The 224,032-nt window shown below is 63.5% G+C and carries 201 protein-coding genes, 1 other RNA gene and 4 pseudogenes (2 of these 206 running past the window's edge); 115 read left to right on the top strand and 91 right to left on the bottom strand.

Going from position 1 to position 224,032, the window contains the following annotated elements; genetic code table 11:
- Positions 1 to 1,539, bottom strand: partial view of a phospholipase D family protein gene (locus M1D87_RS25665; protein ID WP_123085528.1) — the 5' portion only. The gene continues 18 nt to the left of window position 1, outside the view; the window shows 1,539 of its 1,557 coding nt (coding positions 1-1,539); it begins with the start codon at positions 1,537 to 1,539; the stop codon falls past the left edge of the window.
- Positions 1,540 to 1,599: 60 nt separating this feature from the next.
- Positions 1,600 to 3,030: an aminotransferase-like domain-containing protein gene (locus M1D87_RS25660; RefSeq protein WP_024087913.1), complete on the bottom strand. Its 1,431-nt coding sequence runs from the start codon at positions 3,028 to 3,030 to the stop codon at positions 1,600 to 1,602.
- Positions 3,031 to 3,208: 178 nt separating this feature from the next.
- Here M1D87_RS25660 and M1D87_RS25655 point away from each other — a divergent pair, with 178 nt between their 5' ends.
- The gene (locus M1D87_RS25655) at positions 3,209 to 3,439 is read left to right on the top strand and encodes a DUF1127 domain-containing protein (RefSeq protein ID WP_039612328.1); all 231 of its coding nucleotides are present in this window, start codon (positions 3,209 to 3,211) and stop codon (positions 3,437 to 3,439) included.
- Between the two features lie 150 nt (positions 3,440 to 3,589).
- Here M1D87_RS25655 and M1D87_RS25650 read toward each other — a convergent pair whose 3' ends face one another.
- On the bottom strand, positions 3,590 to 4,882 hold the full coding sequence (locus tag M1D87_RS25650) for an NAD(P)/FAD-dependent oxidoreductase (protein ID WP_085588791.1): 1,293 nt from the start codon (positions 4,880 to 4,882) through the stop codon (positions 3,590 to 3,592).
- Positions 4,883 to 5,081: 199 nt separating this feature from the next.
- On the opposite strand from M1D87_RS25650, the gene M1D87_RS25645 reads away from it, so the two are divergent.
- Complete coding sequence (locus tag M1D87_RS25645; protein WP_013974780.1) at positions 5,082 to 5,435, top strand: YkgJ family cysteine cluster protein; 354 nt, start codon at positions 5,082 to 5,084, stop codon at positions 5,433 to 5,435.
- 2 nt (positions 5,436 to 5,437) lie between these two features.
- On the opposite strand, the gene dadR is transcribed toward M1D87_RS25645, so the two are convergent.
- Positions 5,438 to 5,926 carry a transcriptional regulator DadR gene (gene dadR, locus M1D87_RS25640; RefSeq protein WP_003258963.1) on the bottom strand — a complete coding sequence of 163 codons (489 nt, stop codon included), beginning with the start codon at positions 5,924 to 5,926 and terminating at the stop codon, positions 5,438 to 5,440.
- A gap of 156 nt (positions 5,927 to 6,082) precedes the next feature.
- Between dadR and dadA the strand changes: the two genes are divergently transcribed.
- The 5 genes from dadA (at position 6,083) to M1D87_RS25615 (ending at position 11,963) form a co-directional block, all read left to right on the top strand.
- Positions 6,083 to 7,387 carry a D-amino acid dehydrogenase gene (gene dadA / locus M1D87_RS25635; RefSeq protein ID WP_039612325.1) on the top strand — a complete coding sequence of 435 codons (1,305 nt, stop codon included), beginning with the start codon at positions 6,083 to 6,085 and terminating at the stop codon, positions 7,385 to 7,387.
- 148 nt (positions 7,388 to 7,535) lie between these two features.
- Positions 7,536 to 8,609 carry an alanine racemase gene (alr, locus tag M1D87_RS25630; protein WP_123085530.1) on the top strand — a complete coding sequence of 358 codons (1,074 nt, stop codon included), beginning with the start codon at positions 7,536 to 7,538 and terminating at the stop codon, positions 8,607 to 8,609.
- Between the two features lie 108 nt (positions 8,610 to 8,717).
- A complete protein-coding gene (locus M1D87_RS25625) occupies positions 8,718 to 9,266 on the top strand; it encodes a cupin domain-containing protein (protein ID WP_013974777.1) in 549 nt (182 codons plus the stop codon).
- A 154-nt stretch (positions 9,267 to 9,420) separates the two neighbouring features.
- A complete protein-coding gene (locus tag M1D87_RS25620) occupies positions 9,421 to 9,825 on the top strand; it encodes a c-type cytochrome (RefSeq protein ID WP_038408395.1) in 405 nt (134 codons plus the stop codon).
- Between the two features lie 275 nt (positions 9,826 to 10,100).
- Positions 10,101 to 11,963 carry an acetyl-CoA hydrolase/transferase C-terminal domain-containing protein gene (locus M1D87_RS25615; RefSeq protein WP_123085531.1) on the top strand — a complete coding sequence of 621 codons (1,863 nt, stop codon included), beginning with the start codon at positions 10,101 to 10,103 and terminating at the stop codon, positions 11,961 to 11,963.
- 110 nt (positions 11,964 to 12,073) lie between these two features.
- On the opposite strand, the gene M1D87_RS25610 is transcribed toward M1D87_RS25615, so the two are convergent.
- The gene (locus M1D87_RS25610; protein ID WP_003253535.1) at positions 12,074 to 12,646 is read right to left on the bottom strand and encodes a xanthine phosphoribosyltransferase; all 573 of its coding nucleotides are present in this window, start codon (positions 12,644 to 12,646) and stop codon (positions 12,074 to 12,076) included.
- A gap of 64 nt (positions 12,647 to 12,710) precedes the next feature.
- A complete protein-coding gene (gene rep, locus M1D87_RS25605; protein ID WP_015272320.1) occupies positions 12,711 to 14,720 on the bottom strand; it encodes a DNA helicase Rep in 2,010 nt (669 codons plus the stop codon).
- Positions 14,721 to 14,973: 253 nt separating this feature from the next.
- On the opposite strand from rep, the gene M1D87_RS25600 reads away from it, so the two are divergent.
- Positions 14,974 to 16,641 (top strand): putative bifunctional diguanylate cyclase/phosphodiesterase, encoded by a 1,668-nt coding sequence (locus tag M1D87_RS25600; RefSeq protein ID WP_039612321.1) that lies wholly within the window; start codon positions 14,974 to 14,976, stop codon positions 16,639 to 16,641.
- Positions 16,642 to 16,741: 100 nt separating this feature from the next.
- On the opposite strand, the gene M1D87_RS25595 is transcribed toward M1D87_RS25600, so the two are convergent.
- Positions 16,742 to 18,130: a NorM family multidrug efflux MATE transporter gene (locus M1D87_RS25595; RefSeq protein ID WP_421091513.1), complete on the bottom strand. Its 1,389-nt coding sequence runs from the start codon at positions 18,128 to 18,130 to the stop codon at positions 16,742 to 16,744.
- Between the two features lie 156 nt (positions 18,131 to 18,286).
- On the opposite strand from M1D87_RS25595, the gene M1D87_RS25590 reads away from it, so the two are divergent.
- Positions 18,287 to 19,213, top strand: a complete 927-nt coding sequence (locus tag M1D87_RS25590; protein WP_015272317.1) for a LysR substrate-binding domain-containing protein — start codon at positions 18,287 to 18,289, stop codon at positions 19,211 to 19,213.
- A gap of 154 nt (positions 19,214 to 19,367) precedes the next feature.
- On the opposite strand, the gene hglS is transcribed toward M1D87_RS25590, so the two are convergent.
- Both hglS and M1D87_RS25580 read right to left on the bottom strand, forming a co-directional pair.
- Positions 19,368 to 20,762, bottom strand: a complete 1,395-nt coding sequence (gene hglS, locus M1D87_RS25585; RefSeq protein ID WP_421091512.1) for a 2-oxoadipate dioxygenase/decarboxylase HglS — start codon at positions 20,760 to 20,762, stop codon at positions 19,368 to 19,370.
- A 203-nt stretch (positions 20,763 to 20,965) separates the two neighbouring features.
- A complete protein-coding gene (locus M1D87_RS25580) occupies positions 20,966 to 21,856 on the bottom strand; it encodes a LysR family transcriptional regulator (protein WP_013974770.1) in 891 nt (296 codons plus the stop codon).
- A 136-nt stretch (positions 21,857 to 21,992) separates the two neighbouring features.
- Between M1D87_RS25580 and amaB the strand changes: the two genes are divergently transcribed.
- Together amaB and amaA are read left to right on the top strand one after the other, a co-directional pair.
- Positions 21,993 to 23,483 carry an L-piperidine-6-carboxylate dehydrogenase gene (gene amaB / locus M1D87_RS25575; protein ID WP_421091511.1) on the top strand — a complete coding sequence of 497 codons (1,491 nt, stop codon included), beginning with the start codon at positions 21,993 to 21,995 and terminating at the stop codon, positions 23,481 to 23,483.
- 167 nt (positions 23,484 to 23,650) lie between these two features.
- Complete coding sequence (amaA, locus tag M1D87_RS25570) at positions 23,651 to 24,937, top strand: L-pipecolate oxidase (protein ID WP_013974769.1); 1,287 nt, start codon at positions 23,651 to 23,653, stop codon at positions 24,935 to 24,937.
- Between the two features lie 108 nt (positions 24,938 to 25,045).
- Here the strand turns inward: amaA and M1D87_RS25565 are convergent, their stop codons facing one another.
- Positions 25,046 to 26,473 (bottom strand): mechanosensitive ion channel family protein, encoded by a 1,428-nt coding sequence (locus M1D87_RS25565; RefSeq protein ID WP_123085534.1) that lies wholly within the window; start codon positions 26,471 to 26,473, stop codon positions 25,046 to 25,048.
- A gap of 320 nt (positions 26,474 to 26,793) precedes the next feature.
- Here M1D87_RS25565 and ycaC (M1D87_RS25560) point away from each other — a divergent pair, with 320 nt between their 5' ends.
- The 4 genes from ycaC (M1D87_RS25560) (at position 26,794) to M1D87_RS25545 (ending at position 31,181) form a co-directional block, all read left to right on the top strand.
- Positions 26,794 to 27,423: an isochorismate family cysteine hydrolase YcaC gene (gene ycaC / locus M1D87_RS25560; RefSeq protein ID WP_085691498.1), complete on the top strand. Its 630-nt coding sequence runs from the start codon at positions 26,794 to 26,796 to the stop codon at positions 27,421 to 27,423.
- Between the two features lie 114 nt (positions 27,424 to 27,537).
- On the top strand, positions 27,538 to 28,104 hold the full coding sequence (locus M1D87_RS25555) for an antibiotic biosynthesis monooxygenase (protein ID WP_123085535.1): 567 nt from the start codon (positions 27,538 to 27,540) through the stop codon (positions 28,102 to 28,104).
- A gap of 39 nt (positions 28,105 to 28,143) precedes the next feature.
- Positions 28,144 to 28,962 (top strand): alpha/beta fold hydrolase, encoded by an 819-nt coding sequence (locus tag M1D87_RS25550; protein ID WP_015272311.1) that lies wholly within the window; start codon positions 28,144 to 28,146, stop codon positions 28,960 to 28,962.
- A gap of 377 nt (positions 28,963 to 29,339) precedes the next feature.
- Positions 29,340 to 31,181 carry an amidohydrolase gene (locus M1D87_RS25545; protein WP_015272310.1) on the top strand — a complete coding sequence of 614 codons (1,842 nt, stop codon included), beginning with the start codon at positions 29,340 to 29,342 and terminating at the stop codon, positions 31,179 to 31,181.
- Between the two features lie 166 nt (positions 31,182 to 31,347).
- Here M1D87_RS25545 and M1D87_RS25540 read toward each other — a convergent pair whose 3' ends face one another.
- The 3 genes from M1D87_RS25540 to M1D87_RS25530 all read right to left on the bottom strand — a co-directional run bounded on the left by M1D87_RS25540 (position 31,348) and on the right by M1D87_RS25530 (position 35,325).
- Positions 31,348 to 32,946: an MFS transporter gene (locus M1D87_RS25540; RefSeq protein ID WP_123085536.1), complete on the bottom strand. Its 1,599-nt coding sequence runs from the start codon at positions 32,944 to 32,946 to the stop codon at positions 31,348 to 31,350.
- A 1-nt stretch (position 32,947) separates the two neighbouring features.
- Positions 32,948 to 34,210 (bottom strand): OprD family porin, encoded by a 1,263-nt coding sequence (locus M1D87_RS25535; protein WP_123085537.1) that lies wholly within the window; start codon positions 34,208 to 34,210, stop codon positions 32,948 to 32,950.
- Positions 34,211 to 34,413: 203 nt separating this feature from the next.
- Complete coding sequence (locus M1D87_RS25530) at positions 34,414 to 35,325, bottom strand: LysR substrate-binding domain-containing protein (RefSeq protein WP_123085538.1); 912 nt, start codon at positions 35,323 to 35,325, stop codon at positions 34,414 to 34,416.
- A 280-nt stretch (positions 35,326 to 35,605) separates the two neighbouring features.
- Between M1D87_RS25530 and ycaC (M1D87_RS25525) the strand changes: the two genes are divergently transcribed.
- Positions 35,606 to 36,235, top strand: a complete 630-nt coding sequence (gene ycaC, locus M1D87_RS25525) for an isochorismate family cysteine hydrolase YcaC (protein ID WP_013974760.1) — start codon at positions 35,606 to 35,608, stop codon at positions 36,233 to 36,235.
- A gap of 177 nt (positions 36,236 to 36,412) precedes the next feature.
- Here ycaC (M1D87_RS25525) and M1D87_RS25520 read toward each other — a convergent pair whose 3' ends face one another.
- Positions 36,413 to 36,697: a hypothetical protein gene (locus M1D87_RS25520; protein ID WP_123085539.1), complete on the bottom strand. Its 285-nt coding sequence runs from the start codon at positions 36,695 to 36,697 to the stop codon at positions 36,413 to 36,415.
- Positions 36,698 to 37,262: 565 nt separating this feature from the next.
- Between M1D87_RS25520 and M1D87_RS25515 the strand changes: the two genes are divergently transcribed.
- Positions 37,263 to 37,523, top strand: coding sequence for a HigA family addiction module antitoxin (locus M1D87_RS25515; RefSeq protein ID WP_123085540.1), 261 nt, complete (start codon positions 37,263 to 37,265; stop codon positions 37,521 to 37,523).
- Positions 37,524 to 37,680: 157 nt separating this feature from the next.
- Here the strand turns inward: M1D87_RS25515 and M1D87_RS25510 are convergent, their stop codons facing one another.
- Complete coding sequence (locus M1D87_RS25510; protein WP_025341083.1) at positions 37,681 to 39,468, bottom strand: monovalent cation:proton antiporter-2 (CPA2) family protein; 1,788 nt, start codon at positions 39,466 to 39,468, stop codon at positions 37,681 to 37,683.
- 242 nt (positions 39,469 to 39,710) lie between these two features.
- Positions 39,711 to 40,685, bottom strand: coding sequence for a GlxA family transcriptional regulator (locus tag M1D87_RS25505; RefSeq protein ID WP_123085545.1), 975 nt, complete (start codon positions 40,683 to 40,685; stop codon positions 39,711 to 39,713).
- A gap of 180 nt (positions 40,686 to 40,865) precedes the next feature.
- Here M1D87_RS25505 and M1D87_RS25500 point away from each other — a divergent pair, with 180 nt between their 5' ends.
- The gene (locus M1D87_RS25500; RefSeq protein WP_013974756.1) at positions 40,866 to 41,228 is read left to right on the top strand and encodes a helix-turn-helix domain-containing protein; all 363 of its coding nucleotides are present in this window, start codon (positions 40,866 to 40,868) and stop codon (positions 41,226 to 41,228) included.
- A gap of 73 nt (positions 41,229 to 41,301) precedes the next feature.
- On the top strand, positions 41,302 to 41,928 hold the full coding sequence (gene ycaC, locus M1D87_RS25495; RefSeq protein ID WP_004375560.1) for an isochorismate family cysteine hydrolase YcaC: 627 nt from the start codon (positions 41,302 to 41,304) through the stop codon (positions 41,926 to 41,928).
- A gap of 117 nt (positions 41,929 to 42,045) precedes the next feature.
- Here the strand turns inward: ycaC (M1D87_RS25495) and M1D87_RS25490 are convergent, their stop codons facing one another.
- A complete protein-coding gene (locus M1D87_RS25490) occupies positions 42,046 to 47,094 on the bottom strand; it encodes a trifunctional serine/threonine-protein kinase/ATP-binding protein/sensor histidine kinase (RefSeq protein ID WP_409280374.1) in 5,049 nt (1,682 codons plus the stop codon).
- A gap of 238 nt (positions 47,095 to 47,332) precedes the next feature.
- Here M1D87_RS25490 and M1D87_RS25485 point away from each other — a divergent pair, with 238 nt between their 5' ends.
- The gene (locus M1D87_RS25485) at positions 47,333 to 48,325 is read left to right on the top strand and encodes a response regulator (protein ID WP_039612306.1); all 993 of its coding nucleotides are present in this window, start codon (positions 47,333 to 47,335) and stop codon (positions 48,323 to 48,325) included.
- Positions 48,322 to 48,690, top strand: coding sequence for a response regulator transcription factor (locus M1D87_RS25480; protein ID WP_023662911.1), 369 nt, complete (start codon positions 48,322 to 48,324; stop codon positions 48,688 to 48,690). Before M1D87_RS25485 ends, M1D87_RS25480 begins: the two co-directional genes overlap by 4 nt.
- 126 nt (positions 48,691 to 48,816) lie before the next feature.
- Here the strand turns inward: M1D87_RS25480 and M1D87_RS25475 are convergent, their stop codons facing one another.
- From M1D87_RS25475 to M1D87_RS25465, 3 genes are all read right to left on the bottom strand, one after another.
- The gene (locus M1D87_RS25475; protein WP_409280258.1) at positions 48,817 to 50,307 is read right to left on the bottom strand and encodes a YifB family Mg chelatase-like AAA ATPase; all 1,491 of its coding nucleotides are present in this window, start codon (positions 50,305 to 50,307) and stop codon (positions 48,817 to 48,819) included.
- Positions 50,308 to 50,469: 162 nt separating this feature from the next.
- Positions 50,470 to 50,823: a gamma-glutamylcyclotransferase family protein gene (locus M1D87_RS25470; protein ID WP_023662910.1), complete on the bottom strand. Its 354-nt coding sequence runs from the start codon at positions 50,821 to 50,823 to the stop codon at positions 50,470 to 50,472.
- A complete protein-coding gene (locus M1D87_RS25465) occupies positions 50,824 to 51,090 on the bottom strand; it encodes an accessory factor UbiK family protein (RefSeq protein WP_015272255.1) in 267 nt (88 codons plus the stop codon).
- Positions 51,091 to 51,492: 402 nt separating this feature from the next.
- On the opposite strand from M1D87_RS25465, the gene glnK reads away from it, so the two are divergent.
- The 3 genes from glnK to sutA all read left to right on the top strand — a co-directional run bounded on the left by glnK (position 51,493) and on the right by sutA (position 53,969).
- Entirely contained in the window at positions 51,493 to 51,831 is a 339-nt protein-coding gene (gene glnK, locus M1D87_RS25460) for a P-II family nitrogen regulator (protein WP_002555808.1), read from the top strand.
- 46 nt (positions 51,832 to 51,877) lie between these two features.
- Positions 51,878 to 53,209 (top strand): ammonium transporter, encoded by a 1,332-nt coding sequence (locus tag M1D87_RS25455; protein WP_015272254.1) that lies wholly within the window; start codon positions 51,878 to 51,880, stop codon positions 53,207 to 53,209.
- Positions 53,210 to 53,639: 430 nt separating this feature from the next.
- A complete protein-coding gene (sutA, locus tag M1D87_RS25450; protein WP_013974748.1) occupies positions 53,640 to 53,969 on the top strand; it encodes a transcriptional regulator SutA in 330 nt (109 codons plus the stop codon).
- Between the two features lie 231 nt (positions 53,970 to 54,200).
- Here sutA and M1D87_RS25445 read toward each other — a convergent pair whose 3' ends face one another.
- Genes M1D87_RS25445 through lptM form a run of 6 tightly spaced genes read right to left on the bottom strand, consistent with a single transcriptional unit; the run spans position 54,201 to position 58,823 of the window.
- On the bottom strand, positions 54,201 to 54,896 hold the full coding sequence (locus M1D87_RS25445) for an HAD family hydrolase (RefSeq protein WP_013974747.1): 696 nt from the start codon (positions 54,894 to 54,896) through the stop codon (positions 54,201 to 54,203).
- A complete protein-coding gene (gene xerC / locus M1D87_RS25440; RefSeq protein ID WP_123083981.1) occupies positions 54,893 to 55,792 on the bottom strand; it encodes a tyrosine recombinase XerC in 900 nt (299 codons plus the stop codon). Before xerC ends, M1D87_RS25445 begins: the two co-directional genes overlap by 4 nt.
- Positions 55,792 to 56,502, bottom strand: a complete 711-nt coding sequence (locus M1D87_RS25435; protein ID WP_015272252.1) for a DUF484 family protein — start codon at positions 56,500 to 56,502, stop codon at positions 55,792 to 55,794. The genes xerC and M1D87_RS25435 overlap by 1 nt, the downstream gene beginning before the upstream one ends.
- 13 nt (positions 56,503 to 56,515) lie before the next feature.
- Positions 56,516 to 57,346, bottom strand: a complete 831-nt coding sequence (gene dapF, locus M1D87_RS25430; protein ID WP_013974744.1) for a diaminopimelate epimerase — start codon at positions 57,344 to 57,346, stop codon at positions 56,516 to 56,518.
- Positions 57,347 to 57,350: 4 nt separating this feature from the next.
- On the bottom strand, positions 57,351 to 58,598 hold the full coding sequence (gene lysA, locus M1D87_RS25425) for a diaminopimelate decarboxylase (protein ID WP_013974743.1): 1,248 nt from the start codon (positions 58,596 to 58,598) through the stop codon (positions 57,351 to 57,353).
- A 9-nt stretch (positions 58,599 to 58,607) separates the two neighbouring features.
- Positions 58,608 to 58,823 (bottom strand): LPS translocon maturation chaperone LptM, encoded by a 216-nt coding sequence (gene lptM / locus M1D87_RS25420; protein ID WP_004375542.1) that lies wholly within the window; start codon positions 58,821 to 58,823, stop codon positions 58,608 to 58,610.
- 410 nt (positions 58,824 to 59,233) lie between these two features.
- Here lptM and cyaY point away from each other — a divergent pair, with 410 nt between their 5' ends.
- The 3 genes from cyaY to rnk all read left to right on the top strand — a co-directional run bounded on the left by cyaY (position 59,234) and on the right by rnk (position 60,349).
- Positions 59,234 to 59,566: an iron donor protein CyaY gene (cyaY, locus tag M1D87_RS25415; RefSeq protein WP_004575827.1), complete on the top strand. Its 333-nt coding sequence runs from the start codon at positions 59,234 to 59,236 to the stop codon at positions 59,564 to 59,566.
- Between the two features lies 1 nt (position 59,567).
- The gene (locus M1D87_RS25410; protein ID WP_013974742.1) at positions 59,568 to 59,792 is read left to right on the top strand and encodes a DUF1289 domain-containing protein; all 225 of its coding nucleotides are present in this window, start codon (positions 59,568 to 59,570) and stop codon (positions 59,790 to 59,792) included.
- Between the two features lie 146 nt (positions 59,793 to 59,938).
- A complete protein-coding gene (gene rnk, locus M1D87_RS25405; protein WP_123083980.1) occupies positions 59,939 to 60,349 on the top strand; it encodes a nucleoside diphosphate kinase regulator in 411 nt (136 codons plus the stop codon).
- Positions 60,350 to 60,466: 117 nt separating this feature from the next.
- Here the strand turns inward: rnk and M1D87_RS25400 are convergent, their stop codons facing one another.
- Positions 60,467 to 63,322, bottom strand: coding sequence for a class I adenylate cyclase (locus tag M1D87_RS25400; protein ID WP_421091510.1), 2,856 nt, complete (start codon positions 63,320 to 63,322; stop codon positions 60,467 to 60,469).
- A gap of 172 nt (positions 63,323 to 63,494) precedes the next feature.
- Here M1D87_RS25400 and M1D87_RS25395 point away from each other — a divergent pair, with 172 nt between their 5' ends.
- Complete coding sequence (locus M1D87_RS25395; protein ID WP_013974739.1) at positions 63,495 to 63,947, top strand: YaiI/YqxD family protein; 453 nt, start codon at positions 63,495 to 63,497, stop codon at positions 63,945 to 63,947.
- 179 nt (positions 63,948 to 64,126) lie between these two features.
- On the opposite strand, the gene elbB is transcribed toward M1D87_RS25395, so the two are convergent.
- Entirely contained in the window at positions 64,127 to 64,786 is a 660-nt protein-coding gene (gene elbB / locus M1D87_RS25390) for an isoprenoid biosynthesis glyoxalase ElbB (protein WP_004375530.1), read from the bottom strand.
- 112 nt (positions 64,787 to 64,898) lie between these two features.
- Between elbB and M1D87_RS25385 the strand changes: the two are divergent.
- Positions 64,899 to 65,477 (top strand): annotated as a pseudogene (locus M1D87_RS25385) (sterol desaturase family protein); the annotation flags it as partial.
- 549 nt (positions 65,478 to 66,026) lie between these two features.
- Here the strand turns inward: M1D87_RS25385 and M1D87_RS25380 are convergent.
- On the bottom strand, positions 66,027 to 66,671 hold the full coding sequence (locus M1D87_RS25380; protein WP_015272245.1) for a DedA family protein: 645 nt from the start codon (positions 66,669 to 66,671) through the stop codon (positions 66,027 to 66,029).
- Positions 66,672 to 66,884: 213 nt separating this feature from the next.
- On the opposite strand from M1D87_RS25380, the gene ppk1 reads away from it, so the two are divergent.
- Positions 66,885 to 69,125, top strand: coding sequence for a polyphosphate kinase 1 (ppk1, locus tag M1D87_RS25375; RefSeq protein WP_013974735.1), 2,241 nt, complete (start codon positions 66,885 to 66,887; stop codon positions 69,123 to 69,125).
- Here ppk1 and ppx read toward each other — a convergent pair.
- Positions 69,112 to 70,614, bottom strand: coding sequence for an exopolyphosphatase (gene ppx, locus M1D87_RS25370; RefSeq protein WP_004375529.1), 1,503 nt, complete (start codon positions 70,612 to 70,614; stop codon positions 69,112 to 69,114). The genes ppk1 and ppx overlap by 14 nt on opposite strands.
- Before the next feature lie 256 nt (positions 70,615 to 70,870).
- On the opposite strand from ppx, the gene trxA reads away from it, so the two are divergent.
- From trxA to M1D87_RS25345, 5 genes are all read left to right on the top strand, one after another.
- Complete coding sequence (gene trxA / locus M1D87_RS25365; RefSeq protein WP_012274768.1) at positions 70,871 to 71,197, top strand: thioredoxin TrxA; 327 nt, start codon at positions 70,871 to 70,873, stop codon at positions 71,195 to 71,197.
- 373 nt (positions 71,198 to 71,570) lie between these two features.
- Positions 71,571 to 72,830, top strand: coding sequence for a transcription termination factor Rho (gene rho / locus M1D87_RS25360; protein ID WP_003253661.1), 1,260 nt, complete (start codon positions 71,571 to 71,573; stop codon positions 72,828 to 72,830).
- Between the two features lie 201 nt (positions 72,831 to 73,031).
- On the top strand, positions 73,032 to 74,498 hold the full coding sequence (gene ubiD, locus M1D87_RS25355) for a 4-hydroxy-3-polyprenylbenzoate decarboxylase (protein WP_061304736.1): 1,467 nt from the start codon (positions 73,032 to 73,034) through the stop codon (positions 74,496 to 74,498).
- Positions 74,498 to 75,466, top strand: a complete 969-nt coding sequence (locus tag M1D87_RS25350; RefSeq protein WP_013974732.1) for a CDP-6-deoxy-delta-3,4-glucoseen reductase — start codon at positions 74,498 to 74,500, stop codon at positions 75,464 to 75,466. The genes ubiD and M1D87_RS25350 overlap by 1 nt, the downstream gene beginning before the upstream one ends.
- 246 nt (positions 75,467 to 75,712) lie before the next feature.
- Positions 75,713 to 76,363 carry a gamma-glutamylcyclotransferase gene (locus tag M1D87_RS25345; RefSeq protein WP_044047173.1) on the top strand — a complete coding sequence of 217 codons (651 nt, stop codon included), beginning with the start codon at positions 75,713 to 75,715 and terminating at the stop codon, positions 76,361 to 76,363.
- 114 nt (positions 76,364 to 76,477) lie between these two features.
- Here the strand turns inward: M1D87_RS25345 and M1D87_RS25340 are convergent, their stop codons facing one another.
- Positions 76,478 to 77,455, bottom strand: coding sequence for an NADPH:quinone oxidoreductase family protein (locus M1D87_RS25340; RefSeq protein ID WP_123083977.1), 978 nt, complete (start codon positions 77,453 to 77,455; stop codon positions 76,478 to 76,480).
- A 169-nt stretch (positions 77,456 to 77,624) separates the two neighbouring features.
- On the opposite strand from M1D87_RS25340, the gene M1D87_RS25335 reads away from it, so the two are divergent.
- Together M1D87_RS25335 and M1D87_RS25330 are read left to right on the top strand one after the other, a co-directional pair.
- Positions 77,625 to 78,029, top strand: coding sequence for a flagellar basal body-associated protein FliL (locus M1D87_RS25335; protein WP_003259380.1), 405 nt, complete (start codon positions 77,625 to 77,627; stop codon positions 78,027 to 78,029).
- 163 nt (positions 78,030 to 78,192) lie between these two features.
- Complete coding sequence (locus M1D87_RS25330; protein WP_232881272.1) at positions 78,193 to 78,627, top strand: type II toxin-antitoxin system PemK/MazF family toxin; 435 nt, start codon at positions 78,193 to 78,195, stop codon at positions 78,625 to 78,627.
- Between the two features lie 159 nt (positions 78,628 to 78,786).
- On the opposite strand, the gene M1D87_RS25325 is transcribed toward M1D87_RS25330, so the two are convergent.
- The 4 genes from M1D87_RS25325 to M1D87_RS25310 all read right to left on the bottom strand — a co-directional run bounded on the left by M1D87_RS25325 (position 78,787) and on the right by M1D87_RS25310 (position 84,274).
- The gene (locus M1D87_RS25325) at positions 78,787 to 79,899 is read right to left on the bottom strand and encodes an ABC transporter permease (RefSeq protein WP_003259379.1); all 1,113 of its coding nucleotides are present in this window, start codon (positions 79,897 to 79,899) and stop codon (positions 78,787 to 78,789) included.
- A gap of 1 nt (position 79,900) precedes the next feature.
- Entirely contained in the window at positions 79,901 to 82,621 is a 2,721-nt protein-coding gene (gene rbbA / locus M1D87_RS25320) for a ribosome-associated ATPase/putative transporter RbbA (RefSeq protein WP_123083975.1), read from the bottom strand.
- Positions 82,618 to 83,577 (bottom strand): HlyD family secretion protein, encoded by a 960-nt coding sequence (locus tag M1D87_RS25315; protein WP_013974726.1) that lies wholly within the window; start codon positions 83,575 to 83,577, stop codon positions 82,618 to 82,620. The genes rbbA and M1D87_RS25315 overlap by 4 nt, the downstream gene beginning before the upstream one ends.
- A gap of 247 nt (positions 83,578 to 83,824) precedes the next feature.
- Positions 83,825 to 84,274 carry an EVE domain-containing protein gene (locus M1D87_RS25310; protein ID WP_039612292.1) on the bottom strand — a complete coding sequence of 150 codons (450 nt, stop codon included), beginning with the start codon at positions 84,272 to 84,274 and terminating at the stop codon, positions 83,825 to 83,827.
- A gap of 178 nt (positions 84,275 to 84,452) precedes the next feature.
- On the opposite strand from M1D87_RS25310, the gene M1D87_RS25305 reads away from it, so the two are divergent.
- Positions 84,453 to 84,605 (top strand): hypothetical protein, encoded by a 153-nt coding sequence (locus M1D87_RS25305; RefSeq protein WP_170033651.1) that lies wholly within the window; start codon positions 84,453 to 84,455, stop codon positions 84,603 to 84,605.
- A gap of 18 nt (positions 84,606 to 84,623) precedes the next feature.
- Here the strand turns inward: M1D87_RS25305 and M1D87_RS25300 are convergent, their stop codons facing one another.
- The 4 genes from M1D87_RS25300 to M1D87_RS25285 all read right to left on the bottom strand — a co-directional run bounded on the left by M1D87_RS25300 (position 84,624) and on the right by M1D87_RS25285 (position 86,008).
- Positions 84,624 to 85,232 (bottom strand): 5-formyltetrahydrofolate cyclo-ligase, encoded by a 609-nt coding sequence (locus M1D87_RS25300; protein WP_003259369.1) that lies wholly within the window; start codon positions 85,230 to 85,232, stop codon positions 84,624 to 84,626.
- A gap of 79 nt (positions 85,233 to 85,311) precedes the next feature.
- Positions 85,312 to 85,491: non-coding RNA, 6S RNA (gene ssrS, locus M1D87_RS25295), on the bottom strand.
- A 17-nt stretch (positions 85,492 to 85,508) separates the two neighbouring features.
- Complete coding sequence (locus tag M1D87_RS25290; protein ID WP_003259368.1) at positions 85,509 to 85,829, bottom strand: cell division protein ZapA; 321 nt, start codon at positions 85,827 to 85,829, stop codon at positions 85,509 to 85,511.
- Entirely contained in the window at positions 85,826 to 86,008 is a 183-nt protein-coding gene (locus M1D87_RS25285; protein ID WP_029886233.1) for a TIGR02449 family protein, read from the bottom strand. Before M1D87_RS25285 ends, M1D87_RS25290 begins: the two co-directional genes overlap by 4 nt.
- Before the next feature lie 181 nt (positions 86,009 to 86,189).
- Here M1D87_RS25285 and M1D87_RS25280 point away from each other — a divergent pair, with 181 nt between their 5' ends.
- From M1D87_RS25280 to gcvP, 10 genes are all read left to right on the top strand, one after another.
- Entirely contained in the window at positions 86,190 to 86,744 is a 555-nt protein-coding gene (locus tag M1D87_RS25280; RefSeq protein ID WP_003259367.1) for a YecA/YgfB family protein, read from the top strand.
- Between the two features lie 21 nt (positions 86,745 to 86,765).
- Positions 86,766 to 88,100 carry a Xaa-Pro aminopeptidase gene (pepP, locus tag M1D87_RS25275; RefSeq protein WP_025341052.1) on the top strand — a complete coding sequence of 445 codons (1,335 nt, stop codon included), beginning with the start codon at positions 86,766 to 86,768 and terminating at the stop codon, positions 88,098 to 88,100.
- Positions 88,097 to 89,296 (top strand): 2-octaprenyl-6-methoxyphenyl hydroxylase, encoded by a 1,200-nt coding sequence (gene ubiH, locus M1D87_RS25270; protein ID WP_123083973.1) that lies wholly within the window; start codon positions 88,097 to 88,099, stop codon positions 89,294 to 89,296. The genes pepP and ubiH overlap by 4 nt, the downstream gene beginning before the upstream one ends.
- Positions 89,293 to 89,778 (top strand): DUF4442 domain-containing protein, encoded by a 486-nt coding sequence (locus M1D87_RS25265; protein ID WP_013974720.1) that lies wholly within the window; start codon positions 89,293 to 89,295, stop codon positions 89,776 to 89,778. The genes ubiH and M1D87_RS25265 overlap by 4 nt, the downstream gene beginning before the upstream one ends.
- Before the next feature lie 9 nt (positions 89,779 to 89,787).
- A complete protein-coding gene (locus M1D87_RS25260) occupies positions 89,788 to 91,005 on the top strand; it encodes a 2-octaprenyl-3-methyl-6-methoxy-1,4-benzoquinol hydroxylase (RefSeq protein ID WP_183596529.1) in 1,218 nt (405 codons plus the stop codon).
- 219 nt (positions 91,006 to 91,224) lie between these two features.
- The gene (locus M1D87_RS25255; RefSeq protein WP_013974718.1) at positions 91,225 to 92,226 is read left to right on the top strand and encodes an extracellular solute-binding protein; all 1,002 of its coding nucleotides are present in this window, start codon (positions 91,225 to 91,227) and stop codon (positions 92,224 to 92,226) included.
- Between the two features lie 143 nt (positions 92,227 to 92,369).
- The gene (locus M1D87_RS25250) at positions 92,370 to 93,992 is read left to right on the top strand and encodes an ABC transporter permease (protein ID WP_123083971.1); all 1,623 of its coding nucleotides are present in this window, start codon (positions 92,370 to 92,372) and stop codon (positions 93,990 to 93,992) included.
- 125 nt (positions 93,993 to 94,117) lie between these two features.
- The gene (gene gcvT, locus M1D87_RS25245) at positions 94,118 to 95,200 is read left to right on the top strand and encodes a glycine cleavage system aminomethyltransferase GcvT (RefSeq protein ID WP_123083970.1); all 1,083 of its coding nucleotides are present in this window, start codon (positions 94,118 to 94,120) and stop codon (positions 95,198 to 95,200) included.
- Between the two features lie 51 nt (positions 95,201 to 95,251).
- Positions 95,252 to 95,635 (top strand): glycine cleavage system protein GcvH, encoded by a 384-nt coding sequence (gcvH, locus tag M1D87_RS25240; RefSeq protein WP_039612287.1) that lies wholly within the window; start codon positions 95,252 to 95,254, stop codon positions 95,633 to 95,635.
- Positions 95,636 to 95,829: 194 nt separating this feature from the next.
- On the top strand, positions 95,830 to 98,703 hold the full coding sequence (gene gcvP / locus M1D87_RS25235) for an aminomethyl-transferring glycine dehydrogenase (RefSeq protein WP_102083254.1): 2,874 nt from the start codon (positions 95,830 to 95,832) through the stop codon (positions 98,701 to 98,703).
- Positions 98,704 to 98,822: 119 nt separating this feature from the next.
- On the opposite strand, the gene M1D87_RS25230 is transcribed toward gcvP, so the two are convergent.
- From M1D87_RS25230 to M1D87_RS25220, 3 genes are all read right to left on the bottom strand, one after another.
- Positions 98,823 to 99,137, bottom strand: coding sequence for a DUF2388 domain-containing protein (locus tag M1D87_RS25230; RefSeq protein ID WP_123083969.1), 315 nt, complete (start codon positions 99,135 to 99,137; stop codon positions 98,823 to 98,825).
- An 89-nt stretch (positions 99,138 to 99,226) separates the two neighbouring features.
- Complete coding sequence (locus tag M1D87_RS25225) at positions 99,227 to 100,912, bottom strand: GspE/PulE family protein (protein WP_123083968.1); 1,686 nt, start codon at positions 100,910 to 100,912, stop codon at positions 99,227 to 99,229.
- Positions 100,913 to 101,126: 214 nt separating this feature from the next.
- Positions 101,127 to 101,432, bottom strand: coding sequence for a hypothetical protein (locus M1D87_RS25220; protein WP_421091509.1), 306 nt, complete (start codon positions 101,430 to 101,432; stop codon positions 101,127 to 101,129).
- Positions 101,433 to 101,558: 126 nt separating this feature from the next.
- On the opposite strand from M1D87_RS25220, the gene M1D87_RS25215 reads away from it, so the two are divergent.
- Complete coding sequence (locus M1D87_RS25215; protein ID WP_123083967.1) at positions 101,559 to 102,029, top strand: Lrp/AsnC family transcriptional regulator; 471 nt, start codon at positions 101,559 to 101,561, stop codon at positions 102,027 to 102,029.
- A gap of 85 nt (positions 102,030 to 102,114) precedes the next feature.
- On the opposite strand, the gene M1D87_RS25210 is transcribed toward M1D87_RS25215, so the two are convergent.
- Positions 102,115 to 103,482 (bottom strand): CYTH domain-containing protein, encoded by a 1,368-nt coding sequence (locus tag M1D87_RS25210; RefSeq protein WP_003259352.1) that lies wholly within the window; start codon positions 103,480 to 103,482, stop codon positions 102,115 to 102,117.
- Positions 103,483 to 103,700: 218 nt separating this feature from the next.
- On the opposite strand from M1D87_RS25210, the gene argE reads away from it, so the two are divergent.
- Both argE and argA read left to right on the top strand, forming a co-directional pair.
- Complete coding sequence (argE, locus tag M1D87_RS25205) at positions 103,701 to 104,843, top strand: acetylornithine deacetylase (RefSeq protein WP_013974711.1); 1,143 nt, start codon at positions 103,701 to 103,703, stop codon at positions 104,841 to 104,843.
- A gap of 124 nt (positions 104,844 to 104,967) precedes the next feature.
- Positions 104,968 to 106,267 (top strand): annotated as a pseudogene (argA, locus tag M1D87_RS25200) (amino-acid N-acetyltransferase).
- Positions 106,268 to 106,417: 150 nt separating this feature from the next.
- Here argA and M1D87_RS25195 read toward each other — a convergent pair.
- A complete protein-coding gene (locus tag M1D87_RS25195; protein ID WP_003259348.1) occupies positions 106,418 to 107,794 on the bottom strand; it encodes a glutamine synthetase family protein in 1,377 nt (458 codons plus the stop codon).
- A gap of 272 nt (positions 107,795 to 108,066) precedes the next feature.
- On the bottom strand, positions 108,067 to 108,327 hold the full coding sequence (locus M1D87_RS25190) for a hypothetical protein (RefSeq protein WP_123083966.1): 261 nt from the start codon (positions 108,325 to 108,327) through the stop codon (positions 108,067 to 108,069).
- Between the two features lie 41 nt (positions 108,328 to 108,368).
- On the opposite strand from M1D87_RS25190, the gene M1D87_RS25185 reads away from it, so the two are divergent.
- The 7 genes from M1D87_RS25185 to M1D87_RS25155 all read left to right on the top strand — a co-directional run bounded on the left by M1D87_RS25185 (position 108,369) and on the right by M1D87_RS25155 (position 116,677).
- Complete coding sequence (locus tag M1D87_RS25185) at positions 108,369 to 109,727, top strand: glutamine synthetase family protein (RefSeq protein WP_013974708.1); 1,359 nt, start codon at positions 108,369 to 108,371, stop codon at positions 109,725 to 109,727.
- A 46-nt stretch (positions 109,728 to 109,773) separates the two neighbouring features.
- On the top strand, positions 109,774 to 111,135 hold the full coding sequence (locus tag M1D87_RS25180) for an aspartate aminotransferase family protein (RefSeq protein ID WP_061550275.1): 1,362 nt from the start codon (positions 109,774 to 109,776) through the stop codon (positions 111,133 to 111,135).
- 170 nt (positions 111,136 to 111,305) lie between these two features.
- On the top strand, positions 111,306 to 112,403 hold the full coding sequence (locus M1D87_RS25175; protein WP_123083965.1) for a polyamine ABC transporter substrate-binding protein: 1,098 nt from the start codon (positions 111,306 to 111,308) through the stop codon (positions 112,401 to 112,403).
- 158 nt (positions 112,404 to 112,561) lie between these two features.
- Positions 112,562 to 113,656, top strand: coding sequence for a polyamine ABC transporter substrate-binding protein (locus M1D87_RS25170; protein WP_015272218.1), 1,095 nt, complete (start codon positions 112,562 to 112,564; stop codon positions 113,654 to 113,656).
- A 71-nt stretch (positions 113,657 to 113,727) separates the two neighbouring features.
- Entirely contained in the window at positions 113,728 to 114,870 is a 1,143-nt protein-coding gene (potA, locus tag M1D87_RS25165; protein ID WP_013974704.1) for a polyamine ABC transporter ATP-binding protein, read from the top strand.
- The gene (locus M1D87_RS25160) at positions 114,867 to 115,787 is read left to right on the top strand and encodes an ABC transporter permease subunit (protein ID WP_015272217.1); all 921 of its coding nucleotides are present in this window, start codon (positions 114,867 to 114,869) and stop codon (positions 115,785 to 115,787) included. Before potA ends, M1D87_RS25160 begins: the two co-directional genes overlap by 4 nt.
- The gene (locus M1D87_RS25155; RefSeq protein ID WP_003258560.1) at positions 115,784 to 116,677 is read left to right on the top strand and encodes an ABC transporter permease subunit; all 894 of its coding nucleotides are present in this window, start codon (positions 115,784 to 115,786) and stop codon (positions 116,675 to 116,677) included. Before M1D87_RS25160 ends, M1D87_RS25155 begins: the two co-directional genes overlap by 4 nt.
- Positions 116,678 to 116,784: 107 nt before the next feature.
- On the opposite strand, the gene M1D87_RS25150 is transcribed toward M1D87_RS25155, so the two are convergent.
- Complete coding sequence (locus M1D87_RS25150) at positions 116,785 to 117,240, bottom strand: REP-associated tyrosine transposase (protein ID WP_123083964.1); 456 nt, start codon at positions 117,238 to 117,240, stop codon at positions 116,785 to 116,787.
- Positions 117,241 to 117,767: 527 nt separating this feature from the next.
- On the opposite strand from M1D87_RS25150, the gene M1D87_RS25145 reads away from it, so the two are divergent.
- Positions 117,768 to 118,040, top strand: a complete 273-nt coding sequence (locus tag M1D87_RS25145; protein ID WP_123083963.1) for a DUF3077 domain-containing protein — start codon at positions 117,768 to 117,770, stop codon at positions 118,038 to 118,040.
- A gap of 188 nt (positions 118,041 to 118,228) precedes the next feature.
- Here M1D87_RS25145 and M1D87_RS25140 read toward each other — a convergent pair whose 3' ends face one another.
- Positions 118,229 to 118,993, bottom strand: a complete 765-nt coding sequence (locus tag M1D87_RS25140) for an RHS repeat-associated core domain-containing protein (protein WP_123083962.1) — start codon at positions 118,991 to 118,993, stop codon at positions 118,229 to 118,231.
- Positions 118,994 to 119,207: 214 nt separating this feature from the next.
- On the opposite strand from M1D87_RS25140, the gene M1D87_RS25135 reads away from it, so the two are divergent.
- The 13 genes and pseudogenes from M1D87_RS25135 to M1D87_RS25075 all read left to right on the top strand — a co-directional run bounded on the left by M1D87_RS25135 (position 119,208) and on the right by M1D87_RS25075 (position 132,725).
- Positions 119,208 to 120,296 carry an efflux RND transporter periplasmic adaptor subunit gene (locus M1D87_RS25135; RefSeq protein ID WP_123083961.1) on the top strand — a complete coding sequence of 363 codons (1,089 nt, stop codon included), beginning with the start codon at positions 119,208 to 119,210 and terminating at the stop codon, positions 120,294 to 120,296.
- The gene (locus M1D87_RS25130) at positions 120,293 to 121,360 is read left to right on the top strand and encodes an efflux RND transporter periplasmic adaptor subunit (RefSeq protein WP_013974699.1); all 1,068 of its coding nucleotides are present in this window, start codon (positions 120,293 to 120,295) and stop codon (positions 121,358 to 121,360) included. Before M1D87_RS25135 ends, M1D87_RS25130 begins: the two co-directional genes overlap by 4 nt.
- Positions 121,357 to 124,410: an efflux RND transporter permease subunit gene (locus M1D87_RS25125; RefSeq protein WP_013974698.1), complete on the top strand. Its 3,054-nt coding sequence runs from the start codon at positions 121,357 to 121,359 to the stop codon at positions 124,408 to 124,410. Before M1D87_RS25130 ends, M1D87_RS25125 begins: the two co-directional genes overlap by 4 nt.
- Positions 124,411 to 124,658: 248 nt before the next feature.
- Positions 124,659 to 124,841, top strand: a complete 183-nt coding sequence (oscA, locus tag M1D87_RS25120) for a sulfur starvation response protein OscA (protein WP_003258557.1) — start codon at positions 124,659 to 124,661, stop codon at positions 124,839 to 124,841.
- A gap of 48 nt (positions 124,842 to 124,889) precedes the next feature.
- Positions 124,890 to 125,897, top strand: a complete 1,008-nt coding sequence (locus M1D87_RS25115) for a sulfate ABC transporter substrate-binding protein (protein ID WP_123083960.1) — start codon at positions 124,890 to 124,892, stop codon at positions 125,895 to 125,897.
- Positions 125,898 to 126,081: 184 nt separating this feature from the next.
- Positions 126,082 to 126,900 (top strand): sulfate ABC transporter permease subunit CysT, encoded by an 819-nt coding sequence (cysT, locus tag M1D87_RS25110; protein WP_123085861.1) that lies wholly within the window; start codon positions 126,082 to 126,084, stop codon positions 126,898 to 126,900.
- An 11-nt stretch (positions 126,901 to 126,911) separates the two neighbouring features.
- The gene (cysW, locus tag M1D87_RS25105; RefSeq protein WP_015272212.1) at positions 126,912 to 127,784 is read left to right on the top strand and encodes a sulfate ABC transporter permease subunit CysW; all 873 of its coding nucleotides are present in this window, start codon (positions 126,912 to 126,914) and stop codon (positions 127,782 to 127,784) included.
- Between the two features lie 3 nt (positions 127,785 to 127,787).
- Positions 127,788 to 128,777, top strand: coding sequence for a sulfate/molybdate ABC transporter ATP-binding protein (locus M1D87_RS25100; protein WP_013974693.1), 990 nt, complete (start codon positions 127,788 to 127,790; stop codon positions 128,775 to 128,777).
- Positions 128,778 to 129,164: 387 nt separating this feature from the next.
- Entirely contained in the window at positions 129,165 to 129,944 is a 780-nt protein-coding gene (locus tag M1D87_RS25095) for an RHS repeat-associated core domain-containing protein (RefSeq protein ID WP_123085862.1), read from the top strand.
- Between the two features lie 111 nt (positions 129,945 to 130,055).
- A pseudogene (locus M1D87_RS25090) lies at positions 130,056 to 130,130 on the top strand (MotA/TolQ/ExbB proton channel family protein); the annotation flags it as partial.
- Between the two features lie 156 nt (positions 130,131 to 130,286).
- Positions 130,287 to 130,868: an alpha/beta hydrolase gene (locus M1D87_RS25085; protein WP_123085863.1), complete on the top strand. Its 582-nt coding sequence runs from the start codon at positions 130,287 to 130,289 to the stop codon at positions 130,866 to 130,868.
- Between the two features lie 64 nt (positions 130,869 to 130,932).
- Positions 130,933 to 131,763, top strand: coding sequence for a sigma 54-interacting transcriptional regulator (locus M1D87_RS25080; RefSeq protein WP_123085864.1), 831 nt, complete (start codon positions 130,933 to 130,935; stop codon positions 131,761 to 131,763).
- A gap of 176 nt (positions 131,764 to 131,939) precedes the next feature.
- Entirely contained in the window at positions 131,940 to 132,725 is a 786-nt protein-coding gene (locus M1D87_RS25075; protein ID WP_013974690.1) for a MetQ/NlpA family ABC transporter substrate-binding protein, read from the top strand.
- Between the two features lie 85 nt (positions 132,726 to 132,810).
- On the opposite strand, the gene M1D87_RS25070 is transcribed toward M1D87_RS25075, so the two are convergent.
- Together M1D87_RS25070 and M1D87_RS25065 are read right to left on the bottom strand one after the other, a co-directional pair.
- Entirely contained in the window at positions 132,811 to 133,629 is an 819-nt protein-coding gene (locus M1D87_RS25070) for an alpha/beta fold hydrolase (RefSeq protein ID WP_123085865.1), read from the bottom strand.
- Between the two features lie 85 nt (positions 133,630 to 133,714).
- Entirely contained in the window at positions 133,715 to 136,120 is a 2,406-nt protein-coding gene (locus tag M1D87_RS25065; protein ID WP_232881270.1) for a penicillin acylase family protein, read from the bottom strand.
- Positions 136,121 to 136,206: 86 nt separating this feature from the next.
- On the opposite strand from M1D87_RS25065, the gene M1D87_RS25060 reads away from it, so the two are divergent.
- Positions 136,207 to 136,758 (top strand): sugar O-acetyltransferase, encoded by a 552-nt coding sequence (locus tag M1D87_RS25060; RefSeq protein WP_039614997.1) that lies wholly within the window; start codon positions 136,207 to 136,209, stop codon positions 136,756 to 136,758.
- Positions 136,759 to 136,797: 39 nt separating this feature from the next.
- Here M1D87_RS25060 and M1D87_RS25055 read toward each other — a convergent pair whose 3' ends face one another.
- The 3 genes from M1D87_RS25055 to M1D87_RS25045 form a co-directional block, all read right to left on the bottom strand.
- Positions 136,798 to 137,073 (bottom strand): bacteriocin immunity protein, encoded by a 276-nt coding sequence (locus M1D87_RS25055; protein ID WP_039614998.1) that lies wholly within the window; start codon positions 137,071 to 137,073, stop codon positions 136,798 to 136,800.
- Positions 137,070 to 139,262 carry an S-type pyocin domain-containing protein gene (locus tag M1D87_RS25050; RefSeq protein WP_123085878.1) on the bottom strand — a complete coding sequence of 731 codons (2,193 nt, stop codon included), beginning with the start codon at positions 139,260 to 139,262 and terminating at the stop codon, positions 137,070 to 137,072. The genes M1D87_RS25055 and M1D87_RS25050 overlap by 4 nt, the downstream gene beginning before the upstream one ends.
- Before the next feature lie 85 nt (positions 139,263 to 139,347).
- The gene (locus M1D87_RS25045) at positions 139,348 to 139,911 is read right to left on the bottom strand and encodes a DUF6436 domain-containing protein (RefSeq protein ID WP_123085879.1); all 564 of its coding nucleotides are present in this window, start codon (positions 139,909 to 139,911) and stop codon (positions 139,348 to 139,350) included.
- A gap of 212 nt (positions 139,912 to 140,123) precedes the next feature.
- Between M1D87_RS25045 and bipL the strand changes: the two genes are divergently transcribed.
- A complete protein-coding gene (bipL, locus tag M1D87_RS25040) occupies positions 140,124 to 141,050 on the top strand; it encodes a phospholipase BipL (protein ID WP_039615001.1) in 927 nt (308 codons plus the stop codon).
- Here the strand turns inward: bipL and M1D87_RS25035 are convergent, their stop codons facing one another.
- On the bottom strand, positions 141,051 to 141,803 hold the full coding sequence (locus M1D87_RS25035; protein WP_003258544.1) for a DUF2059 domain-containing protein: 753 nt from the start codon (positions 141,801 to 141,803) through the stop codon (positions 141,051 to 141,053). It lies immediately after the preceding gene.
- 113 nt (positions 141,804 to 141,916) lie between these two features.
- On the opposite strand from M1D87_RS25035, the gene M1D87_RS25030 reads away from it, so the two are divergent.
- Positions 141,917 to 142,549 (top strand): 2OG-Fe(II) oxygenase, encoded by a 633-nt coding sequence (locus tag M1D87_RS25030; RefSeq protein WP_123084585.1) that lies wholly within the window; start codon positions 141,917 to 141,919, stop codon positions 142,547 to 142,549.
- Positions 142,536 to 143,039: a 2-thiouracil desulfurase family protein gene (locus M1D87_RS25025; protein WP_013974680.1), complete on the top strand. Its 504-nt coding sequence runs from the start codon at positions 142,536 to 142,538 to the stop codon at positions 143,037 to 143,039. The genes M1D87_RS25030 and M1D87_RS25025 overlap by 14 nt, the downstream gene beginning before the upstream one ends.
- A 122-nt stretch (positions 143,040 to 143,161) precedes the next feature.
- Here M1D87_RS25025 and M1D87_RS25020 read toward each other — a convergent pair whose 3' ends face one another.
- On the bottom strand, positions 143,162 to 143,650 hold the full coding sequence (locus M1D87_RS25020; RefSeq protein ID WP_123084583.1) for a substrate-binding periplasmic protein: 489 nt from the start codon (positions 143,648 to 143,650) through the stop codon (positions 143,162 to 143,164).
- A 224-nt stretch (positions 143,651 to 143,874) separates the two neighbouring features.
- On the opposite strand from M1D87_RS25020, the gene M1D87_RS25015 reads away from it, so the two are divergent.
- Positions 143,875 to 144,351 (top strand): DUF4399 domain-containing protein, encoded by a 477-nt coding sequence (locus M1D87_RS25015; RefSeq protein WP_123084582.1) that lies wholly within the window; start codon positions 143,875 to 143,877, stop codon positions 144,349 to 144,351.
- 105 nt (positions 144,352 to 144,456) lie between these two features.
- Here the strand turns inward: M1D87_RS25015 and serA are convergent, their stop codons facing one another.
- On the bottom strand, positions 144,457 to 145,686 hold the full coding sequence (gene serA / locus M1D87_RS25010; protein WP_003258542.1) for a phosphoglycerate dehydrogenase: 1,230 nt from the start codon (positions 145,684 to 145,686) through the stop codon (positions 144,457 to 144,459).
- A 170-nt stretch (positions 145,687 to 145,856) separates the two neighbouring features.
- On the opposite strand from serA, the gene M1D87_RS25005 reads away from it, so the two are divergent.
- The 4 genes from M1D87_RS25005 to M1D87_RS24990 all read left to right on the top strand — a co-directional run bounded on the left by M1D87_RS25005 (position 145,857) and on the right by M1D87_RS24990 (position 150,041).
- The gene (locus M1D87_RS25005) at positions 145,857 to 147,254 is read left to right on the top strand and encodes an FAD-binding oxidoreductase (protein WP_123084581.1); all 1,398 of its coding nucleotides are present in this window, start codon (positions 145,857 to 145,859) and stop codon (positions 147,252 to 147,254) included.
- Between the two features lie 25 nt (positions 147,255 to 147,279).
- Positions 147,280 to 147,945 (top strand): fumarylacetoacetate hydrolase family protein, encoded by a 666-nt coding sequence (locus tag M1D87_RS25000; protein ID WP_024087876.1) that lies wholly within the window; start codon positions 147,280 to 147,282, stop codon positions 147,943 to 147,945.
- 182 nt (positions 147,946 to 148,127) lie between these two features.
- Positions 148,128 to 149,048, top strand: a complete 921-nt coding sequence (locus M1D87_RS24995; protein ID WP_123084580.1) for an SdiA-regulated domain-containing protein — start codon at positions 148,128 to 148,130, stop codon at positions 149,046 to 149,048.
- 90 nt (positions 149,049 to 149,138) lie between these two features.
- The gene (locus M1D87_RS24990; RefSeq protein WP_123084579.1) at positions 149,139 to 150,041 is read left to right on the top strand and encodes an SdiA-regulated domain-containing protein; all 903 of its coding nucleotides are present in this window, start codon (positions 149,139 to 149,141) and stop codon (positions 150,039 to 150,041) included.
- A 116-nt stretch (positions 150,042 to 150,157) separates the two neighbouring features.
- On the opposite strand, the gene rpiA is transcribed toward M1D87_RS24990, so the two are convergent.
- Positions 150,158 to 150,832: a ribose-5-phosphate isomerase RpiA gene (gene rpiA / locus M1D87_RS24985; protein ID WP_013974672.1), complete on the bottom strand. Its 675-nt coding sequence runs from the start codon at positions 150,830 to 150,832 to the stop codon at positions 150,158 to 150,160.
- Positions 150,833 to 150,966: 134 nt separating this feature from the next.
- Here rpiA and ilvA point away from each other — a divergent pair, with 134 nt between their 5' ends.
- Together ilvA and M1D87_RS24975 are read left to right on the top strand one after the other, a co-directional pair.
- Positions 150,967 to 152,481 carry a threonine ammonia-lyase, biosynthetic gene (ilvA, locus tag M1D87_RS24980; RefSeq protein ID WP_013974671.1) on the top strand — a complete coding sequence of 505 codons (1,515 nt, stop codon included), beginning with the start codon at positions 150,967 to 150,969 and terminating at the stop codon, positions 152,479 to 152,481.
- Positions 152,482 to 152,567: 86 nt separating this feature from the next.
- Positions 152,568 to 152,993, top strand: a complete 426-nt coding sequence (locus tag M1D87_RS24975; protein ID WP_015272187.1) for a DUF2269 domain-containing protein — start codon at positions 152,568 to 152,570, stop codon at positions 152,991 to 152,993.
- 129 nt (positions 152,994 to 153,122) lie between these two features.
- On the opposite strand, the gene M1D87_RS24970 is transcribed toward M1D87_RS24975, so the two are convergent.
- Positions 153,123 to 153,779, bottom strand: a complete 657-nt coding sequence (locus M1D87_RS24970; protein ID WP_123084578.1) for a histidinol-phosphatase — start codon at positions 153,777 to 153,779, stop codon at positions 153,123 to 153,125.
- 141 nt (positions 153,780 to 153,920) lie between these two features.
- On the opposite strand from M1D87_RS24970, the gene M1D87_RS24965 reads away from it, so the two are divergent.
- Positions 153,921 to 154,400: an RNA pyrophosphohydrolase gene (locus tag M1D87_RS24965; protein WP_003249017.1), complete on the top strand. Its 480-nt coding sequence runs from the start codon at positions 153,921 to 153,923 to the stop codon at positions 154,398 to 154,400.
- Between the two features lie 22 nt (positions 154,401 to 154,422).
- The gene (ptsP, locus tag M1D87_RS24960) at positions 154,423 to 156,702 is read left to right on the top strand and encodes a phosphoenolpyruvate--protein phosphotransferase (protein WP_023660917.1); all 2,280 of its coding nucleotides are present in this window, start codon (positions 154,423 to 154,425) and stop codon (positions 156,700 to 156,702) included.
- A gap of 134 nt (positions 156,703 to 156,836) precedes the next feature.
- Here ptsP and M1D87_RS24955 read toward each other — a convergent pair whose 3' ends face one another.
- Positions 156,837 to 157,583, bottom strand: coding sequence for an NRDE family protein (locus M1D87_RS24955; protein ID WP_123084577.1), 747 nt, complete (start codon positions 157,581 to 157,583; stop codon positions 156,837 to 156,839).
- A 128-nt stretch (positions 157,584 to 157,711) separates the two neighbouring features.
- On the opposite strand from M1D87_RS24955, the gene M1D87_RS24950 reads away from it, so the two are divergent.
- Genes M1D87_RS24950 through M1D87_RS24940 form a run of 3 tightly spaced genes read left to right on the top strand, consistent with a single transcriptional unit; the run spans position 157,712 to position 160,340 of the window.
- Positions 157,712 to 158,494 carry a sulfite exporter TauE/SafE family protein gene (locus tag M1D87_RS24950; RefSeq protein WP_024087873.1) on the top strand — a complete coding sequence of 261 codons (783 nt, stop codon included), beginning with the start codon at positions 157,712 to 157,714 and terminating at the stop codon, positions 158,492 to 158,494.
- Between the two features lie 16 nt (positions 158,495 to 158,510).
- The gene (gene lgt, locus M1D87_RS24945) at positions 158,511 to 159,317 is read left to right on the top strand and encodes a prolipoprotein diacylglyceryl transferase (RefSeq protein WP_013974665.1); all 807 of its coding nucleotides are present in this window, start codon (positions 158,511 to 158,513) and stop codon (positions 159,315 to 159,317) included.
- 51 nt (positions 159,318 to 159,368) lie between these two features.
- On the top strand, positions 159,369 to 160,340 hold the full coding sequence (locus tag M1D87_RS24940) for a thymidylate synthase (RefSeq protein WP_061550295.1): 972 nt from the start codon (positions 159,369 to 159,371) through the stop codon (positions 160,338 to 160,340).
- A gap of 122 nt (positions 160,341 to 160,462) precedes the next feature.
- Here the strand turns inward: M1D87_RS24940 and cadR are convergent, their stop codons facing one another.
- Complete coding sequence (gene cadR / locus M1D87_RS24935) at positions 160,463 to 160,906, bottom strand: cadmium resistance transcriptional regulator CadR (RefSeq protein WP_015272183.1); 444 nt, start codon at positions 160,904 to 160,906, stop codon at positions 160,463 to 160,465.
- An 84-nt stretch (positions 160,907 to 160,990) separates the two neighbouring features.
- Between cadR and M1D87_RS24930 the strand changes: the two genes are divergently transcribed.
- From M1D87_RS24930 to M1D87_RS24905, 6 genes and pseudogenes are all read left to right on the top strand, one after another.
- Positions 160,991 to 163,204, top strand: a complete 2,214-nt coding sequence (locus M1D87_RS24930; protein WP_123084576.1) for a heavy metal translocating P-type ATPase — start codon at positions 160,991 to 160,993, stop codon at positions 163,202 to 163,204.
- 9 nt (positions 163,205 to 163,213) lie between these two features.
- On the top strand, positions 163,214 to 164,077 hold the full coding sequence (locus M1D87_RS24925) for a LysR family transcriptional regulator (RefSeq protein ID WP_232880809.1): 864 nt from the start codon (positions 163,214 to 163,216) through the stop codon (positions 164,075 to 164,077).
- A gap of 225 nt (positions 164,078 to 164,302) precedes the next feature.
- Positions 164,303 to 165,361: a putative 2-aminoethylphosphonate ABC transporter ATP-binding protein gene (locus tag M1D87_RS24920; protein WP_025340998.1), complete on the top strand. Its 1,059-nt coding sequence runs from the start codon at positions 164,303 to 164,305 to the stop codon at positions 165,359 to 165,361.
- A gap of 1 nt (position 165,362) precedes the next feature.
- Positions 165,363 to 167,088 (top strand): annotated as a pseudogene (locus M1D87_RS24915) (putative 2-aminoethylphosphonate ABC transporter permease subunit).
- Between the two features lie 18 nt (positions 167,089 to 167,106).
- Positions 167,107 to 168,132 (top strand): putative 2-aminoethylphosphonate ABC transporter substrate-binding protein, encoded by a 1,026-nt coding sequence (locus M1D87_RS24910; RefSeq protein ID WP_015272178.1) that lies wholly within the window; start codon positions 167,107 to 167,109, stop codon positions 168,130 to 168,132.
- Between the two features lie 114 nt (positions 168,133 to 168,246).
- Positions 168,247 to 168,795, top strand: a complete 549-nt coding sequence (locus M1D87_RS24905; RefSeq protein WP_123084574.1) for a phosphonate degradation HD-domain oxygenase — start codon at positions 168,247 to 168,249, stop codon at positions 168,793 to 168,795.
- Positions 168,796 to 168,903: 108 nt separating this feature from the next.
- Here the strand turns inward: M1D87_RS24905 and M1D87_RS24900 are convergent, their stop codons facing one another.
- Both M1D87_RS24900 and M1D87_RS24895 read right to left on the bottom strand, forming a co-directional pair.
- Entirely contained in the window at positions 168,904 to 170,268 is a 1,365-nt protein-coding gene (locus M1D87_RS24900) for a GTPase/DUF3482 domain-containing protein (RefSeq protein ID WP_061550299.1), read from the bottom strand.
- Positions 170,261 to 171,652: a DUF2868 domain-containing protein gene (locus M1D87_RS24895; protein ID WP_024087865.1), complete on the bottom strand. Its 1,392-nt coding sequence runs from the start codon at positions 171,650 to 171,652 to the stop codon at positions 170,261 to 170,263. Before M1D87_RS24895 ends, M1D87_RS24900 begins: the two co-directional genes overlap by 8 nt.
- A gap of 54 nt (positions 171,653 to 171,706) precedes the next feature.
- Between M1D87_RS24895 and M1D87_RS24890 the strand changes: the two genes are divergently transcribed.
- Positions 171,707 to 172,222 (top strand): dihydrofolate reductase, encoded by a 516-nt coding sequence (locus M1D87_RS24890; RefSeq protein ID WP_039612552.1) that lies wholly within the window; start codon positions 171,707 to 171,709, stop codon positions 172,220 to 172,222.
- A gap of 141 nt (positions 172,223 to 172,363) precedes the next feature.
- Here M1D87_RS24890 and M1D87_RS24885 read toward each other — a convergent pair whose 3' ends face one another.
- The gene (locus M1D87_RS24885; protein ID WP_123084573.1) at positions 172,364 to 173,755 is read right to left on the bottom strand and encodes an L-cystine transporter; all 1,392 of its coding nucleotides are present in this window, start codon (positions 173,753 to 173,755) and stop codon (positions 172,364 to 172,366) included.
- A 244-nt stretch (positions 173,756 to 173,999) separates the two neighbouring features.
- On the opposite strand from M1D87_RS24885, the gene M1D87_RS24880 reads away from it, so the two are divergent.
- Entirely contained in the window at positions 174,000 to 175,055 is a 1,056-nt protein-coding gene (locus M1D87_RS24880) for an HAD family hydrolase (RefSeq protein WP_123084572.1), read from the top strand.
- Between the two features lie 175 nt (positions 175,056 to 175,230).
- Here M1D87_RS24880 and ilvD read toward each other — a convergent pair whose 3' ends face one another.
- The 3 genes from ilvD to M1D87_RS24865 all read right to left on the bottom strand — a co-directional run bounded on the left by ilvD (position 175,231) and on the right by M1D87_RS24865 (position 179,282).
- The gene (gene ilvD / locus M1D87_RS24875; RefSeq protein ID WP_015272169.1) at positions 175,231 to 177,072 is read right to left on the bottom strand and encodes a dihydroxy-acid dehydratase; all 1,842 of its coding nucleotides are present in this window, start codon (positions 177,070 to 177,072) and stop codon (positions 175,231 to 175,233) included.
- 271 nt (positions 177,073 to 177,343) lie between these two features.
- Entirely contained in the window at positions 177,344 to 178,540 is a 1,197-nt protein-coding gene (locus tag M1D87_RS24870) for a class I SAM-dependent rRNA methyltransferase (RefSeq protein ID WP_013974648.1), read from the bottom strand.
- A gap of 202 nt (positions 178,541 to 178,742) precedes the next feature.
- Positions 178,743 to 179,282 (bottom strand): type 1 glutamine amidotransferase domain-containing protein, encoded by a 540-nt coding sequence (locus M1D87_RS24865; protein WP_003258523.1) that lies wholly within the window; start codon positions 179,280 to 179,282, stop codon positions 178,743 to 178,745.
- 191 nt (positions 179,283 to 179,473) lie between these two features.
- On the opposite strand from M1D87_RS24865, the gene M1D87_RS24860 reads away from it, so the two are divergent.
- Together M1D87_RS24860 and mutM are read left to right on the top strand one after the other, a co-directional pair.
- Positions 179,474 to 180,292: an HDOD domain-containing protein gene (locus M1D87_RS24860; protein WP_177328634.1), complete on the top strand. Its 819-nt coding sequence runs from the start codon at positions 179,474 to 179,476 to the stop codon at positions 180,290 to 180,292.
- Positions 180,293 to 180,295: 3 nt separating this feature from the next.
- Positions 180,296 to 181,108 carry a bifunctional DNA-formamidopyrimidine glycosylase/DNA-(apurinic or apyrimidinic site) lyase gene (mutM, locus tag M1D87_RS24855; RefSeq protein WP_010955661.1) on the top strand — a complete coding sequence of 271 codons (813 nt, stop codon included), beginning with the start codon at positions 180,296 to 180,298 and terminating at the stop codon, positions 181,106 to 181,108.
- A 168-nt stretch (positions 181,109 to 181,276) separates the two neighbouring features.
- Here the strand turns inward: mutM and M1D87_RS24850 are convergent, their stop codons facing one another.
- The 5 genes from M1D87_RS24850 to M1D87_RS24830 form a co-directional block, all read right to left on the bottom strand.
- Entirely contained in the window at positions 181,277 to 181,528 is a 252-nt protein-coding gene (locus M1D87_RS24850; protein ID WP_013974644.1) for a YfhL family 4Fe-4S dicluster ferredoxin, read from the bottom strand.
- 108 nt (positions 181,529 to 181,636) lie between these two features.
- On the bottom strand, positions 181,637 to 182,116 hold the full coding sequence (gene coaD, locus M1D87_RS24845) for a pantetheine-phosphate adenylyltransferase (RefSeq protein ID WP_112249717.1): 480 nt from the start codon (positions 182,114 to 182,116) through the stop codon (positions 181,637 to 181,639).
- A 112-nt stretch (positions 182,117 to 182,228) separates the two neighbouring features.
- Entirely contained in the window at positions 182,229 to 183,827 is a 1,599-nt protein-coding gene (locus M1D87_RS24840; RefSeq protein WP_061550304.1) for a GMC family oxidoreductase, read from the bottom strand.
- Between the two features lie 20 nt (positions 183,828 to 183,847).
- A complete protein-coding gene (locus tag M1D87_RS24835; protein WP_025340983.1) occupies positions 183,848 to 184,333 on the bottom strand; it encodes a hypothetical protein in 486 nt (161 codons plus the stop codon).
- 10 nt (positions 184,334 to 184,343) lie between these two features.
- Positions 184,344 to 185,774 carry a coniferyl aldehyde dehydrogenase gene (locus M1D87_RS24830; protein WP_123085548.1) on the bottom strand — a complete coding sequence of 477 codons (1,431 nt, stop codon included), beginning with the start codon at positions 185,772 to 185,774 and terminating at the stop codon, positions 184,344 to 184,346.
- A gap of 151 nt (positions 185,775 to 185,925) precedes the next feature.
- Here M1D87_RS24830 and M1D87_RS24825 point away from each other — a divergent pair, with 151 nt between their 5' ends.
- Together M1D87_RS24825 and M1D87_RS24820 are read left to right on the top strand one after the other, a co-directional pair.
- On the top strand, positions 185,926 to 186,591 hold the full coding sequence (locus M1D87_RS24825; protein WP_025340981.1) for a TetR/AcrR family transcriptional regulator: 666 nt from the start codon (positions 185,926 to 185,928) through the stop codon (positions 186,589 to 186,591).
- 47 nt (positions 186,592 to 186,638) lie between these two features.
- Positions 186,639 to 187,493, top strand: coding sequence for a sulfurtransferase (locus M1D87_RS24820; protein ID WP_013974638.1), 855 nt, complete (start codon positions 186,639 to 186,641; stop codon positions 187,491 to 187,493).
- 140 nt (positions 187,494 to 187,633) lie between these two features.
- Here M1D87_RS24820 and M1D87_RS24815 read toward each other — a convergent pair whose 3' ends face one another.
- From M1D87_RS24815 to M1D87_RS24790, 6 genes are all read right to left on the bottom strand, one after another.
- Positions 187,634 to 188,626, bottom strand: a complete 993-nt coding sequence (locus M1D87_RS24815; RefSeq protein ID WP_123085549.1) for a hydrolase — start codon at positions 188,624 to 188,626, stop codon at positions 187,634 to 187,636.
- Positions 188,627 to 188,685: 59 nt separating this feature from the next.
- On the bottom strand, positions 188,686 to 190,086 hold the full coding sequence (locus tag M1D87_RS24810; RefSeq protein WP_123085550.1) for a M16 family metallopeptidase: 1,401 nt from the start codon (positions 190,084 to 190,086) through the stop codon (positions 188,686 to 188,688).
- Positions 190,083 to 191,429 carry a M16 family metallopeptidase gene (locus tag M1D87_RS24805; RefSeq protein ID WP_123085551.1) on the bottom strand — a complete coding sequence of 449 codons (1,347 nt, stop codon included), beginning with the start codon at positions 191,427 to 191,429 and terminating at the stop codon, positions 190,083 to 190,085. The genes M1D87_RS24810 and M1D87_RS24805 overlap by 4 nt, the downstream gene beginning before the upstream one ends.
- A 71-nt stretch (positions 191,430 to 191,500) precedes the next feature.
- Positions 191,501 to 192,103, bottom strand: a complete 603-nt coding sequence (rsmD, locus tag M1D87_RS24800) for a 16S rRNA (guanine(966)-N(2))-methyltransferase RsmD (protein WP_123085552.1) — start codon at positions 192,101 to 192,103, stop codon at positions 191,501 to 191,503.
- Positions 192,103 to 193,593 (bottom strand): M16 family metallopeptidase, encoded by a 1,491-nt coding sequence (locus M1D87_RS24795; protein ID WP_123085553.1) that lies wholly within the window; start codon positions 193,591 to 193,593, stop codon positions 192,103 to 192,105. Before M1D87_RS24795 ends, rsmD begins: the two co-directional genes overlap by 1 nt.
- Positions 193,586 to 194,941: a M16 family metallopeptidase gene (locus M1D87_RS24790; protein WP_039612540.1), complete on the bottom strand. Its 1,356-nt coding sequence runs from the start codon at positions 194,939 to 194,941 to the stop codon at positions 193,586 to 193,588. Before M1D87_RS24790 ends, M1D87_RS24795 begins: the two co-directional genes overlap by 8 nt.
- A 230-nt stretch (positions 194,942 to 195,171) precedes the next feature.
- Here M1D87_RS24790 and ftsY point away from each other — a divergent pair, with 230 nt between their 5' ends.
- From ftsY to rpoH, 4 genes are all read left to right on the top strand, one after another.
- Complete coding sequence (gene ftsY, locus M1D87_RS24785) at positions 195,172 to 196,698, top strand: signal recognition particle-docking protein FtsY (RefSeq protein ID WP_123085554.1); 1,527 nt, start codon at positions 195,172 to 195,174, stop codon at positions 196,696 to 196,698.
- Between the two features lie 2 nt (positions 196,699 to 196,700).
- Positions 196,701 to 197,372, top strand: a complete 672-nt coding sequence (gene ftsE / locus M1D87_RS24780) for a cell division ATP-binding protein FtsE (RefSeq protein ID WP_013974630.1) — start codon at positions 196,701 to 196,703, stop codon at positions 197,370 to 197,372.
- Positions 197,369 to 198,391: a permease-like cell division protein FtsX gene (ftsX, locus tag M1D87_RS24775; protein ID WP_013974629.1), complete on the top strand. Its 1,023-nt coding sequence runs from the start codon at positions 197,369 to 197,371 to the stop codon at positions 198,389 to 198,391. Before ftsE ends, ftsX begins: the two co-directional genes overlap by 4 nt.
- A gap of 111 nt (positions 198,392 to 198,502) precedes the next feature.
- Positions 198,503 to 199,357, top strand: a complete 855-nt coding sequence (gene rpoH / locus M1D87_RS24770; protein ID WP_003249083.1) for an RNA polymerase sigma factor RpoH — start codon at positions 198,503 to 198,505, stop codon at positions 199,355 to 199,357.
- A 182-nt stretch (positions 199,358 to 199,539) separates the two neighbouring features.
- Here the strand turns inward: rpoH and mtgA are convergent, their stop codons facing one another.
- Positions 199,540 to 200,250, bottom strand: a complete 711-nt coding sequence (mtgA, locus tag M1D87_RS24765; RefSeq protein WP_039612537.1) for a monofunctional biosynthetic peptidoglycan transglycosylase — start codon at positions 200,248 to 200,250, stop codon at positions 199,540 to 199,542.
- 64 nt (positions 200,251 to 200,314) lie between these two features.
- Between mtgA and M1D87_RS24760 the strand changes: the two genes are divergently transcribed.
- From M1D87_RS24760 to trmB, 4 genes are all read left to right on the top strand, one after another.
- On the top strand, positions 200,315 to 200,686 hold the full coding sequence (locus M1D87_RS24760) for a DUF423 domain-containing protein (protein ID WP_013974627.1): 372 nt from the start codon (positions 200,315 to 200,317) through the stop codon (positions 200,684 to 200,686).
- A gap of 103 nt (positions 200,687 to 200,789) precedes the next feature.
- Positions 200,790 to 200,990, top strand: a complete 201-nt coding sequence (gene thiS, locus M1D87_RS24755; RefSeq protein ID WP_003257817.1) for a sulfur carrier protein ThiS — start codon at positions 200,790 to 200,792, stop codon at positions 200,988 to 200,990.
- A 53-nt stretch (positions 200,991 to 201,043) separates the two neighbouring features.
- Complete coding sequence (locus M1D87_RS24750; RefSeq protein WP_013974625.1) at positions 201,044 to 201,838, top strand: thiazole synthase; 795 nt, start codon at positions 201,044 to 201,046, stop codon at positions 201,836 to 201,838.
- Between the two features lie 9 nt (positions 201,839 to 201,847).
- Positions 201,848 to 202,570 (top strand): tRNA (guanosine(46)-N7)-methyltransferase TrmB, encoded by a 723-nt coding sequence (gene trmB, locus M1D87_RS24745; RefSeq protein WP_013974624.1) that lies wholly within the window; start codon positions 201,848 to 201,850, stop codon positions 202,568 to 202,570.
- Between the two features lie 797 nt (positions 202,571 to 203,367).
- On the opposite strand, the gene M1D87_RS24740 is transcribed toward trmB, so the two are convergent.
- The 9 genes from M1D87_RS24740 to M1D87_RS24700 all read right to left on the bottom strand — a co-directional run bounded on the left by M1D87_RS24740 (position 203,368) and on the right by M1D87_RS24700 (position 209,937).
- Positions 203,368 to 203,694 (bottom strand): DUF3392 domain-containing protein, encoded by a 327-nt coding sequence (locus M1D87_RS24740; protein ID WP_003257821.1) that lies wholly within the window; start codon positions 203,692 to 203,694, stop codon positions 203,368 to 203,370.
- A 9-nt stretch (positions 203,695 to 203,703) separates the two neighbouring features.
- Positions 203,704 to 204,879, bottom strand: a complete 1,176-nt coding sequence (hemW, locus tag M1D87_RS24735; RefSeq protein WP_039612535.1) for a radical SAM family heme chaperone HemW — start codon at positions 204,877 to 204,879, stop codon at positions 203,704 to 203,706.
- Positions 204,876 to 205,472: an RdgB/HAM1 family non-canonical purine NTP pyrophosphatase gene (gene rdgB / locus M1D87_RS24730; RefSeq protein WP_003257822.1), complete on the bottom strand. Its 597-nt coding sequence runs from the start codon at positions 205,470 to 205,472 to the stop codon at positions 204,876 to 204,878. The genes hemW and rdgB overlap by 4 nt, the downstream gene beginning before the upstream one ends.
- Positions 205,469 to 205,903 carry a DUF4426 domain-containing protein gene (locus M1D87_RS24725; RefSeq protein ID WP_003257823.1) on the bottom strand — a complete coding sequence of 145 codons (435 nt, stop codon included), beginning with the start codon at positions 205,901 to 205,903 and terminating at the stop codon, positions 205,469 to 205,471. Before M1D87_RS24725 ends, rdgB begins: the two co-directional genes overlap by 4 nt.
- 22 nt (positions 205,904 to 205,925) lie before the next feature.
- Positions 205,926 to 206,546: a methionine biosynthesis protein MetW gene (gene metW, locus M1D87_RS24720; RefSeq protein WP_039612534.1), complete on the bottom strand. Its 621-nt coding sequence runs from the start codon at positions 206,544 to 206,546 to the stop codon at positions 205,926 to 205,928.
- Positions 206,547 to 206,553: 7 nt separating this feature from the next.
- Positions 206,554 to 207,693: a homoserine O-succinyltransferase MetX gene (gene metX, locus M1D87_RS24715; RefSeq protein ID WP_013974620.1), complete on the bottom strand. Its 1,140-nt coding sequence runs from the start codon at positions 207,691 to 207,693 to the stop codon at positions 206,554 to 206,556.
- A 99-nt stretch (positions 207,694 to 207,792) separates the two neighbouring features.
- A complete protein-coding gene (locus tag M1D87_RS24710) occupies positions 207,793 to 208,383 on the bottom strand; it encodes a YggT family protein (protein ID WP_123085555.1) in 591 nt (196 codons plus the stop codon).
- Positions 208,384 to 208,393: 10 nt separating this feature from the next.
- Complete coding sequence (gene proC / locus M1D87_RS24705) at positions 208,394 to 209,212, bottom strand: pyrroline-5-carboxylate reductase (protein ID WP_039612533.1); 819 nt, start codon at positions 209,210 to 209,212, stop codon at positions 208,394 to 208,396.
- A 38-nt stretch (positions 209,213 to 209,250) separates the two neighbouring features.
- Entirely contained in the window at positions 209,251 to 209,937 is a 687-nt protein-coding gene (locus M1D87_RS24700) for a YggS family pyridoxal phosphate-dependent enzyme (protein WP_061550317.1), read from the bottom strand.
- 65 nt (positions 209,938 to 210,002) lie between these two features.
- On the opposite strand from M1D87_RS24700, the gene M1D87_RS24695 reads away from it, so the two are divergent.
- Entirely contained in the window at positions 210,003 to 211,001 is a 999-nt protein-coding gene (locus M1D87_RS24695) for a type IV pilus twitching motility protein PilT (protein WP_182328849.1), read from the top strand.
- A 127-nt stretch (positions 211,002 to 211,128) separates the two neighbouring features.
- Here M1D87_RS24695 and M1D87_RS24690 read toward each other — a convergent pair whose 3' ends face one another.
- Positions 211,129 to 211,764: a C40 family peptidase gene (locus M1D87_RS24690; RefSeq protein ID WP_123085557.1), complete on the bottom strand. Its 636-nt coding sequence runs from the start codon at positions 211,762 to 211,764 to the stop codon at positions 211,129 to 211,131.
- A gap of 166 nt (positions 211,765 to 211,930) precedes the next feature.
- Between M1D87_RS24690 and M1D87_RS24685 the strand changes: the two genes are divergently transcribed.
- Positions 211,931 to 212,350 carry an NINE protein gene (locus M1D87_RS24685; RefSeq protein WP_013974614.1) on the top strand — a complete coding sequence of 140 codons (420 nt, stop codon included), beginning with the start codon at positions 211,931 to 211,933 and terminating at the stop codon, positions 212,348 to 212,350.
- Positions 212,351 to 212,386: 36 nt separating this feature from the next.
- Here M1D87_RS24685 and M1D87_RS24680 read toward each other — a convergent pair whose 3' ends face one another.
- The 3 genes from M1D87_RS24680 to M1D87_RS24670 all read right to left on the bottom strand — a co-directional run bounded on the left by M1D87_RS24680 (position 212,387) and on the right by M1D87_RS24670 (position 217,261).
- Positions 212,387 to 213,085, bottom strand: a complete 699-nt coding sequence (locus M1D87_RS24680) for an SPOR domain-containing protein (RefSeq protein WP_003257831.1) — start codon at positions 213,083 to 213,085, stop codon at positions 212,387 to 212,389.
- 1 nt (position 213,086) lies between these two features.
- On the bottom strand, positions 213,087 to 214,823 hold the full coding sequence (argS, locus tag M1D87_RS24675) for an arginine--tRNA ligase (RefSeq protein ID WP_123085558.1): 1,737 nt from the start codon (positions 214,821 to 214,823) through the stop codon (positions 213,087 to 213,089).
- 218 nt (positions 214,824 to 215,041) lie between these two features.
- Entirely contained in the window at positions 215,042 to 217,261 is a 2,220-nt protein-coding gene (locus tag M1D87_RS24670; RefSeq protein ID WP_039612529.1) for a primosomal protein N', read from the bottom strand.
- 167 nt (positions 217,262 to 217,428) lie between these two features.
- Between M1D87_RS24670 and rpmE the strand changes: the two genes are divergently transcribed.
- The 3 genes from rpmE (at position 217,429) to M1D87_RS24655 (ending at position 219,914) form a co-directional block, all read left to right on the top strand.
- Positions 217,429 to 217,644: a 50S ribosomal protein L31 gene (gene rpmE, locus M1D87_RS24665; protein WP_003257833.1), complete on the top strand. Its 216-nt coding sequence runs from the start codon at positions 217,429 to 217,431 to the stop codon at positions 217,642 to 217,644.
- Between the two features lie 2 nt (positions 217,645 to 217,646).
- The gene (locus M1D87_RS24660; protein ID WP_123085559.1) at positions 217,647 to 218,468 is read left to right on the top strand and encodes a thermonuclease family protein; all 822 of its coding nucleotides are present in this window, start codon (positions 217,647 to 217,649) and stop codon (positions 218,466 to 218,468) included.
- A gap of 177 nt (positions 218,469 to 218,645) precedes the next feature.
- Positions 218,646 to 219,914, top strand: coding sequence for a malic enzyme-like NAD(P)-binding protein (locus tag M1D87_RS24655; protein WP_024087853.1), 1,269 nt, complete (start codon positions 218,646 to 218,648; stop codon positions 219,912 to 219,914).
- A 190-nt stretch (positions 219,915 to 220,104) separates the two neighbouring features.
- On the opposite strand, the gene M1D87_RS24650 is transcribed toward M1D87_RS24655, so the two are convergent.
- A complete protein-coding gene (locus tag M1D87_RS24650; RefSeq protein ID WP_371264014.1) occupies positions 220,105 to 222,555 on the bottom strand; it encodes a penicillin-binding protein 1A in 2,451 nt (816 codons plus the stop codon).
- A gap of 207 nt (positions 222,556 to 222,762) precedes the next feature.
- On the opposite strand from M1D87_RS24650, the gene pilM reads away from it, so the two are divergent.
- Positions 222,763 to 223,644 (top strand): type IV pilus biogenesis protein PilM, encoded by an 882-nt coding sequence (pilM, locus tag M1D87_RS24645; RefSeq protein WP_123085560.1) that lies wholly within the window; start codon positions 222,763 to 222,765, stop codon positions 223,642 to 223,644.
- Positions 223,641 to 224,032, top strand: the 5' portion of a protein-coding gene (locus M1D87_RS24640; RefSeq protein WP_123085561.1) for a PilN domain-containing protein. Its footprint extends 145 nt past the window's final position; 392 of the gene's 537 nt are visible here — the first part of the coding sequence; its start codon is at positions 223,641 to 223,643; the stop codon falls past the right edge of the window. Before pilM ends, M1D87_RS24640 begins: the two co-directional genes overlap by 4 nt.

Here is a 224,032-nt window from a genome sequence, read left to right as displayed (position 1 = left end):
GCCAACCGCCTTGCTGATCCAGGCATTGAACCGCCGCCAAATCCCGCCCGGCTCGGACGTGAGCATGCGTCGCCTGCCATTTTCTTCGGTCACCCACACCATCTGGTTACCCACCAGCGTCGGCTGGTAGCTCAAGGCCGGGGCCATGCCCTGTACCGCCAGTGCGCGGGTGTACTCGGCCAGCTCCGGGCTGTCCACCAGCACCCCGACCTCGGTATTCCACAACACCGAACGTGGGTCGAAGTTGAACGAGCCGATGAAGGTCTTGCGCCGGTCGAACACGATCGCCTTGCTGTGCAGGCTCGAGTCCGAACTGCCATGGAAGCTCAAGCTGTGCCGGGCGCTGGGGTCACCGGGTTGGCGGCGCAGCTCATACAGTTGTACGCCATGCTCCAGCAGTGCCCGCCGGTATGGTGCATAGCCGCCATGCACTGCCGGCACGTCGGTGGCCTCCAGCGAGTTGGTCAGCAGCTTGACCGAGATACCCGCGTCGGCGCTGTGGGTGAGGTACAGCAGGCCGGACTCGCCGGGCACGAAGTACGCCGATACCAGGATCAGCTCGCGTTGCACCTTGCTCAAGTCAGGAGCCAGTTGCTGGGTCAGCAGTAGTTGCGGGTCCGGTTCGTCATCGGCCAGCACCTTGCTCGGCGCATCCCACAGCGCCTGGGCATGGGCCCAGATTAGCTCGTTGCGCCAAACATCCAGGCGTGGCTGCGACTGGTAGGCCATCAAACGGTCATACAGGGCTTTGCGCTGGGTCCTGGCTTCGGCCAGTGACACTTCCAGGCGGTGGCGGCTGGCGCGCAGGTCGCTGACATCCGGGTCGCGCCAGAGAAAGTCGGTAATCGGCCGGCTCAGGGCGCTGTTCCAGTATTGGTCGAAACTGTGGCCGAGCTGTTCGGCCACCGGGCCGACACTCAGCAAGTCGATGTCGGTGAAGTTGAGGTTGGGTTCGGCATCGAAATACTCATCGCCCAGGTTGCGCCCGCCGACGATGGCCATGCTGTTGTCCACCAGGAACAGTTTGTTGTGCATGCGCCGATGCTGGCGCGACAGGTTGAACAGGCGGCCCACCGCGCGCGTCACGCCGGTGCTGCGGCCCAGGTGTAGCGGGTTGAACACCCGTATCTGGATGTTCGGGTGGGCATCGAGGGTGCCCATGATGACGTCCAGGCCATCGCTGGTGGTGTCGTCGAGCAGGATGCGCACACGCACGCCACGGTCGGCGGCGCGCAGCAGTTCATGAACCAGTGCACGAGTGCTGAGGCCATCGTGGACGATGTAGTACTGCAGGTCGATGCTCGCCTGGGCGTTGCGGATCAGTTCGGCACGGGCGCGGAACGCCTCGTTGCTGTTGGGCAGCAGGCGAAAGCCCGAGCGGCCGTCGTACGGCGCGGCCTGGCGCAGTACCGAGCGGCCGAAGGCCGAGTCGTTGGCGGGTAACGCCTGGCTGGTTTCGCGGGGCGTGCCGACGCTGGCACAGCCGGCAAGACCAAGCAGTAGCACCAGCAGCAGAGGCAGGGCTCGCTGGAGTCTCAAGGGTGGATCGTCCTGTGCAGCAAAGGCTTAAATGGTTGGACCGTGGCGGGCGGCGCAAAGTTACGCGCCGGCGCTTTCTTCTTCCAGTAGACGAAGGGCGGTTTCACCAACCCTGCGCACGGCAGCTTCGATCTGCGGCGTGGGCCGTGCGGCGAAGTTCATGCGCAGGCAGTGGCGGAACTTGCCCGAGGCCGAGAAAATACTGCCCACGGCAACCTGCACGTCCTGCTCCAGTAAAGCCCGGTTCAGGCGCAGCGTATCGAAATGTTCGGGTAATTCCACCCACAGCATGAAGCCACCTTGCGGTCGACTGACCCGGGTGCCCGCCGGGAAGTAGCGGGTCACCCAGTCGCTCATCAGATCGCGGCCACGCTGGTACTGGCTGCGCATGCGCCGTACGTGGGGCTGGTAGTGCCCACCGGCGATGAAGTCGGCAATGGCCAACTGCGGCTGGCTGGCCGTGCTTCCGGTGCTGATGTATTTCATGTGCAGCACCCGCTCCAGGTAACGACCGGGCGCTACCCAACCAACCCGCAGGCCGGGGGCGAGGGTCTTTGAGAAAGAGCTGCAGAGCAACACGCGGCCGTCGTCGTCAAACGACTTGACGGTGCGTGGGCGCGGGTAGGTGTAGGCCAGGTCGCCGTATACATCATCTTCCAGGATGGCCACATCGTAGCGCTGGGCCAGGCTCAGCAGTGCCTTCTTGCGAGCCTCGGGCATGATGTAGCCGAGAGGGTTGTTGCAGCTGGGGGTGATCTGGATGAGCTTGATCGGCCACTGCTCCAATGCCAGCTCCAGCGCCTCCAGGCTGATGCCGGTAACCGGGTCTGTGGGGATTTCCAGGGCTTTCATGCCCAGGCCCTTGAGGGTTTGCATGGCGCCGTGGAAGCTGGGGGAGTCGACCGCGACGATATCGCCCGGCTCGCATACCGCTCGAATGCTGCAGGACAGCGCCTCATGGCAGCCAGTGGTAATCACCAGGTCGGCCGGGCCAAGGCGGCAGCCGGAGTCGAGCATCAGCCGTGCCACCTGTTCGCGCAGGGCCATGTTGCCGTGGATGTTGTCGTAGTACAGCCCGGGCATGTCCTGCCGCCGGCTCAGTTGGGCAAGGCTGCGCAGCAGTGGCTTGAGGGTGGGGCTGTCGATGTCGGGCATGCCGCGACCGAGTTGAATCACGCCCTGGCGTGGGGTACTGCGCACCAGCTCGAGCACCTGCTCCCATTGCGAGATGTCCACCGGGCGCTGGGCCGGGCGGCTGACGGCGGGCAGGGCCGGCAGGTGGCGGTGGTCGTTGACGAAGTAGCCGGACTTGGGCCGGGGCGAGACCATGCCGCTGTCTTCCAGCATGCGGTAGGCCTGCTGCACGGTGCTCAGGCTGACCCCGTGCTCCACACTCAGGGCGCGCACTGACGGCAGGCGCTGGCCGGGGCGGTAGAGGCCCTGTTCGATACGGGCACCGAGCAGTTCGGCGAGGTTCAGGTAAAGGGTCACGGCATACTCCTGCGCTGCAATAGCGTGGCGACCGGTACAGTTGCGCTGAAAATACAGCATTCAGTCGGCCTGCGGCCAATTCTGTATGGGAATAATAAGGCTGTATTGGATCTGTATTGCCGGTGCTGTCGACGCGCATGCTTTCTCCACAGTATCAACTGAACGAGAGGATGCGGTGATGGGTGGCATGAGCGATGTGCGCTTGCAACTGTTGGCCAAGGAACTGGAAGCCGGGCAGCAAGCCAAGGTGTTCAACGCGCCGGAAGGGTTGGGGCGTTGGGGGCTGATGCTGCATCGCTGGCACACCCGCAGGGCGCTGCTGCAGTTGACCGATGACGAGTTGCGCGATATCGGGCTGAGCTGGGAGCAGGCCCGGACCGAAGGGCGTAAGCCCTTCTGGAAAGACTGAAGTTCATACCGGTTTTTGAAGAATGTACAGTCCCTGTGGGAGCGGGCGTGTCGAGGCGTCGAACCGCCGCGAAACAGGCGACGCGGTGGCTGGCACCGGCTTCGCCGGTGTTCGCGGGCATGCCCGCTCCCACAGGGCAGGTGCGGTGGCTCAGATCAGCTCTTTCAGGCGATGCCACAGCATCCCCAACGCCAGCAGCGGCGAGCGCAGGTGCTGGCCGCCAGGGAAGGTGATGTGTGGCACCTTGGCAAACAGGTCGAAACGCCCGCTTTCCTGGCCGCTGATGGCCTCGCCGAGCAGGCGTGCAGCCAGGTGGGTGGCGTTGAGCCCATGGCCCGAGTAGGCCTGGGCGTAATACACGTTCGGCTGGCTTGCCAGGCGGCCAACCTGCGGCAGGCGGTTGGCGCCGATGCCGATCATGCCGCCCCACTGGTAGTCGATGCGCACGTCGGCCAGTTGCGGGAATACCTTGAGCATCTTCGGCCGCATGTAGGCGGCGATGTCCTTCGGGTCGCGGCCCGAATAGTGGCAGGCACCGCCGAACAACAGGCGCTGGTCGGCGGACAGGCGGTAGTAGTCCAGTGCCACACGCTGGTCACATACCGCCATGTTCTGCGGTAGCAGCGAACGGGCACGTTCTTCGCCCAGTGGCTCGGTGGCGATGATGTAGCTGCCGGCTGGCAGCACCTTGCCGCCCAACTCGCGGTTGAGGTCGTTATGGTAGGCGTTGCAGCACAGCACCAGGGTTTTGGCGCGTACCCGGCCTTGTGCGGTGTGCACCTGTACTTCCGGGCCGTAATCGATGCGTGTGACCTCGGACTGCTCGAACAGCTTCACGCCCAGGCGGCTGGCCACGGCAGCTTCACCCAGGGCCAGGTTGAGCGGGTGCAGGTGCCCGGAACCCATGTCGACCAGCCCGCCGACATAACAGTCGGCACCGACCACGCTGTGGATATCGTCCTTGCCGACCAGGCGCAGTTCATGTGCGTAACCAAGGCTGCGCAGTTCTTCAGCATCCTCGGCAAAGCCCAGCAGCTCGGCGGGTTTGTTGGCCAGGTCGCAGTAACCCCAGGTCAGGTCGCAGGCGATGGCATGCCTTTCGACGCGCTCTCGGACGATCTGCACCGCTTCCAGGCCCATCAGTTTCAGGCTGCGCACGCCTTCCTCGCCGATGACCGGGAGGAATTGCTCCAGGCCGTGGCCAACGCCACGGATCAGCTGGCCACCATTGCGCCCGCTGGCGCCCCAACCGAGCTTGCGCGCCTCCAGCAGGATGACCGAAAAGCCGCGCTCGGCCAGTTCGATGGCGGTGTTCAGGCCCGAGTAGCCGCCGCCAACGATACACACGTCGGCGCTGTGCTCGCCTTGCAGGAAGGAGTGGTCGGGGTGTGGCGCGCTGCTGGCGGCGTAGTAGGAGGCGGCGTGCTGCGCGCTGTGGATCATTGGGCAGGTCCTGAGGCTGGTGGGCTGAGGGGGAGGAGGATAAGCCGGGGCTTCGGGGAGGGGCAACCGGCCTCATCGCCGGCAAGCCAGCTCCCACAGGGTCGGCGTGGCACTTGAGACCGACGGTGTACCTGTGGGAGCCGGCTTGCCGGCGATTGGCCCTATAATCCAACCTCAGCTCTCAAACTTGTACCTTGCCATGTCCTGCAACCGCCACAAGATCCACTTCCTGCGCGAACTCATCCCTTCCTTCGAGTGTGAGCCCGGCTGCCACGACTGCTGCGGCCCGGTCACCACTTCGGCGGAAGAAATGGCCCGCCTGCCGCGCAAGTCCCAGGCCGAGCAGGACGCCGCCCTGGAGCGCCTGGACTGTGTGCACCTGGGCCCCAACGGCTGCACGGTGTATGAAGAGCGCCCGATGATCTGCCGTCTGTTCGGCACCACCCCGCGCCTGGCCTGCCCGCGTGGCCGTGGCCCTGAACAGATGATCGAGCCCGCTGCCGAGCAGCTGGTCCACCAGTTCATTGCCACCACCCGCCAAGTGCTGGTCTGACTTCAGTCCGGGATCGGCAGGCAAAGGCTCTCCTTCACCTCTTCCATCACGATGTAGCTCTTCGATTCGCGCACGTGCGGCAGCTTCAGCAGGATGTCGCCGAGCAGCTTGCGGTAAGAGGCCATCTCGGAAATACGCGCCTTCACCAGGTAGTCGAAGTCGCCTGAAACCAGGTGGCATTCCAGCACGTGGGGCAGTTTCAGCACCGCGCGGCGGAACTCCTCGAAGGTGTCGCCCGATTTGTAGTCCAGGCTGATTTCCACGAACACCAGCAGGCTGCCCTTGAGATGCTGCGGGTTAAGGCGGGCGTTGTAGCCCATGATGATGCCCTCGCGCTCCAGGCGGCGGACCCGCTCGGTGCAAGGGGTGGTGGAAAGCCCAACTTTCTCGCCCAGTTCGGTGAAGGAAATACGCCCGTCATTCTGCAGGATACGCAGGATGTTACGGTCGATCTTGTCCAGTTCACGCTTGCTCTGGTGCTGGGTTCTCATAGGGGATGCCCCTCCGTGAAAGGCGATTTTGCCGAGAATTCTCGCCAATAATAGGCTTTTATATAGTGAATTGCACTGCCTTCAAATTCCTATACTGCGCGCATTCATGCCATTTCAATAAAAGTCTGCGGCGCGCCGCGTGCGAGGGATAAAACGATGCGAGTTCTGGTACTTGGTAGCGGTGTGATCGGAACCGCCAGTGCCTACTATCTGGCCCGGCAAGGTTTCGAAGTGACGGTGGTCGATCGCCAGCCGGCGGTGGCCATGGAAACCAGCTTTGCCAACGCCGGCCAGATCTCGCCCGGCTATGCCTCGCCCTGGGCCGCCCCAGGCGTGCCGCTGAAGGCCATCAAATGGCTGCTGGAGCGCCACGCGCCCCTGGCCATCAAGCTCACCGGCGACGTCGACCAGTACCTGTGGATGGCACAGATGCTGCGCAACTGCACCGCCAGCCGTTACGCGGTGAACAAGGAGCGCATGGTGCGCCTGTCCGAGTACAGCCGTGACTGCCTCGACGAACTGCGCGCCGAAACCGGCATCGCCTACGAAAACCGCAGCCTGGGTACCACCCAGCTGTTCCGTACCCAGGCCCAGGTGGATGCCGCGGCCAAGGACATTGCCGTGCTGGAGCAGTCCGGCGTGCCTTACGAGCTGCTTGACCGCGACGGCATTGCCCGCGTCGAACCGGCCCTGGCTGGCGTCAAGGGCATCCTGGCCGGCGCCCTGCGCCTGCCAAACGACCAGACTGGCGACTGCCAGCTGTTCACCACCAAGCTTGCCGAAATGGCCGTGAAGCTGGGCGTGGAGTTCCGCTTCGGCCAGGACATCCAGCGCCTGGACTTCGCGGGTGACCGCATCAATGGCGTGTGGATCGACGGCAAGCTGGAAACCGCCGACCGCTACGTGCTGGCGCTGGGCAGCTATTCGCCGCAGATGCTCAAGCCGCTGGGCATCAAGGCCCCGGTGTACCCGCTGAAGGGCTACTCGCTGACCGTGCCGATCACCAACGCCGACATGGCCCCGACCTCGACCATTCTCGACGAGACCTACAAGGTTGCCATTACCCGTTTCGACAACCGTATTCGCGTCGGCGGCATGGCTGAGATCGCCGGTTTTGACCTGTCGTTGAACCCGCGTCGGCGCGAAACGCTGGAGATGATCGTCAACGACCTTTATCCTCGCGGCGGTGATCTGAGCCAGGCCAGCTTCTGGACCGGCCTGCGCCCGGCGACCCCGGACGGCACGCCGATCGTTGGTGCCACGGCGTTCCGCAACCTGTTCCTGAACACCGGTCACGGTACTTTGGGCTGGACCATGGCGTGCGGCTCCGGTCGCCTGCTGGCCGACCTGATTGCGCGCAAGAAGCCGCAGATCAGTGCCGAAGGCCTGGACATTTCCCGTTATGGCAACAGCCCGGAAGTGGCCAAGCACGGGCAGACTGCGCCGGCTCACCAGCAGTAAGTTCGCCTGTACCGGCCTCTTCGCGGCTGAAGCCGCTCCCACAGGGATCGCATGTGCTTGGGCATTGTGCGGTCCCCTGTGGGAGCGGCTTTAGCCGCGAAGAACCCAACACCGTTTTCAACCTGTGAACCACCATAAGGCAGCCGCCATGCGTCCCGCCCGCGCCCTGATCGACCTCCAGGCCCTGCGCCACAACTACCGTCTGGCCCGTGAACTGACCGGTGCCAAAGCCCTCGCCGTGATCAAGGCCGACGCCTACGGCCACGGCGCCGTGCGCTGTGCCCTGGCCCTGGAGGCCGAAGCCGACGGCTTTGCCGTGGCCTGCATCGAAGAAGCGCTGGAGCTGCGCGCCGCCGGTATCAAGGTCCCGGTGCTACTGCTGGAAGGTTTCTTCGAAGCCAGCGAACTGGCCCTGATCGCCGAGCACGACCTGTGGTGTGTGGTGCACTCGCTGTGGCAACTGGAAGCGATCGAAAAGACCCAGCTGCACAAGCCGCTCACCGTCTGGCTCAAGCTCGACAGCGGCATGCACCGCGTCGGCCTGCACCCCAAGGACTACCACGAGGCCTACCAGCGCCTGCTGGCTAGCGGCAAGGTCGCGCGCATCGTGCTGATGAGCCACTTCGCTCGCGCCGACGAACTGGATGCCGACGCTACCGCCCAGCAGATCGCCGTGTTCGAGGCCGCACGCCAGGGCCTGGCCGCCGAGTGCAGCCTGCGCAACTCTCCCGGTGTACTGGGCTGGCCGCACGCCCCCAGCGACTGGGTGCGCCCGGGCCTGATGCTGTACGGTGCCACACCGTTCGAAGTGGCCCAGGCCGAGGCCGAGCGCCTGCAACCGGTGATGACCCTGCAATCGCGGGTGATCAGCGTGCGCGAACTGCCTGCCGGCGAGCCGGTGGGCTATGGCGCCAAGTTCGTCAGCCCACGGCCAACCCGCGTTGGTGTGGTTGCCATGGGCTATGCCGATGGCTACCCGCGCCAGACGCCCAACGGTACCCCAGTGCTGGTCGCCGGCAAGCGCACCCAACTGATCGGCCGAGTATCGATGGACATGCTCAGCATCGACCTGACCGATGTGCCGGAAGCCACCGTCGGCAGCCCCGTCGAACTGTGGGGCAAGCATGTGCTGGCCAGTGAAGTGGCTGCGCACGCGGGTACCATTCCGTACCAGATTTTCTGCAACCTGAAGCGGGTACCTCGGGACTACATCGGCGAATGACACGCTGAAGCGGACAGGTTGAGGGGTGTGTGTTGTAAATACTGAACGGCATTGCCATGATATCGTTCACATCCACCCCCCTTTCCACTGTTTCAGGAGGCTCCAGCTTTGGACGTCGGCGAACGACTGCAAGCCATCCGCAAGCTCAAGGGCCTGTCCCAGCGTGAACTCGCCAAGCGTGCCGGCGTGACCAACAGCACCATCTCGATGATCGAGAAGAACAGCGTGAGCCCGTCGATCAGCTCGCTGCGCAAGGTGCTGAGCGGCATTCCCATGTCGATGGTCGAGTTCTTCTCGGTCGAACTGGAACCTGAAAGCCCCACGCAGATCGTCTACAAGGCTCATGAGCTGATCGATATCTCCGACGGTGCGGTGACCATGAAGCTGGTCGGCAAGTCGCACCCCAACCGTGCCATCGCCTTTCTCACCGAGGTGTATCCACCGGGTGCCGACACCGGCGCCGAAATGCTTACCCATGACGGTGAAGAAACCGGCATCCTGCTCGAAGGCCGCCTGGAGCTGGTGGTCGGCAACGAGATCTTCATCCTTGAAGAGGGCGACAGCTACTACTTCGAAAGCACCCGCCCGCACCGCTTTCGCAACCCGTTCGACCGGCCGGCGCGGCTGATCAGTGCGGCGACGCCTTCAAACTTTTGATCCAGCGCAGTGCATTGATTCGGCAATACCCCTTTCCTGTGTGGGGTCGTTTCACGGCTTCTGGGTTCCCGCTATACTTTTCAACGCTCGCCGATCCGTGGCCGCGAGCGTGATTAGCCACCATGAGGGTGTTCGCGTGAACCAAATCAAGAAGATGCTGGCCGTACCAGCAGCCGTATTCGCCCTCTGGGCAATGAGCGCAACCGCTGCGACCAATGATGACATCGCCAAACGCCTGGAGCCGGTTGGCCAGGTGTGCGTCCAGGGCCAGGAGTGCAAAGGCATGGAAGTGGCCGCCGCCGCAGGTGGCGGTGGTGCCAAGACGCCGGACGAGATCATCGCCAAGCATTGCAATGCCTGCCATGGCTCCGGCCTGCTTGGCGCACCGAAGATTGGCGATACCGCGGCGTGGAAGGAACGCGCCGACCACCAGGGCGGCCTGGACGGCATCCTGGCCAAGGCCATTACCGGCATCAACGCCATGCCACCGAAAGGCACCTGCGCAGACTGCTCGGATGACGACCTGAAAGGGGCGATCAAGAAAATGTCCGGGCTGTGAGAAACAGCTGAATTGCATGAAGCCCGCCGTTGATGGCGGGCTTTGTTTTTGTGGCGCCTTTACCGGCCCTTTCGCGGCTAAAGCCGCTCCCACAGGTACAGTGCAGGCTTCAAGGATTGTGGGCCCCCTATGGGAACTCACAGGTGCAGCACAGGACTCAAGGGCAGTGAGGTCTCTGTAGGAGCGGCTTTAGCCGCGAAAGGGCCGGCACAGGCAACCAACCCACCAAAGCCCATGTCCAACCCCTGAACCCATGGATGTCTCAGGAGGCCCCGATGCACCTCTGCTCCATCGATCAGGCCGTCGAGCAAGTCCTGTCGCGCCTGCCAGCCCACATCCACATGGGCCTGCCGCTGGGCCTGGGCAAGCCCAATGCCTTCGTCAACGCGCTTTACGCCCGCATCCGCGAGCTGCCCGAACGGCAGCTGACCATCTACACGGCCCTGTCCCTCGGACGTCCGTCACTGGGTGACGGTTTGCAACGGCGCTTTCTCGAACCCTTTGTCGAACGCGTTTTCGCCGACTACGAAGAACTCGCCTACCTCACCGACCTGCGCAACGACACGTTGCCATCCAACATTCGCGTCGAACAGTTCTTCATGCAGCCGGGCAGCCTGCTGCACAGCGCGTCGGCCCAGCAGAGCTACATCAGCAGCAACTACAGCCACGCCGCACGTGACATCAACGCCAAGGGCCTGAACCTGATTGCGCAGTTGGTGGCCGCCACGCCCGAGAGGCCGGTGCACCTGAGCCTGGCCTGCAACCCCGACATCACCCTCGACCTGCTGCCGATGATCGCCAAGCGCCGCGCCGCCGGCGAGACCATCCTCATGCTCGGCCAGGTGCATGCCGAGCTGCCTTACATGCCGGGTGACGCCGAGCTACCCATCGATGCGTTCGACCTGCTGATCGATACAGCCGAGCAACGCCGCCTGTTCTCCACGCCGAACATGCCGGTCAACACCCAGGACCACTGCATCGGCCTGCACGCCAGCAGCCTGGTTCGCGACGGCGGCACGCTACAGATCGGCATTGGTGCCATGGGCGATGCGGTAGCTGCCGCACTGCTGGCGCGCCAGGGTGACAACGCCTGTTATCGTGCCGTGCTCGACGCGCTGGGTGCTGGCTCGTGGCAAGCGCTGATCGAACGGGAAGGGGGCCTGGATACCTTCGCCCAAGGCCTGTACGGCTGCAGCGAGATGTTCGTCAACGGCTTGCTGGCGCTGGCCGAAGCGGGCCTGTTGCGGCGCCCGGCGGACGAGCAGGGGGCGGCAGTGCTGCATGGCGGTTTCTTCCTCGGCCCCCAGGCGTTCTACCAGCGCTTGCGCGACATGCCGCTGGAACAGCGCGCACGGTTTGCCATGACGCGTATCAGCTTCATCAACGAGCTGTACGGGCAGGAGGAACTCAAGCGCCGCCAACGCCGTGATGCGCGCTTCATCAACACCGTGTTCGGCATGACCCTGCTCGGCGCCGGGGTGGCCGACCAGCTGGAGGATGGCCGTGTACTCAGTGGCGTGGGCGGGCAGTACAACTTCGTTGCCCTAGGCCATGCGCTGGAGGGCGGGCGTTCGATCCTGCTGCTGCGCAGCTGGCGTGAGGCGGGCGGGGAGGTGACCTCGAACCTGTTCTGGAACTATGGCCATTGCACCATCCCCCGGCACCTGCGCGATATCGTGGTGACCGAGTACGGCATTGCCGACCTGCGTGGGCAGACCGACAGCGAGGTGATTGCGCGGTTGCTGGCGGTATGTGATTCGCGGTTCCAGCAGGGGCTGATCGAGCAGGCAAAGGATGCCGGCAAGCTGGCCAAGGATTTTCAACTGGAGGCGTGCTTTACCGATAATACGCCGCAGCGGCTGGAGGCGATCAGGGCGCGGCACTCGCGGTTGTTCCCGGAGTATCCGCTGGGCACGGACTTTACGGCTGAAGAGCGGGATTTGCTGCGGGCGCTGAACTGGTTGAAGAGCAAGTTCAAGCTGAGCGAGGTGCTGGAGCTGGGCAAGGCAGCGCTGGATGCGCCGGGCCCCGAGGGGTATGCGAGGCATCTTGCGCGGATGCAGCTGGATCAGCCGCAGGGGCTGAAGGAAGAGCTTTACCAGCGGTTGCTGCTGGCGGGCTTACAGGCTGCAAAATAAACGCTCGGACATACTGTCCCCTGTGGGAGCGGGTTTACCCGCGAATGCGATGGCGCATCCCAAATCGCATTCGCGGGTAAACCCGCTCCCACAGAGATCGCGTAGCGGCCTTATTCGATGAAGGACACCACACCACCTTCCAGCGACTTCACCCGGGCCAGCGACTCGACGCGATAGCCCTGGCTGTCCAGCTCGGCACGGCCGCCCTGGAACGACTTCTCGATCACGATACCCAGGCCGGCCACGGTGGCGCCGGCCTGCTTGATGATCGAGATCAGGGCCTGCGACGCCTTGCCGTTGGCCAGGAAGTCGTCGATCACCAGCACGCGGTCGCTGCTGTTGAGGTGACGCGGCGAGATGGCCACGGTGTTCTCGGTCTGCTTGGTGAAGGAATACACCGAGGCGGTCAGCAGGTTCTCGGTCAGGGTCAGCGACTGGTGCTTGCGGGCGAAGATCACCGGCACGCCCAGCTTCAGGCCAGTCATCACCGCCGGGGCAATGCCCGAGGCTTCGATGGTGACGATCTTGGTCACGCCCGCGTCGGCGAACAGGCGGGCGAACTCGTCACCGATCAGCTGCATCAGCGCCGGATCGATCTGGTGGTTGAGAAACGCGTCGACTTTGAGAACCTGATCGGAAAGCACGATGCCTTCTTCGCGAATCTTCTGATGCAGTGCTTCCACTTTGTTTTCCTCGATGTAGCAAAGGTGGCCGCAAATAGCGGCAAAGTTAAAGAGTAATGGTTGATCAGCGTTTGAGCATTGCCCGGATATCGGCCAAGGCGTTGTTGCCCCGTGCAGCCTTTACCTCGACCGGCGCATCGTCCAGGCCTTCCCAGGCCAGGTCGTCCGGTGGCAGTTCGTCGAGGAACCGGCTGGGCGTGCAGTCGATGATTTCACCGTACTGCTTGCGCTTGGCGGCGAAGGTGAAGGCCAAGGTCTGGCGCGCGCGGGTGATGCCCACGTAGGCCAGGCGGCGTTCCTCTTCGATGGTGTCGGCCTCGATGCTGGAGCGGTGCGGGAGGATTTCCTCTTCCATGCCCATGATGAACACGTAGGGGAATTCCAGGCCCTTGGAGGCATGCAGGGTCATCATCTGCACACCTTCGGCGTTCTCTTCCTCTTCCTGCTGGCGCTCGAGCATGTCGCGCAGCACCAGCTTGCCGATGGCGTCCTCGATGGTCATGTCACCCTCTTCGTCCTTCTCGAGGGTGTTCTTCAGCGCTTCGACCAGGAACCAGACGTTGCTGATGCGGAACTCGGCAGCCTTGTCGCTGGCGGTCTGCTGACGGATCCAGTTCTCGTAGTCGATATCGCGGATCATCTCGTGCAGCGCGGCAATCGGGTCTTCCAGGGCAACCTTGTGGCGCACCCCGTCCAGCCAGTGCTTGAAGCGCTGCAAACGCTCGGTATAGCGGGCGTCCAGATGCTCGCCCAGACCAAGCTCCTCGCTGGCGGCGTACATCGAAATACCGCGCTCGGTGGCGTAGTTGCCGAGCTTTTCCAGGGTGGTGGAGCCGATTTCGCGGCGCGGTACGTTGATCACCCGCAGGTAGGCGTTGTCATCGTCCGGGTTCACCAGCAGGCGCAGGTAGGCCATCAGGTCCTTGACCTCCTGGCGGCCGAAGAAGCTGTTGCCGCCCGACAGGCGATACGGCACCTGGTGGTGCTGCAGCTTCAGTTCGATCAGCTTGGCCTGGTAGTTGCCGCGGTAGAGGATGGCAAAGTCGCTGTACGGGCGGTTGGTGCGCAGGTGCAGGGTGAGGATTTCCATGGCCACGCGTTCGGCCTCGGCTTCCTCGTTCTTGCAGCGGATGACGCGGATCTCGTCGCCCACGCCCATCTCGCTCCACAGCTGCTTCTCGAACGCGTGCGGGTTGTTGGCAATCAGCACGTTGGCGCAGCGCAGGATGCGGCTGGTGGAGCGGTAGTTCTGCTCCAGCATCACTACTTTCAGGGAGGGGTAGTCCTCCTTGAGCAGCATCAGGTTTTCCGGCCGGGCGCCACGCCAGGCGTAGATCGACTGGTCGTCGTCGCCCACCACGGTGAACTGGTTGCGCATGCCGATCAGCATCTTCACCAGCAGGTACTGGCTGGCGTTGGTGTCCTGGTATTCGTCCACCAGCAGGTAGCGCACGCGGTTCTGCCAGCGCTCCAGCACATCGGGGTGTTCCTGGAACAGCTTGACCGGCAGCAGGATCAGGTCGTCGAAGTCCACCGCGTTGAACGCCTTGAGCGTGCGCTGGTAGTGGGTGTAGACGATGGCGGCAGTCTGCTCGCGCGGGTTGCGCGCCTTCTCCAGGGCCTCGGCGGGCAGGATCAGGTCGTTCTTCCAGGCACCGATCATGTTCTTGATCTCGTCGATGCCGTCGTCGCCGGAGTATTCCTTCTGCATGATGTCCGACAGCAACGCCTTGATGTCGGACTCGTCGAAGATCGAGAAACCCGGCTTGTAGCCCAGGCGCTCGTGCTCCCTGCGGATGATGTTCAGGCCCAGGTTGTGGAATGTGCACACAGTCAGGCCGCGGCCTTCCCCCGGGCGCAGCAGGGTGGCGACCCGTTCCTTCATCTCGCGGGCGGCCTTGTTGGTGAAGGTCATCGCCACGATGTACTGGGCACGGATGCCGCAGTTCTGGATGAGGTGGGCAATCTTGCGCGTGATCACGCTGGTCTTGCCCGAGCCTGCACCGGCGAGCACCAAAAGAGGGCCGCCGACATAGTCACGGGCTTCCTGCTGCCGGGGATTGAGTCGGGACATGCTAGAAACCGGGGGTCGCCAGAAAATAGCCGCGCATTCTAACAGGCATGGGGCGTTTGTGGCGCGACCGTCTGACGTCTGAGTCAAATATGTAAACGGGATTTGCCGGCTGGCGCAGTTTCGCGCAGGATGCACGACAAAATACGTCGGGATGCTACACCCGTAAAAACATGTATTAAATTGAAAATCATTTTCATTAATGCAGTAGCATACCTGGCAGTTTCCGTTGCACCGTGAAGCCTAAGGAGCCCGCTTGTCCACGCCTGTCGAACCATTGCGTTTGCTGCTGTTGGCCGATGAGCCGGAATGGGGCGCGCTGCTACGTGAGTGCATGCCTGCCCAGGGTGGCAGCGCCGTGCTGCTGACGGCGCCGAACTGGGACTCGGTCGACAGCCTGTTCAACCAGGACCGCCAGGCTGTCGTGCTGGCAACCCCGGCCCTGCAGCCCGCGCCTGGACGCTGCGAGCTGCCGACCATCCTGCTGCTCGACCACGAGCCTCAGTTAGCGCCCAGCGCCGTCAGTGACTGGCTGGTGCGTGACCAGCTCAATGCCGACACCTTGCGTCGCTCGCTGCGCCATGTGCGCGAGCGCGGCGTGCTGGTGGCCACCTTGCAGCGCCTGGCCGAGCAGGACCCGCTGACCGGCATCGCCAACCGCCAGGGCTTCCAGGCCTTGCTGACCGCGCGCCTGGCCGAGAACGACGGCCGTGGCCTTGCCCTCGGCCACCTGGACCTGGACAACTTCCGCCACGTCAACGACGCCCTTGGCCACCAGAGCGGCGACCGCCTGATCCTGCAGGTGGTGGCGCGGCTGAAACAGCAACTGGAGGCGGGCGACCAACTGGCGCGCCTGGGCAGCGACGAGTTTGCCCTGCTGATCGACACCCGACGCGACCCCAACCGTGCCGAGTGGATTGCCGAGCGGATTGTCGAGGCGTTGGCCGAACCCTACTGGATTGACGGCGAAAGCCTGCTGCTGGGCTGCAGCCTGGGCCTGGCCCATGCCCGCGCCCAGGGTGGTGCCGACCCGCTGATGTGGCACGCGCACATCGCCATGCGCCAGGCCAAGGGCAGCCAGGGCTGCACCTTCCATGTGTTCAACGAACGTATCAACCGCAACGCCCGCAGCCTTGCGGATCTGGAAAGCGAATTGCGCCGCGCCCTGCGCCGGGATGAGCTGGAGCTGCATTACCAGCCGCGGTTGAACCTGGCCGACGGGCATATCGTCGGCCTCGAGGCGCTGGTGCGCTGGCGGCATGCCGAGCGTGGCCTGTTGCCGCCCAGCGAGTTCGTGCCGCTGGCCGAGCAGAGCGGCCTGATCGTGCCGCTGGGCTACTGGGTGATTTCCCGAGCCCTGCGCGATATGCAGGCACTGTGCGAGCGCGGCCTGGAGCCGCTGCATATGGCGGTCAACCTGAGCTTCCGCCAGTTCCAGGACAGCCAGTTGCTGGCGACCTTGAGCCGCCTGATTCTCGAACATGGTGTGGATGCCCGCTGGCTCGAATTCGAGCTCACCGAAACGGCGGTGATGCGCCGCAACGAGCTGGTACGCCAGACCATGGACGCCCTGGGGCGCCTGGGCGTGCGCTTCTCGCTCGATGATTTTGGTACCGGGTTCTCTTCGTTCGTGCACCTAAACAGCCTGCCGATCACCTTGCTCAAGGTGGACCGGAGCTTTGTCGCGGAGATGGAAATGCGCGAGGAGAACCGCAAGCTTGTGCACGCCATGATCAACCTGGCGCACAACCTCAACCTCGAGGTGGTGGCCGAAGGTGTGGAGAGTGAAGAGCAGATGGCGTTGCTGCGCGGGTTTGGCTGTGACCAGGTGCAGGGCTTCCTGGTCAGCAAGCCGCTGCCGGTGGGGGAGTTGATGGAGTTCTTGCTGCAGGCGACCGGCTGCCAGTTGGGCACAGCCCTTTAGGGCCCTTTCGCGGGTGAACCCGCTCCCACAGGCTTTGCACAGGATTCAGACCCTGCGCAGTCCCTGTGGGAGCGGGTTTACCCGCGAAGAGGCCCGCAAGTCAGGCCGAAGCCGTCGCCGCTCCACCAATCCCGGCCTTGCCTAAAAGCCGCTTCATCCGCCACTCAAAGCCAAAGGTCAGTGCCACCGCCGCACACGCCAGCCCCAACGCCAGCCCCCACCACACCCCGACCGCGCCACCGCCCAGGGTAAAGGTGAACAGCCAGGCGCTCGGCGCCCCCACCAGCCAGTAGCACACCAGGCCGATCAGGAAGGTAGTCTTGGCATCCTTCAGCCCACGGATCGAGCCCATCGCGATCGTCTGCATGCCATCGAACAGCTCGAACCACGCAGCCACCATCAGCAACTGCACCGCCAGCTGGAAGATCGCCGCAAATGCCGGGTCGTCACGGTCGATGAACAGCCCCACCAGCGCATCGGGCAGCAGCCAGAACAACGCGGCGAAGGCAAACATGATCATCGCCCCGAAGCCGATGCCCACCCGCCCGGCGCTGCGCGCCGCCAGCAGGTTGCCGGCGCCGTAGTACAGCCCCACGCGCATGGTCACCGCATACGACAACCCGGTCGGCACCATGAACGCCGTGGAGACGATCTGCAGGGCGATCTGGTGCGCCGCCAGCTCGGTACTGCCCAGCACGCCCATGCACAGCGCGGCAAAGGCGAACAGGCCGACTTCCACCATGTAGGTGCCGCCAATCGGCAGGCCCAGCCGCCACAGCTCGCGCAGGGCCGGCAGCGAAGGGCGCGACAGGCCCTTGCGCAGTGGGTAGGCAGCATAGGCCCGGTGCCAGCGGATATACAGTGCCAAGGCAATGGCCATGCCCATCGACACCACCGCGGTGACCAGGCCGATGCCCATCAGGCCCAGCTTGGGCAGGCCGAACATGCCTTCGATCAGCGCCACGTTGAACAGGTAGTTGAGCACCGTGCCGACCAGGCTGATGACCATCACCGGCGTAGACCGGCCCAGCGCGCTGGTGAAGCCGCGCAACGCCATGAAGGTCAGGTAGCCGGGCAGCGCCAGTGGCAGCAGGGTGAGGAATTCGGCGGCCGATGCAACGTTCTCGGGCTTTTGCCCGAACAGCAGCAGTACCGGCTCAAGGTTCCACAGCACCAGCGCAGCGAACAGCGCCAGGCCCCAGGCCAGCCACAGGCCACCTTGCGCCAGGCGGGTGGCGCCCTCGATGTCGTTGGCGCCCTTGCGAATGGCCACCAGGGTGCCGACCGCAGCGATCACGCCAAGGCAGAAGATCGACACGAACGAGTAGCTCGCCGCGCCCAGGCCGCCACCAGCCAGGGCTTGCGGGCTGATGCGGGCCATCATCAGGGTATCGGTCAGCACCATCAGCATGTGCGCCAACTGCGAGGCGATCAGCGGCCCGGCCAGGCGCAGCAAAGCCTTGAGTTCTGTGGTGGGCGCGACATGCATGGGGGCAGTCCTTTTCCTGGGGTGATCAACGAAGGGCGATTCTGAGGCTTTGGTCAACTTTGCACAAAAGGATAAAAGCGATCATTGGCATGAGTCTGACTCATGTATATATGCTTCCCGGTGATTCATTTCACAGCCCCGTATGGCAGGTGCCTCATGTCCCGTCAGCTCCCCCCGCTGTATGCCCTGCGCGCATTCGAAGCCGCCGCGCGGCTAAGCTCCTTCACCCGTGCCGGCGAAGAGCTGTCGATTACCCAGAGCGCGGTCAGCCGGCATATCCGCACGCTGGAGGAGCACTTTGCCTGCCGCCTGTTCGTGCGCAGCGGCCGCAGCCTGCAACTGACCGAAGCGGCGCGGGTGCTGCTGCCCGGTGTGCGTGAAGGCTTTGCCGCGCTGGAACGGGCTTGCGATACCTTGCGCGGTGAGGATGACATCCTGCGCATGAAGGCTCCCTCGACCCTGACCATGCGCTGGTTGCTGGCGCGCCTTAGCCGCTTTCGCCACTTGCAGCCTGGCAACGAAGTGCAGCTGACCAGCGCCTGGATGGATGTCGACCATGTGGACTTCAACCAGGAGCCGTTCGATTGCGCGGTGTTGCTCAGCGACGGGGTGTTCCCGCCGGAATGGGAAGTGCGCAGGTTGTTCCCGGAGCTGCTGATCCCCGTGGGTGCGCCAGACCTGCTCGACGAGGAACCCTGGGACGAGCGTCGGCTGGCCTGCATAGAGCTGCTGCACCCCACGGTGGACAAGCGCGACTGGCGGGAATGGTTGGAGCGCATGGGGTTGAGTGACAAGGTTTCGCTCAAGGGCGGGCAGGTGTTCGACACCCTGGAGCTGGGCATGATTGCCGCTGCGCGTGGCTATGGCATTTCCATGGGTGATTTGCTGATGGTGGCCGAAGATGTGGCGCAGGGGCGCTTGAGCTTGCCTTGGCCGACGGCGGTGCCCAGCGGGATGGATTATTACCTCGTGTGGCCGCGCACTCGGCCGGGGGGCGAGCGGTTGCGGCGTTTGAGCGCGTTTCTGGAAGAGGAGGTGGCGGCGATGGATTTGCCGGATGTGCAGATCCTGCCGCCCCTCTGATCGCCTGTACCGGCCTCTTCGCGGGTAAACCCGCTCCCACCGGCACAGTACTGGCCTCAAGGCCTGCGCCGAAGCTTCCACAGGACCGCGCTGGCCTCAAGGACTGCACCGAGCCTGTGGGAGCGGGTTTACCCGCGAAGAGGCCGCAATGCCTTTACATCGAGCCCAGGTTCAACGCCTGTGCACACGCCTGCAGCGACCGACGCTCGCTCTGCGCATACAGCGCCAGCTCATCCTGCACCTGCAGCCCCAGCGCCGCTTCGAACGCATCGCGGTTGGCGTTGCTGCCGTACTCGGCCTGCGCATCGTCACCCAGGTTGGACTGGAAGATCCCCGCCGCGCTCACCGGCAGGAAGTCCTCGTACACCAGCGCCTCGAAGTGCACATGGCCTGCCTCGATCAACCCTTCCAGCGTGGTTGGGCGGTCGTCCTGGTCACGCGCAGCCAGGCCTTTTTCGGTGGCGAAGTAGCGGAAGTAGGCCAGCCCTTGTTCACGCATCTGCGCCAGGTCGTCCGGGAACTCGGCAAAGGTGTCCTTCAACAACGCCATGTAGCGTTCGGCATTGGCCTCGGCCGGGGCGCCACCCAGGGCGGCGCGGGTGGCGTCGAGCAGCTTGTCGTACAGCTGGCGGCCTTTCGGCGTCAGCGCCGCGCCGCGTTGCTCGATTTCGCCGAAGCGCGCGGTGTGGCTGCCTTCGCTGCCCTGCTGGTCGCTGAACGCAACCTTTTCCTGCAGGGCCTTGAAGCTGGTCTGGCGCAGCAGGATCGGGTGGCGGCGGGTGGGCGGGCCTTCGACCACGGCCTTTGGCGGGATGCCCTTGGCCGGCATGCCGAGCTGGATTGCATCGATGTCCAGGGTGCGCGGGGTCAGATGGTTGATGTGCGGGCCCTTGAAGGCCACCACATCGGCGATCAGGCGGTGCTGGTCGTGCAACTGCTGGTACTGCTCGGCAGTGACGGTGGCGTCATGGTGCCAGCGGAAGGTGTGCAGCGCTTCCTGCACGAACGCCTCGGCATCGGCGGCATTCAGGCCATCATCGCGCTCGCATTGGTCGATCAGCTCTAGGGCGCGGGCGGTGAAGATCTGGCGCTTGGCCAGGATGCTCTCTGCCAGCTTGCGCAGCTGCGGGTTGTCGATCAGTTCCAGGCGCAGCAGCGAGGTGAACACGCGGAACGGGCTGACATGCAGCGACTGCTCGTGCACCGCGCGGAAAGCGGTGGAATGCACCGGCACACCAGCGGAACTGAGGTCGTAGTAGCCGACCGGCTGCATGCCCATGACCGCGAACAACCGGGCGATGGTGGCCAGTTCTGCGGCGGTGCCCACACGGATGGCGCCGTGGCGCTCCTGATCCAGGCGCTCGATTTCGCCGGTCCAGCGCAGGGCTTCGGCAACCTCGGGTTGCTGGGCCATTACCTGCTGGTTGATTTCGCTCACCAGCTCCAGCAGCGTGCCGTACAGGGGCACTTCTTGTTTGTACATGAGCGACATGGCGGCAGAGAACTGCGCGCGGATGCTGTCGGGGCTGACGAAATCGTGGGCGGGCATCGCTAGCTTCCTGGTTGGGTTCGGACGCTTACATGAAAGCTGGGAATGCACTTTGCTCACAAGCGAAAAAAAGTGAGTGTGTCATTCCTTTTTTGATCGACCTCAAGGGCCCTTTCGCGGGCACGCCCACTCCCACAGGGTACCTCACAGGGTTCAGGCCTTGCGTGATACCTGTGGGAGCGGGTTTACCCGCGAAGAGGCCCTCAGGTCGATAGCTGCTCACGAATCCATTCCACCAATGCCCTTACCTTGGGCACCTCCGCCGCATGCTCGGCATACGCCAGGTAATGCGCCCCGGCACTGCGCATTGCATGGTTCCACGGCACCACCAAACTCCCCTCGGCCAGCTCCTTCGCCGCCAGGTAGCGCGGCACCAACGCCACCCCGCACCCGGCCTGCGCCGCGCTCAAGGCCATGTAGAAGGTATCGAAGCGCGGCCCGTGGTAGGCACTGACGCTCTGCAAACCCAACTCCAGGAACCACTCGTGCCAGGCCTCTGGCCGCGAGGTGCTCTGCAGCAACACCAGTTCGGCCAGCTCTCCGGCATCGTTCAGTTCACGCCCGGCCAGCAACTCCGGCGCACATACCGGCACCACCTCTTCACCGAACAGCTCCATGCAGGTGGCCCCCGGCCAAGTGCCCTGGCCATAGAAGAACACCACGTCCGCCGAACCTTGCAGCAGGGCGAAAGGCTCCATCTCGTTGCGGATGTCCAGGTGGATGTTGTTGTGGCGCTTGCCAAAACCCTTGAGGTGCGGGATCAACCAGCGCACGCCAAAACTCGGCTGAGTGGCTACCTTCAATATCTCGGTCTGCTCGCCGTAGGTGAGCACATAGCGGCTGGACATATCCACCTGGGTGAGGATCTTGTTGACCTCGGCCAGGTACAGGCTGCCCGCCGGCGTCAGTTGCAGGCGGCGACGGATACGCAGGAACAGGTGGTGGCGCAGCATGTCTTCAAGCTGCGCCACCTGCTTGCTGACCGCGCTCTGGGTCAGGTGCAGCTCTTCGGCGGCACGGGTAAAGCTCAAATGGCGGGCTGCAGCTTCGAAGCACTGCAGGGCGGTCATGGAGGGCACCAGGCGTTTGGACATAGCGGTCTCTGCGGCTCAAATCATTACCTGACGGAATGATATGCGGAATAAAGGTCGTTTGTTGCACCGGTGTGATCGGATTAATACTGATCCACATCATTTTTCCACCCCATCACCCGATGTAGGAGATGCACAAATGGTTGCTGGACTGCTCGAGCGCCTTGGCGTTGCTGCCGAGGCTTACACCCAGGGCGACTACCCTGTTCACACGCCGATCGACGGCAGCCAGATCGCCTCGGTGAAACTGCTCGGCAAGGCCGAGACCATCGCCCGCATCGATCAGGCCCGGAGCGCCTTCGAAGCCTGGCGCAGCGTGCCGGCCCCGCGCCGTGGCGAGCTGGTGCGCCTGTTCGGCGAAGTGCTGCGTGAGCACAAGGCCGACCTCGGCGAGCTGGTTTCGATCGAAGCCGGCAAAATCACCCAGGAAGGCCTGGGCGAAGTGCAGGAAATGATCGACATCTGCGACTTCGCCGTTGGCCTGTCGCGCCAGCTGTACGGCCTGACCATCGCTTCCGAGCGCCCTGGCCACCACATGCGTGAAACCTGGCACCCGCTGGGCGTGGTCGGCGTGATCAGCGCCTTCAACTTCCCGGTCGCAGTCTGGGCCTGGAACACTGCCCTGGCCCTGGTCGCCGGTAACTCGGTGGTATGGAAACCGTCCGAGAAGACCCCGCTGACCGCCCTGGCCTGCCAGGCGCTGTTCGAAAAAGCCCTGAAAGCCTTCGGTGATGCCCCGGCCGGCCTGGCACAACTGGTAATCGGCGGCCGTGAAGCCGGCGAAGCCATGGTCGACGACCCGCGCGTACCGCTGGTCAGCGCCACCGGCAGCACCCGCATGGGGCGCGAAGTCGGCCCACGTGTGGCTGCCCGCTTCGGCCGCAGCATCCTCGAACTGGGCGGCAACAACGCCATGATCCTGGCCCCGAGCGCCGACCTCGACCTGGCCGTGCGTGGCATCCTGTTCTCCGCAGTCGGCACCGCCGGCCAGCGTTGCACCACCCTGCGCCGCCTGATCGTGCACCGTTCGATCAAGGACGAAGTGGTTGCCCGCGTCAAAGCCGCCTACGGCAAGGTGCGCATCGGCGACCCACGCAAGGACAACCTGGTGGGCCCGCTGATCGACAAGCAGTCGTTCGACGCCATGCAAGGCGCGCTGGCCAAGGCCCGCGACGAAGGTGGCCAGGTATTTGGTGGCGAGCGTCAGCTGGCCGACCAGTACCCGAACGCCTACTACGTATCGCCTGCCATCGCCGAAATGCCGGCGCAGAGCGACGTGGTGCGCCACGAAACCTTCGCCCCGATCCTGTACGTGCTGGCCTACGACGACTTCGAAGAGGCCCTGCGCCTGAACAACGAAGTGCCACAAGGCCTGTCGTCGTGCATCTTCACCACCGACATCCGTGAGGCCGAACGCTTCCAGAGCGCCTCGGGCAGCGACTGCGGCATCGCCAACGTCAACATCGGCACCAGCGGCGCCGAGATCGGCGGTGCGTTCGGTGGCGAGAAGGAGACTGGCGGTGGCCGTGAGTCCGGTTCGGATGCCTGGAAAGGTTACATGCGTCGCCAGACCAACACCGTGAACTACTCGCGCGAACTGCCGTTGGCGCAGGGTATCGTGTTCGACTGATCGGCTGATGCTGCATGGCCGGGGGCCTGGCCCCCGGTTCGCGGGTAAACCCGCTCCCACAGGTACAACACAGTTCTTGAAACCTGTGATGCACCTGTGGGAGCGGGTTTACCCGCGAATGGGCCGCACAACGGCCCCAAACAAGAACAAATTGCTGGAGCCGGGCCATGTCCGAACTGCGTCAAGAATGCTTGTGGGAATTCGTCAGCAAACCGACCGTCGCCGCCCAGGCTCTGGCCGGTGAGCACAAGGCCGATGTCTGCGTGATCGGTGGCGGCATTACCGGCCTGTCGGCGGCCATCCACCTGCTCGAACAGGGCAAGTCGGTGATCCTGCTGGAGGCCTGGAAGATCGGTCACGGTGGCTCCGGGCGCAACGTCGGCCTGGTCAACGCCGGCACCTGGATCCGCCCCGACGATGTCGAGGCCACCCTCGGCCTGCAGCAGGGCAGCCGCCTGAACAAGGTGCTCGGCGAGGCCCCGGCTGAAGTGTTCGCCATGATCGAACGCCTTGGCATCGACTGCCAGGCCCAGCACAAAGGCACGCTGCACATGGCGCACAACGCCACCGGTATCGCCGACCTGGAGGCCCGCCACGAACAATGGCGCCGCCGTGGTGCCGACGTGGAGCTGCTGACCGGCGCCCAGTGCCAGGAATACTGCGGTACCGACAAGATTTCCGCCGCGCTGCTCGACCGCCGCGCCGGCACCATCAACCCCATGGGCTACACCCAGGGCCTGGCCGCAGCGGTGGCACGCCTGGGTGGCAAGCTGTTCCAGCAGTCTTCGGTCGAAGGCCTGGAGCGTGACGGCGATGCCTGGCGGGTGAAGACCGCACGTGGTTCGGTGCGCGCCGACAAAGTGGTGATTTCCACCGGCGCCTACACCGAAGGCGACTGGAGCAACCTGCAGAAGCAGTTCTTCCGTGGCTACTACTACCAGGTGGCATCCAAGCCGTTGCAGGGTGCTGCAGCCGACAAGGTGCTGCCACATGGCCAAGGCTCGTGGGACACCCGCACCGTGCTCAGCAGCATCCGTCGCGACGACCAGGGCCGCCTGCTGCTAGGCAGCCTGGGCCGGGTCGACAACAAGCCGGCGTGGTTCGTGCGCAGCTGGGCCGACCGCATCCAGAGCCACTATTACCCGGAGCTGGGCAAGGTCGAGTGGGAAATGCACTGGACCGGCTGCATCGACTTCACCCCGGACCACCTGATGCGCCTGTTCGAACCGGCGCCGGGGCTGGTGGCCGTGACCGGCTACAACGGGCGCGGCAATACCACCGGGACCGTGATCGGCCGGGCGTTTGCCGAGTTCCTGCTGAAGGGGGAGGCGGGCAGCCTGCCGATTCCGTTTTCGCCGATGAAGGGCGTGAGTGCGCCCTCGCTGAGGACTGCGTTCTATGAGTCCGGGTTCTCGCTGTACCACGCGGGGCAATGTTTGAGAGTTGTGTTGTAAATACTGGCCTCTTCGCGGGTAAACCCGCTCCCACAGGTACTGCGCAGCGTTCAGATTTTGCGCAGTCTCTGTGGGAGCGGGTTTACCCGCGAAGAGGCCGGCACAGGCTTACTTGTGCAACCAGCTGAGAAAACCGCCCTTCTTGATCGAAACTGGCTTCTGCAGCAACAACGACTCCCGGCTCTGCCGCCGAAACCGCTGCAACTTGCTCAACGCCGTCTGCACATCGCCGCGTTGCACCAGGCAGCTCTTCACCTGCTCCTTGTCGATCCGGTACAGCACGCAACCGGTCAATGTGCGGAATTCGGCAAACGACTGCTCATCGTCGATGATCCCCTCGATCCCGAGCACCTCGCCCGGCCCCATGCGCCCGGCCTCCACCAGCTTGTCGCCATCGCGGATCGACGCCGAAACCACCCCGCTGCCAATCACCAGCAAGTGATCGGAATGCTCGCCCACGCCCAGGATTACCTGGTCGGCCAGGTATTCCACCGCCGTCATACGCTGGCTCAACGCATCGCGCTCTTCCGCGCTCAGCGAGCGGAACACCCGCACCTCGTCCAGCACCTCGCGCTGGCGGCTGCGTGGTGGCATGGCCAGGTCGGTGTTCCACATAACCCCGCTGGCCTCCAGGTGCCGGTGGGCCAGGTCGAACAGTTGGTTGCGCGCGTCGCCCTTGGCGCCCGCGTCGGCCACGAAGCCGCTGGCTTCGTACTCCACTGATTCCAGCGTCGAGGCTTTCACCGTCACCTTTGGTCTTGGTGTAGCCAGGATGGCACTGACGCCTTGCAAGGCTTTTTCCAGAGCATCGAACACCCGTTTGGGCCGCACCTTGGCCGGTACCACCACGCTGACCGACACCCCGTGCACATCGGCCGGGCGGCTGTGGTTGAGCAGCCGGGCCTTGGCCGCCACCGAGTTGGGGATCACCGCCAGGCTGCCGGTGCTGGTGAGCAGGCGGGTGGCACGCCAGTCGATTTCCAGCACCTTGCCTTCGGTGCTATCGATGGAGATCGAGTCGCCAATCTGATACGGCCGCGTGGTGTTCAGGATGATGCCACTGAACACGTCGGCCAATGTGCTCTGCAGCGCCAGGCCGATGACGATGGCCATTACCCCCGATGTAGCCAGCAGGCCCTTCACCGGCAACTGCAACACATAACCTGCGGCGGCGACCACCGCAGCCAGGAAGATCAGCGCCCCCAGCACATCCTGCAGCAAACGCCCGCCATGGCTGCCACGGGCACCCAGCAACAGGCCGAACACCACCGTCACCGTGCGTGCGCCGAACAGCCACCAGCCGATCGCCAGTACCGTGGCGATCAGGTTGCGCGAGACATCATCGGGCCAGGGTGGTGGTTGCATCGGGCTCATGCCGGCAGCCACCAGTACCGAGCTGAACAGCAGGAACAGCACCAGCCGCGCGCCGATGCGCCAGGCGCGTTGCTGGAGAGGAATCAATTGCCAGAGCACGAGGTCGAGCAGGACCAGGGCGGTGCCGAGCAACAACGGGTATGACTGGATGAACGCCAGCATGGTGGTCTCGGGTGAGGGGAGGGTTGTGGGTAGTAATAGAGCAGGTTGGCCGGGCAGGCAATGGGGCCTGTGCCGGCCTCTTCGCGGCTAAAGCCGCTCCCACAGGGATTGCGCTGGATCTGAATCGTGCGCAGTACCTGTAGGAGCGGCTTTAGCCGCGAAAGGGCCGGTCGAGCCCATACAAAACCATCGTTCATAAAACAGAACGCTAGAGCCAAAAATCGCTATCTACCGCCCAAAAGGTCATGGTTTTAATCTTCTCCCATCAACGCGAAACACCCAACTTACTGAAAAGATCAAAACCCTTAGGAGCAACGACCATGACCAACTTCAAATACAACCGCCTGAACAAAGACGACGCTGCTGTCCTGCTGGTCGACCACCAGGCTGGCCTGCTGTCCCTGGTCCGCGACATCGAGCCGGACGCGTTCAAGAACAACGTATTGGCCCTGGCCGACCTGGCCAAGTTCTTCAACCTGCCGACCATCCTCACCACCAGCTTCGAACAAGGCCCCAACGGCCCGCTGGTACCAGAGCTGAAAGCCCTGTTCCCGGACGCCCCCTACATCGCCCGCCCAGGCCAGATCAACGCCTGGGACAACGAGGACTTCGTCAAGGCGGTGAAGGCCACCGGCAAGAAGCAGCTGATCATCGCCGGCGTGGTAACCGAAGTGTGCGTAGCCTTCCCGGCGCTGTCGGCCCTGGAAGAAGAGTTCGAAGTGTTCGTGGTCACTGATGCCTCCGGCACCTTCAACGCGATGACCCGCGACGCCGCCCACGACCGTATGAGCCAGGCCGGCGCACAACTGATGACCTGGTTCGGCGTGGCCTGTGAGCTGCACCGCGACTGGCGCAACGACATCGAAGGGCTGGCCGCGCTGTGCTCCAACCACATCCCGGACTACCGCAACCTGATCACCAGCTACAACGCTTTCAACGCCAACAAGTAAGCCTGATGCGCGGGCACCGCAAACCGGTGCCCGCCAAGGCAGCACACCTGTCCAATCCTGCGCCCGTCCGCCGTTGCACAGTGGATGCGGGCAAGCTCATCCCAAGGAACGCCGATGAACACCGCACCCCAAGACAACCGCAACGTGGTGACCCTGGTCATCCAGCACAAGGTTCGCGCCGCGTCGCTGGCGGCCTACGAAGCATGGCTCAAGCGCACGGTCAGCACCGCGCGCCGCCAGCCGGGACACCTGGACGTCAACGTCATCCGCCCTGACGACGGCGGGCTGCATTTCACCACCGTGGTGCGCTTCGCCGATGCCAGCCTGCTGCAGGCCTGGGTCAACTCGGCCGAGCGCCAGACACTGGTAAGCGAAGTACTGCCGCTGCTCGAGGGGGGGGACCACACCCAGGTGCACGACGACCCGGAATTCTGGTTCACCCCGCCGAGCACCAACGCAGCGCAACCGCCGCGCTGGAAGCAGGCGCTGCTGACCTATCTGGTGATCTGCCCGATGACCATGATCATTCCACAACTGCTGGCGCCGCTGTTCGCACGCTTCCCGCAGCTGGGGGGCGCGATCACCGGCAACCTGATCGTCAACCTGTTCGTCATCCTGCCCGTGGTGTTCTACATCATGCCTTGGGTAACCCGCCGCTGCGCCAACTGGCTGCGTGGCTGAGCCAGGCCTTTACCTCGACATTTTCAAGGAGATACCGACATGAGCACGTTCGTTACCCGCGATGGCACTTCGATCTACTTCAAGGACTGGGGCAGCGGCAAACCTGTGCTGTTCAGCCACGGCTGGCCACTGGATGCCGACATGTGGGATTCGCAGATGGAATTCCTGGCCAGCCGCGGCTACCGCGCCATCGCCTTCGACCGCCGTGGTTTCGGCCGTTCGAGCCAGCCATGGAACGGCTACGACTACGACACCTTCGCCGATGACATCGCCCAGCTGATCGAACACCTCGACCTGCGCGACGTGACCTTGGTGGGCTTCTCGATGGGTGGCGGCGACGTCAGCCGCTACATCGCCCGCCACGGCAGCGAGCGTGTGGCCGGGCTGGTGCTGCTTGGCGCGGTGACGCCGGTGTTCGGCAAGCGTGACGACAACCCTGAAGGTGTCGACCTATCGGTGTTCGAGGGTATCTGCGCCGGCCTGCGTGCCGACCGGGCGCAGTTCATCGCCGATTTCGCCACGCCGTTCTATGGCATCAACCATGGGCAGCAGGTGTCCCAGGGTGTGCAGACCCAGACCTTGAACATTGCGCTGATGGCATCGATCAAAGGCACCCTGGATTGCGTGACCGCGTTCTCCGAAACCGACTTCCGCCCGGATATGGCCAAGATCGATGTGCCGACCCTGGTGATCCACGGTGACGACGACCAGATCGTGCCGTTCGAGAGCACCGGCAAGCGGGCGGCGGAGCTGATTCGCGGGGCTGAGCTGAAGGTGTATGCGGGGGCGCCGCACGGGTTTGCGGTGACTCATGCACAGCAACTCAATCAAGACTTGCTGGCGTTCCTTCAGAAGTAACTGGGCTGGGGCATTCGCGGGTAAACCCGCTCCCACAAGGGACACCACAGTCTTCAAGGCCGGTGGTGTCCCTGTGGGAGCGGGCGTGCCCGCGAAGAGGCCAGCCCAGGCAGCGCAAATGCTGAACAAGGCTAACCTTCAACAACCCACCGCACATCCATCCAAGCCTTGCCCCTACACCAACCGGCATGCTCCGCAGTTGCGCCTGCCCGCTGCCGCACCAGACGGAGAACCCAATGTCCCAGGACCGCAACGACAAGACCCGTCGCCAGTTCCTCGCCACCAGTACCGTGCTCGGTGCCGCTGGCGCGCTCTGGTCCGCATTGCCTTTCACCGGTTCCGCCGGTTCCGCTCACGCATCCACCCAAGGAGGTTCCATGACCGCCGATCTGATTCTGTTCAACGGCAAACTGCACACCGTTGATCGTGAAAAGCCCACCGCGACCGCCGTCGCCATCAAGGATGGCCGTTTCATCGCCGTGGGCAACGACGCCGAAGCCATGGCCCACAAGGGCGCCACCACGCAGATCATCGACCTCAAGCAGCGCACGGTCATCCCTGGCCTGAACGACTCGCACCTGCACCTGATCCGTGGTGGCCTGAACTACAACCTGGAGCTGCGCTGGGAAGGCGTGCCTTCGGTGGCCGATGCCCTGCGCATGCTCAAGGACCAGGCCGCGCGCACGCCGACCCCGCAGTGGGTGCGCGTGGTCGGCGGCTGGAACGAGTTCCAGTTCGCCGAAAAACGCATGCCCACCCTGGAGGAAATCAACCAGGCCGCACCTGACACCCCGGTATTCCTGCTGCACCTGTATGACCGCGCACTGCTCAACCGCGCCGCGCTCAAGGCAGTCGGCTACACCAAGGACACGCCCAACCCGCCGGGCGGCGAGATCCAGCGTGACAAGTTCGGCAACCCGACCGGCATGCTCATCGCCCGCCCCAACGCGATGATCCTCTACGCCACCCTGGCCAAGGGGCCGAAGCTGCCGCTGGAATACCAGGTCAACTCCACCCGCCAGTTCATGCGCGAGCTCAACCGCCTGGGCCTGACCAGTGCCATTGATGCCGGTGGTGGCTACCAGAACTACCCGGACGACTATCAGGTGATCCAGGAGCTGGCCGACAACAACCAGCTGACCGTGCGCATTGCCTACAACCTGTTCACCCAGAAGCCCAAGGAAGAGCTGGACGACTTCCGCAAGTGGACCTCCAGCGTGAAGCTGCACAGCGGTACCGACTTCCTGCGCCACAATGGCGCCGGCGAGATGCTGGTGTTTTCCGCCGCCGACTTCGAGGACTTCCTCGAACCGCGCCCGGACCTGCCGCAAACCATGGAACAAGAGCTGGAGCCGGTGGTGCGCCACCTGGTCGAGCAGCGCTGGCCGTTCCGCCTGCATGCCACCTACAACGAATCGATCACGCGCATGCTCGACGTGTTCGAGAAGGTCAACCGGGACATCCCGTTCAATGGGCTGCCGTGGTTCTTCGACCACGCCGAAACCATCACCCCGCAGAACATCGAGCGTGTGCGTGCGCTGGGCGGCGGTATCGCGATCCAGGACCGCATGGCCTTCCAGGGTGAGTATTTCGTCGACCGCTACGGTGCCAAGGCTGCCGAGCAGACCCCGCCGATCAAGCGCATGCTCGACATGGGCGTGCCGGTGGGCGCCGGTACCGACGCCACCCGCGTGTCCAGCTACAACCCGTGGACCTCGCTGTACTGGCTGGTCAGCGGCAAGACCGTCGGTGGCATGGAGCTGTACCCGGAAGGCCTCAGCCGTGACACTGCGCTGCAGCTGTTCACCCAGGGCAGCGCCTGGTTCTCCAGCGAGCAGGGCAAGAAAGGCCAGATCAAGGTGGGCCAGCTGGCTGACCTGGCGGCGCTGTCGCTGGACTTCTTCAGTGTCGATGAAGAGGCGATCAAAGGCATCGAGTCGGTGCTGACCGTGGTCGATGGCAAGGTGGTGTATGGCGCGGCGGAGTTCGACAAGCTCGGCCCGCCCCAGGTGCCGGTGCTGCCGGAGTGGTCGCCGGTGACCAAGGTGCCGGGCCACTGGCGCGTGGGCACGCCGTCGCTGGCAGCGGTGGCGCACCAGTGTGTCGGGCCTTGCGGGGTGCATGCGCACAGCCATGAGAAGGCACGGCATTCGAGTGTGCCGGTGAATGACTTCCAGGGCTTCTGGGGGGCGCTGGGTTGTTCGTGCTTTGCTTTCTAAGCTGAGCTGATGTGAAAAGAGGGGCCAGTTATTGGCCCCTTTTTTGTTCCTTCTGTGCTGGCCTCTTCGCGGGCTCGCCCGCTCCCACAGGTACATCGCAGCCCTCAGGCTCTGTGCGATCCCTGTGGGAGCGGGCGAGCCCGCGAAGAGGCCGGAAAAACCAACATCAATGGTGAGCCTTGTGCTCAGCTCCAGCCAACAGATGCCGAATCTTCACTTCCACCCCATCGGTCTGCAGCATCCGCACCCTGGCCTCGATCTTCAGCTCACCCCGGGTTACCCGGTGGTGATGCCTCAAATGCTCCAGCCACGATTCCTCGAAGAAGAACTCCAGCCACAACGCCGGGTCCGCACTGTCGCGCATCAACCCCCATGACAACGCGCCATTGCGCTTGCGCATCGCCTCCAGCTCCCGCGCTGCCTGCTGGAAGGCCTCGGCCTTGGCCGGGTCGATGTGGTATTCCACGGTGACCATCACCGGCCCGCTTTCCTTGTCCATGTCGTCGCTCAGCAGCGGCACCGGCCAATGCAGTGACGGCGTCAGCTCCTCGGCTGCGGTTTCCGGCAGCGTCACCTTGCAGGTCAGCAGCGTGCCCAGTGCCAGGCCTCCTGCGGCCAGCAGCAGGCTCAAGGTGATGGTTGCATGGCTGGCCAGCGTGCCCCACAGCAACCCGCCACTGGCCATGGCACCAAAGAAGATCAGGATGTACACCGACAGCGCCCGCGCCCGTACCCAGGCCGGCACCGAGGTCTGCGCCGCCACCTGCAGGTTGGACAGCACGGCAATCCACGCCGCGCCGCTGAGCAGCATTGCCGGCAGCAGCACATAGAAGTTGCGCACCAGCGCCAGGGCCAGCAGGAACAGGGCATACAGCAGGCTGGCGAGCAGCACCAGGCGGTCGCGGCTGATGCGTTCGCGCAGGCGGGGCAGCAAGGTGGCGCCGGCCACTGCGCCGATGCCGATGGCCGCCAGCAGCAGGCCGAAATCGGCGGCGCTGCCATGCATCTCGCCACGCACGATCAACGGCAGCAGCGAGGTGCCGGCGCTGGCGCAGAAAAAGAATGCCAAGGCGCGCAATATCACCGCCTGCAAGGGCTTGGCACTGCGCGCGAAACGCAGCCCGGTGCGCATGGCGCCGACGAAGCGCTCGGCCGGCAGCAGCGGCTCCTTCACCTCGCGCTTCCACAGGAACAGCACCAGGATCACCCCGGCGAACGAGATGGCATTCAAGGCGAAGGTCAACCACGGGCCGACCATGCTCACCACCACGCCCGCCAAAGCCGGGCCGATGGCGCGCGACACGTTGATACCGACACTGGAAAGCGCCACCGCGTTGGCCAGGTCGTCCTTGCCTACCAGCTCCGGTGTCAGCGCGCTCCAGGCCGGCATCATCAGTGCCGTGCCGATGCCCAACGCCAGGGTAAGCACCAGCAGCAGGGTGACGTTCATCAGCCCGAGCAGGGTCAGGGCCGCCAGCACCACGGCCACCGAAGACATCCACAGTTGCACCAGCAACAGGTAGCGGCGCTTGTCGACGATATCAGCCGCCGCGCCGGCCGGCAGGGCGAGGAAGAACATTGGTAGCGAGCCGGCTACCTGGATCAGGGCCACGTGCAACGGGCTGGCCGACAGCGTGGTCATCAGCCAGCCGGCGCCCACCTCATGCATCCAGGTGCCGATGTTGGAAGCGATGGTGGCGATCCACAGCATGCGGAAGGTGGCGTTGCGCAATGGGCTCCAGGCGCCTGAAGGGGACGTGCTCATGTCAGAAGCTGCCTTTGAGTGGGTATTCGATGATCAGGTAGATCCGGTCGATGTCATCGCCAGCCTGGGCCTGGTTGGCGCGGTGGCTGACGTGGGAAAACGACAGGCTCAGGTCCTTGGCGGCGCCCGACTGCACCACGTATTTCAGGTCGATGTCGCGCTCCCAGTGCTTGCCGCCGTCGCCGTACTGGCCCACATAGGCGCCGCCTGCCGGGGCATGGCTGCCGTCGATCCCACGGCCGCTGACGTAGCGGCCCATCAGGCTCAGGCCGGGGGCGCCGAGGGTTGCGAAGTCGAGGTCGTAGCGCAGTTGCCACGAGCGCTCGCCGGGGCCGTTGAAGTCGGCGTACTTGATCGAGTTGGCCAGGTAGATGGAGTCGCCGCCGACGAAATCGAACGGGGTGTCGCCCTCGACCTTCTGGTAGGCCAGGCTCAGCGCCTGGGCGCCAAAGCTATACCTGGTCAGCAGGCTGTAGGCGAGGGTGTCGATTGCCCCGGCACTGGCATTGCCGGTGTCGCGGGTCTTGTACAGGTTGCCGTCCAGGCGCCAGTTACCCTCGGCCAGGTTCAGGTCGAGGTAGCCCTGGCGCCAGGTGTCCTCCAACTGGCCAGCATATAGCGCGCCGCCGAATGGCCCGTCGGGTGCGAACGCAGCGCCGGCCAGGCTGATGGCACGGTTGTCGGTGGTAGCGCCGTAGCCGCTGAAGTCATCATGGCTGGAGCTGTTGTCCTGGTTGTTGAAGGCGGTGAAGTGCCCGGCCTGCAGGCGCCAGTCGGGCAGGTCGGTGTTGTCCAGGAACCAGCCGGTGGCGTACTCCGGGTGCAGGCGTTTGTCGCTGGTGTCGAACACCGGGGTTTCCACGGTCATTTCGCCGTAGCGCAGTTGGGTGTTGCCCAGGCGCAGCTTGAGTGCGGCGCCGGCGCTGGAGTAGTCGGACTCGGCGCGGCCATCGCTGTCGCGCGGCAGCAGGCCGGTGCCGGCATGGCCGCGGCCGCCGTCCAGCTTGAGGCCGAGAAAACCATGGGCATCGATGCCAACGCCGAGTGTGCCCTCGGTGAAGCCGGAGCGGATTTCGCCAATGAAGCCCTGGGCCCATTCCTGGCGGTAGTTCTGGCCACTGCCGGAGGGCGAGCGGAAGTCGCTGTGCAGGAAGTAGTTGCGGCTGAGCAGCGACCAGCCGGGCTCTTCGGCCTGGCTGAGCGCCGGGCACAGGGCGAGGGTGGCGAGCAGGGCGCGGCCTGGTCCGTGGGTGGCGCGGATCATGGGGGCTCCGGGAGGGATGATCCGAGACTGTGGAGGAAGGATAGGCCAGGGGTCTTGTATGTGTGTGCTCTGGCTGTTCTTGCCTGTGCCGGCCTCTTCGCGGGTGAACCCGCTCCTACAGATACTGCACAAACCTTGGGGCTAGTGGTGACCCTGTGGGAGCGGGTTTACCCGCGAAGAGGCCGGCACAGGCGGCAACCGGCTCAAGCCATGTCGCTGATGGCGAATTCTTCGGCCAGATGATCGATCAGCGCCCGCACCGACGGCAGCAAGCCCCGCCGCGACGGGAAGATCGCATGCACGATGCCGCAACGCGGGTGCCAGTCCGGCAACAACTCCACCAGCCGACCCGCCGCCAGGTCTTCGCGCACCGCCACCCGCGGCAGGTGCGCAATACCCACCCCGGCCACCACGAAATGGCGCAGGGCGAACAGGTCGTCCGTCACCATGCGCGGTGTGTGCGGGATTACGATGCTGCGGCTGCTGTCTTCGCCCTGGAACAGCTCCCACTGGTACTCACGCTGGGCGCTGCCCCAATGCAGGCTCGGCAGCGTGCCGAGCAGCTGCGGGTCGAAGCGCTCGGGCAACTGCTCCAGGTACTGCGGCTGGCCGACCAGGCACTGGGTGCTGTTGCTCAGTACCTTCATCACCATGTCGGTGTTCTCCAGCGGCGGAAAGCGCACCCGCAGGGCGATGTCGAAGCCCTCGTGCAGCAGGTCGACGCGGCGGTTGGTGCTCTCGATGAACAGCTCCACCTGCGGGTACTTGAGCATGTAGCGGGTCAGCATCGGCCCGACCCAGGAATTGAGCAGGGTGGTCGGGCAACTGATACGCACCAGGCCGCGCGGTTCGCTGCGGTTGCGCTCGATGATCTCCGCCGCGCCCTCGGCCTCCACGCGCATGGCCAGGCAGCGGTTGTAGTAGGCCTGGCCGATCTCGGTGAGCGAACAATGGCGGCTGGTGCGGTGCAGCAGACGCACGCCCAGGCGGTCTTCGAGATCGGCGATGCGTCGGCTTAGCTTCGACTTGGGCATGTCCAGCGCCCGGCCAGCCGGGGCGAAGCCGCCGTGCTCGACTACCTGGGTGAAGTAGTAGAGGGAGTTGAGGTCTTCCAATGATCGGTCTCCAGGTACTTGGTTGCCTGTGCCGGCCCTTTCGCGGGTAAACCCGCTCCTACAGGTAATGCATAGGGCTCAAGCCCGGCGCCATCCCTGTGGGAGCGGGTTTACCCGCGAAGAGGCCGGCACAGCCCCTACAAATCCATCGTTCATAAAACGGAACGCTAAAGCCAAATTCTGCTATCTACCGCCACAAAGGTGATGATTTTAATCTGTGCCCATCAACGCGAAACACCCCCGAATGCTGAAAAATTCATAACCCTTAGGAGCACAGACCATGAGCAAATTCACCTACAACCGCCTGAACAAAGACGACGCCGCTGTCCTGCTGGTCGACCACCAGGCTGGCCTGCTGTCCCTGGTCCGTGACATCGAGCCGGACAAGTTCAAGAACAACGTGCTGGCCTTGGCCGACCTGGCCAAGTTCTTCAACCTGCCGACCATCCTCACCACCAGCTTCGAGCAAGGCCCCAACGGCCCGCTGGTACCAGAGCTGAAAGCCCTGTTCCCGGACGCCCCGTACATCGCCCGCCCAGGCCAGATCAACGCCTGGGACAACGAAGACTTCGTCAAGGCGGTGAAGGCCACTGGCAAGAAACAGCTGATCATTGCCGGCGTGGTGACTGAGGTCTGTGTAGCGTTCCCGGCGCTGTCGGCCCTGGAAGAGGAGTTCGAAGTGTTCGTGGTGACCGATGCTTCCGGCACCTTCAACGAAATGACCCGCGATGCTGCCCATGACCGCATGAGCCGCGCCGGCGCGCAAATGATGACCTGGTTCGGCGTGGCCTGTGAGCTGCACCGCGACTGGCGCAACGACATCGAAGGGCTGGCGGCGCTGTGCTCCAACCACATTCCGGATTATCGCAACCTGATTACCAGCTACAACGCGTTGACTGCGGGTAAGTAACAGCCCGTTAGTTGAATGCAAAAAGGCCGGCTCCCTCTGTAGGGAGCTGGCCTTTTTTGTTTGCTGCGCTGGCCCTTTCGCGGGTAAACCCGCTCCCACAGGTACTGCACAGTTTCAGCGCCTGTGGTGATCCTTGTGGGAGCGGGTTCACCCGCGAAGAGGCCAGCAAGGACAACATCAATTCATGGGCTGCGACTCAATCCCATCCAGCAATGCCTCAACCAATCCTTCCGCCATTTCGAGCGCATTCAGGTTGCTCCAGAACAGGCTCTTGCCGGTTTCATCCAGGTGTTCCAGGGCTTTGTAGCCACAATCGTAGGCACCACGCAGGTACTGGGCGACATGAACTAGGGCGTCGTGGGCAGAGACGCCTGGGTTTACTGTGAACAAAGGTGGATGGCCTGCATCGCAGCGGCTGAAAGCGCGCTCTTTGGTGTCGGGAAGAGGTGGATTGGGGACAATTTTTTTTCATAGCCAAACTCCGATAGAGGTTGGCCGGCACCATCCGTTTCCACGCGAAGGGTGGCGGCTGCACGCGGGGTGGAAAGCCAGGCTATCGGAACCCCGGCAGGCCATTCGGCCTCCCGCGCGCAGCTGCCATGACAACAGCTATTCCGATTTACCTGCCGGGTTTCCACACCCGATCGCTGAACCGACAGCGACCCGGCAAGCCTAGAGAGCAGGCTTTCCCCGGACAATCAGACGGGCTTCGACACGGTGCGTAGGATAATTCGTCAGATGGTATGGCTGAGTAGGAAATGGCTCGCAACGAAGTAGGATGCTGCTGATATTTTTGTGCACTGGGTCCGCTGCGCGGCCCTTCGCGGGCACGCCCGCTCCCACAGGAATAGCGCAAGCCTGGCAAGCGGTGCAGTACCTGTGGGAGCGGGCGTGCCCGCGAAGGGCTGCATAGCAGCCCCGGTTGTGGGAAGGATCAGGAACGCTCTGACAATGCGGTCAGACGTTGCGACCTGATGTCTAGGGCTGAAAGGGAGGAGCATTGGGAAGCCAATCTAGGAGATTTCAAATGCCCCTCTATAACCCGCCGCATCCGGGAGAGTCGCTGCTCTGCGATGTGCTGCCAGCGATTGAAATGACAGTTTCGGGATTAGCCCAGCACCTTGATTATCCACAGGTGCAATTGGCCGCTGTACTTGATGGTAGTGCCGCCATTTCACCCGATCTAGCTTATAGACTTGAGCGCGCCGGCCTCGGCCCAGCCCGGCAGTACCTCCGCGAGCAGGCTGCTTATGATCTTTGGCAGGTCACTCACGGTGATCATCCTTAGTTAGCGCTGTTTTGCCTGTTTACTCGCTTGACGGGGCATTGAGTCACGGCCACCAAGAGTATGTCGTGAGGCCTCTGGCGCCTATGAGATCGAGCGCCGCGCGGGCGGCGCTCGATCTCATAGGCGCTGCATCTCTACAGTAATGCGCTCGAGATCCTCAATCCGCATCCGAATCAAACAACCGCTCCAACTCCGCCCGGGCCTCCTTGGCCGTCTGCATCACCTTGGCCCGGTCATCACGCACTTGCCCCTGTGCCACCAGCACCTCTTCGTCATGCTGGGTAAACCGCGCAATCCGGTCCGCCGCCTGCGCCTCGCTCAACCCCAACCCCACCAATGCCCGGCGGGTCATCTCCAGGCTGGAGTAGAACGTCTCGCGAATCGGCTCGGCGCCGACATCCGCCAACTTGTGCACATGCTGGCGGTTACGCGCGCGGGCCAGCACTTTCAGGTGCGGGTACAGGCGTTTCACCCGTTCCGCCGTGTGAATGGCAGCTTCCGGGTCATCGATGGTGATGATGAAGTATTCCGCCTCGCCCACCTTGGCGGCATGCAGCACCTCGGGGCGCAGTGGGTCGCCGTAGAACACGGGTACCTGTTCGAACATACGGGTCATCTCGATGGTGTCCACCGAGGTTTCCAGGGCAATGAACGGAATCTTCTGTGCCCGCAGGATGCGCGCGACGATCTGGCCCATGCGACCCATGCCGACGATCACCACCCGTGGCGTGTCAGCCTGAATCTGCTTGTAATGCTCCGGCACCTCACGCGCCGGTTGCGGGCGCTTGAGCGCGTGGGCGCAGCCAATCATCAGCAGCGGGGTAATGGCCATCGACAGGGTGATGGTCATCAACAGCAGGTCGTAAGTCTGGGTGTCGAACAAGCCTTGGTCCTTGCCCAGCTTGAACACCACGAAGGCAAATTCGCCACCGGCAGCCAGCACCATGCCCAGGCGCAGGGCGCTGGCGCTGTTCAGACCACCGGCCAGGCGCCCGACGCCGATCAGCAGTACCAGCTTCACGGCCACCAGCAGCAGGGTCAGGCCCAGCACCACCAAAGGCATTTCCAGCAGCAGGCGCAGGTTGGCGCCCATGCCGACGCTGATGAAGAACAGCCCCAGCAGCAGGCCCTTGAACGGTTCGATCTGCGATTCCAGCTCGTGGCGGTATTCCGAGTCGGCCAGCAGCAGGCCGGCGAGGAAGGCACCCAGGGCCATGGAAATGCCGGCTTCTTCCATCAGCCAGGCAGTGCCGATCACAACCAGCAGCGCGGTGGCGGTGGACACTTCCGGCAGGCCGGTGCGGGCCACGGTGCGGAACACCGGGCGCAGCAGGTAGCGGCCACCGACGATGACCACGGCGATGCTGGCGAACACCTTCAGGCCATGCTCCAGGCTGTCGCCGTGGCTGGTGTCCGGGCCACTGGCGGCCAGCAGCGGAACCAATGCGATCAGTGGGATGGCGGCGATGTCCTGGAACAGCAGGATGGCGAACGCCAGGCGGCCGTGCGGGGCGTTGAGCTGCTTGCTTTCGGCCAGGCTCTGCAGGCCAAGGGCAGTGGACGACAGCGCCAGGCCCAGACCGAGCACGATGGCCGCCGGTAGCGTCTGGCTGAAGCCGAACAGGGCGATGGCGCCGATCAGCGCACCGGTCAGCAGCACCTGGGCGGTGCCGACGCCGAATACGGACTTGCGCATCAGCCACAGGCGCTTGGGCGACAGCTCGAGGCCGATGATGAACAGCAGCAGGACCACGCCCAGCTCGGAAATGTGCGCCACGCTTTCGGTATCGCGGATCAGGCCCAGCGCCTGCGGGCCGATGATCACGCCGGCGAGCAGGTAACCGAGCACGGCCCCCAGGTGCAGGCGCTTGGCCAGGGGGACGGCGAGGACAGCGGCGAGCAGGAAGATCACCGCGGTTTGCAGAAGGCTGCCTTCGTGTGGCATTGGCTCGTACTCCATGAGCTGCCGGGGCAGCGTTAGATCAGTTTGGCGGACAATTCTGGGGAATGTGGGGGTGCCAGACAATCTGCTGTGAGGAAGACACATTGTCCTGAATCAGGTGACAGTCGTGCTGGCCTCTTCGCGGGTGAACCCGCTCCCACAGGTACAGCGGTGTCTTCAAGCCTGCGCAACACCTGTGGGAGCGGGTTCACCCGCGAAGAGGCCGGCACAGGAAATCTGCATACTCAACTGCCACCAAACTGCGCCCGATACTGCGCCGGCGTCATGCCAATCCGCTCGCAGAAAACCTTGCGCAAATGCCGGTCACTGCCAAAACCGCACTGCGTCGCCACCACTTTCAATGGCAGGTCGCTGCTTTCCAGCAGCTTGCGCGCGCGGTCGATGCGTGCGTTCTGCAAGTATTGCAGTGGCGTGATGCCCACCTCGCGCTGAAAGGTGCGGGCGAAGTTGCGCCCGCTCATGGCTACCAGGTCGGCCATCTTCTGCACAGTGAAGCCTTGCTCGATATGGTCGACGATATACGCCTGCACCCGTGCAATCGGCGAATCATCACGCGGTACAGCCGCCAGCAGTGGCCCGTAGGGTGTCTGCCCGCCCTGGCGATGGCGGGCGACCAGCAGCACCTTGGCCACTTCCAGGGCCAGCGCCTTGCCGTGGTCCTCGGCCACCACTGACAGTGCCAGGTCGATGCCTGCGGTGATGCCGCCCGAGGTAATCAGGCAACGGTCGATCACGTAGATCTGCTCGGTCTCGACCTTCGCCTCGGGGAACGCTTGTGCCAGGCGCTCCACGTAGTTCCAGTGGGTGGTGCAGCGATAGCCGTCCAGCAGCCCGGCCCGGCCCAGCAGGAATACCCCGGTGCATATTGCACCAAAGCGTTTGGCCCGGCGCACGGCCTGGGGCAGCCAGCGCTCGATGCCTGGCAGGGCGATGTCATAGGCGCCCGGGCCGCCTGGCACCAGCAACAGGTCGACGGCTTCCGGCAAATCCTCCAGACGCAGGTCGGCTACCACTTTCAACCCGCAGGAGCCGCGCACCGCTGCCTGCCCTTCGGCCAGGGTCAGCAGCCGGTACTTCCGCTCGGCAGGAAGGAAGCGGTTAGCAATGGCAAACGCGTCCATGGGCCCGGTCACGTCCAGCAACAGCACATCATTGAACAACACCATGGCCACGGTGCGGTGGGCGGTTTTTTCCTGCATCGCTCTTTTGCCTTGAATGCCGGCCGCCACCAGCGGCCCGAAGCTGAATACGAAACGCATCTTAAGGTATCGGCAAAACCGTCAGGGCCAGCAGCGCGCAATTAACAACAATTCAGGTTTGGCTCAGGACTTTGTCATGTGCCGGAGGCGAGACTTTCTGTATTGAACAGGAGAGCCGCCATGCACCCCGGGACGCCCCAAGCGCCGCTGCAAACCCCCGGCGCACTGACGCCGGCGCGCTTGCGCCGGGCCAAGGAACTGATGTTGCACAGCCCGTTGTCGATCATCGAAATCGCCGGGTTATGCAACCTCACCCGCAGCCACTTCTCGCGCGCGTTCAAGGTCAACACCGGCCTCTCGCCCCAGGCGTGGCGCCTGCTGGCACGCATGGAAAAGGCCAAGCGCCTGCTCGCCACCGAGGCGCCGATCACCCACGTGAGCCTGGAATGCGGCTTCTGCGACCAGGCCCATTTCACCCGCGCCTTCAGCCGCCTGGTCGGCCAGCCGCCCAAGGCCTGGCGCCAGGCGCAGGCCCATCCTTAAGCCGAACCTATCCGCCGGTATAGCCCCTTGTGGACAGTGCCGGCCCGTTTTCCCAACCCAAGGAGTCACCCCGATGAGCCAACCCGATTACAAGCGCCTGAACAAAGACGACGCCGTGGTGCTGCTGGTCGACCACCAGACCGGCCTGATTTCGCTGGTGCAGGACTTCTCGCCCAACGAGTTCAAGAACAACGTGCTGGCCCTGGGCGACCTGGCCAAGTTCTTCGGCCTGCCGACCATCCTCACCACCAGCTTCGAGCAAGGCCCGAACGGCCCGCTGGTGCCCGAGCTGAAAGAGATGTTCCCGGATGCGCCGTACATTGCCCGCCCTGGCCAGATCAACGCCTGGGACAACGAAGACTTCGTTAAGGCGATCAAGGCCACTGGCCGCAAGCAGCTGATCATCGCTGGCGTGGTGACCGATGTGTGCGTGGCGTTCCCGACCTTGTCGGCACTGGCGGAAGGTTTTGAAGTGTTCGTGGTGACCGATGCTTCAGGAACCTTCAACGAAACCGTGCAGCAGGCGGCCTGGGTGCGCATGACCCAGGCGGGTGCACAGATGATGAACTGGTTCTCGGTGGCCTGTGAGCTGCACCGTGACTGGCGCAATGACATCGAAGGGCTGGGTAACCTGCTGTCGCAGCGCATTCCCAACTACCGCAACCTGATGAACAGCTATGCGGCCCTGAGCGCCCGTTGATGTAAACCTGTACCGGCCCTTTCGCGGGTGAACCCGCTCCCACAAGAACCGTGCAGTTCTCAGGCTGTACACTATCCCTGTGGGAGCGGGTTCACCCGCGAAAGGGCCGGTACAGGCTCAAGAAGGATTCACAGGCAGCGTAAAGCGAATCCGACACCCCCCCAGCTCTGACACCAGCGCCTGCAACTGCCCACCATGGGCCTGCACCACCGAGTTGCAGATCGCCAAGCCCATCCCCATGCCGCCGATCTTGGTGGTATGAAACGCATCGAACACTCGCTCGCGCTCATCCGCTGCAATTCCCGGCCCGTTGTCGTCTACGCAGATTTCCACCTCATTCCCGACCACCGCCGACGCAATCCGCAGCACCCCGTCGCTGCGATACCCCGCCAGCGCCTCCAGGCCATTGGTAATCAGGTTGAACACCAACTGCTGCAACTGCACCGGGTCGGCCATCACGCTCACCCCCGCCTGCAAGCGCATCTGCACGTCCACCGGGCCCTTGGCGGCATCGGCCGATGTAAGGCGCACCACTTCGCGGATCAACTCGTCCAGCTTCACCACCTTGAGTTGCATCGGCGACTGTTTGGCCAGCGAGCGTAGCGCACGCACGATGTTGGCGGCCCGTTCGCTGTCGTTGCGTATATCTTCCAGGCCGGCAATCGCCTCTTCCAGGTCGGGGTTGGTGCGTTTCAACCAGCGCAGGCTGGCAGCGGCGTTGGAGGCTATGCCCAGCAGCGGCTGGCTGATCTCATGGGCGATGGACGCGGACAGCTCGTTCATCACCTGCAAGTGCGACGTGCGCGCCAATTCCGCGCGGGAGCGGCGCAACTCGGTCTCCATCTGGGCGCGGGTCTGGTTGTCTTCGGCCAGGCGTGTGTAGAACTTGGCGGTTTGCAGCGACACCGCCGCCTGTGAGGCGAGTATTTCCAGCATGGCCAGGCGCTGGCCACCGAACAGGTTCGGTACCAGGCGGTTTTCCAGGTACACCAGGCCGATCAGCACGCCCTGGATCACCAGCGGCAGGCACAGTACCGAACGGGCCTTGCGCGCGTGCAACTGCTGGCGGAAGGCCTCGGGGCAATCGCTCTGGGCATCGTTGAGCACCAGGGGCTTCTTGGTGCGCATGGTGGCGTTGATGATCGACAGCGGTGCCTGGGTCATGAACTTCTGGCAGTCGTCCATGCTCACGTGCAGCCCGGCGTCGTCGATGTAGGCGAGGGCAGCCATCTGGAATTCGGCACCGCTGACGATCAGCAGCGCACCGTGGTCGGCGCCGGAATGCTGGGTCAGGTGGCCCATCAGGGTTTCGATAAGGCCTTCGAGCAGCACTTCCTCGGACAGCGCCCGTGCTGCCTCGATGCCGGCTTCCAGGTCGAGCTTGGCCTGGTGGGTTGCGCGTTGGCTTTCCTGGATAGGCTGGGTGCGCAGGAACGGGTGCAACGCCTCCAGCTGGTGCACCTTGCCGGTCGCGCCCCAGATATGGAAACAGTCGCGGGCGATGCGCAGGTGCAGGTTGGCACCAGAGATCAGGCCGCTGGGGATACATACTTCGGCCAACTGCTCGTGGGCCAGCGCCTGCTCGTGGATGAAACCGGCTGCGGTGGCGGCGATCTGTGCCTGGTCGAAGCAGCGGATGGCGGCCAGGCCGTCGCCTTCGAGCTTGGCGATCACGCCTTCGATCAGCAACAGCTTGTTGCGGAAGGTGGCCGGGTTGAAGCCGGCCCAGCGGCCGAAGCGCTCCCGCAGGGCCTGCAGCTCGCGCAGCTTATCGGCAAGGCTGCCAATGGCCTCGGGGCTGCCCAGGGCCAGGCCGCGGAACAGGTGATAGTCGGCCAGGTTGATGTGCGTCGGTACCGCCCAGGTGTTGTCGCCGGCCAGTGCCAGGTTGCGCATGGCCTGCGGGATATTGCCCAGGTAGAAGTCGCACATGCCGGCCATCAGGTACTGGAAGAACCGCGTGGTAGGCGATTTCGAGGCTGTGGCCGAGGCCGGGCAGGGCGTGCCGCTCAATTTGGCGACGAACGCTTGCTGGGCCTGCAGGATCTGCTCGATGTCGCGGTAACCGTAGCGACGCACGGTGGCCAGGCCTTGCGCCAGTTCCTCCACCACGTCCGGCAGGTAGCGGCCCATGAACAGCGAATCGGAAACCAGGTGGTTGCAGGCATAGCAGCTCATCGCCAGGTCGCCGCTCAGGCGCCCCGAGTCGACCGCATCCAGTGCGGTACGGCGGGCGAACTCCATCGGCGAGGTCCAGGCGCTGACTTGGTCCAGGGCCAGCAGCGCGCTGGTCAAGTCAGCGTCGAAACCGTGCCGCTCTATCAGCTTGAGCGCAGCCAGGCAGCAAGCGTGGCCATCATGGTAGGCGCCGAAGCGCTCGGCAATCATCACCCCGTACCAGGCCATGCCGTAGGTGCTGCCCGGGGCGACTCCGTGCAGCAGTGACAGCTCCATGAGCTTGGCCAGGTGCAGGAAGCAGATGTCGTCCTTCACGAAAAACGATGACGACAGGGTGGCCAGCAGGCTGATGGCAACTGTCACTTCCTCCGAATCGGTGCGCTGCAGCGATTCCAGGCAGTGTCGGCCTTTCTGTTCGACCAAGGTCTGTACATGGGCATGACTGGCTTCGACCTGTTGCCAGTCGCCACCTCGCACCGGGCTCATACCCAGCAAGTCCAGGCCGGAAATGGCGCTGTCGATGGCCGCCTGATAGTCGCCGCGCAAGGTGTACAGCAGCGCCTGCAGGCGGCATACCCGCGCCTGGTCCAACGCCGAGCGCGCGCGCAGGCGGCATTCAGTGATGCGGGCCTCGGCCGCGACCATTCGCGACAGTTGCATGTCGCACTCGGTGGCCATGCAGGCGATGGCAAAGCCATGCGTGGCGCGGCTTTCCAGCGTTGCACCGCGTTGCAGCAACTGCTCGGCCGTGTGCAGGTAGCCAGCCGATTGTTCGAACGCGCCGCCATCGCGTGCGCGTGCTGCTGCCTCGCGTAAAAGCTGCAGAAAAGCTTCGCAGTCATCCGCTGCAAACCCGCATGGGCTGGCGCGTTGCAGCTGGTTGGCAAGCTCGAACAGTACCTCGTGCAGGCGCCCCGGCCAGGCCTGGCGCATGGCCTGGGCAATACGTGCATGCAGTTGGGCACGTGCGCGCGCTGGCGTGAGAGCGTACGCAGCTTCCATCACCCGTTCATGGGCGAAGCCCAGGCCGTTCTGGCCCGGTTGCAGGAAACCCGCGCCAATCAAGGCTTTCAACGGCTCGCCGGGCGCGTGAGAGAGTACCTGGTGAAGCAGGCGTTCATCACAGCGGCTGCCAGCCGCACTGACCACCCGCAGCAGGTCGCGCTGCGGCTCGGGCAGGCGCGCCAGGCGGTGGATCATCAGGTCGGCAACATTGTCGGAATAGCGGTGGCGGGCCACGGCCTGCAGGCACCATGACCAGCGCATGGCCTGGGTATCGAAGGTGAACAGCTGGTCCTCGACCATGGCCCGGAGGATCTGATTGATGAAGAACGGATTGCCCGCAGTCTTGTCGTGTACCAGTTCGGCCACCTGCAATGCGTCCTCGGGGCCGACGTGGTAGCGCTCGCCGATCAACTCGGTCACCGCGCTCACCGCCAGGGGCCGCAGGTTCAGCGTGGTGCTGCGCACCGCTGCGGGCAGGGCAAGGGGTGTACTGCTGGCTGGCGCATCACTGCGCCGGGCGAAGATCAGCAACAGGTTGCCGGGCGCGTGAGCCAGAAGTTGCGCCAGCAGTTGCTGGCTGGAGTCGTCGACCCAATGCATGTCATCGAAGAACAGCACCAGCGACTGGTCGGGGCGGCTGAATACCTGCAGGAATTCGACGATCGCCCGCAGCTCCTTCTGCAGCGCCAGACGTGTGGGCTTGGCCGGCAACTCGGGCAAGGGGCCGAGGATCAGTTGCAGGTCTGGTGCCAGCTTGCCGAGCAGCCGGCCGTGGCCTTTGATACGGCGTAGAATCTCGTAGCGCAAGGCGTCGAGGTCCCGGCTGTTCTTGGCTAGCAACTGGGTGGTCAGCGCGCCGAGAATTTCGACCCAGGGCGCGTAGGGCACGGCCTGGGCAACGCCGTTGCACTTGCCGATGGCCCAGTAACCCTGGGCGTTGGCCCTGAGCGCTGCCTCGACCAGGCTCGACTTGCCCATGCCCGTAGCCCCATTGATGAACAGGGCTTGTGGCTTGCTGTCACGGCGCTGTACCTTGAGCAGCAGGGCGATGGCCTTCTGTTCGGCACTGCGGCCATACAGGCGTGCGCGGTCGGGCGTCATCGGGTCGGCACAGCCTGGTTCGAAGGCATCCATGGACTTGCTGGCGGCCCACTGTCGCTGGCAATAGGCCAAGTCCACCGCCAGGGCGCGAGCACTCTGGTAGCGGGCGTCCGGCTCTTTGGCCAAGGCCTTGGCCAGGATCCGGCTGAGAGGTTGCGGCACATTGCTGTCCACTTCGCAGGCCGCTCGTGGCTGCACGCCGGCATGCAGCTGGCGCCAGTGCTGGGTGTCGCGCCCGGCCAGAGGCAATTCGCCCAGCAGTAGCTGGTAAAGGATCGCGCCCAGGGCATAGATGTCGGTGCGTCGGTCGCTGCTGCTGCCGTGCGGGCAGACCTGTTCAGGCGCCAGGTAAGCCCAGTTGCCGAGCGGGGTGCCTTGTTCGCTGATCAGTTCCGCCGGGTCGGCGCGAAAGCAGCCCAGTCGCACTCGCTGGTCCGCGCGCAGGCACACATGTTCGGGCTGCAGCGCGCCGTGCAGCACATTGCGTTCGTGTGCCTGGGCCAAGGCAGTGGCTGCATTCACCGCAATCTCGAGAAACGGCGCCAGGGCGGCAGGGCCCTCTGCGATAAGGTCGGCGATGGAGCGGCCGGCCGGGTACACCAGCAGGGGGCCTTCGGCCGAGCGCACGAACGCCGAGGGGATCACCGCCCATTGCGGGTCGAGTTGCAGGCGGTAGTCGCGTTCCAGGCGCTGGCAGGCGGCGGGGACCTCGCGCGGGGCGCGCACGGCGATCCATGCCTGGTCGGTGGCTGGATCGCGAAGGCGGAAGTAACTGAGTTCACCTTCCTGGCCCAGCGCGTTGATGTCGCACCGGTTCAGCCAACCCTCGTCGACGGACTGGTCGTAATCGATGGGCCTGTGGGCAAGGCGTTCATCGAGCATATGGCACCCCTGCTAGCGACATCCTGACGCACGAGTATACGCAGCGGACCCAGCAGGGATGCGGGCTGCAGGCTGCTTGGCAGGAAAGGGTACGCTGTTGTCCGTTATCGTCCCCTGGGGGCTGGCGGGCTTTTGTATAGTCCTCAGGCCAACCTATCCCTCGGGATAATTGTCTGAAGGCGTACCCTGGCCTAGGCTGCCCTGGGCTGGGAAACGCCCGTGCCCGCGCGAGGAAGCCATGATCCGAATAGGTAATGCCCAGGTGTCGCTGGAGCGGCGCGAAGCCTTTGTTGACGGTAAGCCTGTCCTGTTGGGGGGGCGGGCATTCGAAGTGCTGGCGACGCTGATCAAGGCCAAGGGGCGGGTGGTCGACAAGGACGAGCTGTTCAGCCAGGTGTGGGCCGGCACGGTAGTCGAGGACAACAACCTGCAGGTGCAGGTGTCCTTGCTGCGCAAGGCCTTTGGCGACCGTGGCCTGATCCAGACCGTGCCACGCCGGGGCTACCGCCTGGCCGCCGAGATCAGCCTCGAGTTGCCTGGCAAGGCGGCGGGCAAATCGCCGCTGTGCGCCGCGGCCGAACCTGTCGAGTTGTTCGATGAGCACTTGAACGTGCCGGTGCTGGTGGTGGATGACGACCCGTCGGTGCGCACGGCGTTGGGCCGCCTGCTGCGCTCGCAGGACATTCCGCATCATTTGTTCGCCAGTGCCGAGGCGTTGTTCGAGGCCCGCCTGGAAACCCCCTATGCCTGCCTGTTGCTGGACATGCACCTGCCCGATACCAGCGGCCTGGAAGTCCAAGATGCGCTGCGCCGACTTGCGCTGCCCTGGCCGATCGTGTTCATGACCGGCTTCGGCACCATCCCGATGACCGTCCAGGCCATGCGTGCCGGGGCCGTGGAGTTCCTGACCAAACCGTTCGACGAAGACCAGCTGCTGACACTGCTGCAGGCGGTGCGCACGCGTGCCGTGGCCGAAGGGCGCAAGTGGCACCATGCGCGGCAGGTCGAGGAAAAGTACCAGCGCCTGACCCAGCGCGAGCGCCAGGTGTTCTCGCTGGTGGTCGGTGGCCTGTCGCACAAGCAGATCGCCAGGCAGATCGGCACCAGCGAGGTGACGACCAAGGTGCACAAGAAGAACATCATGAACAAGATGCAGTCCCGCTCGCTGCTTGAACTGGTGGCCATGCACAACGTTATCGGGGCGCAGCCTGAGGGCCTGGGCGGCGCATGAGCAGCACGGTGTGCATCGTTGACGACGATGCTTCGGTGCGCAAAAGCCTGGCCAACCTGCTACGTTCGGCAGGTTTCGAGACCTTGTCTTTTGCTGCCGGGGACCTGTTCCTGGCCTCGGCACTGGCGCGGCAAGCGGGATGTGTGCTGCTCGACCTGAGGATGCCCGGAATGAGCGGGCTGGCAGTGCAGCGCGAGCTGGCCAGGCTGGGGTGGCGGTTGCCGGTGATCTGCATGTCGGCGCACTGGGATGAAGGGGCGGTGCGGGCGGCGATGGCGCTTGGGGCGCTGGTCTGCCTGGGCAAGCCATTTTCTGAAGAGGTGCTGCTGAAGGTGGTTGAAGATGCTTTGCTGGGCAGCCAGTGAGGTATTCCTGCCCCGGCCCCTTCGCGGGCTTGCCCGCTCCTACAGGGACTGCGCATGGTTTGAGGCCGATGCGGTCGGGGTGGGAGCTGGCTTGCCTGCGATGGGCTGCAAAGCAGCCCCGGCAATCTAACTGCTCCCCGGCCGGTACTGCAGGGCCTCGGCCAGATGCGCCCGGCCAATTGCCTGGTTACCTTCCAGATCCGCCAGCGTCCGCGCCACCTTCAGTAACCGGTGAGCCGCACGTAACGACAGGGTCAGCCGCTCACAGGCCCCCTCCAACCAGGCCTGGTCCGCCGCCGCCAACCCACAATGGCAGCGCAACCCCTCAAGGTCGAGAAATGCATTCGCACACCCTTGCCGCCGCTGTTGCAGTTCACGTGCCTCGGCTACCTTGGCCGCCACATCGGCACTGGTCTCGCCGCAGGGCTGGTTGTTCAGCGTAGTGCTCTCCCGGGCCACGGTCAGGTGCAGGTCGATACGGTCCAGCAATGGCCCGGACAGCTTGTTGCGATACCGCGCGATCTGCTCGGTGCTACAGCGGCAGCGGCCAGTGGGGTCGCCCAGGTAGCCGCAAGGGCAGGGGTTCATTGCCGCCACCAGCTGGAAACGTGCGGGGAAGCGCACCTTGTCGCGGGCCCGGGCAATCACGATCTCGCCCGACTCCAGCGGTTCGCGCAACACTTCCAGCACGCGACGCTCGAACTCAGGTAGTTCATCCAGAAACAGCACGCCATGGTGGGCGAGGGTGATTTCGCCCGGTTGCGGCCGGCTGCTGCCGCCGACCAGTGCCGGGCCGGAGGCGGAGTGATGCGGATGGCGGAAGGGCCGCTGCGGCCAGCTGCTCAGTGGCGCATGGCCGCTGACCGACTGTATCGCCGCCACTTCCAGTGCTTCGTGCTCGTCCAGTGGTGGCAGCAGCCCCGGCAAGCGGCTGGCAAGCAAGGTTTTGCCGGTACCGGGAGGCCCGGTGAACAAAAGGTTGTGCGCCCCGGCCGCCGCTAGCAGCAGCGCACGCTTGGCCGCCAGTTGGCCCTGCACTTCGCTCAGGTCCGGGTACGGACGTTGCTGCAGGATCAGGCCGTTGGCGGCATACGGTGGCAATGGCACCTGGCCGTTCAGGTGGGCGACCAGTTCCAGCAGGTGCCCCACTGCATACACCACCAGCCCGCCTGCCAGGCTGGCTTCCTCGGCATTCTCCCGCGGCACCACCAGTGCCCGGCCTGCTTCGCGTGCCGCCAGTGCTGCGGGCAACACGCCCTGCACCGGGCGCAACTTGCCAGACAGCGCCAGTTCGCCCAGGCATTCGATCTCGGCAAGGGAGGCCGTTGGTACCTGGCCATCGGCGGCGAGGATACCCAGGGCAATTGCCAGGTCATAGCGCCCGCCATCCTTGGGCAGGTCGGCGGGGGCGAGGTTCTGGGTGATGCGCCGCTGCGGGTAGTTCAAACCGGAGTTGACGATGGCGCTGCGTACCCGGTCCTTGCTCTCTTTGACCGTGGTTTCCGGCAGACCGACCAGCGTGAGATGGGGCAAGCCGTTGGCCAGGTGGGTTTCGACGCTGACCGCCGGTGCCTGCACGCCCACCTGGGCGCGGCTGTGGACGAGGGCTAGGGACATGGACGCTCCGTTGTCGCTGAAGAGGGCCGCTTCCTGCGGCTTTGCAAGAATAGCGAGCACGGCCCGGGCCGGCGAAAGAAGTGTGCGTCCTGGTTTTTCAGGCAGGGTTTTCCCCTGCATTGTCACCCCGTCAGGTTCGTGCCTGCTGTGCGCCGGAAGGGCTCAGGCGCGTACATAAACCCAGGCGGTCAGGCCCGATGCGAGCGTTACGGCCACGCGCTTGTAGTCAGCGACTTCATAGCGATCCGCCGCTGCCAGCTCTTCTTCGCTGATCTGGAAGACCATGCCGGCCACGCTGTCGTCTGCCTGGCTGCTGGGAGCGACGATAGGGTGATGGGACTTGCCGCTGGCTGCCAGCACGGCGGGGTCGGTGATCTCGACCCAGTCCTGGCGGTAGCCCAGCATGCGGTCGGCTTGGCCGCTCAGTTCGCGGCCGAAGTTGGCGAGCTGCACGGCTTTGTCCTGCAAGGTGCCGTAGGAAAACAACAGTACCGGGTATGCGCTGGAGGGTTGCATTCACTCATCCTGTGGGGTCGGGTTCAGCCGGGCTTCCAGCTCGGCCACTTGTTTTTCCAAAGCCTCCAGGCGTGCGCGGGTGCGCGCCAGTACGACCATCTGGCTGTCGAATTCTTCGCGGCTGACCAGGTCCAGCTTGCTGAAGGCACCTTGCATCAGCACCTTGAACTGACTTTCCAGTTCGGCGCGGGGCTGGGCGGTATCGCTGCTGAACAGGCGCGATGCCTGGTCGCTCAGGGCATCGAGAAGGGCTTTGGGCGCGAGCATGGGGCTGTCCACTGATACTGGGAAATGGCCGGCAGTGTAACACGCATGCATGAGCATCCGGCCTCGTCGCTGGCTCCTACAGAAAGCAGCGCTCATCTGAAACTGCACATTTTTCGAGCGATGCAGCAGGTCGAGGTGCACCGAAATTGTGCATGTTTCCCCTGCTGGCGACTGGCCAATCCTGACTGATTCACATAACTCCCTGTTTTCCCGAGCTTTGACGGAACTGGCAAGGTTTCTGCAAAGACCAGTGCGAGCCATGCACTGATGCAGTTCCTTGTGACCAGGCAGTGCGCACGCGGAGCCGGATGCCGACGACGCGTTACAAAGCCAACCGCTGCGCTTAGACTTGAGACGGGTTTGTTTTCCTGGGGCAAGTCCACCAAATCGGGAGAGAGTTTCATGAAGCTAGTCACAGCCATCATCAAGCCGTTCAAGCTGGACGACGTGCGCGAGTCGCTGTCGGAAATCGGCGTGCAGGGCATCACCGTCACCGAAGTCAAAGGTTTCGGTCGGCAGAAGGGCCACACCGAGCTGTATCGCGGTGCTGAATATGTGGTCGATTTCCTGCCCAAGGTGAAGATCGATGTCGCCATCGATGACAAGGACCTTGATCGGGTAATCGAAGCCATCACCAAGGCAGCCAACACCGGCAAGATCGGTGACGGCAAGATTTTCGTGGTGAATCTGGAGCAGGCGATCCGTATCCGTACCGGCGAAACCGATACCGACGCGATCTAAGCAGCAACAAAGCCTCACCAAACCCAACGCCCCAGGAGAAAACAACATGACTCTGCGTAAGATCGCAGGGCTAGGAGCCCTATTGTCCCTCGTAATGCCCGGGCTTGCCCTGGCAGAGGAAGCTGCCCCAGCGCTGAACTCCGGCGACACCGCCTGGATGCTCACCGCAACGGCGCTGGTGCTGTTCATGACCATTCCGGGCCTTGCCCTGTTCTATGGCGGCATGGTGCGATCCAAGAACGTGCTGTCGGTGATGATGCAGTGCTTTGCAATCACTGGCCTGATGAGCATTCTCTGGGTCGTCTACGGCTACAGCATGGCCTTCGATACCACTGGTATGGAAAAGGGCGTGCTCAACTTCAATTCCTTCGTCGGCGGCTTCTCCAAGGCGTTCCTCAGCGGCGTCACGCCCTCGAACCTGACCTCGGCTGCCGCGCTGTTCCCTGAAGCGGTATTCATCACCTTCCAGATGACCTTCGCCATCATCACCCCGGCGCTGATCGTCGGTGCCTTCGCCGAGCGCATGAAGTTCTCCGCGATGCTGGTGTTCATGGGCATCTGGTTCACCCTGGTCTACGCGCCGATCGCGCACATGGTCTGGAGCGGTGACGGTGCACTGATGTGGGACTGGGGCGTGCTGGACTTCGCTGGCGGCACCGTGGTGCACATCAATGCCGGTATCGCTGGCCTGGTCTGCTGCCTGGTGCTGGGCAAGCGCAAGGGCTACCCGACCACCCCGATGGCTCCGCACAACCTGGGCTATACCCTGATGGGCGCGGCCATGCTGTGGGTCGGCTGGTTCGGCTTCAACGCAGGCTCTGCCGCGGCTGCCAACGGCACCGCCGGCATGGCCATGCTGGTGACCCAGATCGCCACCGCCGCCGCGGCCCTGGGCTGGATGTTCGCCGAGTGGATCGGTCACGGTAAACCGAGCGCCCTGGGCATCGCTTCGGGTGTGGTCGCCGGCCTGGTCGCCATCACCCCGGCTGCCGGTACCGTAGGCCCCATGGGTGCCCTGGTGATCGGCCTGGTCTCGGGTGTGGTCTGCTACTTCTGCGCCACCAGCCTCAAGCGCAAGCTGGGCTATGACGACTCGCTGGACGCCTTCGGCGTGCACGGCATCGGCGGTATCGTCGGCGCCATCCTCACCGGTGTGTTCGCAGCTCCGGCGCTGGGCGGCTTCGGTGCCGTCACCGACATCGGCATGCAGGTCTGGATCCAGGCCAAGGGCGTGATCTTCACCGTGGTCTACACCGCCATCGTCACCTACGTGATTCTCAAGGTGCTTGATGTGGTGATGGGCCTGCGGGCAAGCGAAGAAGAAGAGTCGGTCGGCCTCGACCTGGCTCAGCACAACGAGCGCGGCTACAACCTGTAACTGCGACGCGGTAAAAACTTGCCCGGCTTGCCGGGCATTTTTTTTGCCAGATTTTTAGCATTTCCCGCACGGCAAACGGTTTATCCGACACGTTCGCGACGTAGGCGGAAATCTTACAAAACGCAGAGCATTCATGGTGCTTTGCTTTTTCTGCTGGCGCGCTAGAATGCGCGCCGAAGGGTGTTTGACGAGTAGTCCACACGCTTCGCCAGCCTTTGCTAGGCTTGCCAATAGCGTGTGGCCAGCAGGGGCTAATGGATTTGTCAGGTCCTGCCAGGAGCAGGGTCTGCTGGGTGCCGCCTCCCATCAGGAGCGCCGACCCTAGGGCAGTGGCCTAACCCACGGCCAGTTGAATTTTCACTGGTGGCTGCCGGTCTACGGCTGCACTGGTCTATAACTAACCTGCTTTTCGCAAGTCATGAGGTAGAACATGAGCGACGACGATCTGGAAAATGATGACCTCGAAGTAGGCGACGAAGACGAGGGCGATGAAGGCCTCGAAGCGGCAGCTGATGATGGTGCCGAAGACGCTGGCGATGACGACAGCAGCCCGGCACCCGCTGCCAAGGGCAAATCCAAGGCCGCAGTCTCGGTAGACGAGATGCCGAGCATGGAAGCCAAGCAGAAGGAGCGTGACGCCCTGGCCAAGGCCATGGAAGAGTTCCTCGCCCGCGGCGGCAAGGTTCAGGAAGTCGAGGCCAACGTGGTCGCCGATCCGCCCAAGAAGCCGGACAACAAGTACGGCAGCCGCCCTATCTGAGTGGCTGATCGAAAAAAAGCCCGCCGTCGCTGCGGGCTTTTTTGTGCCTGCTGTTCAGGCCAGGTTGACGCGGTCCCTGTAGGAGCGGCCTTGTGTCGCGAAAGGGCTGCGAAGCAGCCCCAGCAATTCGTGCATCTACGCGAAAACCCTGGGGCTGCTTCGCAGCCCTTTCGCGACACAAGGCCGCTCCTACAAAGGGCCGCGCAGGCCTCGAGGGCTGTGCAGTACCTGTCAGCGCCAGCGCGCGAGGATGTCGGGTAACTGCGACAGGCGCTGGATCTCGGCGTCCGGCGCCTGTTCGCCTACCCACGCCTTGCCCTGGGGGTTGAACCACACCGCCCGCAGCCCGGCGCGCTGGGCGCCGGCAATGTCATCGCCCGGGTGGTCACCGATGTGCACCGCTGCGCTGGCCTCCACGTCACCGCGGCGCAGGGCTTCGAGGAACGGCGCCGGGTCCGGCTTGCCGATGCCGAGGTCTTCGGCACACAGGGCAAAGCGGAAATAGTCCGCCAGCCCCAGCCGGCTTACGTCGGCATTGCCGTTGGTGACCACGCCCAAGGTGTAGTGGTGGCGCAGGATCTCCAGCACCGGCTGCACCTCCGGGAAAATCTCCACCTGGTGGCGGGCATGCAGGAATACTTCGAAACCTTCGTTGGCCAGCTCCTGCGCATGCTTCTCGCTGTAGCCGACTTCTTCCAGGGCATGAAACAGCACCCGTCGACGCAGGGCGCTGATACGGTGCTTCAGGCCCGGTTCGGCTTGTACCAGGCGCTCGCGAATGGCGAACAGGTGCTCCACCGGTACGCCGCCAAGGATCGGGGCGTTGGCTTCGAGCCAGTCGCGCAGCACGACTTCCGCGCTGGCAATCACCGGCGCGGTATCCCACAGGGTGTCGTCGAGGTCGAAGGTGATCAGCTTGATGCTCATGAGTCTGTGCCTTTGCTGCGTTTGGCCCGAGGGTGGGCGCTGTCGTACACCGCGGCCAGGTGCTGGAAGTCCAGGTGGGTATAGATCTGCGTGGTACCGATGTCGGCATGGCCGAGCATCTCTTGCACTGCGCGCAGGTCCTGGGACGATTCCAGCACGTGGGTGGCGAAGGAATGGCGAAGCATGTGCGGGTGCAGGTGCTGGCCCAGCTCGCGCTCACCGGCCGCCTTCACCCGTTGCTGAACGGCCCGTGGGCTGATGCGGTTGCCTTGGCGGGTGATGAAAACCGCGCGGTCGCGCGGGTTGCCGATGCCGCGCAGGCGGTACCAGGCCTGCAATGCCTCGCGGGCCTTGCGGCCGACCGGCAGCACGCGGGCCTTGCCGCCCTTGCCCAGCACCTGCACCAGGCCAGCGGCGAGGTCCAGGTGATCGAGGTCGAGATTGGTCAGCTCGGACAGGCGCAGGCCCGACGAATAGAACAGTTCGAGGATGGCCTGGTCACGACGGGCGATGAAGTCATCGTCGACACCGCCATCAAGCAGTTGCAGGGCGCGGTCGGTGTCCAGCACCTTGGGCAGCCGGCGTTCGCCCTTGGGCGCGCTCAGGCCGCTGGCCGGGTCGTGCTGGCACAGGCCTTCGCGGTTGAGATAGCGGTACAGGCCACGCACCGCCGACAGCAGCCGGGCCAGGCTGCGCGAGGACTGGCCGTGGTGGTGCTGGCGGGCGATCAGCTGGCGCAGCTGCTGGATCTGCAGCGCCTGCCAATCGGCAATGCCGTGCTCCTTGCAGTAGGCGACCACCTTGTCGAGGTCGCGACGGTAGCCCAGCAGGGTGTGCTCGGACACCTGGCGCTCGTTGCGCAGGTGTGCGCAATAAGCCTCCAGCTGGCGTTCCATCAGCGTACCGGGCGCAGGGTCTGGGTAACGCGTGGCACAACGCGGCCAAGCACCTCGGCAATGTAGCCAAGGAACAAGGTACCGACGCTGCTCTTGTAGTGTTGCGGGTCGCGGCTGCCGATGGCCAGCACCCCGTGCAGGCCCTGGTATTCCAGGGCAGCCACGGCGCTGGAGCCCACTTCCCGGCGCTGTTCTTCACCGAACAGGAAGGCCAGCTCGTGCTCGCGCAGGTTGCCGCTGACCGTCTTGCCGCCGCCCAGCAGGGCACCGATGGCCTGCTGCGCTTCGGCGTTGCTCACCCAGCGCCCGACCGGCGCGACGTTTTCGCCGAACAGGATCAGGCTGACGAAGGGCACCTGAAATTCCTGGCGCAGGCTGTCTTCGACTGCCATCACCACTTCCTCCAGGCTGCCGGCGTCGAGCAGGTCGAGGATCAGCCGGCGGGTCTTGTCGAAAAGCCGATCGTTGTCGCGGGCCACGTCCATCAGTTGCGACAGGCGGTGGCGCATCTCGATGTTGCGGTCGCGCAGCAACTTGAGCTGGCGCTCCACCAGCGACACGCTGTCGCCACGCTGGTGAGGGATGCGCTGTTCGATCAGCAACTCGTCGTGCTCGGCGAAGAAGGTGGGGTGGGCGCGCAGGTAGGCGACCACCGCTTCGGCATCGAGCTCGGCGGACTGCTGGGGTACAACCTGGGGCTGATCGGTCATGGCGGTTACTCGCTTAGAGACGAACCTGTCCTTCGTAGACGCGTACGGCTGGGCCAGTCATCAGCACGGGCTTGCCGGGGCCGGCCCATTCGATGTGCAGGCGGCCACCGGGCAGGTCGAGGGACACCGGGGAGTCCATCCAGCCCTGGCTGATCGCCGCCACGGCGGCGGCGCAGGCGCCGGTGCCGCAGGCCTGGGTTTCGCCCGCACCACGTTCCCACACACGCAGGTTGGCGCGGTGGCGGTCGATGACCTGGAGGAAGCCGGCATTTACCCGCTGCGGGAAGCGTGGGTGGTTTTCGATCTTCGGGCCCAGCTCATGCACAGGGGCGGTACGCACGTCGTCGACACGCAGCACGGCATGCGGGTTACCCATGGACACGGCGGCAATCGAATGCACCTGGCCGTCGACTTCCAGTGGGTAGTTCAGCGCCTGCTCGTCGGCGACGAAGGGGATTTCGGCAGGGATGAAGCGCGGTGGGCCCATGTCGACACTGATCTGGCCGTCGTTCTGCACGTCCAGCTCGATGATGCCGCTCTTGGTTTCCACGCGGATGCGCTTTTTCGCGGTCAGGCGCTTGTCCAGCACGAAGCGGGCGAAGCAGCGCGCACCGTTGCCGCACTGCTCGACCTCGGAGCCGTCGGCATTGAAGATGCGGTAGCGGAAGTCCACTTCCGGGTTGTTCGGCGCCTCGACGATCAGCAACTGATCGAAGCCGATGCCGGTGTGGCGGTCACCCCATTGCTTGGCGTGCTTGGGCTGGATGTGCGCGTGCTGGCTGACCAGGTCGAGGACCATGAAGTCGTTGCCCAGCCCATGCATCTTGGTAAAACGCAGCAGCATGGGCTTACTCCGGCAGCAGGCTTTCGCCAGCGTACAATTCGGCGATGGTCTCGCGGCGGCGTACTTCGAAGGCCTGGTCGCCGTCGACCAGGATTTCAGCGCAACGGCCACGGGTGTTGTAGTTGGAGCTCATGACAAAACCATAGGCGCCCGCGGACTGTACGGCCAGCAGGTCACCTTCGGCCAGGTTCAGCACGCGGTCCTTGCCGAGGAAGTCGCCAGTCTCGCAGATCGGGCCGACCAGGTCGTAGGCACGGCCTTCGCCTGCGCGTGGCTTGACCGCGCTGACACCCATCCAGGCCTGGTACAGGGCTGGGCGGATCAGGTCGTTCATCGCCGCATCGATGATGGCGAAGTCCTTGTGTTCGGTGTGCTTGAGGTATTCCACGCGGGTCAGCAGGACGCCGGCGTTGGCTACGATGTAGCGGCCCGGCTCGAACACCAGGGCCAGGTCGCGGTCGCCGACGCGCTCGCGGATCGCCTTGATGTAGTCGGCCACCAGCGGCGGCTCCTCATCGCGGTAACGCACGCCGACGCCGCCACCCAGGTCCAGGTGGCGCAGATGGATGCCGCACTCGGCCAGGCGGTCGACCAGCACCAGCAGGCGGTCAAGGGCATCGAGGAAAGGCTCGACGGTGGTCAGCTGCGAACCGATGTGGCAGTCGACGCCGACCACTTCCAGGTTCGGCAACTGCGCGGCCCGCACGTAGATGGCCTCGGCGTCGGCGATGGCGATGCCGAACTTGTTCTCTTTCAGGCCGGTGGAGATGTACGGGTGGGTGCCGGCGTCGACGTCCGGGTTGACCCGCAGCGAGACCGGGGCAACCTTGCCCATCTCGGCGGCCACCACTTGCAGGCGCTCCAGTTCGTCGGTGGATTCGACGTTGAAGCAGTGCACGCCGACCTCCAGGGCACGGCGCATGTCGTCGCGGGTCTTGCCGACACCGGAGAACACCACGCGGTCGGCACGGCCGCCAGCGGCCAGCACGCGCTCCAGCTCACCGCCGGATACGATGTCGAAGCCTGCGCCCAGGCGTGCCAGCACGTTCAGCACGCCGAGGTTGGAGTTGGCCTTGACCGCGAAACACACCAGGTGCTCGGTGCCTTGCAGTGCATCGGCGTAGCTACGGTACTGGGCCTCGATGTGGGCGCGCGAATACACGTAGGTCGGGGTGCCGTAGCGTTCGGCGATGGCCGACAGGCCCACGCCTTCCGCGAACAGCTCGCCGTCGCGGTAGTTGAAAGCGTTCATCTGGTTTCCTTACTGCGCTGGCGACTGCTCGGGCTCGGACTGCAGCTCGGGTTGCTGCTCCTGCGTCGGGGCCGGCTTGGCTTTTGGCTGGTACTGGTGCGACTTGTGGCTGGCTTTGCCGTCCTTGCCATCTTCAGGCAGGTACAGCGGGCCTTTCTGGCCGCAGGCCGAAACGAGGCAGGCAACAGCGACCAGCGCCGCGAGGGAGGAAATCAGGCGCTTCATGGGTGAAATCCTTAGAAATATGCAGTATTGCGCCCGAGTATACCGAGCGACCGACGGCTTGCCTATGCAAGGGCCGGCCCGCCGGGCGGGCTATTCTTACCGCCTGCAAGGGCCCTTTCGCGGCTGAAGCCGCTCCCACCTCGACCGCATTGGCCTCACGCCATGTGCAGTACCGTAGGAGCAGCCTTGTGCTGCGAAGAGGCCGGTACTGGCAACACATATCGCAGCCTTGCCGGCCTCTTCGCAGCACAAGGCTGCTCCTACAGTACTGCACTGGTCTCGGGCCCTGTAGGAGCGGCTTTAGCCGCGAAGGGGCAAGTGAAGGTAGCGGCTAAACCTTTGCATTCGGCGGCAAGCGCCCGTATCTTGCCGGGCTTGCCTGTAACGCAGCCAATTTCGAGGTTCCTGCAATGAGTTTGAGTGAAGCGCGTTTCCATGATCTGGTCGACGCGACCCAACAGGCCCTGGAAGACCTGTTCGACGAGAGCGGCCTGGACCTGGACATGGAGAACTCCGCCGGCGTCCTCACCGTCAAGTTCGAGGGCGGCGCCCAGCTGATCTTCAGTCGTCAGGAGCCGCTGCGCCAGCTGTGGCTGGCCGACCGTTCCGGCGGTTTCCACTTCGACTACGACGAGGACAGCGGCAAATGGGTGTGCGAGAAGAGCGAGGAGCTGCTGGGCGAAATGCTCGAGCGCATCGTCTGGGAGCGGGCCGGCGAGAAGCTGGACTTCGACGAGATCTGACATGAGCAGTACCCAGGCCCGACCGCCCAAACCGCTCTACAGCAACGTCAGCCCCGCCGTGCCGTCGCCGTGCATCAGCGTTTGCCGGCTGGACGAACAGCGGGTGTGCACAGGTTGCCACCGGCATGTCGAGCATATCCGTGAATGGCGTTCGGCCGATGACGAACGGCGCCGGCAGATTTGCCGCGAGGCCCAGGCCCTGCGCGACCAGGCTAAGGCACACTGATCGCAGGGGCTTGAGTATTTACCCGGCTGTGGTAACGTCGGGTTCTGCGTCGGTGACGCCAAAGCCTTCACAAACCCCGCCCTTGGGCGGGGTTTTGCTTTATCTGCACGATGAAAACCGCCTGTTCAAAGGAGTCTGACTGGATCATGAGCACCAAGCCTTCCCTCATCCTCACCCGATTGGACGTACAACGTCTGGAGCGTCTGATCGACAGCCTCGACGAGAGTACGCCGGGTGTGCTCGCCCTGCAGGGCGAGCTGGACCGCGCCGAGCAGGTGGTCGGTCACGAGGACGTCCCGGCTGGCGTGGTGACCATGAACTCGCGCGTGCACTGCCGTGAGGAAGCCAGCGGCAAGGACTACCACCTGACCCTGGTGTACCCGAAGGATGCCGGGCCGGAAGGCAAGGTCTCGATCCTGGCGCCGATCGGTTGCGCCTTGCTGGGGTTGTCGGTGGGCGAACAGATCGACTGGCCGGCCCCGGGGGGCAAGACCCTCAAGCTGAAGCTGCTGGAAGTGGAATACCAGCCGGAAGCGGCGGGCGATTTCGACCTGTAAGGGCCAGGGGGGCCGCTGTGGGAGCGGGTTTACCCGCGAAGAAGGCGACGCGGTGTATGGCACCGGCTTCGCCGGTGTTCGCGGGTGAACCCGCTCCCACATGTGTCCCCCGGCAACTCAGGATCCTTCTGCCAAAACCTGCTCCAACCCCTCGTTCAAAGCCTGCTCCAGCTCCCGCTTGTAGCGCAGGTACAGCTGCGTCGACCCCAGCTGGTCATCCAGCAGCTCGGACAAATCCAGGTCCGTGATGTAGCAGCGGTACTGCCCTGCACCACGTCGCTGCCCGATGATCTGCCGGGCCACCACCGCATACAACTGCTCACCATGCTCCAGTTCGGAAAACTCCTGCTGGTCGCAATACAGCGTCACGTGCGCCGCGCCTGCCACCCCGGCCTGGATGATCGCCTGCACCTCATAGTAAGGCTGGTCGCTACCCTCGACCGGCGCCTGGCGCGGCTCGATGCTGCGCGCCTTGCCTGGCCCGGAAGGCAACAGTTGCGCGTAGTGGATGTCCAGTGAAGCCGCGCGCTGGGTGTCCAGCGGCAGCCGGGCATCACGGCGCATCACCACCGAGCGCAGAAAGCGCTGCAGCGGCAACAGCAAGTGAGCTTCGTCGTGCAGCGGCAGGCGTTGCTGCCACAGGGCATTGTATTCATCCAGCACGTACAACTCGGCCCAGCCACCCTGCAGGCGGTAGAACACCTGGATGCAGAAAGGCCGGCCTTGCTCCAGCACCAGGTGCAGGTCGTGGTCCTGCAGGGCGTTGGCATCCAGGTACAGTGGGCTGTAGGCGCTGCGTTCTTCGCCCAGGTGGTTCAGCAGTGCCTCATGCTCGGCCAAGGTGGTGAGGCCGACATGCCCGGCCATCAGCTCCAGCACATGGGTGTGTTGGGCCACCTGCAGCAGGTAGCGGTGGTTCAGGCCCTGTTCCAGCAGCAGTTGTACGGTGTCGAATATTTCCTCCACGCGTTGGCCTATGGCCTGGGCGCGGCTCTGGCAGAAGCAACGCACCCGCACCTTCGGCCGGTGTCCGCGCGGCACGGGGCTGTTGAGGAAGTCGCGCAGGCAGCGCACCAGTGCGTGCTCGCCGTCATAGCGCTGGACCAGTACTTCGTTCCAGCTGTTGAGGATGACCTGGTCCAGGGTCAGGACCAGGTTTTCGCGCACGCCTGCGTAGCTCAAAGAGTCTGTGCGCTCGGTGGTCATCAGGATGTTCAGATCGCGGTGGTGGCGCAGCGGGTCGATGGCGACGTTGACCAGCAACAGCACCTCGTCGGCAATGCTCGGCTGCAACAAGCGCACCTCGCTGACGGTCGGCAAGGGCAGGGGAATGCTCTGCTGGAGGCAGCCGATCAGGTTGAATAGCTCGAATTCGCTGAGGTCGCTGACACCCGGGTGCAGCGCCAGGCGCGTGCTGCTGTCGATCACTCCGTTGCGATAAGCCCAGGTCAGCAACTCGAGCACCTCGCGGCAGCGTTTGAGCGGGCTGAAGTGGTCCACCTCATGGGGGCTGAGGTTGCCGGTGTACAGCTCCCAGTGATGGCTGCCGGGCTCCTTGCGATTAGGCGCTTGTACCAGGGTCAGGGTGCCTTCGGCCAGGTCCGGGGCGATCCCGGGGTTGATGACTTCGACCTTGCCGGCGCGGCGCTCGAAGGCGGCGTAAAGGCGCCGGCCCAGCACATTGAGATCGCGTTGGTCGGCGCGACTGCTGGCGTTCTGGGTGCGAGCGAACTGGCTGAGAAATCGGTAGCTATGGTTCAGTTCGGCCACCAGTTCACGGCGCTCGATGGCAACCTGCTGCACCTTCCATTGGTTGCGACTGTCCAACAGGGCCAGCTGGCGCTCGTCCCAACCCCATTCGTCGGCCAGGCGCTGCAACAGCCGGCGTTGCCAGCCATTGGCCCGGGTCGGGTCGCTGAGTTTCTTGTTCACCTTCAGGTACAGGCTGCGCCGCACCAGCTCCAGGCGCGCGTGTTCGCCACGCTGCAGCAGGTAGCGCTCGATGCGCCGGTACACCATCACGTAGGGGTCCAGCTCGTCGAGGTCTAGCTGGTTGGCGAACACTGCCTGCTTGTAGTCCAGGCTCAGGCAGCGAACGGTGGGGTGCTCGCTGGCATAGGCCTCGGTCAGCAGCAGCTTGAGCAGCGACTTGTAGGGCGAGTCGATGCCTTTGAATAGCTGCCACAAGCCGGCGCCGACGAACTCGCCGGGCGGGATGTGCGCCAGGTTGCCGAGATCGAGGGCGTCCTGGCTGCGGATGAAACGCTTGGACAGCAGGGTCTGGGTATAGGTGTGGTAATCGTGTTCCTGGTAGACCGGCACCAGCCACCACAGTGGCGTGCGCCCGGCCAGCCAGATAGTGGTGCGGTAGAACTCGTCCAGCAGCAGATAGTGCTGGGTGGTACCGCAATCGTCGGAGCCGAGCTGGCCTTCGCGCTGGCCCTGGGCGAAACCTTGCGTGTCGATCAGGAAGAAGTGCGCCTCGGCACCCAGGCTTTCCGCCCATGCCTCAAGCAGCTGGCATTTGCGGCGCAGTTCGTCCAGCAGCTCATCGGCCAGGCCCGGGGCGTGGCAAACCCACAGGTCCATATCGCTTTGCTCGGCCTGGGCCAGTGAGCCCAGGCTGCCCATCAGGAACAGGCCGTGGATCGGCCGCGGTGGGTTGCCATGGCGGGCCTTGTAGGTGAACGAGCGGGCAAGACGCTGTGCCTCGACTACAAGATCGGCGCCTGGCTCGTAGCCCGATACGCCGGCAGGGGTGCTGCCGGAAACATAGCCTGGCAGCAGCGGGTGGTTCACATGAAACAGCAGCGGCAGCAGTGTCAGCACCTGTTGCTGGCGCGTCGACAGGCCCTCCAGGGCCCGCTGCAGCCGGCCTTGGTTGAGCCGCAGGAAGCGCGCACGCAATGTCGCCAGGACCTTGCGGTCGATGCCTTCGTCCAGGTCGGGGCGGATTTCGTGGGGGTGGTTCATTGCGCACTCGGGCAGGCCAGCGGGGCTGTGGCGAGTGTAGCCTGAGTGGCGAGGTCGGATAAGCGGCAATTGAAATATTGGCGCCATTTTTCCAGCGCCCATGGGTGGCTGCTGCAGCTTTCGTTGCGCTTGAGGCATGATGGGGGCCTCAAGCTGATTGCGAGGTTTTCCGATGCGTGTGTGGATCGATGCCGACGCCTGCCCCAAGGCAGCCAAGGATCTGATCGTCAAGTTCGCCCTCAAGCGCAAGTTCGAGGTAGTGATGGTGGCGGGCCAGGCTGTGGCCAAGCCGGCGTTCGCTATCGTGCGCCTGATCGTGGTACCCAGCGGCATGGACGCAGCCGACGATTACCTGGTGGAGCACGCCGTGCCTGGTGAGTTGGTGATCTGCAGTGACGTGCCGCTGGCCGACCGCCTGGTGAAAAAGGGCGTGGCGGCACTGGACCCGCGCGGGCGCGAGTTCGACGAGCGCAACATGGGTGACCGGCTGGCGGCGCGCAACTTGTTTACCGAGTTGCGCGAGCAGGGCCAGGTGGGGGGAGGGCAGGCGCCTTATGGCGAGCGCGAGAAGCAGGCGTTTGCCAATGCGCTGGACCGGATCATCGCCCGGTTGTCCAAACCCTGAAGCGACCCGGCTGGCAGGATGGACACGACGTGTGGGAGTGGCCTTGTGTCGCGAAAGGGCCGCGAAGCGGCCCCAGGATTTCAGCTTCGCCGCATAAATTGCCGAGGCCGCGCTGCGGCCCTTTCGCGACACAAGGCCGCTCCCACAGGGGCCGCGTCAGATTCTGAATCTTGCACCAGTTACTCGTGCGTCAGCTCCAGCACCCGATCCACCAGCTTGTAGATCCCGCCAGCCGCTTCACTGATCGACTTGGCCTCCATGTACGCCGGGGTGGTCACCAGCTTGCGCTGGGTGTCCTCGACAATATCGTGCACATCGCATTCTTCATGAGTGCCACCCATCTTCTGCACGGCCGCCGCAGTGCCAGCGTCGGTACCGATGGTGCAGACCACGCCTGGCCCGTAGATCTTCGCCGCCAGCGCCGGCGAGATGCAGATCAGGCCGACCGGCTTGCAGGCGTCGGCAAAGGCTTCGGCCAGGGCCAGCACATCCGGGTTAACGGTGCAGTTGGCGCCTTCCACGGCAAAGTTGGACAGGTTCTTCGCCGCCCCGAAACCGCCCGGCACGATCAGCGCATCGAAGTCTTCGGCCTTGGCCTCGCGGATGTCCTTGACCTCGCCACGGGCAATGCGCGCCGACTCCACCAGCACATTGCGCGATTCGGGCATTTCCTCGCCGGTCAGGTGGTTGATCACATGCATCTGCGCAATGTTCGGCGCGAAGCACTGCACCTGCGCACCACGCTGGTCGAGGCGCAGCAGGGTGATCACGCTTTCGTGGATTTCGGCGCCGTCATAAACGCCACAGCCGGAAAGAATCACCGCTACTTTTTTTGTCATGCTTTTTACTCCAGTGTCGAGGCGCTAAATGTCCTCTAGTTTGGCAGATGTAGCCATAGGGATTCCTGCAAGCGCGGCCTAATCTTGGCGGATAACGTCTGAGGTCGTACCCATGGACCTGATCCTGCTGGCCGTGCCGTTCTTCTTCGTGCTGATCGCCGTCGAACTGCTGGCCGACCGTGTGCGTGGCCAGCGCAACTTCACCCTCGCCGACTCGATCAACAGCCTCAGCACCGGCGCGCTGTCGACCAGTACCGGGTTGCTGACCAAGGGGGTGGGGTTGGTGACCTATGCGCTGGCGTTCGAGCACATGGCGTTGCTGCGCCTGCCGCCGCAGGCCTGGTGGGTGTGGTTGCTGGCCTTTGTCCTGTACGACTTCTGCTACTACTGGCTGCATCGTCTTGGCCACGAGCGCAACGTGCTGTGGGCTGCGCATTCGGTGCATCATCAGAGCGAGGAGTACAACCTCACCACGGCGCTGCGCCAGACCAGCAGTGGGTTCATCTTCTCGTGGCTGTTCTACCTGCCGCTGGCGTTGCTCGGTGTGCCGCCGCTGGTGTTCATCACGGTGGCATCGCTCAACCTGCTGTACCAGTTCTGGGTGCATACTCGGCACATTCCCAAGCTGGGCTGGTTTGAGTGGGTGTTGATCACGCCATCCAACCATCGCGTCCACCATGCGCAAAATCCTGCTTACTTGGATCGCAATTACGGCGGCGTGTTCATTCTCTGGGATCGTCTGTTCGGTACCTTCAAAGAGGAGGACCCAGCCGAGCCGGTGGTGTTCGGGGTGACCACGCCGCTGGCCAGCTGGAACCCGCTGTGGGCCAACCTGCAGTTCTATGCCCAGCTCTGGCACGACGCCCGGCGCGCCGACAGCCTGTGGGACAAGCTGCGCATCTGGTTCATGCCCACCGGCTGGCGCCCGGCCGATGTGGCCGCACGCTACCCGCAGGCCAAGCAGGACCTGGCGTTGTTTCGCAAGTTCGAGGTTGCCCTGGGCCGTGCGCAGCAGGCCTATGTGGCGGCGCAATTCGTGGGTTACGTGGCGCTAGGCAGCTATCTGATGGAGGTGGCCGAGCGCGTGCCAACCGCCGCCCTGGTACTTGGCTGGGCGCAGATGGCGTTTGGCTTGTTCGTACTTGGCGCGCTGCTGGAGAACCGACCATGGGCCATGCGCCTGGAGTTGGTACGGTTGCTGGCGAATGCGCCGGCGCTGTACCTGGCGGGCGCACTGGGCCTAGCGGTGGTCGTGCCGCCGACCTGGTTGTTCCTCGTGGCTTACAGCCTGCTCAGCCTCTGGGGCCTGGGCTTTGCCCGCCGCCTTGCGCTCCGCGCGCAACGTGCGGAAACGCCGGCGCAGCCACAACAGGCCGCCCAGCGCCAACAGGCCACCGAGCACCCATAGCTCGTAGCGCTTCACGTTGCCCAGCAGGCCTTCAAGGATGGCACCGAAGTGATACGCGGCCGCGCCCAGGGCCACTGCCCAGATGGCCGCGCCGATACCGTTCAGCAGCAGGTAGCGGCGTGGCGGGTAGCCGGACAGGCCAATGGCCACCGGCATGACCGTGCGCAAGCCATAGACGAAGCGGAAACTCAGTACCCAGATGTCGGGGTGGCGACGGATGTGGTCCAGCGCCCGGTCACCCATCGCCTGCCAGCGTGGCTTGCGCGCCAGGATCCTGCGCCCGTGGCGGCGGCCCATGAAGTACCACAGCTGGTCGCCGGCATAGCTGCCGAAAAATGCCACCAGACACACCAGGTTGATGTCCATGTAACCGCGGAACGCAAGGAATCCTGCAAGCACCAGGATGGTCTCGCCTTCGAAGAAGGTGCCTAGAAAAAGGGCGAAGTAGCCGAAATCCTGCAGGAATTGTTGAAGCATTTTCTGAGGTGCTGGCGAAATGAACGCGAAGCCTACCCCTTCGCGCGCGTTCGTGAAAGTGTCCAGATGTGTCTCGACATGAACAATTCCTGCTTGGAGAATGCCAGAAGCCACGCGCCACGGCTTGCCCTGGCGTGTAACACAGGCGTCATAATGGGCGCTTATCTTGCCGCTCAATAGATGATAGGGCGTTAACGTCCTCAGGAACGCCAGATGAATAATGAAGTGCTAACCCCTGTCGCGATCAAGGATGCTCAGGAACTCCCCGAAGAGATGGTGCAGACCCCGCCAGACCTGCCGCCAGCGCCCCTGCCTGCCGAACCGGTGGCAGAGACTGCGGCCCCGGCCCCTGCGCCGGCCCCGGCGATCGTCATCCCAGGCCTGGACGACAGCAGCCTGTACATTCATCGCGAACTCTCGCAGCTGCAGTTCAATATCCGTGTGCTGGAGCAGGCGCTGGACGAGAACTACCCGCTGCTCGAACGCCTCAAGTTCCTGTTGATCTTCTCCAGCAACCTCGACGAATTCTTCGAGATTCGCGTCGCCGGCCTGAAGAAGCAGATCAACTTTGCCCGTGAACAGGCTGGTGCCGACGGCCTGCAGCCGCACCAGGCGCTGGCGCGCATCAGCGACCTGGTGCACAGCGAAGTGGAGCGCCAGTACGCGATCCTCAACGACGTGCTGCTGCCCGAGCTGGAAAAGCACCATATCCGCTTCATCCGCCGGCGTTACTGGACGCCGAAGCTCAAGACCTGGGTGCGCCGCTACTTCCGCGACGAAATCGCCCCGATCATTACCCCGATCGGCCTCGACCCGACCCACCCGTTCCCGCTACTGGTGAACAAGAGCCTCAACTTCATCGTCGAGCTCGAGGGTGTCGACGCCTTCGGCCGCGACTCGGGCCTGGCGATCATCCCGGCCCCGCGCCTGCTGCCGCGGGTCATCCGCGTTCCGGAAGAGGTGGGTGGCCCGGGCGCCAACTATGTGTTCCTGTCGTCGATGATCCACGCGCACGCCGACGACCTGTTCCAGGGCATGAAGGTGAAGGGCTGCTACCAGTTCCGCCTGACCCGTAACGCCGACCTGGCGCTGGACTCCGAAGAGGTCGATGACTTGGCCCGCGCCCTGCGCGGCGAGCTGTTCTCGCGCCGCTACGGTGACGCCGTTCGCCTGGAGGTGGCCGACACCTGCCCGAAACACCTGTCGGACTACCTGCTCAAGCAGTTCAGCCTCAGCGAAAGCGAGCTTTACCAGGTCAACGGCCCGGTCAACCTTACCCGCCTGTTCAGCATCACCGGCCTGGACAGCCACCCCGAGTTGCAGTACACGCCGTTCACCCCGGCGATCCCCAAGCTGCTGCAGAACGCCGACAACATATTCAGCGTGATCGGCAAGCAGGACATCCTGCTGATGCACCCGTTCGAGTCCTTCACCCCGGTGATCGACCTGCTGCGCCAGGCCGCCAAGGACCCGCACGTGCTTGCCGTGCGCCAGACCCTGTACCGTTCCGGGGCCAACTCGGAAATCGTCGACGCACTGGTGGACGCGGCGCGTAACGGCAAGGAGGTCACTGCGGTGATCGAGTTGCGGGCGCGCTTCGACGAAGAGTCCAACCTGCAGATGGCCAGCCGCCTGCAAGCGGCCGGTGCGGTGGTGATCTACGGCGTGGTCGGCTTCAAGACCCACGCCAAGATGATGCTGATTCTGCGCCGAGAGCACGGCGAGATCGTGCGTTATGCGCACCTGGGCACCGGTAACTACCACGCCGGCAACGCCCGCCTGTATACCGACTACAGCCTGCTGACCTCCGACGACGCCCTCACCGAGGACGTCGGCAAGCTGTTCAGCCAGTTGATCGGCATGGGCAAGACCCTGCGCATGAAGAAGCTGCTGCACGCGCCGTTCACCCTGAAGAAGGGCATGCTCGACATGATCGCGCGGGAAACTCAGTTCGCCCTCGAAGGCAAGCCGGCGCATATCATCGCCAAGTTCAACTCGCTGACCGACGCGAAGGTCATCAAGGCGCTGTACAAGGCCAGCCAGTCGGGCGTGAAGATCGACCTGGTGGTGCGTGGCATGTGCTGCCTGCGCCCAGGCATTCCGGGGGTTTCGCACAACATTCAGGTGCGCTCGATCATCGGGCGCTTCCTCGAACACACGCGGGTGTTCTACTTCCTCAATGGCGGCGAAGAGCAGATCTACCTGTCCAGTGCCGACTGGATGGAGCGCAACCTCGACAAGCGCGTCGAAACCTGCTTCCCGGTGGAAGGCAAGAAGCTGTTGCTGCGGGTGAAGAAGGAGCTGGAAGGCTACCTGACCGACAACACCCATGCCTGGACCCTGCAGCCGGACGGGCGCTACGTGCGCAGCACGCCAACCGGCAACCAGAACCCGCGCAGTGCCCAGGCGACCCTGCTGGAGCGCCTGAGCAACCCGGTCCTCAACGTACGCTGAGGACGAAGCCGACCCGGGCCAGCCACTCCGCCTCGTTGGCGAAGTCGGCCTGGGTCAGCTGGTTCTGTTCCAGCCAGCCCTCCGGGAAGGCGACGTCGAGGCTGCTGTCGGCAGCCTTGAGCTCGACCTTCGGCATCTGCTGATTGCCACGGATGTGGTGGAACAGGATGGCGAAGCGCAGCAGCACGCACAGGCGCAGCAGCTTGACGCCTTCCTCGCCCAGTTCGGCGATCTTGTCCTTTGGGATGTTGCGGCGATGGCCGCGTACCAGCAAGGCCATCATCTGCTGGTCCTCGCGGGAGAAGCCCGAAAGGTCGGAGTGCTCGATCAAGTAGGCGCCGTGCTTGTGGTAATGGTAGTGGGCGATATCCAGACCGATTTCGTGAACTTTCGCCGCCCAGCCCAGAAGATCGCGCCAATTTCCGTCTTTCAGGTCCCACGCGTCGGCCACTTGGTCGAAGGCGTGTAACGCCTTGCGCTCGACGCGCGCAGCCTGGCCTTGGTCCACGTGGTAGCGCTCCATCAGCGAGTTCAGGGTGCGTTCGCGCACGTCTTCGTGGTGGTGGCGGCCCAGCAGGTCGAACAGTACGCCTTCGCGCAGGGCGCCGTCGCAGTGGTCCATGCGCTGCAGTTCCAGGGCATCGAAGATCGCTTCGAGAATCGCCAGGCCCGCCGGGAAGATGGTGCGGCGGTCCGGCTTGACGCCTTCGAAGTCGATCTTGTCGACCTCGCCAAGCTTGAACAGCTTGCGCTTGACCCAGGCCAGCCCTTCGGCGTTGACCTCGCCATTGCCCAGGCCGCCTGCCTTGATGGCGGCGCCGATGGCACGAATGGTACCGGACGAGCCGATGGCCTCGTCCCAGGTCAGGCGGTGCAGGGCATTCTCGATGCTCATCAGCTCCAGGCGCGCGGCGGTGTAGGCCTGGGCGTAGCGGGCCGGGGTTATCTTGCCGTCGCGGAAGTAGCGCTGGGTGAAGCTTACACAGCCCATCTGAAGGCTTTCGCGCAGCAGCGGCTCGAAGCGCTGGCCGATGATGAACTCGGTACTGCCGCCGCCGATATCGGCCACCAGGCGCTTGCCGGGGGTATCGGCCAGGGTGTGCGACACGCCCAGGTAGATCAGGCGCGCTTCTTCACGGCCGGAGATCACCTCGACCGGGTGGCCAAGGATGGCTTCGGCGCGCTGGATGAATTCGTTGCGGTTGCGCGCTTCGCGCAAGGCGTTGGTACCGACGATGCGCACGGAGCCTGCCGGCATGCCGTTGATCAGTTGGGAAAAGCGCTTGAGGCAATCCAGGCCTCGTTCCATTGCCTCTTCACTGAGCATGCGTTCTTCGTCGATGCCGGCGGCCAGCTGAACCTTCTCGCCGAGCCGCTCGAGAATGCGGATTTCGGTATGGTGGGCCTTGGCCACGACCATGTGGAAGCTGTTGGAGCCAAGGTCGATGGCGGCGATCAGGGACAGGTTCTTCGCGATGGTATGCGGCATGATCTGGTTGTTCTCGGTCGTTAACCCGGCAATCGTGCCACGATAGCAGGCTGTCGCCAACGCGTGGCACACAGCCGTTGAGCTGGCCTTGATGCAAGGCAATGTGCCATTCGATGCTATGACGTCTGTATGACAGTTTCGATTCGTGGCGTCTTGCACAACTATAGTTACACTCAATCGTCCGCGGCTTCCTGTAGGAGACTGGTGCGGCTATGATGGGCAACGTTTTTTATTGCTTACGACCTTGGAGATTTCCATGAGCGACAAAATCAAACACGTCACCGACGCCAGCTTCGAAGCCGACGTACTGCAGGCTCAAGGCCCGGTGCTGGTCGACTACTGGGCTGAATGGTGCGGCCCATGCAAGATGATCGCTCCGGTTCTGGACGACATCGCTGCCACCTACGAGGGCAAGCTGACCGTCGCCAAGCTGAACATCGACGAGAACCAGGAAACCCCGGCCAAGCACGGCGTGCGTGGTATCCCGACGCTTATGCTGTTCAAGAACGGCAACGTCGAAGCCACCAAGGTCGGCGCCCTGTCCAAATCGCAGCTGGCCGCGTTCCTCGACGCCCACCTGTGATGTGAAAAAGCCCCGCAGATGCGGGGTTTTTTTTGCCTCTGCAAAGGCAGTCTTGCCCATGTAGGAGCAGCCTTGTGCTGCGAAAGGGCCGGTAAGGCTGACGTTGTCGCTGCGGCTGATGGCCTCTTCGCAGCACAAGGCTGCTCCTACAGACAGGTGTGTTGCAGCTGAAAATGGCAGGGCAAAACCACTAGACGCAGAAAAAAGCAAGTGTTACATTCGGCCTCGCACTGCTTCTCCAGTGCCCTCTACACGCCGTCGCCGAAGCATCCCTAATTCGAATCAGTACGCGATCTTGTCGCCATCTAGCGGCGCGGCCTCATTAAGCCAGAAGCTTAATTCTCCCTTCTTACATGATTACGTCATTCCCCTTATGAACCTGACTGAACTCAAGCAAAAGCCGATTACCGATCTTTTGGAAATGGCCGAACAGATGGGCATCGAAAACATGGCCCGTTCGCGCAAACAGGACGTGATTTTCGCCCTGCTGAAGAAGCACGCGAAAAGCGGCGAAGAGATCTCGGGTGACGGCGTGCTGGAGATTCTCCAGGATGGTTTCGGTTTCCTGCGTTCGGCTGATGCGTCCTACCTGGCCGGCCCTGACGATATCTACGTCTCGCCCAGCCAGATCCGCCGCTTCAACCTGCGTACCGGCGACACCATCGTCGGCAAGATCCGCCCGCCGAAGGAAGGGGAGCGTTACTTCGCCCTGCTGAAGGTCGACACCATCAACTTCGACCGCCCGGAAAACGCGAAGAACAAGATCCTGTTCGAAAACCTGACGCCGCTGTTCCCGAACAAGCGCCTGAAGATGGAAGCCGGTAACGGCTCCACCGAAGACCTGACCGGCCGCGTCATCGACCTGTGTGCCCCGATCGGCAAAGGTCAGCGTGGCCTGATCGTTGCTCCGCCGAAAGCGGGCAAGACGATCATGCTGCAGAACATCGCGGCCAACATCACCCGTAACAACCCCGAGTGCCACCTGATCGTCCTGCTGATCGACGAGCGCCCGGAAGAAGTGACCGAAATGCAGCGCACCGTGCGCGGCGAAGTGGTTGCCTCCACCTTCGACGAGCCGCCAACCCGCCACGTGCAGGTTGCCGAAATGGTAATCGAGAAGGCCAAGCGCCTGGTCGAGCACAAGAAGGACGTGGTCATCCTGCTGGACTCGATCACCCGTCTGGCGCGTGCCTACAACACCGTGATCCCGAGCTCCGGCAAGGTACTGACCGGTGGTGTCGACGCCCACGCCCTGGAGAAGCCGAAGCGCTTCTTCGGCGCCGCGCGTAACATCGAGGAAGGCGGTTCGCTTACCATCATCGCTACCGCGCTGGTCGAAACCGGCTCGAAGATGGACGAAGTGATCTACGAAGAGTTCAAGGGCACCGGCAACATGGAGCTGCCTCTGGACCGCCGCATCGCCGAGAAGCGCGTGTTCCCGGCCATCAACATCAACCGCTCCGGTACCCGCCGCGAAGAGCTGCTGACTGCCGACGACGAGCTGCAGCGCATGTGGATCCTGCGCAAGTTGCTGCACCCGATGGACGAAATCGCCGCCATCGAGTTCCTGGTCGACAAGCTCAAGCAGACCAAGACCAACGACGAGTTCTTCCTGTCGATGAAGCGCAAGTAAGCGTTTCAGGCCGGAATTTATGGGGCCGCTTCGCGCCCCATCGCGACACAAGGCCGCTCCTACAGGATTACGCATTCCCTGTAGGAGCGGCCTTGTGTCGCGATGGGGCGCGAAGCGGCCCCAAGTCATTTTTGGCCATTGGGTACTGAACGGCGCTACACTCTGCACCCCCGACCGATACGGCCAACATGAGGCTTCTGCATGCAGTATCGCGACTTGCGCGACTTCATCCGTGGCCTGGAACAGCGCGGCGAGCTCAAGCGCATCCAGGTTCCGATCTCCCCCGTCCTGGAAATGACCGAGGTCTGCGACCGCACCTTGCGTGCCAAGGGCCCTGCATTGCTGTTCGAAAAGCCCACCGGCTTCGATATCCCGGTGCTGGGCAACCTGTTTGGCACCCCGGAACGTGTGGCCATGGGCATGGGTGCCGAGTCGGTCGATGAACTGCGGGAAATCGGCAAGCTGCTGGCCTTCCTCAAGGAGCCGGAGCCGCCGAAGGGTCTGAAGGATGCCTGGTCCAAGCTTCCGATCTTCAAGAAAGTCGTGTCGATGGCGCCGAAAGTGGTCAAGGACGCGGTGTGTCAGGAAGTGGTCATCGAGGGCGATGACGTCGACCTCGGCGCTCTGCCAATCCAGCACTGCTGGCCGGGCGACGTGGCACCGCTGATCACCTGGGGCCTTACCGTCACCCGCGGCCCGAACAAGGACCGTCAGAACCTGGGCATCTACCGCCAGCAGGTTATCGGCCGCAACAAGGTCATCATGCGCTGGCTCAGCCACCGTGGCGGCGCCCTGGACTACCGCGAATGGTGTGAGAAGAACCCTGGCCAGCCGTTCCCGGTCGCCGTGGCACTGGGCGCCGACCCGGCCACCATCCTCGGCGCCGTGACCCCGGTGCCGGACACCCTCTCCGAGTATGCCTTCGCCGGCCTGTTGCGTGGCAACCGCACCGAATTGGTCAAGTGCCGAGGCAACAACCTGCAGGTACCGGCCACAGCCGAAATCATCCTGGAAGGCGTGATCCACCCGGGCGAAATGGCCCCGGAAGGCCCGTATGGCGACCACACCGGCTACTACAACGAAGTGGACAGCTTCCCGGTGTTCACCGTCGAGCGCATCACCCATCGGCAGAAACCGATCTACCACAGCACCTACACCGGCCGCCCGCCAGATGAGCCGGCGATCCTCGGCGTGGCGCTGAACGAAGTGTTTGTGCCGATCCTGCAGAAGCAGTTCCCGGAAATCGTCGATTTCTATCTGCCACCGGAAGGCTGCTCGTATCGCATGGCGGTGGTGACCATGAAGAAGCAGTACCCGGGCCACGCCAAGCGCGTGATGCTGGGTGTGTGGTCGTTCCTGCGACAGTTCATGTACACCAAGTTCGTTATTGTCACAGATGACGATATCAATGCCCGTGACTGGAATGACGTGATCTGGGCCATCACCACACGCATGGACCCCAAGCGTGATACGGTGATGATCGACAACACCCCGATCGACTACCTGGACTTCGCGTCACCGGTATCCGGGCTGGGGTCGAAGATGGGCCTGGATGCCACGCACAAGTGGCCGGGCGAGACTACACGCGAATGGGGACGGGTCATCGTCAAGGACGAAGCCGTCACCCGCCGTATCGATGAGCTGTGGGATCAGTTGGGAATAGATTGATGCAGGTAACGTTGCAGCCGTCCGGGGCGGTGCTGGCGCTCGAACCCGGGGAACGGATCCTGGATGGAGCGCGGCGGCTGGGCTATGACTGCCCGAACAGCTGCCGCAATGGCAATTGCCATGTCTGCGCCGCGTTGTTGGTCGAAGGCCGGGTACGCCAGGACGGCGAAGTCCGCGACCATGGCGAGCTGTTCACCTGCATTGCCGAACCGCTGGAGGACTGCGTGTTGCTCTGGGATGGTGTGCTCGCCCTTGGCGAGCTGCCGGTGCGCAAACTGGCGTGCAGTGTCAGTGAGTGCGTCGAGGTCGGTGGCGACGTCTGGCGCGTGCGGTTGCGCGCGCCGGCTGGCAGGCCGCCGCGCTACCACGCGGGGCAGTACCTGATGATCGAGCGCGAAGGCGGCAAGCAGGCGGCGTTTTCGCTGGCTTCCGCACCCCATGCCGGGCGCGAGCTGGAGCTGCATGTGCTGGCGCGCGAGCCCAGTGCGCTGCAACTTATCGAGCAGCTCAAGCGCGACGGCTTGGCGCGCATTGAAATGCCGTTCGGTGACACCCACCTGGCCGAGTTGCCCGATGGGCCGCTGGTGCTGATCGCTGCTGGCACCGGCATGGGTCAGATGCACAGCCTGGTCGAGCATTGCCGGGCACAGGGTTTCAAGCACCCGGTGCACCTGTACTGGGGCGTGCGTCGGCCCGAGGACTTCTACCAGATCGAGCACTGGGACGAATGGCAGCGCCTGCCCAACCTGTTCCTGCACCAGGTGGTCAGCGACCTGTGCGGTTGGGAAGGCCGTTGCGGCATGCTGCATGAGGCGGTCTGCGAAGACATCGCCGATCTCAACAGCGTGCATGTATATGCCAGCGGCTCGCCGAACATGATCTATGCCACGCTCGACGCCTTGGTCGAAGCCGGCATGGATGCGCATCGCATGCGTGCCGATGTGTTTGCCTACGCACCGCGCGGCTAATAACTGGAGTTTGAAAGTATTGGTATAAGGCGGTAATTGTTACCGCCTTGGCTAATAACTTTCACAGTTGCTGAAACAGTACTTTCCAGTCGTCGGGAGCGAGGATGAAACTCTGGCGCGAGGGCTTGAGTATTCCTGCACTTCTGTCCTATGGTTACTGCAAGCGCCCCTGGTACAGAGGCTTGGGGTCGCATCTTAATCGAATCTCGCTACATCCGTAGTTCACAGGGATAATGGCGGCAGCTTATGTCGGCACTTGAAAGTATGTCCTGGGAAGTTTCATATCCACCGACACTCGACTTCGGTCAGCAACATACTCGCGAACAGTTGTTCAACTCCATGAAGACAACCATGTCTCGCCATCAGGGTGGGCCGGTGTGGCTGTTCGCCTATGGTTCGTTGATCTGGCGGCCGGAATGCAACTCGGTGGAGCGCCAGCGCGCGCGGGTGCATGGTTACCACCGTGGCTTGTACCTGTGGTCGCATGAGCACCGTGGCACCCCGGAAACCCCTGGCCTAGTGTTCGGCCTGGACCGTGGTGGCTCCTGCAGCGGTTTTGCCTACCGGCTGGATGACAGCAGCCTGGACGATTCGCTGATGGCCTTGTGGCAGCGCGAGATGCCGTACCCGGCGTACCGGCCGCACTGGCTCAGCTGCCGGTTGGATGATGGCAGCAAGGTGCAGGCCCTGGGCTTCGTGCTGGAGCGGCATTTGCCGTGCTATGCCGGGAACCTGCCGGACACCCTGCTCAGCCAGATCCTGGCCAGTGCCAAGGGGCGCTATGGCACCACGCGTGATTATGTCGAGCAGACCCTGAATGCCCTGCGCAGCCACCAGATGCCCGATCGCAACCTGGAGGCGCGTTTCAGGCGCTGCCATAACCTGCGGGAGGTTTGATCACCTGTGCCGGCCTCTTCGCGGGTGAACCCGCTCCCACAGGTACTGCACATTCCTTGAGGGCGGTGCGGTCCCAGTGGGAGCGGGTTCACCCGCGAAAAGGCCAGAACTGCCTTACCTGGCCAGCACCACCAACTTACCCACAGCCTGACGCTGCCCCAACTTTTCAATGGCAGCCCCTGCCTCAGCCAGTGGATAAGTCTGCGACACCAGCGGCTTCAACTTGCCTTCGGCATGCCATGCAAACAGCTGCCGGAAGTTGGCCGCATTGTCCTCCGGCTGACGTTGGGCAAACGCCCCCCAAAACACCCCGAGCACCGCCGCGCCCTTGAGCAACACCAGGTTGGCCGCCAGCTGCGGGATGGTCCCGCTGGCAAAACCCACCACCAGCAATCGGCCATTCCAGGCCAGCCCGCGCACTGCCTGCTCGAACAACTCGCCACCCACCGGGTCGTAGATCACGTCCACGCCCTGGCCGCCAGTCAGGCGCTTGATCTCGTCACGCAGGCTGGTCTGGCTGTAGTCGATCAGTTCATCCGCGCCGGCTGCCTTGGCCACGGCCAGTTTTTCCGCACTGCTGGCGGCTGCGAGCACCCGCGCGCCCATGGCCTTGCCGATCTCCACCGCCGCCAGGCCGACCCCGCCGGACGCACCCAGCACCAACAGGGTCTCGCCCGCCTGCAACTGGCCGCGCTGGCGCAGGGCGTGCATGGAGGTGCCGTAGGTCATGCCGAATGCCGCGGCAGTAGTGAAGTCCATGCTCGCCGGGATCGGCAACACATTGTAGAACGGCACCGCCACCTGCTCGGCGAATGCACCCCAGCCGGTCAGCGCCATGACCCGGTCACCGACCTTGAACGCGCCGGCCTTTTCCCCGACGGCGGCCACCACGCCCGCTGCCTCGCCGCCGGGGGAGAACGGCAACGGTGGCTGGAACTGGTACTTGCCTTCGATGATCAGGGTGTCGGGGAAGTTGACCCCAGCGGCCTGCACATCCAGCAGGATCTCGTTTTTCTTCGGCACCGGGCTGGCCACCTCTTCCAGCACCAGGTCGCGCGCCGGGCCCAGGGTTTTGCACAACACAGCTTTCATCGGGGCTATTCCTTTGCGGGTCGTGGCCGATAAGTGTAGGAGGGCCGCCTGCCCGGTCAACGAGCATGGGGCGCCCTGATGTGCAGGCATAAGCGGCGGCACAAGCACGGGCTTGGGTTTGAGCGGCATGCTGGGTAAGCTGGCACCAACTGTATTGAGGAGCGAATTCTTGAAAGCGTGGATCTTGATGGTGCTGGCGCTGCTGCTGCCGGCTGCGGCCATGGGCGAGGAAGCCAAGGAAGGGGCGCCGAAAGTCGCCTACATCAGCCTGAGCCCGCCCTTTGTGGGCAACTACGCCCTCGACGGTAGCCCGCGGCTGCGCGTGTACAAGGCCGACGTGGCCCTGCGCGTGACCGGCGACGAAGCCGCCAAGGCTGTGAAGCACCACGAGCCGCTGATCCGCAACCAGCTGGTGGCGCTGTTCACCCAACAGTCGGTGGACAGCATGAGCAATGTCGAGGCCAAGGAGCATCTTCGCCAGGAAGCGCTGAAACAGGTGCAGCAGGTGATGGAAGCCGAAGAAGGCAAGCCGATCGTTGAAGACCTGCTGTTCAACAACCTGATCGTGCAGTGATCTGAAGCATTGTGAGGTCGATTGCTGGTGAGCTGGATTGAAGTCAGGCTTACCACGGTTGTAGGACCTTTCCGTCTTTCCTGTAAGCCCGCCAGTTTTCGGTTTCTGAAGCCAAGGCCAAGCTAAATTGTGCCTTGTCTTCAGTTGCTTGAGAGTGTTGGCAATGCCTTTGAAGTACCAGCCGAAAGAGGCGACTGTACTGATGTGCGACTTTTCAGGCTTTCAAGTGCCTGAAATGATAAAGGTGCGCCCCGTTGTCGTTCTTCGCAAGCACAGTCAAAACCGTCAGTTGGTGACGATAATCCCGCTGAGCACCACCGCACCGGATCAACTGACAAGGCATCACGTTGTGCTGCCGAGTTATCTGCCTGGCCCGGCCCTGACATGCTGGGCCAAGTGCGACATGATCTACACGGTAGCTACCTCCAGACTGGACAGATGTCGGGTCAGATCGCGCCAGGGCGGTGGTCGGGAATACATGACCTTTACAATGCGGCCGGAGCACTTCGCCGCCGTGAGGGCTGCTGTTGGTTTTACGCTGGGTTTCTCACATCCAGCAACAGTGCAGTCTGTTGGCAATGTAACGCTCGATGCGTGATAATGGGCCCGTTCCCGTAAGGGGCTTGCAAGACTCTGCGGATCCTGGTTCAACCAGCAATTACAGAGCCGGGCAGGTGCATGGCGATGACAAGCCGACCTGTCTGTGAGTAGGGCGCCGAAAGGCGCCCTTTGTCTTTGTGCTAGATCCCAATTTGGATCAGGACGCCAGGCTTCGACGAAACCGCGCCAGCGCCACGCCGAAGAACACCAGCCCGATCACGGCCAGCGCCAGGATGTCCGGCCACACCACCGTCCAACCGGCATCACGAAACAGAATTGCGGCGCCAAGGCTGACAAAGTGCGTCGACGGCGACCCCTGCATCACCCACTGCAGCCACTGCGGCATGCTGTCCAGCGGTGTGCTGCCGCCGGACAGCAACAGCATCGGGATGATCACCGGGATCGCCAGCAGGCCGAATTGTGGCGTCGAGCGCGCCAGGGTGGCGAGGAAGATGCCCAGTGCGGTACTGGCGAACAGGTAGAGCGCCGTCACGGCCAGGAACAGGCCCATCGAACCGGACAGCGGCACGCCAAGCGCGCCCTTGACCACCACCACCAGCGAAATCCAGGTACAGATCACCACTACCAGCGCGTTGCTGGCAATCTTCGCCAGCATGATTTCCAGCGCGGTCAGCGGTAGCACCAGCAGGTGGTCGAGGGTGCCGTGCTCGCGCTCGCGCAGCAACGCGGTGCCGGTGAGGATGATCGCCAGTATGGTGATGTTGTTGACGATCTGGATCACCGCAAGGAACCAGCCGCCCTCCAGGTTGGGGTTGAACAGAGCCTTGGCGTTTATTACCACCGGGCTCTGTGTGTTGCTGCGCTGGCTGTAGTCGAGCAACTCGCGTTCGAAGATGCGGCCGATGTAGCCGGCACCCATGAATGCCTGGCTCATGGCCGTGGCGTCGACATAGATCTGCAGTTCCGGCGAGCGCCCGGCCAGCAGGTCGCTCTGGAAGTTCACCGGCACGTTGATCACGAAGGTGTACTGGCCGCTGTCCATGGCCTGGTCCAGACGCTGCGGGGCCAGTGGCACGGCGGGCTGGAACTCGGGTGGTTGCAGGGCTTCACCAAGCTTGCGCGATAGCCGGCTGTGGTCTTCGTCCACCATCGCGACACTGGCGTTGTGCACGCCGATCACCGAGCCGGCTGCCGGCATGTAAATGGCCACGCTGAAGGCATACAGCAGGAACAACAGCAGCACGCTGTCATGGCGCAGGCTGGTCAGCTCTTTCAGGCCAAGACGCAGCGTGTGGTTCAGGCGTGACATATCAGGCCTCCTGCTTCTTCAGCATGGCCAGGCTCAGGCCCGTGAACACGGCAAAGAAGCTGAGCAGGATCAGGCACTGCGGCCACAGCTCGCGCAGTCCCAGCGCTTTGGTGAATGTGCCGACCGCGATATCGAGGAAGTAGCCCGCCGGGAACAGTTGGCCCATCACCGCCGCCGCGCCGTCCAGCGACGAGCGTGGCACGATCAGCCCGGAGAACTGGATGGTCGGCAGGCTGGTGATGATCATGGTGCCCAGGATGGCGGCGATCTGGGTGCGGGTGAAGGCCGAGATCAGCAGGCCCAGGCTGGTGGTAGCCAGCAGGTAGGCGACGCCGCCGCAGGCCAGGGCGAGCACGCTGCCCTTTAGCGGCACGGCGAACAGCCAGCGGTTCATCGCCACCAGCAGTGCCAGGTTGACCAGGCTCACGGCCAGGTAGGGCATCTGCTTGCCGAGGAGGAACTCCAGGCGGGTGAGGGGTGTGGCGTAGAAATTGGTGATGGAGCCGAGCTCTTTCTCGCGGACGATACCCAGCGCGGTGAGCATGGCCGGGATGAAGGCCAGGATCAGCGCCATTACCCCAGGGCCGATGGCGTTCACGCTGACCACATCCTGGTTGTAGCGAAAACGGGTTTCCAGGCGCACCAGGTCCTGGCGCGGCTGCGGCTGTGGGCTGGCTTTGGCCAGTTGCTCGAGGTTGGCCTGGTGCACGGCTTCCACGTAATTGCGGCTGGTTTCGGCGCGGAACGGCATACCGCCATCGAGCCAGGCGGCCACCACCGGTTGACGCCCGGCATAGAGGTCGCGGCCGAAGCCGGGTGGAATTTCCAGTGCCAGTTTGATTTCCGAGCGCTGCAGGCGCTGGTGCATTTCGCGGGTGTCGCGGATGGGCGCCTGTTCGGCGAAATAGCGTGAACCACGGAAGGCTTCGAGGTAGGCCCGGCTTTGCGGGCTCTGGTCCTGGTCGTGTACGGCGAAGGCGAGGTTTTCCACATCCAGTGAAATGCCATAGCCGAAGATCACCATCATGAACATCGCCCCCAGCAGGGCGAAGGCCAGGCGCACCTTGTCGCGCAACAGCTCCTTGCCCTCACGGCTGGCCACCGCCAGCAGGCGACGCAGGCTGAAGCCCTGGCGCAGCGGCGGCGCAGGCGTGGCGGTCTGCTCCAGCACGGTGTTGTCGGTGGCTTGCGGCGCCAGTTCCTGAGCCTGTTCCAGGCAGCGCACGAACGCGTCTTCCAGAGTGTTGCCCTGGTAGTGGCGTTGCAGGGCATCCGGCGTGTCGCAGGCCAGTACCCGGCCTGCATGCATCAGCGAGATACGGTCGCAGCGCTGGGCTTCGTTCATGAAGTGGGTAGAAAGGAAAATGGTCACGCCCTGCTCGCGTGAAAGCTCCACCAGCAGGCGCCAGAAGTCGTCACGGGCAGCCGGGTCGACGCCGGAGGTGGGTTCGTCGAGGATCAGCACTTCCGGGCGGTGCAGCACCGCTACCGCCAGTGACAGGCGCTGACGCAGGCCGAGGGGCAGGGCGCCGGATGGCTGGTCGGCGATGGCACCCAGGTCGAAGCGCTCGATCAGCTCGTCGATGCGCCGGGCGCTCTCGGCCTTGGGCAGGTCGAACAGGCGTGCATGCAGGGTGAGGTTCTGCCGGGTGTTGAGCTCCCCATACAGCGAAAAACTCTGCGACATGAAACCGACCCGCTTGCGCGTGGCCAGGTCGCTGGCATCCACCGGGCAGCCGAGCAGACTGGCGCTGCCTTCGCTGGCCGGCATCAGCCCGGTAAGCACTTTCATGGTGGTGGTCTTGCCGCAGCCGTTGGAGCCCAGGAAGCCGAAAATCTCGCCGCGGCCAATGGCGAAGCTGACCTTGTTCACGGCAGTGAAATCGCCAAAGCGCAGGGTCAGGTCGTGGGCCTCGATGGCGACCGGGCTGTCAGCGGCCGGGCGCGGCGGGATGATGAGCGGAGGGTGTTGTGCCTTGCCCGCGCCCTGGTAGTGGGTGAAGGCGTCGTCCAGCTTGCCGCTGGGGGTGACCGCGGCCAGCTCATGGCTGGGGCCGGCGGCCAGCAGGCGGCCGCCATCGAGCATCAGGCAATGCTCGAACTGTTCGGCCTCCTCCATGTAGGCGGTGGCCACCAGCAGGGTCAGTTGCGGGCGCTGTGCGCGTACCTGTTCGACCAGCTCCCAGAAGCGCCGCCGCGACAGTGGGTCGACGCCGGTGGTCGGCTCGTCGAGGATCAGCAGGTCCGGCTCGTGGATCAGCGCGCAGCATAGGCCAAGCTTCTGCTTCATGCCGCCCGACAGTTTGCCCGCCGGGCGCTCGGCAAAGCGCTGCAGGTCGGTGGCCTGTAGCAGGTTGGCCATGCGCTGTTCGAATTCGCGACGGCCGAGGCCGAACAGGGTGGCGAAAAAGCGGATGTTCTCGCTGATCGACAGCTCCGGATACAGGTTGTTGCCCAGCCCCTGCGGCATGAACGCCACTTTCGGGTATAGCGCCGCGCGATGGCGCCGCTGGCGGATCGAACCACCCAGCACCTGCAGTTCGCCCTGTTGCAGGCGCTTGACGCCGGCGATCAGCCCCAGCAGGGTCGATTTGCCAGCCCCGTCAGGGCCGATCAGCGCGCAACGGGTGCCCGCCGGCAGGCTGAACCCGAGGGGATGCAGGGCCACCAGGTCGCCGTAGCGATGGCTGATACCCTCGGCCAGCAATGCCGGGGCGTTCATTGCAGGTTGGCCGGCCAGTCCACCTCAGCCGTGCGTACATAGCCGGCGCCTGGCATGCCCGGCTTGGCCTGCGGCACGGCGCCCGGGTCGGTCAGGCGCAGCTTGACCCGGAACACCAGCTTCTGCCTCTCGTCGCGGGTTTCCACCTGCTTGGGGGTGAACTGGGCTTTGGCCGCGACAAAGGCAACCTTCGCCGGCAGCGCCCGCTCGGGCAGGGCGTCGAGCACGATTCGTGCCTGGTCGCCGACGGTCAGCCGGCCGCTGGTGGAGGCGGGCAGGTAAAGGTTCATGTACTGGTCGCTGGGGTCGATCAACATCAGCACGCGGCCGCCGGCACCCAGCACTTCACCGGGCTCGGCCAGGCGCAGCTGGATGATGCCGTTGATCGGTGCGCGCAGACTGCTGTCGTCGATTTCGCTGGTGAGCTGCGCTACCTGGGCCTCGGCGGCGCCGATGGCGGCCTTGATCGCCGCCAGTTGGGCGCGGGCGGCGACCACAGCGGCGTTGGCCGTGTCGAAGCGCGCCTGCTGTTGGTCGAGCAACTGCTGGCTAGCGTATTTGCGCTGGAAAATCTCACGCACGCGCTTGAGCTCCTGGCTGGCCAGCAGCAGTTCACTTTGGCGCAGCTGCACGCTGGCCTGGGCGGCGGCGTAGTTTTCCCGGGCGCGCAGCACTTCGGCTTCGGCCTGGCTGCGCTGGGCTTCCATGGTACGGGTGTCGATGCGCGCCAGCAGTTGGCCGCGAGACACCTTGTCACCTTCGTCGACCAGCACCTCGGCCAGGCGGCCAGGGATTTTGCTGGCGATCTGCACTTCGGTGGCTTCCAGGCGGCCGTTGCCCATGCTCAGGCCTTCGGGCAACTGGTCGTGGATCGACTTCCAGTACCCCAGCCCACCGGCTGCTGCGAGTAGGGCGATCAGCGCGGTGGCGAAGATCCTGGGGGCGTATCGGTTCATCGGTCTGCATCCTTGCGGTCATGCACACTGCATCATGGCCTGCGGCCATGAGCGATGTGTTGATGCCGGTCAAAGTCCTTATGCGGTGCCTGTGGGAGCGGCCTTGTGTCGCGAAAGGGCCGCAACGCGGCCCCAGGATTTTCGCGCCCCTGCACAAATCTATGGGGCTGCTTCGCAGCCCTTTCGCGACGCAAGGCCGCTCCCACATTACCGAGTAACTGCGCAAAGACTGACCTTAGCCGCAGTTTCAACGCAAAGCGACAATCACCGCCCATTGCTCTGGCGTCACCGGCATCACCGACAGGCGGCTGCCCTTCTGCACCAGCGGCAGTTCGGCCAGGCCTGTCTGCTGTTTCAGCCAGCCTAGCTCCAGCACCCGTGGCAGGGTTTGCACATGGGCCACATCGACCGCGCTCCAAGGGTTCTTGTCGGCCGTGGCCTTGGCATCGTAGTAGGGGCTCTGCGGGTCCAGCGCGGTTGGGTCCGGGTAGGCTGCGCGGGTGATCCTGGCAATGCCGGCGATGCCCGGCTGCGGACAGCTGGAGTGGTAGAAGAAGAACTCGTCGCCAACGCTCATGGCCCGCAGGAAATTGCGTGCCTGATAGTTGCGCACGCCGTCCCAGCGCGCTTCGCCGAGCCGGCCGAGGGCTTCGATGGAGAGCTCGTCGGGCTCGGATTTCATCAGCCAGTAGGCCATGGGTGCTGCTCCTGAAAAGGTTTGAAATAACCTGTTGGACGAAACCGACAGCCGGTTGGCGTCAAGGTTTGCGTGCAGACGCAGGTTGTCGGAAAATGCGCCCCGTTTAAAGCGCGATGCTCCGGCAATACCCAGAAAATTGCCGAGCCTGAACAGTTTGCCTGGGGGGCAATCTTCGATGAATCAACGTAACAAGCCGGATCTGTTGTGGGTCTTGGTGTTCATTTTCGGCCTGGGTGTGGTCACTACCGGTTATGCGCAAGGGTTCTGGGAGCGCAAGCTGGACAACGCCTATCAGATGCCGGTCGACGCCAGCCAGCCGCAACGTTGATGCCCCCGCTGGCGCCGCTCAACGCGGCGCCAGGTACCAGCCACGGTCCGAGACCGTCCCCTGCAGCGGTACATCCCAACTGGCCTGAGCCAGCCGCTCGACCTTCTGGCATTCATGTGCCAGCCCCAACAGCAATGGTTTTTTCCAGGTCTGGCGACGTGCCTGGTAGGCCAGGCTGCGATCATAGAAACCACCGCCCATTCCCAGGCGACCGCCCACTTCGTCGAAACCGACCAGCGGTAGCAGGATCAGGTCCAGCGACCAGATCGGGCGCTGGCGCTTGCGCTCGGTGACCGGCTCGGGAATGCGAAAGCGGTTGGGCTTGAGCTTCTCGCCCTGCTCGAAGCGCTGGAACACCATGCGCGTGCGCGGCCAGGCGTGCAGCACCGGCAGGTAGGTGCGCTTGCCGCGGCGCTGGGCTTCGCGCAGCAGCAGGTAAGGATCGATCTCGCCGTCGTTGGGCAGGTACAGGGCAATGTGCCGGGCGCGTCGGAACAGCGGGTGCTGCGCCAGCTGGCGATACAGGCCAAGGGCGGCCTGGCGTTGCTGGGCAGGGGTAAGGGCGCGGCGGGCATTGCGGAGCAGGCGACGGAGCTGGGGGCGGGTGAGCTGCGCGGTGTCGGTCATGGCACGGGCGATCCCAGGTGCTGGCCGACGTGGTCGGCCAAAACGAATTGCCCGCCGGAAGGGGCGGGCAAGAGAATTCAGGCTCCCCGATAAGACCGCTATCGGTGTAGCCCTTGAACCCGAAAGTTCAAGGTGGAGATTGCAGGGGGCGTTAAGGCTTTCCGTCGGGCGGACATGCACACCGGCCCCAGCGTGCAACCCCCGTGGTTGTGCGTATCGGCTCAGGGACATAACCGACTGGCGCATCCCCCAGGGAGTGGCGCCAGTATACCAATCTCAGCCGATTTTGGTATCCGCGTCGTCGGACAGTGCCTGGTCGACCCGTTCCAGCAGGTCGCGCACCTGTTCGCGGGTGGTGCCGCCTGCCGGGGCATCGTTGCGGTCTTCCTGGCGGTGCAGCATTTCGTGGGTGATGTTCAACGCTGCCATGACCGCGATGCGGTCGGCGCCGATCACCTTGCCGCTGCTGCGGATTTCGCGCATCTTGCCGTCCAGGTAGCGCGCGGCACTGACCAGGTTGTTGCGCTCTTCCGGCGGGCAGATGATCGAATATTCCTTGTCGAGGATCTGCACGGTGACGCTATTGCTTGAACTCATGAGTCTTGCTCCAGAGCCTTGAGGCGTAAAATCATCGACTCGACCTTGCGCTTGGCGATCTCGTTCTTTTCGATGAGGTGGGCGCGCTCTTCGCGCCAGGACTTTTCCTGAGCTACTAGGAGTGCATTTTGCCGTTTTAGTTGCTCGACACGTTCGATCAGCAACTCGAATCGGCTCATCAGTGCCTGCAGGTCGTTCTCTTGCGTGGGTTGCACTCGATTCGCTCCGTCGTTGAGTCACCTGGCGATGATGCCTCTCCCTGGGCGGCGACGGCCAGTGCCGATGGTCTTGGCGCGCCTGCCGGTGCTAGGATACAAGGTCTCCATTCTAGTCATTGCGCCGTCTGGCGCCTAGCTGCCCATGCCCAATACCCAATCGCCCTACATCGCCTTCGCCATGCTGCTGTCCAGCAATGGCCATCCTGTAACCCCGGCCGAACTGCACGGCCTGCTGATCGGCCGCAGCTGCGCCGGTGCCGGCTTCGACGCCGACGGCTGGCTGGCCGATGCCGCCCAGCTACTGGAAACCGAGCCCGGTGACACTGTGCGCAACGCCCTGGTCGGCCTGCAGGAAATGGTCAAGGGCGAACTGACCAGCGACGACATGGCGATCGTCCTGCTGCTGCCTTCCGACGACGCCGCCCTGAGCGATCGCGCCACCGCGCTGGGCCAGTGGTGCCAGGGCTTCATCACCGGTTTCGGCCTGAATGCCGGTGGCAAGGACCTGTCCGACGAGGCCAAGGAAGTGCTGCAGGACCTGGTGGCCATTTCCCAGGTCCAGGAAGCCCTCGAGGAGTCCGAGGATGGCGAGAGCGATTACATGGAAGTCATGGAATACCTGCGTGTGGCGCCGTTGCTGCTGTTCTCCGAGCTGGCCAAGCCGGCCGCCCCTGCACCCAAGCCATCGCTGCACTGATCAACCAGGGGTAGTCTGCCCATGAGCCACATTCCCAAGGCCGAGTATGCCCGTCGGCGCAAGGCGCTGATGGCGCAGATGGTCCCCAACAGCATCGCCATCCTGCCCGCCGCCGCGGTTGCCATCCGTAACCGCGACGTCGAGCACGTTTACCGCCAGGACAGCGACTTCCAGTACCTCAGTGGTTTCCCCGAGCCGGAAGCGGTGATTGCGCTGATTCCCGGTCGCGAGCATGGCGAATACGTGCTGTTCTGCCGTGAACGCAACCCCGAGCGCGAGCTGTGGGACGGCCTGCGTGCCGGCCAGGAAGGTGCGGTGCGCGATTTTGGCGCCGACGATGCCTTCCCCATCACCGACATCGACGAGATCCTGCCGGGCCTGATCGAAGGCCGTGAGCGGGTGTACAGCGCCATGGGCAGCAACCCCGAGTTCGATCGCCGGCTGATGGACTGGATCAACGTGATCCGCTCCAAGGCCCGCCTGGGTGCCCAGCCGCCGAACGAGTTCGTTGCGCTGGATCATCTGCTGCACGACATGCGTCTGTATAAATCGGCAGCGGAAGTGAAGGTGATGCGCGCTGCCGCAGACATCTCGGCGCGGGCCCACGTGCGAGCCATGCAGGCCTGCCGGGCCGGGTTGCACGAATACAGCCTGGAAGCCGAGCTGGACTACGAATTCCGCAAGGGCGGGGCGAAGATGCCGGCCTACGGCTCGATCGTCGCGGCCGGGCGCAATGGCTGCATCCTGCACTATCAGCAGAACGACGCCCCGCTCAAGGATGGCGACCTGGTGCTGATCGACGCCGGCTGCGAGATCGACTGCTACGCCAGTGACATCACTCGCACCTTCCCGGTCAGCGGGCGCTTTTCGCCGGAGCAGAAGGCCATCTACGAGCTGGTGCTCAAGGCCCAGGCCGCGGCGTTTGCCGAAATTGCCCCCGGCAAGCACTGGAACCACGCCCATGAGGCGACCGTGCGGGTCATCACCGAGGGCCTGGTGGAACTGGGCCTGCTGACGGGCGAGGTACAGGCGCTGATCGACAGCGAGGCCTATCGTGCCTTCTACATGCACCGCGCCGGGCACTGGCTGGGCATGGATGTGCACGATGTGGGCGAGTACAAGGTGGGCGGCGAGTGGCGGGTGCTCGAACCCGGCATGGCACTGACCGTCGAGCCGGGCATCTACATAGGCGCCGACAATCAGGCCGTGGCCAAGAAATGGCGCGGCATTGGTGTAAGGATAGAGGACGACGTGGTAGTGACCAGGCAAGGCTGTGAAATCCTGACTTCGGGCGTGCCGCGCACGGTCGCCGAGATCGAGGCGCTGATGCAGGCCGCCCGCAAGGACGCGGCATGAATCGGGTAAACCTGGCGATCATCGGTGGCGGCCTTGTGGGCGCGAGCCTGGCCCTGGCCCTGCAGGCGGGGGCCAAGGCGCGAGGTTGGAAGATCCTGCTGATCGAGCCGTTCGCCCCCGGTGACAGCTTCCAGCCCAGCTACGACGCGCGTTCGTCGGCACTGTCGTTCGGTACCCAGCAGATCTACCAGCATCTGGGCCTGTGGCAGGCCATCGGCCATCGCGCCGAGCCAATCCGGCAGATTCACGTATCCGACCGCGGCCGTTTCGGTGCCACCCGCCTGGATGCCCGGGAAGAGGGTGTGCCGGCGCTTGGCTACGTGGTGGAAAACGCCTGGCTGGGCCAGTGCCTTTGGCAAGGGCTGGACAGCGAGGTGGTGAGCTGGCGCTGCCCGGCGGAAGTGACTGCGATGCAGGCCATCGAAGGTGGTTACCGCCTGCAGCTGAACGATGACACCCAGTTGGAGTGCGACCTGGCTGTACTGGCCGACGGTGGCCGTTCCGGCCTGCGCGAACAACTGGGTATCCACGTGCGCCACACGCCCTACCAACAGAGCGCGCTGATCGCCAACATAACCCCGGGCGAGGCCCACGGCGGCCAGGCCTTCGAACGTTTCACCGAAGAAGGCCCCATGGCCCTGCTGCCGCTGCCGGATAACCGCTGCGCGCTGGTCTGGACCCGCCAGGGCATGGACGCGCGGCGTCTGGCCGACATCGACGAGCGCAATTTCCTGCGTGAACTGCAGGGCGTGTTCGGCTATCGCCTGGGCGCCTTGCGCCAGGTCGGCGCGCGGCACCTCTACCCACTGTCGCTGATCGAGGCCCAGGAGCAGGTGCGGCCGCATCTGGTGGTGCTGGGTAACGCCGCGCACAGCCTGCACCCTATTGCCGGCCAAGGCTTCAATCTGTCGCTGCGTGACGTGCAGGCGCTTGCCGAGGCGCTGCTGGCCGGCCCGCAGCAGCCTGGCGACCTGACAACATTGCGGGCCTACCACCAGCGCCAGCGCGTGGACCAAGCCATGACCATCGGCTTTTCCGACCAGGTCACCCGTCTGTTCGGCAGCAGCCAGCCATTGCTGGCCGCCGGCCGCAACCTTGGCCTGCTCGGGCTCGACCTGCTGCCACCGGCCAAAAGCTGGTTCGCCCGCCAGGCCATGGGCCTGGGCACCCGCCCCGATCCGCGAGGTCAGGCATGAGTGACAACACGCGCAGGCTGGCGCGCCGGGCGTGCCTGTTGCGCTGGCGGCTGAACCTGTTCCCGCCGCACCTCGGCGCTGGTATCCGCGTACAGCACATCAGCCCGGACCTGCGCAGCGTCAAGGTGGCGATGAAGCTGACCCGCTGGAACCGCAACTACGTCGGCACCCAGTGCGGCGGCAGCCTGTACGGCATGGTCGACCCGTTCTACATGCTGCTGTTGATCGAGCAGCTGGGGCGTGACTACATCGTCTGGGACAAGGCCGCCAGCATCGATTTCATTTCGCCGGGCAAAGGCCCGGTGTATGCCGAACTCCACGTCGATGACGCGCTGCTGGACGAAATTCGCCAGCAGACTGCCACCGGCAAGAAGTGCCTGCCGCGTTTGCAGGTCGATATCCGCGACGGCGCCGGCGAGCTGGTGGCGCGGGTCGATAAAACCCTATATGTGCGGCTCAAGCCGCAAGCGAGGCTGGCGTAAGGCATGGAAATGCGCGCAGATCTGTTGATTGTCGGTGCCGGTATGGTCGGCAGCGCCCTGGCCCTGGCGTTGCGCCACAGTGGCTTGCAAATCCTCTTGCTCGACGGCGGCCCGCTGACGGTCAAGCCGTTCGATGCCCAGGCCCCGTTCGAGCCGCGTGTCAGCGCGCTGTCGGCAGCCAGCCAGCGCATCCTCGAGCGCCTTGGCGCCTGGGATGGCATTGCCCGGCGGCGTGCCACGCCATACTCGGACATGCATGTGTGGGATGGCAGCGGCACCGGGCAGATTCACTTCTCGGCTGCCAGCGTGCATGCCCAGGTGCTCGGCCACATCGTCGAGAACCGGGTGGTGCAGGATGGCCTGCTGGAGCGCCTGCATGACAGCGATATCGGCCTGCTGCCCAATGCGCGGCTCGAGCAGCTGCGCCGCTCCGGCGACGAGTGGCTGCTGACCCTCGCCGATGGCCGCCAGCTGCGTGCGCCGCTGGTGATCGCGGCCGACGGTGCCAACTCGGCAGTGCGGCGCCTGGCCGGCTGCGAAACCCGCGAGTGGGATTACCTGCACCACGCCATTGTCACCAGCGTGCGTTGCAGCGCCGGGCACCAGGCCACGGCCTGGCAGCGCTTTACCGACGAAGGACCATTGGCGTTCCTGCCGCTGACCCGCGACGGCCAGCAGGACTGGTGCTCGATCGTGTGGTCGACCACGCCGGAGCATGCCGAGCAGTTGATGGCGCTGGATGAAGCTGCGTTCCTGAAGGCCCTTGAGCGGGCTTTCGAGGGGCGCCTGGGTGATGTACTGCAGGCCGACCCTCGGGTGTGCGTGCCGCTGCGCCAGCGCCACGCCAAGCGCTATGTGGATGAAGGCCTGGCATTGATCGGCGATGCCGCGCACACCATTCACCCGCTGGCCGGGCAGGGCGTCAACCTGGGCTTCCTCGATGCTGCAGTGCTGGCCGAGGTGCTGGTCAACGCCTGCGAGCGTGGCGAGCGGCTGGCGGATGTGAAGGTACTGAGCCGTTACGAGCGACGGCGCATGCCGCACAACCTGGCGCTGATGGCGGCGATGGAAGGGTTCGAGCGGTTGTTCCAGGCCAACCCGTTGCCGTTGCGCTGGTTGCGTAACAGCGGGTTGAAGCTGGTGGAGCAGATGCCGGAGGCCAAGGCGATGTTCGTGCGGCAGGCGCTGGGTTTGAGCGGTGACCTGCCGGATCTGGCCAAAGCCTGAAGGTCTTGCACGATGAGCTGTAGGAGCAGCCTTGTGCTGCGAAGAGGCCCGGGAAGCCAGCCAATCATTCAGATTGGGCTGCCGGCCCTTTCGCAGCAGAAGGCTGCTCCTACACAGACGAAGCAAGTTCTGCAACATCCGGTAACGGCTAGGTAGATGAGTCGGAAAATGGGATTCACTACCATTTGCGCCTCTCATACGATCCGAGGAGTGCTTTCCATGTTGCCACGCAAGCCCCTACTGGCCGCCCTGGCCTTGACCCTGTTCGGCGGCACCGCCCAGGCAGCGGACGAAGTGGTGGTGTACTCCTCGCGCATCGACGAGCTGATCAAGCCGGTGTTCGATGCCTATACCGCCAAGACTGGGGTCAAGATCAAGTTCATCACCGACAAGGAAGCCCCGCTGATGCAGCGCATCAAGGCCGAGGGCGAAAACGGCGTGGCCGATCTGCTGCTGACCGTCGATGCCGGCAACCTGTGGCAGGCTGAGCAGATGGGCATCCTGCAGCCGATCAAGTCAGACATCATCGACCAGAACATCCCGTCGCAGTACCGCGCCTCGTCCCACGACTGGACCGGCCTGAGCCTGCGCGCGCGCACCATCATCTACTCCACCGAGCGGGTCAAGCCGCAAGAGCTGAGCACCTACGAAGCCCTGGCCGACAAGCAGTGGGAAGGCCGCCTGTGCCTGCGCACGGCGAAGAAGGTATACAACCAGTCGCTGACCGCCACCCTGATCGAAACCCACGGCGAGGCGAAGACCGAGCAGATCGTCAAAGGCTGGGTCAACAACCTGTCCACCGACGTGTTCTCCGACGACAACGCAGTGATCCAGGCCATCGAGGCCGGCCAGTGCGACGTGGGCGTGGTCAACACCTATTACTACGGCCGCCTGCACAACCAGAACCCGAAACTGCCGGTGAAAATCTTCTGGCCCAACCAGGGTGACCGTGGCGTGCATGTGAACCTGTCGGGCATCGGCCTGACCAAGCATGCGCCACACCCGGAGGCAGCGAAGAAGCTGGTTGAATGGATGACTGGTGAAGAGGCGCAGAAGCTGTTCGCCGACATCAACCAGGAGTTCCCGGCCAACCCGAAGGTCAAGCCATCGGAAGAAGTGGCAGCGTGGGGCAGCTTCAAGGCTGACAGCATTCCGGTGGAAATCGCTGGCAAGCGCCAGGCTGAAGCGATTCGTTTGATGGATCGGGCTGGCTGGAACTAAGCGCCAGGCTTTATCCTTCCGGGGCCTTTCAGGGCCTCTTCGCGGGCATGCCCGCTCCCACAGGTTTACTCGATCTCTGTGGGAGCGGGCGTGCCCGCGAACGACCGCATAGCGGTCGCAAATCAGCCACAGAGACATTCAACTTGCCCCACGCCCCCCAACGCCGCTGGTACCTCCCGGTCACCCTGGTCGCCGCCCTGGTGCTCCTGCCCCTGAGCGTCCTGCTGCTGTCCTGGCAGTCGATCGACCTGCAGATCTGGTCGCACCTGCTCGACACCCAGATGACTCGCCTGCTGGGCAATACCCTGACGCTGGTGGTGGGTGTGGGCATCGGCGTCACCGTGCTGGGCGTCAGCCTGGCCTGGCTGACCAGCCTCTGCGAGTTCCCTGGCCGGCGCTGGCTGGACTGGGCGCTGATGCTACCGTTCGCCATCCCGGCCTATGTACTGGCGTTCGTCTTCGTCGGCCTGCTGGACTTCGCCGGCCCGGTGCAGAGTGCCCTGCGCGAGGTGTTCGGGCCGATGCGCCTGCCGCGGGTTCGCTCCACCGGCGGGGTGATCGTCGTTCTGGTGCTGGTGTTCTACCCCTATGTCTACCTGCTGGCGCGCAGCGCATTCCTGGCCCAGGGCAAGGGCCTGATGGAAGCCGCGCGGGTGCTGGGGCTGTCCCCGTTGCAAGCGTTCTGGCGTGTGGCCCTGCCCATGGCACGGCCCGCGATCGGCGCCGGTATTGCCCTGGCCCTGATGGAAACCCTGGCCGACTTCGGCGCGGTGGCGGTGTTCAACTTCGACACCTTCACCACGGCCATCTACAAGACCTGGTACGGCTTCTTCAGCCTGTCCAGCGCGGCCCAGCTGGCCAGCCTGCTGCTGCTGGCGGTGATGCTGGTGCTGTATGGCGAGCGCCGTGCCAGGGGGGCCAGCCGCAGCGGCAACGAGCGGCCGCGCGGGCAGGCGCTGTACCACCTGCGCGGGTTCAAGGCGTTGCTGGCCAGCGGTTGGTGCTTGCTGGTGTTCGCCTGCGCCTTCGTCATCCCGCTGCTGCAACTGCTGGCGTGGTTCTGGCAGCGCGGCCGGCATGACCTGGACGAGCGCTATGTCGGCCTGGTGTTGCACACCCTGTACCTGGGCGGCATGGCGGCGCTGGTCACGGTGTGCGTGGCATTGCTGCTGGCCTTTGCCCGGCGCCAGGCGCCGACGGGCGGTATCCGCGCCGGGGTAGGCCTGGCCAACCTGGGCTATGCCTTGCCCGGCTCGGTGCTGGCGGTGTCGATCATGCTGGCCTTCAGTTACCTCGACAACCACCTGGTCATCCCGCTGTCCAGCTGGCTGGGCGGTGCCGGCAAGCCGCTGCTGCTGGGCAGCCTGGCGGCGTTGCTGCTGGCCTACCTGGTGCGCTTCATCGCGGTGGCCTACGGGCCGCTGGAGAGCAGCCTGGAGCGTATCCGCCCGTCACTGCCCGAGGCATCCCGCAGCCTGGGCGTCGGTGGCGCGGGTTTGTTTTTCAAGGTGTATCTGCCGCTGCTGGTGCCTGGCGCGCTCAGCGCCGCCCTGCTGGTGTTCGTCGACGTGCTCAAGGAAATGCCGGCCACCTTGCTGATGCGCCCGTTCGGCTGGGACACCTTGGCGGTAAGGGTGTTCGAGATGACCAGCGAGGGCGAGTGGGCGCGTGCATCGTTGCCGGCACTGACCCTGGTGCTGGTGGGCCTGCTGCCGGTCATCGGCCTGATCCGCCGTTCGGCACGTCGACCCGGTCACAGTCACTGAGGGTGCCAGCCCGCGCCCTTGCGGCTACAATGCGCGGCATTCGCGCGGCGGGTCCTACACAAGAAGAGCTGACGACCCGACGTCATCGACCGCCGCCGCTTCGCCACGCCCGGAAGGAGAAACCCATGGGACAGCGCACGCTTTTGTATGACCTGCACCTGGCGCTTGGCGCCAAGACGGTCGATTTCGGTGGCTGGGACATGCCCCTGCACTATGGCTCGCAGGTCGAGGAGCACCATCAGGTGCGCAGCGATTGCGGGGTGTTCGATGTTTCCCACATGACCGTGATCGACGTCGATGGCAACGATGCCTGCGTTTGGCTGCAGCGTTTGCTGGCCAACGACGTGGCCCGCCTCGACGACGTCGGCAAGGCACTGTACAGCCCGCTGCTCCACGAGCAGGGTGGGGTAATCGACGACTTGCTCGTCTACCGCATGGAAAACGGCTACCGCCTGGTCACCAATGCCGCCACCCGAGCCAAAGTGCTCGAATGGCTAGAGCAGCAGCGGGCCGGTTTCGCCGTGAACTTCCTGCCCCGTCCAGACCTGGCCATCCTTGCCATCCAGGGCCCGCATGCTCGAGAAAAGGTTGCAGCCCTGCTCAGCCCCTCGCGTGCGGCGCTGATCCGCGAACTGCGTCCTTTCGAAGGCTTTGCCGAAGGCGACTGGTTCATTGCCCGCACCGGTTATACCGGTGAAGACGGCCTGGAGATCATCCTCCCCGGCGAGCAGGCCGTGGCCTTCTTCAACGACCTGGTCGGTGCCGGTATCGCCCCCAGCGGCCTTGGTGCCCGCGATACCCTGCGCCTGGAAGCCGGCATGAACCTGTACGGCCAGGACATCGACGAAACCCACACCCCGCTTACCTCCAACCTGGGCTGGAGCATCGCCTGGGAGCCGGCCGAGCGCGACTTCATCGGCCGCGCCGGGCTGCTGGCGGAAATCGAGCACGGCGTGCAGGAAAAACTGGTCGGTCTGGTGCTGGAAGAGCGCGGCGTGCTGCGTGCCCACCAGGTGGTGCGTGTAGCCGGGATTGGCGAAGGGGAGATCACCAGTGGTAGTTTCTCGCCTACGCTGAGCAAGTCCATTGCCCTTGCGCGCGTGCCCATGGCGACCGGCGACCGGGCCGAGGTGGAAATTCGCGGCAAGTGGTACCCGGTGCGGGTGGTCAAGCCGACCTTCGTGCGCCACGGCAAGATCCTGATCTGAACAATTTTTAACCGGCGGGCCTACCGCTGAGCCAATCGAGGAATTCAAGACATGAGCAATATCCCCGCCGACCTGCGTTTTGCCGAAAGCCACGAGTGGGCTCGCCTGGAAGCCGACGGCACCGTGACCGTGGGTATCAGCGACCACGCCCAGCAAGCCCTGGGTGACGTGGTGTTCGTCGAGTTGGCCGAAGTCGGCAAGGTATTCGCCGCTGGCGATGCGGCCGGTGTGGTCGAGTCGGTCAAGGCCGCTTCGGACATCTACGCCCCGGTCGGTGGCGAAGTGATTGCGGTCAACGAAGAGCTGGCTGACAGCCCTGAGCTGCTCAACGAAGAACCTTACGATTCGTGGATTTTCAAGCTGAAGCCAAGCAACCCGGCCGAGCTGGACAAGCTGCTGGATGCTGCGGGCTACAAGGCCGCGATCGGCGAGTAAGACCGCGTCGCCTTCTTCGCGGCTAAAGCCGCTCCCACAGGGACTGCACAGCGTCTGATACCTGTGCGGTCCCTGTGGGAGCGGCTTTAGCCGCGAAGAGGCCGGGCCTGCGAGCAACTTTCCCCGCAGAATCGGCAATCCCTTCCTAGACTTGTAAGTCTCCATGAGAGCTGTTCCAGGAAGAGAGCGTCGTCATGTCCCAGTCGCCATCCCTGCATCAACTGCAAGAGCTCAACCCATTCCTGCGTCGCCACCTGGGCCCGGATGCCACGGAGCAGCAGGCCATGCTCAACGCGCTGGGTGTCGCCAGCCGCAGTGAGCTGATCGAGCAGACCGTACCGCCAGACATCCGCCTCAATCGCCCCCTCGACCTGCCGCCGGCACTGGACGAACAGGCCGCTCTGGCCAAGCTCGCCGGTTACGCCGGGCAGAACCAGGTCTGGACCAGCCTGATCGGCATGGGCTACCACGGCACCATCACCCCCACGGTCATCCTGCGCAACGTGCTGGAGAACCCGGGCTGGTACACCGCCTACACGCCCTATCAGCCCGAGATTGCCCAAGGCCGGCTGGAGGCGCTGCTGAACTTCCAGCAGATGGTCATCGACCTCACCGGGCTGGCCCTGGCCAATGCCTCGCTGCTCGACGAAGCCACCGCCGCCGCCGAGGCAATGGCCCTGGCCAAGCGGGTGGCGCGCAACAAGAGCAATGCCTTCTTCGCCGACGAGCACTGTCACCCGCAAACCCTGTCGGTACTCAAGACCCGTGCCGAGGGCTTCGGCTTCGAGCTGATCGTCGACTCTGTGGATAACCTAGGCAAACACGCGGTTTTCGGGGCCTTGCTGCAGTACCCGGATACCCACGGCGAGGTGCGCGACCTGCGCCCGCTGATCGACCATTTGCACAGCCAGCATGCCCTGGCCTGCGTTGCCGCCGACCTGCTCAGCCTGGTGGTGCTGGCACCGCCTGGGGAGCTGGGTGCCGATGTGGTGCTGGGCTCGACCCAGCGCTTTGGCGTACCGATGGGCTATGGCGGCCCCCACGCGGCCTATTTCGCCTGCCGCGATGACTACAAGCGAGCCATGCCGGGGCGCATCATCGGCGTGTCGCGCGATGCCCGTGGCAACACCGCGTTGCGCATGGCCCTGCAGACCCGCGAGCAGCATATCCGCCGCGAGAAGGCCAACTCCAACATCTGCACGGCCCAGGTGCTGCTGGCCAACATTGCCGGCTTCTATGCGGTATACCATGGCCCCGAAGGCCTGCAGCGCATTGCCCAGCGCGTGCACCGGCTGACCTTCATCCTGGCCGCCGGCCTTGAGGCCAAGGGCATCAAACGCCTCAACCAGCACTTCTTTGACACCCTTACCCTGGACGTCGGCGGTGCCCAGGCGGCCATCATCGAAAGCGCCGAGGCCGCCCAGATCAACCTGCGAATCCTTGGCCGCGGGCATCTGGGCGTGAGCCTGGACGAGACCTGCTCGGAGCAGACGGTGCTGCGCCTGTTCGATATCTTCCTGGGGGTGGATCACGGCCTGGATATAGCCGCACTCGACCAGCTGGCCCTGCCCGAAGGCATCCCTGCCAGCCTGGTGCGGCGCACGCCGTTTCTCGCCCACCCGGTGTTCAACCTGCACCACAGCGAAACCGAGATGCTGCGCTACCTCAAGCAACTCGAGAACAAGGACCTGGCGCTGAACCAGTCGATGATCCCGCTGGGCTCGTGCACCATGAAGCTCAACGCTACCAGCGAGATGATCCCCATCACCTGGCCTGGCTTTGCCCAGCTGCACCCGTTTGCCCCGGCGGCCCAGGCCACCGGCTACAAGGCGATGATCGACGAACTGGAAAGCTGGCTGTGCGCCATTACCGGCTTCGATGCCATCTGCATGCAGCCCAACTCCGGCGCCCAGGGCGAGTATGCCGGCCTGATGGCCATTACCCGCTATCATCGCAGCCGCCACCAGCCGCAACGCACGCTGTGCCTGATCCCGTCGTCGGCCCACGGCACCAACCCGGCATCGGCGCAAATGGCCGGCATGGAGGTGGTGATCGTCGATTGCGATGACGATGGCAACGTCGACCTGGCCGACCTCAAGGCCAAGGCCCACTCGGCCGGCGATCGGTTGTCGTGCCTGATGATCACTTACCCATCGACCCACGGCGTGTACGAGGAGGGGATTCGCGAAATCTGCGAAGTGGTCCACCAGCATGGTGGCCAGGTGTACATGGATGGCGCCAACCTCAATGCCCAGGTGGGCCTGGCGCGTCCGGCGGATATCGGCGCCGACGTTTCACACATGAACCTGCACAAGACCTTCTGCATCCCCCACGGTGGTGGCGGCCCGGGCATGGGCCCGATCGGCATTCGCGCGCACCTCAAGCCGTTCGTTGCCAGCCATCCGGTGGTGCCGGTACCCGGCCTGGACCCGAACAACAGCGCGGTCAGTGCTGCGCCCTGGGGCAGTGCGAGCATTTTGCCGATCAGCTGGATGTACATAGCGATGATGGGCCCGCAACTGGCCGATGCCAGCGAGGTGGCGATCCTCTCGGCCAATTACCTGGCCAGCCAGCTGGGTGGTGCTTTCCCGGTGCTCTACCGCGGGCGCAACCAGCGGGTGGCGCATGAGTGCATCCTCGACCTGCGGCCGCTGAAGGCGCTGACCGGCATCAGCGAAGAGGACGTGGCCAAGCGCCTGATGGACTATGGCTTCCATGCCCCGACCATGTCGTTCCCGGTGCCGGGCACGCTGATGGTCGAGCCGACCGAGAGTGAATCGAAGGCTGAACTGGACCGCTTCGTCGAGGCGATGCTGGCGATTAGGGCGGAAATTGGCGAAGTTCAGGAGGGCAACTGGCCTGCGGAGAACAACCCGCTCAAGCATGCGCCGCATACCCTGGCCGATGTGCTGACGGTGTGGGACAGGCCTTACAGCCTGGAGCAGGCGGTGGCGCCCAGTGCTCACGTGCGCCAGCACAAGTACTGGCCAGCGGTGAACCGGGTCGACAACGTTTATGGGGACAGGAATCTGTTCTGTGCTTGTGTGCCGGTGGAGGCGTATCGCTAATTGTGGTTTGCCTGTGCCCGCCCCTTCGCGGGTAAACCCGCTCCTACAGGGCTTGTACAAGTTTCGAATACTGTGCAGTACCTGTGGGAGCGGGTTCACCCGCGAAGCAGGCGACGCGGTTACTCGGCTACCGCATTCTTGGCCAGGATGGCCTTGGCCAGTTCCATGTCGGAAGCCTGCATCCCTGGGTTCTCCGCGCGGGCCTGGCGAATCGCCGCTTCGAGGAACGGCCCACGGATCGCGCCTTCGCTGGCCACGAAGCTGCCGGCGTCATCCTGCGCCGCCATCACCAGCTTGTGATCCCCGGAAGTCAGGTAGCTCGATGCCGTGGTAGCACCAGTAGTCATCACGTTACGCCAGAAGGTATCGGCCATGGCCGAGCCGATAGGCAGCGAAAGCAAGGCAGCGGCAGCGATGGCGGTTTTGAAACGCATGTTGAAACACCTCGAAGGGTGAGGGTTGAAGATGCGCGATTTGATCCTGCCGCAGGGGTGCAAGTTCCTTGAATACAAAGGATTTTTGCTCAGGAACAGGCCCGTAGCACTTCCTCTTGGCGGGTCTGCCCGCAGGCTACCTTGGCATCGCCGCAGCGGCGCAGATCGAGCAAGCCATCGGCCACGGCCTGGCGCCGCAAACTGGCCAGATCGCTGTCCGGGCCTATCAGGGCGCGCAGGCTGTCGCTGGGTATCAGCAGCTCGAACAACCCTGTGCGGCCATGGAACCCCGTGCCACGACAGGTACGGCATGGCTGCCCTTCGCGCAGCGCTGTATCACCCCGGCAATCCGCGCACAGTGTGCGCACCAGCCGCTGGGCCATGACCCCCACCAGCGTCGCCTTGATCAGGTAGTCGGCCACACCCAGTTCCTGCAGGCGGGTGATCGCGCCACAGGCGTCGTTGGTATGCAGGGTCGACAGCACCAGGTGCCCGGTCAGGGCTGCCTGCACCGCCACCAGGGCGGTCTCGCGATCACGGATTTCGCCGATCATGATGATGTCCGGGTCCTGGCGCAGCATGGCCCGCACACCATTGGCGAATCCCAGGTCCAGGGCGGGTTGCACCTGCAACTGATTGAAGGCGGGTTCCAGGCGCTCGATCGGGTCTTCGATGGTGCACAGGTTGACCTGCGGCGTGGCCAGCAGCTTGAGGCTGGCGTAAAGCGTGCTGGTCTTGCCGGACCCGGTGGGGCCGGTAACCAGGATGATGCCCTGACGATGACGCAGCAGGCCTTGCCACTGGTCCAGTTGCGCCCCGTCCAGGCCGAGCCGGTCGAAGCCTTCTTGCAACTGTTGCGGGTCGAACAGGCGCAGCACCAGTTTCTCGCCGAACGGCGTCGGCAAGGTCGACAGCCGCAGTTCCACCTCGCCGCCGCCAGGCAGGCGGCTTTGCAGCCGGCCATCCTGCGGCCGGCGCTTTTCCGCGACGTCCATGCGCCCCAGGTGTTTCAGGCGGCTGACCAGCGCCAAGGTCACGCCGGCAGGGAAGGCATAGACGTTGTGCAGCAGGCCGTCGATGCGGTAGCGCAGCTGGCCCAGTTCGCGGCGTGGTTCCAGGTGGATATCACTGGCGCGTTGCTCGATGGCGTACTGCAGCAGCCAGTCGACGATATGCACGATGTGCGCGTCGTCCGCACTGGCCTCGGCCTGGCGCTTGCCCAGCTCCAGCAGCTGTTCGAGTTCGCCCAGGCTGGCTGACTGCTGGTGTTGCGCGCCCTTTACCGATTGGGCCAGGCGGTGGAACGACTGCCCTGCCTGGCGGACCTGCTGCGGGTTGGCCAGCACGCGCCGGATCGGCCGGCCCAGGCTGCGAGTGAGGTCGGCCAGCCAGTCGTCCTGGTAGGGCTGGGCGCTGGCGACGGTGACGCTGGAGGCGTCGGCGGCGACGATAAGGATGCCGTGGCGCTGGGCGAAGGCCGGGGATATCAGGCCGGTGACCTGGGGCAGGTCCAGTTGCAGCGGGTCGATGCGCAGGTAGGGCTGGCCGACCTTGTTGGCCAGCCATTGGCAGAGGCGGTCCAGGTCCAGGGACTGGCCAGGGTGCCGGCGGTCTCCCAGGGCGCAGGCGGCGATCTGTTCCAGCGGGTGGGCGGTGGGGTGAGTGGCGGCGTGCTCGAGTACCTGCAGGGTGTCGTTGGCGTGCAGGTGCTGGTCGGCGAGCAGGACCTGGAGCACGCGCTTGAGGTCGAGTGCCGGGTTGTCGGGAGTGTGCATGGTTGGCGTCCGTGCCTGATAGGGGAGTGCTGATCAAGGCTAGCCGGGCGAGGGAGGGTTACCGAGGGTGAAAGGTTTCGAAATTTTGCTTGGCTTGTGCCGGCCTCTTCGCGGGTAAACCCGCTCCCACAGGACCGCACAAACTTGAATGTTGTGCAGTACCTGTGGGAGCGGGTTTACCCGCGAAGAGGCCGGCACAAGCACCGAGCATGGCTCAGACCACCGCCAGTTCCACCCGCTGCAGGTTGCTCAGGCTCACCTCGCCCACACACACCAGGTTGCGCAGTTTCTGCGCAATCACCTCGGCCCGGTGCCAGCTCAGGCCACCGATGCGGACCTCGATATCCAGCCAGTCATCCTGCTGGCTGACCTGCACGCTGTGCGGGGTCAGGAACTGCAGGGCAAACAGGTTGAGCACCCGGCACAGGCTGTCAGGCTCGGCCTCGGCCTGCAGGCGATAGTGCACGGTGCTGTGGGCGCTGTTGGCGGCCCAGGCGTCGGTACGGGGCTGTGCGTTCATGCTGGTCTCCGCAAATGTGGGAGAAATTCTTGCACGTTGGCGGCGGTAATTTTTCGCTATGATTTGATCATTTCGCTGTATTGGCGAATTGCCCTATTCATAAAGTGCTGTTCAGGAGAATTATTGATGCAGAGCGAGCTGGACGCCTACGACCGCCGTATCCTCGAACTGTTGCAGGAGGACGCTTCGCTGTCCAGCGCGCAGATCGCCGAACGCGTGGGGCTGTCGCAATCGCCGTGCTGGCGGCGTATCCAACGGTTGAAGGAGGAGGGAGTGATTCGTGGGCAGGTGACCTTGCTGGACCGCAAGAAGGTCGGCCTGAACACGCAGATTTTCGCCGAGGTGAAACTGAACGCCCACGGGCGCTCCAACTTCACAGAGTTCACCGACGCGATCCGCGGGTTTCCGGAGGTGCTGGAGTGTTATGTGCTGATGGGGTCGGTGGACTTTCTGTTGCGCATCGTCACCCCGGATATCGAGGCTTATGAACGGTTCTTCTTCGAAAAGCTGTCGAACGTGCCGGGGATTCAGGAGGTGAACTCGATCGTGGCGCTGTCGGAGATCAAGTCCACCACCAGCTTGCCACTGTCGCGGTGAGGTCTTCGCAGCACAAGGCTGCTCCTACAGGGGATATCGGTGCCCTGTAGGAGCAGCCTTGTGCTGCGAAGCAGGCGACGCGGTATCAAGCCTTGAGCAGGTGCTTCCAGCCGCGGCTCTGATCCACCGCCCGAGCCTGCTCGATACGCGCTTCCAGTACTTCATCGCTGATCGGCTGCTCAGCCAGCTCATGCAGCTTCTTCAGGTCGCCATACAGGCGGTCCATCTGGGGCGCCTCCAGCACCTGACGAGCATGGTGCAGCCAGGCCAGCAGCTGCTCGATACGCGGCAGTTGCTCGGCCAGGTCTTCCGGCCGCTGGGTGTACAGCGGCAGCTTCAACGCTCGGCCTTCTTCGCCCAGCAGGTGCGCCAGCCAGCTTGCCAGCTGCGCCTTGCCCTGGCGCTCGCCACGGCCTTTGCGCTCCACGGTCCAGGCACGGGCCAGCAGCCAGCGCGAGGTTTCCAGCGAGAACTGGCCCCAGCGCACGTCCTCCAGCTCTTCGGCGAACTGTTCGGGGGCGGCGCGGCGGATATCTTCGTCTTCGTTGCCGGCCTGCACCAGCGGGCGCCAGTCTTCGAGCAAGGCGTCCAGGCTGCTGCGCAGGTCACGGGTGGTGGCGCGTGGCGCGGCCTGGCCCAGGCTGGCGGTAATGGCACGCAGCTCGCTCAGGCACTCGACCCAGTCCTGCAGCAAGCGCCAATGGCCGTTGTGGCGGTATTGCTCGGCCAGGCGCTGGCTGCTGCCCAGCAGTTGCCAGGCCAGTGCGGCGTAGGCGTCGTCCACGGCCATTTCGGCTTCCAGCTCGGTGTGCGGCAGGCCCAGCTCGTAGCTGTCCGGCTCCAACAGGCGGTAGCCACGCTCGGCCTTGCTGATGTCACATGGCATCAGCGGCAGGCTGGCGGCCAGCTCGGCGGCCAGTTCCAGCAGTGCCTGCGGCTCACCTTCACGCAGTTCCAGTTCCAGCTCGCAGATTTCTTCCTTGCGCTTGCCGGCGATCACGAAACCCTGGTCCAGCGCGGCCTCGATCACCACCTTGCTCTTGCCACGGCCCCAGGCGATTTCGGCGTATTCACGGCTGAAGTCGGTGGTGAACAGCGGCTTGATGGTCTTTTTGTCCAGGTTGGCCAGTTGCGCGGGCCAGCAGCTGTCGTCGAGCTTCTTCAGGTCGAGCTTGACCTTGTCCAGCTGCCATTCATGCTCGTTGCGCTCGGATAGACCGGCCACACTGGTGCCGCGGCACTTGAGGGTCTGGATGATGGCCTCGCCATCGCGGCGCAGGCGCAGGGCGACACGGGCAGCAGAGAGCTCGCGCTCGGGGGTGTCGAAGTACTGGTTGAGCAGTTCGCGGGTCTGCCAGCCGGACTTGTTGCGCTTTTTCAGCAGAGGGTGCTCGCGCAGGGCGGCAAGGGTCTCGCGGCTGGCGCGGAGCTTGAGTTCGGTTTCTTTGTGCATCACAGGCTCGAAGGAGGGGCGTGGTTGCCCAGCAGTCTACAGGAGTCGGCTCTCGTCTGTTGGATCGTGGAGGCTTCTTCGCGGGTGAACCCGCTCCCACAGGTCCTGTGCTGCCCTCAGGTGCGGCGCTTTCCCTGTGGGAGCGGGTTTACCCGCGAAGAAGCCCACACGGTTGGACGGCATTGCTATGATGGGCAACGCTTCCGAGGAGTACGCGCATGCCGTTGCCGACGCTGAAAGACCAGTTCGCCGCCCTGATCGCCGCGCCCTCGGTCAGTTGCACCCAGCCTGCGCTGGACCAGTCCAATCGCCAGGTCATCGACCTGCTGGCCGGTTGGTTGGGCGACCTGGGTTTCAAGTGCGACATCCAGCAGGTCAGCCCCGGCAAGTTCAACCTGCTGGCCAGCCGTGGCACCGGCCCGGGTGGCCTGGTGCTGGCGGGGCACAGCGACACGGTGCCCTACGACGAACAACTGTGGGCCAGCGACCCGCTGAAACTGACCGAAACCGATGGCCGCTGGGTCGGCCTGGGCAGCTGCGACATGAAGGGCTTCTTCGCCCTGGTCATCGAGGCTGTCATCCCGCTGCTGGAGCACGATTTCAAGCAGCCGCTGCTGATCCTCGCCACCTGTGACGAAGAAAGCTCCATGTCCGGTGCCCGCGCCCTGGCCGAGGCCGGCCAGCCGCTCGGCCGTGCGGCGGTGATCGGCGAGCCCACCGGGCTGCGGCCGATCCGCATGCACAAGGGCATCCTCATGGACCGCATCGACATCCTCGGGCGCAGCGGCCACTCCTCGGACCCAAGCCTGGGCCGCAGCGCCATGGAGGCCATGCACGCAGTGATGGGCGAGCTGATGGGGTTGCGCCAGCAATGGCAGCAGACCTACCGCAACCCGCAGTTCACCGTACCGACCCCGACCATGAACTTCGGCTGCATCCACGGCGGCGACAACCCCAACCGTATCTGCGGCCAATGTGCCCTGGAGTTTGACCTGCGCCCGCTGCCAGGCATGGATGTGGAGCAACTGCGCGCGGCCATTCGCGCCAAGCTGATGCCGGTGGCAGAGCGCTTTGAGGTGCGCATCGACTATGCGCCGTTGTTCCCGGAGGTGCCGCCTTTCGAGCAGGCAGCCGACGCCGAGTTGGTGCAAGTGGCGGAGCGCCTGACCGGCCATCGCGCCGAAGCGGTGGCGTTCGGCACCGAAGCGCCTTATCTTCAGCAACTGGGTTGCCAGACCATCGTGCTGGGCCCCGGCGACATCGCCTGTGCTCACCAGCCCGGCGAATACCTGGAAATGTCACGAATCGAGCCTACCGTGCGTCTATTGCGTGACCTGATCCGGCACTATTGCCTGGACTAAACGTCAACCGAACTGTTTCGTTCCTGCCTAGAGGAGACCGCGCGTGACCGCAAGCCTGTTCCGACGATGATCCTGAACGCCCCCTGTACCGCCGTTCTCCGTCCACTTATCCACAGGCCCTGTCATGCCCGACTACGTCAACTGGCTGCGTCATGCCTCCCCGTATATCAATGCCCATCGCGACTGCACCTTCGTGGTCATGCTCCCTGGCGATGGGGTGGAACACCCTAATTTCGGCAACATCGTCCACGACCTGGTGCTGCTGCACAGCCTGGGCGTGCGCCTGGTGCTGGTGCATGGCTCGCGCCCCGCAGATCGAAAGCCGCCTGGCTGATCGCGGCCTGACCCCGCACTACCACCGTGGCCTGCGCATCACCGATGCCGCCACCCTGGATTGCGTGATCGATGCCGTCGGCGCCCTGCGCCTGGCCATCGAGGCACGCCTGTCGATGGACATCGCCGCTTCGCCGATGCAGGGCTCGCGCCTGCGCGTGGCGTCCGGCAACCTGGTCACGGCGCGGCCGATCGGCGTGCTCGAAGGCGTGGACTACCACCACACCGGCGAAGTGCGCCGGGTCGACCGCAAGGGCATCAGCCGCCTGCTCGACGAGCGCTCCATCGTGCTGTTGTCACCGCTGGGCTATTCGCCCACGGGTGAAATCTTCAACCTGGCCTGCGAAGACGTGGCCACCCGCGCCGCCATCGAACTGGGTGCCGACAAGCTGCTGCTGTTCGGTGCCGAGCCGGGCCTGCTGGATGCCGATGGCAAGCTGGTGCGTGAGCTGCGCCCGCAGCAGGTTGCCCCGCATCTGCAGCGCCTGGGCAGCGATTACCAAGGCGAATTGCTGGATGCCGCGGCCGAAGCCTGCAAAGGCGGCGTGGCGCGCAGCCATATCGTCAGCTATGCCGAGGACGGCGCCTTGCTGACCGAGCTGTTCACCCGTGGCGGTGGCGGCACACTGGTGTCGCAGGAGCAGTTCGAAGTGGTACGCGAGGCGACCATCGAGGACGTGGGCGGTTTACTGGAGCTGATCAGCCCGCTGGAAGAGCAGGGCATCCTGGTGCGCCGTTCGCGTGAGGTGCTGGAGCGGGAGATCGAGCAGTTCAGCGTGGTCGAGCGCGAAGGCATGATCATCGCCTGTGCGGCGTTGTACCCGATTGCCGACTCCGATGCCGGCGAGCTGGCGTGCCTGGCGGTGAACCCCGAGTACCGCCATGGCGGGCGTGGCGACGAGCTGCTGGAGCGCATCGAAAGCCGGGCGCGACAGTTGGGGCTGAACACCCTGTTCGTGCTGACGACGCGTACCGCGCACTGGTTCCGCGAACGCGGGTTTGCTCCGAGTGGGGTCGAGCGACTGCCAGCGGCGCGGGCTTCGCTGTACAACTACCAGCGTAATTCGAAGATTTTCGAGAAGCCCTTGTAAACCTGTACTGGCCTCTTCGCGGGTGAACCCGCTCCCACAGGATCTTCACCGGACTGAGGCCGGCGCGGTCCCTGTGGGAGCGGGCAAGCCCGCGAAGCAGGCGACACCGATCTCGAACAAAAACGCCGCCCTTGTGGGCGGCGTTTTCGTTTACACGGTATGCAGGTACCAGTTGTACTCGAGGTCGGAGATCGAGTGCTCGAACTCCTCCAGCTCGCTCTCCTTGCACGCGACGAAGATGTCGATGTACTTCGGATCGATGTACTTGTTCAGGATCTCGCTGTCGTCCAGCTCGCGCAGGGCATCGCGCAGGTTGTTCGGCAGGCTCTGCTCCAGCTGCTCGTACGAGTTGCCTTCGATCGGCTCACCCGGCTCTACCTTGTTGGTCAGGCCATGGTGCACGCCGGCCAGTACGGCGGCCATCATCAGGTACGGGTTGGCGTCGGCACCGGCCACGCGGTGCTCGATGCGTACGGCGTCCGGCGAGCCGGTCGGCACGCGCAGGGCCACGGTGCGGTTGTCGAGGCCCCAGCTTGGCGCGTTCGGCACATAGAACTGGGCGCCGAAGCGGCGGTACGAGTTGACGTTCGGGCAAAGGAACGCCATGGACGCGGGCAGGGTCTCGAGCACACCGCCGACAGCGTGACGTAGCGCGGCGTTCTGCTCGGGATCCTCGCTGGTGAAGATGTTGTTGCCATCTTTGTCCAGCACGGAAATGTGTACATGCAGGCCGTTGCCTGCCTGGCCCGGGTAGGGCTTGGCCATGAAGGTGGTGTCCATTTCATGGTCGTAGGCGATGTTCTTGATCAACCGCTTGAGCAGTACCGCGTAGTCGCAGGCCTTGAGCGGGTCGGCCACGTGGTGCAGGTTGACTTCGAACTGCGCCGGGGCGCTTTCCTTGACGATGGCGTCGGCCGGGATGCCTTGCTCCTTCGCGCCTTCCAGGATGTCCTGCAGGCAGTCGGCGTATTCGTCGAGGTCGTCGATCAGGTACACCTGGGTCGACTGCGGGCGCTTGCCCGAAATTGGCGAGCGCGGCGGCTGCGGGCGACCGTTCACGTTCTCCTGGTCGATCAGGTAGAACTCCAGCTCGAACGCGGCACAGATGGTCAGGCCCAGTTCGTCGAACTTGCTCACCACCTGACGCAGCACTTCACGCGGGTCGGCGAAGAACGGCTCGCCTTCGAGCTCGTGCATGGTCATCAGCAGCTGAGCGGTAGGGCGCTTTTGCCACGGCTCGTTACAGAGGGTGTCAGGGATTGGATAGCAGATGCGGTCAGCATCGCCGATGTCCAGGCCCAGCCCGGTGCTTTCAACGGTGGAGCCGTTGATGTCCAGGGCGAAGAGGGAGGCAGGCAGGTTGATGCCTTTCTCGTAAACCTTGTGGAGGCTGGTGCGCTCTATGCGCTTGCCACGCACCACACCATTCATATCTGCAATCAGAAGGTCAACGTAGAGAACCTCAGGATGTTCCTTAAGGAACGCGTTCGCTTCGTTAAGCTGAACGGCACGCGGGGGTACCGACATGATGCAACACCTTTGTTGTTAAAAATATCAATCAAGGGGGGCTTGCAAGACCAGTCAATCGAAAAGACAAACTGATGTCAAGCCAACCCCATGATGCCCTGAAATGGCACATCGACGGCAGATTTGCTGCATATCGGGGCAAGCCATTATCCGCTATTTCCCTCGCAAAGGGCTATCTCCGACCAACCGTGTTTTATTTTTTACGGAGGTGTTGTGTAAAAAAATGAACAAGGCTAAGCTCGGTCTCAACCCAGAACACAATAATACGAGGGTCACATGGTCCGCTTGCCGAGACCTGAAAGTACTGCCTGCGCAGTGCCATCGGGTACATCCGTCATTTTTGCAAGCTTCGTCAACGGCGTGGCCTCCCTGGCCGCAATAATTGACGTTTGGTGCTCCCGGACCTGCCCTCGCAGCGGCTTGCCGCCCTTCGTTTCGTCTTCCTGCCTTTCGAACTCATTACGGACACACTTGTTTTCAGTGTATCCACTGCGGCTCTGCGCGGGGGTTTTTGCTTTAGCAATGTACTCCATCCAGAATCAGTGCGCGGACCACCTTACCTCCTGAGGTATTTATGAGTAACAACCTCGACCAGCTCACCGATTGGTTGAAAGAGCACAAGATCACCGAAGTCGAATGCATGATCAGTGACCTGACCGGCATCACGCGCGGCAAGATTTCGCCTACCAACAAGTTCATCGCCGAAAAAGGCATGCGCCTGCCCGAGAGCGTGCTGCTGCAGACCGTGACCGGCGACTACGTCGACGACGACATCTATTACGAACTGCTGGACCCGGCGGACATCGACATGATCTGCCGCCCCGACGAGAACGCCGTGTTCCTGGTGCCATGGGCCATCGAGCCGACCGCCCAGGTGATCCATGACACCTACGACAAGAAGGGCAACCCGGTCGAACTGTCGCCGCGCAACGTGCTGAAGAAAGTCCTCAAGCTATACGCCGACAAGGGCTGGCAGCCGATCGTCGCGCCGGAGATGGAGTTCTACCTGACCAAGCGCAGCGAAGACCCGGACTTCCCGCTGCAGCCCCCGGTAGGCCGTTCGGGCCGCCCGGAAACCGGCCGCCAGTCGTTCTCGATCGAAGCCGCCAACGAATTCGACCCGCTGTTCGAAGACGTCTACGACTGGTGCGAACTGCAGCAGCTGGACCTCGACACGCTGATCCATGAAGACGGCACGGCGCAGATGGAGATCAACTTCCGTCATGGCAACGCCCTGCACCTGGCCGACCAGATCCTGGTGTTCAAGCGCACCATGCGCGAGGCCGCGCTCAAGCACAATGTGGCCGCCACCTTCATGGCCAAGCCCATGACCGGCGAGCCAGGCAGTGCCATGCACCTGCACCAGAGCGTGGTCGACGTGGCCACCGGCAAGAACATCTTCAGCAACGACGACGGCAGCATGAGCGAACTGTTCCTGCACCACATCGGTGGCCTGCAGAAGTTCATCCCCGAGGCGTTGCCGCTGTTCGCTCCCAACGTCAATTCGTTCCGTCGCTTCCTGCCCGACACCTCGGCGCCGGTGAACGTGGAGTGGGGCGAGGAAAATCGTACCGTCGGCCTGCGCGTGCCGGACGCCGGCCCGCAAAGCCGCCGGGTCGAGAACCGCCTGCCAGGCGCCGACGCCAACCCATACCTGGCCATCGCCGCCAGCCTGCTGTGTGGCTACATCGGCATGGTCGAAGGCATCGACGCCAGCGCGCCGGTGCAGGGCCGTGGCTACGAACGCCGCAACCTGCGCCTGCCACTGACCATCGAAGATGCCCTGGAACGCATGGAAAACAGCCGTGCACTGGTGCAGTACCTGGGCAAGAAGTTCATCACCGGCTACGTCGCCACCAAGCGCGCCGAGCACGAGAACTTCAAGCGAGTCATCAGTTCCTGGGAGCGTGAGTTCCTGCTGTTTGCTGTCTGATCAACTTGGTGCCGCAGGACGCGGCTGTCGAACAACGGAGAAGCACATGAGCGTCAACAACCCGCAAACCCGTGAATGGCAAACCCTGAGCGGGGAGCATCACCTCGCGCCCTTCAGCGACTACAAGCAGCTGAAGGAGAAGGGGCCGCGCATCATCACCAAGGCCCAGGGTGTGCATTTGTGGGATAGCGAGGGGCACAAGATCCTCGACGGCATGGCTGGCCTGTGGTGCGTGGCTGTGGGCTATGGCCGTGAAGAACTGGTGCAGGCGGCAGAAAAGCAGATGCGCGAGCTGCCGTACTACAACCTGTTCTTCCAGACTGCCCACCCGCCTGCGCTGGAACTGGCCAAGGCGATTTCCGACGTGGCGCCGCAAGGCATGACCCATGTGTTCTTCACCGGCTCCGGCTCCGAAGGCAACGACACCGTGCTGCGCATGGTCCGCCATTACTGGGCGCTGAAAGGCAAGCCACAGAAGCAGACCATCATCGGCCGCATCAACGGCTACCACGGCTCCACCGTGGCTGGTGCCAGCCTGGGTGGCATGAGCGGCATGCACGAGCAGGGCGGCCTGCCGATTCCTGGCATCGTGCATATCCCGCAGCCTTACTGGTTCGGCGAAGGCGGTGACATGACCCCGGACGAGTTCGGGGTGTGGGCGGCCGAGCAGCTGGAGCAGAAAATCCTCGAAGTCGGCGAAGACAACGTCGCCGCCTTTATCGCCGAGCCGATCCAGGGCGCCGGCGGCGTGATCATCCCGCCGGAAACCTACTGGCCGAAGGTGAAGGAGATCCTCGCCAAGTACGACATCCTGTTCGTCGCCGACGAAGTGATCTGCGGTTTCGGTCGTACCGGCGAGTGGTTCGGTTCCGACTACTACGACCTCAAGCCCGACCTGATGACCATCGCCAAGGGCCTGACTTCCGGTTACATCCCCATGGGCGGTGTGATCGTGCGTGACACCGTGGCCCAGGTACTCAGCGAAGGCGGCGACTTCAACCACGGCTTCACCTACTCCGGCCACCCGGTAGCGGCGGCGGTGGGCCTGGAAAACCTGCGCATCCTGCGCGACGAGAAAATCGTCGAGAAGGCGCGCACCGAAGCGGCACCTTATTTGCAAAAGCGTTTGCGTGAGCTGCAGGACCACCCTCTGGTGGGCGAGGTACGTGGCCTGGGCTTGCTCGGCGCGATCGAGCTGGTCAAGGACAAGGCCACCCGCAGCCGTTACGAAGGCAAGGGCGTGGGCATGATCTGCCGCACCTTCTGCTTCGAAAACGGCCTGATCATGCGTGCGGTGGGTGACACCATGATCATTGCGCCGCCGCTGGTGATCAGCCATGCAGAGATCGACGAACTGGTGGAAAAGGCACGCAAATGCCTGGACCTGACGCTCGAAGCGATTCGTTGACAGTTTGCTAGGCTAGCGATGTGACATTAAGTCGTTACAAGGCCCTGCTTTCCTTGATACAGAGCCTTGTAACTTGCCAGACTAGCGACTGTTTCAGTCGCCGCACGCTCTGCACCGTAGGTCCTGGCTGCTGAACAGATGGCTAAATAAAAAATTCTGGAGCATTACGCATGAATAAATTGGGCAAGACGTTGCTGGCCACCGCCCTGATGGGTGCCATGGCTACCGCTGTTCAGGCTGAAGACAAGGTGTTGAACGTCTACAACTGGTCGGACTACATCGCTCCGGACACTATCGCCAAGTTCGAGAAACAGTCGGGCATCAAGGTCAAGTACGACGTCTTCGACAGCAACGAAACCCTCGAAGCCAAGCTGCTGGCAGGCAAGTCGGGCTATGACATCGTCGTGCCTTCGAACAACTTCCTGGCCAAGCAGATCAAGGCTGGCGTGTACGAGGAACTGGACCGCTCCAAGCTGCCGAACTGGAAGAACCTCGACCCTGACCTGCTCAAGGCCGTTGGCGATGCCAGCGACAAGGACAACAAGCACGCCTTCCCGTACATGTGGGGCTCGATCGGCATCGGCTACAACCCGGAGAAGGTCAAGGCCGCGCTGGGCGTGGACAAGATCGACTCGTGGGACGTGGTGTTCAAGCCCGAGAACATCGCCAAGCTCAAGAGCTGCGGCGTGAGCTTCCTGGATGCCCCGACCGAAATGCTGCCGGCTGCGCTGCACTACCTGGGCCTGCCGACCAACAGCACCAAGAAGGAAGACCTGAAGGCCGCCGAGGACCTGTTCCTCAAGATCCGTCCTTCGATCACCTACTTCCATTCGTCCAAGTACATCGGCGACATGGCCAACGGCAACATCTGCGTAGCTGTCGGTTACTCGGGTGACCTGGAGCAGTCCAAGGCCCGTGCCCACGAAGCTGGCGACAAGGTCAAGGTGGACTACGTCATTCCGAAGGAAGGTGCCGGTACCTTCTACGACATGGTCGCCATCCCCAAGGATGCCGAGCATAAAGACGCTGCCTACCAGTTCATGAACTTCCTGATGCAGCCGGAAATCATGGCCGAGATCACCAACGCCGTGCGCTTCCCGAACGGCAACGCTGCCGCCACCCAGTTCGTGGACAAGGAAATCACCAGCGATCCGAGCATCTATCCGCCAGCTGAAGTGAAGAAGCAGCTGTACGCGATCGCTGCGCCTGAAGCTTCTGCCCAGCGTGTGATCACCCGCAGCTGGACCAAGATCAAGTCGGGCAAATAAGCCCGATGCGGTACCTCTGGGCCGGGGAATCCCGGCCCAGAGCCAGTGAAAGGCAATTGATGATTGCGGCATCGAAGCTGCGAAGGTAAGTTGCGCGCCGGTTTTGCGTGTGCGGCAGCATTGTCGCTACCCAGGCACTGATTGTGAGGACCACCCACTTGTCCATTTCTGTATTCCGCAAGGCCTTGATGGCTGGAGCGGGCCTGACGCTGGCATGCAGCGTCCAAGCGGCGCCTACGGTGCACTTCTACAACTGGTCCGACTACATCGGCCCGACCACACTCGCGGACTTCGAGAAAGCCACGGGCATCAAGCCCGTGCAAGATGTGTTCGATTCCAACGAAACCCTGGAAGGCAAGCTGCTGGCCGGCAATACCGGCTATGACGTGGTAGTGCCGTCCAACCATTTCCTCGGCAAGCAGATCAAGGCGGGCGCGTTCCAGAAGCTCGACAAGAACCTGCTGCCCAATTATTCCAACCTGGACCCGGCGCTGATGAAGCGCCTGGAAAGGAACGACCCGGGCAACCAGTACGCCGTGCCTTACCTGTGGGGCACCAACGGCATCGGTTACAACGTCGACAAGGTGAAGGCCGCGCTGGGCGTGGACACCATCGACTCCTGGGCGGTGCTGTTCGAGCCCGAGAACATGAAGAAGCTCGCCAAGTGCGGCGTGGCCTTCCTCGATTCGGCGGACGAAATGCTGCCGGCGGTGCTCAACTACATGGGGCTGGACCCCAACAGCACCAATGCCAAGGACTACCAGGCCGCCGAGAAGAAACTGCTGGCGGTACGCCCGTACGTGACCTACTTCCACTCGTCCAAGTACATCACCGACCTGGCCAACGGCGACATCTGCGTCGCGGCAGGTTTCTCGGGTGATGTGTTCCAGGCCAAGACCCGCGCCGAAGAAGCGAAGAAGGGCGTGAACCTGGCCTACGCCATTCCCAAGGAAGGCGGCAACCTCTGGTTCGACGTGCTGGCGATCCCCAAGGACGCCAAGAACGTCAAAGAGGCGCATGCCTTCATCAACTATTTGCTGAAGCCTGAGGTTATCGCCCAGGTCAGTGATTACGTCGGTTACGCCAACCCGAACCCCAAGGCTGGCGACCTGATGGACCAGGCCGTGAGGACTGACGCCGCGGTTTACCCACCGCAGGAAGTGCTGAACAAGATGTTCGTGAATTCAGAGTTGCCACCCAAGGTGCAACGGCTGATGACCCGTAGCTGGACCAAGGTCAAGTCGGGCAAGTAAAAATCCAGGCCCGTGGCGGCACCTGTAGAACAGGGCTCGCGGGCACAAAAATCTTGTTGGGAGTTTCACTCATGGCAGTTGCCTCCGGTGCCTATAAAAAAGCCCTCGAGGGTGGCCAGCAACCCAAGCAGGTGCTGGTCAAGATCGACCGGGTCACGAAAAAGTTCGACGAAACGGTAGCCGTGGACGATGTGTCCCTGGAAATCCGCAAGGGCGAGATCTTCGCTCTTCTGGGGGGCTCTGGTTCCGGCAAGTCCACCTTGCTGCGCATGCTGGCCGGCTTCGAACGCCCGACCGAAGGGCGGATCTTCCTCGATGGCGTCGACATCACCGACATGCCGCCCTACGAGCGGCCGATCAACATGATGTTCCAGTCCTACGCGCTGTTCCCGCACATGACCGTGGCGCAGAACATCGCCTTCGGCCTGCAGCAGGACAAGATGCCCAAGGCCGAGATCGACGCCCGCGTGGCCGAGATGCTCAAGCTGGTGCACATGACCCAGTACGCCAAGCGCAAGCCGCACCAGCTGTCCGGCGGCCAGCGCCAGCGCGTGGCCCTGGCCCGCTCGCTGGCTAAGCGCCCCAAGCTGCTGCTGCTCGACGAGCCGATGGGTGCACTGGACAAGAAACTGCGTTCGCAGATGCAGCTGGAACTGGTGGAGATCATCGAGCGCGTTGGCGTGACCTGCGTGATGGTGACCCACGATCAGGAAGAGGCCATGACCATGGCCCAGCGCATCGCCATCATGCACCTGGGCTGGATCGCTCAGATCGGCTCGCCGGTGGACATCTACGAGACGCCTACCAGCCGCCTGGTGTGCGAATTCATCGGCAACGTGAACCTGTTCGAAGGTGAAGTGGTCGACGACGCCGAAGGCCACGCGATCATTGCCAGCCCGGAGCTGGAGCGCAAGATCTATGTCGGCCATGGCATCACCACGTCGGTGGAAGACAAGCACATCACCTACGCCCTGCGCCCGGAAAAGATGCTGGTCACCACCCAGCAACCGACCTGCGAGCACAACTGGTCGCGCGGCAAGGTTCACGACATTGCCTACCTGGGTGGCCACTCGGTGTTCTACGTCGAGTTGCCGAGCGGCAAGGTTGTCCAGTCGTTCGTCGCCAACGCCGAGCGCCAGGGCACGCGCCCGACCTGGGGCGATGAAGTGTACGTGTGGTGGGAAGACGACAGCGGCGTGGTACTGCGGTCATGAAACTGCGCAAGCTCAAGCGAGCCTTCCAGCGTATTACCCCGGAAGGGCGGCACCTGGTGATCGGCGTGCCGTTCATCTGGCTGTTCCTGTTCTTCATGCTGCCGTTCTTCATCGTGCTGAAGATCAGCTTCGCCGAAGCCGACGTGGCGATCCCGCCGTATACCGAGATCTACAGCTACGTCGAAGACAAGGTCCAGCTGGTGCTCAACCTGGCCAACTATGGCCTGTTGACCGAGGATGAGCTGTATATCTCGGCCTACCTGGGCTCGCTGAAGATGGCCTTCTTCAGCACCCTGCTGTGCCTGCTGATCGGCTACCCGATGGCCTATGCCATTGCCAACGCCAAGAAGGAGACCCAGACGGTCCTGCTGTTGCTGATCATGATGCCGACCTGGACCGCGATCCTGATCCGCGTCTATGCCTGGATGGGCATTCTCAGCAACAACGGCCTGCTCAACGGCTTCCTGCTGTGGACCGGGTTGATCGACCAGCCGCTGCAAATCCTCAACACCAACCTGGCGGTGTACATCGGCGTGGTCTATTCGTACCTGCCGTTCATGATCCTGCCGCTGTTCGCCAACTTGGTGAAGCACGATCCGAGCCTGCTCGAGGCCGCTTCGGACCTGGGTTCGAGCACCTTCAACAGCTTCTGGAAGATCACCGTGCCGCTGTCGAAGAACGGCATCATCGCCGGCTGCATGCTGGTGTTCATCCCGGTGGTGGGCGAGTTCGTGATTCCTGAACTGCTTGGCGGCCCGGAAACCCTGATGATCGGCAAGGTGCTGTGGCAAGAGTTCTTCAACAACCGTGACTGGCCGGTGGCCTCTGCGCTGGCGGTAGTGATGCTGGCGATCCTGATCGTGCCGATCCTGCTGTTCAACCGCAGCCAGGCCAAAGAAATGGAGGGCAGGGCATGAAGCGCTTCAGTTTCTCCAAGCTGATGCTGGTGCTCGGCTTGCTGTTCATCTACCTGCCGATGCTGATCCTGGTGATCTACTCGTTCAACGCCTCCAAGCTGGTGACGGTGTGGGGTGGCTGGTCGGTGAAGTGGTACGTCGGCCTGCTCGACAACACCCAGTTGATGGGTTCGGTGATGCGTTCGCTGGAAATCGCCTGCTACACGGCGGTGGCGGCGGTGGCGCTGGGTACCTTGGCGGCGTTCGTGCTGACCCGGGTTACCCGCTTCAAGGGCCGCACGCTGTTCGGTGGCCTGGTCACTGCGCCGCTGGTAATGCCCGAGGTGATCACCGGCCTGTCGCTGTTGCTGCTGTTCGTGGCCATGGCGCAGATGATCGGCTGGCCGCAGGAGCGCGGCATCGTCACCATCTGGATCGCCCATACCACGTTCTGTGCCGCGTATGTGGCAGTGGTGGTGTCGGCACGCCTGCGGGAGCTGGACCTGTCGATCGAGGAAGCGGCGATGGACCTGGGTGCCAAGCCGTGGAAGGTGTTCTTCCTGATCACCATCCCGATGATCGCGCCGTCGTTGGCGGCGGGCGGCATGATGTCGTTCGCCCTGTCGCTGGATGACCTGGTACTGGCCAGCTTCGTCTCCGGCCCTGGTTCGACCACCTTGCCGATGGAAGTGTTCTCGGCGGTGCGCCTGGGCGTGAAGCCGGAGATCAACGCCGTGGCAAGCCTGATCCTGCTGTCGGTGTCGCTGGTGACCTTCTTCGTCTGGTACTTCAGCCGCCAGGCCGAAGAGCGCCGTCGCAAGGCGATACAGCAGGCGATCGAAGAGGGCGCTGCGGCGAATGCTTCGCAGCCACAGGTCAAGCGCCCGGCGCAGGTGGCTGCGTCGGCCTGATCTGGCCTCTTCGCGGGTGAACCCGCTCCCACAGGGTCATGTGCAGTCTTCAAGACCTGCGCAGTACCTGTGGGAGCGGGTTCACCCGCGAATGCCCCAGCACACATTCAAAGCCAGACTGCGTCCCAGTGCGGATAGTCTCTGACACTTCTGACCAAGCCAGCCCGCAAGGGGTTGGCGACAATGTATCTGGCAACATGCACCATGCTCTCCTCCCGCCGCAGTGCCCGGTCCTGATACCCAGGCTGCCATACCGGATCATGCTCAACCCCCGCCTGATGCAAAACCAGACTGGACCTGGACTTGAACCTGCGCATCAAGGTGCCCAACGTCGTACCTTTCAACTCGATTAGCCAATGCAGATGGTCCGGCATCAGCACCCAGGCCAATGATCGGCAGGCATGTTCCTGGTCTGATTGTCGCAGTTGGTGAATGACCAGCCGGGCATGGTGGAAATCATGGAACAGCGGCTTGCGCTGGTGGGTGACGGTGGTCAGCAGATAGAGCCGGCCAAGTTCTGAATAGCGACCACGGCGAAGCAGGTGAGACTGGGCTCGCGACATTGGCTTCTTCCTTGAAAACCAGGTGACTTTTCAAAGGTAGTGGCTGAGATGCAGGTGCTGTGTAGATCATGGTTTCTGGATATGGCAGAGATTTGTGGATGGCAGTACTGGCCCATTCGCGGGTAAACCCGCTCCCACAGGGTCATGTGCAGCCTTCAGGACCTGCGCAATACCTGTGGGAGCGGGTTCACCCGCGAAGAGGCCCTGAAGGCGTACGACTTTTCATCAACTCAAACCAAAGGCTTCAGTTGGATCGGCTTGGGAATTATCCTACGAGCCGTGTGGAAGCTGCTCTGTTGCTGGGGAAATGCCCCAGGGATAACGTCGTCGAGTCGCCAATCAAGGCGTCCGGGTGTGAGAAACCCGCTCGATGTTGAACAGGCTTCCTGTCATGGCGGCCTTGCGTGGGCAGGCCTCGGCCTGGCCGGGTTCAATGTCCTCGGTTTTCTCACCCCGCGTACGGCTGCCACCCCTTATCCGTGAGAAAGATGAGCTGGCGGTTCCATAAACGACATTGGATTCCGACCATGACAACGCACGTTCCAAATCACCCACAAAACAGCAGCACCGTCGGTAAAGAAACCTGCATGGACCTTTTCCGCGTCCAGGCCAATATCCCCTTCAACCATGCCTTCTCCGAACTCTCCATAATGCTCGGGTGCATCAATCACCTGACGACCGAAGCCGAGATGGAAAATGACCGGCTGGCTGGTAGTGCCGCGAGAATTCTCAGTGGCTTTGCCAAAGCATTGATTGATGACATAGAGCTGGGGTTGAACAGGGCTTCAGTTCAACTCTGACCTGTACCGGCCTCTTCGCGGGCGCGCCCGCGAAGAGGCCCTCAAGGCGTACGACTTTTCATCAACTCAAACCAAAGGTTTCAGTTGAATCGGCTTGGGAATTATCCTGCGAGCCGTGTGGAAGCTGCTCCGTTGTGAAGTATTGGTTCGACCACCAATCAAATTGGCAGGTTATATTTAATTGCGTCTCACAGTTTGGCTTTAAGGATGTCGGTTAGTAATTCGTGTTCAGAAGCATTGGGCGTGGATTTTCGGATGCTTTTTAGAATGTTTCTTAGATGCCTGGCTTCGCGTGCGTTTTTAATGAAGCTCAGGGTCGTTTCCGAATCTGGAGGAAGATGCCGGACATTCTGGATTATAAACTGGTAGTGCTTGTTTGCAGCGCGAAGATAAGCTCTTAGCGCATTGCCGGTGGTGTCGGAAATTTCAGTGTATCCCTCAGGTTTCACATCGATGCTTTTTACGCGGGGGCGGCGTGGGTGCGGTAAATTAGGTGATGGATCATGAAGTTGCTCCCTGAATAGTTTCGTATGTGATAGCTTGTCTGGGCTGTCATCTGAGAGGAAATTTTTGGTGGTCGAGACTCCCCAGCGAAGCTTCTTTGCTACGTTGTTTCTAGATTTTAAGGTCCAGTTTTCATCGTATTTTATTACTTTCCGACGAGTGAGGAGTGGTGACTGGCCCGAGGGGTCAGAAAGGTTTATGGGGTCATTAAAACAATAACTGTATGAGTTGATGCCGCCGAGTGAAAAAGGACTCAGGCTATCGCTGGAGTGGAAACGGAAAATTCTGGGATTGTATGTTCGGATTCCAATTCCAAGAAAATATAGGCCCACAATGCTGTGTAGAAGCTCTCCGTGGAATTGTAGTAGCTCGGTATGCTTGCAGGATGGCTCTGAGTATCCATAGGGGTTGATATTATAGTTGTGGGTGGCGCTGTATGAATGCGTCATGTTTAAGCCCTCCTTTTGGTCTCATTTTTTTACTGCTCCGGCATTTGGGCAACTGGCATAAATATCAGGTCCCAGTTGAGTGCATTTGTGATACGCGCGTTTTTACCTGTTGGGAATGGTCCATAACACGTTCAGGTCAGTGACGTTTATCGAACCCTGATCTACGCTGACAGTCGCATCCCACGAATCATTTGCGCGCAAGCAAGGAGCCTGCATGACGTTGATACGTCCGCTGTTGGTCGTCTGCCTGGGGCTTGTGTCCCTGCTGTCGGGCTGTAGTAAGGAAGAAACCACCGAAACACTGCCACGCGTAGGCGTGCAACAGGTATCACCCACCGATTTCGCTGCCAGGGTCACCCTGACTGGCGATGTGCAGGCGCGGGTGCAGACCGACCTGTCGTTCCGTGTGGGCGGCAAGATCATTTCGCGCAGCGTCGATGTCGGCGACCACGTAAAGGCCAACCAGGTGTTGGCGCGGCTGGACCCGAAAGACCTGCAGAACAATGTCGACTCGGCCAAGGCCGAGGTGTTCGCCGCGCAGGCGCGGGTCACCCAGGCCAGCGCTGCCTTCGTGCGCCAGCAAAAGCTGTTGCCCAAGGGCTATACAAGCCAGAGCGAATACGATTCCGCCGAAGCCGCGCTGCGTAGCAACCAGAGCGCACTCAAGGCCGCACAGGCGCAATTGGCCAATGCCAACGAACAACTGAGCTATACCGCGCTGGTCTCCGAGGCCGATGGCGTCATCACCGAGCGCCAGGCCGAGGTTGGCCAGGTGGTGCAGGCGACCATGCCGATCTTCAGCCTGGCCACCGATGGCGACCGTGATGCCGTGTTCAATGTCTACGAATCGCTGCTGGTGGCTCCGCCAAGCGACGCCGGCGTGATCGTCAGCCTGCTGGACGACCCCAAGGTCCAGGCCCGTGGCTTCGTGCGCGAAATCACCCCCACGGTGTCCGCGCAAAGCGGCACGGTACAGGTCAAGGTCGGGCTGAGGGATGTGCCGCCAGGGATGCAACTGGGTGCACCGGTGACGGCCACCACCAATGCCCAGGGCCGGCCAAGTATCGAGCTGCCATGGTCGGCACTGACCAAGGCCCTGCATGAGCCTGCCGTGTGGGTGGTGGGCGAGGGTGACAAGGTAGAGCTGCGCAAGGTCGAGGTCAGCCGTTACCTCACCGGCAGGATCGTGGTCACCAGTGGCCTGAAAGGCGGCGAGACCGTGGTGGTCAATGGCGGGCAGTTGCTGCACCCCGGCATGCAGGTGCTGAAGATCGATGCCAAGGCCAAAGGGGGTGAGCTATGAAGCGCCTGCTGCTGATGCTGTCGGCCGGCGTGCTGTTGGCCGGCTGCAGTAGCGAGGATGAAGTGCCGGAGCCGATTCGGCCGGTGTTGTCGGTCAAGGTCGAACCCCAGGTGCAGTCGCAGCTGGGCCGCTTCGCCGGCAGTATCCAGGCCCGTTTCGAAAGCACCTTGGGCTTCCGGGTTTCCGGGCGTATTGCCCGGCGCTGGCTGGATGTGGGCGCCCAGGTGAAACCGGGTGACACCTTGGCCACCCTCGACCCGACCGACCAGCAGAACCAGTTGCGCGCCGCCGAAGGCGACCTGGCCAAGGTGCAGGCGCAGTGGATCAACGCCCAGGCCGATGCCCGCCGGCAGCAACAGCTATATGACCGTGGCGTAGGCGCCCAGGCCCAGCTGGATATCGCCCAGACCAACCTGAAAACCACCAGCGCGGCGTTGGAGCAGGCGCGCTCTGCGCTCAGCCAGGCGCGTGACCAGCTCGACTACAGTACCTTGCGAACCGACCACGCCGCGGTAATCACTGCCTGGCAGGCCGAAGCCGGGCAAACCGTCACCGCCGGCCAGGCCGTGGTAACCCTGGCCAGGCCGGATGTGAAGGAAGCGGTGATCGACCTGCCGATCGGCCTGGCCGAGCAGTTGAGCAAAGGCCTGACCTTCACCGTTGCTTCGCAGCTGGACCCGACCATCAACACCACCGCCAGCTTGCGGGAACTGGAACCCCAGGCCGACGCCACCACGCGCACCCGCCGCGCGCGCCTGACCCTGGCGAGCACCCCGGCGGCCTTCCACCTGGGCACCGCCATCAGCGTGACCCTGAGTTCGGAGGTGTCGCCGCGCAGCGAACTGCCCTTGAGTGCCTTGCTCGAGCGCGACGGCAAGACCCAGGTATGGGTGATCGATACGCAGCAGAAGACCGTGGCCACCCGTGATGTGGCCCTGATCGGTCGAACCGCCGACAGCATCGTCCTGACCTCGGGCGTACAGCCCGGCGAGCGGGTGGTGACTGCGGGCGTGAACAGCCTCAAGCCTGGCCAGAAGGTCACCTTCGACGAGGATGCGCAATGAAAGGAAGCTTCAACCTGTCCGACTGGGCACTCAAGCATCAATCGTTCGTCTGGTACCTGATGTTCGTCGGCCTGCTGATGGGGATCTTTTCCTACTTCAACCTGGGCCGTGAGGAAGACCCGTCGTTCACCATCAAGACCATGGTCATCCAGACCCGCTGGCCCGGCGCGACCCAGGACGAAACCCTGTACCAGGTCACCGACCGTATCGAGAAGAAGCTCGAGGAACTCGACTCCCTCGACTACACCAAAAGCTACACCCGCCCCGGCGAATCCACGGTCTACGTGTACCTGCGCGACACCACCAAGGCCAAGGACATACCGGAAATCTGGTACCAGGTGCGCAAGAAGATCCAGGACATTCGCGGTGAGTTCCCTGCAGGCATCCAGGGGCCCGGGTTCAACGATGAATTCGGCGATGTGTTCGGTTCGATCTACGCCTTCACCGCCGACGGCCTGACCCTGCGCCAGTTGCGCGACTACGTGGAACAGGCGCGGGCCGAAGTGCGCGATGTGCCCAACATCGGCAAGATCGAGCTGATCGGCACCCAGGACGAAGTGCTTTACCTGAACTTCTCTACCCGCAAGCTGGCAGCCCTGGGCATCGATCAGCGCCAGGTCATGCAGGCCCTGCAATCGCAAAACGCCGTGACCCCTGCCGGTGTGATCGAGGCCGGGCCGGAACGTATCTCGGTGCGTACCTCCGGGCAGTTCACCTCGGAAAAGGACCTGGAAACCGTCAACCTGAAGATCAACGACCGCTTCTTCCGCCTGGCAGACATCGCCGATATCGAGCGCGGCTACGTCGACCCTCCTTCGCCGATGTTCCGCTACAACGGCCAGACGGCGCTGGGCCTGGCCATCGGCATGAAGGCCGGCGGCAATATCCAGGTGTTCGGCGCGGCGCTGAAAAAGCGCATGGACCAGGTGGTCGAAGACCTGCCGGTGGGCGTCGGGGTACACACTGTTTCCGACCAGGCCGTGGTGGTCAAGCAAGCGGTCGGCGGCTTCACCAGTGCGCTGTTCGAGGCGGTGGTGATCGTGCTGGCGGTGAGCTTCGTCAGCCTCGGCGTGCGTGCCGGGCTGGTGGTGGCCTGCTCGATCCCGCTGGTGCTGGCCATGGTGTTCGTGTTCATGGAATACAGCGGTATAACCATGCAGCGGATTTCGCTGGGGGCGCTGATCATCGCCCTGGGCCTGCTGGTGGATGATGCGATGATCACTGTGGAAGTGATGGTCACACGGCTGGAAATGGGCGAAAGCAAGGAGCAGGCGGCAACTTTTGCCTATACCTCCACAGCCTTCCCCATGCTCACCGGCACCCTGGTGACTGTGGCCGGCTTCGTGCCGATCGGCCTCAACGCCAGTTCAGCGGGTGAATACACCTACACGCTGTTTGCGGTAATTGCCGTGGCACTGATGGTGTCGTGGGTGGTGGCGGTATTCTTCGCTCCGGTGTTAGGCGTGCACATCCTCAGCAGTGCCAAGCTCAAGCACCATGAAGCCGAGCCGGGCCGTGTCGGCCGGGCCTTCGAGCATGGTTTGTTGTGGTGCATGCGCAACCGCTGGCTGACCATTATCGGCACCGTGGTGCTGTTCGCCCTGGCGATCTTCTGCGAACGCTTCGTGCAGAACCAGTTCTTCCCGTCCTCTGACCGCCCGGAAATCCTCGTCGACCTCAACCTGCCGCAGAACGCCTCGATCGAGGAGACGCGCAAGGTGGTCGACCGTTTCGAGGCGCGGATCAAGGACGACCCGGACCTGGTGCACTGGAGTACCTATATCGGCCAGGGCGCGATCCGCTTCTACCTGCCCCTCGACCAGCAGTTGCAGAACCCGTACTACGCGCAGCTGGTGATCGTCAGCAAGGGCTTCGAAGAACGCCAGGCCATGATGGAGCGCCTGCAGAAGATCCTGCATGAAGAATTCGTTGGCGTCGGCACCAACGTGCAATCGCTGGAAATGGGCCCACCGGTGGGCCGACCGATCCAGTATCGGGTAAGCGGTGCCAATATCGACGAGGTTCGCAAGCACGCCATCGAGCTGGCCACCTTGCTCGACCAGAACGAACACATCGGCGAGATGATCTACGACTGGAACGAGCCGGGTAAGGTGCTGCGCGTGGAAATCGCCCAGGACAAGGCGCGCCAGCTGGGCCTGTCGTCGGAGGACGTGGCCAATGTGATGAACAGCATCGTCAGCGGCGTGCAGATCACCCAGGTCAACGACAACATCTACCTGGTCGACGTGGTCGCCCGTGCCGAGGACAGCGAGCGTGGCTCGCCGGATACCCTGCAGAACCTGCAGATCCTGACACCCAACGGCACTTCGATCCCGCTGCTGGCGTTCGCCACCGTGCGCTACGAGCTGGAGCAGCCGCTGGTGTGGCGTCGCGACCGCAAGCCGACCATCACCATCAAGGCTTCGGTCAACGGCGACATCCAGCCCACCGACCTGGTGGCCCAGCTGAAGCCGAAGATCGACGAGTTCGCCAGCAAGTTGCCGGTGGGCTTCGAAGTGGCCACCGGCGGTACGGTGGAGGAGAGCGCCAAGGCGCAGGGGCCGATCCGCAAGGTCATCCCGCTGATGCTGTTCCTGATGGCGACGTTCCTGATGATCCAGCTGCACAGCGTGCAGAAGCTGTTCCTGGTGGTCAGCGTGGCGCCGCTGGGGTTGATTGGCGTGATCATTGCGCTGGTGCCCACAGGTACGCCCATGGGCTTCGTGGCGATTCTCGGCATTCTCGCGCTGGCGGGCATCATCATTCGTAACTCGGTGATCCTGGTGACCCAGATCGACGAGTTCGAAGCCCAGGGCTTGTCGCCGTGGGATGCGGTGGTGGAGGCAACCAACCACCGGCGCCGGCCGATTCTGCTGACCGCAGCAGCGGCGAGCCTGGGCATGATCCCGATTGCCCGCGAAGTGTTCTGGGGGCCGATGGCCTACGCCATGATTGGCGGGATCATCGTGGCGACCCTGCTGACGCTGCTGTTCCTGCCGGCCTTGTATGTGGCCTGGTACAAGATCCGCGAGCCACAGAAACACAACTGAAGCCCTGCACGGGCCCTGTGGGAGCGGGTTCACCCGCGAATGCGATGGTGGAACCACCGCCGCATTCGCGGGTGAACCCGCTCCCACAGGGTCTTCCGTCGCTTTCAAAATTGTATTTTGTTTTGGTTATATAAACATTCTCAAACAGTATTTTTAAGAATAACCCCGCCTCACTACTATTGCCCTCAAGCCAGGCACAAATCCCCTTCAAACCTCAGCCCGGCACCCTCACTCCAAGGAGAACGAGCATGAGTGCATCTCTGCGTAGCATCGACGGTCAGGACGAAGCCACCATTCTGCGTGAAATCCAGAGCGCTCTGCGCGACCTGCGATTCGGTGCGGTGGAGATAACCGTGCACAACGCTCAGGTCGTACAGATCGAGCGCAAGGAGAAGTTCCGCCTGCAGCAGCCCGGCAACAAGACCGGCTGATCGCGCCACACATTCAAAACTAGAAAAATGCCAATCGGGAGCTTCACCATGTCCATCCGCCGTTATGCGCTTGCCGCCCTGGCCAGTGCTGTTTTTGCCGGTTCCGCCATCGCCAAGGACTACGAACTGCTGAACGTGTCCTACGACCCGACCCGCGAGCTGTACCAGCAGTACAACGCCGAGTTCATCAAGCACTGGCAGCAGGCCCACCCGGGCGACAAGGTGAAGATCCAGCAATCCCACGGCGGTTCGGGCAAGCAGGCCCGTGCGGTGATCGACGGCCTGCGTGCCGACGTGGTGACCCTGGCCTTGGCCGGCGACATCGATGAAGTCGCCAAGCTCGGCAAGACCCTGCCAGACAACTGGCAGACCCGCCTGCCGGATGCCAGCACCCCGTACACCTCGACCATCGTGTTCCTGGTGCGCAAGGGCAACCCGAAAGGCATCAAGGACTGGGGCGACCTGATCAAGAAGGACGTGTCGGTCATCACCCCCAACCCGAAAACCTCCGGCGGCGCCCGTTGGAACTTCCTGGCGGCCTGGGCCTATGGCCTGAAGGCCGGCGGTAGCGAAGAAAAGGCCAAGGAGTACGTGGAGGAGCTGTTCAAGCACGTCCCGGTGCTGGATACCGGCGCCCGTGGCTCGACCATCACCTTCGTCAATAACGGCCAGGGCGATGTGCTGTTGGCCTGGGAAAACGAAGCCTTCCTGGCGCTGAAGGAAGACGGAGGTGCCGACAAGTTCGAGATCGTCGTGCCGTCGTTGTCGATCCTCGCCGAACCGCCAGTGGCGGTGGTGGACAAGAACGCCGAGAAGAAGGGCAATACCGAGATTGCCACCGAATACCTCAAGCACCTGTACAGCCCGGCCGGGCAGAAGATCGCAGCCGAGAACTTCTACCGCCCGCGTGACGAGAAGGTCGCTGCCGAGTTCGGCAAGCAGTTCCCGAAACTGGACCTGGTGACCATCGACAAGGACTTTGGTGGCTGGAAGACTGCACAACCTAAATTCTTCAATGATGGCGGTGTGTTCGACCAGATCTATCAGGCACAGTAAGGGCCAAGGAAAAGCGGGGCCGCCATGCGGCCCATCGCGACACAAGGCCGCTCCTACAGAGGTACGCGCACCCCTGTAGGAGCGGCCTTGCGTCGCGATGGGCTGCAAAGCAGCCCCAGGATTTCAGAAGCTAGCACCAGCCCGGGATCGTTCCCGGGCCAAGTGCGTTCAACCAGGGATATTTATGTCACGTCGCATTTCCCCCGTCATACCCGGCTTCGGGCTGACGCTGGGCTACACCTTGGTGTACCTCAGCCTGATAGTGCTGATACCGCTGGCCGCCATGTTCGTGCATGCCGCGCAGCTTACCTGCGAGCAGTTCTGGAACATCATCAGTGCACCGCGGGTGATCGCCGCGCTCAAGCTGAGTTTCGGCACCGCCCTGTTCGCCGCCATCATCAATGGTGTGATCGGTACCCTGCTGGCCTGGGTGCTGGTGCGCTACACCTTCCCTGGGCGCAAGATCATCGATGCAATGATCGACCTGCCGTTCGCCCTGCCCACCGCCGTGGCCGGTATTGCCCTGACCGCCCTGTACGCACCCTCGGGCTGGGTCGGCCAGTTCGCCACCGATCTGGGCTTCAAGATCGCCTACACCCCACTGGGCATCACCCTGGCGCTGACCTTCGTCACCCTGCCGTTCGTGGTGCGTACGGTGCAGCCGGTGCTGGCCGACATTCCGCGTGAAGTGGAGGAGGCCGCTGCCTGCCTGGGCGCCAAGCCGCTGCAGGTGTTCCGCCATGTGCTGGCGCCAGCGCTGCTGCCTGCCTGGCTGACAGGTTTTGCCCTGGCCTTCGCCCGCGGCGTGGGCGAGTATGGTTCGGTGATCTTCATTGCCGGCAACATGCCGATGAAAACCGAGATCCTGCCGCTGCTGATCATGGTCAAGCTCGACCAATACGACTACACCGGCGCGACCGCCATCGGCGTGCTGATGCTGGTGGTTTCCTTCATCCTGCTGCTGCTGATCAACCTGCTGCAGCGCCGCATCGAAACCCCTTGAAGGAGGCCGGCATGTCCAGTTCATCCCTGAATGCAACCGCCGCCGCCAACGCCGCCCGCCGGGGCAGCGCCACTTCGCGGCGTATCCTGATCGGCCTTGGCTGGCTGGTGTTCGCGCTGTTCCTGCTGCTGCCACTGGTGATCGTGGTGTCGCAGGCGCTGAAGAACGGCTTTGGCACCTTCTTCGAGGCGATCTTCGAGCCTGACGCATTGTCGGCGCTGAAGCTGACCCTGCTCGCCGTGGCCATTTCGGTGCCGCTGAACCTGGTGTTCGGTGTCAGCGCCGCCTGGTGCGTGAGCAAGTACACCTTCCGTGGCAAGAGTATCCTGGTCACCCTGATCGATCTGCCGTTCTCGGTGTCGCCGGTGATCGCGGGCCTGGTCTACGTGCTGATGTTCGGCGCGCAAGGCCTGTTCGGGCCATGGCTGCAGGACCACGATATCCAGATCGTGTTCGCCCTGCCGGGCATCGTCCTGGCCACCATCTTCGTCACCGTACCGTTCGTGGCCCGTGAGCTGATCCCGCTGATGCAGGAGCAGGGCACGCAGGAAGAGGAGGCGGCGCGCTTGCTCGGCGCCAATGGTTGGCAAATGTTCTGGCACGTGACCCTGCCAAACATCAAATGGGGCCTGATCTATGGGGTGGTGCTGTGCACCGCGCGGGCCATGGGCGAGTTTGGCGCGGTGTCGGTGGTGTCCGGCCACATTCGCGGCGTGACCAACACCTTGCCGCTGCACGTGGAGATCCTCTACAACGAGTACAACCATGTCGCGGCCTTCAGCGTGGCCAGCCTGTTGCTGATCCTGGCGCTCTTCATCCTGCTGCTCAAGCAGTGGAGCGAGAACCGTATTAACCGCCTGCGCCACAGCGCCGCGGAGGAATGATTCATGTCGATCGAAGTTCGTAACGTCAGCAAGCGCTTCAACAGCTTCCAGGCCCTGGACAACATCAACCTGGACATCAACAGCGGCGAATTGGTGGCCCTGCTCGGCCCGTCCGGCTGCGGCAAGACCACGTTGCTGCGCATCATCGCCGGCCTGGAAACCCCCGACCAGGGCAATATCGTGTTCCATGGCGAGGACGTGTCCGGCCATGACGTGCGCGACCGCAACGTCGGTTTCGTGTTCCAGCACTACGCGTTGTTCCGCCACATGAGTGTGTTCGACAACGTTGCCTTCGGCCTGCGCATGAAGCCCAAGGGCGAGCGCCCGAGCGAGAGCAAGATAGCCGAGAAGGTGCATGAACTGCTGAACATGGTGCAGCTGGACTGGCTGTCCGACCGCTACCCCGAGCAGTTGTCCGGTGGCCAGCGCCAGCGTATCGCCCTGGCCCGTGCGCTGGCGGTGGAGCCCAAGGTGCTGCTGCTGGACGAGCCTTTCGGTGCGCTGGATGCCAAGGTGCGCAAGGAGCTGCGCCGCTGGCTGGCGCGCCTGCACGAGGACATCAACCTGACGTCGGTATTCGTCACCCACGACCAGGAAGAAGCCATGGAGGTGGCTGACCGCATCGTGGTGATGAACAAGGGCGTGATCGAGCAGATCGGCTCGCCGGGCGAGGTGTACGAACACCCGGCCAACGATTTCGTCTACCACTTCCTTGGTGACTCCAACCGCCTGGCCCTGAGCGAAGGGCATCATGTGCTGTTCCGCCCGCACGAAGTGTCGCTGTCGCGGCACGAGACCGAAGGGCACCATGCGGCCGAGGTGCGCGACATCCGGCCGTTGGGCGCGACCACGCGGGTGACCTTGAAGGTGGAAGGGCAGAGCGAGCTGATCGAGGCCGAAGTGGTCAAGGACCATGACAGCCTGACCGGGTTGGCGCGGGGGGAGACATTGTTCTTCCGGCCGAAGGTTTGGCAGAAGGTGGCGGATATTTGATTCGCCTTTGACGATGAAAAAGCCCGGGGGGCGGTCCCGGGCTTTTTTTATGCCTGACAGAATGGCGGCGCTAACGCTCAGCAGAAACGTCTGTTTTTTATGAATAAACGATGCGTGCGCAAGATTTAGCGGTTGGTTAAGTAATCGGCTTCTCGCTGTGGATAACGGCGGAGGTCCTATATAGATGTCGATCTAGAAGCTCTTGATTCTTGGCCTAGTAAATTTGCTAGTTTTCAATCGCCGGGAATCGGCGGAGTATTGGGTTTTTGGGTGGGCCTGAGTCAAGGAATTGTCGAGTGCGCCTTTTCTGGGCTGTTGCCACGGTCATTGTTATTAAGTTCTCCTGAGGTTTAAATTCATCGCGTAGAAAATCATGGGGCTTGTAATATGTTTAATTCATACTCTCCTTATGGATATTTTTTCTCTGTGAGTGCTTTTGTGGGTGCATTGAATTTTAATGGTGAACACTTTGATGCACTAAGTGATCTATATTTTCTAGGGCTCGGATACAGGGTGTTCAGTCCAGCGTTGATGCGTTTCAATGGACCTGATGAGTTAAGTCCTTTCGATAGCGGTGGGTTGAATTGTTACTGTTATTGCTTAGGGGATCCTGTTAATCGTCAAGACCCTAACGGAAAAACTTCTTTCGCGACGCCGGCGTTGACCGCGATTGCGGCGCGTCGCTTTAAAAGTCTGCTCTTTGCCAAGATTAAAGGTCCCGTTGAATGGCGCCCATTACGGAACTGGAAGAAAGAATCGATTGTTCCAGAGGTTAGATATGCCAGAGAAAAAATTTCATCTGGTAAAGAGAGCGTGACGCATGTGGTGAATCAGAAGGGCTTGTCGGTGTTGGACCTTTCTGAGAAAAAGCATAAATTCATTCTAAGGCAGGATGAAAATTTTTTTATCAGTACCTTTTCCGAGTTTGATGATGCTCCTCTTTCTCACGCCAGTCTTGCGGAGCTTGGTCGACGTCAGTTAAGGTCGGCCTCTCCGGTTGTAGCTGCGGGATATATATATAGGGAAAATGGTCAAACTTATGTTGATAATCATTCGGGTCATTATCTTCCTAGTTACAGAAGCTCACAGGCGGCGGTGAATTACTTGAGGTCGATAAATGTACCAGCGATGAGTGTTCGTATGGTTGGTCAAATGATGCGTCGATGAGCGATGCCCCGCGCATTTTTTAGGCATGCAAGGTATGCAGGCCATCATCTAAGAAGTAAAGCTGCGGGGGGCGAGGGGTGTCATCATGAGCCTTCTGGCATACTCTCTCGAATCGGCCTGTTCGGCACCGTCTGGGGCATCATGGAAGCGCTCAAGGGCATCAGCGCGGCCGGCTCCGCCAGCCTTGGCAGTCTTTGGCCCCTTTTTTTCAACCCGAGGCTCCCACAGGGATCGCGTCAGTGGTAGGTTTTGGTTATTAATAAATAGCTTCTTATTCCTTTACTGATATATGTCCGCCCCTATACTTGTCTCCAAGCACGCAAACTCACTGGAGGCGTCCCCATGCGCAATGAGTCGATTCGTTACCTGATTGTGCCGGGCTGGCAAGGATCGCCAGACAACCATTGGCAAAGTCACTGGCAGCGCACCTTGCCCAACAGTGCCCGGGTCGAGCAGCACGATTGGCTGACTCCGCAACGCCAGGACTGGGTGCAGGCACTGGAGCAGGCGATTGCCGCCGAGCGCTCGCCGGTGATTCTGATTGCCCATAGCCTGGGCTGCATAACCGTCGCTCATTGGGCCGCGCAGGCCAGCCCGGCCCTGCTGCGGCGGGTACGTGGCGCGCTGCTGGTGGCACCCGCTGACGTAGAGCGGCCAACCTGCGCGCCGGCTCTGCGCAACTTCGCGCCGATCCCGACCGAAGCACTGCCATTCCCCAGCCATGTGGTCAGCTCGGACAACGACCCGGCCGTGAGCGTGCCAAGGGCGTTGTATCTGGCCCAGGTCTGGGGCGCCGAAGCAGGGCTGCTGACCAACGCCGGGCACATCAACGTCAAGTCCGGCCATGAGCGCTGGGAACAAGGTTTCGCCTACTTGTATCGCTTGCAGAGCCGGGTCGAGCAGCGCGCACTGCGCCGCGCCTGATCGCCCTTACTGTTTACCGTTTGCCTGACGCCCGGCCATTGAAGGTCTGGGGCGGGAGTTCGTCATGACTTTTCAAAACCCTTTTGGCCAGCCGTTTCTGACCTTCCCTGAACTGGACAAGAGCCCGCTGAGCATCCGCGCCAAGGCGCTGGTGTTCATCGACCCACGTTCGCAGCAGCTGCGCGAGGAGCTCGAGCACCTGGCGCCACAACCCTTGCCAGTGCTGATCCGTGGCGAAACCGGTACCGGCAAGGAACTGCTGGCTCGGCAGATCCACCGTGCCAGTGACCGCAGCGGGTTGTTCGTGTCGGTCAACTGCGCTGCCATCAGCCCCACTTACGCCGATGCCGAGCTGTTCGGCTACAGTGCCGGCAGCCAAGGCGGCACAGCCAGCAGCCGTGCCGGCTGGTTCGGCTCGGCCAACGGCGGCACGTTGTACCTGGACGAGATCGCCGACTTGCCGCTGGCCATCCAGGGCAAGCTGCTGGCCGCCCTGGAAAACCGCGAGGTTACCCGGGTGGGCGCGCAGCAGCCGCAACCGGTGGACGTGCGCCTGGTAGCCGCCACCAGTATCGACCTGGCGCGGGTGGTGCGCGCGGGGCGTTTCAACGAGCGCCTGTACCAGTACCTGCGCGAGGGCACGCTGGAGCTGCCGCCACTGCGCGAGCGGCCGGGCGATATCCTGCCGTTGGCCGAGTACTTCGTGGGCATCTACAGCGTGCGCCTGCAGCGGCCTGTGCCGCTGGTTAGCGAGGCGGCACAGCAGGCGCTGGAGGAACACCCCTGGCCCGGCAACACCCGTGAACTGGAGAATGTCATCCACTTTGCCTTGCTGCTGAATGATGGCGAGGAGATCCTGGCAGAGGACCTGGACCTGCCCGACCCTGCGCGCTAGGAACTGCTCAAAAGCAAAATGGCTGATAGCATTTTGTTTTTGGAATAAGCAGCTAAATAAAAGATATTTTTACGGAATAAAAAAATCTGGGTATTGTCCGCCTCACGCCCGCTGGTGAACCGGTTGGGCACCCGATTCGCCATCGTCGATGGCCCAGAACCAGAACAAGGATCACCATGAAGAAGACCCTGCTGACCACTGCCCTGGCCGCTGCCCTGTCGTTTGCCGGCCTGGCTACCGCCGCCGAGAAACTGGTTGTCGCCGCCACCCCGGTACCGCACGCCGAAATCCTCGAGCTGATCAAGCCGACCCTGGCCAAGGAAGGTGTGGACCTGCAGATCAAGGTTTTCACCGACTACGTGCAGCCGAACGTGCAGGTTGACCAGAAGCGCCTGGACGCCAACTACTTCCAGACCCTGCCTTATCTGCAGAACTTCAACGAAGGCAAGGGCACCCACCTGGAAACCGTGATCGGCGTGCATGTCGAACCCTTTGGTGGTTACTCGAAGAAGGTCAAGAGCCTGAGCGAACTGAAAGAAGGCGCTACCGTTGCCATCCCTAACGAGGGCAGCAACAGCGGCCGCGCCCTGCTACTGCTGCAGAAGGCTGGCCTGATCACCCTGAAGGATCCGAAGAACGCCCTGGCCACCCCCAAGGACATTGCCGAGAACCCGAAGAAGCTGAAGTTCCGCGAGCTTGAGTCGGCCATGCTGCCGCGCGTGCTGGACCAGGTCGACCTGGACATGATCAACACCAACTACGCCCTGGAAGCCGGCCTGAACCCGGCCAAGGACGCGCTGGTGATCGAAGGCAGCGACTCGCCATACGTGAACTTCCTGGTCGCCCGCCCGGACAACAAGGACAGCGAAGCCATCCAGAAACTGGCCAAGGCCCTGACCAGCCCGGAAGTGAAGGAGTTCATCGCCAAGAAGTACCAAGGTGCGGTGCTGCCGGCGTTCTGATGCGCTTGCATTACCTGGCATGACCCAACGCCGACACCCTTGTGTCGGCGTTTTTCACAAGGGCTGCAAAGCAGCCTCGGCAATCTCACTGGTTACGCGGTAGCCAGTTCAACAGGAACTCATTCACCACCCGCGGGTTCTCCAGGCTGGAGATATGCCCCGCAAACGGAATCTGCGCCGCCAGGCAGCCAATGATCCGCGCCATTTCATTGGACTCTTCCGGCGGCCGCGGAATGTCCTGATCGCCGCACATCAGGATGGTTCTCTCGCTCGGCAGCTGCTCGAGTTGCTCCAGCAGGTCGTGTCGTCCAAAGATTATCCGCCCCATGGGATCGAGGCTCTCGCGAATGGTTTGTGCACTGCTTGCCTTCAGCTGAGCACGAAACTGCTCACGGATTTCAGGTACGGTCTGGCCGCCTGCGTGGAAAAAAATAGGCACGATGATGTCGAGCAGCAGGTCGCTGAATTCGCCGGCTGCGCTGGCGGCATCCAGCAAGGCGAAATACTTGAGCCGAGTTTCCTCCGGCTCGGCGCCCAGGTAAGTGTCCATGAGCACCAGGCGATCAATTCGTTCAGGGTGGGTAGCAGCCAGCGGTGCCCCCCACATACCGCCTACCGACAGCCCGACCAGGTGGCACTTGGTAATTTCCAGTTTGTCCAGCAACGTCAGGTGCTGGTGGACCAAGCTGTTCATGTCGATGGTCGTGGCAGGCGGAGCATCGGAGCCGCCGTGGCCCCACAGCTCGGGGACGATGACGCGGAAGTGTTCTGACAAGGCTTCGATTTGTGGCTGCCACATCTCGGCGGACCACAGGTAGCTGTGGCCGAGCAGGACCGGGAAGCCCTGGCCCTGGTCGATGTAGCTCATGAGGGCGCCGTCGATTTCGATGAAGTGTCTTTGCATGGAATGGGTCTCGGCTGGGAGTGCTGTAGGGTATTCGAAATTGTCGGGGGCCGCTTTGCGGCCCATTCGCAGCACAAGGCTGCTCCTACAGGGGATCGCGGTCTCTTGTAGGAGCAGCCTTGTGCTGCGAATGGGCTGGCACCAGACGCAAGGTACTGTGCGCCGGGATCACCCCCATCTGCGCCTTCTGGTACTGCCCCTGCACATACCCTTCGGCCTGATCCGCAAAATGCCTGTCGAACGGCACACCACTCTGCCCGACCGGGTTGGTGGTCAGCGCCTGCCCGGCATCGGCAAAGTCGACCAGCCGCCGCGTCGACGGCCCATAGGTCACCGGCCATGGCGCCGGGCCGATCTTCGCCGAGAGGTTGTTCGGCACTTCATGGGTGCCCGGTGCGGCGAACGGGCCGACGTTGAACAGCAGGTTCAGCGGCTTTTTGACCCCCAGCGGGTGGTTGTGGGTCAGGGTATGGGCCTTGCCCCACTGCCAACTGGCCGGGTCGTTGCCCAGGGTTTCCCGCAGGTGCTTCAAGCTGTTCTGCCACGCCATGCGCACCACGGCGTTACGGTCGGTGCGCTGGTTGGCTCCGCGGGTGTTCCACCACGGCGAATCGGCATCCGCCGCCAGGCGCGGCAGGGCTGCGTCGATGGCGCGGGTGCTGATCAGCACCGGGAACCAGGTGTCGCCCAGCTCGTCATGCAAGGCCGCGAATGCCAGCTCGTAGAGGAACTGGTTGAACAGCGTGGCACTGGTCGAGTCGAGCGGGTAGTCGCCGCTCCAGGCTGCCAGTTGCTCGACCAGCTCCTTCTCTTCGTCACCTTCGGCCACTGCGCGTAGCGTTGCCAGCAGTGGTGCAAGGGTGCGCGGGCCATAGTCGCTTGCAGTGTCCAACTGCAGCGCCTGGCTATTCTGGGTATCCCACTTCACATCGGGGTTGGCCAAGTGGCGATCGAGCTGGCGGCCTCGGTCCGGCAGGTTGTAGTAACCGGGTATCGGCACTGCCGCCGGAGGCTGGTAGTTGGCCGAGACAATGTAGCCGCGTGCCGGGTTCTCCTGCTGGGGGTTGACGCTGAAGGGGTAGAAGCCGAGCTTGTCCGCCTGCGCACTGGCACCATCGAGGATGAACACGGGGTCGACGCCGTCGGGGCGGATCGGCAACTGCGCCGCCGCCCACCAGCCGATATCGCCACGGGCATTGGCCCAGACCAGGTTCAGCCCTGGCGCATGCACCTTGGCCGCAGCCTCGCGCATCTTGCCCAGGGTATCCGCGCGGTTGAGCTGGTAGAAACCGTCGAGGAGCGGGTTTTCGGTTTCCAGGAACGCCCACCACATGGCGATTGGCGTGGGCCCGGCAGTGGCACCCAGCACGTCGTTGACAATCGGGCCATGGGGCGAGCGGCGGAGGCTGAGGGTGACCGGTGCTTCGCCTTTGACGGCAATCTGCTGCTCGGTCTTTTCCAGCGCCTGCCATTTGCCATCGACCATCACCTGGTTGGCGTCGGCAGGGTTGGTGCGCTCGGCGATCAGGTCGACGTCGTCATTCTGGAACATGGTCAGGCTCCAGCCGAAGTCGCGGTTGTGGCCGAGCAGGGCGAACGGGTTGAGCGCCTGGAAGTAGCCATACAGGTTGAAGCCCGGCGCCGACAGCTCGGCCTCGTACCACACCGCCGGCACCGCAAAACCGATGTGCGGGTCGCCGGCCAGCAGCGGCCTGCCGCTGCGGGTGCGGCTGCCGGCCACGGCCCAGGCGTTGCTGCCCTCGAATTGCGGGATGCCCGCATCGCCCAGCGCGTCATGGCTGAGGCGGGCGAGGGCCTCCAGGCTTTGCCAGTCGGCAGCAGCTAGCGGTGTACCCAAGGCGCCCTCGGGCTGCCAGGCGAGATCGAAGATGTTCAGGTACTCAGGGCCCAGCTGGTCGCGGATACAGGTGAGCGCGGGCTCGGTGCGAAACGCGGCGGCGAAGCTGTAGGCCAGGTAGCCGGCGATGCTCAGGGTGTCTTCGGCGCTGAAGGGGCGTGGGGTGATGCCGAGCAGGTCGAACTCCACGGGTTTTGGGTGGCTGGCCTGCCAGCTGTTCACCCCGTCGAGGTAGGCCTGCAGGGCTTGCCAGGCGGGTGACTGGCGGTCCTGACGCTTGGCCATCAGTGCTGCCTGTTCGCGAATGCGCAGGCTGCGGAACAGGGTGTCGGTGGGCAGCAGCTTGTCGCCCAGTACCTCGGCCAGCTCGCCCCGGGCCAGGCGGCGCAAGATCTCCATCTGGAACAGCCGGTCCTGGGCATGCACGTAACCGAGGGCACGGTACAGGTCCGGCTCGCTCTGCGCCTGCAGGTGCGGCACGCCGCGGGCATCGTAGCGCACGCTGACTGGCGCCTGCAGGCCGGCAATGGCCACCTCGCCCTCGCGTTGCGGCAGCTTGCCCTGCACATACCAGTATCCGGCGCCGGCGGCCACGGCAACCATCACGGCCAACAGGGTCAAGCTGCGCTTCATGCAGGCTCCTTGTGCGTTCAAGCGAAAAATGTGGTCCGATGATCGGCGGATTCGCGACCAGAGCATAGCCCCAGGAAGGAGTTTCCATGTCCCTCAGCGAAAAACAGAAAATGCTTACAGGCCAGCTCTATCACGCTGGCTGCCCCGAGCTGCAGGCCGAGCAGATCGCCAACAAGCACTGGATGCACCGCTACAACAGCAGTGTCGAATTGCTCAACGACGCACGCCATGGGCTCCTGGTAGAGCACTTTGGCCAGGTCGGCGAAGGCGCGGTGATCCGCCCGCCGTTCTATTGCGACTATGGCTACAACATCAGCGTCGGCCGCAACACCTTCATGAATTTCAATTGCGTGATCCTCGATGTGCTGCCGGTGCGTATCGGTGATGACTGCCAGATCGGCCCCAACGTGCAGATCTATACCGCCGACCACCCGCTCGACCCCGAAGTGCGCCGCACAGGGCTGGAGAGTGGCCGGCCGGTGACCATCGGCAACAACGTGTGGATCGGCGGCGCGGCGATCATCCTGCCGGGGGTGACCATTGGTGATAACGCCGTGGTGGGTGCCGGTAGTGTGGTGACTCGGGATGTGCCGGCGGGGGTGACGGTTGTAGGTAACCCGGCGCGGGTGCGTGGTTGATTTGAAAAAGCCCTGCGGTGTTGGCCGCAGGGCGTTGGGTCAGGCAGGTTTGAAGCCAGGTTTGCCGTTGGCTGCGCGCCATTCTTTAATGCGGTTGACGACGCCTTGCGGGCTGACATCTGCGCCATCTGGGGGGTAATAGATCACGTCTGACCCGTCAGGGTGCTCGGTCAACTTCTCGAAAAGAAGAACAATATCAATCCGGTGCTTTTCCAGCTCAGCACCCTTGAGGCCCGTCCGATCCGCATATAGATCCGACACCAATGCGAGAAACTCAGGCTCTGTGTACTCCGTCAAACTCTGTTTCAACGTCATTGATTGTTTCCTCTGTGATGGTTTATGTGGACTTGGGGAGTCATGAACACGAGATTATCGAAGTCGTACACTGCGCCACCCTTTGCAATTTCGTGCTTGTGGTGAATCTCTAACTTGACTCGCTTTCCTACTCGCTGGTCGCGCTTGGCGAATGGCGCTAGCCCTCTACGCATGTCGTCGAGGATTGCGGGCATGATGTGGCGACTGAATACCTCATCTGTCGCAATCTCCATCCAGATTGCCTCCTTTAGCCTATCGAATCTGGCAAACCTCCGCCCCCTGAGCCTTTCCGCAATCTTTGCTGGAATCGGCGCGCCCGCCGCAGTAGTGGCTGCATCCAGAACCCTGTCTGGTGTGATAACGCCGTTGCCGCTTGCAACCCCTGGTAAATTCCGTGGGTTGCGCAACATCACATAAATCGGCGCCAGCCCCGAGTCTGCCGGGAAGATGATGACGTAGTCGTCGATCTGCAGTTCGGGCAGTTCGGGGAGCGTACGGATATCCGGATCCGGCGGGACGATGATAGGGCCCGGAAGGTGCTTCTGCAGATCCTCGACGATAGGGGAGCCAGGGATGACCGTACCATTCTCGCCGGTGGCAGACAGCGTCGAGGGCGGCGTTGCCGGGTGCCAGAGCAGCGTTGCGCCACCTGGGCCTTCGGCGGTAAATCTGTACGCGCCTTGGGCTGCGTCCCACTGTGCCTGGCGTACGCGCACGTCGCGCAGAAGGGCGCTGCCATCCGTGGCCGCCAAGTACACTTCGGTCTGCATGCCCTGAGGGACAGCGTCCATCCGCAAGGGCAGCTCAAGCGTCTGACCAGCTTTGCGGTTTGCTTCGAGGGTAAGGTCCGCGCCGGGACTCATCAGGGCGAGCGGGACGGTCACCCCCATGCGCTCACCATCGCCCAGACGAGCTGAATACAGCATCAGAGGAACATACCTGGCGACCGCCAGGAGCCCACCGGTGAGCAGACGTTGGGCGGCTTTGCCGAGTGCTTCGCCAAAGTCGAGCCAGATCGGTTCGAAATGGGCTATGCCACCGCGTGAGGTCGCCAGGATCAGCGGGTGGTGGATACTGGCTACCCAGGCGTTGAACGTTACAGGTGTATTGCCAGGAGTACGGCCAGACAAGACGGCCAGCGAAGTCTGCTCGTCGAAAACGGTGGCGACGGTGTTGTCTGTTTGTGCCAGTAACCGCATCACCTCCGTACTTTCAGCGGGCGATGTCTGGGTATGGGCGGCAATTTGGGCTTGTAGCTGTGCCTGCACGTTTAGCAATGCCGCTTTGCGGTCTGCGGAACCTTCTGGCGCGTGGTACTGGAGCGCGGAATCGATCCAGGTAGCTTGCGACGCCAAGTGGCCTTGACTCAGGTTCATGCTGGAGTAGGTCGAGGCAAGCTGCTCGCGCGCCTTGAGCAGGTCGGACGTTTCCCGTTCTAGTTCGCGGCTATGTTCGAGTGCTGCTTGCGGGGCAACGCTTTCTTGCTGATGGCGCTCGAAGGCCGTCAGCATCGCTTTCAACGCGCTGCTGGCTTGCAGGAACGCCTGGCTGGCTGTGCCCAGTTGAGCAAGGGCCTGATGGTACTGTTGGAGCGTCCGGTCAATATCCTGATCATGACTTTCCCTCATCCTGAGAGTGGACAAGGTGCTCTGCAGCTGTTGTTGGCGTTGGGCCAACTCGCCGCTTACCTGCTCCAGGTACTTCACGTCGAACGCCGCTCGGTAAGAGTCGAGCCACGCTTGCTGAGGGTCTGCTGGAGCGTTTGGTTTTCGGGCTACGGCCAGGAATTCATGAAGGTTGCGATTTACCGGGTCACCGCCGAAGAAGCTGTAAGCCTGATCACGCGTTGCTTGCAGGCGTGTAGCGAACAATGCCTGAAGCTCATTGATGGCAGCGATGGTGCGTTCTGTCGCCTGGATTTCGCCAAGGCCATTCAGCGAGCCCGCTTGATCACGTAAGGCCTGGTCGAGGTCTTGCTGTAACGTGGCGAGGCGCTGCTCATGCGCCTTTTGAACGCCTAACTTGCCGTTTTCGGTCTGTACGATCAGGTCGATATCCAGGCGCCCAGGCTCGAAAACGGATACCAGTTGAAACGATGCACCGGGATGGGTGCCCCAAAGTTGAGGGCCGACGGGAAGACGGGTGCTGTCTACATAGCTGTTGGGAAGCTCGGTGGAACCTTGTGACATACAGTTTCTCCATTGATCTGTATGTCGCTACGGTAAAAATCCTCCCTCAGGCTGAAGCTGTAGATATCTATCGGGTAGCCACTAACTACCAGGGGCAGTAACACCCTATGGCCAATGTATTGCTGGCCTGCACCGGCCGGTCTTCAAGCAAGGCCTTGATGATGGGTTCCACAAAGCTATTGCTGGCATTGCACACGGCGCCTTCGCTGTAGGGGCCGAAGTAGGCCAGGTGGCCTTGCCGGTCCCAGATGGCCACGGCCGGGGAGGCGGGCAGGTGTTCGCTGCCGGGCAGGCTGGCGAGTGGCTTGAGGGCGGTGAGGTTGGCGGGCAGCTGGCCTTGGCTTCCTGGCTTTTGCAGCACGTGGAAGGTCACGCCCTGGCTGGCGAACTGGTTGACCAGGTCGCCCAGGTGCTGCTGGTTGCCGACGTTGCACGGGCAGGCCGGGTCCCAGAAATGCACTACCCGGATCGGGCCGGGGCCGGCCAGCTCGGGGGGCAACTGCAGCTGGCTGCCGTCGAACAGCGTGGCTTGATTGTCGAACGGGCGCAGGTAGCGGGCCTGGAAGGTGGTGTAGGCCTGCCAGAGGATGGTCACACCGACCAGAAGGGCGATTGCTGTGCACAGCGGTTTGATGATCCGAGTCTTCATGAAGTTTCCGCGGCCCTCTGTAGGAGCAGCCTTGTGCTGCGAAAGGGCCGGCATGACTGAGGAAGTTGTTGTGGCAGTACCGGCCTCTTCGCAGCACAAGGCTGCTCCTACCGGGGGATACCGCTATCGGCCTGAAATCGAGCAAGCTTGCCACGACGCCAGCCAGAGCTGAATATCCCAGATCAATACTTGCTTCACTGTGGATGTACCCGATGCCCGCTGCCTTTCACCCAGACCTCCTGCGCACCAGCCTGGCGCCGTTGACCGCTCGCCAGCCGTTGTCGGCGCAGGCGCAGGACTATCAGCGCTTCTATGGCCTGAACCTTTCGGCCCACAGCTGGCTGGGCGGCTTCCAGGCCGCAGGCTTCGAGCTGGTCGGGCAGGCCTGGCTACCCGAGCAGCCGAGCGCGACGCTGTTCCTGCTGCACGGCTATTACGACCATATGGGCCTCTACAGGCATGTGATCGATTGGGCGCTCAAACAGGGGTTCGCCGTGATCAGTTGCGACCTGCCCGGCCACGGCCTGTCCAGCGGCGAGCGAGCCAGCATCAGTGATTTCGCGGTTTACCAGCAGGTGCTGGAGGCTTTGTTCGAACAGGCGCGCACGCTGCAACTGCCGCGCCCTTGGCACCTGTGCGGGCAAAGCACCGGTGGCGCCATCGCCGTGGACCACCTGTTGTACCAAGGCGCGCGCAGCCCCATCGATGGCCAGGTCATCCTGTTGGCACCGCTGGTGCGGCCCTGTGCCTGGCACTGGTCGAAGCTGAGCTATCGCGTGTTGCGTCACTTCGTGAATGGCATCGAGCGGCGCTTCAGCGAGAACACCAATGACCCGACCTTCCTGCCGTTCCTCGAAGCCGACCCGCTGCAACCGCGCCGCCTGCCTACAGCTTGGGTGGGGGCCTTGATTGCCTGGGTCAAACGCATCGAGGCCGCGCCGCGCAGCACGCGGCGGCCGTTGATCGTGCAAGGAGAAGCGGATGGCACAGTGGACTGGCCCTACAACCTCGAAGTACTCAAGGCCAAGTTCGCCGAACCACAGATTCTGATGCTGCCCGAGGCCCGTCACCACCTTGCCAACGAGCTGCCGGGCATTCGTCAGCGCTACTTCGACTTCATCGACCAGCGCCTGGGTTGATCACTTCAGGTCGCTGCTGCTCTGGCCAACCGCCAGGCCTGCGCGAACTGCGGCCAGGGCGGCCTGGTAGTAAGCCTTGCCGTCTGGCGACTCGGCAAAGGTGGCGAACTCTTCCAGCTCGGCATCGGACAGGTCGCGATAGACATACAGCAGGGTGTTGTTGAGGTCTTCGCCGATCTGGCCCATCAGGCGCTGGCGCTGGCCGTCGAGCAGGTTCTGGGCCTGGCCGCCGCCGAACAGGCCGGGGATCATCGAGCTGAGGCTGTCGGCCGCTACGCCGGCGATGGCCAGGCTCACTTCGGCGCCGGCTTCGCGCGCCGGCAGGGCCTGGGCCAGGTGGCCGATTATCAGCAGGCGGTCATCGCTGGCCTGGATCTTCGGCAAGCCCTTGGCATTCCTGGCCAGTTCGTCCTTGCGTGTGGCCTTGAGCTCCGCAGCCACCACCTTACGCCCCAGCGGCGACCGGAAGAAGGCCAGCGCCGGTGCAGGGTTGGCCAAGGTTGCGCGCAGCTGCGCCTGGGCGCGACGGTCCACCGCCTGGGCCTGGAAGCGCTGGTTGCTGTTGTTTACCAGCGCCTGGTACACGGCGGGTGGCAAACTGTTGCGGTAGCGTTCCTGGGCAGCGGTCAGGGCATCATTGAAATGGGCGCGCTGGTCGGGCCAGCCGGCGGCCTTGTACAGTTGATCCAGGTTGTCTGCCCAGACAGGCACGGTGCAGATCATCAGCAGAATCAGGGAAAACAGACGGCGCATTCAGGACTCCTGTCGGCAGGTGGCTATTGTCCGTGGCCGGGCGCCGGTTTGTCGAGATATCCGCGTGCTTCTCGGCCAAGTGGCGCTGTGCGCCGGCATGGCTAATGGATATGATGCGCGCCATGCACATCTCCCCTGAACACCCGATGCTTGCGGCCGTCGTCGACGATCTGGCCACCCATGGCTGGTCCCAGCAGGCGCTTTTTCTGCCCGCCGACCTGGTGCGTGCGCTCGCGGCCGAGTGTCGGCGCCGTGATGCCGAAGGCGAACTCAACCCTGCAGGGGTTGGGCGCGGTGCTGCCCAGGAGGTGCGCGAGGCCATTCGCGGCGACCAGATCCAGTGGATCGACCCCGGCCAGGCCGAGGCCTGCGACCAGTACCTGAGCGCCATGGAGCAGCTGCGCCAGGCCATCAACCAGGGCCTGTTCCTTGGCCTGGAAGACTTCGAGTGCCATTTTGCCTTGTACCCGCCAGGGGCGTTCTATCGCCGGCACCTGGACCGCTTCCGCGATGATGACCGGCGCATGGTGTCGGCAGTCCTGTACCTGAATGAAGGCTGGCAGTCGCAGGACGGTGGCCAGTTGCGCATGTTCCTGGCGGACGGTGTCGAGCATGATGTCGAGCCGGTGGCGGGCTGCCTGGTGGTGTTCCTGTCGGGCGAGGTGCCCCATGAGGTGCTGCCGGCAGGGCGTGAGCGGCTTTCGTTGACCGGCTGGTTCCGGCGCCGTGGCAATGACCCCTTCTGACCTGCCCAAGGTGCTGGTCAGCGCCTGCCTGCTGGGGCAGCCAGTGCGCTATGACGGCCGCGCCAGTGGCCACCCCGACCTGTTGCAGCGCTGGCAGGCCGAAGGGCGCGTGGTGCCGTTGTGCCCGGAAGTGGCGGGTGGCTTGCCGACCCCACGGCCGCCTGCAGAGATACCGGGCGGGCAGGGTGGGGAGGTGCTCGACGGTGGCGCGCAGGTGCTGACGGTGACGGGCGAGGATGTCAGCGCCGAGTTCCTGGCTGGGGCGCAACGGGCGCTGGAGCTGGTGCACCGGCATGGCATTCGTGTGGCCGTGCTGAAGGCTGGAAGCCCTTCGTGTGGCAACCGGTTGACCTATGACGGCACGTTCAGTGGTGTGAAGGTGGCCGGGGAAGGGGTGACCACGGCATTGCTGCGGCGGGCGGGGGTGCTGGTGTTCAGCGAGCTGGAGCTGGACGAGGCACAGCAGGCTCTGGCCGGGCTTTCAGCTTGAGCCTGTTCCGGCCCTTTCGCGGGTGAACCCGCTCCCACAGGGACATCACAAGCCTTGAGGGCTGTGGAGAACTTGTGGGAGCGGGTTCACCCGCGAAGAGGCCGGTACTGGCAGCAAAAATCCTATTGCCCGGACGCAGTCTCAGGCACACCCTTGAACCACTTCTGCTCAAGCTCGGCAGTCCGCCCGCTGTCTTTGAGCCGCTGCAGTGCATTGTTCACCGCACTCTCGAACGCCGGGTTGTCCTTCTGGAACGGGATCACCAGCTGCTTCTCGCCAAACGGCAGGCTCACATCGAGCGGGCCGTCACCTTTGGGCGATTCGCTCGACGGGGTCAGTGCGATGTCGTACTTGCCACTCTCGACACCGGGCAGTACCTCTGCCGCAGGGGCTTCGATGAACTCGGCGCGCAGGTCCAGTTCCCTGGCCAGCGCCTGGCCGAAGTCGATCTCGAAACCGCTCAGGTGGTCGTTTTCCTTGAATGCGTACGGCGAGTTGTCGGCCTGTACGGCAATGCGCAGTTCGCCCCGGTCGGCAATTTCGTCTATCAGCTCGGCCTGAGCCAATGGCGTGATCAGTACCGCCAGCATTACTCCTATGGTCGAACGCATTAAAGCCCCTTTTCTCTTTGGCAGATGAATAACCTTCGCCACGGCTTTCTTCCTCGCTGTGGTCGAGCGCAGCCTATGACCTTGAAGCCTCGGCATTGTTTAACCCTGATTGAAATATTTCTGCCTGACGCTGTGAACATCCAGGCACAGATATCAACTAAGGTGAACCACCGCCGCCACTGGAATACTGGCGGCGGTCAATAAGTGAATCACAGGAGAAGTGAATGAACAGCCTATTTTCGCGTGCTGCCGTTGCTGGTCTGTTGATGGGGGCGTCAATGTTCGCCAGTGCCGCAGATGCCCTGAAGAGCCAGGAGCCGCCCAAGGATGCCAAGGTCTTCATCGTTTCCCCCGCCGATGGCGCCACGGTCGACAAAACCTTCACCGTCAAGTTCGGCATCGAGGGCATGGCACTCAAGCCTGCGGGTGACAACACCCCGCACACCGGCCACCACCACCTGCTGGTGGATGTGGATAAAGAGCCGGTGGCCGACATGGCGCTGCCGGCCAGCCTGATGCCACAGGCCGGCACCGCATTGCCGGGCGGCCCGCAAGTACTGCACTTCGGCAAGGCGCAGACCGAAACCAGCATTACCCTGACCCCAGGCAAGCACACCCTGCAGCTGGTGCTGGGTGACCAGTATCACGTGCCGTTCAAGCCGAGCGTCGTGTCGCAGAAGATTACTGTCGACGTGAAATAGGGGTTGAGCTCTTCGCGGGCAAGCCCGCGAAGCAAGCGACACCAATGTCACAGGCAAAAAAAGGGAGGCCACCAGGGCCTCCCTTTTTTCATGCCGCCAGCGAACTTAGAACAGGACGCGGGAACGGATGGTGCCCTTGACCTGTTGCAGCTTCTCTTGCGCCAGGTCGGAGTACTCGGCGTCAACGTCGATCACCACATAACCGACTTTCTCGTTGGTCTGCAGGAACTGACCGGAGATGTTGATGCCGTTCTCGGCGAAGACCTTGTTGATCTCGCTGAGCACGCCCGGGATGTTTTCGTGGATGTGCAGCAGACGGTGCTTGCCTGGGTGCGCCGGCAGGGCCACTTCCGGGAAGTTGACCGAGGATACCGAGGTACCGTTGTCGCTGTACTTGACCAGCTTCTCGGCCACTTCCAGGCCGATGTTGGCCTGGGCTTCGGCAGTGGAACCACCGATGTGCGGGGTCAGGATCACGTTGTCCAGGCCACGCAGCGGGCTTTCGAACTGCTCGTCGTTGGAGCGCGGCTCCACCGGGAACACGTCGATGGCGGCGCCGATCAGGTGCTGGTCCTTGATGGCGGCGGCCAGGTGGTCCAGCTCGACCACGGTGCCGCGTGCGGCGTTGATCAGGATCGCGCCCTTCTTCATCGCGCGGATTTCCTTCTCGCCGATCATCCACTGGGTGGACGGCAGCTCAGGCACGTGCAGCGAAACGATGTCGGCCAGGCCCAGCAGCTCGTGCAGGCTGGTGACCTGCACGGCGTTGCCCAGTGGCAGCTTGGTCAGCGGGTCGTAGAAATACACCTGCATGCCCATGTTCTCGGCCAGGACCGACAGCTGGGTGCCGATCGAGCCGTAACCGACGATACCCAGCTTCTTGCCGCGGATTTCGAAGGAATTGGCCGCGCTCTTGATCCAGCCGCCACGGTGGCAGGAAGCGTTCTTCTCGGGGATGCCGCGCAGCAGCAGGATGGCTTCGGCCAGTACCAGTTCGGCTACCGAACGGGTGTTGGAGTATGGCGCGTTGAACACGGCGATACCGCGCTCGCGGGCAGCTTCCAGGTCGACCTGGTTGGTGCCGATGCAGAAGCAGCCAACGGCGACCAGTTTCTTGGCGCAATCGAAGATCTCTTCGGTCAGCTGGGTGCGCGAACGGATGCCGATGAAGTGGGCATCGGCGATCTTTTCCTTCAGCTCGGCTTCCGGCAGCGAACCAGTGAGGTATTCGATGTTGGTGTAGCCGGCGGCCTTGAGGGTATCGACCGCGTTCTGGTGCACACCTTCAAGAAGAAGGAACCGGATCTTGCTCTTGTCGAGAGAAGTCTTGCTCATCTGCGTAAACCTGTATCCCGGAGAAAAAATGGCGAGGGTGATGCCAGGCGCAAAGGCAGCCTTAGCATGAACAGCGGGAGGGCTATGCTAGCATACGCGACACAATCTGAGCTTATCCCGACAGGTGAAGAGTGCTCAGGGTGACTATGAATAAGTCGAGAGTTCCAGCGATGACTCACCCCGCTGTAATTGATGAACTGATGACCCTTGTCGACCCTGGCAAGGTCCTGACCGACGCAGCTTCCCTGGAAGCCTATGGCAAGGACTGGACCAAGCATTACCCACCGGCACCCAGCGCCATCGTCTTTCCCAAGACGGTGGAGCAGGTGCAGGCGATCGTGCGCTGGGCCAATACGCACAAGGTGGCGCTGGTGCCGTCTGGCGGGCGTACCGGGCTTTCCGCAGGCGCCGTGGCGGCCAACGGCGAAGTGGTGGTCGCCTTCGACTACATGAACCAGATTCTCGGCTTCAATGCCTTCGACCGCACCGTGGTCTGCCAGCCAGGGGTGATTACCCGCCAGCTGCAGGCCTACGCCGAAGAACAGGGCTTGTATTACCCGGTGGACTTCGCCTCCAGCGGTTCCAGCCAGATTGGCGGCAATATCGGCACCAATGCCGGTGGAATCAAGGTGATTCGCTACGGCATGACCCGCAACTGGGTGGCCGGGTTGAAAGTGGTGACCGGCAAGGGTGAGCTGCTGGAGCTGAACAAGGACCTGATCAAGAACGCCACCGGCTACGACCTGCGCCAGCTGTTCATCGGTGCCGAAGGTACCCTTGGCTTCGTGGTCGAGGCCACCATGCGTCTGGACCGTGCGCCGCGCAACCTCACTGCGATGGTGCTGGGTACCCCCGATTTCGACTCGATCATGCCTGTGCTGCATGCCTTCCAGGGCAAGCTGGACCTGACTGCCTTCGAGTTCTTCTCCGACAAGGGCCTGGCCAGGATCCTGGCGCGTGGCGACGTGCCGGCGCCGTTCGAGACCGACTGCCCGTTCTACGCGCTGCTGGAGTTCGAGGCCAGCACCGAGGAGGTGGCCAACGAAGCGCTGGCCACCTTCGAGCACTGCGTCGAGCAAGGCTGGGTGCTGGACGGGGTGATGAGCCAGAGCGAGACCCAGCTGAAAAACCTGTGGAAACTGCGCGAGTACCTGTCGGAAACAATCTCGCACTGGACCCCGTACAAGAACGACATTTCTGTCACGGTGTCGAAAGTGCCAGCGTTCCTGCGCGATATAGATGCCATCGTCGCCGAACATTACCCGGATTACGAAGTGGTGTGGTACGGCCACATCGGCGACGGCAACCTGCACCTGAACATCCTCAAGCCCGAGCACATGAACAAGGACGACTTCTTCGCCTCGTGCACCAAGGTCAACAAGTGGGTGTTCGAGATCGTCGAGCGCTACAACGGCTCGATCTCCGCCGAGCATGGTGTGGGCATGACCAAGCGTGACTACCTGGGCTACAGCCGCTCGCCCGAAGAAATTGCCTGCATGAAGGCAATAAAGGCCGTGTTCGACCCTAACGGCATCATGAATCCGGGTAAGATCTTCGCACCTGAATAGAAAGCAGTATCCAGAGGAGTCGGCCATGAGTTACCAGCATCAGTACGTAGACGGCACACGCATTCACTTCCCGCTGGGCAAGGTGGTGTGCATCGGCCGTAACTATGCCGAGCATGCCAAGGAGCTGGACAATCCGATCCCCACCGAACCGCTGCTGTTCATCAAGCCGGGCAGCTGCGTGGTACCAGCCGAGGGTGGCTTCAAGATTCCGACGGAACGTGGCTCGGTGCACTATGAGGCGGAAATTGCCGTGCTGCTGGGCAAGCCGCTGTCGACTCACCCGAGCGAGGAAGAGGTGCTGGACGCCATTTCCGGCTACGCACCGGCGCTGGACCTTACCCTGCGTGACGTGCAGGCCAAGCTGAAAGAGAAGGGCCTGCCCTGGGAGCTGGCCAAGTGCTTCGATGGCGCCTGCGTACTGCCGCCGTTCGTGTCGGCCGCCAGCTTCGAGGATGTGACCGACATCCCGGTGCGCCTGACAGTCAACGGCGAAGTTCGCCAGGATGGTAATAGCGCGATGATGCTCAACCCGATCGTGCCGATGATTCAGTACATGGCCGCGCATTTTTCGCTGCAGGCGGGGGATGTGATCCTCACCGGCACCCCGGCAGGCGTAGGGCCGTTCAATGTCGGTGATGAGCTGGTGCTGGAGTTGCCGGGTGTGAGCCGCTTCGAAAGCCGGGTGCTCTGACTCGAGACCGCGTCGCCTTCTTCGCGGGTAAACCCGCTCCCACAGGTACTGCGCAACCCTCAAGGGCGACGCTATGCCTGTGGGAGCGGGTTTACCCGCGAAGAGGCCGGTCCTGTTTACCGATTTTTCACACCTGATCCGGATAATGCGCGAATCTACGCCCATTTCCCCAGGACCCCCGCATGCCATCTCCCTCCAGCGCCCCGGCAACCCCCAAGCGTCGTTTCTTCCTGCGCTGGCCCTTCGGCCTGGCCGCGGCGGCGGTAATCGGCTATGGCGTGGCCGTGGCCATGCACTGGGATGACCGCGGCGCGCTGTGGGTCAAGGAAAGCTTCGAAAGCACCGCCGAGCGCAGCGAGAGCGTATGGCTACCAGACTACAAGGTCGACATCGATGCCAAACCGTTGCCGGGCATGGACGACGATGAGGCTTCGGATGTTGCCTTCAACCCGCGTACCCGCACCCTGTTCGCAGTCATGGGCAAGAACCCGATCCTGGTCGAACTGAGCCTGGATGGCGATGTGCTGCGCAAGATCCCCCTCAACGGCTGGAACAACCCGGAAGGCGTCGCCGTACTGGAAGACGGCTACCTGGCAATCACCGATGAGCGCCTGCACGACCTGACCGTGGTCAAGGTGGATGCGCAGACCACCTCGTTGAACCATGATGATTTCCAGAACCACGACCTGGGCCCGTCGGTGAAGAGCAACAAGGGCTTCGAGGCGGTGGCCTGGGACCCGCTGCGCCAGCGCCTGGTAATCGGCGAGGAGCGCCCGCCCAGGCTGTATACCTGGAATACCGACGGTCGCAGCCCGCTCACGGGTGAAAAACAGCTTTTGCCCAGTGATGAACTGGACCTGCGCAACCTCTCGGCGCTTGGCGTGGATCCGCGTACCGGCCACTTGTTGGTGCTGTCGTCCGACTCCAACATGCTTCTGGAACTGGACGAGCAGGGCCAGCAAGTCAGTTTCATGACCCTGCTCGGCGGTTTCAACGGCCTGCAGCACACCATCCCGCGTGCCGAAGGGGTGGCCATGGACGACAAGGGCAACCTGTACATGGTCAGCGAGCCGGCACTGTTCTATCGCTTCAGCAAAAACTGACCCAAACATCCGACTTTTCGGATGCTGGCATTAAGCTTTACTTCAGTTGTTCGTGATTAGATTCGTCACCCCTGTGTCGAGTCTTCCCTCATGCGCCGTTTTGTTCGTCCGTTCCCTGTTCTGGTCGTTATCGGCCTGATCCTGCTCGGCTTGGCCGGGCAGGAGTTTCGCCTGTTCGAGCGTGGCTGGTTCAACCTCAAGGCCTGGTGGCAGCCAGCCGAGCAAAGCATCGGCCTGGACCGTTACCGGGTGGTGGTGGAGGCGCAGCCGATCGAGGGGCTGGATGACGACATCTCGGCGCTGACCTACGACCCCGACCGCAAGACTCTGTTTACCGTTACCAATGCACGCTCGGAGCTGATCGAGCTGTCGCCGGACGGGCGCATCCTGCGCCGAGTGCCGCTGACCGGCTTCGGCGACCCGGAAGCCGTGGAGTACGTCGGGGCCAACAGCTATGTGATCACCGACGAGCGTCAGCAGCGGCTGATTCGCGTGCGCCTGGAGGACGACACGATGTTCCTCGATGCCGGCGATGCCGAGCAGCTGACCCTGGGCATTGGCCTGAACGGCAACAAGGGTTTCGAGGGGCTGGCTTACGATTCGGCGGGTAAGCGCCTATTCGTGGCCAAGGAGCGTGACCCAATGCTGATCTACGAGGTGCATGGCTTCCCGCACGACAATCCTGAGCAGCCCTATGCGGTGCATGTGGTGCAGGACCGCAAGCGCGATTCGCGGCTGTTCGTGCGGGACCTGTCGAGCTTGCAGTTCGATGAGCGCAGCGGGCACTTGCTGGCGCTGTCGGACGAGTCGCGGCTGGTGCTGGAGCTGGATGTGGAGGGCCGGCCGCTGAGTACCTTGTCGTTACGCAAGGGGTTCCAGGGGTTGCAGGCGACGGTGCCGCAGGCGGAGGGGATTGCGATGGATGAGGCGGGGACCATCTATCTGGTCAGTGAGCCGAACCTGTTCTATGTGTTCAAACAGCCAGCGGAGTGAGCAGGTGGGGCTGCTTTGCAGCCCATTCGCAGCACAAGGCTGCTCCTACAGGAAACCGCGTACCCCTGTAGGAGCAGCCTTGTGCTGCGAATCGAGGGCGAAGCTCTAGCAGAAAGTTACTCGGCCTTGAGGCTCTTCACGCCCTCAGAGGTACCCAGCAGCAGCAAATCCGCCGGCCGTGCCGCGAACAGGCCGTTGGTCACCACGCCAACAATGGCATTGATCTGCGCTTCCAGCTCCACCGGGTTGGTGATCTGCAGGTTGTGCACATCGAGGATCACATTGCCGTTGTCGGTAACCACGCCCTCACGGTACACCGGGTCGCCGCCCAGTTTGACCAACTGGCGCGCCACGTGGCTGCGGGCCATCGGGATCACTTCGACCGGCAGCGGGAACGCGCCCAGCACCGGTACCAGCTTGCTGGCATCGGCGATGCAGATGAAGGTCTTGGCCACGGCGGCGACGATCTTCTCGCGGGTCAGGGCTGCGCCGCCGCCTTTGATCAGGTTCAGGTGCGCGTCACTCTCGTCGGCGCCGTCCACGTAGAACTCCAGTTCGCTGACGCTGTTCAGCTCGTAGACCGGGATGCCATGGCCCTTCAGACGCTGGGCAGTGGCTTCGGAGCTGGCGACCGCGCCGTCGAAGGCGGTCTTGTGCTGAGCCAGGGCGTCGATGAAGAAGTTGGCGGTCGAACCGGTGCCGACGCCGACGACGCTCTTTTCATCCAGCTTGGGCAGAATGAAGTCGACAGCGGCCTGGGCGACGGCCTGTTTGAGTTGGTCCTGGGTCATGCGGGCTCCGAGAGGGGCAGGGCGGTTTTGAAAAGAGCCTAGTATAACGGCTCGGGCGGCTTTGCTGTGGTCGCCCGACGTAGCGCTGGGGTAGACTCCCAGCCCTTGTCCCGCGGCCCAGTGATGCATTCCCGATGCTCGAACAGTACGTCAAGAAGATCCTCACCTCGCGCGTCTACGACGTCGCGGTCGAAACCCCGCTGCAGAGCGCCGGGCAGCTGAGCAAGCGCCTGGGCAACCAGATTCTGCTCAAGCGCGAAGACCTGCAGCCGGTGTTCTCGTTCAAGATCCGCGGGGCCTACAACAAGCTGGCCCAACTGACCCCGGAAGAACTGGCCCGCGGCGTGGTCACCGCCTCTGCCGGCAACCATGCCCAGGGCCTGGCCCTGGCTGCGCGCGAGATGGGTATCAAGGCCACTATCGTGATGCCCAAGACCACCCCGGAGATCAAGGTCGAGGGCGTGCGTTCGCGGGGCGGCAAGGTGGTGCTGCATGGCGACTCGTTCCCCGAGGCGCTGGCCTATTCGCTGAAACTGGTCGATGAAAAGGGCTTCGTCTACGTGCACCCCTACGACGACCCGCACACCATCGCCGGGCAGGGCACCGTGGCCATGGAGATCCTGCGCCAGCACCCAGGCCAGCTGGACGCGATCTTCGTGCCGGTGGGTGGCGGTGGCCTGATCGCCGGCATTGCTGCCTACGTGAAATACCTGCGCCCGGAAATCAAGGTGATTGGTGTCGAGCCGGACGACTCCAACTGCCTGCAGGCGGCCATGGCGGCCGGCGAGCGCGTGGTGCTGCCGCAGGTCGGGCTGTTCGCCGACGGTGTGGCGGTGGCGCAGATCGGCCAGCACACCTTCGACATCTGCCGCCACCATGTGGATGAAGTGGTCACCGTCAGTACCGACGAAATCTGCGCGGCTATCAAGGATATCTACGATGATACCCGCTCGATCACCGAACCTGCTGGTGCCTTGGGCGTGGCGGGCATCAAGAAGTACGTCGAGTTGTACGGCGTGACCGGGCAGACCCTGGTGGCCATCGACTCCGGTGCCAACGTCAACTTCGACCGCCTGCGCCATGTGGCCGAGCGTGCCGAGCTGGGTGAAAAGCGCGAAGCGATCATCGCCGTTACCATTCCCGAGCGCCCGGGCAGCTTCAAGGCCTTCTGCGAGGCTATCGGCAAGCGCCAGATCACCGAATTCAACTACCGCAAGCACACCTCCGACGAGGCGCATATCTTCGTCGGCGTGCAGACCCACCCGGAAAACGACCCGCGTGCGGCGCTGGTACAGCAACTGACCGAGCAGGGCTTCCCGGTTACCGACCTGACCGACAACGAGCTGGCCAAGCTGCATATTCGCCATATGGTTGGTGGTCATTCGGCCGGTGCCAGTGACGAGATGGTGCTGCGTTTCGAGTTCCCCGAGCGGCCGGGGGCGCTGTTCAACTTCCTCAACAAGCTGGGCGGGCGCTGGAACATCTCGATGTTCCATTACCGCAACCATGGCGCCGCTGACGGGCGCGTGGTGGCGGGGTTGCAGGTGCCGGAAGACGAGCGCCACCTGGTGCCGGCGGCGCTGGCCAAGATCGGCTACCCGTACTGGGACGAAACCGACAACCCGGCTTACAAGCTGTTCCTGGGCTGAGAGGCTAAGCTGGGGCTGATGGCCCTTTCGCGGGCTTGCCCGCGAAGAAGCCTGCACAAAATGGCCTGCTTAAGGACAACCGAGACATGGAACACCTGACCACCCTCAAGACCCTGCACATCATCGCCACCGCGCTCCTGCTGCTGGGTGCTCTGGGCCTGGCGCTCTGGACCGTGCGCGCCCGCCGCCAGGGCGATGCCGAGGCTTACGCCAAGCTGCTGCGTCGGCCGCTGGTGTTCGTCTGGCTGGTGATGGGCCTGTGCCTGGTGAGCATGCCGTTCACCGGCTGGTGGCTGGTGCACCTGGTGGGCTGGCCGCTGGGGCAGACCTGGGTGCTGGCGTCCAGCGTCATCTATACGCTGGGCGCGTTTGCCGTGTGGTGGCTGCTGGTGCGGTTGAACCGGCTGCGCAAGGCCGAGGTGGTGGGGTTGCGCTTTACCCTGGCACTGGCGGTGTTCAGTGGGGTTTGCTTCCTGTCCATCGCCGGGCTGATGGGGGCCAAGCCGGTCTGACAGCCTAGTGCTGTATGTGCTGGCCTCTTCGCGGGTAAACCCGCTCCTACAGGCTCTGCGCAAGGCTTGAGGGCTGTGCAGTACCTGTGGGAGCGGGTTTACCCGCGAAGAGGCCGGCACAGTAAAACCTCAATCCCGCAGCGAAACCACCGGCCACCCACGCATCTCGGCCTCCGTCCGCAGCTTCGGGTCGGGGTCCACCGCCACCGCATGCGCCACCCGCTGCAACAGCGGCAAATCGTTCATCGAGTCGCTATAGAAATAGCTGTCCTCAAGGTCGAAGCCGTTCTCCAGCATCCAGCGCTCCAGCCGCGTCACCTTGCCTTCACGGAAACACGGTATATCGGTACTACGCCCGGTATAGCGGCCATCACGCGTTTCGCATTCGGTCGCCAGCAACACGCGAACCCCCAGGCGCCGGGCAATCGGTGCGGTGACGAAGCGGTTGGTGGCGGTGATGATCACCAGCTGGTCGCCGGCCTCGCGGTGCTGCTGCAGCAAGCTAAGCGCCTTTGGCAGGATGATCGGCTCGATGCAATCGCGCATGAAATCATGGTGCCATTCGTCGAGCTGGGATACTGGTGTTGCCGCAAGGATTTCCATGGAAAAGGCCAGGTAGGCCTGCAGGTCCAGGGTCCCATTCAGGTATTCCTGATAGAAGCCATCGTTGCGTTGCTTGTAGGTAACCGGGTCGAGGATGCCGCGCTGGCAAAGGTAGTCACCCCAGGCATGGTCGCTGTCGCCACCGAGGAGGGTATCGTCCAGGTCGAATAAAGCCAGGCGCATCGCGGTCACTCGCATAAGCCACAGGGTAGGCCCGCAGAATACGGAGTTTTCACGCTGCTGCACATAAGCTTGGCGGGCGCGTTGCTGCGCTCGCAAGCTTTGTGGAACAATGCGGTGACATGCGTTTGCGAGGTTGCTGCCGTGATCGACCCGGATGGTTTTCGCCCCAATGTCGGGATCATTCTCACGAATGATGCCGGGCAGGTGCTATGGGCTCGACGGATCAACCAGGATGCCTGGCAGTTTCCCCAGGGTGGCATCAACCCTGACGAGACGCCGGAAGATGCCCTGTACCGCGAGCTGAACGAAGAAGTTGGCCTTGAACGCGATGATGTGGAAATTCTTGCCTGCACCCGTGGCTGGTTGCGTTATCGTTTACCCCAGCGACTGGTGCGTACGCATAGCCAGCCGCTGTGCATCGGCCAGAAGCAGAAATGGTTCCTGCTGCGTCTGGTCAGCAACGAACAACGGGTGCGGATGGACCTGACCGGCAAGCCGGAATTCGACGGCTGGCGTTGGGTCAGCTATTGGTACCCGCTGGGCCAGGTTGTGACATTCAAGCGCGAGGTCTACCGACGCGCCCTGAAAGAGCTAGCACCGCGTCTGCTGACGCGCGACTGACGACGGAGTTCGACCCCGAGCCATGCTCAATACGCTGCGCAAGATCGTCCAGGAAGTAAACTCCGCCAAAGATCTCAAGTCGGCGTTGGGGATCATTGTCTTGCGTGTCAAGGAGGCCATGGGCAGCCAGGTCTGCTCGGTCTACCTGCTCGACCCGGAAACCAACCGCTTCGTGCTGATGGCCACCGAAGGCCTGAACAAGCGTTCCATCGGCAAGGTCAGCATGGCCCCCAACGAAGGCCTGGTCGGCCTGGTCGGTACCCGGGAAGAGCCGCTGAACCTGGAAAACGCTGCCGACCACCCGCGTTACCGCTACTTTGCCGAAACCGGCGAGGAAAAATTCGCCTCCTTCCTCGGTGCGCCGATCATCCACCACCGCCGCGTGGTTGGGGTATTGGTCATCCAGCAAAAGGAGCGCCGCCAGTTCGACGAGGGCGAAGAAGCCTTCCTGGTCACCATGAGCGCCCAGCTCGCAGGGGTTATCGCCCACGCCGAGGCCACCGGCTCGATCCGTGGCCTGGGCCGCCAGGGCAAGGGTATCCAGGAAGCGCGCTTCGTCGGCGTACCGGGCTCGCCCGGTGCCGCCGTGGGGCGCGCAGTGGTTATGCTGCCGCCAGCCGATCTGGAAGTGGTACCGGACAAGACCGTCGATGACATCGACGCCGAACTGAAGCTGTTCCAGAACGCCCTCGAAGGTGTGCGCGACGATATGCGCAAGCTGTCGGCCAAGCTGGCCACCCAGCTGCGCCCGGAGGAGCGTGCACTGTTCGATGTGTACCTGATGATGCTCGAAGATGCGGCCCTGGGCGGTGAGGTGACCGAAGTCATCAAGACCGGCCAGTGGGCCCAGGGTGCCCTGCGCCAGGTGGTGGGCGAGCACGTCAACCGCTTCGAGCTGATGGACGATGACTACCTGCGCGAGCGCGCCTCCGACGTCAAGGACCTGGGCCGGCGCCTGCTGGCCTACCTGCAGGAAGCCCGCGCGCAGTCGCTGGTGTATGCCGACAACACCATCCTGGTCAGCGAAGAGCTGACCCCGGCGATGCTCGGCGAAGTGCCTGAAGGCAAGCTGGTCGGCCTGGTCTCGGTACTGGGCTCGGGCAACTCCCACGTCGCCATCCTGGCTCGCGCCATGGGCATCCCCACGGTGATGGGCCTGGTCGATCTGCCTTATTCCAAGGTCGACGGCATCGAGATGATCGTCGACGGCTACAAGGGCGAGGTGTTCACCAACCCCAGCGAAGTGCTGCGCAAGCAGTACAGCGACGTGGTCGAGGAGGAGCGCCAGCTGGCCCAGGGCCTGGATGCCCTGCGCGAACTGCCGTGCGTTACCCCGGACGGCCACCGCATGCCGCTGTGGGTCAACACCGGCCTGCTCGCCGACGTGGCCCGTGCCCAGCAGCGTGGCGCCGAAGGGGTGGGGCTGTACCGCACCGAAGTGCCGTTCATGATCAACCAGCGCTTCCCCAGCGAGAAAGAGCAGCTGGCCATCTACCGCGAGCAGCTGGCGGCCTTCCACCCGCTGCCGGTGACCATGCGTACCCTCGACATCGGTGGCGACAAGTCGCTGTCGTACTTCCCGATCAAGGAAGAAAACCCGTTCCTCGGCTGGCGCGGCATTCGCGTCACCCTCGACCACCCGGAAATCTTCCTGGTGCAGACCCGCGCCATGCTCAAGGCCAGCGAGGGGCTGAACAACCTGCGTATCCTGCTGCCGATGATTTCCGGTATCCATGAGCTGGAAGAGGCGCTGCACCTGATCCACCGCGCCTGGGGCGAGGTGCGTGACGAAGGCACCGATGTGCCGATGCCACCGGTTGGCGTGATGGTGGAAATTCCTGCGGCGGTGTACCAGACCAAGGAGCTGGCGCGGCAGGTGGACTTCCTGTCGGTCGGTTCCAACGACCTGACCCAGTACCTGCTGGCGGTGGACCGCAACAACCCGCGGGTCGCCGACCTGTACGACTACCTGCACCCGGCGGTGTTGCAGGCGCTGAACACGGTGGTGCGCGACGCCCATGGCGAAGGCAAGCCGGTGAGTATCTGCGGTGAGATGGCCGGTGACCCGGCAGCGGCGATCCTGTTGATGGCCATGGGCTTCGACAGCCTGTCGATGAACGCCACCAACCTGCCGAAGGTGAAGTGGATGCTGCGCCAGATCAACCTGGGCAAGGCCAAGGAATTGCTCACCGAGGCCCTGAGCCATGACAACCCGCAGGTTATCCACAGCTCGCTGCAACTGGCCCTGAAAAACCTTGGGTTGGCGCGGATGATCGGGCCTGGGGCCAATAAAACCCTCTGAGTGTGAGGTGGCCTGTTCCGGCCTCTTCGCGGGTAAACCCGCTCCCACAGGTACAGCGCAGCCTTCAGATGCGGCGCAATCCCTGTGGGAGCGGGTTTACCCGCGAAGAGGCCGGAGCAAGCAACGTCAAATTATCAGGCCAGCAACTCAACTTCCCCCAAATGCCCACCAAAGGGCCCGAAACTGCGTTCAACCAGTCGCCTTTTCCCCTGATCATCCACAATCAGCACCGTGCTCGCCCGCGTCCCGTAGTTCTGGCTGGCAATGAACACGCTCGACAGCAGCTTCTCGGTCGCCAACCCCACGCCCGTCTCCGGCAACTCGCCCTCCGGCGCCGGTTCGGCATCGGCCAGCAATGCCAGCAAGCGCTGTGGCTCTGGCGTTTCCAGTAACCCTTCCAGCCCACTGCGCGCCTTCATCAGCTTAGGCCAAGGCGTATCCAGCCCGGCATTGGAAAGCCCGTAAACCCCAGCCTCCAGCAAGCGCGGCGCCGCGTCTCGGGCATGCAGATAGCCCAGCTGCCGTCCATCGCCCACCAGCAGGTTGAACCCTGAATATTGCCTGCTGCGGCTGGCCACCTGGTCCAGATAGGCCCCGACCCCCAACTCCCCCTGCAGATACGCCGCCACCAGCTCGCCCCGCGAGCGCGGCCCCAAAGCCTGCGCCGGGTCGCGAATATTGGTCAGCGCCGCGAACCGCCCCTGCGGACCGACGCCCAGCCAGGTGCCGCCGGCCTCCAGGTCGCGCCCGGCATATACCCCGGGAGCATCCTCCCAGGCCGCCAGGGCCTGGGTGGGGCGGGCATAGAACTCATCGCGGTTGGCCGCCACGATCAGCGGCAGGGCGTGCCCCGGTCGCCAGGCGAATACGATCAGGCACATCGGTAGGGCCTCCGGTTTTTTTCCACTGTACCCACTCCGATGGGGCACTTCCAACCTGACACACAGTTCACTAGAGCCGTGAGCCCGGCTTCCGTTACCATGCCGGATTGATTTCTTGGGGAAGACGAATGGAATTCGTGCTCTATCTGCTGTTGGGTGCCTGCGCCGGTGTGCTGGCCGGGCTGTTCGGCGTGGGCGGCGGTATCATCATCGTGCCGGTGCTGGTGTTCAGCTTCACCTTGCAGGGTTTCGATGCCTCGGTGCTGACCCACCTGGCTGTCGGTACGTCGCTGGCAACCATCGTCTTCACCTCGATCAACGCCGTGCTCGAGCACCATCGCAAGGGCGCGGTGCAATGGCCGATCTTCGCCTGGATGACCCTCGGCATCCTCCTTGGGGCCGGTGTCGGCGCCAAGACCGCCTCGCTGATTCAGGGGCCGCTGCTGCAAAAGATCATCGGTGTGTTCGCCCTGGTCATCGCCGCGCAGATGGCCCTGGACCTCAAGCCCAAGGCCAGTCGTGGCATCCCCGGCAAGCCCGCGCTGATTGGTGCAGGTGGGGTGATCGGCTGGGCTTCGGCCATTTTCGGCATCGGTGGCGGTTCGCTGACCGTGCCGTTCCTGACCTGGCGCAGCCTGCCCATGCAGCAGGCAGTGGCCACGTCTTCGGCCTGTGGCCTGCCCATTGCCTTGGCCAGTGCCCTGAGTTTCATGCTGCTGGGTTGGCACGAAGAGCACCTGCCGGCCCACAGCCTGGGTTACGTGTACCTGCCGGCGCTGCTCGGCATTGCCGTGACCAGCATGTTTTTCGCCCGCTTCGGCGCGCGCCTGGCGCACAAGCTGTCGCCACGTTTGTTGAAACGCCTGTTCGCAGCCCTGCTGTTCTGTGTCGGCCTCAGCTTTTTGATTTGAATCGAGAGGAAGTTCCATGCTGCCTTACCCGCAGATAGACCCCGTGGCCGTGGCCATCGGGCCGCTGAAAATCCATTGGTACGGCCTGATGTACCTGGTCGGCATCGGCGGTGCCTGGCTGCTCGCCTCGCGCCGGCTGAACCGCTTCGACCCCACCTGGACGCGCGAAAAGCTCTCCGACCTGGTGTTCTGGCTGTCGATGGGTGTGATCGTCGGTGGTCGCCTGGGCTACGTGCTGTTCTACGACCTGCACGCCTACCTGGCCAATCCGACGCTGATCTTCGAGGTGTGGAAGGGTGGCATGTCGTTCCACGGCGGTTTCATCGGCGTGATGCTGGCGGCCTTGTGGTTCGGCAAGCGCAACAACAAGTCGTTCTTCGAACTGATGGACTTTGTCGCCCCGCTGGTGCCGATCGGCCTGGGGGCCGGGCGCATCGGCAACTTCATCAACGCCGAGCTGTGGGGCAAGGCCACCGACGTGCCATGGGCGATGGTCTTCCCACCGTTCAGCGACCCGGCGCAGCTGCCGCGTCACCCATCGCAGCTGTACCAGTTCGCACTCGAAGGTGTGGCGCTGTTCCTGATCCTCTGGGCGTTCTCGCGCAAGCCGCGGCCGACCATGGCGGTATCCGGCATGTTCGCGCTGTTCTACGGCATCTTCCGCTTCATCGTCGAATTCGTCCGCGTACCGGATGCCCAGCTGGGCTACCTGGCCTGGGGTTGGCTGACCATGGGTCAGATTCTGTGCGTGCCAATGATCCTGGCTGGCCTTGGCCTGATCTGGTGGGCTTATAATCGCAAGCCTACGGCGAAACCCGCCTGATTAATCCCACGGCAGGGGCGATCCCCCTGCCGTTTTTGCTACAGGTAAGCCATGAAACAGTATCTGGACCTGGTCCGCGACGTCATCGACAACGGCACGCTGCAGGGCAACCGCACCGGCATCCGCACCATCAGCCTGCCGGGCGCCATGCTGCGTTTCGACTTGCAGAAGGGCTTCCCGGCCATTACCACGCGCAAACTGGCGTTCAAGTCGGCGATCGGCGAAATGGTCGGTTTCCTGCGTGGCGTGAAGAACGCCGGTGAATTCCGCGAACTGGGCTGCAAGGTGTGGGACCAGAACGCCAACGAGAACGCCCAGTGGCTGGCCAACCCATTCCGCCAGGGCCATGACGACCTGGGCGAGATCTACGGCGTGCAATGGCGCCAGTGGCCGGGCTACAAGCGCATCCCGCTGAGCAACCCGGCGGCCATCGAAATGGCCGAGAAGGCGGGCTTCCGCCGCATCGCTCAGGACGAGGAGGACGGCGTCGCGTTCGTCATCCTGTACAAGGCCATCGACCAGGTGCGGCAGTGCCTGGACACCATCGCCAATGACCCGGGCAGCCGCCGTATCCTGTTCCACGGCTGGAACTGCGCGCAGCTGGACGAAATGGCCTTGCCGCCGTGCCACCTGCTGTACCAGTTCCACCCGAACGTTGAGACCAGGGAAATCTCCCTGACCCTCTACATCCGCTCGAACGACCTGGGCCTGGGTACGCCGTTCAACCTCACCGAAGGCGCGGCGCTGCTGTCGCTGTTCGGCCGCCTGACCGGCTACACCCCGCGCTGGTTCACCTACTTCATCGGCGATGCCCATGTGTATGAGAACCACCTGGACATGCTCAACGAGCAGCTCAAGCGTGAGCCGCTGGAGGCGCCGAAGCTGGTGATCAGCGACCGCGTGCCAGCGTTTGCCGACACAGGGAAGTACGAGCCGGAGTGGCTGGAGAAGATCGAGCCTAGCGATTTCTGGCTGGAAGGGTATGAGCACCATGCGCCGATGACGGCGCCGATGGCGGTGTGATGTTCTAGATTGCCGGGGGCGCTTTGCGCCCCTTTCGCGACACAAGGCCGCTCCTACAGGAGATCGCGTAGCCTGTAGGAGCGGCCTTGTGTCGCGATGGGCTGCAAAGCAGCCCCAGAATCTCAATGCCCGTGACTTCGCCCCACATGCGAATGCTCGGTTTCCGGCACCGATACCGCCCCGTTCGTCTCCAGTTGCTGCAAGATCGCACACTCCGCCCCTTGCGCATTGCAGCGCCGCCGCAGCTCCACCAACTGCTCCTGCAACGCCACCAATCCATCGATCCGCGCCTGCACATGCTCGATATGCTCGTCGATCAGCGCATTGACGCTGCCGCACGAATCATCGGGGCTGTCGCGCAGGCGTAGCAGGCTGCGGATTTCATCCAGGGTCATGTCCAGGGTGCGGCAGTTGCGGATGAACGTCAGCCGCTCGACGTGGGCCTGGGTGTACAGCCGGTAGTTGCCGTCGCTGCGCGCCGGCTCCGGCAGCAGCTGTTCACGCTCGTAGTAGCGGATGGTTTCCACGGCGCAGTCGGTGGCTTTGGCCAGTTCTCCGATCTTCATCACGAAATTCTCCAGCAAGTGGCTTGACCCTATAGTGGCTACAGGGTGTTCACTTGGCAACAGGCTCAAATTAAGGATGACCCCATGAACCAGCCTGTCAGCCACGAACACAAGCACGATCACCACGCCCACAGCTGCTGTGGCAGCGCTGCTGCGCCAGCCTTGGTCCAGCTGAGCGAAAAGGCCAGCAGCCACGCCCAGTTAAGCCGTTTCCGCATCAAGGCCATGGACTGCCCTACCGAGCAGACCCTGATCCAGGACAAGCTGGGCAAGCTGGCCGGTATCGAGCAGCTGGAGTTCAACCTGATCAACCGTGTGCTCGGCGTGCGCCACACCCTGGGTGGCACTGCTGAAATCGAGCAGGCTATCGACAGCCTGGGCATGAAAGCCGAGCCGCTTGGCGCCGAAGACGATGGCACCGCCAGCGCACCACAAGTCGCCAAGACCCGCTGGTGGCCGCTGGCGCTGTCCGGTATTGCCGCGATCGCCGCCGAAATGGTGCACTTTGCCGCGCTGGCCCCGGAGTGGGTGGTGGCGGCGCTGGCGCTGGCAGCGATCCTCGGCTGTGGCCTGGGTACCTACAAGAAGGGCTGGATCGCCCTGAAAAACCGCAACCTCAACATCAACGCGCTGATGAGCATTGCCGTGACTGGCGCGGTGCTGATTGGCCAGTGGCCGGAAGCGGCCATGGTGATGGTGCTGTTCACCGTCGCCGAGCTGATCGAAGCCCGCTCGCTGGACCGCGCGCGCAACGCCATTGGCGGCCTGATGCAGCTCACCCCGGACATGGCCACCGTGCGCCAGGCCGATGGCCAATGGCGGGAAGTGGAGGTGCGGGAGGTGGCCATCGGGGCCCTGGTGCGGGTGCGCCCCGGCGAACGCATTGGCCTGGACGGTGAAGTGACCAGCGGGCAATCCACCGTCGATCAGGCGCCGATCACCGGCGAAAGCCTGCCTGTGGAGAAGACCGTGGGCGACAAGTTGTTCGCCGGCACCATCAACCAGGCAGGGGCGCTGGAGTTCCGCGTTACCGCCGCTGCCGGGCAATCGACCCTGGCGCGGATCATCAAGGCCGTCGAGGAAGCGCAAGGCGCGCGGGCGCCTACCCAGCGTTTCGTCGACCGCTTCTCGCGCATCTACACCCCAGTGGTGTTTGCCATTGCCCTGGCCGTTGCGGTGATACCGCCGCTGTTCATGGCCGGTGCCTGGTTCGACTGGGTCTATCGCGCCCTGGTGCTGCTGGTGGTGGCCTGCCCATGCGCCCTGGTGATCTCGACCCCGGTGACCATCGTCAGCGGCCTGGCTGCCGCCGCGCGCAAGGGCATCCTGATCAAGGGTGGCGTGTACCTGGAAGGCGGGCGCCAGCTGGACTTCCTGGCCCTGGACAAGACCGGCACCATCACCCACGGCAAGCCGGTGCAGACCGACGCCAAGGTACTGGAGCCGCTGTTCGAAGGCCGCGCGCAAGCCCTGGCCGCCAGCCTGGGCGAGCGTTCCGACCACCCGGTCTCCCGCGCCATTGCCCAGTTCGGCAAGGAGCAAGGCCTGGCCTTGAGCGAGGTTGATGACTTCGCCGCCCTGGCCGGGCGCGGTGTGCGCGGTACCATCGCGGGTGAGGTTTACCACTTGGGTAACCACCGTCTAGTCGAGGAGCTGGGGCTGTGCTCGCCCGAGCTCGAGGCCCAGCTGGATGCGCTGGAGCGCCAGGGCAAGACCGTGGTGCTGCTGCTCGACCGCTCCGGCCCGTTGGCGCTGTTCGCGGTGGCCGACACGGTCAAGGAAAGCAGTCGCCAGGCTATCGCCGAGCTGCATGAGCTGGGCATCAAGACTGTCATGCTGACCGGTGACAATCCGCATACCGCCCAGGCCATCGCCACCGTGGTGGGTATCGACCGTGCCGAAGGCAACCTGCTGCCTGCCGACAAGCTCAAGAGCATCGAAACCCTGTACGCCCAGGGCCATCGGGTGGGCATGGTCGGTGACGGTATCAACGACGCCCCGGCGCTGGCCCGCGCCGAGATCGGTTTTGCCATGGCGGCGGCCGGTACCGACACCGCCATCGAAACCGCCGATGTGGCGCTGATGGACGACGACTTGCGGAAAATCCCGGCCTTCGTCAGGCTGTCGCGCCAAAGTGCGGCGATCCTCATGCAGAACATCGTTCTGGCGTTGGGCATCAAGGCGATTTTCCTGGCGATCACCTTTGCCGGCATGGCCACCATGTGGATGGCGGTGTTCGCCGACATGGGCGTGAGCCTGCTGGTGGTGTTCAACGGCTTGCGCCTGTTGCGCAAATAGAGGACGTGCATGCTGAGTTCGGAGCTTAAAGCCTTCTACATGGTGGCCCGCCTGGGCAGCATCACCCTGGCGGCGAAGAAGCTCGGCCTCAGCCAGCCCACGGTGACCACGCAGATTCGCAACCTGGAGAGCCAGTACGCGGTCGAGCTGTTCTACCGCGGCGGGCGGCGCCTGGTGCTGAGCGAGGAGGGCGTGCGCCTGCTGCCGATGGTCAAGGCACTGCTGCAGCAGGAGGCCGACATCGAGTTCGAGCTGCGCAACAGCGGCCAGGCCCAGGGCAGCCTGCGCATCGCGGCCACGGCGCCTTACTACATTCTCGACCTGGTGAAGATCTTCCGCGAACGCCTCCCGCAGGTGGAAGTGGCGGTGGAAATCGGCAACTCGCAGCAGGTGCTGGAGATGCTCGAGGACTACCGGGTGGATATCGCCGCTTCGTCGCAACTGCTGGAAGATGCTCGGCTGGTGCGGCGGGTGCTGGGGACTGACCCGTTGGTGGTGGCGGTGCATCGTAACCACCCGTTGGCACACCGCCAGGCGGTGTCCATTGACGTGGTGGCCGGGCATTGCCTGCTGATGCGCGAGAAGGGCTCGACCACACGCAAGCTGACCGAGCAGATGATGCAAGAGGCCGGGGTGAAGGCCGGGGCGTTGCTGGAGATTGGCAGCCGCGAATCGATCCGCGAGGCGGTGCTGCGCAATATCGGCATCAGCGTGATTGCCCGGCACGAGGTGCCACACAACCCTGAGTTGCGGGTGCTGGCGCTGGAGAACGCGCCGGTGATGCATGAATACCTGTATTGCCTGAAGGAGCGGCGCCAGGCGCGGTTGCCGGCGGCCTTCCTTGGCGTGGCGCAGGAAGTTGCCGGTTCATAGTTCTAGACCTGTGTTGGCTTCTTCGCGGGTAAACCCGCTCCCACAGGTACTGCACAGCCTTCAGATGCGGCGAGATTCCTGTGGGAGCGGGTTTACCCGCGAAGAGGCCCGCGAAGACCACTACAAAATCTGCCTATACCACTATCACCGGCTTTTGCCCTAAAGCCACAGAACCTTCGCACAGCCTTCCTAGCATGGCCCCCATCTCTTCGATGAGGCCCTGCCATGAACCACACCACCCCCGGCGCACAGATGAAAGTGCGCAACATCCACAAGCGCTTCGGCGCCTTCACGGCGCTGAATGATGTCTCGCTGGACATCGCCGCCGGCGAACTGGTGTGCCTGCTCGGTCCGTCCGGCTGCGGCAAGACCACCTTGCTGCGCTGCATCGCCGGCCTGGAGCGCCAGGACCGCGGTACGTTGTACATCGGCGAGCGCGATATCTCCGAGCTGCCACCCCAGGCACGTGACTACGGCATCCTGTTCCAGTCCTATGCGCTGTTCCCTAACCTCACCGTCGAAGCCAACATCGCCTATGGCCTGACTGGCAGCGGCCGCGAGCAGGCTCGCCAGCGAGTGGCCGAAATGCTCGAACTGGTGGGCCTGGCCGGCAGCGAGAAGAAATACCCCGGTCAGCTTTCCGGTGGCCAGCAGCAGCGTGTGGCCCTGGCCCGCGCGCTGGCACCATCGCCGTCGTTGCTGCTGCTGGACGAGCCGATGTCGGCGCTGGATGCCCGGGTGCGCGAGCACCTGTGCACCGAACTGCGCCAACTGCAGCGCCAGCTGGGTATCACCACGCTGATGGTCACCCACAACCAGGACGAGGCCATGCTGATGGCCGACCGCATTGCGGTGATGAACAACGGCCAGGTCGAGCAATACGCCACCCCGCAGGAAATCTACGACCAGCCGGCCACGCCATTCGTTGCCGAGTTCGTCGGCCAGGGCAACTGGTTGCCGTTCCAGCGCAGCAGTGACAGCCATGCCCAGGTCGGTGGCATGAACATGCGTCTGGCACCAGGTTCGGCCCGACCCAGCAGCGGACGGCTGTTCTGCCGCCCGGAGGCGATCACGGTCAACCCTGCGGTGCACGAAGAAAACCTGTTCCCGGCCATGGTCCGTGAAATCACCTTCCTCGGTAACCGCTGCCGCATGAGCTTCGAGCTCAAGGCGCTGCCTGGCCATGCACTGCTGGCGGAGTTGGCCCCCGAGGCCATGCCGCGGCTGGGCTCGCAGGACATCTGGGTGGCGCTGCCGCCGCAGAGCCTGCAGGTATTTGCCTGAGATGGCCGCGCCAATGTCCCTGCCGCTGAGCCAGGCCAAGGCTACGCCGCGTGCTGGCGTCGCCCTGGGCGACCGGTTGTTCGTCGTCGGCGGCAAGAGCCTGCTGCTGATCCTTCTGGTGCTGGCGGTGCTGATGCCGCTGCTGGCGATCTTCTGGCGCGGCTTCAGCGCTGAAGCGGGCCAGGGTGGCGGCCTGCTGGCGGCCCGCGAGCTGTTGGCCAGTGAAAACTTCCACTGGCTGCTGGGCAACAGCCTGTCGGTGGCCTTCACGGTGGCAGCCATCGTGGTGCCGCTGGCCTACCTGTTCGCCTATGCCCTGCAACGCACGTTGATTCCGGCCAAAGGTCTGTGGCGGGGGATTTCGCTGCTGCCGCTGTTGGCGCCGTCAATGCTGCCGGCCATCGCCCTGGTCTACCTGTTCGGTAATCAGGGGCTGCTGCGTGGGTTGCTCAGCGACAACATCTATGGCTTCTGGGGCATTGTGCTAGGCGAGGCCATCTACACCTTCCCGCATGCCCTGATGATCCTGCTGTCGGCGCTATCGCTGGCCGATGCACGCCTGTTCGACGCAGCGTCCAGCATGGGTGCCGGCCCTTGGCGAGCGTTCACCAGCATCACCTGGCCGGCCACGCGCCAGGCAGTATTCGCAGCGTTCTGCCTGGTGTTCACCCTGGCCATCACCGACTTCGGTGTACCGGTCGTGGTCGGCGGCGACTATCAGGTGCTGGCGCTGGAAGCCTACAAGGCGGTGGTCGGCCAGCAGCAGTTCGGCCGCGGCGCGCTGATCGGCATGGTGCTACTGTTGCCGGCGCTGTTCAGCTTTACCGTCGATGCCTGGCTGCGCCGGCGCCAGGGCGAGGCCATGAGCGGCCGTGCCCAGGTGTTCGAGCCCAAGCCGTCGCGGGGCCGTGATGCCTGCTTCCTGGTGATCGTGCTGCTGGTGTGCGCGGCATTGCTGCTGGTGATCGGCATGGCGGTGTATTCGTCGCTGGTCACGTTCTGGCCCTACAACCTGTCGTTGTCGCTGCGTCACTACATGTTCGAGGACACCGCCGGTGGTGGCTGGCTGGCCTACCGCAACAGCGTGACCATGGCCATCGGCACCGCGCTGATCGGCAGCATCGTGATCTTCACCGGCGCCTACCTGATGGAGAAAACCCAGGGCCAACGCCTGCTCAACCAGGCGCTGCGCCTGCTCAGCTTCATCCCCATGGCCGTGCCGGGCCTGGTGCTGGGCCTGGGCTACGTATTCTTCTTCAACCTGAACGGCAACCCGCTGCATGTGTTCTACGGCGGCATGGGGCTGCTGGTGGTGTGCACCATCGCCCACTATCTGACTACCGCGCAGATGACCGCTACCACCGCCCTGCGCCAGCTCGACGGCGAGGTTCGAGGCCGCCGCGCTGTCGCTGAAGGCGCCGCTGTACAGGCACTTCCTGCGGGTGACCGTGCCGATCTGCCTGCCGGCGCTGCTGGACATCATCCGCTACCTGTTCGTATCGGCGATGACCACTGTGTCGGCGGCGATCTTCCTGTACAGCCCCGACACCATCCTGGCTGCCGTCGCCGTGCTGAACATGGATGACGCCGGCAATGTCGGTGGTGCCGCCGCCATGTCCACCCTGATCCTGCTGACCAGTGCCGGCGCTTCACTGCTGCTGGCCGCAGCCTCACGCGGCCTGCTGCGCCGCTCCCAAGCCTGGCGCCAACGCGCCGCGACCGTCTGACCTGTAAGGAACCTACCCATGTACAAGCACCTTGCACTTGCCGCTGCCGTTTCCGCCGTGTTCAGTCTGCAGGCTTCGGCCGCTGGTACCCAGCTGACGGTCTACACCGCCCTGGAAGCCGAACAGCTGAAGAGCTACAAACAGGCCTTCGAGAAGGCCAACCCGGACATCGAGATCAAGTGGGTTCGTGACTCTACCGGCATCATCACCGCCAAGCTGCTGGCCGAGAAAGACCGCCCGCAAGCCGACGCAGTGTGGGGCCTGGCTGCTTCCAGCCTGGCTATCCTCGACCAGAACGGCATGCTCGAAGCCTACGCACCGAAGGACCTGGGCAAGATTGCCGCCAACTACCGCGATGCTGCCAACCCGCCAGCCTGGGTCGGTATGGACGTGTGGGCTGCGACCATCTGCTTCAATACCATCGAGGCCGAGAAGCAGGGCCTGAGCAAGCCGGTGAGCTGGCAGGACCTGACCAAGCCCGAGTACAAGGGCAAGATCGTCATGCCGAACCCGGCCTCGTCCGGCACTGGCTTTCTGGATGTCAGTGCCTGGCTGCAGACCTTCGGCGAGCCACAGGGTTGGGCGTACATGGATGCACTGCACCAGAACATCGGCCAGTACGTTCATTCCGGTTCCAAGCCGTGCAAGCTTGCCGCAGCGGGTGAATTCCCGATCGGTATCTCGTTCGAGTACCCGGCCGTGCAGCTCAAGCGCCAGGGCGCGCCGCTGGACATCGTGCTGCCGAAGGAAGGCCTGGGCTGGGAGATCGAGGCGACTGCGGTGATCAAAGGTTCGCCAAAAGCGGATGCGGCCAGGCGCCTGGCTGATTTCTCGGCAAGCCCGGCGGCCATGGAGCTGTACAAGGAGAACTTCGCCGTGCTGGCTGCCCCGGGTATTGCCAAGCCGCAGACCGAACTGCCGGCGGACTATGAACAGCGCCTGATCAAGAACGACTTTGCCTGGGCTTCGAAGAACCGTGACCAGATCCTGGCCGAGTGGCGCAAGCGCTATGACGGCAAGTCTGAGAAGGTGGCTCAGCAGTAACCTGCACCGGCCTCTTCGCAGCACAAGGCTGCTCCTACGGGTCGGCGACAACCTGTAGGAGCAGCCTTGTGCTGCGAAGAAGCCACCACCCAATCAAGCCAGGAGAAGACGGTGATGCCAACCCCAGCCCAGATCATTGACAGCACCTTCGCGCTGTACGAACGCCACGGCAGTGACGACTACATCGGCGAAGCGATCACCCAGCTCGAGCACATGTCCCAGGCCGCGCAACTGGCCATCGCCGAAGGCTTCGACGACGAAGTGGTGCTGGCGGCGTTCTTCCACGACATCGGCCACCTGTGCGGCGGTGACGCGAGCATGGGCGGCTATGGCGTGGTCAGCCATGAGCGCATCGGCGCTGAGTATTTACGCCGCTCTGGCTTCGGCGAACGCATGGCGCGGCTGGTGCAGTATCACGTGGAGGCCAAGCGCTACCTGACTTTGCGCCAGCCTGGGTATTACCAGAGGTTGAGTGAAGCGAGCCGGCGGACCTTGGAGTATCAGGGGGGCGTGATGAGCGAGGACGAGGCGGATGTATTCGAGCGGGATCCGCTGTTCGAGGTGAGCTTGCGAATGAGGGAGTGGGATGAGCGGGCCAAGGAGATTGGGGTGCCGGTGGTTGATCTGGATGGGTTGAAGCAGAGGGCTTTGGCACTGCTTTGAGAGATGGGCTGCCTGTGCCGGCCTCTTCGCGGGCACGCCCGCTCCCACAAGTACCGCGCGCAATCCTGTGGGAGCGGGCATGCCCGCGAAGAGGCCAGACCTGCCCACTCAAAATTGTGAAACCAGAGCCTCCAGCTGTTCCTGCCGCTCAGCCTGGTTCAGCTTCGCCCCAGGGTTGAGGGTGGACCACTGCGGATGCGCCCGCGCCTTGCTCAGCGCCTCCGGCAACTTGCCCTCCCGCCAGGCCTTCTCATCCAGCTCCCCCAGCCGAATGCTGTCCTGCGCCGCATGCCCGCGGTTTTCCAGCGCCACCATCAACTGCTGCTGACGCAAAGCCAACAAGCGCAACACCGTATCGTCCACCGTCAGCTCGCGCTTGCCCTTGAGCTTGCCCATCAGCCGCGACCCATAGTTGCGCGCCGTCTGCAGCGCGCCGCCGGCAATTGCCCCGGCCAGGGCGGCAGCCCCCAGTGTCAGGCCGCCGACCAGCAGGTCCACCCCGGCACCCGCCGCAGCACCGGCGGCCACACCGCTGCCCAAACGCACGCCCAGCAGCTTCAAGGTTTCGGGATTGAACAGGTCATCGCCCCAACGGCCATCCAGCAACGGCAGGTCGCTGGCATGGGCGTCCTCGCGGCGGAAGGCATACAGCTTGAGCAGTGCCTCGACACAGCGCTGTTCGCGCTGGCGCACCTCTTGCCGCAATGCCTCGATGGCCCGGGCTTCGGCAGCCGGCTCGGCCTCGACGCTGCGCCGGCAGGCGGCGCAGTCCAGCAGCAGCTCGGCAATCAGGCGCTTGCCGCTGTGGCGGCGTGCCAGGCGCTGTGCCTGCTGGTCGTCGATCAGCCGCTGCAGGGCCGGGCGGGCGTCTTCCAGCAGCAGGGCCAGGCTTTCGTACAACCGGCGCTCGCCATCCTCTGGCGGGGCCACGCTGTCGAACCGCACCAACGCGTGAAGCCCAAGCCTGGCAAGGGCTTCACGCCATTGCGGCTCGCGGTGCTGGTGGCTGGCGACGAAATTGAGCACCGGTAGCAGCGGCTTGCCACAACTGGCCAGCACTTCCAGTTCGTCGCGGTATTTGGCCAGCACTGGTTCGCGGGCGTCGATCACATACAAGCCGGCATTGCTGGCCAGCAGCTGGCGCAGCACCTTGGCCTCTTGCTCGAAACGCTGGCGTGCCTCGCTGCCTTGCAGAAAGCGCTCGAGGCGGGCCGGGCCGTCCAGGCGCTCGCCCGGGCGCTCCAGGCGTTCGAGATAGTCGAGCAGGGCAATGGCGTCTTCCAGGCCAGGGGTGTCATACAGCTCGAGCAAGGGTTCGCCGTCCACGGACAGCCGCGCACCTTCCACATGGCGGGTGGTGCTGGGGCGGTGGGAAACTTCGCCAAAGCCGACGTCACGGGTCAGGGTGCGCAGCAGCGAGGTCTTGCCGACGTTGGTGTGGCCGACCACGGCCAGTTTCAGCGGCTCAGTCATGGCCATGCTCCAGCCAAGTCAGCGGCGAGGTATCGGCATGCGCCAGGCCAAGGCGGTCGAGGGCTTCGTGCCAGTCGCCCAGGCGCTGGGCGTCCAGGGCCTCGCCCGGTGCGGCCTGCAGTAGCCATATACGGGTGGCACCGGCGTTGCGTGCCAGTTCGGCGAGCAACGCCAGGCTGCCACGATCGGGAGAGCGGCGCGGGTCGCAAGCGATGGCCAGGCGTGCTGGCGGGAAACGGCTGAGCTGTTCCAGCAGGCGGTTACGCGATTCGCGGCTGTCGAGCACGCCGGCACTGGTTACGCTTTTTGGCAGCGCGGGTGGCCAGGGATGCTGGTCGTCCAGCTCCAGGCCGACCAGCAGGGCACCGCTGCTGCCGCTTTCCAGCTGGCCAGCGGCAAACTGCGGCAAGGCCTCGGGCGCGGCATCCTGGACGCCGATGCGTTCGCTGCGCGGCATCAGCGCTTCACGCAGCTGCGCGTAGCCGGGCAGGCTGAGGTCCAGCGCCAGGCGTTGGCGGCCTTGACGCCAGCGCCACAGGCACAGCCCGGCCAGCAGCAGGCGCGGAAGCAGGCCGTACACCAGCACCACGCCAAGCAGCCAGCTGGCCCAGGCCTGGCGCGCCAGGTCCAGGGCCGGCTGGCTGTCGCCGCTGGCGCGGATCATGGCCTCGTCGGGTACCGTGAAGCCCAGCAACGAGGGCAGCGCGCCCAAGGCCTGGGTCAGGTGGATGAACGGGTCGGCGGCGAGCAGGGTGGTCTCCCAGACAAAGCCATAGCGCCGGGTCGCCAGCAAGGCCAGCAGCATGCCCAGTGCGGTGATCATCGCCAGCAGCCACAGGCCATGCACCAGCAGGCCAAGCAGCCAGCGGTTCAGGCGCTGGCGTTGCAGCAGCACCAGCAACGCCGGTGCCAGGTGCGCGGCCTTGGCGTCACGGGCAAAGCGTTCGCTCAGCCACAGCCACAAACGGCCCAGCCCCGCGCCATGCTCGCCGCTCAGGGCAAAGCCGATGGCCCAGCCCAGCAGCATCAGCAGGTTCAGCCCGAGCAGGCTGCCGAGGGCCCAGAACACATTCACCGGGCGCTGCCCGTCGCTCAATGCGGCCAGGGCCAACCCTGCACCGCTGAGCACGGCTAGCACCAGCAAGGCCAGCAGCGCCAGGCGTGCGCCCTGTTTCCAGTGGCGCAGGGCGGTGGTGATGCCGTCGCGTTCGGCCAGGAACAGGGCACGGGTTTCGATGCGGGCCGCCAGGTCACCGCCTGCCTGGCGGGCGCGGCGGTTGGCTTCCTGGTCCTCCAAGGGGCCGGCATGTTCCTCGCGCAGGCGTACCGCTTCGGTGAGCCAGCGCTTGTCCAGTGAAGTCGGTGCGGTCACAAGGTCTTCCATTGCACAGGTCAGGGCAGAAGCATAACCCACACGCCCGGTGCTATCCTCGCTGGCATGAATACATCACTCCCCCTCAGCCTGATCGCGGCTCACGCCGAGAACCGCGTGATCGGCATCGACAACTCCATGCCCTGGCATCTGCCGGGGGACTTCAAGTACTTCAAGGCCACTACCCTGGGCAAGCCGATCATCATGGGGCGCAAGACCTGGGACTCGCTGGGCAGGCCATTGCCCGGGCGGTTGAATATCGTCGTCAGCCGGCAGGCCGGGCTGGAACTGGCGGGGGCCGAGGTGTTTGGCTCGCTGGAAGAGGCGCTGGTGCGGGCCGAGCAGTGGGCGCGTGAGCAGGGCGTTGATGAGCTTATGCTGATTGGCGGGGCGCAGCTGTATGGGCAGGCGCTGGAGAAAGGGCTGGTCAGCCGCATGTACCTGACGCGGGTCGAGTTGTCGCCGGAAGGGGATGCGTGGTTCCCTGAGTTCGATCGGGGGCAGTGGAAGCGGGTATCGAGCGAGGCGCAGGCTGAGGAAGGCAAGCCTGGGTATCATTTCGAGGTCTGGGACAAGGTTTGAGATTGCCGGGGCTGCCTTGCAGCCCTTTCCGACCGGTCCGGCGCCCCGGCAAGGCCGCTCCCACGTTGATCGGCGTACGCGGGACCATTGTAGGAGCGGCCTTGTGTCGCGACAGGGGCGCAACGCGCCCCCGGCAATCTGTCAGGAATGACTTAGCTCGGCATGTTCATCGCCAGCCAGCACATCCTTGTCGGTCTCTTTCAGCAGTTGGCTTGTCACCACCCCTGCGGTCATCGAACCGTTCACGTTCAACGCCGTTCGGCCCATGTCGATCAGCGGCTCCACCGAAATCAGCAACGCCACCAGCTCCACCGGCAAGCCCATGGCCGGCAGCACGATCAGCGCGGCGAAAGTCGCACCGCCACCTACGCCGGCAACACCTGCCGAACTCAAGGTGACGATGGCCACCAGGGTGGCGATCCACAGCGGGTCGAAGGTATCGATGCCCACCGCCGGCGCCACCATCACCGCCAGCATCGCGGGATAGAGCCCGGCGCAGCCGTTCTGGCCAATGGTGGTACCGAACGATGCGCTGAAGCTGGCAATCGACTGCGGTACGCCCAGGCGGCGGGTTTGCGCTTCGATGTTCAGCGGAATGCTGGCGGCGCTGGAGCGGCTGGTGAAGGCGAAGGTCAGCACCGGCCACACCTTGCGGAAGAAGCGCAGCGGGCTCACGCCGGTGGCGGCGAGGATAATGCCGTGCACCACGAACATCAGCGCCAGGCCCAGGTACGACACCACCACGAAGCTGCCCAGCTTGAGGATGTCTTCCATGTTCGAGCTGGCCACCACCTTGGTCATCAGCGCCAGTACGCCATAAGGGGTCAACTTCATTACCACCCGCACCAGGCGCATCACCCAGGCCTGCAGGGTGTCGATGGCCGACAGTGCGCGCTCGCCTTTCTCGGCATCGTCCTTGATCAGCTGCAGCGCGGCCAGGCCCAGGAACACGGCAAAGATCACCACGCTGATGATCGAGGTCGGCTTGGCCCGTGCCAGGTCACCTACCGGGTTGCTGGGGATGAACGACAGCAGCAGTTGCGGGATGTTGAGGTCGGCGACCTTGCCGGCGTAGTCGCTGTGGATAACCTGCATGCGCGCGCTTTCCTGGGCGCCGGCCACCAGGCCTTCGGCGCTGAGGCCGAACAGGTTGGTCAGGACGATGCCGATCAACGCAGCGATGGCGGTGGTCAGCAGAAGGGTGCCGATGCTAAGTACACTGATGCGGCCCAACGCCGAGGCATTGTGCAGGCGCGCCACGGCACTGAGGATCGAGGCGAAGATCAGCGGCATGACGATCATCTGCAGCAAGCCGACGTAGCCGTTGCCGACCAGGTCGAGCCAGGCGATGGTGGCCTTGAGCACAGGGTGACCAGCGCCATAGACGGTATGCAGGATCAGGCCGAACACCACGCCCAGCACCAGGCCCAGCAATACCTTCTTGGCCAGGCTCCAGTCGGTGCGGCGGGTTTGTGCCAGGCCCAGCAACAGGGCCAGGAACGCCAGCAGGTTAAGGGACAGCGGCAGGTTCATTGAAGCTCCAGCAGAAAAAAGCAGAAGAGGCATCGCCCCTGTGAGCGATTGCGAACGGAAATGCTAACAGCCTGAAAACAAACGAATTTATACCCAAATGGAATGTGTATAGTCGTTTATGGAATAACGATGTGTCGCGGATTGCAATGAACGCGGCGTTTGCAGCTGCATGGAGGTCGTTATCGAGGGCTGCCAGCGGAGATTGTTGCACTAGCGTTTCTGGGTCATTTCAGGAGATTCGTACATGAAGTTTGCTCCGAAAGCCGTCGCCGTCGGCCTGTCCCTGTTGTTCAGTATCGAAACCTTCGCCACCGAGCTCAAACACTGGCCCGCCGAGGCGGCCAGGCAGCTCGACAGCATGATCGCCGCCAATGCCAACAAGGGTAACTACGCGGTGTTCGACATGGACAACACCAGCTACCGCTACGATCTTGAAGAGGCCTTGCTGCCGTTCATGGAAAACAAGGGCCTGTTGAGCCGTGACAAGCTCGACCCGTCGTTGAAGCTGATGCCGTTCAAGGACACCGCCGAGCACAAGGAAAGCTTGTTCAGCTACTACTACCGGCTCTGCGAAGTGGACGACATGGTCTGCTACCCGTGGGTGGCCCAGGTGTTCTCCGGCTTTACCCTGCAGGAGCTGAAAGTGCAGGTGGATGAGCTGATGGCCTCCGGCAAACCGATCCCGGCCACCTATTACGAAGGGGACCAGGTCAAGGCCGTCGAGGTACAGCCACCCAAGGTCTTCAAGGGCCAGGCCGAGCTGTACAACAAGCTGATGGAGAACGGTATCGAGGTCTATGTGATTTCCGCTGCTTCCGAGGAGCTGGTGCGCATGGTCGCGTCGGACCCCAAGTACGGCTACAACGTGAAGCCGCAGAATGTGATTGGCGTGAGCCTGTTGCTGAAGGACCGCGCCAGCGGCCAGTTGACCACCGCACGCAAGCAGATCAGCGCTGGGCACTATGATGCCAAGGCCAACCTGGGGCTGGAGCTGACCCCGTACCTGTGGACCCCGGCCACCTGGATGGCAGGCAAGCAGGCGGCAATCCTGACCTATATCGATGAGTGGAAGAAACCGGTGCTGGTGGGAGGCGACACACCGACCAGCGATGGCTACATGCAGTTTCATGGGGTGGATGTGGGCAAAGGTGGCATCCACCTGTGGATAAATCGCAAGGCCAAGTACATGGACCAGATGAACGGGATGATTGCCAGGAATGCAGCGGCGCAGGCCAAGGAAGGGCTGCCGGTGACGGCGGACAAGAACTGGGTGATCGTGACGCCGGAGCAGATTCAGTAAGCCATGTGGTGCCCGTGCTGGCCTCTTCGCGGGCACGCCCGCTCCCACAGAAACCCCACAGCCTTTGAGCCAGGCACCGTACCTGTGGGAGCGGGCATGCCCGCGAAGAGGCCGGTACAGGCATAAAAAAAACCGGCGCCCAGGGCGCCGGTTCTTCATTCACACCGTCAGAGCCTCACAGCCCTTCCAGCATCGCCTTGTTACGCACAGCACCCTTGTCGGCGCTGGTCGCCAGCAGGGCGTAGGCCTTCAGCGCGGTGGTCACCTTGCGTGGGCGTACTTCAGCCGGTTTCCAGCCCTTCTTGTCCTGCTCGACACGGCGCTCGGCCAGCTCTTCGTCGCTGACCTGCAGGTTGATCGAACGATTCGGGATGTCGATCAGCACCTTGTCGCCGTCGCGCACCAAGCCGATAGCACCGCCAGCGGCAGCTTCCGGCGATGCGTGGCCGATCGACAGGCCCGAGGTGCCGCCCGAGAAGCGGCCGTCGGTGAGCAGGGCGCAAGCCTTGCCCAGGCCCTTGGACTTCAGGTACGAGGTCGGGTACAGCATTTCCTGCATGCCCGGGCCACCTTTCGGGCCTTCGTAGCGGATGATCACGATGTCGCCGGCCTTCACTTCGTCGGCGAGGATGCCGCGTACGGCGCTGTCCTGGCTCTCGAAGATCTTCGCGGTGCCTTCGAACACCAGGATCGACTCGTCGACACCGGCGGTTTTCACCACGCAGCCATCCAGCGCGATGTTGCCGTACAGCACGGCCAGGCCGCCTTCTTGCGAATAGGCGTGCTCGACACTGCGGATGCAGCCTTCGGCACGGTCCAGGTCCAGGCTCGGCCAGCGGGTCGACTGGCTGAACGCTGTCTGGGTCGGAATGCCGGCAGGGCCTGCCTTGAAGAAGGTGTGCACGGCTTCGTCATCGGTCTGGGTGATGTCCCACTTGGCGATGGCTTCTTCCATGCTGCGGCTGTGCACGGTCGGCAGGTCGGTGTGCAGCAGGCCGCCACGGGCCAGCGAGCCGAGGATGCTGAAGATGCCGCCGGCACGGTGCACGTCTTCCATGTGATATTTCTGAATGTTCGGCGCAACCTTGCACAGCTGCGGCACTTTGCGCGACAGGCGGTCGATGTCGCGCAGGTCGAACGCCACCTCGGCTTCCTGGGCGGCAGCCAGCAGGTGCAGGATGGTGTTGGTCGAGCCGCCCATGGCGATGTCGAGCATCATGGCGTTCTCGAACGCCTTGAAGTTGGCGATGTTGCGCGGCAGTACCGACTCATCGTTCTCGCCGTAGTAGCGCTTGCACAGCTCGACGATGGTGCGGCCGGCGGTGAGGAACAACTGCTCGCGGTCGGCGTGGGTGGCCAGGGTCGAACCGTTGCCCGGCAGGGCCAGGCCCAGCGCTTCGGTCAGGCAGTTCATCGAGTTGGCGGTGAACATGCCGGAGCACGAACCGCAAGTCGGACAGGCGCTGCGCTCGTATTCGGCGACTTTTTCGTCGGAAGCCGAGGAGTCGGCGGCAATGACCATGGCGTCGACCAGGTCCAGGCCGTGGCTGGCCAGCTTGGTCTTGCCGGCTTCCATCGGGCCGCCGGAGACGAAGATTACCGGGATGTTCAGGCGCAGGGCGGCCATCAGCATGCCGGGGGTGATCTTGTCGCAGTTGGAGATGCACACGATGGCGTCGGCGCAATGGGCGTTGACCATGTACTCCACGGCGTCGGCGATGATCTCGCGGCTTGGCAGCGAGTAGAGCATGCCGTCGTGGCCCATGGCGATGCCGTCATCGACCGCGATGGTGTTGAATTCCTTGGCCACGCCACCGGCGCGTTCGATTTCGCGGGCGACCAGCTGGCCCAGGTCCTTCAGGTGCACGTGGCCCGGGACGAACTGGGTGAACGAGTTGGCGATGGCGATGATCGGTTTCTTGAAATCTTCGTCCTTCATCCCGGTGGCGCGCCACAGGGCACGGGCGCCGGCCATGTTGCGGCCTTGGGTGGAAGTCTTGGAACGATAATCAGGCATGAAACACTCCTGGCGGCTTAATCAGGTCACAAAAAGGGGAGTGAGCTTCTCTTGTCCTTTGTACCGCAGGCCGGTTGCCACTGGCACGGATGGGGCCGAAGACCGCGCGGGATCGCCGCGTGCTTGGGCAGAGCTCATAAACCCGCCGGGGATGACTGGCGATGAATAGGCCGATTCTACACCGCTGGCGCGGCGAGGGAATGCAGATGTGGATAGCTGGCGGGGAGATTGCAGCAGGAAAGGGCCGCTTGGCGGCCCTTTTTAGCGGATATCAGCTGTTTGGCAGCAACCGGCAGGTGATGCTCTTGATGTAGCGGGTTTCGGCGATGGCCGGGTGCACCGGGTGGTCGGGGCCTTGGCCGCCGCGCTCGAGCAACTGCAGGTTGCGGTCCAGGTGACGGGCGCTGGTCAGCAGGATGTTGTGCAGGTCGTCCTCGGGCAGGTGCATCGAGCACGAGGCACTGACCAGGATGCCGTCCTTGGTCAGCATGCGCATGGCCTGTTCGTTCAGGCGGCGGTAGGCCGCTTCGCCGTTCTTCAGGTCTTTCTTGCGCTTGATGAAGGCGGGTGGGTCGGCAATGATCACGTCGAAGCGCTCTTCGGCGGCCTTCAGTTCGCGCAGGGCCTCAAACACATCGCCTTCGATGCAGGTCAGTTTCTCGCTGATGCCGTTCAGGGCGGCGTTACGCTCGACGCCATCCAGGGCAAAGCCCGAGGCATCGACGCAGAACACTTCGCTGGCGCCGAAGGCACCGGCTTGCACGCCCCAGCCACCGATGTAGCTGAACAGGTCGAGCACGCGCTTGCCTTTCACGTACGGCGCCAGGCGTGCACGGTTCATACGGTGGTCGTAGAACCAGCCGGTCTTCTGGCCTTCGCGTACCGGGGCTTCGAACTTGACGCCGTTTTCTTCCAGCGGCACCCAGTCCGGCACTTCGCCATAGACGGTCTCGACATAGCGCTGCAGGCCTTCGGCGTCACGTGCGGAGGAGTCGTTCTTGAACAGGATGCCGCTTGGCTTGAGCACCTGTACCAGGGCTGCAATCACGTCGTCCTTGTGCGCTTCCATGGTGGCGGAGGCCAATTGCACCACGAGGATGTCGAAGAAGCGGTCGACCACCAGGCCTGGCAACAAGTCGGAATCGCCATAGACCAGGCGGTAGCACGGTTGGTCGAACAGGCGCTGGCGCAGCGACAGGGCGACGTTCAGGCGGTGCACCAGCAGCGACTTGTCCAGCGGCAGCTTGGCGTCGCGCGACAGCAGGCGGGCGCAGATCAGGTTGTTCGGGCTCAGTGCGACGATACCCAGCGGCTTGCCATTGGCCGCCTCGAGAACAGCCTGCTGGCCGGCCTGGAAGCCTTGCAGCGGGGTCGCGCTGACGTCGACTTCGTTGCTGTAGACCCACAGGTGGCCGGCGCGTAGGCGGCGGTCGGCATTGGCTTTGAGGCGTAGGCTGGGCAGGGACATGACGTCGCTCCGGGAAAAAAGAGCGGGATTATAGCCTGTTGCCTGGGCACACGTCCCTTGAAGGAGCGGCCTTGCGTCGCGAAAGGGCTGCGCATCGGGCCCCGGAAACTCAGCAGCGGCGCATAAATTGCCGGGGCCGCTTTGCGGCCCTTTCGCGACACAAGGCCGCTCCTACAGGTCTCGCGTAGGCCAAGAGATGGCGTCAGGCTGCCAATGCCTTGATCAGTTGTTGGTTGAACGCCGGAATGTCGTCGGGTTGGCGGCTGGTGATCAGGTTGCCATCGACTACCACTTCTTCATCCACCCAGTCTCCGCCGGCATTGCGGATGTCGTCCTGCAGGGTCTTGTAGCTGGTCAGCCGCCTGCCCTTAGCCAACCCGCAGGACACCAGCAACCAGCTACCATGACAGATCACCGCCAGCGGCTTGCCAGCCGAATCGTGGCTTTTCACCAGTTTCTGCGCAGCGGGAATCAACCGAATCGTGTCAGAGTTTTGCACGCCACCGGGCAGCACCAGGGCATCGTAGAGGTCCAGGTGGGCGCTTTCGAAGGTTGCGTCCACGGCGAATGCGTCGGCCGGCTGGTCGTGGTTCCAGCCGCGTACCGTGCCCTCCTTGTCGCTGAGGATGTCCACCACCGCGCCGCTCTGTTCCAGGGCCTCGCGAGGGCCTGTCAGTTCCACTTGCTCGAAGCCGTCGGTGACCAGGAAAGCCACTCGCTTGCCGTTCAGTTCTGCACTCATGGGCCTTGCTCCTTTCCTTGATGAATATGAGAAAGAGGCCCGCATGGATAAAGTAAAGTTCCGGCGCAACGATTCAGTGGTTGGTCCCTTTCCGGTCTGGAGGGTTAGAATCGCCGGTCCCAAACGAGTGTGCACGTATGTCCCAAGAACTCAGCGCCGAACAGATCCAGCAAGCCTTGCAAGGCATCACCATCCCGCCGCAACCGCAGATCATGGTCGACCTGCAGTTCGAGCAGTACATGCCTGACCCGGACCTGGAAACCATCGCCAAGCTGATTTCCCAGGACCCGGGCCTCTCGGGCGCCTTGCTCAAGCTGGTCAACTCACCGCATTTCGGCCTTTCCAACAAGATCGGTTCGATCCAGCGCGCGGTGAACCTGCTGGGCAGCCGTTCGATCATCAACCTGATCAATGCCCAGTCGATCAAGGGCGAGATGAGCGACGAGACCATCGTTACCCTCAACCGCTTCTGGGACACCGCCCAGGACGTGGCGATGACCTGTCTGACCCTGGCCAAGCGCACCGGCATCCAGGCGGCGGACGAGGCCTATACCCTGGGCCTGTTCCATGACTGTGGCGTGCCGCTGATGCTCAAGCGCTTCCCCGACTACATGGATGTACTGGAAGAGGCCTATGCCAAGTCCGACGAGGAAACCCGCGTGGTCGACACCGAAAACCGCGCGTTCAACACCAACCATTCGGTGGTCGGCTATTTCACTGCCAAATCCTGGCGCCTGCCCGAGCACCTCAGCGCGGCCATTGCCAACCACCACAACGCTCTGGCGGTGTTCCGCGACGAGAGTTCGCGCAATACCCAGAGCCAGCTTAAAAACCTGCTGGCGGTGCTGAAGATGGCCGAGCACATCTGCGCATCGTACCGGGTGCTGGGCAACCAGGCCGTGGACCACGAATGGAATGTGGTTGGCCCGCTGGTGCTCGATTACATCGGCTTGTCGGAATACGATTTCGAGAACCTCAAGCAGAACATTCGCGAGTTGGGCGGGCACTGACACATGCCGGAATTGCCAGAAGTAGAAACCACCCGGCGCGGTATTGCGCCCCATCTGGAAGGCCAGCGTGTCAGCCGGGTAGTGGTGCGCGACCGGCGCCTGCGCTGGCCGATTCCGGAAGACCTGGATGTGCGCCTGTCTGGGCAGCGCATCGTCAGTGTCGAGCGGCGCGCCAAGTATCTGTTGATCAATGCCGAGGTCGGCACCCTGATCAGTCACCTGGGCATGTCGGGCAACCTGCGCCTGGTCGAACTGGGCTTGCCGGCGGCCAAGCATGAGCATGTGGATATCGAGCTGGAGTCGGGGTTGATGCTGCGCTACACCGACCCGCGCCGCTTTGGCGCGATGCTATGGAGCCTGGACCCGCTCAACCACGAACTGCTGCTGCGCCTGGGGCCTGAGCCGCTGACCGACCTGTTCGACGGCGAGCGGCTGTTCCAGCTGTCCCGTGGGCGGTCGATGGCGGTCAAGCCGTTCATCATGGATAACGCGGTAGTGGTGGGGGTGGGCAACATTTACGCCACCGAGGCGCTGTTTGCCGCTGGCATCGACCCCCGTCGGGAAGCGGGCGGGATTTCCCGGGCGCGCTACTTGAAGCTGGCGATCGAGATCAAGCGTGTGCTGGCGGCGGCGATCGAACAGGGCGGCACCACGCTACGCGACTTCATCGGTGGTGATGGGCAGCCGGGGTACTTCCAGCAGGAATTGTTCGTGTACGGGCGGGGCGGGCAGCCGTGCAAGGTGTGTGGCACGGAGTTGCGCGAGGTGAAGCTGGGGCAGAGGGCGAGTGTGTATTGCCCGCGTTGCCAGCGCTGAGGCAAGTTACGCGGTACCCCTTGTGGGAGCGGCCTTGCGTCGCGAAAGGGCCGCACAGCGGCCCCGGCAGTTTCTGCTACGAAGCTGAAATCCTGGGGCCGCTTCGCGCCCCATCGCGACGCAAGGCCGCTCCCACACAGTGACCGCGTGGAGGCGTTCAGGCAGCGATCAGGCCTTGCCAGTAATCCGGCGGTACTTGGCCATCAGCTCTTCTTCGGTTTCCGGGTGCGCTTCATCCAGCGGGATGCAATCGACCGGGCAGACCTGCTGGCATTGCGGCTCGTCGTAATGGCCTACGCACTGGGTGCACAGGTTAGGGTCGATCACGTAGATCTCTTCGCCTTGGGAGATGGCCTCGTTCGGGCACTCGGGTTCGCAGACGTCGCAGTTGATGCAATCGTCGGTGATGATCAGGGACATGGGGACTCCGGCCGGGGCTCCGCGCCCGGGCATGTTCAACGCAGTGGGCACAATTGTGCCGCATTCGCGCCCGCAGTGCACGCGGGCGCGATGATCAGCCGCTAAAGGTTACTTCTTGAAGCGTTCGGTCAGCGCATCGGCCACCACCGGGTGGACGAACTTGCTGATATCACCGCCCAGCGCGGCGATTTCCCGGACCAGGGTCGAGGAAATGAACGAGTAGCGCTCCGAAGGCGTGAGGAACAGGCTCTCGACGTCGGGGGCCAGTTGCCGGTTCATGTTCGCCAGCTGGAATTCGTACTCGAAGTCGGACACCGCACGCAGGCCACGCAGGAAGACGTTGGCGCCCTGCTCCTTGGCGAAATGCGCCAGCAGGGAGGAGAAGCCGATGACTTCGACATTGGGCAGGTGCTTGGTGACCTCACGGGCGAGCCCCACCCGTTGTTCCAGCGGGAACAGCGGGTTTTTCTTCGGGCTGGCCGCCACCGCGATGATCACGTGGTCGAACAGCCGCGAGGCGCGCTCGACCAGGTCGCCATGGCCTTTGGTAATGGGGTCGAAAGTACCCGGGTACAACACTCGGTTCATCGCGTCATCCTGGCTGGAGTGCGTTGGGGAGTCGGATGGTAGCGCAGCGACGGCGCCCCGGCCAAGTCATGCGGCCGGCTGATGGCACTATAGACAGGGGGCCTGTTCCTTGTCATGCGCTGTGTGCCAGGCGGGCGACCAGCGCTTCGGTGAGCCTGGCGCTGATGGCATATACCGACAGTTGCGGGTTGGCGCCGATGCTGGTGGGGAACAGTGAGCCGTCGTGAACCGACAGGTTTTCCAGCTGGTGATGGTGGCCCAGGCTGTCGCATACCGCCTGGCGCGGGTCGTCGCCAAGGGCGCAGCCACCCATCACGTGAGCGCTGCCCAGGCGCGTGCGGAACGGCTCCAGGCGCAACTTGTCGATCATGGCCAAGGCGTGTTCCAGGCGGGACGCGGCGCTGGCATCGCTGTGCACGGGGGTGACCTGGGTGGCACCAGCGGCGAACTGGATCTGCGCCATGCTGCGATAGGCGCGGCGCAGGCCGTCGCGCAGGTAATCGGTGACCGGGTAATCGAGCACCGGTGAGCCATCGCCGCGCAGCTCCACGGCCCCGCCCTGGCTTTGCGGATGGAAGCCGTCACGCAGCAGCGCCAGCATCACGTGGGTATGTGGCAGCTCGGCCATGCGCTGGGCATTCTCGTGGCCATGCCCGCCCAGCAGCGTGCTGGCCAGGGCCGGGTGCAGCGGTGGCACCTCCAGCTTGTAGCCAATCGGGCCATCGTTGCCGCCTTGCCATTGGAAGTGGTCGCTGTAGATGGACTGTGGGGCGCCGTAGTAGGGGTCGATACGGTCGTTGAAGCGTGCTGCGCTGAAGTTGACCAGGTGCAGGAAGGTGCGTTTGCCCAGGCGTCCATGCGGGTCGGGCGCGTCGGAACGCAGCAGCAAGGCCGGGCTGTTGATGCCGCCACCGGCAAGGATGTAGTGACGCGCGCGAACGCGGACCTGCCGTCCTGTGGCGTGTATGCCTCGGCTATCCAGGGCCTGGCATGACAGGCCCTGGATGCGCTCGCCGTTGTGTTCGAAGCGCTCGGCCCGCGCCAGGTACAGCAGCTCGCCGCCCTGTTCGAGGGTGGCGGGAATACGCGTTACCAGCATCGACTGCTTGGCATTCACCGGGCAACCCATGCCGCAGTAGCCCAGGTTCCAGCAGCCGCGCACGTTGCGTGGGATCACCGCCCAGCGGTAGCCCAGCTGTTCGCAGCCACGGCGCAGCACGTCGTTGTTGGCGTTCGGTGGCAGGGCCCAGGGGGTGATGCCCAGTTCCTGCTCGATGCGCTCGAACCAGGGGCGCATTTGCTCCTCGCCCAGGCCGGTCACGTTGTGGGCTGCGGCCCAGTGCGCCAAGGTCTGTGGCGGCGTGCGAAAGCTCGAAGTCCAGTTGACCAGCGTGGTGCCGCCCACGGCGCGGCCCTGGAGGATGGTGATGGCGCCGTCCTTGCTCATGCGGCCCAGGCCTTCCTGGTACAGGCTGGCATAGGCTTCGTGTTCCAGCAGGTGGAAATCGCTGCTGGTCTTCAGCGGGCCTTCTTCGATCAGCAGCACCTTGAAGCCGGCAGTGCTGAGCATTTGCGCGCTGGTAGCGCCACCGGCACCGCTGCCGATCACGGCAACGTCGGCTTCCAGCGTGAGGTCGTGCTCCAGGCGCGAGGCGTCGTGGGTGATCCAGCCGCTTTCCAGGCCTTGGCGAAACGGGTCGGGTACAGGCATTGGCGCTGCTCTTGTTGTTTTCAGATTTTCGGTGGCCCGGGGTAGCCGCAGGCGGCCCAGGATTCGGGGCGTTCGTACCAGGCCATCTGCAGCAACTGCAGCAGCGAGGCGTGGCCCATGCGCAGCAGGTTCAGCGAGCTGTCCTGCCAACGTTGCAGGAAGGCCGTGACCTGCGCGGCGCTGGCTTGCTCCCAGGCGCCCCAGACACCGGTCAGGGGGCCGCGGGTGAGCGGCAGGTTGAGCACGTCGAACAACTGCCGGGTGAGTTTGAGCATTTCCGGCGACAGCGCCGCCAGCTTGTGGTCGAGGCTATGCAGCACCAGTGTCTCGGCGGCCTGGGTGCCGGCCAGTACCACCGGGATCAGCGCGCGCAGCAGCGGCAGGTCGTCGTCGCGCAATACCTGGTAACCCGTTGCGGCTGTCTGTGCGCTGCAGCCGACCAGGCTGGTACCGGCCAGAAAGACGCTGGCGCCAAGGCTGAAGCGCAGCAGTTCGCGGCGGTGCATGGGCCGGCCCTCAGCGGATGAAAAGCTTGAAGACCAAGCGCTGCAAGGCTTTGCCATAAGGCGGGTAGATCAGCCGGGCAGCGTTGAAGCGTTGCTTGGCCAGCACCGCCTTGGCCTTGCTGAAGGTCAGGAAGCCGTCGTGGCCATGGTAATGGCCCATGCCTGAAGGGCCGATGCCGCCGAACGGCAAATCATCCTGGGCCACGTGCAGCAGGGTGTCGTTCAGGCACACTCCGCCGGAGTGGGTGTGGCGCAACACCTGCTCCTGTGCGGCGCGGTCATAGCCGAAGTAGTACAGCGCCAGCGGGCGCGGGCGCTGGTTGATGTAGGCCAGTGCCTGTTCGAGGCTGTCGTAGGGCACCAGCGGCAGCAGCGGGCCGAAGATTTCGTCCTGCATCACCTGCATGCCGTCGTTCACCCCCAGCAGCAGGTGGGGTGGCAGGCGCCGGCCCTGGCGGGCTTCACCGGGGTACAGGTCGAGTACCTGCGCACCTTTGGCGTGGGCATCGTCCAGTAGATGCTGCAAGCGCTGCAGCTGGCGCTGGTTGATGATGGCGGTGTAGTCGGGGTTGTCGGCGATGCGCGGGTACAGCCGGCGTACCGCACGCTGGTAGGCGTCGCTGAAGGCCTCCAGGCGCTCGCGTGGCACCAGCACGTAATCAGGGGCGACGCAGGTCTGGCCGGCGTTGAGGGTCTTGCCGAAGGCGATGCGCTCGGCGGCGCTGTCCAGCGGTACGTCGGCCGAGACTATGGCTGGTGACTTGCCGCCCAGCTCCAGGGTGACGGGGGTCAGGTTGTGCGCCGCAGCCAGCATTACCTGGCGCCCCACGCTGGTGGCGCCGGTGAACAACAGGTGATCGAATGGCAGGCGGGCAAAGGCCTGGCCTACCTCGACCTCGCCGAGCACCACGCTGACCAGATCGGTGGGGAACACCTGCTCCAGCAGTTGCTTGAGCGCCTGGCCAGTGGCAGGCGTGGCTTCGCTGAGCTTGAGCATGACCCGGTTGCCGGCGGCCAGGGCACAGGTCAGCGGGCCGATGGCAAGGAACAGCGGGTAGTTCCACGGCACGATGATGCCGACCACGCCCAGGGGTTGGTAGCGCACCTGCGCGCTGGCCGGCTGGAAGGCCAGGCCGACCTTGCGCCGGCTGGCGCGCATCCAGCGCTGCAGGTGCTTTTCGGCGTGGCGCAGGCCTTGCACCGAGGGCAGCAGCTCGGCCAGCAGGGTCTCGTCGGCGCTGCGCCCCTCAAAGTCCTGGCCGATTGCCTCGATCAGTTCGGCCTGGCCGGCCAGCAAGGCTTCCCGCAGGCTTTTCAGCCATTGGCGCCGCTGCGCCGCCGCTGGCAAGGGGTTGCCGGCAAATGCATGGCGCTGGGTGGCGAACGTCGCCGCAAGGTCGAGGTCGGATTGCACAGGGGGCAAGGCACTGGGCGAGTTCATGGCGGCGTCGAGTCCGGGCAGGGAATCCCTAGAGCCTATACTCTAATTTGTACGATGGTGCGAATTTTTCCGCGTTGTCGAGCGGTGCATTCCATTGCCAATACGCCGTAAGATGACCCTTTGATGAAGGCCCGCAGACTGGGAGCTGAGCATGGCCCCGCGCATGAAGACCCGAGAGCGCATCGTGCAGAACAGCCTCGAGCTGTTCAACCAGCAGGGCGAACGCAGCGTCAGTACCAACCACATTGCCGCGCACATGGAAATTTCGCCCGGCAACCTGTATTACCACTTCCCCAACAAGCAGGCGATCATCGCTTTGCTGTTCAGCCAGTACGAAGAACTGGTGGACAGCTTCCTGCGCCCGCCGCAAGGCCGCGCGGCGACCGTGGAGGACAAGCGCTTCTACCTCAAGGCCCTGCTGGCGGCGATGTGGAACTACCGTTTTCTGCACCGCGATCTGGAGCACCTGCTGGACAGCGACCCGGAACTGGCCGCCCGTTATCGGCGCTTTTCCGAGCGCTGCCTGCGCCAGGGCCAGGCGATCTACCGCGGCTTCGTCGAGGCGGGCATCCTGGCCATGGCACCAGCGCAGATCGAATCGCTGACCATCAACGCCTGGATCGTGTTGACGTCCTGGGTACGTTTTCTCAGCACCACGCGGGAGCATTCCGCGCACCTGGGTGAAGAAGCCTTCAAACGCGGCGTCTACCAGGTACTGGTGCTGGAGCTCGGCTTCGTCACCGACAACGCCCGCAATGCCGTGGACGCCCTGTGCCAGGAATTCCATGTACCGTTCAACCAGGCCCTGGAGCACTAACCCAGGGCCTCAGTGCTATCGATAGTGCCATCGATCAGGAGATTGTCATGCCCCTTGCGCAATTGATCACCCCGCAGCAGTTGGCCGAGCGTCTGGGCTCGCCCAAGTTGGTGATCCTCGACTGCCGCTTTGCCCTCGAGGATGTGGACTATGGCCAACGCAGCTATGCCCAGGGGCATATTGCCGGGGCGCATTTTGCCGACCTGGAGCGTGACCTCAGCGGGCCGGTGAGCAAGGGGCGCACCGGGCGCCACCCGTTGCCGGATGCGCGCCGGCTGGTCGAGCGCCTGCGTGAGTGGGGCCTGGACGATGACAGCGAGGTGGTGCTGTACGACGACGGCCCTGGCGCTTTTGCTGCCCGTGCCTGGTGGCTGCTGGCCTGGCTGGGCAAGCGCAGTGGTGTAGCGATCCTCGACGGTGGCCTGAAGGCCTGGCATGCGGCGCACCTGCCGCTCAGCCTGGACCCGCCGCTCAAGCGGGAAGGCACCTTCAACGGTGAGCCGGACGGCAAGCTGCTGATTGATGCCGAGCACCTGGCCAAGCGTCTGGGTAACCCAGACCTGACCTTGATCGATGCGCGTGCCTTGCCGCGCTTCCGTGGCGAAGTGGAACCGATCGACCCGGTTGCGGGACATATTCCGGGGGCGCAGTGCGCGGCGTTTACCGACAACCTTGGGGCTGATGGGCGTTTTCTGCCTTCGGACCAGCTAAAACAGCGCTTTGCTGAAAAGCTCGCCGGGCGTGCACCGGAGCAGTTGGTGGCGTATTGCGGGTCAGGGGTGACGGCGTGTCATAACCTGTTTGCCCTGGCGTTGGCCGGGTACCCGCTGGGCAAGCTGTATGCCGGATCGTGGAGTGAGTGGATCAACGATCCGCAGCATGGCGTAGCCACTGGCGAGTAAGCCGGTCAAATCCTGTAGGATATCGCCCAGGCCCTGTGGGAGCGGGCGAGCCCGCGAAGCATGCAACGCGGTGGCTGGCACCGGCTGCGCCGGTGTTCGCGGGCGCGCCCGCTCCCACAGGGATCCTGCAAAACAATCGCTTATGTGCCTTCCACCAACCACTGTGGAATCCGCCGCTCCAGGTAATACCCCGGGTTACGCAGGCTGCCATCGACAAAGCCAACATGGCCGCCGCGGCTGTGCAGTTCGAAGCGGGTCTGCGGCGCCAGTTCGCGGGCTGTTGGCAGGCTGTGGCCGGAGACGAAAGGGTCATCGCTGGAATGGATGATCAGCGTCGGCGTGCGGTTCTGGCCGAGGAAGAAATGGCTCGATGAGCGGCGGTAGTAGTCGTGCGCATCGCGAAAACCGTTCAGCGGTGCGGTGACCTTGCCGTCGAAATCCCAGAACGTGCGCAGGTTGCCCAACGGCCCCAGTCGTTGCAGCGTCGCCAGCCGCTCATGCTGGCCCTTGTCGTGGAAGTGCCGCTGCTTGAGCTGCACATAAGCCAGCATCTCGCGCATGAAATGCGCCTGGTACACCTTTGAAAAGCCCTGGCCGATGCGGTCGGCGCAGTGGTCCAGGCGAAACGGCACCGACACTGCCACCGCAGCCTGCAACTGGCTGGCGACACCGCTTTCGCCAAGGTATTTCAGCAGCACATTGCCCCCCAGCGAATAACCCACCGCATACAACGGCGCCAACGGGCGCTGGGCGCGCAGGTGGCTGACGATTTCGGCCAGGTCTTCGCTGGCACCGGAATGGTAGCTGCGTGGCAGCAGGTTGGGCTCGCCCGAGCAACCGCGCCAGTTCACCGCCACGCTGGCCCAGCCGCGGCCTTGCAGCGCTTGCTGCAAACCTTTGACGTAGGGCGAGTGGGAGGAGCCGGTCAAACCGTGCAGGACCAGCACCAACGGCGCGTGGGGCTGGTGCGGGCCGTGCCAGTCCAGGTCGATGAAGTCGCCATCGGCCAGCCATAGCCGCTCGCGGTTGCGCTGCAGCTCAGGCAGTTTTCGCCACAATGGCCCCCACAAGGTTTGCAAGTGGGGGTTGGCAAGGCCGAGGGCTGGACGGAACGTTGCGCTGGGGCTAGGCATGTGGGCGACTCATGTTGTGCGTGCCTAGAATGCCATGGAAAAACCCCGATGTACCTGCGCTATTGGTCGTCCTTCATTGTTTCCGGCAGTGGCAGCTGCATTGACTCGGGGCCTACGGTCACCAGCACTTGCGTCGCGTTGCCCAACCACACCTGCCCGGCTTCACGCAGGTTCGCAGGCGTGAGCGACTGCAGCCTGTCAAGAAAAGTGGCAAGGTGATCGCCTGGCAGCCCTTGGTGGCTGTAAGTCGCAAGTGCTCTGGCCAGTTTGGCGCTGTCTGCAAGGTCGTGATGCAGCTTGGCCGCAATTTCGTTCACAGCGATGTCGCATTCTGCCTGGCTGGGGCCTCGTTCGCGCAGGCACGTGACAATCCCCGACACCAGGGCCGCTGCTGCATCGCGGTACTGCGGGGCGATGTCCCAATGAATTTGCAGCAGGCATGCCGCATCCAGCGGGTTGAGGTCGGAGTAGATGGCGTAGGTCAGGCTGCGCAGGGTTCGCAACTCTTGCGTCAGGCGTGATTCATAGCTGGTGCCAAGTATCACGTTGAGTAGCGTCAAGGCCGGAAATAGCGGGCTGCTTGGCGAAGCTTTCGAGGACAGAGTCAACAGCGACCGTGTGGCGCTGCCGGCGGCGGCCAGGTGCTGCACGAGTGGCGGGTGTTCGGGGAGTGGCGGCGGGGCCGCGGCGGCCCACTCCTGCGGCAGGGCACGGGTGAGTTCGTCGATCAGTTGCTCCGCGTCTTCCCGGCTCAGGTCCCCCACCAGGCCAATATCCAGATTGTTCGCCGAGTAAGCCTTCTGGTGGAAGCCCCTGATCTGCTCGACTTTGACGGTACCACTGGCTGTCGTGGTGGCGCTGGCAGCGTACGGATGATCACGGAAAACATGAGCCATCGTGGCGTTGGTAAGCCGTACCAGGGGGTGACTGCCCTGTCTGACCCGGTTGAAAGCGAGCCGCTCCCGGATTTTCGCTACATCAGGCTCCCTGAAAGCAGGGCGTGCAAGCATCTGGGTGAACAGCTGCATCACGCTGGTGCGTATCGTGGGCAAGCTCAGGCAGCGGAGTGTGATGACGGCACTGTCATCGGTGATCCTCCTGCCGAGGATGGCCCCGTACCCGGCTAACTGCTCGGCAAACTGGGCTGCATCGAGTTCACCAGTCCCTTGGTCGAGGCTGTACAGGGTGACTGCGGCCAGGCCCGGGTTCTCCCCGTCAAGCACATTGCCAGCACGAAAACGCAAGGCCAGGTCGAACATCGGGCGTTCATGATCTGCGATGAAGCTGACCTTTGTGCCGCTGGTGGTTTGCCAGCACGTGGCTGCGGCTTGCAAGGGCGGTACCTGGCCAAGCTCTATTTCCTTGGCCGATTGAAGGTTGGCCATGGCCTCCAAGGCGGTGTCGGTGGCTGGGCCGTCGCAAAGCGTCGGTCGGGTGGTTGTCAAATTGTCTGGGCTCATGCTTGTGCTCCCGGCTGAAGGTAGGACGTGGTCAGCCGTTCGCGCCCCAGGTAGGCAACTGCTACCTGTTGCACTGTCGCACTGTCGAGGTTCTGGATAAGAGGGCCGTCTTCGTCAATTACCGAGGCCGGCAAACCGGCTGCGGCTGCGGCGCCCAACTCGCCTGCCTGGGAAGTGAGCGCGTCAAGGTTGAACAGCCGTAGGGCGAGCATGCGTAACTTGGCGCGCTGCAGATCTTCTTCCGGCAAGGCAACACTACGCAGCGCCTGCACATGCTCGTAAATAGCTTGGGCAGCGTCCTCCGGTGTGGTGTGGCTGGTGTTCACATAGGCTGAGATCGTCAACAGCGTGTCGCCACGTACCAAGGGCTCGTAGGACACCCGTACGCCTGTAAGCAGGCGCTTGTCCCGTACCAGGTCGCTGTACAGCCTGGAGCTGAAGCCTACGCCAAGCAGGTCGCAAAGCAGGCTCAGGGCAAGCGATGTGCTGGCGTCGGGGGCTGTTGCTCGGCCTGGAACATTGAAGGACATGAACAGCCCCTCGCGTAGCCCTGGCAGGCTCACGGTGTGGCTGCGGGCCTTCAGTCGAGCGTCATGGCGTGGGACAGGTCTGGCGGCGAGGGGTGTTTTCGGCACGCCGGCGAAGTAACGTGCCACCTGCTGCCGGAGCGTTGGCAGGTCAACACTACCGACTACCACAAGCGTTGCGTTGTTTGGCTGGTACCAGGTCCTGTACCAAGTTCGCAGCGCTGCCAGGTCGATGCCATGCAGGTCTGCCGGATCACCGAAGCTCGGGCCTGCATAGGCGCTGTCGCCATGTGCCAGGGCGTTATGCTGATCGTACGCTTGCTGGTCAGGCTGGACGTCCAGCTTGAGCCGGCGCTCATCTTCTACCGCCTTTATCTCCCTATCCATTTCAGCTTTTCCGAAGGAAGCGGTGCTCATGGCATCGGCCATGATCTCCAGCGCTATGGTCAGGCGGCTGGCCGGTAGCGAGATTTCATAAGAGGTGGCATCCAGGTGGGTGGTGGCATTAGCGCTGCCGCCTAAGCGTGCAATCACCCGGCTGTATTGGTCGGCGGGGATTTTGCTGCTGCCTGCGAAAATCAGGTGCTCCAGAAGGTGTGACAGGTTGGTGTGGCCGGCAGGCTCATGGCTTGAGCCTATGTGATACCAAAGCTGGACCGCGGCCAGAGAGGTCTTGTGGTTTTCTCGCAAGTAGACGGACAGGCCGTTTTCCAGCGTGAAGTGCTGCAATGCCGAGGTAGTGGGGCAGGCCAGGGCGGCAAGCCCCGCAGAGACCTGGCCCAGGTCGGGTGGTGACGCAGGTGATGGTAAGGTCATCGCTGAAGTGCTCTGGTTGGTGTAAACCCGAACAGCTTCAGCGACAAGGGTGCTGCACCTGCTTTACATAATTAGCCCCGCTGCCAGAGTGCGTAATGCACCTGGCCGGTCTTTTTCTCGCGATGCAGGCGCCAGTTACCTGGCAGTTGCAAGGTCGACGGTGCAGCCTCGCTTTCTGTGTAGACCCACGCCTGCTCGCGCAGCCACTGGTTCTGTTCCAGCAGTTTGCAGGTGTCGGCCAGCAGGTCCTGGTGGAACGGTGGGTCAAGGAACACCACATCGAACTGCTGCTTGGCTGGGCCTTGCAGATAACGCAGGGCGTCGGTCTGCAGGATCTGTCCGCGCGGGCAGCGCAGTATCTCGAGGTTGTTCTTCAGGTTGGCGATGGCCGCCGGGTTGCTGTCCAGCGCGACCGCGTCCTCGGCCCCGCGGGACAGGGCTTCGAGCACCAGGGCACCGCTGCCGGTGAAGGCGTCCAGTACGCGGGCACCCTCGATATAGGGGGCCAGCCAGTTGAACAGGGTTTCCCGCACTCTGTCAGGCGTTGGCCGCAGGCCTTCGCCGTCCGGCACCGCCAGACGTCGGCTGCGCCACTCGCCGGCGATGATGCGCAGGTGGCCCTGGCCCTTGCTGTGGCCCGGTTGTGGGCGGGCGGTAGGGGTGGATCTTGGCATTAGTGCTCCGGTACCCCGAGCGGCTGCTCGGAGGGCTTGTCAGTAGGGGCTGGCAGCGGTTTTTGCGGCACTTTCGGGCCAGCGGTGACGATCACCAGTTTATCGGCTGACAGGTGTTTGTTCATGGCCGTCCTTACCTGCTCGACGGTGAGGGCCTGGGACTGCTGCATGAAGTCCTCCAGCCAGGTCAGCGGCAGGTTGTAGAAGCCAATGGCACCCAGTTGGCCGACGATGCTGGCGTTGCTGGCATTGGACAGCGGGAAGCTGCCGGCCAGTTCGCGCTTGGCATCGTCCAGTTCTTGCTGGGTGGGACCGGTCTTGAGGTAGTCGGCGAGAATGTCCTGCACCAGCTTGAGCGTGCCTTCGCTGAGTTCGGCGCGGGTCTGCAGGTTGATCATGAACGGGCCGCGTACTTGCATCGGGCTGAACACCGAGTACACGCCGTAGGTCAGACCGCGCTTTTCACGTACCTCGCTCATCAGCCGGGTGCCGAATGCACCGCCGCCGAGGATCTGGTTGCCCAATGACAGGGCCGGCCAGTCCGGGTCCTGGCGGTCGATGCCGAGTTCGGCCAGCATCAGGTGGGTCTGCTTGGACGGGAAGTCGATGTGGGTCAGGCCTGCCTTGGCTTCGCCAGGTTGGGCAGGTGCGGCCAGCGCGGGGCCTTTGGGCAGACCGGCTGACACTTGGGCGGCGATGGCTTCGGCCTCGGCGCGGCTGAGGTCGCCGACCAGGGCGATGACCGCGTTGCCGCTGGTGTAGGCCTTGGCGTGGAAGGCGCGCAGCTGTGCCAGGGTGATGCCGCTGATGCTTTCGGCAGTGCCGTCGCTCGGGTGGGCGTAGGGGTGGTCGCCGTAGAGCTTGGCGAACAGGGCCTTGCCAGCGACCTTGCCAGGGTTCTGCTTTTCATACTCGAAGCCGGCCAGCATCTGGTTCTTGATGCGCTTGAGGGCGTCTTCAGGGAAGGTCGGCTTGCCAGTCACTTCGGTGAACAGCTTGAGCGCCGGTTCACGCTTGTCCTTGGCGCTGAGGCTGCGCAGCGAAGCCACGGCCATATCGCGGTAGGAGCCGTTGCCAAAGTCGGCACCCAGCCCCTCGAAGCCTTCGGCGATGGCAGTCACATCCTTGCCGGCCACGCCTTCGTTGAGCATGGCGTTGGTCAGGGCGGCCAGGCCTGGCGTGCCGCCATCCTGGCTGCTGCCGGCGGCGAAGGTGATGCGCAGGTCGAACATCGGCAGTTCGCGGGCCTCGACGAACAGCACGCGGGCGCCTTCTGCAGTGTTCCAGTGCTGTATGTTCAACTGGCGCCGGCTGGGCGCCTTGCCATCCAGTTCGGCCAGTGACTGCAAGGTATTGGCCGGGCGTGCCGCGTTGCTGTCGGCTTTGGCGGCATTGTCAGCCATGGCCGGGGCGGCCAGCACCGCCGCCAGCGCCAGGGCGCGGATGCCCGTGGTCAGCAGGGTTGGGCGTGGTACGCGGCGATTACTCATGAGCGGACTCCTCGGGCAGTACATGGGCAACGCTCAGGCGTTCGCGGGTGAAGTAGGTACGCGCGGCGTTCTGGATATCCTGCGGAGTAACGCGCTTGAGCTCATCCAGCTCGCTGTCGATCAGCTTCCACGACAGGCCGACGGTTTCCAGCTGGCCGATGGTAGTGGCCTGGCTGCTGATGGAGTCGCGGTCGTAGACCAGGCCGGCAATGACCTGGGCGCGTACGCGCTCCAGCTCTTCGGCGCTGGGCGGGGTGGTCTTGAGCTCATCAAGCAGCTGCCAGATGCCTTTCTCGACATCGGCGAGGGTTTTTTGCTTCTGCACGTTCGGCGTGGCCGAGATCAGGAACAGGCTGTCGCCGCGGGTGAAGGCGTTGTAGCTGGACGAAGCGCCGGCCACCAGTTCCTGGCCGCGTTCCAGGCGTGCCGGCATGCGGGCGCTGTAGCCGCCGTCGAGCAATGCCGAGATCAGGCGCAGGGCATGCACCGTACGCGGATCCTTGGCGGTGGGCAGGCCAGGTACGTTGAAACCGTAGATCAGGCTCGGCAACTGGGTGCGCACGTGCAGGGTCAGCTGGCGCTGGCCTGGTTGGGCCAGCTCGAGCGGCAACTTGGCCGGTGGCACGGCGCGTTTGGGGATGCTGCCGAAGTACTTCTGCGCCAGGCCCTTGACCTCATCGACGGTGACATCGCCGACCACCACCAGGGTGGCGTTGTTGGGGGCGTACCAGGATTCGTACCAGTGGCGCAGTTCCTCGACCTTCATGCGCTCCAGGTCGGCCATCCAGCCGATGGTCGGGGTATGGTAGCCACTGGCCGGGTAGGCCATGGCGCGGAACAGCTCGAACGCCTTGGAGTTGGGCTGGTCGTCGGTGCGCAGGCGGCGTTCTTCCTTGATCACCTCGATTTCGCGGCTGAATTCGTCAGCGGGCAGGCGCAGGCTGGCCAGGCGGTCGGCCTCCAGCTCCAGGGCCACCGGCAGGCGGTCGCGGGCCAGCACCTGGTAATAGGCGGTGTAGTCGTCGCTGGTGAAGGCGTTTTCTTCGGCGCCTATGTCACGCAGGATGCGCGAGGCCTCGCCGGGGCCGACCTTGGCGCTGCCCTTGAACATCATGTGTTCCAGCGCATGGGACAGGCCGGTCTGGCCAGGGGTTTCGTAGCTGGAGCCAACCTTGTACCAGATCTGCGAGACTACCACCGGGGCGCGGTGGTCCTCGCGCACGACTACTTTCAGGCCGTTGTCGAGGATGAATTCGTGGGTGGGTTGCACATCGGCGGCGAAGGCCGCGAGCGGCAGGCAGAGCGTGCCGAGCAACAGGCCAGCGGCGCGGCGGGCTAGAGCATTCATACGGTGTTTAACCTGTTCGGCGGCCCGCTGGTTTAGCGTCGGCGGGCCAGGAGGTGCTAGGATACTGATCCGGTTGCCTGGCGACCATGCCTGTCGCCGTTCTGGCCCGCAGGACACTAAGACAAAACGTTGCGCATGAACCAGCCGGCTTCAAGATAGTCTGTTCTGCGTAGAGAGAATTCCCGATGCGCCATAGCTGGCCCATCGCTACCCTGAGATAGCCGTCTTCCATGTTTGGTTCCAACGACGACAAAAAAGCGCCAGCCGAGGCTGGTGAGAAGAAAGGCCTGTTCAGCTGGTTTCGCAAGAAGCCGCAGCAACCTGTGGCAACGGGCGTGCCCGCGAATGAACCCCCAGCCGTCGAGCAGCCTGCAGCCGCTCCGGTCGAAGGGGCTACCGCCGAAGCGCCACAGGCCCCTGAACCCGTTCAGGCCCCTGCGGCCCCACAGCTGACAGAACCGCAGCAGGTCGCCGCACCCGTCCAATCCCCGGTGGTCGAGGCCCCTGTCCCCGAACCGGTTGCTTCCCAACCGTTGCAGGCCCCTGAACCCGAGCCGGTCGCTTCACAGCCGCTGGTGGCACCTGCACCGCAGCCGGTCGCGTCGATGCCCTTGCAGGCGGCCCCGATCGAGCCAGCCCCTGTCGAGGCGGCCCCGGTAGTAGAACCGGCCGCGCCGGTCAGCAACCTGGTGCTGCCGGTTGCTGAAGAGCCCGTGGCTCTGGTGCCGGATCTGGAGCCGAAAGCGCCGCCCGCCATCCCGGAACGCCCTGCACCAGAGCCTGCTGCCCCTGTGGCTGCAGCCCCGGTCGCCGTGCAGGCCGAGCAGGCCAAGCCCGGTTTCTTCGCCCGCCTCAAGCAGGGCCTGTCGAAGACCAGCGCCAGTATCGGCGAGGGCATGGCCAGCCTGTTCCTGGGCAAGAAGGTCATCGATGACGACCTGCTCGACGAAATCGAAACCCGCCTGCTGACCGCCGACGTTGGTGTGGAAGCCACTTCCACCATCGTCCAGAACCTGACCCAGAAGGTTGCCCGCAAGCAGCTGGCTGATGCCGATGCCCTGTACAAGTCGCTGCAGGAAGAACTGGCTGCGCTGCTGCGCCCGGTCGAGCAGCCGCTGGTGGTGCAGGCGCAGAGCAAGCCCTATGTGATTCTGGTGGTCGGTGTGAACGGCGCCGGCAAGACCACCACCATCGGCAAACTGGCCAAGAAGCTGCAGCTCGAAGGCAAGAAAGTGATGCTGGCTGCTGGCGACACCTTCCGTGCTGCTGCGGTCGAGCAACTGCAGGTGTGGGGCGAGCGTAACCAGATCCCGGTGATCGCCCAGCACACCGGCGCCGACTCTGCTTCGGTGATCTTCGATGCCGTACAGGCCGCCAAGGCTCGTGGCGTCGACGTGCTGATCGCCGACACCGCTGGCCGCCTGCACACCAAAGACAACCTGATGGAAGAGCTGAAGAAAGTCCGCCGGGTCATCGGCAAGCTCGACGCCGAAGCGCCACACGAGGTGCTGCTGGTGCTCGATGCCGGCACCGGCCAGAACGCCATCAGCCAGGCCAAGTACTTCAACCAGAGCGTCGAACTGACCGGCCTGGCCCTGACCAAGCTGGACGGCACTGCCAAGGGCGGGGTGATCTTCGCCCTGGCCAAGCAGTTCAAGCTGCCGATCCGCTTCATCGGTGTCGGTGAAGGCATCGACGACCTGCGTACCTTCGAAGCCGAGCCGTTCGTCAAGGCTCTGTTCGCCGAGCGAGACTGAACATGATCCGATTCGAACAGGTTGCCAAGCGCTATCCCAATGGTCATGTGGGTTTGCATGAGCTGAGTTTCCGGGCGCGCCGGGGCGAATTCCTGTTCGTCACCGGCCACTCGGGCGCGGGCAAGAGCACCTTGCTGCGCCTGCTGCTGGCCATGGAGCGCCCGACCAGCGGCAAGCTGATGCTGGCCGGGCAGGACCTGGGCCAGATCAGCAACTCGCAGATCCCGTTCCTGCGTCGGCAGATCGGCGTGGTGTTCCAGAACCACCAGCTGTTGTTCGACCGCACGGTGTTCAACAACATCGCCTTGCCGCTGCAGATTCTCGGCCTGTCCAAGGCCGAGGTCGCCAAGCGCGTGGACTCGGCGCTGGAGCGAGTGTCGCTGGCCGACAAGGGCGAGCTGTTCCCGGCCGACCTGTCCACCGGGCAGCAGCAACGGGTGGGCATCGCCCGTGCCATCGTTCACCAGCCAGCCCTGCTGCTGGCCGACGAACCCACCGGTAACCTCGACCCGCGCCTGGCCGCGGAGATCATGGGGGTGTTCGAGGACATCAACCGCCTGGGTACCACGGTATTGATCGCCAGCCACGACCTGGCACTGATTGCGCGCATGCGTCACCGCATGCTGACCTTGCAGCGCGGCCGCTTGATCGGCGATGGGGAGGCCGGGCAATGAGCACTACACGTACGCCGAAGGTTTCCGAGCGGGTTGCGCCGAAACCGGCCGACCCGCAACCGGCGAAGAAAAAGCACGACGACGATGACGGCCCGGATTTCCGCACGCTGCTGCATGCCTGGCTGGAAAGCCACCGTGCCAGCATGGCCGACAGCCTGCGCCGGCTGGGCAAGCAGCCGATCGGCAGCTTCTTCACCTGCCTGGTGATGGCGGTGGCGCTGAGCATGCCCATGGGCCTGTCATTGCTGCTGAAGAACGTCGAGAAGCTTGGCGGCTCGTGGCAGCGCGCCGCACAGATCTCGCTATACCTCAAGCTCGATGCCGGTAGCCGCGAAGGCGAGGCGCTGCGCGACGAGATCAAGGGCATGCCCGGCGTGGCCGACGCTCAGTATGTCAGCCGCGAGCAGGCGCTGGAGGAGTTCCAGCAACAGTCCGGCCTGGGCGAAGCTCTGCGTGAACTGCCTGACAACCCGCTGCCCGGCGTAGTGGTGGTGACCCCGACCGAAGTCGACAAGCCGGCCCTGGAAGCCTTGCGTCAGCGCCTGTCGGAGCTGCCGCGGGTGGAAGTGGCGCAACTCGACCTGGTATGGGTCGAGCGCCTGGCGGCCATCCTCAAACTGGGTGACCGCTTCGTCTTCGGCCTGGCCGTGATGCTGATTTCTGCCCTGCTGTTAGTAATCGGTAACACAATTCGTCTACATATTGAAAACCGCCGTACCGAGATCGAAGTGATCAAGCTGGTCGGTGGTACAGACGCCTACGTACGCCGGCCTTTCCTTTACATGGGCGCACTGTATGGCCTGGGTGCAGGGGTGATTGCTTGGGGTATCCTGGCGTTTGGCCTGAACTGGCTGAACGAGGCGGTGGTAGGGCTTTCCGGGCTGTACGGCAGCGACTTCGCCCTGGGTGGGGTGCCGGCGTCCGATGGTCTGTCGCTCTTGATCGGAGCGGTGCTGTTGGGGTATATCGGTGCATGGATCGCAGTGGCCCGCCATCTGAACGAGCTGGCGCCGCGATAGTTTTTACGTGCCAGCATTGACAAATTATTCACCATGGAACTTGTACCGTCGTTCCAGGTCAATGTTGGCAGCGCCCACAAGGCGCGAGTTCTGTAAGTCGGAGGTTCTTGAATGACCACATCGTTGCAACCTGCCTATGCCCTGGTACCTGGTGCAAACCTGGAAGCCTACGTGCACACGGTCAACAGCATCCCGCTGCTGACTGTCGAGCAGGAGCGTGATCTGGGCGAGCGTCTCTATTATGAGCAGGATGTCGAGGCCGCTCGTCAAATGGTGATGGCCCACCTGCGTTTCGTCGTACATATCGCCCGTAGCTATGCCGGCTACGGGCTGGCCCAGGCCGACCTGATCCAGGAAGGCAACGTCGGCCTGATGAAAGCCGTCAAGCGCTTCAACCCGGAAATGGGCGTGCGCCTGGTGTCGTTCGCCGTGCACTGGATCAAGGCAGAGATCCACGAGTTCATCCTGCGCAATTGGCGCATCGTCAAGGTGGCCACCACCAAGGCCCAGCGCAAGCTGTTCTTCAACCTGCGCAGCCAGAAGAAGCGTCTGGCCTGGCTGAACAACGACGAAGTGCACCGCGTGGCGGAAAGCCTGGGCGTGGAGCCGCGTGAAGTGCGCGAGATGGAAAGCCGCCTCAGCGGCCAGGACATGGCATTCGACCCGGCAGCGGAAGCTGACGACGACAGTGCCTTCCAGTCGCCTGCGCATTACCTGGAAGATCACCGTTACGACCCGGCAGTGCAGCTGGAGGATGCCGACTGGAGCGACAACTCCACCAGCAACCTGCACGAAGCATTGCAAGGGCTGGACGAGCGTAGCCGCGACATTCTCTACCAGCGCTGGTTGGCGGAAGAGAAGGCCACGTTGCATGAGCTGGCGGACAAGTACAGCGTTTCGGCTGAGCGGATTCGCCAGCTGGAGAAGAATGCGATGAACAAGGTCAAGGCGCTGATCGCGGCCTGATCGAGCCCTGACAGCAAGGAAAAGCCGCTGGCCCGCATAGGGTTAGCGGCTTTTTTTTGGCCGGGGGATTTTGGGGCCGCTTTGCGGCCCTTTCGCGACACAAGGCCGCTCCTACAAGAGACTGCGATCCCCTGTAGGAGCGGCCTTGTGTCGCGATGGGCTGAGCAGCAGCCCCAAAAGGCTCAAAGTTTGCGCGAAGTGTCGAGCTGCATCAGGTAGCTGGGCCCACCCAACTGGCTCATCTGCCGGCGTATCCAGCCGGCCCGGCTGGCCACATAGGCGCTCGGCCGGCTGGCGCTCCACTTGATCGGGCTCGGCAGCACCGCCGCCAGCTGCGCCGCCTGCTGGCGGCTAAGCCGGTTGGCATCGACGCCAAAGTGGTAGCGCGCTGCCGCCTGGGCGCCAAACACACCTTTGCCCCATTCGGCACTGTTCAGGTAAACCTCGAGAATCCGCTCCTTCGACCAGAACAGCTCGATCAACGCTGTGAACCAGGCCTCCAGGCCTTTGCGGAACCAGCTGCGCCCGGACCACAGGAACAGGTTCTTGGCCACCTGCTGGGTCAGGGTGCTGGCACCGCGAATGCTGCCGCCGCGCTCGTTGTAGGCCAGCGCTGCCTGGATGGCCGGGATGTCGAAGCCCCAGTGGTTGGCGAACTTCTGGTCCTCGCCGGCAATGACCGCGACCTTGAGGTCGTCGGAGATGTTCTCCCACGGCTCCCAGTCGCGCTGCAGGTCGATCGGCTCGCCATTCACCCAGGACTGCACCTTGCGCTCCACCATCAACGCCGTACCGGGTGGTGGGACCCAGCGGAACACCAGTACCAGCACGATGCTGCCGGCAGCGAACCAGAGCAGGGCGCGAGAGAGGCGGCGGAGAAGGGTTGGCAGCATGGCGATGGCTTGGCCGTACGGGTGGAAGGGGCCATTATACAGACCCGATCCAAGGAGTCGTCCCATGCTTCGCAGCTTCCTGATGCTTGCCGCCTTTTTCGGCTTCACCGGTGTCGCCCTGGGCGCTTTCGCCGCCCACGGCCTGAAAAGCCGGCTGACGGCCGACTACCTGGCGATCTTCCAGACTGGTGTGACCTACCAGTTGGTACATACCTTGGCCATCTTCGCTGTTGCCGTGCTTTCGGTGCACCTGCCAGGGCGCCTGGTCGGCTGGGCTGGCGGCCTGTTTGCCCTGGGGATAGTGCTGTTCTCCGGTAGCCTGTACCTGCTGACCCTCAGCGGCCTGGGCAAGCTCGGCATCATCACCCCGCTTGGTGGCCTGTGCTTCCTGGCCGGCTGGCTGTGCCTGGGCCTGGCAGCCTGGCGGCTCGGTTGACCGGGTGGTCCACAATCGCGACTAATGGCGTGCAGCGCCCTTGGGTTGCAGGGCGGTTCAGCGCTAGAATGCGGGCCCCCAAAGAACAATGGTGGCCGTGCGCATGCGCATTCAACTGAACGGTGAACCTTACGAATTGCCCGCTGGCGAAAGTGTCGCGGCCCTGCTGGCCCGCCTGGAGCTGACCGGGCGCCGCGTCGCGGTGGAACTGAACCTGGATATCGTGCCGCGTAGTCAGCACGACAGTACGCTGTTGAACGACGGCGATCAGGTCGAAGTGGTCCACGCCATCGGTGGCGGCTGATTCTGGCCGGCGATTCACCTGCAAGCCCAGCAACCTTTTCCCGAGGAACAACCATGAGCAACGTTCGTAGCGACAAGCCCTTCACCCTGGCCGGGCGTACTTTCCAGTCGCGCCTGCTGGTCGGTACCGGCAAGTACCGTGACATGGAAGAAACCCGCCTGGCCATCGAAGCCTCGGGTGCCGAGATCGTCACCGTAGCCGTGCGCCGCACCAACATTGGCCAGAACCCGGGCGAGCCGAACCTGCTCGATGTGCTGCCACCGGACCGCTACACCATCCTGCCGAACACTGCTGGCTGCTACGACGCGGTCGAAGCCGTGCGCACCTGCCGCCTGGCCCGCGAACTGCTGGATGGCCACAACCTGGTCAAGCTGGAAGTACTGGCCGACCAGAAAACCCTGTTCCCCAATGTGATCGAAACCCTCAAGGCCGCCGAAGTGTTGGTCAAAGACGGTTTCGATGTGATGGTCTACACCAGCGATGATCCGATCATCGCCCGCCAGTTGGCCGAAGCCGGTTGCATTGCGGTCATGCCGCTGGCTGGCCTGATCGGTACCGGCCTGGGTATCTGCAACCCCTACAACCTGCAGATCATCCTGGAAGAGTCCAAGGTGCCGGTGCTGGTGGATGCTGGTGTGGGTACTGCGTCCGACGCCACCATCGCCATGGAAATGGGCTGCGAAGCTGTGCTGATGAACTCGGCCATCGCCCACGCCCAGCAGCCGGTGCTGATGGCCGAGGCCATGAAGCACGCCATCGTCGCCGGTCGCATGGCCTACCTGGCCGGCCGTATGCCGAAGAAACTCTATGCCAGCGCCTCTTCGCCGCTGGATGGTCTGATCAAGTAAGAGCCCCTGATGACTGAATCGCACGATACGCCGATCACCCCCGACGGCGAAGCCCGCCCGCACCGCCGCATCAAGAGTTTCGTGATGCGCGCCGGGCGCATGACCGAAGGCCAGCAACGTGGCCTGGAGCAGGGCGGCCCGCTGTACATCCTGCCGCTGGCCGACAGCCCGGTGGACTACGACCAGGTGTTCGGCCGCTCGGCGCCGCGCACCCTGGAGATCGGCTTCGGCATGGGCCATTCCCTGCTGGAAATGGCTGCTGCCGCGCCTGAACAGGACTTCATCGGTGTGGAAGTACACCGCCCGGGTGTTGGTGCGCTGCTCAACGGCGTGTTGACCCAGGGCCTGAAGAACCTGCGAGTATATGACTGCGATGCCATCGAAGTGCTGAACCGCTGCGTGGCGGACAACAGCCTCGACCGCCTGATGCTGTTCTTCCCCGACCCATGGCACAAGGCGCGCCACCACAAGCGCCGCATCGTCCAGCTGGAGTTCGCCGAACTGGTACGGCGCAAGCTCAAGCCCGGTGGCGTGTTCCACATGGCCACCGACTGGGAACCGTATGCGGAGTACATGCTGGAAGTGATGAGCGCTGCCCCGGGCTATCGCAACCGTGCGGCTGACGGTACCTACGTGCCACGCCCGGAAGAGCGCCCGATCACCAAGTTCGAGCGCCGCGGCGAGCGGCTGGGGCATGGGGTTTGGGATTTGAAGTTCGAGAAGGTGGATTGACCGGCTGATACGGCCTTTCGATTTGCCGATGCCTGCAGAAATGCAGGCGAAAAAAAACCGCCATTGAAAGGGCGGTTTTTTATGTGAGCAACAGGACTGAGTATCCTTCGCTCTGAGGTTTCACAGAAAACCCTCACACAGTTGGCTGATCATAGGCAGCGTAGCGGGGGAACGTCAATGCTCAGAAATATCCGGCATCACGTGTGTCGGAGCGGTTAACAGTCTTGGGTGAGCATTCCAAGTATCATCGCGCTGCTCCTGTGTGGATGAAATCAGTGATGGGCCGGGTAGGAGAAGAATTCTGCTTTCCGGCCCCTTCGACACGGCCTGAGAACCGTGCCGGTGCACCTCTCGAAGGGCCATTGACCTGGCCACTTCACAGAAGACTCTCACACAGTTTTTGAAGGCATCGAAGTACCGGTTAGATGCTGGAAGATTGGCCCGCCAACACGGAGGCCAAGGCATATGAAGCGTTTGCTTGATGCGCTGAGCCGCGTTTGGACGTTCATCCGGATCTTGACTGTGCTCAAGACCGTTCGGGACTTCATGCGCGATCACTTCGATGATGCCCAGTAAGGGCTAGTCAGGTGGTAGGGCTGCCCTGGTTCTCCGGGGCAGCTTTTACAACCCATCTCTGTACTCGCCAGATTACGCGGTCATTGTAGGAGCGGCCTTGTGTCGCGATGGACCGCGTAGCGGCCCCAGGATGTCAGCGGTGAGGCAGCAATTGCTGGGGCCGCTTTGCGGCCCATCGCGACTCAAGGCCGCTCCTGCAAGGTTCAGTGCAAGGCCGTGGCTCAGCCCCGTCGATCCGCCACCACCCCGATCAGCACCAGTACCACCAGCAGCACCGGCGCCAGCGCGTAGTTGTTGAACTGGCTAAGCCCTTTCACCACCCAAGGCGTGGCATAGATCAGCGCCGCACCGCTGCCGATCATCACCAGCAAGGCCATGAACGGTACGCGCAGGGCGCCCGCCAGGCCGCCCAGGCGTTGTTCCACCCAGCCCTTGATATCGGTGCCGAACAGCACCAGCAGGCAGCCTACCAAGGCCAGTGAAATCTCCGACAGGTTGCTGCGGCTCCAGCGAGAAACCGTCGCGAGCAGATCAAGTACCAGATCCATGGGTCATCCTTAGGTCAAGAAATACTGCAGCAGGTCATTGAGGAACAACTGGCCCCTCGGCGTGGCCACCAGCCGATCCGGTTCGACCTGCAAAAGGCCCTTTTGTTCGGCAGCGCGGCGTGCCTCGCGCAATTGTGCCAGCGGCAAACCGGTGCGTTGGGTGAACAGTTCGGCTTCCACCCCATCGGTCAGGCGCAGGGCGTTCATCAGGAACTCGAACGGCAGCTCGTCGACTGGCAGCAGCTTTTCGCCGGCCTTGAACGGCTTGGCCAGGTTCAGGTAGTCCTTGGGCAGGCGGGTCTTCCAGGTGCGCAGGATGCGCCCATCGGCGAAGGTCAGCTTGCCGTGGGCACCAGCGCCGATGCCGATGAAGTCGCCAAAGCGCCAGTAGTTGAGGTTGTGCCGGGCAGCGCGCCCCGCTTGGGCATAGGCCGAGACTTCGTACTGGCGGAAGCCGTGTTCGGCCATCAGTGCCTGGCCGGCCTCCTGGATATCCCAGAGGATGTCGTCCTCGGGCAGCTCGGGTGGCTGGTTCCAGAACACCGTGTTCGGCTCCACGGTCAGCTGGTACCACGACAGGTGCGTCGGCCCCAGGTCGATGGCCTGGCGCAGGTCGCCCAGCGCGTCCTCGAGCGACTGGTCGGGCAGGCCGTGCATCAGGTCCATGTTGAAGTTGTCGAAGCCGGCGGCGCGTGCCATGCCGGCGGCGCGGACCGCTTCATCGCCATTGTGGATACGCCCCAGCGCCTGCAGTTTGGCTGGCTGGAAGCTCTGCACACCGATGGACAGACGATTGATACCGGTTTGCCGGTAGGCCTTGAACTTGTCCTGCTCGAACGTGCCCGGGTTGGCCTCCAGGGTAATTTCGATGTCCGGCGCAAACGGGATACGTTGTTCCACGCCACGCAGCAGCCGGCCAAGGGCGTCGGCACTGAACAGGCTGGGGGTACCGCCGCCGAAGAAGATCGAGCTGATCGGCCGGCCTTGCACGGCAGCCAGCTCCTGGTCGAGGTCGGTCAGCAGGGCGGCGACGTAGGCATCTTCCGGCAGTTCAGGCCCGGCAGCGTGGGAGTTGAAGTCGCAGTAAGGGCATTTGCGTACGCACCACGGGATGTGGATGTACAGCGCCAGCGGCGGCAGGCTGGTGAAGCCCGCCGCGCCGGGGTTGGACAGCGTTTCGATCATGCCAGGCCCAGACGTTGGCGCAGCAGGGCCATGGCGCGGGCGCGGTGGCTGAGCTGGTTCTTGTCCACAGGGGCCAGGTCGGCGCTGGAGCAGCTGCGCTCCGGTACCCAGAACAGCGGGTCGTAGCCAAAGCCGTGCTCGCCACTGGCCTCGAACATGATGCGCCCGTGCCACAGGCCTTCGCACAGGATCGGCAGCGGGTCGTCGGCATGGCGCACCAGTGCCAGGACGCAGACGAACTGTGCGCCGCGCTCGGCTTCAGGCACGTCTTTCAGTGCTTCGAGCAGCTTGGCATTGTTCGCAGCGTCACCTTTGCCGTCGGCATAGCGCGCCGAGTAGATGCCCGGCGCGCCGCCGAGGAAGTCCACCGCCAGGCCCGAGTCGTCGGCCAGGGCCGGCAGGCCGGAAATGCGTGCGGCGTTGCGCGCCTTGAGGATGGCGTTCTCGACGAACGACAGGCCGGTTTCTTCCGGCTCGACCTGGCTGAACTCACCGATCGAGCGCAGTTGCACGGACGCGCCGAGCATGGCCTGGAGTTCCTTGAGTTTGCCGGCGTTGTGGCTGGCCAATACGAGTTGCTGGAAATTCATCATTCGCCTGGGAAAACGTCCTGATTGAAGCTGAGGGAGTTGCTGATGCCGCCGGTTTCGATATTCAGGTCGAAGGTGACGGTTTCTGGCTGGTCGATCTTGAACTGGGCAATGTAGTACACCGCGCCCTGTTCGGTGATCTGCTTGAACGACAGCGGGCTGCTGCGCCCGGTCAGGTCCTTGACCGTGCCGCTGACCACCGCCATGGCGGGCTTGTTGGCCTTGAGCACGGCAATGTTGAGTACGCCCTGGTTCTTGCTGCGTACCAGGCCGGTGGCTGCGGCCACCTCCGGCGTCAGCATGCTCGAGGTGAACGCGCTGTAGTGCACCGTCACGTCGCCAAACACTTCCTTGCGCTCGGGACGGGCAGCATCGGCAGCCAGTACCGGCAGGGCCAGGCACAGGCTGATCAGGAACAGGGCTAGGCGACGCATGGGGTGATTCCTCCGGTGGGCGTCAGACCGCGAGCTGATGTTCTTGCAGGCCCGGGCTGCTGACACGGTAGATGCCGATCTCACCTAGAAGATTAGGCCAAAGCCGGCCACCCCACCCGTTGCGGTGCAAGTGGTCGACTGCCAGGCGGTCAAGCACCTTGGCGCGGCGCTCGTGGCACAGCTCTTCGAAGTCGGCAAAGGTGCAGAAGTGGATGTTTGGCGTGTTGTACCAGGTGTACGGCATGAAGTCCGAAACCGGCATGCGGCCTTTGGTCGCCAGGTACCAGCGGCAACGCCAGTGGCCGAAGTTGGGGAAGGTGATGATGCACTGGCGGCCCACACGCAGCATCTCGTCGAGGATGCGGTCGGGGTACTCCACGGCCTGCAGGGCCTGGGTCATGATCACCACGTCGAAACTGTTGCTGGCGAAGTTGCCCAGGCCCTTGTCCAGGTCCTGTTCGATGACGTTGACGCCCTTGGCCACACAGGCGGCGATGTTGTCGGCGTCGATCTCCAGGCCATAGCCGGAGACCTGCTTGCGGTCGCGCAGCGAGGCCAGCAGTTCGCCGCTGCCGCAGCCCAGGTCGAGTACCCGGCTGCCGGCGGGGATCCAGTCGTGGATGATTTCCAGATCGGCTCTCATGCTGTCCTCAGATGGCAATGCGGTTCATGTAATTCGAGAAACCCTGCATGTAGCGAGGCGTGGGGATCAGGAAGGCATCGTGCCCGTAAGGCGAGTCGATCTCCAGGTAGCAGACATTCTTGCGTGCGGCCATCAGGGCGTCGACGATCTCGCGCGAACGGGCCGGGGAGAAGCGCCAGTCGGTGGTGAACGACATGATGCAGTAATCCGCCTTGACGTGGGCCAGGGTGGCTGCCAGGTCGCCGCCCTGGGCGGCGGCAGGGTCGAAGTAGTCCAGCGCCTTGGTCATCAGCAGGTAGGTGTTGGCGTCGAAGCGCCCGGAAAACTCCTCGCCCTGGTAGCGCAGGTAGCTCTCGACCTGGAATTCGACGCTGTGGAAGTCGTAGTTGAGCTTGTCGCTCTTCAGCTCGCGGCCGAATTTTTCACCCATCGAGTCATCCGACAGGTAGGTGATGTGGCCGACCATGCGCGCCAGCATCAGGCCACGCTTGGGGATCACGCCCTGGTCCTGGAACGAACCGCCGTGGAATTCGGGGTCGGTGAGGATGGCCTGGCGTGCCACTTCATTGAAAGCGATGTTCTGTGCCGACAGCTTGGGCGCCGAGGCGATGTCGACGCAATGGCGCACACGCTCGGGGTAGCTGATGGTCCACTGCAGCGCCTGCATGCCACCCAGGCTGCCACCGACCACGGCGGCCCACTGCTGGATGCCCAGGCGCTCGGCCAGGCGCACCTGGCTGTGCACCCAGTCTTCCACGGTCAGTACCGGGAAGTCGGCGCCGTAGGGCTTGCCAGTGGCCGGGTTGATGCTGCTGGGGCCGGTGCTGCCGTTGCAGCCGCCCAGGTTGTTCAGGCTGACCACGAAGAAGCGGTTGGTGTCGATCGGCTTGCCAGGGCCGATACAACTGTCCCACCAGCCCGGCTTGCGGTCGGTGGCGGCATGGTAGCCAGCGGCATGGTGGTGGCCGGAGAGGGCATGGCAGATCAGCACGGCGTTGCTCGCGCTGGCGTTCAGGGTGCCATAGGTCTCGTAGACCAGTTCGTAACTGGCCAGGGAGCGGCCGCAGGCCAGGGCCAGCGGTTCATCGAACCGGGCGGTTTGCGGTACTACCAGACCGACGGAATCTTCGGGAAAGACAGTGGACATCGACCCTGCTCACGCTTGACGGAGGCGTAAGTCTAAAGAGCGCTACCCCCAGCGGCAAGCAGAGGCTTGTCGCTGGAAGCAACCAGAGTCAGGTGGGGCTCAGATCATCCGCCACAGCTCTTGTGGCATGCCGGCGTAGACGGCCAGCGGCGGCATGACGAACGACTGGATTACCTGGATCGCGAGGAAGGCGAAGATCGGCGAGATGTCCATGCCGCCCAGGTTGGGCACGATGCGGCGGAACGGTGCCAGCACCGGTTCACTGATCTGGTAGGCCAGCTCAGCCGCCGGGTTGTGGCTGTTGGGAGCAACCCAGGACACGATCACCATGACGATCATCGCGACCCAGAAAATCTTCAGGAACAGCGAGGTGATACCGATGATGGCCCACATCAGCAGGTGCAGGATGTCACCGAAGGTGCCGTAGGTGACCATCAGCACGAAAGCCATCAGCAGCGCCTGGATAACCACCGACAACAGCAGCGACGAGGTATCCAGCCCACCAAAGCTGGGGATGACTCGGCGAATCGGCTTGAGCAGCGGCTGTGTGGCGCGCACGGCGAACTGGCACAGCGGGTTGTAGAAGTTGGCCTTGACCAACTGCAGGACGAAGCGCAGCAGGACGATCACCAGGTACAGGCTGACCAGGGTTTGCACCACGAAGATCGCGGCGCCGGACAGTGCATTCATCTGAAGCTCCTTATTTGCCCAGTTGTTCGGCCAGCTCGGCGGAACGTGTAGCCGCAGCCTGCAGCGCCTGTTCGACAATGGCTTCGAAGCCGCTGGCCTGGAACGACTTGATCGCCGCTTCGGTAGTGCCTGCAGGCGAGGTGACTCGGCGGCGCAGTTCGGCAGCATCGACATCGCTGGCAACCGCCATGCGTGCGGCGCCCAAGGCTGTCTGCAGGGTCAGCTGGGAGGCGGTTTCACGTGGCAGGCCAAGCTTTTCGCCTGCCGCGGTCATGGCTTCGATCAGCAGGAAGAAGTACGCCGGGCCGCTGCCGGAGACTGCCGTCACGGCGTCCAGTTGCTGCTCCTGCTCGAGCCACAGGGCGGTGCCCACGGCCGACAGCAGTTGCTCGGCCTGCTGGCGTTGTTCGCTGGATACTTCCGCGGTGGCGTACAGGCCGCTGACGCCCTGGCGCAGCAGTGCCGGAGTGTTGGGCATGCAGCGCACCACAGGGCGAGCGCCGACCCAGCTTTGCAGGCTGGCGCAGGTGATGCCGGCGGCAATGGAAACGATCAGCTGGCCTTCCTGCAGGTTCGGTTGCAGGGCCTGGCATACGGCTTTCATGACCTGCGGCTTGACCGCCAGCACGATGACGTCGGCGCCATCGATGGCCTGGGCGTTGTTCTCGAAGGTTTCGATGCCGTGCTCGGCCTGGATGCGGCTGCGGGTCTCGGCGCCCGGGTCGCTGGCGCGGATCTGCGAGGCGTCCAGGCCCTGGGCACGCAGACCACCGATCAGGCTGGCGGCCATGTTGCCGGCGCCGATAAAGGCAATACGAGTCTTGCTCATGTCAGGTCCTTGTAGGAAAGAGTGAGTAAAGCATGGAATCAGGGCTGCCCGTAATCGCGGGCACCGAACAGGGCGGTACCGATACGCACCCAGGTCGCACCCTGTGCAATGGCCGCTTCCAGATCGTGGCTCATGCCCATGGACAGGGTGTCCAGACCAAGGCCAAGGCCTTCCTGCAACTGGCGCAGGGTGGCGAAGGCGGCTTCCTGGGCGGCGCGGTCATCAGTGGGTTCGGGAATGGCCATCAGCCCGCGCAGGCGCAGGTTGGGCAGAGCGGCTACCGCTTTGGCCAGGGCCGGCAGGTCGGCAGGGGTGCAGCCGGATTTGCTGTCTTCGCCGCTGACGTTCACCTGCAGGCAGATGTTCAGTGGTGGCAGACCGGCCGGGCGCTGCTCCGAGAGGCGTTGGGCGATTTTCAGGCGGTCCACGGAATGTACCCAGTCGAAATGCTCGGCGATGGCTTTGGTCTTGTTCGACTGGATGGGGCCGATGAAGTGCCAGATCAAGGGCAGGTCGCTGAGTGCCTGCTGCTTTGTCAGCGCTTCCTGTAGGTAGTTTTCCCCGAAATCGCATACGCCAGCGGCGTGGATTTCGCGGATGGCGCTAGCTGGCTTGGTCTTGCTCACGGCCAGCAACTGGACGCTGGCCGGATCACGCCCGGCAGCCTGGGCAGCGCTGGCGATACGGGCGGAAATAGCGGAAAGGTTGTCTGCTAGGGTGGACATGGACTGATGCCGGCGGCTGGAGGGTTTGCGGCATTCTACCTACTTGAAGGCCTTTGGGGAGTCTCATGGATGTGACCGACCTGTTGGCCCGGGCCGTGGATGCGGGGGCTTCCGACCTGCACCTGGCGGCGGGCCAGTTACCGATGTTGCGCCTGGATGGCGAGCTGCAGCGCATGGCCCTGCCGACCTTGGGCCCGGTCGCCTTGATCGAGGGCATGGCACCCATGCTGGATGAAGACCAGCGCCGACAGTGGGCCCAGGGTGATGAGCTGGACCTGGCGCTGGAATTGCCGGCGCTAGGGCGCTTTCGGCTGAATCTGTTTCGCCAGTTGCACGGCCCTGCGGCCACCTTTCGCCTGATCCCGGGGCATATCGCCACGCTCGATGAACTCGACCTGGGCGATGTGTTTCAAGCTGTTGCGCAGTGCCGAGATGGCTTGATCCTCGTCGGTGGGCCGACCGGCAGTGGCAAGTCCAGCACCTTGGCGGCACTGCTCGACCAGCTGAACCGCGATCGTGCTCTGCATATCATCACCCTTGAGGACCCTGTCGAAGTTATCCACAGCAGCCAGCGCAGCCTGGTCAACCAGCGTGAGGTCGGCCGCCATTGCGGTGGGTTCGCCCAGGGGCTGCGCAGTGCCCTGCGCCAGGACCCGGATGTGATCATGATCGGTGAGCTGCGCGACCTGGAAACCATTCGCCTGGCCTTGCGTGCGGCTGAGACCGGGCACCTGGTACTGGCGACCGTGCATACGCGTTCGGCGGTGAGCAGTGTTGACCGGTTGGTGGAGGTGTTCGCTGCCGAAGAGAAGCCGTTGGTGCGGGCGATGCTGGCCGAGTCGTTGCGCCTGGTGGTAGCGCAGGTGCTGGTCAGGCGCGCGGGCGGAGGGCGGGTTGCTGCGCGGGAAGTGCTAGTGGTGACGCCAGCGGTGCGTAACCTGGTTCGGGAAGGGCGGATGGCGCAGTTGTGTTCGGTGATGCAGGCGGGTGGTGCGGACGGGATGCGGACGATGGAGGGGGCGATGCGAGGGTTGAAGGAGAGGGGGCTGATCAGCGATCTATAGTGCCTGTGCTGGCCCTTTCGCGGGTAAACCCGCTCCCACATGGATAACACAGCCTTCGAATGCTGTGGTGTACCTGTGGGAGCGGGTTTACCCGCGAAGAGGCCCGGACAGGATAGCGCCGATCAGATCAGCGCTTGGCCAGGCTCAGTTGCTGCTGTTCTTTCGGCAGCACTCGCTTGGCCACCACGTAATGCTTCTGCCAGTAAGGCTTGCTCAGGGTGTCGATGCTTACCCGCTTGCCACGGCGTGGAGCATGGATGAAGCGGTCGTTGCCCAGGTAGATGGCAACGTGGTTCACCCGACGGCTCTTGATGTTGAAGAAGATCAGGTCGCCTGGCTTCAGGTCACCCTTGGCCACCTTGATGCCGTGGCCCTGGGCCATGGCATTGGAGGTGCGCGGCAGGTCGACGTCGGCGACGTCGTTGAAGGCGTATTTGACCAGCCCGCTGCAGTCGAAGCCTTTCTTCGGGCTGCTGCCGCCCCAGACATAAGGGGTGCCGAGCACATTCACCGCACGGCTGAGCACATCGCTGCTCTGCTTCGGCGACATGGCGGCGACTGGCACACCGGGCACGCTGCGGCTGTTGGCGGCATTGCTTGGGCGGGTGCGCAGCGCGGTCTGCTTGACTGGTGCGTGTCTTACCGAGGCATTGGTGGTGTAGCCGGTAAAACCATTGGGAAGACGTTGCTCACGATTGGTGGCGTGGGCGGCCAGGGGCAATAATAGGCAGAGGGTCAGCCATGTCTTGAGTAAAGGCGGCATAGATGAAGCTCTTATGAATAGTTATGTGTTGGGCGCGCAACTTTATAACAGCTTTTTGATCAATCTTTGATCCGTTGGTCGATTGTCCAGGTGCCGTACGTCGGCCTGCGACAAGAAAGTCACATTTTTTCTTAGAAAATTTTCGGATAACCCACGGGGGCTATGAATGAACAGTTATCAACAGGGGGCGCCGTTTCACGACACCCACAGCAAGACCATTGGCTACCTGCTATGGATTTTCGGCTTTACCGGGTCGCATCGTTTCTATTACGGCAAGCCCGTAACCGGCACCATCTGGTTCTTCACCCTGGGCCTGCTGGGCATCGGCTGGTTGATCGACCTGTTCCTGATCCCGTCCATGGACCGTGAAGCCGACCTCAGGTTCCAGTCCGGGCGCATTGACTACAACATCGCCTGGATCCTGCTGACCTTCCTCGGGGTGTTTGGTCTGCACCGGCTGTATCAGGGCAAGTGGATCACCGCGATCATCTACTTCTTTACCGGCGGGCTGTTTCTGGTGGGGGTGCTGTATGACTTCTGGACGCTGAACAGCCAGGTTTCCGAGCGGAATGCGGGGCGGGGTTGAGGACACAGGGGGCGCAAAGCGCCCCCGAATTCCAGGTTACTGACGGGTCTGCCGCTGTTGCAGCAGCAGGTTGCTGAAACCTGCTCCGGCCAGCTGCTTCTGTGCCCCGGTCAGCTGCTCGCGGTTGCTGAACGGGCCCACTAGCACGCGGTACCAGGTTTCGTCCTTGACCGTGCCCGACTCTACCTTTACCGACTGCCCCAGCAGGATGATCTGCGCGCGCACCTTGTCAGCATCGGCCTGCTTGCGGAACGAGCCGGCCTGCAGGAAGAACTGGGTGGTCGCCGCCGGCTTGATGACTGGCGGTGCCGGTGGCGGTGTCTGGCCCATCAATGCTGCCTGGGCTCGCGCCGTGTCGATCTTTGCCGCTTCGGCTGGCGTCACCGGGGTCACCGGCTGGGCCGGGACGGGTGGTGTCTTCTCTGGCACGGCCTCCGGCGGCACGATCACCTCGGACTCCGGCAGCAGCGTGTAGAAGTCGTACTTCGGCTTCACAGGCTGCTGCGGAGTGGGCTGCGCCGACTTGCCGGCTTCGGCCACTTTGTCCGCTTTCTGCTGCTCCGGCTTGGTGCGCTTGATGTCTTCGCCACCAGGCTCGAGCTTCATCAGGAACACGATGAACGCGCCTACGGTCAGGCCGACCGCCAGCCATACCCAACCGGGAATCGGCTGCTTGGCCGGCGCCGTCTGGCGGCTGGCGCCGCGTTTGGGTGCAGGTTTTTTCTTGGCAGCCAACTTACATGCGCTCCAGGGTTTCCAGGCCGAGCAGTTCCAGACCTTGCTTGAGGGTGCGGCCGGTCAGGGCCGCCAGGCGCAGGCGGCTCTGCTGCTGCTGCGGGGTTTCGGCGGCAAGGATAGGGCAGTTCTCGTAGAAGCTGGAGAACAGGCCGGCCAGGTCGTACAGGTAGCTGCACAGCACGTGCGGCGTACCCTTGTCGGCGACGTTGTTGAGGATTTCGCCAAACTGCGCCAGGCGCGCGGCCAGGTCCTGCTCGTGGGCAGCCAGCAGCACGATGTTGCCATCGACTTCATCGAAGCCTTTGCCCAGTTTGCGGAATACGCCGGCCACGCGGGTGTAGGCGTACAGCAGGTAAGGCGCGGTGTTGCCTTCGAAGTTGAGCATCAGCTCGAAGTTGAAGCTGTAGTCGCTGGTGCGGTGCTTGGACAGGTCGGCGTACTTCACAGCGCCGATGCCAACCACTTCACCGATGTGGCGCAGTTCTTCGTCGGCCAGGCTCGGGTTCTTTTCCTTGACCAGCGCGTAGGCGCGCTCCTTGGCCTCGGTGAGCAGGTCGATCAGCTTCACGGTACCGCCGTCACGGGTCTTGAACGGGCGGCCATCGGCACCGTTCATGGTGCCGAAGCCCATGTGCTCCATCTGCATCGGGTGGCCGACGAAGCCTGCGCGTCGTGCAACTTCGAACACCTGGTTGAAGTGCAGGGCCTGGCGCTGGTCGACGAAGTACAGGGCGCGGTCCGCCTTGAGCACGTTGCTGCGGTAGCGCACGGCGGCCAGGTCGGTGGTGGCGTACAGGTAGCCGCCGTCGGCCTTCTGCACGATCACCGGCAGTGGTTCGCCTTCGCTGTTCTTGAATTCGTCGAGGAACACGCACTGGGCGCCCTGGTCTTCGACCAGCAGCCCCTTGGCCTTGAGGTCGGCGACCACGTTGGCCAGGTCGTCGTTGTAGGCGCTTTCACCCATCACGTCGGCCATGGTCAGCTTGACGTTGAGCAGCTCGTAGGTCTTCTGGCAGTGCGACAGCGAAATGTCCTTGAAGCGCGTCCACAGGGCCATGCAGTCCGGGTCGCCGGCCTGCAGCTTGACCACCAGGCCACGGGCACGGGTGGCGAACTCTTCGGATTCGTCGAAGCGCTTCTTGGCGGCGCGGTAGAAGTTTTCCAGGTCCGACAGCTCGTCGCTGGTGATCGGGTTTTCTTCCAGGTAGGCCAGCAGCATGCCGAACTGGGTGCCCCAGTCGCCCACGTGGTTCTGGCGGATCACGTCATCGCCGAGGAACTCCAGCACGCGCGCCACGCTGTCACCGATGATGGTCGAACGCAGGTGGCCGACGTGCATTTCCTTGGCCAGGTTGGGTGCCGACATGTCGATCACAACCTTTTGCGCAGGGCCGGCCTTGCGCGCGCCCAGGTGGGCGTCGGCCAGTGCGGCATCCAGGCGGTTGGCCAGGGCGTCGGTGTTCTGGAAGAAGTTAAGGAAGCCGGGGCCGGCGATTTCGACCTTGCTGATGTCGGCGCTGGCCGGCAGGGCATTGATCAGTTTCTCGGCCAGGTCCCGCGGCTTCATGCCGGCCGGCTTGGCCAGCATCATGGCGATGTTGCTGGCGAAGTCGCCATGGGTCTTGTCCCGGGCGTTTTCCACCTGGATCGCCGGCGACAGCCCTTCAGGCAGCACACCGTCGGTGACGAGTTGGGTGAGGGCTTGCTGGATCAGCTGGCGAATGGTGTCTTTCATGGGGATCTCTTTTCGACCGCAAGCGCGGTGGAGCGCTTGGATGCGCAGGTGGAAAAACTGGGCATTATCCGTGGCTGGGGGCGGGTTGCCAACCTTTGGGGTGCAACCATCAAGGGTTCCATGTTGTGTTCGAGGGCCTCATCGCCGGCAGGCCAGCTCCCACAGAAAGGTGCGCGCAACCTGTGGGAGCTGGCTTGCCGGCGATGAGGCCGGTCGATTCAGTACAGGTCTACCGGGTCGACATCCAGCGACCACCGCACCTGGCGCCCGCTCGGCATCTGCTCCAACACTAGCAACCAGGCGCTGATCAGTCGATGCAAAGGCGCCCGCGTATTGGCCTGTATCAACAGTTGTGCGCGGAAGCGCCCGGCGCGGCGCTCCATCGGTGCTGGCACCGGCCCCAGCAGCTCGATGCCGGGCAGGCGCTGTTCGGCCACCAGGCGCTCGGCGGCGGCGCAGGCCTCGTCGAGGAAACCTTCGGCCTGTCCGGGCTTGTGCGCTTCGGCGCGCAGCAGCGCCAGGTGCGAGTAAGGCGGCAGCCCGGCGGCGCGGCGTTCGTCCAGGGCCTGCTCGGCGAAGGCGAAGTAGCCCTGCTCGGTAAGCTGCACCAGCAGTGGATGGTCGGCCAGGTGGGTCTGGATGATGACCTTGCCGGGCTCTTCGGCCCGCCCGGCCCGCCCGGCGACCTGCACGATCAACTGTGCCATGCGTTCGCTGGCACGGAAGTCGCCGGAGAACAGCCCGCCATCGGCATCGAGGATGGCCACCAGGGTCACCCGCGGGAAGTGGTGGCCCTTGGCGAGCATCTGGGTGCCGACAAGGATGCTCGGCTGGCCGCGCTGGATGGTGCTGAACAGGTTGTGCATGGCGTCCTTGCGCGCGGTGCTGTCGCGGTCCACACGCAGGATCGGGTAATCCGGGAACAGCACTTTCAGGCGCTCCTCGGCGCGCTCGGTGCCGGCGCCGACCGGGCGCAGGTCAACGTGGTTGCACTGCGGGCACTGCTGCGGCAGGCGCTCGTCATAGCCGCAATGGTGGCAGCGCAGCACGCCGGAGCGCTGGTGCACGGTCATGCGTGCATCGCAGCGTGGGCATTCGGACAGCCAGCCGCAATCATGGCACAGCAAGGTCGGGGCGAAACCGCGGCGATTGAGGAATACCAGCACTTGCTGGCCTGCCTCCAGGGTTTGGCGGATGGCCTGCTGAAGTGGGCCGCTGATACCGCTGTCCAGCGGCAGGCTCTTCACATCCAGGCGCAGCATGCGTGGCGGGCGGGCACCGCCGGCGCGCTGGTTCATGCGCAGCAGGCGGTAGCGACCGGTCAGGGCGTTGTGCAGGGTTTCCAGCGATGGCGTGGCGGAACCGAGCAGGATCGGGACGTTTTCCTGGTGGGCGCGCACCAGTGCCAGGTCGCGGGCGTGGTAGCGCAGGCCTTCCTGCTGTTTATAGGAGCCGTCGTGCTCCTCGTCGATGATGATCAGGCCGGGGTTCTTCATCGGCGTGAACAGTGCCGAGCGGGTGCCGATGATGATGTCGGCCTCGCCGTCCCGGGCTGCCAGCCAGGCATCCAGGCGTTCGCGGTCGTTCACCGCCGAATGCAGCAGGGCGATGCGGGCGTTGAAGCGCTGCTCGAAGCGGGCCAGGGTCTGCGGGCCGAGGTTGATCTCCGGGATCAGCACCAGGGCCTGCTTGCCGGCTTCCAGTGTTTCGCGGATCAGTTGCAGGTACACCTCGGTCTTGCCGCTGCCGGTGACACCGGCCAGCAGGAAGGCGCCAAAGCCGCCAAAGCCTTCGCGCACGGCGTCGAAGGCATCGCGTTGCTCTTCGTTGAGCGGTAGTTCCGGCTGTGCCAGCCAGTGTTCGTGGCGCAGTGCCGGCAGATGGCGGCGGACCTCGATCTGCACCAGGTCCTTGGCCAGCAGCAGGTCCAGGCTGTCCTTGTTCAGATTGAGCTTGGCCAGGAGGCTATGGGCCACGCCGTGCGGGTGCTGGGCCAGGGTCTTGAGGGCATCGCGCTGGCGCGGTGCGCGGGCGATGCGCGGGTCTTCCAGGCGGGCGCCGGGGGCGACGTGCCAGAAGCGCTCCTGACGCATCTCGGCGGGTTCGCCCTGGCGCAGCAGGGTCGGCAAGGCCCAGCTCAGCGTGTCCCCCAGACTGTGCTGGTAGTACTGGGCGGTCCACAAGCACAACTTGAACAGCGACGGCGGGATCGGTGATACCGGGTCGAGCAGGGCGCTGGCCGGCTTGAGCTTGTCGGCGGGCACTTCGCTTTGCTCGCACACCTCCACCAGCACCCCGATCATTTCGCGGCGGCCGAATGGCACGCGAATGCGCATGCCCGGAGTCAAGGCCTGGCGCGCCATGCTTGCCGGCGCCTTGTAGTCGAACAGGCGACGCAGCGGGGAGGGCAGGGCAAGGCGCAGGATGACGTCGGACACGCGGAAAGTCTCGGAGGGCGTTTCAAAGACTGGCGAGCCTAGCAGACGACGGTCGGTGCAAGCGACAACTTGCGTTGGCGTGATGCTCTGGTATTATTCGCCGCCTAATTACGTGCGGTATTCAACAATTGGTGTTGGGTGGCGGCACGCAGCTCGAGGAAGTGACCATGAAAGCAGATATTCATCCGAACTACGAAGTAGTTGCAGTCACCTGCAGCTGCGGCAACAAGTTTGAAACCCGTTCGACCCTGGGCAGCACCCTGGCGATCGACGTTTGCAACCTGTGCCACCCGTTCTACACCGGTAAGCAGAAAGTCCTGGACACCGGTGGTCGCGTACAGAAGTTCGCCGATCGCTTCGGTATGTTCGGTACCAAGAAGTAATCATGCGCATGGCGAACCCCTCGGGTTTCGCATTGCTGCAAAAAAAGGCGCCCCTTGTGGGCGCCTTTTTTATGGGCATCCTCTGGCATTTCCCGGCCCTGGCGTTCTGCCCGCTACCAGGCAGCCCTCAGCAGGTGGCGGTGCGCCAGGTGGTCGATGGCGATACCTTGCGCCTGGTCGATGGCCGCAGCGTGCGATTGATCGGCATCAATGCCCCGGAAATTGGCCGTAACGGGCGCGCCAGCGAGCCCTATGCCGAGGCTGCCAGGCAGCGTTTGCAGGCCTTGGTCAAGGCCAGCGATGGGCGTGTCGGGCTGGAGCCGGGCGTCGAGTCCAAGGACAAATACGGCCGCACGCTGGCGCATATCTACGGCCGCAATGGCGACAATATCGAAGCACAGCTGCTCAGCGAGGGCTTGGGCTATCGCGTCGCGGTTGCCCCCAATGTGCGCCTCAGCGCTTGCCAGCAGCTTGCCGAGCAGGCTGCGCGCAAGGCTGGCTCCGGGCTGTGGCGTCGTTCGCCGGTTGTGCGTGCCGGGGCTGTCCGGCAGTCGGGTTTCGCGGTCATTGCGGGCCGCATCGAAGGCGTGGAGCGCAACCGTGGCGGGGTCTGGCTGAACCTGGACGGTGCGGTGGTGCTGCAGGTTCCCGCTCGTCTACAACGCAACTTCCCCGCCAGCTTCTTCGATAACCTCAAGGGACGTCAGGTCGAGGCGCGTGGCTGGGTGCTGGATCGTTCCCGCAAGGGCGGCCTCAAGCCCGGGCAGCGACGCTGGCTGTTGCCGTTGACCGATCCGAGCATGTTGGAGCGCATTTCAGGCTAAAAGATGTAGACATTTCGCTATTGGATTGTACACACTGTTAGGCGTATGCCCCGTGGGTTATAGCGTAAAGTCGTAGGCTAAAGGCCTTGACACAAGTGACCGACCAGTCTTGTGGCTCCCCGGCTCTTTGCGTATCCTCGGCGGTCCGTCAGAACAGTAAATAGCGGAATGCCCACCATGTCAGACCTGAAAACCGCCGCTCTCGAATATCACGCTCAACCTCGTCCGGGGAAACTGAGCGTCGAACTTTCCAAGCCCACAGCCACCGCCCGTGACCTCGCCCTGGCCTACAGCCCAGGTGTTGCTGAGCCCGTGCGTGAAATCGGCCGTGATCCAGAGCTGGCTTACAAATACACCGGCAAAGGCAACCTGGTTGCGGTGATTTCCGATGGCACCGCCATCCTCGGTCTGGGTGACCTCGGCCCACTGGCTTCCAAGCCGGTCATGGAAGGCAAGGGTGTTCTGTTCAAGCGTTTCGCCGGTATCGACGTGTTCGACATCGAAGTGGAGTCGGAAAGCCCGCAGGCGTTCATCGACACCGTTCGCCGCATCTCGATCACCTTCGGTGGCATCAACCTCGAAGACATCAAGGCGCCTGAGTGCTTTGAAATCGAGCGCACCCTGATCGAACAGTGCGACATCCCGGTATTCCACGATGACCAGCACGGTACCGCCATCGTGACCGCGGCCGGCATGATCAACGCCCTGGAAATCGCCGGCAAGAAGCTGGAAGACGCCAAGATCGTCTGCCTGGGTGCCGGCGCTGCCGCCATCTCCTGCATGAAGCTGCTGGTAAGCATGGGTGCCAAGGTCGAAAACATCTACATGATCGACCGCAGCGGCGTGATCCACGCTGGCCGTGACGACCTGAACCAGTACAAGGCGCAGTTCGCCCACGCCACCGACAAGCGCACCCTGGCTGACGCCCTCGACGGTGCCGACGTGTTCGTAGGCCTGTCCGGCCCGAACCTGCTGAGCGCCGAAGGCCTGAAGTCGATGGCTGCCAACCCGATCGTGTTCGCCTGCTCGAACCCGGACCCGGAAATCTCGCCAGAGCTGGCGCACGCCACTCGCAGCGACGTGATCATGGCTACCGGTCGTTCCGACTACCCGAACCAGGTCAACAACGTACTGGGCTTCCCGTTCATCTTCCGTGGTGCCCTGGACGTTCGCGCCAAGCGCATCAACGAAGAAATGAAAATCGCCGCCGCCATCGCCCTGAAAGATCTGGCCAAACTGCCAGTGCCGAAGGAAGTGTGCGACGCCTACGGCGTACAGGCTCTGGAATTTGGTCGTGAGTACATCATTCCGAAGCCGTTGGACGCACGCCTGATCACCGTCGTTTCCGACGCTGTGGCCAAGGCCGCCATCGAATCCGGCGTGGCAACTCTGCCGTATCCGAAGCACTACCCGCTGACCAGCGTGGATGACGTGTTCAAAGGCTGATTGCTGCCTGGCGACACAAAAAAGCCCCGGCTCGTATGAGCCGGGGCTTTTTTGTTTGCCGGTGGGGTTGGCGCGGCCTTTGTGGGAGCGGGCGTGCCCGCGAAGAATCCAACGCGGAGGCTGGCACCGGCTACGCCGGTGTTCGCGGGCATGCCCGCTCCCACAGGGTCGGTGTTGCCTTCGAGGGCTCTTAGAACAGATCCATCGGCGCCGCTTCATCCGCCGGCAACGGGCTGCCTGGCGCCGCGCCAGTGCCCAGTTCGTCCACCGACGGCGGCGAGTCCTCGGCCTTGAACAGCTCGAAGTAGGCATTCGGCGTGCTCGGCGAAGCGGCACGGCCGCTGACCGGGTCGACGCGCAGGCTGAGGATGCCTTCCGGCTCCGCCGGCGCATGCTCAGGCTTGTCCTTGAGTGCCGCGCCCATGAAACTCATCCAGATAGGCAGTGCCGCCGTGCCGCCGTATTCGCGGCGCCCAAGGGTTTCGGGCTGGTCGAAGCCGACCCACACGGTGGTCACGTAATCGGCATTGTAGCCAGAGAACCAGGCGTCCTTGGACTCGTTGGTGGTACCGGTCTTGCCTGCCAGGTCGGTGCGGCCCAGGGCCAGCGCCCGGCGGCCGGTGCCGCGCTTGATCACATCCTGCAGCATGCTGGTGAGGATGTAGGTGGTGCGACCGTCGATGATCCGCTCGGCCACGGCCGGCGCCTGCGGTGCAGAAGCCACCTGGCTGAAGGCAGCGGGTGCCTCGCCAGGCATGGCGGTTGTGCTGATCGGCTGTTCGGGCGCGGCCACACCCGCCTGGTCCTCGGTACCTTGCGGTACCCGAGCCGGGTTGGCGGTGAACAGCGTCTCGCCGCTGCGGCTTTCGATGCGTTCGATCAGATACGGGGTGATCTTGTACCCGCCGTTGGCAAAAGTACTCCAGCCTGTGGCGATTTCCATAGGGGTCAGGGTGGCGGTGCCCAGTGCCAGCGACAGGTTGCGTGGCAGGTCCTGCTTGTTGAAGCCGAACTTGGCGATGTAGTCGATGGTGCGGTCTACGCCCATGGCCTGCAGCAGGCGGATCGACACCAGGTTGCGCGACTTGTACAGCGCTTCGCGCATGCGGATCGGGCCAAGGAAGGTATTGGTGTCGTTCTTCGGTCGCCAGACTTTGTCCAGGTACTCGTCGACGAACACGATTGGTGCATCGTTGACCAGGCTGGATGCGGTGTAGCCACTGTCCAGTGCGGCGCTGTAGATGAACGGCTTGAAGCTCGAGCCCGGCTGACGCTTGGCCTGCATGGCGCGGTTGTAGTTGCTCTGCTCGAACGAGAAACCGCCGACCAGGGCGCGGATGGCGCCGTTGTAAGGGTCGAGGGTGACCAGCGCACTCTGCGCGCCAGGTACCTGGCTGAACTTGAACTTGCCATCCTCGAGGCGCTGCACGCGCACCAGGTCGCCAACCTGAGCCACATCTGCCGGTGACTGCGGCGCACGGCCCTGGGAGTTGCTGTTGATGAACGGGCGCGCCCATTTCATGGTGTCCCAGGCCACCTGCTCTTCCTGGCCGCTGCGGGTCAGGACCTTGAGGCCGGTTTTTTCGACCTGGGTGACGATGGCCGGCTCCAGGCCGCCAAGGCTGCGCTGCTTGCCCAGTTCCTGCAGCCAGGCTGCCTGGGTGCGGCCCGGGAAGCGTGCTTCGGGGCCGCGGTAGCCGTGGCGCTCATCGTAGTCGGAGAGGCCGTTGAGGATGGCCTTGTTGGCCATTTCCTGCATGTCGCTGGGTACCGTGGTAGTGACGCGGAAACCTTCGGTGTAGGCGTCGCTGCCGTAGCGGCCGACCATTTCGGCGCGGGCCATTTCGGCGATGTAAGGTGCATTCACCTCGGGCGTGGGCACGTGGTAGCTGGCGTTGAGCGGTTCGGCCAGGGCCGCCTGGTAACTGGCTTCGTCGATCTTGCCCAGCTTGTACATGCGGCCGAGGATCCAGTCGCGGCGCTCTTTGGCGCGTACGGGGTTGGCCAGCGGGTTGAAGCGCGAGGGTGCCTTGGGCAGGCCGGCGATCATCGCCATCTGCGCCAGGCTCACGTCGCGGATCGACTTGCCGTAGTACACCTGCGCGGCGGCATCGATACCGTAGGCGCGGTTGCCCAGGTAGATCTTGTTCACGTACAGCTCGAGGATCTCGTCCTTGGTCAGCTCACGCTCGATCTGCAGGGCCAGCAGGATTTCGTTGGTCTTGCGCGAGAAGCTGCGCTCGCTGGTGAGGAAGAAGTTCTTCGCCACCTGCATGGTGATGGTACTGCCGCCGGTCTGGATATGGCCGGTTTTCACCAACTGGGTCGCGGCGCGCATCAGGCTGCTGGGGTCGACACCGTAGTGATTGAGGAAGTTGTCGTCCTCGGCCGACAGAAGCGCCTGGATGAATTGTGGGGGAATTTCCTCGAAGCGGATCGGTGAGCGACGCATTTCGCCGAACTCGGCAATCAGCTTGCCGTCGCTGCTGTACACCCTGAGGGGGATCTGCAACTGGATGCTTCTGAGCGACTCGACCGAGGGCAGGTTGGGGCTAAGATACAGAAACGCACCGCTCACACCGAGTACGAGCGCGCAGATGACTGCGACGGAAGACCACCAGAAGAACTTCAGCAGACGTATCAAGGCTTTTCGGTGTCCAGGTTGGGAGTGGATTGCACGCAGGTCCGGCGGACCAAAAAACGCTGGGCATTATAAGCATTTTTTCGCCTCTCCGGGTTACCGGCCAGGCTGCCCGTCGCCTCGATGGGCAGGCGCGGCCTAGTGCTGACGCGGGGTTGGGGCAGGTAGCCGCGAAGGATGGCGGCGACAGACAACAAGGATGCCACGATGCTAGGACGCTTCGGCAAGGATGCCGGTTCACTTGTGGGGGTGGAAATTGCCCCTGACTCCGTTCGGATTGTGCAACTGCAGCGGCGTAACCGGCGCTGCCGGGTGCTTGCCTCGGTACAAGAGCCGTTCGAATCATTGGCTGGCAGTGATTGGGCGGCAGAGCCTGGCGCCGTGGCGGCTGCCTTGAGGCGCGCCTACAGGCGCAGCGGCCTCAGACAGCGCCGGGTCGCGCTGGCACTGCCGGGTAACCAGGTGATCTGCAAGCTTTGCCACCTGCCAGTGGAACAGGGCGGTGCAGAAGTGGAGGCGCAGCTGCTGGCTGACGCCGAACGGCTATTTCCATTTCCGCTGGAAGACCTGGCCCTGGATTTTCAGGTCCTGGGAGGTTCTCGCGTCCAGCCAGGCTGCGCCGAGGTGATGGTGGCGGCATGTCGGCAGAGCGCACTGGCGCCACTTGAAGGCATCGTCGAGGAGGCAGGGCTGCAACTGGAGGCCGTGGAGGTCGACAGCATTGCCTTGGGGCGCATGCTGCCGCAGGGCCGGCACCAGAGTTCGGCGTTGCTGCGTATCGAGGCGCACAGCACCATCCTTTATGGTTGGCATTCGGGGCAGCCGCAGCAACGGCGTGAGCTGAGCCTGGGGCTGTCGACGATAACCGGGGCGCTGCCAGAGCGCCTGCTGGCCTTGCTCGCCGGTGAGCCTTTGCCGGAATGCCTGTTGATTGCCAGCTGTTCTCCGGTCGAAGCGGGCCAGTTGCAAAGCCTCGGCTCCCAGCTGAACCTTCCGTGTCGCCAGGTGCCTGACCTGGCGCGCCTGGAACGCGTCGATGGTGCGATGATTCTGGCTTGCGCCCTGGCTCTCGGAGGATTGCGTCGATGATACGGCTGAACCTTCTGCCCTGGCGCGAACGGCAGCGCCAAGCCGCGTTGCGGTCTTTCCGCAGGCAACTGGTCGCCGGCGCTCTACTGGCCCTGTGTGGCGTGATGTTGGTCGACCAGCTGGCCCGCCAGCGCGGGGAGCAGCAGGCGCTGGCCAATACCCGGCACCAGGCAGCCCTTGAGGTGTTGGGCGAGCAGTTGCAGCCGCTGGCCGATGTTCATGCGCAGCATGAGGCGCTGCTGGCACGCGCGGCGGCGCTGGAGGCACTGCGCGCCCACCAGGATGTGCTGGCCGGGGTGTTCGCTGACCTCGAGCGGGCGTTGCCGGTGGGTGTGCAACTGCTCGACCTCAGCCTGGAAGATGGCAATTTGCAGATGACCGGGCTGGC

The sequence above is a fragment of the Pseudomonas sp. SA233 genome, from assembly GCF_054792385.1.
Note: the sequence above shows the minus strand (reverse complement) of the source record. Positions and strands in the feature narration are given on the sequence as shown.

Excerpts from the sequence above, each read along its gene's own strand:
- cysT (WP_123085861.1), top strand. The coding sequence starts at position 126,082 with ATGTCACGTCGCATTTCCCCCGTCATACCCGGCTTCGGGCTGACGCTG.
- coaD (WP_112249717.1), bottom strand. The coding sequence starts at position 182,116 with ATGAACCGAGTGTTGTACCCGGGTACTTTCGACCCCATTACCAAAGGC.
- M1D87_RS24750 (WP_013974625.1), top strand. The coding sequence starts at position 201,044 with ATGAGCAACGTTCGTAGCGACAAGCCCTTCACCCTGGCCGGGCGTACT.
- M1D87_RS25150 (WP_123083964.1), bottom strand. The coding sequence starts at position 117,240 with ATGTCGCGAGCCCAGTCTCACCTGCTTCGCCGTGGTCGCTATTCAGAA.
- M1D87_RS25025 (WP_013974680.1), top strand. The coding sequence starts at position 142,536 with ATGACCCCTTCTGACCTGCCCAAGGTGCTGGTCAGCGCCTGCCTGCTG.
- rdgB (WP_003257822.1), bottom strand. The coding sequence starts at position 205,472 with ATGATGAATTTCCAGCAACTCGTATTGGCCAGCCACAACGCCGGCAAA.
- oscA (WP_003258557.1), top strand. The coding sequence starts at position 124,659 with ATGAGTGCATCTCTGCGTAGCATCGACGGTCAGGACGAAGCCACCATT.
- gcvT (WP_123083970.1), top strand. The coding sequence starts at position 94,118 with ATGGGACAGCGCACGCTTTTGTATGACCTGCACCTGGCGCTTGGCGCC.
- cadR (WP_015272183.1), bottom strand. The coding sequence starts at position 160,906 with ATGAAGATCGGAGAACTGGCCAAAGCCACCGACTGCGCCGTGGAAACC.
- lysA (WP_013974743.1), bottom strand. The coding sequence starts at position 58,598 with ATGAACGCTTTCAACTACCGCGACGGCGAGCTGTTCGCGGAAGGCGTG.
- M1D87_RS24825 (WP_025340981.1), top strand. The coding sequence starts at position 185,926 with ATGGCCCCGCGCATGAAGACCCGAGAGCGCATCGTGCAGAACAGCCTC.
- M1D87_RS24995 (WP_123084580.1), top strand. The coding sequence starts at position 148,128 with ATGCCATCTCCCTCCAGCGCCCCGGCAACCCCCAAGCGTCGTTTCTTC.
- ycaC (WP_013974760.1), top strand. The coding sequence starts at position 35,606 with ATGAGCAAATTCACCTACAACCGCCTGAACAAAGACGACGCCGCTGTC.
- M1D87_RS25035 (WP_003258544.1), bottom strand. The coding sequence starts at position 141,803 with ATGCGCCGTCTGTTTTCCCTGATTCTGCTGATGATCTGCACCGTGCCT.
- M1D87_RS24835 (WP_025340983.1), bottom strand. The coding sequence starts at position 184,333 with ATGCACCGCCGCGAACTGCTGCGCTTCAGCCTTGGCGCCAGCGTCTTT.
- M1D87_RS25400 (WP_421091510.1), bottom strand. The coding sequence starts at position 63,322 with ATGAACCACCCCCACGAAATCCGCCCCGACCTGGACGAAGGCATCGAC.
- M1D87_RS25030 (WP_123084585.1), top strand. The coding sequence starts at position 141,917 with ATGCGCGCCATGCACATCTCCCCTGAACACCCGATGCTTGCGGCCGTC.
- M1D87_RS24955 (WP_123084577.1), bottom strand. The coding sequence starts at position 157,583 with ATGTGCCTGATCGTATTCGCCTGGCGACCGGGGCACGCCCTGCCGCTG.
- M1D87_RS24895 (WP_024087865.1), bottom strand. The coding sequence starts at position 171,652 with ATGGAAGACCTTGTGACCGCACCGACTTCACTGGACAAGCGCTGGCTC.
- M1D87_RS25565 (WP_123085534.1), bottom strand. The coding sequence starts at position 26,473 with ATGCTGGCGTTCATCCAGTCATACCCGTTGTTGCTCGGCACCGCCCTG.
- M1D87_RS25045 (WP_123085879.1), bottom strand. The coding sequence starts at position 139,911 with ATGAAGACTCGGATCATCAAACCGCTGTGCACAGCAATCGCCCTTCTG.
- M1D87_RS25195 (WP_003259348.1), bottom strand. The coding sequence starts at position 107,794 with ATGTCGGTACCCCCGCGTGCCGTTCAGCTTAACGAAGCGAACGCGTTC.
- ftsX (WP_013974629.1), top strand. The coding sequence starts at position 197,369 with ATGAGCACTACACGTACGCCGAAGGTTTCCGAGCGGGTTGCGCCGAAA.
- M1D87_RS25180 (WP_061550275.1), top strand. The coding sequence starts at position 109,774 with ATGAGCGTCAACAACCCGCAAACCCGTGAATGGCAAACCCTGAGCGGG.
- M1D87_RS24880 (WP_123084572.1), top strand. The coding sequence starts at position 174,000 with ATGAAGTTTGCTCCGAAAGCCGTCGCCGTCGGCCTGTCCCTGTTGTTC.
- M1D87_RS25505 (WP_123085545.1), bottom strand. The coding sequence starts at position 40,685 with ATGCAGGAAAAAACCGCCCACCGCACCGTGGCCATGGTGTTGTTCAAT.
- M1D87_RS25480 (WP_023662911.1), top strand. The coding sequence starts at position 48,322 with ATGAGCAGCACGGTGTGCATCGTTGACGACGATGCTTCGGTGCGCAAA.
- M1D87_RS25455 (WP_015272254.1), top strand. The coding sequence starts at position 51,878 with ATGACTCTGCGTAAGATCGCAGGGCTAGGAGCCCTATTGTCCCTCGTA.
- M1D87_RS25500 (WP_013974756.1), top strand. The coding sequence starts at position 40,866 with ATGCACCCCGGGACGCCCCAAGCGCCGCTGCAAACCCCCGGCGCACTG.
- serA (WP_003258542.1), bottom strand. The coding sequence starts at position 145,686 with ATGAGCAAGACTTCTCTCGACAAGAGCAAGATCCGGTTCCTTCTTCTT.
- rpiA (WP_013974672.1), bottom strand. The coding sequence starts at position 150,832 with ATGACCCAGGACCAACTCAAACAGGCCGTCGCCCAGGCCGCTGTCGAC.
- M1D87_RS25290 (WP_003259368.1), bottom strand. The coding sequence starts at position 85,829 with ATGAGTTCAAGCAATAGCGTCACCGTGCAGATCCTCGACAAGGAATAT.
- sutA (WP_013974748.1), top strand. The coding sequence starts at position 53,640 with ATGAGCGACGACGATCTGGAAAATGATGACCTCGAAGTAGGCGACGAA.
- M1D87_RS24970 (WP_123084578.1), bottom strand. The coding sequence starts at position 153,779 with ATGCGCCTGGCTTTATTCGACCTGGACGATACCCTCCTCGGTGGCGAC.
- amaB (WP_421091511.1), top strand. The coding sequence starts at position 21,993 with ATGGTTGCTGGACTGCTCGAGCGCCTTGGCGTTGCTGCCGAGGCTTAC.
- M1D87_RS25650 (WP_085588791.1), bottom strand. The coding sequence starts at position 4,882 with ATGATCCACAGCGCGCAGCACGCCGCCTCCTACTACGCCGCCAGCAGC.
- M1D87_RS24690 (WP_123085557.1), bottom strand. The coding sequence starts at position 211,764 with ATGCCGCCTTTACTCAAGACATGGCTGACCCTCTGCCTATTATTGCCC.
- ilvA (WP_013974671.1), top strand. The coding sequence starts at position 150,967 with ATGCTCGAACAGTACGTCAAGAAGATCCTCACCTCGCGCGTCTACGAC.
- M1D87_RS25000 (WP_024087876.1), top strand. The coding sequence starts at position 147,280 with ATGAGTTACCAGCATCAGTACGTAGACGGCACACGCATTCACTTCCCG.
- M1D87_RS24760 (WP_013974627.1), top strand. The coding sequence starts at position 200,315 with ATGCTTCGCAGCTTCCTGATGCTTGCCGCCTTTTTCGGCTTCACCGGT.
- elbB (WP_004375530.1), bottom strand. The coding sequence starts at position 64,786 with ATGACAAAAAAAGTAGCGGTGATTCTTTCCGGCTGTGGCGTTTATGAC.
- M1D87_RS25475 (WP_409280258.1), bottom strand. The coding sequence starts at position 50,307 with ATGTCCCTAGCCCTCGTCCACAGCCGCGCCCAGGTGGGCGTGCAGGCA.
- ycaC (WP_004375560.1), top strand. The coding sequence starts at position 41,302 with ATGAGCCAACCCGATTACAAGCGCCTGAACAAAGACGACGCCGTGGTG.
- gcvP (WP_102083254.1), top strand. The coding sequence starts at position 95,830 with ATGTCCCAGTCGCCATCCCTGCATCAACTGCAAGAGCTCAACCCATTC.
- M1D87_RS25305 (WP_170033651.1), top strand. The coding sequence starts at position 84,453 with ATGAATCAACGTAACAAGCCGGATCTGTTGTGGGTCTTGGTGTTCATT.
- M1D87_RS25380 (WP_015272245.1), bottom strand. The coding sequence starts at position 66,671 with ATGCTTCAACAATTCCTGCAGGATTTCGGCTACTTCGCCCTTTTTCTA.
- M1D87_RS25580 (WP_013974770.1), bottom strand. The coding sequence starts at position 21,856 with ATGTCCAAACGCCTGGTGCCCTCCATGACCGCCCTGCAGTGCTTCGAA.
- rep (WP_015272320.1), bottom strand. The coding sequence starts at position 14,720 with ATGTCCCGACTCAATCCCCGGCAGCAGGAAGCCCGTGACTATGTCGGC.
- rho (WP_003253661.1), top strand. The coding sequence starts at position 71,571 with ATGAACCTGACTGAACTCAAGCAAAAGCCGATTACCGATCTTTTGGAA.
- amaA (WP_013974769.1), top strand. The coding sequence starts at position 23,651 with ATGTCCGAACTGCGTCAAGAATGCTTGTGGGAATTCGTCAGCAAACCG.
- M1D87_RS24830 (WP_123085548.1), bottom strand. The coding sequence starts at position 185,774 with ATGAACTCGCCCAGTGCCTTGCCCCCTGTGCAATCCGACCTCGACCTT.
- M1D87_RS24905 (WP_123084574.1), top strand. The coding sequence starts at position 168,247 with ATGCCAACCCCAGCCCAGATCATTGACAGCACCTTCGCGCTGTACGAA.
- M1D87_RS24910 (WP_015272178.1), top strand. The coding sequence starts at position 167,107 with ATGTACAAGCACCTTGCACTTGCCGCTGCCGTTTCCGCCGTGTTCAGT.
- pilM (WP_123085560.1), top strand. The coding sequence starts at position 222,763 with ATGCTAGGACGCTTCGGCAAGGATGCCGGTTCACTTGTGGGGGTGGAA.
- M1D87_RS25510 (WP_025341083.1), bottom strand. The coding sequence starts at position 39,468 with ATGCCACACGAAGGCAGCCTTCTGCAAACCGCGGTGATCTTCCTGCTC.
- M1D87_RS25490 (WP_409280374.1), bottom strand. The coding sequence starts at position 47,094 with ATGCTCGATGAACGCCTTGCCCACAGGCCCATCGATTACGACCAGTCC.
- M1D87_RS25325 (WP_003259379.1), bottom strand. The coding sequence starts at position 79,899 with ATGTCACGCCTGAACCACACGCTGCGTCTTGGCCTGAAAGAGCTGACC.
- metW (WP_039612534.1), bottom strand. The coding sequence starts at position 206,546 with ATGAGAGCCGATCTGGAAATCATCCACGACTGGATCCCCGCCGGCAGC.
- thiS (WP_003257817.1), top strand. The coding sequence starts at position 200,790 with ATGCGCATTCAACTGAACGGTGAACCTTACGAATTGCCCGCTGGCGAA.
- M1D87_RS24850 (WP_013974644.1), bottom strand. The coding sequence starts at position 181,528 with ATGTCCCTGATCATCACCGACGATTGCATCAACTGCGACGTCTGCGAA.
- M1D87_RS25155 (WP_003258560.1), top strand. The coding sequence starts at position 115,784 with ATGAAGCGCTTCAGTTTCTCCAAGCTGATGCTGGTGCTCGGCTTGCTG.
- xerC (WP_123083981.1), bottom strand. The coding sequence starts at position 55,792 with ATGGAACGCCAGCTGGAGGCTTATTGCGCACACCTGCGCAACGAGCGC.
- proC (WP_039612533.1), bottom strand. The coding sequence starts at position 209,212 with ATGAGCAAGACTCGTATTGCCTTTATCGGCGCCGGCAACATGGCCGCC.
- hemW (WP_039612535.1), bottom strand. The coding sequence starts at position 204,879 with ATGATCGAAACGCTGTCCAACCCCGGCGCGGCGGGCTTCACCAGCCTG.
- M1D87_RS25080 (WP_123085864.1), top strand. The coding sequence starts at position 130,933 with ATGACTTTTCAAAACCCTTTTGGCCAGCCGTTTCTGACCTTCCCTGAA.
- rbbA (WP_123083975.1), bottom strand. The coding sequence starts at position 82,621 with ATGAACGCCCCGGCATTGCTGGCCGAGGGTATCAGCCATCGCTACGGC.
- M1D87_RS25145 (WP_123083963.1), top strand. The coding sequence starts at position 117,768 with ATGACAACGCACGTTCCAAATCACCCACAAAACAGCAGCACCGTCGGT.
- M1D87_RS25345 (WP_044047173.1), top strand. The coding sequence starts at position 75,713 with ATGTCGGCACTTGAAAGTATGTCCTGGGAAGTTTCATATCCACCGACA.
- M1D87_RS25020 (WP_123084583.1), bottom strand. The coding sequence starts at position 143,650 with ATGCGTTCGACCATAGGAGTAATGCTGGCGGTACTGATCACGCCATTG.
- M1D87_RS25445 (WP_013974747.1), bottom strand. The coding sequence starts at position 54,896 with ATGAGCATCAAGCTGATCACCTTCGACCTCGACGACACCCTGTGGGAT.
- M1D87_RS24900 (WP_061550299.1), bottom strand. The coding sequence starts at position 170,268 with ATGACTGAGCCGCTGAAACTGGCCGTGGTCGGCCACACCAACGTCGGC.
- cyaY (WP_004575827.1), top strand. The coding sequence starts at position 59,234 with ATGAGTTTGAGTGAAGCGCGTTTCCATGATCTGGTCGACGCGACCCAA.
- M1D87_RS25485 (WP_039612306.1), top strand. The coding sequence starts at position 47,333 with ATGATCCGAATAGGTAATGCCCAGGTGTCGCTGGAGCGGCGCGAAGCC.
- M1D87_RS24795 (WP_123085553.1), bottom strand. The coding sequence starts at position 193,593 with ATGAGTAATCGCCGCGTACCACGCCCAACCCTGCTGACCACGGGCATC.
- ptsP (WP_023660917.1), top strand. The coding sequence starts at position 154,423 with ATGCTCAATACGCTGCGCAAGATCGTCCAGGAAGTAAACTCCGCCAAA.
- M1D87_RS25435 (WP_015272252.1), bottom strand. The coding sequence starts at position 56,502 with ATGACCGATCAGCCCCAGGTTGTACCCCAGCAGTCCGCCGAGCTCGAT.
- M1D87_RS24940 (WP_061550295.1), top strand. The coding sequence starts at position 159,369 with ATGAAACAGTATCTGGACCTGGTCCGCGACGTCATCGACAACGGCACG.
- M1D87_RS25620 (WP_038408395.1), top strand. The coding sequence starts at position 9,421 with ATGCTGGCCGTACCAGCAGCCGTATTCGCCCTCTGGGCAATGAGCGCA.
- M1D87_RS25350 (WP_013974732.1), top strand. The coding sequence starts at position 74,498 with ATGCAGGTAACGTTGCAGCCGTCCGGGGCGGTGCTGGCGCTCGAACCC.
- M1D87_RS24685 (WP_013974614.1), top strand. The coding sequence starts at position 211,931 with ATGAACAGTTATCAACAGGGGGCGCCGTTTCACGACACCCACAGCAAG.
- M1D87_RS25085 (WP_123085863.1), top strand. The coding sequence starts at position 130,287 with ATGCGCAATGAGTCGATTCGTTACCTGATTGTGCCGGGCTGGCAAGGA.
- M1D87_RS25225 (WP_123083968.1), bottom strand. The coding sequence starts at position 100,912 with ATGCACACTCCCGACAACCCGGCACTCGACCTCAAGCGCGTGCTCCAG.
- M1D87_RS25140 (WP_123083962.1), bottom strand. The coding sequence starts at position 118,993 with ATGACGCATTCATACAGCGCCACCCACAACTATAATATCAACCCCTAT.
- M1D87_RS25285 (WP_029886233.1), bottom strand. The coding sequence starts at position 86,008 with ATGAGCCGATTCGAGTTGCTGATCGAACGTGTCGAGCAACTAAAACGG.
- M1D87_RS24695 (WP_182328849.1), top strand. The coding sequence starts at position 210,003 with ATGGATGTGACCGACCTGTTGGCCCGGGCCGTGGATGCGGGGGCTTCC.
- M1D87_RS24870 (WP_013974648.1), bottom strand. The coding sequence starts at position 178,540 with ATGTCCCTGCCCAGCCTACGCCTCAAAGCCAATGCCGACCGCCGCCTA.
- M1D87_RS24925 (WP_232880809.1), top strand. The coding sequence starts at position 163,214 with ATGCTGAGTTCGGAGCTTAAAGCCTTCTACATGGTGGCCCGCCTGGGC.
- M1D87_RS24885 (WP_123084573.1), bottom strand. The coding sequence starts at position 173,755 with ATGAACCTGCCGCTGTCCCTTAACCTGCTGGCGTTCCTGGCCCTGTTG.
- M1D87_RS25255 (WP_013974718.1), top strand. The coding sequence starts at position 91,225 with ATGTTGCCACGCAAGCCCCTACTGGCCGCCCTGGCCTTGACCCTGTTC.
- M1D87_RS25185 (WP_013974708.1), top strand. The coding sequence starts at position 108,369 with ATGAGTAACAACCTCGACCAGCTCACCGATTGGTTGAAAGAGCACAAG.
- ubiD (WP_061304736.1), top strand. The coding sequence starts at position 73,032 with ATGCAGTATCGCGACTTGCGCGACTTCATCCGTGGCCTGGAACAGCGC.
- M1D87_RS25550 (WP_015272311.1), top strand. The coding sequence starts at position 28,144 with ATGAGCACGTTCGTTACCCGCGATGGCACTTCGATCTACTTCAAGGAC.
- M1D87_RS25135 (WP_123083961.1), top strand. The coding sequence starts at position 119,208 with ATGACGTTGATACGTCCGCTGTTGGTCGTCTGCCTGGGGCTTGTGTCC.
- M1D87_RS24810 (WP_123085550.1), bottom strand. The coding sequence starts at position 190,086 with ATGAGCCCAGACAATTTGACAACCACCCGACCGACGCTTTGCGACGGC.
- M1D87_RS24820 (WP_013974638.1), top strand. The coding sequence starts at position 186,639 with ATGCCCCTTGCGCAATTGATCACCCCGCAGCAGTTGGCCGAGCGTCTG.
- M1D87_RS25075 (WP_013974690.1), top strand. The coding sequence starts at position 131,940 with ATGAAGAAGACCCTGCTGACCACTGCCCTGGCCGCTGCCCTGTCGTTT.
- M1D87_RS25125 (WP_013974698.1), top strand. The coding sequence starts at position 121,357 with ATGAAAGGAAGCTTCAACCTGTCCGACTGGGCACTCAAGCATCAATCG.
- M1D87_RS25555 (WP_123085535.1), top strand. The coding sequence starts at position 27,538 with ATGAACACCGCACCCCAAGACAACCGCAACGTGGTGACCCTGGTCATC.
- M1D87_RS25055 (WP_039614998.1), bottom strand. The coding sequence starts at position 137,073 with ATGACGTTGAAACAGAGTTTGACGGAGTACACAGAGCCTGAGTTTCTC.
- rnk (WP_123083980.1), top strand. The coding sequence starts at position 59,939 with ATGAGCACCAAGCCTTCCCTCATCCTCACCCGATTGGACGTACAACGT.
- glnK (WP_002555808.1), top strand. The coding sequence starts at position 51,493 with ATGAAGCTAGTCACAGCCATCATCAAGCCGTTCAAGCTGGACGACGTG.
- argS (WP_123085558.1), bottom strand. The coding sequence starts at position 214,823 with ATGAAAGACACCATTCGCCAGCTGATCCAGCAAGCCCTCACCCAACTC.
- M1D87_RS25310 (WP_039612292.1), bottom strand. The coding sequence starts at position 84,274 with ATGGCCTACTGGCTGATGAAATCCGAGCCCGACGAGCTCTCCATCGAA.
- M1D87_RS24975 (WP_015272187.1), top strand. The coding sequence starts at position 152,568 with ATGGAACACCTGACCACCCTCAAGACCCTGCACATCATCGCCACCGCG.
- M1D87_RS25615 (WP_123085531.1), top strand. The coding sequence starts at position 10,101 with ATGCACCTCTGCTCCATCGATCAGGCCGTCGAGCAAGTCCTGTCGCGC.
- M1D87_RS25060 (WP_039614997.1), top strand. The coding sequence starts at position 136,207 with ATGTCCCTCAGCGAAAAACAGAAAATGCTTACAGGCCAGCTCTATCAC.
- ppk1 (WP_013974735.1), top strand. The coding sequence starts at position 66,885 with ATGAATAATGAAGTGCTAACCCCTGTCGCGATCAAGGATGCTCAGGAA.
- pepP (WP_025341052.1), top strand. The coding sequence starts at position 86,766 with ATGAGCCACATTCCCAAGGCCGAGTATGCCCGTCGGCGCAAGGCGCTG.
- M1D87_RS25315 (WP_013974726.1), bottom strand. The coding sequence starts at position 83,577 with ATGAACCGATACGCCCCCAGGATCTTCGCCACCGCGCTGATCGCCCTA.
- M1D87_RS25070 (WP_123085865.1), bottom strand. The coding sequence starts at position 133,629 with ATGCAAAGACACTTCATCGAAATCGACGGCGCCCTCATGAGCTACATC.
- M1D87_RS25535 (WP_123085537.1), bottom strand. The coding sequence starts at position 34,210 with ATGATCCGCGCCACCCACGGACCAGGCCGCGCCCTGCTCGCCACCCTC.
- M1D87_RS25115 (WP_123083960.1), top strand. The coding sequence starts at position 124,890 with ATGTCCATCCGCCGTTATGCGCTTGCCGCCCTGGCCAGTGCTGTTTTT.
- M1D87_RS25015 (WP_123084582.1), top strand. The coding sequence starts at position 143,875 with ATGAACAGCCTATTTTCGCGTGCTGCCGTTGCTGGTCTGTTGATGGGG.
- M1D87_RS25160 (WP_015272217.1), top strand. The coding sequence starts at position 114,867 with ATGAAACTGCGCAAGCTCAAGCGAGCCTTCCAGCGTATTACCCCGGAA.
- M1D87_RS25395 (WP_013974739.1), top strand. The coding sequence starts at position 63,495 with ATGCGTGTGTGGATCGATGCCGACGCCTGCCCCAAGGCAGCCAAGGAT.
- metX (WP_013974620.1), bottom strand. The coding sequence starts at position 207,693 with ATGTCCACTGTCTTTCCCGAAGATTCCGTCGGTCTGGTAGTACCGCAA.
- M1D87_RS24660 (WP_123085559.1), top strand. The coding sequence starts at position 217,647 with ATGCGCATGGCGAACCCCTCGGGTTTCGCATTGCTGCAAAAAAAGGCG.
- M1D87_RS25470 (WP_023662910.1), bottom strand. The coding sequence starts at position 50,823 with ATGCAACCCTCCAGCGCATACCCGGTACTGTTGTTTTCCTACGGCACC.
- M1D87_RS24865 (WP_003258523.1), bottom strand. The coding sequence starts at position 179,282 with ATGAGTGCAGAACTGAACGGCAAGCGAGTGGCTTTCCTGGTCACCGAC.
- M1D87_RS25280 (WP_003259367.1), top strand. The coding sequence starts at position 86,190 with ATGCCCAATACCCAATCGCCCTACATCGCCTTCGCCATGCTGCTGTCC.
- potA (WP_013974704.1), top strand. The coding sequence starts at position 113,728 with ATGGCAGTTGCCTCCGGTGCCTATAAAAAAGCCCTCGAGGGTGGCCAG.
- rsmD (WP_123085552.1), bottom strand. The coding sequence starts at position 192,103 with ATGCCAAGATCCACCCCTACCGCCCGCCCACAACCGGGCCACAGCAAG.
- mtgA (WP_039612537.1), bottom strand. The coding sequence starts at position 200,250 with ATGCTGCCAACCCTTCTCCGCCGCCTCTCTCGCGCCCTGCTCTGGTTC.
- M1D87_RS24815 (WP_123085549.1), bottom strand. The coding sequence starts at position 188,626 with ATGCCTAGCCCCAGCGCAACGTTCCGTCCAGCCCTCGGCCTTGCCAAC.
- M1D87_RS25005 (WP_123084581.1), top strand. The coding sequence starts at position 145,857 with ATGACTCACCCCGCTGTAATTGATGAACTGATGACCCTTGTCGACCCT.
- gcvH (WP_039612287.1), top strand. The coding sequence starts at position 95,252 with ATGAGCAATATCCCCGCCGACCTGCGTTTTGCCGAAAGCCACGAGTGG.
- hglS (WP_421091512.1), bottom strand. The coding sequence starts at position 20,762 with ATGCCCGCCCACGATTTCGTCAGCCCCGACAGCATCCGCGCGCAGTTC.
- M1D87_RS25130 (WP_013974699.1), top strand. The coding sequence starts at position 120,293 with ATGAAGCGCCTGCTGCTGATGCTGTCGGCCGGCGTGCTGTTGGCCGGC.
- M1D87_RS24805 (WP_123085551.1), bottom strand. The coding sequence starts at position 191,429 with ATGACCTTACCATCACCTGCGTCACCACCCGACCTGGGCCAGGTCTCT.
- M1D87_RS24840 (WP_061550304.1), bottom strand. The coding sequence starts at position 183,827 with ATGCCTGTACCCGACCCGTTTCGCCAAGGCCTGGAAAGCGGCTGGATC.
- M1D87_RS25095 (WP_123085862.1), top strand. The coding sequence starts at position 129,165 with ATGTTTAATTCATACTCTCCTTATGGATATTTTTTCTCTGTGAGTGCT.
- argE (WP_013974711.1), top strand. The coding sequence starts at position 103,701 with ATGCCGTTGCCGACGCTGAAAGACCAGTTCGCCGCCCTGATCGCCGCG.
- M1D87_RS25100 (WP_013974693.1), top strand. The coding sequence starts at position 127,788 with ATGTCGATCGAAGTTCGTAACGTCAGCAAGCGCTTCAACAGCTTCCAG.
- M1D87_RS25545 (WP_015272310.1), top strand. The coding sequence starts at position 29,340 with ATGACCGCCGATCTGATTCTGTTCAACGGCAAACTGCACACCGTTGAT.
- M1D87_RS25065 (WP_232881270.1), bottom strand. The coding sequence starts at position 136,120 with ATGAAGCGCAGCTTGACCCTGTTGGCCGTGATGGTTGCCGTGGCCGCC.
- lgt (WP_013974665.1), top strand. The coding sequence starts at position 158,511 with ATGCTGCCTTACCCGCAGATAGACCCCGTGGCCGTGGCCATCGGGCCG.
- M1D87_RS24725 (WP_003257823.1), bottom strand. The coding sequence starts at position 205,903 with ATGCGTCGCCTAGCCCTGTTCCTGATCAGCCTGTGCCTGGCCCTGCCG.
- M1D87_RS25215 (WP_123083967.1), top strand. The coding sequence starts at position 101,559 with ATGCAGAGCGAGCTGGACGCCTACGACCGCCGTATCCTCGAACTGTTG.
- M1D87_RS25340 (WP_123083977.1), bottom strand. The coding sequence starts at position 77,455 with ATGAAAGCTGTGTTGTGCAAAACCCTGGGCCCGGCGCGCGACCTGGTG.
- M1D87_RS24890 (WP_039612552.1), top strand. The coding sequence starts at position 171,707 with ATGAATACATCACTCCCCCTCAGCCTGATCGCGGCTCACGCCGAGAAC.
- dadA (WP_039612325.1), top strand. The coding sequence starts at position 6,083 with ATGCGAGTTCTGGTACTTGGTAGCGGTGTGATCGGAACCGCCAGTGCC.
- rpmE (WP_003257833.1), top strand. The coding sequence starts at position 217,429 with ATGAAAGCAGATATTCATCCGAACTACGAAGTAGTTGCAGTCACCTGC.
- trxA (WP_012274768.1), top strand. The coding sequence starts at position 70,871 with ATGAGCGACAAAATCAAACACGTCACCGACGCCAGCTTCGAAGCCGAC.
- M1D87_RS25210 (WP_003259352.1), bottom strand. The coding sequence starts at position 103,482 with ATGCACAAAGAAACCGAACTCAAGCTCCGCGCCAGCCGCGAGACCCTT.
- M1D87_RS24700 (WP_061550317.1), bottom strand. The coding sequence starts at position 209,937 with ATGTCCACCCTAGCAGACAACCTTTCCGCTATTTCCGCCCGTATCGCC.
- M1D87_RS25050 (WP_123085878.1), bottom strand. The coding sequence starts at position 139,262 with ATGTCACAAGGTTCCACCGAGCTTCCCAACAGCTATGTAGACAGCACC.
- M1D87_RS25465 (WP_015272255.1), bottom strand. The coding sequence starts at position 51,090 with ATGCTCGCGCCCAAAGCCCTTCTCGATGCCCTGAGCGACCAGGCATCG.
- M1D87_RS24990 (WP_123084579.1), top strand. The coding sequence starts at position 149,139 with ATGCGCCGTTTTGTTCGTCCGTTCCCTGTTCTGGTCGTTATCGGCCTG.
- trmB (WP_013974624.1), top strand. The coding sequence starts at position 201,848 with ATGACTGAATCGCACGATACGCCGATCACCCCCGACGGCGAAGCCCGC.
- ubiH (WP_123083973.1), top strand. The coding sequence starts at position 88,097 with ATGAATCGGGTAAACCTGGCGATCATCGGTGGCGGCCTTGTGGGCGCG.
- dapF (WP_013974744.1), bottom strand. The coding sequence starts at position 57,346 with ATGCTGCTGCGTTTTACCAAGATGCATGGGCTGGGCAACGACTTCATG.
- M1D87_RS25595 (WP_421091513.1), bottom strand. The coding sequence starts at position 18,130 with ATGCATGTCGCGCCCACCACAGAACTCAAGGCTTTGCTGCGCCTGGCC.
- ppx (WP_004375529.1), bottom strand. The coding sequence starts at position 70,614 with ATGCCGCATACCATCGCGAAGAACCTGTCCCTGATCGCCGCCATCGAC.
- M1D87_RS24950 (WP_024087873.1), top strand. The coding sequence starts at position 157,712 with ATGGAATTCGTGCTCTATCTGCTGTTGGGTGCCTGCGCCGGTGTGCTG.
- ftsE (WP_013974630.1), top strand. The coding sequence starts at position 196,701 with ATGATCCGATTCGAACAGGTTGCCAAGCGCTATCCCAATGGTCATGTG.
- M1D87_RS24655 (WP_024087853.1), top strand. The coding sequence starts at position 218,646 with ATGTCAGACCTGAAAACCGCCGCTCTCGAATATCACGCTCAACCTCGT.
- alr (WP_123085530.1), top strand. The coding sequence starts at position 7,536 with ATGCGTCCCGCCCGCGCCCTGATCGACCTCCAGGCCCTGCGCCACAAC.
- M1D87_RS25260 (WP_183596529.1), top strand. The coding sequence starts at position 89,788 with ATGCGCGCAGATCTGTTGATTGTCGGTGCCGGTATGGTCGGCAGCGCC.
- lptM (WP_004375542.1), bottom strand. The coding sequence starts at position 58,823 with ATGAAGCGCCTGATTTCCTCCCTCGCGGCGCTGGTCGCTGTTGCCTGC.
- ilvD (WP_015272169.1), bottom strand. The coding sequence starts at position 177,072 with ATGCCTGATTATCGTTCCAAGACTTCCACCCAAGGCCGCAACATGGCC.
- M1D87_RS25220 (WP_421091509.1), bottom strand. The coding sequence starts at position 101,432 with ATGAACGCACAGCCCCGTACCGACGCCTGGGCCGCCAACAGCGCCCAC.
- dadR (WP_003258963.1), bottom strand. The coding sequence starts at position 5,926 with ATGAGAACCCAGCACCAGAGCAAGCGTGAACTGGACAAGATCGACCGT.
- M1D87_RS25645 (WP_013974780.1), top strand. The coding sequence starts at position 5,082 with ATGTCCTGCAACCGCCACAAGATCCACTTCCTGCGCGAACTCATCCCT.
- M1D87_RS25540 (WP_123085536.1), bottom strand. The coding sequence starts at position 32,946 with ATGAGCACGTCCCCTTCAGGCGCCTGGAGCCCATTGCGCAACGCCACC.
- M1D87_RS24920 (WP_025340998.1), top strand. The coding sequence starts at position 164,303 with ATGAACCACACCACCCCCGGCGCACAGATGAAAGTGCGCAACATCCAC.
- M1D87_RS25515 (WP_123085540.1), top strand. The coding sequence starts at position 37,263 with ATGCCCCTCTATAACCCGCCGCATCCGGGAGAGTCGCTGCTCTGCGAT.
- M1D87_RS24740 (WP_003257821.1), bottom strand. The coding sequence starts at position 203,694 with ATGGATCTGGTACTTGATCTGCTCGCGACGGTTTCTCGCTGGAGCCGC.
- M1D87_RS25175 (WP_123083965.1), top strand. The coding sequence starts at position 111,306 with ATGAATAAATTGGGCAAGACGTTGCTGGCCACCGCCCTGATGGGTGCC.
- M1D87_RS25230 (WP_123083969.1), bottom strand. The coding sequence starts at position 99,137 with ATGCGTTTCAAAACCGCCATCGCTGCCGCTGCCTTGCTTTCGCTGCCT.
- M1D87_RS25330 (WP_232881272.1), top strand. The coding sequence starts at position 78,193 with ATGCCTTTGAAGTACCAGCCGAAAGAGGCGACTGTACTGATGTGCGAC.
- M1D87_RS25410 (WP_013974742.1), top strand. The coding sequence starts at position 59,568 with ATGAGCAGTACCCAGGCCCGACCGCCCAAACCGCTCTACAGCAACGTC.
- M1D87_RS24930 (WP_123084576.1), top strand. The coding sequence starts at position 160,991 with ATGAACCAGCCTGTCAGCCACGAACACAAGCACGATCACCACGCCCAC.
- M1D87_RS24790 (WP_039612540.1), bottom strand. The coding sequence starts at position 194,941 with ATGAATGCTCTAGCCCGCCGCGCCGCTGGCCTGTTGCTCGGCACGCTC.
- cysW (WP_015272212.1), top strand. The coding sequence starts at position 126,912 with ATGTCCAGTTCATCCCTGAATGCAACCGCCGCCGCCAACGCCGCCCGC.
- bipL (WP_039615001.1), top strand. The coding sequence starts at position 140,124 with ATGCCCGCTGCCTTTCACCCAGACCTCCTGCGCACCAGCCTGGCGCCG.
- M1D87_RS25590 (WP_015272317.1), top strand. The coding sequence starts at position 18,287 with ATGTCCCGTCAGCTCCCCCCGCTGTATGCCCTGCGCGCATTCGAAGCC.
- ftsY (WP_123085554.1), top strand. The coding sequence starts at position 195,172 with ATGTTTGGTTCCAACGACGACAAAAAAGCGCCAGCCGAGGCTGGTGAG.
- M1D87_RS25655 (WP_039612328.1), top strand. The coding sequence starts at position 3,209 with ATGGGTGGCATGAGCGATGTGCGCTTGCAACTGTTGGCCAAGGAACTG.
- rpoH (WP_003249083.1), top strand. The coding sequence starts at position 198,503 with ATGACCACATCGTTGCAACCTGCCTATGCCCTGGTACCTGGTGCAAAC.
- M1D87_RS25300 (WP_003259369.1), bottom strand. The coding sequence starts at position 85,232 with ATGACCGACACCGCGCAGCTCACCCGCCCCCAGCTCCGTCGCCTGCTC.
- ycaC (WP_085691498.1), top strand. The coding sequence starts at position 26,794 with ATGACCAACTTCAAATACAACCGCCTGAACAAAGACGACGCTGCTGTC.
- M1D87_RS24710 (WP_123085555.1), bottom strand. The coding sequence starts at position 208,383 with ATGAATGCACTGTCCGGCGCCGCGATCTTCGTGGTGCAAACCCTGGTC.
- M1D87_RS25265 (WP_013974720.1), top strand. The coding sequence starts at position 89,293 with ATGAGTGACAACACGCGCAGGCTGGCGCGCCGGGCGTGCCTGTTGCGC.
- M1D87_RS25190 (WP_123083966.1), bottom strand. The coding sequence starts at position 108,327 with ATGGAGTACATTGCTAAAGCAAAAACCCCCGCGCAGAGCCGCAGTGGA.
- mutM (WP_010955661.1), top strand. The coding sequence starts at position 180,296 with ATGCCGGAATTGCCAGAAGTAGAAACCACCCGGCGCGGTATTGCGCCC.